The sequence below is a fragment of the Herbidospora yilanensis genome (assembly GCF_001570565.1).
Classification (GTDB): domain Bacteria; phylum Actinomycetota; class Actinomycetes; order Streptosporangiales; family Streptosporangiaceae; genus Herbidospora; species Herbidospora yilanensis.
This window is the reverse complement of sequence record NZ_BBXE01000022.1, coordinates 56,431-247,444: the sequence shown is the minus strand read 5'-3', so window position 1 is coordinate 247,444 and position 191,014 is coordinate 56,431. Positions and strand designations below refer to the sequence as shown.

The 191,014-nt window shown below is 70.4% G+C and carries 161 protein-coding genes and 2 pseudogenes (1 of these 163 cut by a window edge); 75 read left to right on the top strand and 88 right to left on the bottom strand.

What is annotated here, in order from left to right:
- Positions 1-1,702: 1,702 nt before the first annotated feature.
- The 8 genes from dnaK (at position 1,703) to AW273_RS17365 (ending at position 11,420) form a co-directional block, all read left to right on the top strand.
- Positions 1,703-3,583, top strand: coding sequence for a molecular chaperone DnaK (dnaK, locus tag AW273_RS17400; protein WP_062349381.1), 1,881 nt, complete (start codon positions 1,703-1,705; stop codon positions 3,581-3,583).
- A gap of 1 nt (position 3,584) precedes the next feature.
- Positions 3,585-4,127, top strand: a complete 543-nt coding sequence (locus AW273_RS17395) for a nucleotide exchange factor GrpE (protein ID WP_083949828.1) — start codon at positions 3,585-3,587, stop codon at positions 4,125-4,127.
- Positions 4,127-5,101 carry a DnaJ C-terminal domain-containing protein gene (locus AW273_RS17390; RefSeq protein ID WP_062349367.1) on the top strand — a complete coding sequence of 325 codons (975 nt, stop codon included), beginning with the start codon at positions 4,127-4,129 and terminating at the stop codon, positions 5,099-5,101. Before AW273_RS17395 ends, AW273_RS17390 begins: the two co-directional genes overlap by 1 nt.
- Positions 5,098-5,409, top strand: a complete 312-nt coding sequence (locus tag AW273_RS17385) for a chaperone modulator CbpM (RefSeq protein WP_062349366.1) — start codon at positions 5,098-5,100, stop codon at positions 5,407-5,409. Before AW273_RS17390 ends, AW273_RS17385 begins: the two co-directional genes overlap by 4 nt.
- Positions 5,400-8,018: an ATP-dependent chaperone ClpB gene (clpB, locus tag AW273_RS17380; RefSeq protein WP_062349365.1), complete on the top strand. Its 2,619-nt coding sequence runs from the start codon at positions 5,400-5,402 to the stop codon at positions 8,016-8,018. The genes AW273_RS17385 and clpB overlap by 10 nt, the downstream gene beginning before the upstream one ends.
- A 2-nt stretch (positions 8,019-8,020) precedes the next feature.
- On the top strand, positions 8,021-9,691 hold the full coding sequence (locus AW273_RS17375) for an FAD-dependent oxidoreductase (protein WP_062349364.1): 1,671 nt from the start codon (positions 8,021-8,023) through the stop codon (positions 9,689-9,691).
- Between the two features lie 27 nt (positions 9,692-9,718).
- Positions 9,719-10,168, top strand: coding sequence for a DUF1931 family protein (locus AW273_RS17370; RefSeq protein ID WP_062349363.1), 450 nt, complete (start codon positions 9,719-9,721; stop codon positions 10,166-10,168).
- Between the two features lie 100 nt (positions 10,169-10,268).
- Positions 10,269-11,420, top strand: a complete 1,152-nt coding sequence (locus AW273_RS17365; protein ID WP_062349362.1) for a glutathione-independent formaldehyde dehydrogenase — start codon at positions 10,269-10,271, stop codon at positions 11,418-11,420.
- 47 nt (positions 11,421-11,467) lie between these two features.
- On the opposite strand, the gene AW273_RS17360 is transcribed toward AW273_RS17365, so the two are convergent.
- Both AW273_RS17360 and AW273_RS17355 read right to left on the bottom strand, forming a co-directional pair.
- Complete coding sequence (locus AW273_RS17360) at positions 11,468-12,643, bottom strand: zinc-dependent alcohol dehydrogenase (RefSeq protein WP_062349361.1); 1,176 nt, start codon at positions 12,641-12,643, stop codon at positions 11,468-11,470.
- Entirely contained in the window at positions 12,640-13,182 is a 543-nt protein-coding gene (locus AW273_RS17355) for an SRPBCC family protein (RefSeq protein ID WP_062349360.1), read from the bottom strand. Before AW273_RS17355 ends, AW273_RS17360 begins: the two co-directional genes overlap by 4 nt.
- A gap of 887 nt (positions 13,183-14,069) precedes the next feature.
- Here AW273_RS17355 and AW273_RS17350 point away from each other — a divergent pair.
- Both AW273_RS17350 and AW273_RS17345 read left to right on the top strand, forming a co-directional pair.
- Positions 14,070-14,396: pseudogene (locus tag AW273_RS17350) on the top strand (SpoIIE family protein phosphatase); the annotation flags it as partial.
- Between the two features lie 201 nt (positions 14,397-14,597).
- Positions 14,598-15,101 carry a DUF421 domain-containing protein gene (locus AW273_RS17345; RefSeq protein WP_062349358.1) on the top strand — a complete coding sequence of 168 codons (504 nt, stop codon included), beginning with the start codon at positions 14,598-14,600 and terminating at the stop codon, positions 15,099-15,101.
- Here the strand turns inward: AW273_RS17345 and AW273_RS17340 are convergent.
- Entirely contained in the window at positions 15,098-15,394 is a 297-nt protein-coding gene (locus tag AW273_RS17340) for a hypothetical protein (RefSeq protein ID WP_062349357.1), read from the bottom strand. The genes AW273_RS17345 and AW273_RS17340 overlap by 4 nt on opposite strands.
- On the opposite strand from AW273_RS17340, the gene AW273_RS17335 reads away from it, so the two are divergent.
- The gene (locus tag AW273_RS17335; protein WP_157555873.1) at positions 15,387-16,037 is read left to right on the top strand and encodes a hypothetical protein; all 651 of its coding nucleotides are present in this window, start codon (positions 15,387-15,389) and stop codon (positions 16,035-16,037) included. The genes AW273_RS17340 and AW273_RS17335 overlap by 8 nt on opposite strands.
- Before the next feature lie 44 nt (positions 16,038-16,081).
- Here AW273_RS17335 and AW273_RS17330 read toward each other — a convergent pair whose 3' ends face one another.
- The 3 genes from AW273_RS17330 to AW273_RS17320 form a co-directional block, all read right to left on the bottom strand.
- A complete protein-coding gene (locus AW273_RS17330; protein WP_062349355.1) occupies positions 16,082-16,294 on the bottom strand; it encodes a hypothetical protein in 213 nt (70 codons plus the stop codon).
- A gap of 65 nt (positions 16,295-16,359) precedes the next feature.
- On the bottom strand, positions 16,360-17,703 hold the full coding sequence (locus AW273_RS17325) for a hypothetical protein (protein WP_062349354.1): 1,344 nt from the start codon (positions 17,701-17,703) through the stop codon (positions 16,360-16,362).
- A 115-nt stretch (positions 17,704-17,818) separates the two neighbouring features.
- Positions 17,819-18,841 carry a hypothetical protein gene (locus AW273_RS17320; RefSeq protein WP_062349353.1) on the bottom strand — a complete coding sequence of 341 codons (1,023 nt, stop codon included), beginning with the start codon at positions 18,839-18,841 and terminating at the stop codon, positions 17,819-17,821.
- A gap of 417 nt (positions 18,842-19,258) precedes the next feature.
- Between AW273_RS17320 and AW273_RS17315 the strand changes: the two genes are divergently transcribed.
- The gene (locus AW273_RS17315) at positions 19,259-19,573 is read left to right on the top strand and encodes a hypothetical protein (RefSeq protein ID WP_062349379.1); all 315 of its coding nucleotides are present in this window, start codon (positions 19,259-19,261) and stop codon (positions 19,571-19,573) included.
- Positions 19,574-19,577: 4 nt separating this feature from the next.
- Complete coding sequence (locus AW273_RS17310; RefSeq protein ID WP_062349352.1) at positions 19,578-20,753, top strand: hypothetical protein; 1,176 nt, start codon at positions 19,578-19,580, stop codon at positions 20,751-20,753.
- Positions 20,754-21,282: 529 nt separating this feature from the next.
- Here AW273_RS17310 and AW273_RS17305 read toward each other — a convergent pair.
- Both AW273_RS17305 and AW273_RS17300 read right to left on the bottom strand, forming a co-directional pair.
- Complete coding sequence (locus AW273_RS17305) at positions 21,283-25,095, bottom strand: S1 family peptidase (protein ID WP_062349351.1); 3,813 nt, start codon at positions 25,093-25,095, stop codon at positions 21,283-21,285.
- On the bottom strand, positions 25,085-25,384 hold the full coding sequence (locus tag AW273_RS17300) for a trypco2 family protein (protein WP_063909999.1): 300 nt from the start codon (positions 25,382-25,384) through the stop codon (positions 25,085-25,087). Before AW273_RS17300 ends, AW273_RS17305 begins: the two co-directional genes overlap by 11 nt.
- Before the next feature lie 572 nt (positions 25,385-25,956).
- Here AW273_RS17300 and AW273_RS37260 point away from each other — a divergent pair.
- The 5 genes and pseudogenes from AW273_RS37260 (at position 25,957) to AW273_RS17275 (ending at position 28,955) form a co-directional block, all read left to right on the top strand.
- Positions 25,957-26,211 carry a hypothetical protein gene (locus AW273_RS37260; RefSeq protein WP_062349350.1) on the top strand — a complete coding sequence of 85 codons (255 nt, stop codon included), beginning with the start codon at positions 25,957-25,959 and terminating at the stop codon, positions 26,209-26,211.
- Between the two features lie 62 nt (positions 26,212-26,273).
- A pseudogene (locus AW273_RS38670) lies at positions 26,274-26,938 on the top strand (transposase family protein); the annotation flags it as partial.
- Positions 26,939-27,232: 294 nt separating this feature from the next.
- Positions 27,233-27,955 (top strand): DUF8832 domain-containing protein, encoded by a 723-nt coding sequence (locus AW273_RS17285; protein WP_198168195.1) that lies wholly within the window; start codon positions 27,233-27,235, stop codon positions 27,953-27,955.
- Between the two features lie 89 nt (positions 27,956-28,044).
- Positions 28,045-28,290: an SHOCT domain-containing protein gene (locus AW273_RS17280; protein WP_062349378.1), complete on the top strand. Its 246-nt coding sequence runs from the start codon at positions 28,045-28,047 to the stop codon at positions 28,288-28,290.
- Complete coding sequence (locus AW273_RS17275; RefSeq protein ID WP_063909998.1) at positions 28,287-28,955, top strand: hypothetical protein; 669 nt, start codon at positions 28,287-28,289, stop codon at positions 28,953-28,955. Before AW273_RS17280 ends, AW273_RS17275 begins: the two co-directional genes overlap by 4 nt.
- Here the strand turns inward: AW273_RS17275 and AW273_RS17270 are convergent.
- Positions 28,907-29,485: a TetR/AcrR family transcriptional regulator gene (locus AW273_RS17270; RefSeq protein WP_062349347.1), complete on the bottom strand. Its 579-nt coding sequence runs from the start codon at positions 29,483-29,485 to the stop codon at positions 28,907-28,909. The two genes, AW273_RS17275 and AW273_RS17270, sit on opposite strands and share 49 nt — an antisense overlap.
- Positions 29,486-29,568: 83 nt before the next feature.
- Between AW273_RS17270 and AW273_RS17265 the strand changes: the two genes are divergently transcribed.
- On the top strand, positions 29,569-30,975 hold the full coding sequence (locus AW273_RS17265; RefSeq protein WP_062349346.1) for an MFS transporter: 1,407 nt from the start codon (positions 29,569-29,571) through the stop codon (positions 30,973-30,975).
- Here AW273_RS17265 and AW273_RS17260 read toward each other — a convergent pair.
- Complete coding sequence (locus tag AW273_RS17260; protein ID WP_062349345.1) at positions 30,951-31,319, bottom strand: BlaI/MecI/CopY family transcriptional regulator; 369 nt, start codon at positions 31,317-31,319, stop codon at positions 30,951-30,953. The genes AW273_RS17265 and AW273_RS17260 overlap by 25 nt on opposite strands.
- 182 nt (positions 31,320-31,501) lie before the next feature.
- On the opposite strand from AW273_RS17260, the gene AW273_RS17255 reads away from it, so the two are divergent.
- Positions 31,502-32,455 carry a C40 family peptidase gene (locus AW273_RS17255; RefSeq protein WP_062349344.1) on the top strand — a complete coding sequence of 318 codons (954 nt, stop codon included), beginning with the start codon at positions 31,502-31,504 and terminating at the stop codon, positions 32,453-32,455.
- A 14-nt stretch (positions 32,456-32,469) separates the two neighbouring features.
- On the opposite strand, the gene AW273_RS17250 is transcribed toward AW273_RS17255, so the two are convergent.
- A complete protein-coding gene (locus AW273_RS17250; protein WP_062349343.1) occupies positions 32,470-33,753 on the bottom strand; it encodes an aminotransferase class V-fold PLP-dependent enzyme in 1,284 nt (427 codons plus the stop codon).
- A gap of 184 nt (positions 33,754-33,937) precedes the next feature.
- On the opposite strand from AW273_RS17250, the gene AW273_RS17245 reads away from it, so the two are divergent.
- Genes AW273_RS17245 through AW273_RS17235 form a run of 3 tightly spaced genes read left to right on the top strand, consistent with a single transcriptional unit; the run spans position 33,938 to position 36,607 of the window.
- The gene (locus AW273_RS17245; protein WP_157555871.1) at positions 33,938-34,327 is read left to right on the top strand and encodes a hypothetical protein; all 390 of its coding nucleotides are present in this window, start codon (positions 33,938-33,940) and stop codon (positions 34,325-34,327) included.
- A 58-nt stretch (positions 34,328-34,385) separates the two neighbouring features.
- A complete protein-coding gene (locus AW273_RS17240) occupies positions 34,386-35,426 on the top strand; it encodes a PLP-dependent cysteine synthase family protein (protein ID WP_062349341.1) in 1,041 nt (346 codons plus the stop codon).
- Positions 35,426-36,607 (top strand): MDR family MFS transporter, encoded by a 1,182-nt coding sequence (locus AW273_RS17235; protein WP_062349340.1) that lies wholly within the window; start codon positions 35,426-35,428, stop codon positions 36,605-36,607. The genes AW273_RS17240 and AW273_RS17235 overlap by 1 nt, the downstream gene beginning before the upstream one ends.
- A gap of 43 nt (positions 36,608-36,650) precedes the next feature.
- On the opposite strand, the gene AW273_RS17230 is transcribed toward AW273_RS17235, so the two are convergent.
- From AW273_RS17230 to AW273_RS17220, 3 genes are all read right to left on the bottom strand, one after another.
- Positions 36,651-37,259 (bottom strand): vitamin K epoxide reductase family protein, encoded by a 609-nt coding sequence (locus AW273_RS17230; RefSeq protein ID WP_062349339.1) that lies wholly within the window; start codon positions 37,257-37,259, stop codon positions 36,651-36,653.
- Complete coding sequence (locus tag AW273_RS17225) at positions 37,240-37,971, bottom strand: DsbA family protein (protein WP_198168194.1); 732 nt, start codon at positions 37,969-37,971, stop codon at positions 37,240-37,242. The genes AW273_RS17230 and AW273_RS17225 overlap by 20 nt, the downstream gene beginning before the upstream one ends.
- A gap of 116 nt (positions 37,972-38,087) precedes the next feature.
- The gene (locus tag AW273_RS17220) at positions 38,088-39,350 is read right to left on the bottom strand and encodes a cation diffusion facilitator family transporter (RefSeq protein WP_063909997.1); all 1,263 of its coding nucleotides are present in this window, start codon (positions 39,348-39,350) and stop codon (positions 38,088-38,090) included.
- Between the two features lie 157 nt (positions 39,351-39,507).
- On the opposite strand from AW273_RS17220, the gene AW273_RS17215 reads away from it, so the two are divergent.
- Positions 39,508-39,876, top strand: a complete 369-nt coding sequence (locus tag AW273_RS17215) for an ArsR/SmtB family transcription factor (protein WP_232327466.1) — start codon at positions 39,508-39,510, stop codon at positions 39,874-39,876.
- On the opposite strand, the gene AW273_RS17210 is transcribed toward AW273_RS17215, so the two are convergent.
- The 5 genes from AW273_RS17210 to AW273_RS17195 all read right to left on the bottom strand — a co-directional run bounded on the left by AW273_RS17210 (position 39,863) and on the right by AW273_RS17195 (position 45,306).
- The gene (locus AW273_RS17210; protein WP_232327468.1) at positions 39,863-40,192 is read right to left on the bottom strand and encodes a DivIVA domain-containing protein; all 330 of its coding nucleotides are present in this window, start codon (positions 40,190-40,192) and stop codon (positions 39,863-39,865) included. The two genes, AW273_RS17215 and AW273_RS17210, sit on opposite strands and share 14 nt — an antisense overlap.
- Before the next feature lie 114 nt (positions 40,193-40,306).
- Positions 40,307-41,443 carry a ZIP family metal transporter gene (locus AW273_RS17205; protein WP_157555869.1) on the bottom strand — a complete coding sequence of 379 codons (1,137 nt, stop codon included), beginning with the start codon at positions 41,441-41,443 and terminating at the stop codon, positions 40,307-40,309.
- An 804-nt stretch (positions 41,444-42,247) separates the two neighbouring features.
- Entirely contained in the window at positions 42,248-42,400 is a 153-nt protein-coding gene (locus AW273_RS37255) for a hypothetical protein (RefSeq protein ID WP_157555868.1), read from the bottom strand.
- A 158-nt stretch (positions 42,401-42,558) separates the two neighbouring features.
- Positions 42,559-43,599, bottom strand: a complete 1,041-nt coding sequence (locus AW273_RS17200) for an acetamidase/formamidase family protein (RefSeq protein WP_062349335.1) — start codon at positions 43,597-43,599, stop codon at positions 42,559-42,561.
- A 384-nt stretch (positions 43,600-43,983) separates the two neighbouring features.
- The gene (locus AW273_RS17195) at positions 43,984-45,306 is read right to left on the bottom strand and encodes a glycosyltransferase 87 family protein (protein ID WP_083949825.1); all 1,323 of its coding nucleotides are present in this window, start codon (positions 45,304-45,306) and stop codon (positions 43,984-43,986) included.
- Between the two features lie 114 nt (positions 45,307-45,420).
- Between AW273_RS17195 and AW273_RS17190 the strand changes: the two genes are divergently transcribed.
- Both AW273_RS17190 and AW273_RS17185 read left to right on the top strand, forming a co-directional pair.
- The gene (locus tag AW273_RS17190; RefSeq protein WP_198168193.1) at positions 45,421-46,530 is read left to right on the top strand and encodes a molybdopterin-dependent oxidoreductase; all 1,110 of its coding nucleotides are present in this window, start codon (positions 45,421-45,423) and stop codon (positions 46,528-46,530) included.
- Positions 46,527-46,898, top strand: a complete 372-nt coding sequence (locus tag AW273_RS17185) for a hypothetical protein (protein WP_062349333.1) — start codon at positions 46,527-46,529, stop codon at positions 46,896-46,898. The genes AW273_RS17190 and AW273_RS17185 overlap by 4 nt, the downstream gene beginning before the upstream one ends.
- Here AW273_RS17185 and AW273_RS39110 read toward each other — a convergent pair.
- The 3 genes from AW273_RS39110 to AW273_RS17170 are packed head-to-tail and all read right to left on the bottom strand — an operon-like array spanning position 46,825 to position 48,784.
- On the bottom strand, positions 46,825-47,520 hold the full coding sequence (locus AW273_RS39110) for a class I SAM-dependent methyltransferase (RefSeq protein ID WP_062349332.1): 696 nt from the start codon (positions 47,518-47,520) through the stop codon (positions 46,825-46,827). The genes AW273_RS17185 and AW273_RS39110 overlap by 74 nt on opposite strands.
- The gene (locus tag AW273_RS17175) at positions 47,517-48,131 is read right to left on the bottom strand and encodes a TIGR04282 family arsenosugar biosynthesis glycosyltransferase (protein ID WP_062349331.1); all 615 of its coding nucleotides are present in this window, start codon (positions 48,129-48,131) and stop codon (positions 47,517-47,519) included. The genes AW273_RS39110 and AW273_RS17175 overlap by 4 nt, the downstream gene beginning before the upstream one ends.
- A complete protein-coding gene (locus tag AW273_RS17170; RefSeq protein WP_232327465.1) occupies positions 48,128-48,784 on the bottom strand; it encodes a glycosyltransferase family 2 protein in 657 nt (218 codons plus the stop codon). Before AW273_RS17170 ends, AW273_RS17175 begins: the two co-directional genes overlap by 4 nt.
- Positions 48,785-48,886: 102 nt before the next feature.
- On the opposite strand from AW273_RS17170, the gene AW273_RS17165 reads away from it, so the two are divergent.
- Entirely contained in the window at positions 48,887-49,621 is a 735-nt protein-coding gene (locus AW273_RS17165; protein ID WP_232327464.1) for a response regulator transcription factor, read from the top strand.
- On the top strand, positions 49,618-50,727 hold the full coding sequence (locus AW273_RS17160; protein ID WP_062349329.1) for a sensor histidine kinase: 1,110 nt from the start codon (positions 49,618-49,620) through the stop codon (positions 50,725-50,727). The genes AW273_RS17165 and AW273_RS17160 overlap by 4 nt, the downstream gene beginning before the upstream one ends.
- On the opposite strand, the gene AW273_RS17155 is transcribed toward AW273_RS17160, so the two are convergent.
- Entirely contained in the window at positions 50,705-51,754 is a 1,050-nt protein-coding gene (locus AW273_RS17155; protein ID WP_062349328.1) for an NAD-dependent epimerase/dehydratase family protein, read from the bottom strand. The two genes, AW273_RS17160 and AW273_RS17155, sit on opposite strands and share 23 nt — an antisense overlap.
- A gap of 327 nt (positions 51,755-52,081) precedes the next feature.
- Between AW273_RS17155 and AW273_RS17150 the strand changes: the two genes are divergently transcribed.
- Positions 52,082-52,528: a phospholipase gene (locus AW273_RS17150; protein WP_232327463.1), complete on the top strand. Its 447-nt coding sequence runs from the start codon at positions 52,082-52,084 to the stop codon at positions 52,526-52,528.
- A gap of 30 nt (positions 52,529-52,558) precedes the next feature.
- Here the strand turns inward: AW273_RS17150 and AW273_RS17145 are convergent, their stop codons facing one another.
- Positions 52,559-53,008 carry a DUF4383 domain-containing protein gene (locus tag AW273_RS17145; protein WP_062349326.1) on the bottom strand — a complete coding sequence of 150 codons (450 nt, stop codon included), beginning with the start codon at positions 53,006-53,008 and terminating at the stop codon, positions 52,559-52,561.
- Positions 53,009-53,222: 214 nt separating this feature from the next.
- Here AW273_RS17145 and AW273_RS17140 point away from each other — a divergent pair, with 214 nt between their 5' ends.
- From AW273_RS17140 to AW273_RS17120, 5 genes are all read left to right on the top strand, one after another.
- Positions 53,223-53,417 (top strand): DUF2795 domain-containing protein, encoded by a 195-nt coding sequence (locus AW273_RS17140; RefSeq protein ID WP_030455020.1) that lies wholly within the window; start codon positions 53,223-53,225, stop codon positions 53,415-53,417.
- A 2-nt stretch (positions 53,418-53,419) separates the two neighbouring features.
- On the top strand, positions 53,420-54,289 hold the full coding sequence (locus tag AW273_RS17135) for a glycosyltransferase family 2 protein (RefSeq protein ID WP_198168192.1): 870 nt from the start codon (positions 53,420-53,422) through the stop codon (positions 54,287-54,289).
- A gap of 130 nt (positions 54,290-54,419) precedes the next feature.
- Positions 54,420-56,738: a molybdopterin oxidoreductase family protein gene (locus AW273_RS17130; RefSeq protein ID WP_062349325.1), complete on the top strand. Its 2,319-nt coding sequence runs from the start codon at positions 54,420-54,422 to the stop codon at positions 56,736-56,738.
- Entirely contained in the window at positions 56,735-57,190 is a 456-nt protein-coding gene (locus AW273_RS17125) for a hypothetical protein (protein WP_062349324.1), read from the top strand. The genes AW273_RS17130 and AW273_RS17125 overlap by 4 nt, the downstream gene beginning before the upstream one ends.
- A 30-nt stretch (positions 57,191-57,220) precedes the next feature.
- A complete protein-coding gene (locus tag AW273_RS17120; protein ID WP_062349323.1) occupies positions 57,221-58,420 on the top strand; it encodes a zinc-dependent alcohol dehydrogenase in 1,200 nt (399 codons plus the stop codon).
- Here AW273_RS17120 and AW273_RS17115 read toward each other — a convergent pair.
- Genes AW273_RS17115 through AW273_RS17105 form a run of 3 tightly spaced genes read right to left on the bottom strand, consistent with a single transcriptional unit; the run spans position 58,380 to position 59,685 of the window.
- The gene (locus AW273_RS17115; RefSeq protein ID WP_062349322.1) at positions 58,380-58,706 is read right to left on the bottom strand and encodes a DUF3140 domain-containing protein; all 327 of its coding nucleotides are present in this window, start codon (positions 58,704-58,706) and stop codon (positions 58,380-58,382) included. The genes AW273_RS17120 and AW273_RS17115 overlap by 41 nt on opposite strands.
- Entirely contained in the window at positions 58,693-58,911 is a 219-nt protein-coding gene (locus AW273_RS17110) for a hypervirulence associated TUDOR domain-containing protein (RefSeq protein ID WP_030455011.1), read from the bottom strand. Before AW273_RS17110 ends, AW273_RS17115 begins: the two co-directional genes overlap by 14 nt.
- A 57-nt stretch (positions 58,912-58,968) precedes the next feature.
- Positions 58,969-59,685 (bottom strand): GbsR/MarR family transcriptional regulator, encoded by a 717-nt coding sequence (locus tag AW273_RS17105; RefSeq protein WP_062349321.1) that lies wholly within the window; start codon positions 59,683-59,685, stop codon positions 58,969-58,971.
- A 231-nt stretch (positions 59,686-59,916) separates the two neighbouring features.
- On the opposite strand from AW273_RS17105, the gene AW273_RS17100 reads away from it, so the two are divergent.
- Positions 59,917-60,528 carry a DUF4097 family beta strand repeat-containing protein gene (locus AW273_RS17100; protein WP_062349320.1) on the top strand — a complete coding sequence of 204 codons (612 nt, stop codon included), beginning with the start codon at positions 59,917-59,919 and terminating at the stop codon, positions 60,526-60,528.
- A gap of 113 nt (positions 60,529-60,641) precedes the next feature.
- Here the strand turns inward: AW273_RS17100 and AW273_RS17095 are convergent, their stop codons facing one another.
- Both AW273_RS17095 and AW273_RS17090 read right to left on the bottom strand, forming a co-directional pair.
- Positions 60,642-62,447 (bottom strand): protein kinase domain-containing protein, encoded by a 1,806-nt coding sequence (locus tag AW273_RS17095; RefSeq protein WP_062349319.1) that lies wholly within the window; start codon positions 62,445-62,447, stop codon positions 60,642-60,644.
- 7 nt (positions 62,448-62,454) lie between these two features.
- Complete coding sequence (locus AW273_RS17090; RefSeq protein ID WP_083949824.1) at positions 62,455-63,813, bottom strand: DUF4407 domain-containing protein; 1,359 nt, start codon at positions 63,811-63,813, stop codon at positions 62,455-62,457.
- A 195-nt stretch (positions 63,814-64,008) separates the two neighbouring features.
- On the opposite strand from AW273_RS17090, the gene AW273_RS17085 reads away from it, so the two are divergent.
- Genes AW273_RS17085 through AW273_RS17075 form a run of 3 tightly spaced genes read left to right on the top strand, consistent with a single transcriptional unit; the run spans position 64,009 to position 68,646 of the window.
- On the top strand, positions 64,009-65,430 hold the full coding sequence (locus AW273_RS17085; protein ID WP_157555867.1) for a hypothetical protein: 1,422 nt from the start codon (positions 64,009-64,011) through the stop codon (positions 65,428-65,430).
- A 4-nt stretch (positions 65,431-65,434) separates the two neighbouring features.
- Positions 65,435-66,397, top strand: a complete 963-nt coding sequence (locus tag AW273_RS17080; protein ID WP_062349316.1) for an ATP-binding protein — start codon at positions 65,435-65,437, stop codon at positions 66,395-66,397.
- Positions 66,394-68,646 (top strand): hypothetical protein, encoded by a 2,253-nt coding sequence (locus AW273_RS17075; RefSeq protein ID WP_062349315.1) that lies wholly within the window; start codon positions 66,394-66,396, stop codon positions 68,644-68,646. Before AW273_RS17080 ends, AW273_RS17075 begins: the two co-directional genes overlap by 4 nt.
- On the opposite strand, the gene AW273_RS17070 is transcribed toward AW273_RS17075, so the two are convergent.
- The 23 genes from AW273_RS17070 to AW273_RS36305 all read right to left on the bottom strand — a co-directional run bounded on the left by AW273_RS17070 (position 68,647) and on the right by AW273_RS36305 (position 92,898).
- Entirely contained in the window at positions 68,647-69,294 is a 648-nt protein-coding gene (locus AW273_RS17070; RefSeq protein WP_062349314.1) for a response regulator transcription factor, read from the bottom strand.
- Positions 69,272-70,420, bottom strand: coding sequence for a sensor histidine kinase (locus AW273_RS17065; protein ID WP_062349313.1), 1,149 nt, complete (start codon positions 70,418-70,420; stop codon positions 69,272-69,274). The genes AW273_RS17070 and AW273_RS17065 overlap by 23 nt, the downstream gene beginning before the upstream one ends.
- Positions 70,421-70,486: 66 nt before the next feature.
- Complete coding sequence (locus tag AW273_RS17060) at positions 70,487-71,125, bottom strand: response regulator transcription factor (RefSeq protein WP_062349312.1); 639 nt, start codon at positions 71,123-71,125, stop codon at positions 70,487-70,489.
- Complete coding sequence (locus AW273_RS17055; RefSeq protein ID WP_157555866.1) at positions 71,122-72,297, bottom strand: sensor histidine kinase; 1,176 nt, start codon at positions 72,295-72,297, stop codon at positions 71,122-71,124. Before AW273_RS17055 ends, AW273_RS17060 begins: the two co-directional genes overlap by 4 nt.
- Positions 72,276-73,079: an ABC transporter permease gene (locus AW273_RS17050; protein ID WP_062349310.1), complete on the bottom strand. Its 804-nt coding sequence runs from the start codon at positions 73,077-73,079 to the stop codon at positions 72,276-72,278. The genes AW273_RS17055 and AW273_RS17050 overlap by 22 nt, the downstream gene beginning before the upstream one ends.
- The gene (locus AW273_RS17045) at positions 73,076-73,972 is read right to left on the bottom strand and encodes an ABC transporter ATP-binding protein (RefSeq protein WP_062349309.1); all 897 of its coding nucleotides are present in this window, start codon (positions 73,970-73,972) and stop codon (positions 73,076-73,078) included. The genes AW273_RS17050 and AW273_RS17045 overlap by 4 nt, the downstream gene beginning before the upstream one ends.
- The gene (locus AW273_RS17040; RefSeq protein ID WP_062349308.1) at positions 73,969-74,253 is read right to left on the bottom strand and encodes a hypothetical protein; all 285 of its coding nucleotides are present in this window, start codon (positions 74,251-74,253) and stop codon (positions 73,969-73,971) included. Before AW273_RS17040 ends, AW273_RS17045 begins: the two co-directional genes overlap by 4 nt.
- A gap of 104 nt (positions 74,254-74,357) precedes the next feature.
- Positions 74,358-75,665 (bottom strand): SagB/ThcOx family dehydrogenase, encoded by a 1,308-nt coding sequence (locus tag AW273_RS17035; protein WP_062349307.1) that lies wholly within the window; start codon positions 75,663-75,665, stop codon positions 74,358-74,360.
- Positions 75,662-77,896 (bottom strand): TOMM precursor leader peptide-binding protein, encoded by a 2,235-nt coding sequence (locus tag AW273_RS17030; protein WP_062349306.1) that lies wholly within the window; start codon positions 77,894-77,896, stop codon positions 75,662-75,664. Before AW273_RS17030 ends, AW273_RS17035 begins: the two co-directional genes overlap by 4 nt.
- 10 nt (positions 77,897-77,906) lie before the next feature.
- Positions 77,907-81,068: a type 2 lanthipeptide synthetase LanM gene (lanM, locus tag AW273_RS17025; RefSeq protein WP_062349305.1), complete on the bottom strand. Its 3,162-nt coding sequence runs from the start codon at positions 81,066-81,068 to the stop codon at positions 77,907-77,909.
- 1 nt (position 81,069) lies between these two features.
- Positions 81,070-83,598, bottom strand: a complete 2,529-nt coding sequence (locus AW273_RS17020) for an ATP-binding cassette domain-containing protein (protein WP_062349304.1) — start codon at positions 83,596-83,598, stop codon at positions 81,070-81,072.
- Complete coding sequence (locus AW273_RS17015) at positions 83,595-85,760, bottom strand: cysteine peptidase family C39 domain-containing protein (RefSeq protein ID WP_157555865.1); 2,166 nt, start codon at positions 85,758-85,760, stop codon at positions 83,595-83,597. The genes AW273_RS17020 and AW273_RS17015 overlap by 4 nt, the downstream gene beginning before the upstream one ends.
- A complete protein-coding gene (locus AW273_RS17010) occupies positions 85,753-86,460 on the bottom strand; it encodes a hypothetical protein (protein ID WP_062349302.1) in 708 nt (235 codons plus the stop codon). Before AW273_RS17010 ends, AW273_RS17015 begins: the two co-directional genes overlap by 8 nt.
- Positions 86,457-86,738 (bottom strand): hypothetical protein, encoded by a 282-nt coding sequence (locus tag AW273_RS17005; RefSeq protein ID WP_062349301.1) that lies wholly within the window; start codon positions 86,736-86,738, stop codon positions 86,457-86,459. The genes AW273_RS17010 and AW273_RS17005 overlap by 4 nt, the downstream gene beginning before the upstream one ends.
- Positions 86,739-86,832: 94 nt before the next feature.
- The gene (locus AW273_RS17000) at positions 86,833-87,120 is read right to left on the bottom strand and encodes a hypothetical protein (RefSeq protein WP_062349300.1); all 288 of its coding nucleotides are present in this window, start codon (positions 87,118-87,120) and stop codon (positions 86,833-86,835) included.
- 106 nt (positions 87,121-87,226) lie between these two features.
- Entirely contained in the window at positions 87,227-87,973 is a 747-nt protein-coding gene (locus AW273_RS16995) for a sensor histidine kinase (protein ID WP_157555864.1), read from the bottom strand.
- A 107-nt stretch (positions 87,974-88,080) separates the two neighbouring features.
- The gene (locus AW273_RS16990; RefSeq protein WP_062349298.1) at positions 88,081-88,380 is read right to left on the bottom strand and encodes a hypothetical protein; all 300 of its coding nucleotides are present in this window, start codon (positions 88,378-88,380) and stop codon (positions 88,081-88,083) included.
- Positions 88,380-88,703 carry a thiocillin family RiPP gene (locus tag AW273_RS16985; RefSeq protein ID WP_030454983.1) on the bottom strand — a complete coding sequence of 108 codons (324 nt, stop codon included), beginning with the start codon at positions 88,701-88,703 and terminating at the stop codon, positions 88,380-88,382. The genes AW273_RS16990 and AW273_RS16985 overlap by 1 nt, the downstream gene beginning before the upstream one ends.
- A gap of 266 nt (positions 88,704-88,969) precedes the next feature.
- Positions 88,970-89,278: a hypothetical protein gene (locus AW273_RS16980; protein ID WP_062349297.1), complete on the bottom strand. Its 309-nt coding sequence runs from the start codon at positions 89,276-89,278 to the stop codon at positions 88,970-88,972.
- A 107-nt stretch (positions 89,279-89,385) separates the two neighbouring features.
- Positions 89,386-90,423, bottom strand: a complete 1,038-nt coding sequence (locus AW273_RS16975; RefSeq protein WP_062349296.1) for a hypothetical protein — start codon at positions 90,421-90,423, stop codon at positions 89,386-89,388.
- Positions 90,424-90,477: 54 nt separating this feature from the next.
- On the bottom strand, positions 90,478-91,323 hold the full coding sequence (locus AW273_RS16970; protein ID WP_062349295.1) for a geranyl diphosphate 2-C-methyltransferase: 846 nt from the start codon (positions 91,321-91,323) through the stop codon (positions 90,478-90,480).
- A gap of 9 nt (positions 91,324-91,332) precedes the next feature.
- Complete coding sequence (locus AW273_RS16965) at positions 91,333-92,496, bottom strand: family 2 encapsulin nanocompartment cargo protein terpene cyclase (protein ID WP_062349294.1); 1,164 nt, start codon at positions 92,494-92,496, stop codon at positions 91,333-91,335.
- 192 nt (positions 92,497-92,688) lie between these two features.
- Positions 92,689-92,898 (bottom strand): hypothetical protein, encoded by a 210-nt coding sequence (locus AW273_RS36305; RefSeq protein ID WP_083949823.1) that lies wholly within the window; start codon positions 92,896-92,898, stop codon positions 92,689-92,691.
- Here AW273_RS36305 and AW273_RS37250 point away from each other — a divergent pair.
- Both AW273_RS37250 and AW273_RS16955 read left to right on the top strand, forming a co-directional pair.
- Positions 92,884-93,159, top strand: coding sequence for a CATRA system-associated protein (locus AW273_RS37250; RefSeq protein ID WP_062349293.1), 276 nt, complete (start codon positions 92,884-92,886; stop codon positions 93,157-93,159). The two genes, AW273_RS36305 and AW273_RS37250, sit on opposite strands and share 15 nt — an antisense overlap.
- A 5-nt stretch (positions 93,160-93,164) precedes the next feature.
- Positions 93,165-94,532, top strand: a complete 1,368-nt coding sequence (locus tag AW273_RS16955; protein WP_157555863.1) for a CATRA conflict system CASPASE/TPR repeat-associated protein — start codon at positions 93,165-93,167, stop codon at positions 94,530-94,532.
- On the opposite strand, the gene AW273_RS16950 is transcribed toward AW273_RS16955, so the two are convergent.
- From AW273_RS16950 to AW273_RS16925, 6 genes are all read right to left on the bottom strand, one after another.
- Positions 94,520-97,555, bottom strand: a complete 3,036-nt coding sequence (locus AW273_RS16950) for a CHAT domain-containing protein (protein WP_157555862.1) — start codon at positions 97,553-97,555, stop codon at positions 94,520-94,522. The two genes, AW273_RS16955 and AW273_RS16950, sit on opposite strands and share 13 nt — an antisense overlap.
- A 110-nt stretch (positions 97,556-97,665) precedes the next feature.
- Complete coding sequence (locus tag AW273_RS16945; RefSeq protein WP_157555861.1) at positions 97,666-98,613, bottom strand: hypothetical protein; 948 nt, start codon at positions 98,611-98,613, stop codon at positions 97,666-97,668.
- Positions 98,614-98,676: 63 nt separating this feature from the next.
- A complete protein-coding gene (locus AW273_RS16940) occupies positions 98,677-99,234 on the bottom strand; it encodes an immunoglobulin domain-containing protein (protein ID WP_062349289.1) in 558 nt (185 codons plus the stop codon).
- 101 nt (positions 99,235-99,335) lie between these two features.
- Positions 99,336-104,999: a ThuA domain-containing protein gene (locus AW273_RS16935; RefSeq protein WP_198168191.1), complete on the bottom strand. Its 5,664-nt coding sequence runs from the start codon at positions 104,997-104,999 to the stop codon at positions 99,336-99,338.
- 247 nt (positions 105,000-105,246) lie between these two features.
- Positions 105,247-106,512: an ROK family transcriptional regulator gene (locus AW273_RS16930; protein ID WP_062349288.1), complete on the bottom strand. Its 1,266-nt coding sequence runs from the start codon at positions 106,510-106,512 to the stop codon at positions 105,247-105,249.
- Between the two features lie 197 nt (positions 106,513-106,709).
- A complete protein-coding gene (locus AW273_RS16925; protein WP_062349287.1) occupies positions 106,710-107,534 on the bottom strand; it encodes a helix-turn-helix transcriptional regulator in 825 nt (274 codons plus the stop codon).
- A gap of 96 nt (positions 107,535-107,630) precedes the next feature.
- Here AW273_RS16925 and AW273_RS16920 point away from each other — a divergent pair, with 96 nt between their 5' ends.
- Positions 107,631-108,986 carry an aldehyde dehydrogenase family protein gene (locus tag AW273_RS16920; RefSeq protein ID WP_232327462.1) on the top strand — a complete coding sequence of 452 codons (1,356 nt, stop codon included), beginning with the start codon at positions 107,631-107,633 and terminating at the stop codon, positions 108,984-108,986.
- A gap of 65 nt (positions 108,987-109,051) precedes the next feature.
- On the opposite strand, the gene AW273_RS39340 is transcribed toward AW273_RS16920, so the two are convergent.
- Complete coding sequence (locus AW273_RS39340) at positions 109,052-110,101, bottom strand: lytic polysaccharide monooxygenase auxiliary activity family 9 protein (protein ID WP_062349285.1); 1,050 nt, start codon at positions 110,099-110,101, stop codon at positions 109,052-109,054.
- A 168-nt stretch (positions 110,102-110,269) separates the two neighbouring features.
- Here AW273_RS39340 and AW273_RS16910 point away from each other — a divergent pair, with 168 nt between their 5' ends.
- The 4 genes from AW273_RS16910 (at position 110,270) to AW273_RS16900 (ending at position 114,678) form a co-directional block, all read left to right on the top strand.
- Positions 110,270-112,321 (top strand): spermine/spermidine synthase domain-containing protein, encoded by a 2,052-nt coding sequence (locus tag AW273_RS16910; protein WP_062349284.1) that lies wholly within the window; start codon positions 110,270-110,272, stop codon positions 112,319-112,321.
- A complete protein-coding gene (locus AW273_RS16905) occupies positions 112,318-113,031 on the top strand; it encodes a phytanoyl-CoA dioxygenase family protein (RefSeq protein ID WP_062349283.1) in 714 nt (237 codons plus the stop codon). Before AW273_RS16910 ends, AW273_RS16905 begins: the two co-directional genes overlap by 4 nt.
- A 291-nt stretch (positions 113,032-113,322) precedes the next feature.
- On the top strand, positions 113,323-113,487 hold the full coding sequence (locus AW273_RS37925) for a DUF5999 family protein (RefSeq protein ID WP_198168190.1): 165 nt from the start codon (positions 113,323-113,325) through the stop codon (positions 113,485-113,487).
- A 39-nt stretch (positions 113,488-113,526) separates the two neighbouring features.
- Positions 113,527-114,678, top strand: coding sequence for an acyl-CoA dehydrogenase family protein (locus tag AW273_RS16900; RefSeq protein ID WP_062349282.1), 1,152 nt, complete (start codon positions 113,527-113,529; stop codon positions 114,676-114,678).
- On the opposite strand, the gene AW273_RS16895 is transcribed toward AW273_RS16900, so the two are convergent.
- Positions 114,675-116,015, bottom strand: coding sequence for a cytochrome P450 (locus AW273_RS16895; RefSeq protein ID WP_062349281.1), 1,341 nt, complete (start codon positions 116,013-116,015; stop codon positions 114,675-114,677). The genes AW273_RS16900 and AW273_RS16895 overlap by 4 nt on opposite strands.
- Positions 116,016-116,138: 123 nt before the next feature.
- The gene (locus AW273_RS16890) at positions 116,139-117,908 is read right to left on the bottom strand and encodes an LVIVD repeat-containing protein (RefSeq protein ID WP_198168189.1); all 1,770 of its coding nucleotides are present in this window, start codon (positions 117,906-117,908) and stop codon (positions 116,139-116,141) included.
- A 167-nt stretch (positions 117,909-118,075) separates the two neighbouring features.
- Between AW273_RS16890 and AW273_RS16885 the strand changes: the two genes are divergently transcribed.
- On the top strand, positions 118,076-118,738 hold the full coding sequence (locus AW273_RS16885; protein WP_063909993.1) for a DUF305 domain-containing protein: 663 nt from the start codon (positions 118,076-118,078) through the stop codon (positions 118,736-118,738).
- A gap of 67 nt (positions 118,739-118,805) precedes the next feature.
- Here the strand turns inward: AW273_RS16885 and AW273_RS37920 are convergent, their stop codons facing one another.
- From AW273_RS37920 to AW273_RS16845, 8 genes are all read right to left on the bottom strand, one after another.
- Entirely contained in the window at positions 118,806-119,066 is a 261-nt protein-coding gene (locus tag AW273_RS37920) for a hypothetical protein (protein ID WP_062349279.1), read from the bottom strand.
- A 336-nt stretch (positions 119,067-119,402) separates the two neighbouring features.
- On the bottom strand, positions 119,403-119,654 hold the full coding sequence (locus AW273_RS37915; protein WP_198168188.1) for a hypothetical protein: 252 nt from the start codon (positions 119,652-119,654) through the stop codon (positions 119,403-119,405).
- A 236-nt stretch (positions 119,655-119,890) separates the two neighbouring features.
- Entirely contained in the window at positions 119,891-121,081 is a 1,191-nt protein-coding gene (locus tag AW273_RS16870; RefSeq protein ID WP_198168187.1) for an MFS transporter, read from the bottom strand.
- 61 nt (positions 121,082-121,142) lie between these two features.
- Complete coding sequence (locus AW273_RS16865; RefSeq protein ID WP_062349276.1) at positions 121,143-123,746, bottom strand: helix-turn-helix transcriptional regulator; 2,604 nt, start codon at positions 123,744-123,746, stop codon at positions 121,143-121,145.
- Positions 123,747-123,912: 166 nt separating this feature from the next.
- Entirely contained in the window at positions 123,913-124,512 is a 600-nt protein-coding gene (locus tag AW273_RS16860) for a GAF domain-containing protein (RefSeq protein WP_063909992.1), read from the bottom strand.
- Positions 124,502-125,392 (bottom strand): S8 family serine peptidase, encoded by an 891-nt coding sequence (locus tag AW273_RS16855; protein WP_198168186.1) that lies wholly within the window; start codon positions 125,390-125,392, stop codon positions 124,502-124,504. Before AW273_RS16855 ends, AW273_RS16860 begins: the two co-directional genes overlap by 11 nt.
- Positions 125,389-128,481 (bottom strand): AAA family ATPase, encoded by a 3,093-nt coding sequence (locus tag AW273_RS16850; RefSeq protein WP_198168185.1) that lies wholly within the window; start codon positions 128,479-128,481, stop codon positions 125,389-125,391. Before AW273_RS16850 ends, AW273_RS16855 begins: the two co-directional genes overlap by 4 nt.
- Before the next feature lie 35 nt (positions 128,482-128,516).
- Positions 128,517-128,717: an aroma-sacti cluster domain-containing protein gene (locus AW273_RS16845; RefSeq protein WP_034385328.1), complete on the bottom strand. Its 201-nt coding sequence runs from the start codon at positions 128,715-128,717 to the stop codon at positions 128,517-128,519.
- Positions 128,718-128,911: 194 nt separating this feature from the next.
- On the opposite strand from AW273_RS16845, the gene AW273_RS16840 reads away from it, so the two are divergent.
- From AW273_RS16840 to AW273_RS16825, 4 genes are all read left to right on the top strand, one after another.
- The gene (locus AW273_RS16840) at positions 128,912-129,202 is read left to right on the top strand and encodes a StsA-related sactipeptide RiPP (RefSeq protein WP_030454943.1); all 291 of its coding nucleotides are present in this window, start codon (positions 128,912-128,914) and stop codon (positions 129,200-129,202) included.
- Positions 129,203-129,282: 80 nt separating this feature from the next.
- A complete protein-coding gene (stsB, locus tag AW273_RS16835; RefSeq protein ID WP_062349274.1) occupies positions 129,283-130,725 on the top strand; it encodes a StsB family radical SAM/SPASM domain sactipeptide maturase in 1,443 nt (480 codons plus the stop codon).
- Positions 130,726-130,738: 13 nt separating this feature from the next.
- Positions 130,739-131,014: a PqqD family protein gene (locus AW273_RS16830; protein ID WP_062349273.1), complete on the top strand. Its 276-nt coding sequence runs from the start codon at positions 130,739-130,741 to the stop codon at positions 131,012-131,014.
- On the top strand, positions 131,014-132,387 hold the full coding sequence (locus tag AW273_RS16825; RefSeq protein WP_157555858.1) for an NAD(P)/FAD-dependent oxidoreductase: 1,374 nt from the start codon (positions 131,014-131,016) through the stop codon (positions 132,385-132,387). The genes AW273_RS16830 and AW273_RS16825 overlap by 1 nt, the downstream gene beginning before the upstream one ends.
- On the opposite strand, the gene AW273_RS16820 is transcribed toward AW273_RS16825, so the two are convergent.
- The 7 genes from AW273_RS16820 to AW273_RS16790 all read right to left on the bottom strand — a co-directional run bounded on the left by AW273_RS16820 (position 132,362) and on the right by AW273_RS16790 (position 139,391).
- The gene (locus AW273_RS16820; protein WP_157555857.1) at positions 132,362-133,057 is read right to left on the bottom strand and encodes a response regulator transcription factor; all 696 of its coding nucleotides are present in this window, start codon (positions 133,055-133,057) and stop codon (positions 132,362-132,364) included. The genes AW273_RS16825 and AW273_RS16820 overlap by 26 nt on opposite strands.
- 121 nt (positions 133,058-133,178) lie before the next feature.
- Entirely contained in the window at positions 133,179-134,168 is a 990-nt protein-coding gene (locus tag AW273_RS16815; RefSeq protein WP_063909991.1) for a methyltransferase, read from the bottom strand.
- The gene (locus AW273_RS16810) at positions 134,165-135,277 is read right to left on the bottom strand and encodes a cytochrome P450 (protein ID WP_062349269.1); all 1,113 of its coding nucleotides are present in this window, start codon (positions 135,275-135,277) and stop codon (positions 134,165-134,167) included. The genes AW273_RS16815 and AW273_RS16810 overlap by 4 nt, the downstream gene beginning before the upstream one ends.
- The gene (locus tag AW273_RS16805) at positions 135,277-136,488 is read right to left on the bottom strand and encodes a TfuA-like protein (RefSeq protein WP_062349268.1); all 1,212 of its coding nucleotides are present in this window, start codon (positions 136,486-136,488) and stop codon (positions 135,277-135,279) included. The genes AW273_RS16810 and AW273_RS16805 overlap by 1 nt, the downstream gene beginning before the upstream one ends.
- Positions 136,488-137,627, bottom strand: a complete 1,140-nt coding sequence (locus AW273_RS16800; protein WP_062349267.1) for a YcaO-like family protein — start codon at positions 137,625-137,627, stop codon at positions 136,488-136,490. The genes AW273_RS16805 and AW273_RS16800 overlap by 1 nt, the downstream gene beginning before the upstream one ends.
- Before the next feature lie 19 nt (positions 137,628-137,646).
- Positions 137,647-138,471, bottom strand: coding sequence for an ABC transporter permease (locus tag AW273_RS16795; protein ID WP_062349266.1), 825 nt, complete (start codon positions 138,469-138,471; stop codon positions 137,647-137,649).
- On the bottom strand, positions 138,468-139,391 hold the full coding sequence (locus AW273_RS16790; RefSeq protein ID WP_063909990.1) for an ABC transporter ATP-binding protein: 924 nt from the start codon (positions 139,389-139,391) through the stop codon (positions 138,468-138,470). The genes AW273_RS16795 and AW273_RS16790 overlap by 4 nt, the downstream gene beginning before the upstream one ends.
- A gap of 113 nt (positions 139,392-139,504) precedes the next feature.
- Between AW273_RS16790 and AW273_RS16785 the strand changes: the two genes are divergently transcribed.
- Positions 139,505-141,277 (top strand): BTAD domain-containing putative transcriptional regulator, encoded by a 1,773-nt coding sequence (locus AW273_RS16785; protein ID WP_062349264.1) that lies wholly within the window; start codon positions 139,505-139,507, stop codon positions 141,275-141,277.
- 50 nt (positions 141,278-141,327) lie between these two features.
- Positions 141,328-141,570, top strand: coding sequence for a LuxR C-terminal-related transcriptional regulator (locus AW273_RS16780; RefSeq protein ID WP_062349263.1), 243 nt, complete (start codon positions 141,328-141,330; stop codon positions 141,568-141,570).
- On the opposite strand, the gene AW273_RS16775 is transcribed toward AW273_RS16780, so the two are convergent.
- On the bottom strand, positions 141,533-142,099 hold the full coding sequence (locus AW273_RS16775) for a carboxymuconolactone decarboxylase family protein (protein WP_062349262.1): 567 nt from the start codon (positions 142,097-142,099) through the stop codon (positions 141,533-141,535). The genes AW273_RS16780 and AW273_RS16775 overlap by 38 nt on opposite strands.
- Before the next feature lie 17 nt (positions 142,100-142,116).
- Between AW273_RS16775 and AW273_RS16770 the strand changes: the two genes are divergently transcribed.
- Complete coding sequence (locus tag AW273_RS16770) at positions 142,117-142,392, top strand: ArsR/SmtB family transcription factor (RefSeq protein WP_062349261.1); 276 nt, start codon at positions 142,117-142,119, stop codon at positions 142,390-142,392.
- On the opposite strand, the gene AW273_RS16765 is transcribed toward AW273_RS16770, so the two are convergent.
- On the bottom strand, positions 142,380-143,228 hold the full coding sequence (locus AW273_RS16765) for a DUF1707 SHOCT-like domain-containing protein (RefSeq protein ID WP_198168184.1): 849 nt from the start codon (positions 143,226-143,228) through the stop codon (positions 142,380-142,382). The genes AW273_RS16770 and AW273_RS16765 overlap by 13 nt on opposite strands.
- A 139-nt stretch (positions 143,229-143,367) precedes the next feature.
- On the opposite strand from AW273_RS16765, the gene AW273_RS16760 reads away from it, so the two are divergent.
- The 4 genes from AW273_RS16760 (at position 143,368) to AW273_RS16745 (ending at position 147,639) form a co-directional block, all read left to right on the top strand.
- Entirely contained in the window at positions 143,368-144,630 is a 1,263-nt protein-coding gene (locus tag AW273_RS16760; protein ID WP_062349259.1) for a hypothetical protein, read from the top strand.
- Between the two features lie 142 nt (positions 144,631-144,772).
- Complete coding sequence (locus AW273_RS16755; RefSeq protein ID WP_062349258.1) at positions 144,773-145,090, top strand: hypothetical protein; 318 nt, start codon at positions 144,773-144,775, stop codon at positions 145,088-145,090.
- A 57-nt stretch (positions 145,091-145,147) separates the two neighbouring features.
- Positions 145,148-146,641 carry a hypothetical protein gene (locus AW273_RS16750; protein WP_062349257.1) on the top strand — a complete coding sequence of 498 codons (1,494 nt, stop codon included), beginning with the start codon at positions 145,148-145,150 and terminating at the stop codon, positions 146,639-146,641.
- Positions 146,638-147,639 (top strand): hypothetical protein, encoded by a 1,002-nt coding sequence (locus AW273_RS16745; protein WP_062349256.1) that lies wholly within the window; start codon positions 146,638-146,640, stop codon positions 147,637-147,639. The genes AW273_RS16750 and AW273_RS16745 overlap by 4 nt, the downstream gene beginning before the upstream one ends.
- On the opposite strand, the gene AW273_RS16740 is transcribed toward AW273_RS16745, so the two are convergent.
- Genes AW273_RS16740 through AW273_RS16715 form a run of 5 tightly spaced genes read right to left on the bottom strand, consistent with a single transcriptional unit; the run spans position 147,636 to position 165,589 of the window.
- A complete protein-coding gene (locus AW273_RS16740; protein WP_062349255.1) occupies positions 147,636-148,721 on the bottom strand; it encodes a T3SS effector HopA1 family protein in 1,086 nt (361 codons plus the stop codon). The two genes, AW273_RS16745 and AW273_RS16740, sit on opposite strands and share 4 nt — an antisense overlap.
- A 16-nt stretch (positions 148,722-148,737) precedes the next feature.
- Positions 148,738-149,835 carry a hypothetical protein gene (locus tag AW273_RS16735; protein ID WP_062349254.1) on the bottom strand — a complete coding sequence of 366 codons (1,098 nt, stop codon included), beginning with the start codon at positions 149,833-149,835 and terminating at the stop codon, positions 148,738-148,740.
- 11 nt (positions 149,836-149,846) lie between these two features.
- Entirely contained in the window at positions 149,847-150,998 is a 1,152-nt protein-coding gene (locus tag AW273_RS16730; protein WP_062349253.1) for a hypothetical protein, read from the bottom strand.
- A 9-nt stretch (positions 150,999-151,007) separates the two neighbouring features.
- Positions 151,008-152,822: a hypothetical protein gene (locus AW273_RS16725; protein WP_157555854.1), complete on the bottom strand. Its 1,815-nt coding sequence runs from the start codon at positions 152,820-152,822 to the stop codon at positions 151,008-151,010.
- The gene (locus AW273_RS16715) at positions 152,822-165,589 is read right to left on the bottom strand and encodes a hemopexin repeat-containing protein (protein ID WP_062349250.1); all 12,768 of its coding nucleotides are present in this window, start codon (positions 165,587-165,589) and stop codon (positions 152,822-152,824) included. The genes AW273_RS16725 and AW273_RS16715 overlap by 1 nt, the downstream gene beginning before the upstream one ends.
- A 153-nt stretch (positions 165,590-165,742) precedes the next feature.
- Here AW273_RS16715 and AW273_RS16710 point away from each other — a divergent pair, with 153 nt between their 5' ends.
- Complete coding sequence (locus AW273_RS16710) at positions 165,743-168,436, top strand: aminotransferase (protein WP_062349249.1); 2,694 nt, start codon at positions 165,743-165,745, stop codon at positions 168,434-168,436.
- Positions 168,437-168,464: 28 nt separating this feature from the next.
- Positions 168,465-169,856: an MFS transporter gene (locus AW273_RS16705; protein WP_062349248.1), complete on the top strand. Its 1,392-nt coding sequence runs from the start codon at positions 168,465-168,467 to the stop codon at positions 169,854-169,856.
- On the opposite strand, the gene AW273_RS16700 is transcribed toward AW273_RS16705, so the two are convergent.
- Together AW273_RS16700 and AW273_RS16695 are read right to left on the bottom strand one after the other, a co-directional pair.
- A complete protein-coding gene (locus AW273_RS16700) occupies positions 169,829-170,398 on the bottom strand; it encodes a dihydrofolate reductase family protein (protein ID WP_062349247.1) in 570 nt (189 codons plus the stop codon). The genes AW273_RS16705 and AW273_RS16700 overlap by 28 nt on opposite strands.
- A gap of 13 nt (positions 170,399-170,411) precedes the next feature.
- Positions 170,412-171,398, bottom strand: a complete 987-nt coding sequence (locus AW273_RS16695) for an aldo/keto reductase (protein ID WP_062349246.1) — start codon at positions 171,396-171,398, stop codon at positions 170,412-170,414.
- Positions 171,399-171,587: 189 nt separating this feature from the next.
- On the opposite strand from AW273_RS16695, the gene AW273_RS16690 reads away from it, so the two are divergent.
- From AW273_RS16690 to AW273_RS16625, 13 genes are all read left to right on the top strand, one after another.
- On the top strand, positions 171,588-171,956 hold the full coding sequence (locus AW273_RS16690; RefSeq protein ID WP_062349245.1) for a hypothetical protein: 369 nt from the start codon (positions 171,588-171,590) through the stop codon (positions 171,954-171,956).
- Between the two features lie 128 nt (positions 171,957-172,084).
- Positions 172,085-174,208, top strand: a complete 2,124-nt coding sequence (locus AW273_RS39100; RefSeq protein WP_269750246.1) for a collagen-like domain-containing protein — start codon at positions 172,085-172,087, stop codon at positions 174,206-174,208.
- Positions 174,209-174,348: 140 nt separating this feature from the next.
- A complete protein-coding gene (locus AW273_RS16675; protein ID WP_062349242.1) occupies positions 174,349-175,542 on the top strand; it encodes an MFS transporter in 1,194 nt (397 codons plus the stop codon).
- 134 nt (positions 175,543-175,676) lie between these two features.
- Positions 175,677-176,666 carry an ABC transporter substrate-binding protein gene (locus AW273_RS16670; protein ID WP_232327461.1) on the top strand — a complete coding sequence of 330 codons (990 nt, stop codon included), beginning with the start codon at positions 175,677-175,679 and terminating at the stop codon, positions 176,664-176,666.
- Between the two features lie 62 nt (positions 176,667-176,728).
- Complete coding sequence (locus AW273_RS16665; RefSeq protein ID WP_157555853.1) at positions 176,729-178,228, top strand: sugar ABC transporter ATP-binding protein; 1,500 nt, start codon at positions 176,729-176,731, stop codon at positions 178,226-178,228.
- Positions 178,225-179,256, top strand: a complete 1,032-nt coding sequence (locus AW273_RS16660) for an ABC transporter permease (RefSeq protein WP_062349240.1) — start codon at positions 178,225-178,227, stop codon at positions 179,254-179,256. Before AW273_RS16665 ends, AW273_RS16660 begins: the two co-directional genes overlap by 4 nt.
- Positions 179,253-180,248, top strand: a complete 996-nt coding sequence (gene yjfF / locus AW273_RS16655) for a galactofuranose ABC transporter, permease protein YjfF (RefSeq protein ID WP_062337078.1) — start codon at positions 179,253-179,255, stop codon at positions 180,246-180,248. The genes AW273_RS16660 and yjfF overlap by 4 nt, the downstream gene beginning before the upstream one ends.
- A 7-nt stretch (positions 180,249-180,255) precedes the next feature.
- On the top strand, positions 180,256-181,857 hold the full coding sequence (araB, locus tag AW273_RS16650) for a ribulokinase (protein WP_062349239.1): 1,602 nt from the start codon (positions 180,256-180,258) through the stop codon (positions 181,855-181,857).
- The gene (locus tag AW273_RS16645; protein WP_062349238.1) at positions 181,854-182,501 is read left to right on the top strand and encodes an L-ribulose-5-phosphate 4-epimerase; all 648 of its coding nucleotides are present in this window, start codon (positions 181,854-181,856) and stop codon (positions 182,499-182,501) included. The genes araB and AW273_RS16645 overlap by 4 nt, the downstream gene beginning before the upstream one ends.
- A complete protein-coding gene (gene araA / locus AW273_RS16640; RefSeq protein ID WP_062349237.1) occupies positions 182,498-183,973 on the top strand; it encodes an L-arabinose isomerase in 1,476 nt (491 codons plus the stop codon). The genes AW273_RS16645 and araA overlap by 4 nt, the downstream gene beginning before the upstream one ends.
- 67 nt (positions 183,974-184,040) lie before the next feature.
- Positions 184,041-184,970, top strand: a complete 930-nt coding sequence (locus tag AW273_RS16635) for a LysR family transcriptional regulator (protein ID WP_062349236.1) — start codon at positions 184,041-184,043, stop codon at positions 184,968-184,970.
- Between the two features lie 99 nt (positions 184,971-185,069).
- Positions 185,070-186,230, top strand: a complete 1,161-nt coding sequence (locus tag AW273_RS16630; RefSeq protein ID WP_062349235.1) for an NAD-dependent formate dehydrogenase — start codon at positions 185,070-185,072, stop codon at positions 186,228-186,230.
- Positions 186,231-186,244: 14 nt separating this feature from the next.
- Entirely contained in the window at positions 186,245-186,577 is a 333-nt protein-coding gene (locus tag AW273_RS16625; protein ID WP_062349234.1) for a YnfA family protein, read from the top strand.
- Here AW273_RS16625 and AW273_RS16620 read toward each other — a convergent pair.
- The gene (locus tag AW273_RS16620; RefSeq protein ID WP_232327460.1) at positions 186,555-187,046 is read right to left on the bottom strand and encodes a cadmium resistance transporter; all 492 of its coding nucleotides are present in this window, start codon (positions 187,044-187,046) and stop codon (positions 186,555-186,557) included. The two genes, AW273_RS16625 and AW273_RS16620, sit on opposite strands and share 23 nt — an antisense overlap.
- Positions 187,047-187,134: 88 nt before the next feature.
- Between AW273_RS16620 and AW273_RS16615 the strand changes: the two genes are divergently transcribed.
- Together AW273_RS16615 and AW273_RS16610 are read left to right on the top strand one after the other, a co-directional pair.
- Positions 187,135-187,623 carry an NUDIX domain-containing protein gene (locus tag AW273_RS16615; protein WP_198168183.1) on the top strand — a complete coding sequence of 163 codons (489 nt, stop codon included), beginning with the start codon at positions 187,135-187,137 and terminating at the stop codon, positions 187,621-187,623.
- 1 nt (position 187,624) lies between these two features.
- Positions 187,625-188,758 (top strand): hypothetical protein, encoded by a 1,134-nt coding sequence (locus AW273_RS16610; protein ID WP_062349232.1) that lies wholly within the window; start codon positions 187,625-187,627, stop codon positions 188,756-188,758.
- A 7-nt stretch (positions 188,759-188,765) separates the two neighbouring features.
- Here AW273_RS16610 and AW273_RS16605 read toward each other — a convergent pair whose 3' ends face one another.
- Complete coding sequence (locus tag AW273_RS16605) at positions 188,766-189,320, bottom strand: PadR family transcriptional regulator (RefSeq protein WP_062349231.1); 555 nt, start codon at positions 189,318-189,320, stop codon at positions 188,766-188,768.
- An 89-nt stretch (positions 189,321-189,409) separates the two neighbouring features.
- Between AW273_RS16605 and AW273_RS16600 the strand changes: the two genes are divergently transcribed.
- Positions 189,410-190,696: a carotenoid oxygenase family protein gene (locus AW273_RS16600; RefSeq protein ID WP_062349230.1), complete on the top strand. Its 1,287-nt coding sequence runs from the start codon at positions 189,410-189,412 to the stop codon at positions 190,694-190,696.
- Between the two features lie 91 nt (positions 190,697-190,787).
- On the opposite strand, the gene AW273_RS16595 is transcribed toward AW273_RS16600, so the two are convergent.
- A protein-coding gene (locus AW273_RS16595; protein ID WP_062349229.1) for a DNA polymerase domain-containing protein crosses the window boundary here: on the bottom strand, positions 190,788-191,014 show its 3' end. The gene runs 718 nt beyond the window's last position; the window shows 227 of its 945 coding nt (coding positions 719-945); its start codon lies off the right edge, out of view; the stop codon is at positions 190,788-190,790.

The following is a 191,014-nucleotide window of genomic DNA, read 5'->3' as shown; positions in this document are numbered from 1 at the left end:
CCCACGATGTGGCGCCTCGGCAAGCGTGTCGGGATCGTCAATTCAGAGTAAGGATGGGGTAAGGTCGCGTCCCTGCGGTTCGGTAAAGCCCGATCGGGTAGTTCACGGTTGCTCGGCGGTTGCTCATTGGCATGCGATATGACGCGGCACGGGCCACCACCGACCGGCACTAACTCAGGGATGAGAGCGGGCAAAACGGTAGGACTCGGCACGCCGCGATAGCTGACGGCACGGAACCCGCCAACTTTTAATCCGTAGGTTCAGGGTTCGAATCCCTGGCGCCCCACTCTTGTCCCGGTTTGACCGTTGACTTTGTCCCTGTTGGGGAATCTCGACGGCGAGGCGGGATCGACGTGTTTGCTCGCCGGTTGCTCATTGGTACCTCCCCGGAGTGGGAACATCGCTAAGGGCATTCACGTCAAGCCGAACGTAGATCACGTCCACAGAACACCCCGCGTAAGCGGGCCCGGCAGCATCCTTCCTCCCTAGACAGGTCAGCTGAGGGCCAAGCCCTGGTCTAAGCGCCAAGGTCCGGGGGGAACTTCGTGCAGGAGGGCAGCCGTTTCGGCGACCCTCCTGGAACGGATCGTTGTGCTTGTTCGCGCGTTCACCCTCTCTCCTGTCCTCACCGCGACAACCGCCGCGTCTGTTACGTCTGCCGTGTCTGTCGAACCCGGCCCGAGATGGGGTCATGCCACCTCCGCCGGGAGCGTCCGTGTGTCGTAGGACCGCTGGCACATCGTGGCCTGTGTCAACAGGCCGACAACCTGTACGTCGAGGCCGAAAGCGCGGCCCCGATCCTCGGCATCCACGCCGCTGCCGACGCCAACGGAGCCGAGTGTGGCTGTGGGGGGAACAGCACCATCTTTGGAATCAGGGGTGTCACGAGGCGCTGCGAACATCTGGTCTGGGCCACCAGCCACGTCAAGCAGTAGCCACTCACAGGTGCCGTCAACGGATGCCTCGGGACATCTGCGAAGACGTCTTCGGCATGTCTGGACGACCCAAACGCCAGAGGGCTGGGCCGTACGGCGTCAGCCCCCTGTGGTCTTCCACCAGGAACTCGACCAGCTCGTGCCGGGCATCGTCTATTTCGCCGAGTCATCCGCAGAGATGAAGAACGCTTGGCCAGGCTTCCGCGACTTTCACCCGCAACCTCAACACCTCGATTGCAGATCTTGCACCGGTGGCTGACAGCCGACGGCTCGCGGGCCGGGCCGCCGCCCCCACGCGGAGAAAGCCGAGCCTGCCCTCCCTGCTTGTTTGATCCAAAAATGGATATCTGGGGGTTTCAGGCAGCCACCCGGACCCATTGACTGGATCTATAGCGATTCAGACCGGGGGTTGATCTTAGGGCTATGGCTGACGGCGCGTGACCGAGGCTTCTCGGTGGCTCACCGACCGCTGATCAGCCTGTTGTTCGTCAGCCTTTGGTCGTGGTGGACGCTGGGCTCCGCGATCGTGATTTGGAGTGGCGATCGGCTACGGCGTTCAGCGCAGGGCGTTCGCATCGCCGCCCGCGATCGTCGCCGGCAGGCGAGTGCGAAATCCGCTTCACGACAAATTCAGATAGGCCGGTGCAGACGGTCGCGGAGTCGTGTTCGACCTTCTGGCTGGGAAGTCCGACGGCGCATTGCGGCCGAGATCAGCGAAACCCGGCAGGGATGGGCCAGACCACGCGGAACCGTGAGGGGACATGGCGATGGCGAAGGCAGTGGGCATCGATCTGGGCACGACGAACTCCGTGATCGCGACGACCGAGGACGGCCATCCAACGGTCATCCCGAACGCCGAGGGGTCGCGGACCACACCGTCGGTGGTTGGTTTCACCGACCAGGGTGAGGTCCTGGTCGGCCAGATGGCCCGCCGTCAGGCGATCCTGAATCCGAAGGGGACGATCTACTCGGCCAAGCGGTTCATGGGCCGGCGCTTCGAGGAGGTTCGCGACGAGACCAAGGCGGTCTCGTTCGACGTCGCGGCAGGTCCCGACGGGGCCGTGCGGTTCAAGGTCAAGGACAGGCAGTACGCGCCGGAGGAGATCTCGGCGTTCGTGCTGAGGAAGCTGGTGGCCGACGCGGCGAAGTTCCTGGGCGAGAAGGTCACCGAGGCCGTCATCACCGTGCCCGCCTACTTCAACGACGCCCAGCGGCAGGCCACAAAGGACGCCGGGAAGATCGCCGGCGTGGAGGTCCTGCGCATCATCAACGAGCCGACCGCGGCGGCTCTGGCCTACGGCCTGGACAAGAAGGGCAGCGAGACCGTCCTCGTCTTCGACTTGGGCGGCGGGACCTTCGACGTCAGCATTCTCGACATCGGCGATGGCGTGATCGAGGTCCGCGCCACGGCTGGGGACACCCATCTGGGCGGCGACGACTTCGACCGCCGGATCGTGGACCACCTGGCCGACGAGTTCCAGCGTCAGGACGGCATCGACCTGCGCGCCGACCCCCAGGCCCTGCAGCGGCTCTTCGAGGCGGCCGAGAAGGCCAAGGTTGAGCTGTCGGCCGTCAGCCAGACCCAGATCAGCCTCCCGTTCATCACGGCGGACGCGAACGGGCCCAAGCACCTGAACACCACGCTGATGCGGTCCACGTTCGAGCAGATCACCACCGACCTGATCGAGCGGGTCAAGGGCCCGGTCGAGCAGGCCATGGGCGACGCCAAGCTGACCTCGGCCGATCTCGACGAGGTGATCCTGGTCGGCGGATCCACCCGCATGCCCGCGGTGCAGCAGACGGTGCGCCGCATGACGGGCAAGGACCCCAACATGACGGTCAACCCCGACGAGGTCGTGGCGCTCGGTGCGGCGGTGCAGGCGGCCGTCATCAGGGGCGAGGTCAAGGACGTCGTGCTGCTCGACGTCACCCCGCTCTCGCTCGGAGTGGAGACGCTCGGCGGTCTCATGACGAAGGTCATCGAACGGAACACCACGATCCCGGCCCGCCGGACCGAGATCTTCAGTACCGCCGAGGACAACCAGTCGGCCGTCGACGTGGTCATCCTGCAGGGCGAGCGGGAACGCGCCGCCGACAACCGGGTGCTCGGCCGGTTCCGCCTGGAGAACATCCGGCCCGCGCCACGCGGGGTGCCGCAGGTCGAGGTCACCTTCGACATCGACGCGAACGGCATCCTCAACGTGACCGCCAAGGACAAGGACACCGGAGCCGAGCAGCGCATCACGATCAGCGAGAGCTCCAACCTGGACACCAGCGAGATCGACCGGATGATCGCCGACGCCGAGCGACACCGCGCCGACGACGTCGCTCTCCGCGAGGCGGTCGACGCCCGCAACGAGCTGGACTCGGTCGCCTACCAGGTGGAGCGGCGCCTGTCCGAGCTCGGGGACGCCGTCCCGGTGCACGAGAAGGCCCGCGCGGAACAGTTGATCGCCGACGCCCGCCAGGCCATCAAGGAGGAGGGGCCCGCCGATCGGCTGCGCGTCCTGGCCGGAGAGCTCCAGCAGGTCTTCCACGCACTGGGCGCCGGCGCTCAGCCGGGACAACCCGGGCAGCAGCCGGGGCAGCCCGGCGCGGGCGGGCCGGACGACGACGTGATCGACGCTGAGTTCACCAGGCCGGAGTGACATGACCGACAAGGACAGAGATCCACGTCAGGGTCAGGTTCCGACGGCCGAGGCCATGGAGGCCGAAACCGGCGCTCCCCGTGAGGACACCGAAACGGGGGCCGACACGGACGCCCGGCTGGAGGAGCTGCACGACCGGTGGCTACGCGCGACCGCGGAGCTCGACAACCTCCGTAAGCGGACGGCCCGGGACCTCGCCAGGCAGCGGCTCGACGAACGGGCCAGGGTCGCCGCGGAGTGGCTGCCGGTCGTCGACAACCTCGAACTGGCACTGCGGCACGCCGACGGCGACACCAGCGCGGTGATCGAGGGCGTCCGGGCCGTCCGCGACCAGGCGGTGGCCGTGCTCGCGCGGCTGGGCTTCCCGCGCGTCGAGGAGCTCGGGGCCCGGTTCGACCCCGCCAGGCACGAGGCCGTGAGCACGGTGGAGGACCCGGAGGCCGAGCCGGGCACGGTCGTCGCGGTCGTACGGCCCGGCTACGGCGAGGGCCCCGACCAGTTGCGCCCCGCGTCGGTCGTCGTGTCGACCAAGGCGGAGGACTGATGGCCGATCGCGACTTCTACGAGATCCTCGGGGTGCCGCGAACGGCCGGCCGCGAGGAGATCCAGCGGGCCTACCGCAAGCTCGCGCGCTCCTATCATCCCGACGTCAACAAGGACCCGAGCGCCGAGGACCGCTTCAAGGAGGTGTCGGAGGCCTACGAGGTGCTGTCCGATCCGGAGACCCGGCGGCGCTACGACGCGTTCGGCCGGGACTTCCGGCAGGTGCCCGAGGGAGTGGACCCGGCGGCGTACGCCCGGGCCCGAGCCGGGGCGGGCACGGGGGGCCGGGCCGGATGGGCACGCGGTCCGGCCGGGCAGGAGGTCCGGTTCGAGACCGGGGAGGGCGTCGACTTCGAGGACCTGTTCGGCGGCATGTTCGGAGGTCGCGCAGGACGCGCGGGCCGCGGCTGGGGGCCGATGCCCGGCGCCGACCAGGAGGCCGAGCTGCCGCTGACGGTCGAGGAGGCCTACCGCGGCGGCCGCCGCACGATCACCCTGCCCCGCGCCGGAGGTTCCCGGACGCTGGAGGTCACGATCCCCCGGGGCGTCCGGGACGGGCAACGGATCCGGCTCGCGGATCAGGGCGGCGAGAGCGCCGGCGGCGCGAAGAGGGGCGACCTCTATCTGATCGCGCGAATCACTGATCATCCCCGCTACCGCGTCGAGGGACGGGACATCCATGTCCAGCTTCCCCTCACCCCGTCGGAGGCCGCGCTGGGCGCGACCGTGGCGGTCGAGACCCCCGGTGGCGAGGCGAAGGTCAAGGTGCCGCCCGGTTCCTCCTCCGGACGCCGCCTGCGCCTGCGGGGGCAGGGCATGCCCCATCCCCGCGGCGCTCCCGGGGACCTGTTCGCCGAGGTCCGGGTCATGGTCCCCCGCACGCTGAGCGCCGAGGAGCGCCGCCTCTATGAGCGGCTGGCCGACGTCTCCGGCTTCGACCCGCGCGCCGAATCGGAAGGGAGGACCCGGCCATGAGCCATCCGCTTGTCCGGCTGCCACGCCTGGGCCTGGAATCCTTCGCGCGGGCGACCGGTCTGCATCCGGAGTTGGTGCGCCGCCTGGTCACGCTCGGCCTGATCGACGCCTTCCGCGACCCGGCGGGGGACCTGTGCTTCCCGCCCTCCCAGCTCGCCGCCGCCGGGCGCCTCCAGCGGCTGCACACGCAACTGGCTGTCAACTACGCCTCTCTGGGCCTGGTGGCGGACCTGCTCGATCGCATCGCGGAGCTCGAAGCGGCTCTGCGGACCCGCACGAGAACTCCGGGAGGCACGCCGTGGACGTGAACCGCCTTACTCAGAAGTCGCAGGAGGCCCTGCAGGGCGCCCAGACCAAGGCGACCCGCTTCGGCCACACCGAGGTCGACGGCGAGCATCTCCTGTCCGCGTTGCTGGACCAGCCACAGGGGCTGGCCCCCCGCCTGCTCTCGGCCGCCGGCGCCGACGCGGACAAGTTGGCGCTGGAGGTGGAGGCCGAGCTGGAACGTCGGCCCCGCGTGACCGGTCCCGGCGCCGCACCCGGCCAGGTGTACCTGACCCAGCGGCTGTCCCGCCTGCTGGAGGCGGCCGATCGGGAGGCCAGGAGGCTGAGGGACGAGTACGTCTCGGTCGAGCATCTGCTGCTGGCGCTGCTCGACGAAGGGCCGGACACCTCGGCCGGACGGCTGCTCAGAGCGCACGGGCTGAACCGCGAGCGTTTCCTGGAGGTCCTCACGCAGGTGCGCGGCAACCAGCGCGTGACCTCCGCCACCCCCGAGGTCGCCTACGAGGCCCTGGAGAAGTACGGTCGCGACCTGGTGGCCGCCGCCAGGGCGGACAAACTCGACCCGGTGATCGGCCGCGACGGCGAGATCCGCAGGGTCGTGCAGATCCTGTCGCGCAAGACCAAGAACAATCCCGTTCTCATCGGCGATCCGGGCGTCGGCAAGACCGCGATCGTCGAGGGCCTCGCCCAGCGCATCGCCCGGGGTGACGTCCCAGAGGGCCTGAAGGACAAGACGATCTTCAGTCTCGACGTGGGCGCCCTCGTCGCGGGGGCGAAATACCGCGGCGAGTTCGAGGAACGCCTCAAGGCCGTGCTGACCGAGGTCACCTCGGCGGAAGGCCGGATCCTGCTGTTCGTCGACGAGGTCCACAACGTCGTCGGCGCGGGCGCGGCCGAGGGCTCCATGGACGCGGGGAACATGCTGAAGCCGATGCTGGCCCGCGGGGAACTCCACATGATCGGCGCCACGACGGTCACCGAATACCGCAAGCACATCGAGAAGGACGCCGCGCTGGAGCGCCGCTTCCAGCCCGTCTTCGTGGACGAGCCGTCGGTGGAGGACTCCGTCTCCATCCTGCGCGGCCTGCGCGAGCGCCTTGAGGTCTTCCACGGCGTGAAGATCGCCGACAACGCCGTCGTCGCGTCGGTCGTGCTGAGCCATCGCTACATCAGCGACCGCTTCCTGCCCGACAAGGCGATCGACCTGGTCGACGAGGCGTGCGCGATGCTCCGTACGGAGATCGACTCCATGCCGGCCGAGCTGGACGAACTCACACGCCGGGTGATGCGCCTGGAGATCGAGGAGGCGGCCCTCGCCGACGAGGACGACCCGGCGAGCCGGACCCGCCTGGAGGCGCTGCGCGCCGAGCTCGCCGACGTGCGCGCCCAGGCCGACGCCATGCGCGCCCAGTGGGAGGCCGAGCGGCACGCCCTGCACAAGGTGCAGCAACTGCGCCAGGAGATCGAGATGGTCCGGCGTGAGGCCGAACAGGCCGAGCGCGTGTACGACCTGAACCGCGCCGCCGAGCTGATGCACGGCAGGCTCCCCGAGCTGGAACGCAAGCTGGAGGTCGCGGAGACGCAGCTGGAATCCAAGCAGGGTGCGGGACGGCTGCTCCGTGAGGTCGTGACGGAAGAGGAGATCGCCGGAATCGTGTCCCGCTGGACCGGCATCCCGGTCAGCAGGCTCCAGGAGGGCGAGCGGGGCAAACTGCTGCACCTCGACCAGATCCTGCACGAGCGCGTCATCGGTCAGGACGAGGCCGTGCAGGCGGTCGCCGACGCGATCATCCGGGCGCGTTCCGGGATCAAGGACCCGCGCCGGCCCATCGGCTCGTTCGTCTTCCTCGGCCCGACCGGCGTCGGGAAGACCGAACTGGCCAAGACCCTCGCCGAGGCGTTGTTCGACACCCAGGACAACATCGTCCGCGTCGACATGAGCGAGTACCAGGAGCGCCACACGGTCAGCCGGCTGGTCGGCGCCCCGCCCGGATACATCGGCTACGAGGAGGGCGGCCAGCTCACCGAGGCCGTCCGGCGCAAGCCGTACTCGGTCGTGCTGTTCGACGAGATCGAGAAGGCGCACACGGACGTCTTCAACACGCTGCTGCAGGTGCTCGACGACGGACGGCTCACCGACGCCCAGGGCCGTACGGTCGACTTCCGCAACACCGTGATCATCATGACGTCCAACATCGGCTCGCACTTCCTGAGCGAGAAGGCCGGCCCGGCGGGCGAGATCGACCCCGAGGTCCGCGAGATGGTGATGGCCGAACTGCGCGCACGGTTCCGGCCCGAGTTCCTCAACCGGATCGACGACATCGTGCTGTTCAAACCGCTCACCGAGCCGGAGATCGAGCAGATCGTGGCACTGATGTTCACCGAGATCAGGAGCCGGCTCACCGAACGCGGGATGACGCTGGAGGTCACACCCGATGCCGTGCGCTTCATCGCCGAGCAGGGCTTCGACCCCGTCTACGGCGCACGTCCGCTGCGCCGTTTCATCGCCCGCGAGGTCGAGACCCGCGTCGCCCGCGCCCTGGTCGCCGGCGACGTCCACGACGGCGCGGTCATCCGGGTCGGGATGACCGGCGGCACACTCTCGGTGGCGTATGAGAATCCGGAGGTCTGACCATGCGCCGGCCACCTGAACTCCGAGAGACGCCGGACCCGCAGGGGGCCTACCCGAGGCTGAGCGACGCGCAGCTCCAGGCGCTGGCCCCGCACGGTGAGCGGCGCCGGGTCCGCCAGAACGAGGTCCTGTACGCCGAAGGTCTTCCGTGCGCCGAATTCTTCGCCGTCCTGGCCGGCAAGGTCGCGACGGTCGAGGGATTCGGAGGAGACAACCGGGTGATCGGCGTCCACGGGGCAGGCCGGTTCCTGGGAGAGCTCAACGTCCTCACCGGCCAGGTGGGCTTCGTCACCGGCGTGGTGGCCGAGGACGGCGAGGTCCTCGCCGTGCCGGCGGACGCGCTCCGCCGCCTGGTCGCCGGGAATCCGGAACTCGGCGACCTGATCCTGCGGGCCTACCTCATCCGCCGCACGATGCTCATCGGACTGGGGGCCGGATTCCGCATCATCGGTTCCTGCTTCTCGGCCGACTCCCGACGGCTGCGCGAGTTCGCGGCGCGCAACCGGCTGCCGCACCGGTGGATCGACCTCGAGCAGGACCACGAGGCGGAGCGGTTCCTGCGGAGCATGGACGTCACCCCGGAGGAGACCCCGGTCGTGATCTTGCGCGGCGAGACGGTGCTCCGCAACCCCAGCACCACGGAGCTGGCCCGGGCGATCGGGCTCCCCGCGCCACGGGTGCGGCAGGCCCGATGCGACCTGCTCGTCGTCGGGGCCGGACCGGCGGGCCTGGCGGCGGCGGTCTACGGGGCGTCGGAGGGCCTCGCGACGCTGGCCCTGGAGAACGTCGCGACGGGCGGCCAGGCGGGCACCTCCTCCCGGATCGAGAACTACCTCGGCTTCCCGGCCGGGATATCCGGCGGCGAACTGGCGGAGCGGTCGGTGATCCAGGCCGACAAGTTCGGGGCGCGGCTCCTCGTCCCCGCACAGGCATGCGGACTGCACCTCGACGCGGATGATCACGTCGTCACCGTCCGGGACGGCGGCGCGATCCACGCGCGCACCCTGATCATCGCGACCGGCGTCCGCTATCGGCGGCTCGACGTCCCGAACCTGGAAAGGTTCGAGTCCACGAGCGTCTACTACGCGGCGACCATGTTCGAAGCCCAGATGTGCGAGCGGGACCCGATCGTCGTCGTGGGCGGAGGCAACTCGGCCGGTCAGGCCGCCCTGTTCCTGGCCCGGCACGCCGCCGGTGTCCGGCTGCTCGTGCGGGAGGACGCGCTGTCCAGGAGCATGTCCCGCTACCTGGCCGTCGAGATCGAACGGCACCCCCGGATCCAGATCATGCTGAACACCGAGGTCCGGGAGCTGATCGGCGAGGAGAAGCTCACCGCGGTCAGCGCCGAGAACAACCGCACCGGCGAGCGTTCCACGATCGAGGCCCGCGCGATGTTCATCTTCATCGGCGCGGAGCCGTACACCACCTGGCTGGCCGACGAGATCGCGCTCGACCCGAAGGGCTACATCCTGACGGGCGCGGACGCCACCCGGTCCGGCAGGCAGGACACGCCCGACTCCGCCGGTCGGCCGTTCCCGCTGGAGACGAGCAGGGCGGGCGTGTTCGCGGCCGGGGACGTGCGGAGCGGCTCGGTCAAGCGGGTGGCCGCGGCGGTCGGCGAAGGCGCCATGGCCGTACGGCTGATCCACGACTATCTCCAGGCCGGAGAGTGACTCCGGGCCGGAAGGAAGGAGACCTCCATGGTTCTCATGGCGGTGCCGAGATTCGAACGGTTCTTCCGCAGCGCCGCAGGTGTCGACGTCGACAAGAACGACCTCCGGCGCTACGGCGACTTCGTGAACGACAAGGTCCACGATCTCCTGGTGATGGGCCAGGCCCACGCCAAGGCGAACCGTCGCGACGTCATCGAACCCTCCGATCTACCCGTCACCAAGGGCCTCCAGGAGAGCATCCACCGGTTCCGGAGCCTCGACGAGGACATCGAGCTGAAACCCATCCTGGAGCAGCTCGCCAAACTGCCTCCGCTGGACCTGTCGATCGGCGAGGAGACCGTCGGCCGCCTGCCCGAGATCGTCGGCGGCCTGTCAGTGGCACTGGCTCAAACTCTCAAGATCGTGGATCCGGACGTGAAGAACCCCGCGACCGAGCAGTGGGAGCGCACGATGAGCGTCTTCGACCTGCTGCTCTGATGTCCCGCCGGCGAATGAGGAAGAAGGAATGAACCATTGACCTGCTGCACGGCGCATGGGCAAGGCGATCCTTCGCAAAACAACTGCATGCGAGGAAATCATGAAAGCAGTCGTATACAACGGACCTCGACAGGTCGACGTCGAGCAGGTCCCTGACGCCCGCATCGAGCAGCCCACCGACGTCCTGGTCCGCATCACCACGACCAACATCTGCGGGTCGGACCTGCACATGTACGAAGGCAGGACCGACTTCGAGACAGGCCGGATCCTCGGCCACGAGAACCTCGGCGAGGTGGTCGAGATCGGGTCGGCCGTCCACAACGTCCGCGTCGGCGACGTGGTCTGCATGCCGTTCAACGTCTCGTGCGGCTTCTGTGAGAACTGCGAGAAGGGCCTGACGGCCTACTGCCTCACCACCAATCCCGAGCCGGGCATGGCCGGAGCGGCCTACGGTTTCGCGGACATGGGGCCCTACAGCGGCGGCCAGGCCGAGCTGTTGCGGGTGCCGTTCGGCGACGTCAACTGCCTCGTCCTCCCGGAGGACGCACGGGAGAAGCAGAACGACTACGTGATGCTCGCCGACATCTGGCCGACCGGCTGGCACGCGACCCAACTCGCCCAGGTGGAGGCGGGCGACACAGTCGTGATCTACGGAGCCGGGCCCGTGGGGCTGATGGCGGCCTACTCCGCCACGCTCAAGAGCGCGAGCAAGGTCATGGTCGTCGACCGCCACCCCGACCGGCTCACCAAAGCCGAGGAGATCGGCGCGATCGCGATCGACGACTCCAAGGCGTCACCGGTCGACCAGGTCATGGAGCTCACCGACGGCCTGGGCGCCGACCGGGGTTGCGAGTGCGTGGGTTACCAGGCGCACGACCCGCAGGGGCACGAGCACCCCAACATGACGCTCAACAACCTCGTCAAATCGGTCAAGTTCACCGGGACCATCGGCGTCGTGGGCGTCTACATCCCGTCGGACCCCGGCAGCCCGGACGATCTCTTCAAGCAGGGCGAGGTCGCCTTCGACTACGGGATGTTCTGGTTCAAGGGCCAGATGATCGGCAACGGCCAGTGCAACGTGAAGAACTACAACCGGAAGCTCTCCAGGCTCATCCACGCGGGGAAGGCCCGGCCGTCCTGGGTCGTCTCACATGAACTGAACCTGGACGACGCACCGGGTGGCTACGAGCACTTCGACCGGCGGGATCCCGGCTGGACCAAGGTCGTCATCCACCCCGACCAGCTCAACTGAGCCACAGCGGCCGGCCCCCCGGATGGGGACCGGCCGCTCGGCCGCCGTCAGGGTTTGAGCACGACCTTCTCGCAGTGGTCCTGCTTGTTCTTGAAGAGCTCGAAGCCGCGCTCCGCGTCGTCGAGCGGCAGCCTGTGGGTGATGATCCGGGTCGGGTCGATCTCCCCGCGCTCGATGCGCCCCAGCAGCGGCTTCATGTAGCGCTGCACGTGGCACTGCCCGGTACGCAGGGTCAGCGCCCGGTTCATCCACGCGCCGGCCGGGAACTTGTCCACCAGACCTCCGTAGACGCCGATCACCGAGACCACGCCGCCGCTGCGGCACGACATGATCGCCTGGCGCAGCGCGTGCGGACGGTCGCTCTCCGCCCGTACGGCCTGCTTGACGCGGTCGTAGGTGGCGATGTGGGCGCTGCCGTGGGTGGCCTCCAGGCCGACGGCGTCGATGCACTTGTCCGGTCCCCGGCCTCCGGTCAGTTCGAGCAGCCGCGACCTCACGTCGACCTCGTCGAAGTTCACCGGCGTGTGGCCCGCCCGTTCGGCCATCTCCAGCCGGTAGGGCTCCTTGTCGATGGCGATGACCTTGGCGGCGCCGAGTACCCGGGCGCTGTCCATGGCGAACTGGCCGACCGGGCCGGCCCCCCACACGGCCACCACGTCGCTGGGCTGGATGTCGCACATCTCGGCGCCCATGTAGCCGGTGGGCAGGATGTCGGACAGGAACAGCACCTGCTCGTCGGCCACATCGGACTCGATCTTGAGCGGGCCGACGTCGGCGAACGGCACCCGCGCGTACTGCGCCTGACCGCCCGCGAAGCCGCCGGTCAGATGCGAATAGCCGAAGATCCCGGCGACCGGGTGACCGAACATCTTCTCCGCGATCCCGGCGTTGGGATTGGTGTTCTCGCAGCAGGAGTACAGCTCGGCGGCACAGGCGCCGCACGCGCCGCAGGCGATCGGGAACGGCACGACGACCCGGTCCCCGACGCGCAGCCGCTCCGGATCGACGCCAGGGCCGACCTCGACCACCTCGCCCATGAACTCGTGGCCCATGACGTCGCCGTCCTGCATCGTGGGCACGTACCCGTCGACCAGGTGCAGGTCCGAACCGCAGATCGCGGTGGAGGTGATCCGTACGATGGCGTCGCGCCTGTTCAGGATCCTCGGGTCCGGCACGTCACGGACCTCGACCTTGTTGCGGCCCGCCCAGGTGTTCGCCCTCATGCCTCCGCCCCCTTCGCGAACTCGGCGTCCGACAACGGCTGCGCCGGACGCTGCGGGAACTCCTCGCGGGCCCGCTTGCCCCACGGGGCGCCGTCCGACCGGACCACCTCACCGGTCTCCAGGACCTGCTTGAGCCGGCGCAGGTCGTCGTCGAGTTGCTGGTGCGGTTCCTCGCCGAAGTACTTGGCGACCGCCTTGCCGATCGTGCCGCCCGGAATGTCGTACACCAGGCTGATGTGCACCTCAGTGCTCACACCGTCCGGGGCCGGCACGAACCGGACCGTGCCGGCGTTCGGCACGTCGGCGTCGCCGATCGACCGCCACCCGATCTTCTCGCCGGGCGTCTCGTCGAGGATCTCCGCGTCCCACTGGACGTCCTTGCCGAACGGGGCGTTGGCGACCCAGTGGCTCGTACGGTCACCGGTGGTACGGACCTCCTCGAGATGCGCCATGAACGTCGGCAGGTTCTCCAGATCGCGCCAGAACGCGTAGACCTCCGATACGGGTTTGCGAATGGTCGTCGTGGCCGTCAGTTCCATGAGTTCTCCTCTGCGTGTGCCTCGCACCACCAGCAGAGAGCAGATCTCGGTCCACCACCGTGATCCCGGCGGCGACGCCGGTGACACCGACGGGCCGCCGCCGAATGCGCTCGCCCTCGTGGGCGCTGGCCGGCCGAGCGAGATCAGGTTGACCGCGTCACCCGTGATCCAGGCCGCGGCAGTTCAAGTTGGGCGTACCCCTTGAAATGCCACCAAACCCACCCATCGATCGCGGCAGAAATCGCTCACTTACCCAGGCCGCCGCGACCCCAGGGGCGGCTCCCGGCACACGCGCGTGCCCTTCGAGGTGCGCGCTTTGGGGACCCGTTCGAGTGCGGACTCCACCCACTTCCTCGAATGTCGCCAATTCGGCTGCCGGCGAGGTGAGCGACATCCCCAACGGCAATGGCAACACTTACAACAGTGGCAACGAGGCCGTCAGCCGCCCCCGGGTTGGATGCCCTCCCGGGCCAACCGTAGGTATCTGCGATGCACCGTCCAGACCGTAGAGATCGCGCCTTTAATCCGTAGGTTCAGGGTTCGAATCCTTGGCGCCCCACCCATGTGACCTGCGACTTTACCTGTTTCGGTAGTCGGCGGATCACGGCGCGAGTCACTGTGGGGCACATGTGAGTCACATCTGCGCCGGGTCCTTGGTGGTTCGGGCCGTTTTGCGGGCGGCGGACATCACCAGCTGGGCGGTCTTCCGGGCACTGTCGTGATAGAGCTGCGGCAGGACGCTCAACATCAGCCCCGACCGGCGGCTCCTGGAGTCAACCCATCAGCGCCTCCACCCAAGCCGGTGCGCTTCAGAGAGACCTTCGTAACCGCCGTCATCGTCGAGGCCCACGACGGCGAGATCTCCATCCTGAACTGCGGACACCCCCCCACCCCTGGTGATCCGCCAAGTCGGACGGTCCGTCCTGCTCGAACCCGAGGAGGACAGCCCTCCTCTCGGTCTGGCCGGGCTGGGACTCCCCGGGCCCAAGCCACTGCGGGTGCCCTTCACGCAGGGAGACCAGATGCTCCTCTACACCGACGGCGTGATCGAAGCCCGCGACGGAGGCGGGGCGTTCTACCTGTTGACCGACCGCCTCGCCCTTCTCGGCCAGGCCGATCCCCAAAAGGCAGTGGACGATCTCCGGGCTGACCTGGTGGACCACGTCGGCGGTCCGCTGCCCGACGATGCGGCGATGCTGCTGGTGCGACGATGAATCCCCAGCCCTCTTCGCCGACGAGGGCGACAGCACGCGTTTCTCCGCCCGGACGCGAGGGTAGATCAAGGCCGCGCTGAGATGCCGGACGGTGCCAGACTCACCAGATGGGCCAGCGATCCCCCGCGTTCTGCTGTTTCGGTGATGGCACGTGAGGTCGGGGGACGCAAACGTGGAATACGGCAGTACCTTCGGCGCAGCGTGAACGAGGTTATCGACGCTCTGGTCGGCGCTCCGGAGCGGGCGTTGCTGGCCGCAGTCAAGATCCTGGCGCTGTTCGTCACCGCCGTGGTGGCCTTCCGGCTCACCGGGCGGCGCGCGCTGACCGAGCTAGCGCCTTTCGACTTCGTCACCGCCGTGGCGGTTGGGGCGCTGATCGGGCGGACCGCCACAGCGACCGATGCTTCCTGGCTGGACGGAGCCGTCGCTCTGATCACCCTCCTGCTGGCCCATCTGGTGGTCGTCCACCTGCGGTTCATGCCTGGGGTCCGCCGCGTGGCCGACCCGTCACCGCACCTGCTCGTCCATGACGGGAAGGTGCTTCAGCATGCCCTGCGACGCTGCGGACTGACGCGGTCGGATCTGGACATCGTCCTGCGCCGGCATGGCGTCACCGAACTCGATGCCGTCCGCCTCGCGGTGTTCGAGCCGAACGGCGCGATCTCCCTCGTCACCCGTACAGAGGACGCGCGACCGTCGGCTTAGACGACCCGGCGTGACACGATGCCGGTGCCGACGTCGTGTCCGCGCCACAGGTCGAAGCGCTCGCCGGGGCGCAGGTATTCGGCGGCCTCGTCATCGGAGACGAGCATGGTCACGATGTGGAACGTGTCGCCCGGCGCCAACGGCTCCCAGTCGTCGGTGGAGATCGCCGCGGCGAAGGGGTGCCTGCCGGCCGTGCCCGCCTCCTGATCACGCGCGCATACCGTCAGCACCTGTGAACGGTGCGGCAGCGCGCGGTCGAGCCCGCCCTGCTCGGGCGGGAGAAGTGTGATCAACGCTCGTACTCTGGTCATCGGTTTCGACCTCCCAAGCTTCGCCCGGGCCTGCATGCCGCACGGGACCTGCTACGCCGACCGGCTCGGCGTTCTTCCAGTGACACCCGGACCTTCCGGGTGGATCACCGTGGAGCGTCAGACCGACCAGATCCGGCTCCACCTGCTGCGCCACCCGACCGACGCGCCGGTGTTCTGGCGAGAGGTCTACGTGCGCGACCACATCATGGAAGAGCGGTTCTTCACACTGGCCGAGCTTGCCTTTTCCCGGTTGTTGGTTGCCTCGTCGCTGAGTTTCCGGCGTTTCAGGGGGGCGTACGCCGAGGTGCTGCCCTGGCTGGTCCGGCTGCTGGGCGCGGTCAACGACCACTTCGCCCAGGAGCTCGCCCAGCGAGGCGGAGATCAGAACCAGGTCATGGCCCGCTTCTCCGTGCTCGGCCTGGACATCTCACCGGAGAGCCCTCAGACGAAGAAGAACGCCAAGGCCCGGGCTGAACGGCTTGTCCCGTACGAGGATGCGCAGTATCGATGCGAGTGGCACGGCAAACGGGTCTGGGACCGTGATCGGGTGCACTTCTCCCTGCCGATCGCCGAGCACGACGGGCGAATCCTCATCGGCGCGTTCGTAGGCCATCTGTCAACGTGAAAGCGCCCGCCCCCAAGCGGGAAACGGGCGCTGCTCAAAAGGTGTTACTCGACGTCCACGGCCGGGCCGCCCGGGCGGCAGCGCATGACCCGATCCCCCGACTGGAGATCGGGACGGTTCACCTGACGGCGCAATACGGCGATCTGATGGCGAAGCACCACGATCTCGGCCGCCTTGTCCCGGTCACCGCGACCCAGCAAAACCCAGGAACTGAAGACACGCCCGAGGATGAGGTAGAGGGAGGACCACAACACCATCAGCAGGATGCTCGAGACCTCCTCATGCTTGAGTCGCGAACTCCCAGGTACACCACAGGGTTTGCTCATTCGCCGCCGAGCAGCTCGGCAGCGCGCAGCGACGTCGTCAGCTGTTCCTCAACGAGATCTCCCGCTCGGGGCGCTTTGATGGTCCCGTCCGCGTGAGGGTGCAGGCCGAGCAGAGCCGCCTGAAGCGGGTCGGCCAGCTGGGGCAAGTCGTCAATGACGCCCCGCAGGTAGTCGGCTGCCATGGTGAGGATGGCTGTGCCCCACTCCTCGAGCGCGTGCTCGCTCAGGTCGACGGTCTCACTGCCGTGATCGTCGACGAGCACGCCGTCCTGGCCCAGGATGTCGAGCAGGCCCTCAAGCTGGGGCTTGCCGTCGGCCAGCCGAATCTGACGGGTGACCGGATCGTAGGCCGCGCTCAGGCAGTGTTCACCTCGGCGCACCAACAGCTCTTCGATGCCGTCTTCCCACGTCGATCGCTCCAGCTTGTTCCACCCGGCGCTGGACAGCACGACTTCCACACAGTCCATGACGGGTTCGGAGTAGTGATCGATGCCGTGGGTCCCGTACATCCGCTCGTGGATCTCTCCGGCCGGACCGCCGCCCTGGTCTGCGACGCTCGCCACCTCCCCGATGGTGACGATCGAGGCGAGGAGCGCGGCAGCCTCCGGGAACTGGGTGTCAGGGCAGCCATCACGGTGACACCAGCCTTCTCCCGGGCACGAAAGGATCACCCGCCGCACTGAGGCGACCGTGTCCGTTCCGTCGGCGACGCGGGTGACGCACAGGAGGTAGCTGTGCAGGGGGCTGGGGCTGTCCGTCAGCCCTTCGATACCGTTGAGGGCGCCGCCGTACACGTACACGATCAAGCCGCTCTGGCCCTGACCCGCCCAGCCGGCGACAGCTGCCCGGGCGGTGACCAGCACGGGCACATCGAAGCTCGGGTCCCAGGCATTCAAGCGCCAGCGAGGGCTGAACCGCCAGTCGCCTGACGACTCCAGAGCCAGGGCGAGCGTCTCATCGTGCTGGTGGATGTCGTCGGTGACCGTCAGGCCTCCGAGGGTCACCGAAGTGGCCAGAAGTTCGCTCGCCACTCCCGCGTCCTGGGCGGCGGACAGCGGCTTCGCCTGCTCGGGTAACCACCAGCCCATACCTTCGGGGATCAGTGCCTCGTTGGCCTGAGCGTCAATCAGAACGGTTCTCCCCGGGCCTTTGCCACCGGTGAGGCCCAGGAACGCGCACAAGGCCGCTTCCCATTCTCCGATCCCGCCGGGCGGCATGGCCAGCTCCGGCCGGTCCCAGTCCTCGGCGGGCAGGAGAACCTCTACGCCGCCGAGCTCGGCGAGAGCGCTGATCGTGAGCGGCCGTTCAGGCTGGATCTCTGTCGGATCGGGTCGCGGCACCGGGATCGGTTTTCCACTCTGGGCGCGCTCGACTCAGCCCACTTCCCGGGTTGTCCTCTCGTGTTCCAGCTCAAGTATTCGCAACCGTCTCACTGCCGGGGACAAGCATTACGTGTCATTCCAGCACGCGGATCCGCTCGGTCTCCCTACCGTCCCAGCGATTGCGCTTGGCCGCCGCACGAGATCGCCCGGCCAACTCGCCGCTGAGGCGGGACCGCTCGATGCACCATTCAACCCATGCAGGCAGGACGTCCAAGGCGGCTTCCGCGTACTTCGTCTCATAGCTGTCGGTGAGGAGGATCACCGCGTGCTTGATCCGGTGTGGTGAGCAGGCGTAGTAGCCCGGGGGCGGGGTCATCGCCCATTCGTAGGCCAAGGTGGAGGCGTCCTGCCGGTCGGGCACGAGACCACCCCTCTTCCCCAGCCAGGTCATGAAGTCCTCGACAAGAACCGGGACATCGGGCAGTGAGCGGTCCCCGACGGCTGGTGGGCGGGTGAGCAGGGCCAGTGCCCGCTGACGCAGCCGGAACTGCTCCGCGGTGAACTCGGGTGATTCGAACTCCAGCAGCATGGCGCCGAAGGGGCCCGACGGAACCGCGGAGGTGAGCAGGCGTTCCGCCGTGGCCAGGTCGCATGAGGTGGGTTCGGCGGACGCGGCGGCCACACCGACGGCGGCGCGCCATTCGGTGACGGCCGCTTCGAGCGAGTCGTGGACCCCGGCGGCGACGGCGTTGTCGGTGCCGCATTGGTCGATGTCCCAGGAGTACCAGTGCCGGTCCTCCGTGCCCCAGGCGAAGGGGGCGATCAGGGCGAACCTCGACCCGTATCCGTCGGTGAGCATGACCGGGTCGCCGGCCGGTTGCGCCGGACCGGTGTCGACCGGCCCGGGCGGGGCCAGGCCTGCTCCCGCGATCGCGTCATGGGCGGTGGCGCACGCCCGGCGCACCGCCGTGGGGAGATCTGGCACCCCGGATGAGGTGGAGATGCTCGGTGTCATGGCGGCCAGGCCGTGGAGGAAGTGCCACAGGCCCTGCCACTCGGCCCCGCTCGCGACCGCGGCCCGCAGGTCGTCGGCGGCCCTGCCCGCCAGCGCGGCGAGCCAGTCGTCGTGGAAGAACCCCATCTCTTCGGTCTGCATGCGAGCCCAATATTCGGCGCCCACGATTGTCGCGGCGGCGTTCTCCCGTTCCAGAGGCGAATCCGCAGCGAGGGTCACGGCCGACCCGATGATGGCATCGTGCGAGGCCGGCCACCACGGAGCCGATTGGCCCGGCACCATCCTGGACAGCAGGTGCTGTCCGGCGCCCTGGCGTCCAACCGCGAGCTGCGCCGCCCGGCGCGCGGGATTCCCACTCAGCCGGTGACCGCCCGGCTTCCCTTTTCTCTTCTTCGCCACACCGGAACTTTAGACGTCGCATCGTGAAGCGGGCCGGAACTCGAAGTGCTTGAGCCCGCACTTCAATGTCCCCGGCCAGATGTCGGGAACGATTCGGCGGCACTTTCGCATGGGACGAGTCGGCCGTTGCAGGCGATCTGCTGGCTATTGTGGTCGACCGTGGCTCCCGACATCCCTCGCGCCCGCTTGGACGAATTGATCGCTGAAGCGACCGTCGACGCCTACAGCGAGGAGGAGCAGCGGAGCGCATTCGCCGCAGTCCTCCACGAAGAGATCGAAACGCCGTTCCAGACGACCGTGCTGGGCGTCCCCGTCACCGTAACCGCGATCACCGATGCGCCCGGAACCGGCATCGCCGCCGTCTGCCGCAGCGGGAAACACCGGCAGCTGATCGGCATCCTGGACCTGCCGCTGCCCGATCCTCCCCCTGCGGGAGCCGAATGGATCGCCGCCTACCGGCGCTGGAACAGGTGAGCACATGAGCGAATACCAGTACTACGAGTTCCTTGCCCTGGACCAGCCGTTGACCGACCGGCAGCAGGCCGAATTGCGAGAACTGTCGACCAGAGCGGAGATCACGGCCACCAGCTTCACCAACGACTACCAGTGGGGCGATTTCAAAGGCGACCCGAACGTACTGATGGAGCGCTACTACGACGCCCATCTCCACTACGCCGACTGGGGCACCCGCCGCCTCATGCTCCGCCTCCCGGCCTCACTGCTCGATCTGGCCACCGCCGAGCGATACTTCGTGGACGAGCGGGTGCACGGGTGGACCTCCGACGATCACGTGATCATCGAAATGGTCAGTGAAGAGGAAGAGGAGAGCTGGGAACTCGACCTCGACCTCGAACACGTGTTGTCCTCCCTGGTCGGAATCCGCGCCGAACTGGCCGCGGGCGACCTGCGCCCGCTGTATCTGGCGTGGCTGTCGGCCTACGGCGCCTGGGAGCGCGACGAGGACGCCTTCGACTACGACGAGGAGGACGAGCCCGAGCCTCCCGTCCCAGCCGGCCTCGGCGCGCTGACCGCCGCCCAGCGCACGCTGGCCGAATTCCTGCGGCTGGACGACCTCCTGCTGATGGTGGCCTCGCAGGCCAGCCCGGAGGCGCCCGCCACCGTCGACAACGGCGACCGGGCCGCGCTGAGCGCATGGATAAAAGCACTGCCCGAGGCCCGCAAGGACTCCCTGCTGCTGCGCGTGGCCACCGGACAGGCGGCACGCGTGGAGTTGGAGTTACGGCGGGAGTTCGCCGGTCCCGCCGCCACCGCCGACGGGCCGCACCGCACGGTCGGGCAGCTACTGGACGCCGCCGACCGGATGCGACAGGACCGCGACCGCCAGGAGGCCGCTTTGCGGGAGGCCGAACGAGAGCGGCGGGAACAGCGGCGCGCACAAGCTCACGAACGCCGCCTCACCCAACTCGCCGAGGAAGGCGAGAAGGCCTGGACCCGAGTGGAGGCTTACATAGCCACCAAGAAGCCACGTGACTACGACCAAGCGGTCACCGTGCTCGACGACCTACGCGAACTGGCCTCCCGCGACAACCAGCCGGAAGAGTTCACCCTGCGGCTCACCCGCCTGCGGGAACGCCACCAGAAGAAACCCAGCCTGATCAAACGTCTCGACGACGCCGGATTGACGGGGAAATGATTCTGGCAGCCGGAGAAACGAGGGATCTACCTCCTCGACACCAACGTGGTAGCCGAGCTCACGACCAGGCCGAAACCCGACCCGAACGTCGTCGCCTGGTTCCGGGCGATCCCAACGCCGAACCTGAGATCGAAGCCGGCGTCACGGCCGTCAGCGATCCTGTGCGCAGAGCGCAATACGACCAGGCGCTGGCGCAGATCCGGATCGACTACCAGGGCCGGAACGCAGTGGACGGCGAACGGGAGCGGGGGCCTACCTCGCCATCCATAAGACCCTCAAGAGCGCCGGAACCCGCATCGACCCACCCGACGCGCTGATCAGCGCGACCGCGCTGGCCAACAACTGGACATTGGCCAGCCGTAACACCCGGCACCTGGCCCGAACCGGCGCCCATGTCGAGAATCCATGGGAGGAACGTTCCGCGTAGGAAATCCCAATAGCGGTTCGGTAAAGCCCGGCCGTATGGCCGATGGTTGCTCGGCGGCTGAGTTTCCGCACCCCACAGGGCACTGGCAGCGAAGGCTTCCTTTCAGTCGAGAATGAGCGCAAGCACGGCCTTGGCCGCCGCGGGCTCGACGACCGCCAACTCCGGCAGCACATCCGGCCAGCGGCCGTCCGCAAGGATCTTCACCATCAGGCCGCGGACGAAGGAGCGTACCTCGCGCCGTTCAGGGTCGGGTGGCGTTCCAAGCAGCGCGCGGATCAGATCGATGTCGGTCACCATGCCGCTCTTCTCTGCGAGGATGAATCGCGCCACCTCGACCGCTGTCTCCGGGGCAGCGGAAGCGAGCGCGAGGATCCACGCAAACATGTGGGGATTCGGAGACACGTAGGAGAAGGTTCCCCCCGGCGGATTCACGGCCTCCGGGTTGGCTGCGCCAATGGCCGCGAGCCGCCGGAGCGCTCGGTGCCAGGCCTCCTCACCAGGCGGGACATGCCGCTCATCCAGTAGGTGCGTAACATGTTCGGGGGCAAAGCGGAGCAGCGCGGCGGATCTGATCAGTCGCTCGCAGATCGGCTCGATCCGCCGGGGCGCGTAGATGCCGATGATCCCCTCGTCCGCCGCCGCGAGCAGGGCCAGAGCGCGATCTGCTTGCTCCGGTGGAAGTTCGGCCGTTACCTTCACAACGTCCGCGAACTGATCGAGGTTCATCGGGAGGCGCGACGGGCGGACCGCACTGACCGCCATCTCGGCCAGGGCATCCGCCTGCATGGGTTCGGTTCGGGCCAGGACGGCAGACATCCGGGCGGCGTCCCTCGCTGAGACGACCAGACCGTCCTGGGTCCGCAGGATCGTGTGCACCAGCCGCGTGGCTTCCTCGGGTTCAGTTGATGAACAGGCCGTGGCGAGATCGAGCAGCAGCCGTACATCGCCATCGGCCTCCCGCTCGGCCTCCTGTATCCAGCCCAGCCGGGCCAACGCGATGACGAGGGGAGCTCGCCGTCGCTCCCGGACGGATACTTGCTGGGCGGCGAGCTCGGCCCGTACGCCCAGCCGATCGGCTGATGACGAATGGAGACCGACGACGGTGAGGGCAAGCCGCGCCAGGACCCCTGCGTCGGACACGGTGTTCGGGGCTGCAGCGGCGAGGTCCACCAGTGCGTCGCGGTGCTCGGGAAGATTCGCTGGGTCGTTGGCGAAGATCGCGGCCAGCACGTCAGCCCGGGTGTTCGGGTCGAACGCGTCCGGCCGCAGGAGCCTACGTGCCTCGTACACTCCAACTTCCCGCGTCAGGACGGCGGCCAGCCGGGACCAGCTTCTGCGATCATGGAAGGCGGCCGAATCGTTAGGCAGGGCGGCGCGGCGCGCTGCCAGAGCAGCGGAACCCCGCGGCGGATCGTGCGCGGCGAGCAGCGCGAGCACTGTAAGATCCGCCTCTGCCGAGTCGGGGCGATCCGTCAGCCGGAACTCGAGGTCGTCAAGGAAGCGTCCCGCCTCGTCTTCGAGTGCGAGGATCGACCCCAGGAAGAGGTACTCCGCCGCCGAGGCGATCGTCTCCTGCGGCCAGACCCCCCAGGGCTCCTTGATCAACCGATGTGGTGGTGCACCGGTCGGATAGCCACGAAAGAAGTCGGTGTCGAGGACCGCTATTCTCAGCAATCCCCGGGTGTTGAGGGGCGGCAGCGTGTCGAAGAGCTCCCATGCCCGGTGAACCCGGCGCAGCCGTCCGGCGGCGGCAGCCCGATCATTCACCGCCGGCGGCTCGGTCCCCGGATCGCCCATCGCACAGCTCCGCAGCGCCTCGTCCAGGGTGCGTTCTGCGTCGCCTGAACCGAGTCGTACTTCGTAGAGCGCCGCCCACACGAAAACCAATTCCTCGGTGAAGCTGGACCGCGCAAGTTCCTCAGCTCCGTCGTACCGGCCCGCGGCGACGAGCGCCCGCCCGTATCGGGCCAGATCCCGTCCGCTGAGGTACTCGGCCATGCGGGCGGCCCTTGACAGCTCGCCGAGTCCCACCCAGACCGCCGACAACTCGCCGGGGACGCGCGCGCCGCGCTCGGTCAGACGGCTCCACTCGACAGATAGGACCGCGTGCGGGACCAGGCTCGACTCGTCGGAGAGGGCCTGCTTGGCGGCGGCCACCTCGGCGAGGGACTCGTGGTCGGTGCGGGTGAGGGCGAGCATGCGCTCGTGACGGGCGCGGTCGGTGGCCAAGCCGAGGAGGCGATCGCGATCGCCGGAGGCGGCAACCAAGCGGCCGTAGGGCGCGAAGAGGTACGCGGGTGTGTCGTCCGGCCAGCCCGCGTCGCGGTAGCGGTCGGCCCAGCGGTGGAGTCGGGCGCGGAAGGACGGCAGGTCGGCGGCGAGGGTCCGCTCGGCGACCCTGCGGAGGGTTTCGTGGGCGAACAGATAAACCTCGGCCTGTCCTCGGTGAGAGCGCGAGCCGAGGCTGCGGCCGAACGCGCTCTCGATGCGCCAGCCGATCTCGGACGGGCGGACACCAGTGAGCTCCGCCAGGTCGGTAGCGGTCAGGCCGCCGACGCTCGCTGTGATCAGACCGGCAATGTCATAGCCGGTGTCATCGCCCTGGAGCATGTCTTTGAGCTCCTCGCGGGCGGCCACTTCCAAATCTCGCGCGAAGGGTGAGGGGGCGAGGTGGTGAACCCGGCAGGAACGGAGCGGATGGTCGCTCGGGACATCGCCTGGAATTCCGGGATGCGGACGGCTCAGGACGAGCACGCGAAGATTGTCGGGCGGCCGGGGCGGCAGCAGCCGAGCGATGCTGGGCTTGGTACCACTGTCCTCGTCCAGCCCGTCGATGATCATGAGCAGGCGCTGGCCACGTTCGGCGCAACGGGCGGCGGCCTTCTCCGCCAGGAAGGGGAGCGGGTTGCCGACGGCGGGAACGGATCGTTCGGCGATTTCCGCGAGCTGCATGCTCATTGCGGCGGTGTAGGCGGCGGCGTCGGACTGCCCGGCCAGCCGCGCGGTCACAAAAAACGACGCGACCCGCAGACCACTCGGCTCCTGAAGCGCGAACGTCGAGGCCAAGGCCGTCTTTCCTGACCAGGGACCCGCCTGCCACCACTGGTAGGGCTCCCTGCCCGAGCAGAACTCGAGCAGCGCGGTCAGTTCTTCACTCCGTTCCAGCAGTTCCCGTGGCGCAATCGAACGGACCTCGGCCCAGTGCACCTCCATCGCGTCCGTGATCGGCGACGACGACAAAACGCTTGTCAGCGCGGTCCGAGAGCCGGGTAGGCCGAGGGCAGCCCTCAGGTCGTCGGAGTCCGTCCCGTAGAGGGAGTCGAGGCGGGTTGCCTCCAGGCGGCCAGGCCCCTCGGCCGGGTGGTGGTCGGTGATCACCGCGATGAGCCGACCCGCCGAGAAGACCGGAGCACCCGACATGCCCTCCCACGGGGAGCGCTCGGCGTCCGGCGGCGGGACGTCCACCCGGATCTCCAGGGTGCCCGAACGACGGTTGGACAGGATCGGGACCGAGCCCGTGAAGTGGGCGAGGTCGCGGTAGCTCGATGCTTCGTCCTCGCGCAGCTTGAACCGCGGGAAGCCGAGGCCCTCACAGGCGACTACGGCGGCAACATCGCCCCACGTGCCTCCAACGCTGCCGTAGGACACGCCGGGCACGGCATCGGAACGGTCGATGGCCAAGACAGCCAAATCCAACGGCTCGTGCACGGCCAGGACGGTGGCGCCGACCGTCCACTCCGCAGGGGTGTCGGCCTCGCAGCGGACCCTGATCGTCGCGGCTTCGCGCGTCACATGGGCGGCCGTCAGGATGGCGGTGGTGCCGATCCGGTAGCCCGACCCTCGGCGACCCGTACCGTCGGGGAGGGTGACGATGATCTCGGCGGCGCGGGAGGCCGTGAGACCCTCACCGCTCATTCGGTTCGGCGGCGCCAGAGATCTCAGGGCGGCGGCCGGTGGCGGTGAGCTTGGGGTCCAGGGTCAGCTTGATGCGCTGGGTGGTGACGTCGCCGAGCTTCCCAGTGCCATTGGCCTCGACGACCCAGATCTTCACCTTGCCGCCTGCCGAGACCTCGCGGGTGACGGCAACGGTTACCTCTAGTTCGATCGGGCCGACGCCGAAGCGGAGCTCCTCGTCCGCGCCGTCGGCAAGTGCCCGGTTGAGTTCCGCCCGGAGCCCCATGACCACCTGCGCTAGTTCGATCATCCACCGTCCCCTATTCACGAGTTGGTAAAACTGTAGCGGCAGAATGGGCGTTTTAGTGGTAAAAGCCACAGCGGCGAAGCTGCTATCACACAGTCTGAGAACACAAGATAGAGTCCTGCTCCGGTGTCACCGGCCCTGTGGGGCACAAAACCCGAATATAGCCTCTGACCTGCGGTTATGTCCGCTTCATATATGCGGCCCGCCGGTACTGAGTGGTCAGACTGTCGAGTGCCTGTCGACGCTGCAGGCGGACCTGATCGAGGTCGCTGGGTGTAGCAGGGACATCTGATGGTTGAGGCGGCCGACGGTCTCGTGAGCGACGGGGGACGGTGCAGGTTGTAATGGCGTTCGTATGCCTGCAGGACTCTGTGGAGATGGCCTTCACCGTAGATCAGCAGCCGATCGGTGTATTCCTGTCGAACGGTGCCGACCCAGCGCTCGGCTATCGCGTTGGCCTTGTGGGTGCGAAAACCCGGATTCAGGCTCGGGTCTGCGGTCATTCACTCCGTCTATGTGGCTCTGTGCCTGCCGAAAATTCCATCCAATGCAGTTCAAGCGACATGTGAGTACTCGTGGAGGATTCCGTCCAGCCGGTCTCGCCGCCGGATGGCCAAGCTCGCGATCCGTTCCTGATCGATGATCGGATCCGGGACGGGACGCAGCGGGGCCGCCTGAGCGAGGGCTTGATGGGCGCGGTGCCGGTTGTAGAACTCTTCGTACTCGCGCAGAGCAGGCAGCGGTCGAGTAGTTCGCGGCGGCAGGACTGCACCCACCGTTCCATGATCGCGTTCATCCTCGGCATCCGGATACCGGTGAGCACGGTCTGAATGTCGGCCTGAGCCAGGATTTCGTCCATGAGCGCGGGGAACTTGCCGTCCCGGCCGCGGCCGGCCGCCAAGCACTCCTGGTGCTGGTCCATCTCCGTAAGGGCGAGACGTTCGCCCAGATGGCAGCGGGCTTCGGTGTGTCGGCGGCGACCGCCTGGCGGTATGTGCGGGAGGTCGTGAACCTGCTGTCGGCCCGCTCCCCGAAACTGGCCGCCGCGCTGCGCAAGGCCGGCAAGGACGGGCTGCGGCACCTGATCCTGGACGGCACCCTGATCCGTACCGACCGCGTGCGGGCCGACCGGCCGTACTACTCGGCCAAACATCGCACGCACGGGATGAACATCCAGGGCATCGCCGGTCCCGGCGGTGAGCTGGTGTGGACGTCGGGCGCCTTACCGGGTAAGACCCACGACCTGACGGCCGCCCGGATCTGGGGCATCCCCCGCCACCTGCGCACGGCCGGGATCTCACCCTGGCCGACAAGGCCTACCAGGGCATCCACAAGGAAGCGGCGGTGGTGATCACGCCGGACCAGGGCAAGGACAAACCCGAACCGCAGAAGGCGGCCAACCGGTCGCACGCCCGGCTACGCGGACCAGGCGAACGCGCGAACGCCCAGCTCAAAAGCTGGCGCATCCTGCACCGGTTACGGTGCGGCCCGTCCAAAGCCGGTCACCTGGTCAAAGCCGTCGCCGTCCTTCAAAACCACCGAGTCGCCCGAGGATGAAAAAGGCTCAGTGCACTCCAGCGCGCTGCGAAGATCTTCCCGCCATTGGTGGGCGCTGCGATTCACCCGGAGAAATACTGCTGTGGGGGGTGGTAATGGATGTGGGCTTCCTCGCGTCCGGCGTGTAGACGCACCCACCTCACGGCCTGTCTCGTGGCAAGCCTGACGCTTGGGCTTTCTTCGTGCGGCCCCGCAGTCTCCACCTCTGCCCCGCTCGGCGTTTCCATGCCACTCGCCGTGTCGACGCCAACCGGACGGCCCCCTTCACCGACGCCTACCCCCGGCATGAAAGGCATGCCCGTCGGAAATGGCCTGACCGCCCAGCAGGGTGGCTACGCCCTCAAATCGGCTATCGCCACCCTCCCGGCCGGCAAGAGGGCTCTCTACCGGTTCGCCATCACCGGCCCCGGTGGCAGGCCGGTCACCCGCTTCGCCCTTACGCAGACCATGCGGCTGCACTTCTACACCATCCGCTCGGACCTGACCGGCTTCCAGCACCTGCACCCTGTCATGGCCCGCGACGGCACCTGGACCGCTGATCTGGCCGCTCTGCGGCCCGGTCACTGGCGGATGTACACCCAGTTCACCCCGGACACCGGACCGGGCAGAGGTCAGGATTTCGTTCTCAGCCGCCCGGTCACCGTCCCCGGCACCGCTTCCACCACCGCCCTGCCGGCGGCCTCGTCGTCCACCACGGTCGACGGCTACGTCCTCACTCTTCACGGCGACCTGAGGGCCGGCCTGGCGAGCCCGCTCACCGTGACGGTCCGCAGGAACGGTGAACCGGTCACCGACCTGCGGCCCTACCTGGACACCTACGCCCACCTGACCGCATTTCACCAAGGTGACCAGGCTTTCGCCCACTTCCATCCGCGGAACAAGGTCACGGGTGATCACGGCGGGCCCACGCTGGAATTCATGACCGACCTGCCCACGTCCGGCAACTGGCGGTTGTTCCTGCAGTTCCAGACCGCCGACGTCCTCCATACGGCCGCGGTCACCCTGTACGTCGGCTGAGCGGGACTCGAAATAGGCAGGTCCTGACCTAAGTCCCCGCCCGGCCGCTCCTTCCGCGACGAAGAGTGGTGCTATCGGAGGTGGTCACGATGATGTACGGATACGGCATCGGCATGGGGTGGATGATCATTTTCAGTCTCGTCTGGCTCGTGCTGCTCGGTGCGGTCGTCTGGGCGGCCATCCGGCTCGCGCAGGGCTGGGGAGGCAAGGAGCGCGCACAGGAGCCGGCGGATACGCCGGAGGAGATCCTTGCGCGCAGGTTCGCCCGTGGCGAGATCGACGAGCCGACCTATGACGCGGCTCGGGAACGGCTCTCGGTCCGGCGATCACGATGAGGGCGGCGACGCGCGACCGTTGGTTCCCGCTCACGGTCCTGGTGGTCGCGCTGAGCCTCCTGCTCGGCTCCATCGTGTGGGTGGCCAACGGCATCACCGCGGGTCCCGGATGGGGCGGCGCGGCGCCGGGGGCGGGGCCGATCCGCGATGCGGGCGGTGCCTGGCGGGCGGCCCAGCGGGTCGCGAACGGGTGGGGACTGCGGGTCCACGAGGTCATGCAGTTCACCAACGGCTACTACGCCCAGCTCGTCGACGGTTCGGGCAGGGGCGCCACGGAGGTGCTCATCAATCCTGATGATGGGACCGTCCAGGTGGAGTGGGGTCCCGCGATGATGTGGAACACCCGCTTCGGGATGCACCCCGCCCGGCAGCAGGTCGCCGTCATCGGATCGCAGGAGGCGCGCGGGATCGCCGACCGGTGGCTCAACGAGAACGAACCCGGGCTCCGGGCTGGAGAGGCCGAGGCGTTCCCCGGTTACTTCACCCTTCACACGATGCGGAAAGGCGAGATCGTCGGCATGTTGTCGGTGCAGGCGTCCAGTGGAGCGGTGTGGTATCACACCTGGCACGGCCGGTTCGTGCGCATGCTCGAAGAGGGTGCCTCCGATCCGCACGGTCATGATCCCGGCGGGCGGAACGCGGCGAGCACGGTGGCCGCGATGTAGCCTCCCGCCTCTTCCGGAGCCAGCCGGGCGGCGTTGATCTCGTCGGCGGCGTGGTGCATGACGCTGTGCATCACGCCGACCAGCCATTCGGTGGGGAGGTCGTCGCGGAAGACCCCCTCGGCACGGCCACGCTCGACGAGTTTCTGCACGCGTTCCGCCGGGCCCGCGTGCAGGGTGCGGATCCGATCGGGTGAGAGCACACTCTGCGCGGCCTGCAGCAACGACCGGGAGCGGTCGACCAGTTGCCAGCTTGAGTCGATCAGCCGGGTGAGCGCCTCGCCGGGGTCGCCCGCCAGATCCACTTCGTCGAGGGAGGAACGTCCCTGTTCGATGGCGTGGGCGAGGGCCGCGTCGACCAGGTCGGCGCGGTTGGGGAAGTGGCCGTACACGGTGACGCGGCCGACCCCCGCGGCCTTGGCGATCTCGCTCACGCTGGCGTCCGGGTCGCGGCTCAGCGCCTCCACCGCCGCTTGGAGGATCACCGCGATGCTGCGCTGGGCGTCCGCGCGCCGGCCCGCCGTCTCTGCCATCCGACCTCCTTGTCGAACACCACTGTACGAGTTAGCCTCTCGAATGAGATAACTCGTACATCGATGTTCGACTTAGGAGTGTCATGGGGACACCTGTCCACCCCGGCCGCTGGCGCATGCTGGCGCTGCTGGGCGTCGCCCAGTTCATGCTCATCCTGGACGTCACGGTGGTGGCCATCGCGCTGCCGCACATCGGGGACGACCTCGGTCTGGCTCGCGACAGCCTGACGTGGGTGGTGAGCGCGTACACCCTGATGTTCGGCGGATTCATGCTGCTCGGCGGCAGAGCCGCCGACCTCTTGGGCGCGCGGCGGGTGGTTCTCGCCGGCCTCTTACTGTTCACGGTCGCCTCGCTGGTCACCGGCCTGGCCCAGAACGCCCCGATGCTCATCGGCGGCCGGATCGCCCAGGGTCTCGGAGCGGCGATGCTCTCCCCTGCCGCGTTGTCGGTGGTGACCAGGACCTTCCAGGGCGAGGAGCTCAACAAGGCGCTGGGCGTCTGGTCGGCCCTCGGCGGGGGCGGCTCCGCGGTCGGCGTCCTGCTCGGCGGCGTGCTGACCGGAGGGCCCGGCTGGCAGTGGGTCTTCTACGTCAACGTGCCGATCGGCGTGGTCGTCTTCGCCGCCCTCAGCCGCACGTTGCCGGTCGAGTTGCCCGCCGGCCCCCGCGCGCGGCTGGATCTGCCGGGTGCGCTGCTGGTCACTCTCGGTACCGGTACGGTCATCTACGCGCTCATCGGGGCCGGGGACCGCGGCTGGGCATCACTCGTCACACTCGGGCTGCTGGCCGGGGCGTTCATCCTGTACGGGGTGTTCGTCGCGGTCCAGCGCGCCTCCCGCTCGCCGCTGATGGACCTGCGGATCCTCACCCGGCGTCCGGTGATCTCGGGTGTGTTCCTGATCCTCGTGGCCACCGCGCTGATGATCTCGGTGTTCTTCCTGGGCTCCTTCTACCTCCAGCACTACGAGGGCTTCGGAGCGCTGCGGACCGGCTTGATGTTCCTGCCGATCGCCGTCGCCACGATCGTCGGCGCCCAGGTCGCCGGGCGCCTCGTCGGTAGGGTCGGCGCGCGGGCGATCGCGGTCGTCAGCCTGCTGGTCGCGGCGGCCGGGATCGCGGTCCCGGCCTTCCTCCAGGGGCCGGCGCTGGTGGTCTTCGGCGTCAGCGTGGGCGCGGCGGGCATCGGCGCCGCCTTCGTCGCCTCCTCGACGACCGCCCTCTCACAGGTCGCCCATCACGAGGCGGGCCTGGCCTCCGGCCTGCTCAGCACGTTCCACGAGTTCGGCGCCTCCCTCGGCGTCGCCGTGGTGTCCAGCATCGCCGCCGCGAGCCTCGCCGGGAACACCGACGTCGGCTTCGCCCATGCCTTCACCTTCGCCGCCGTCACAGCCGCCGTGTCGGCCCTGCTCGCCCTGCTCGTCGTGCCGGGCAGGAGAGCGGCGGTCACCGCGCGGGGCGGCGACGGTCAGGAACTCCCCTTCGGCGGATAGACGCGGAGTGCCGCCTCCAGCGCCGCGGCCTCCTCAGGAGTGAGCCGCTCCAGGAAGTGGACCAGGGTCGCCGCCGTGTTGGCGCCCGACGCGAGAACCTCGCGCATCAACTGGGCGGTGTAGGCCTCCTTCGAGGCGACCGGCTCGTAGACATAGGCGCGGCCCACCGGCTCCCGGCGGAGCAGGCCCTTGGTGCGCAGGTTGTCCATCACCGTCATCACGGTGGTGTACGCGATCTCCCGGTCCTTTCGAAGATCCTCCAGGACGAACCGCACCGACGCCGGCCGACGGTAGGACCACAGCCGGTCCATGATCACGGCTTCCAGATCTCCCAGGCCCCGCATCGCCCGCATCGTCTCGGCCCCCTGATCCCGTGATGCCGACCGGGATCGTAGTCGGAGTCTCCATTGATACCTTCCGGCGCCAATCCGGCCGTACAGATCACGGATCTTCTGTACCATTTCGTGACCCCGAACTACGAGGAGACCTAGTAGTGCCCTTACGGACGCGAGCCAGACTCCTCCAGATGATCGCGGGTGGTCTCGCGCTCACCGTTCTGGCCAGCCCGAGCCAGGTCGCCGCCGAGCCGCGGCCCACCCTCGCGCAGGTCCGCGCCAAGCTCGTCAAGCTCAACGAACAGGCCGACGAGGTGGTCGAGCAGTACAACCAGGCGGAGGAGGCCGTCACCGCGGCCGACAAGAAGTACCGGTCGCTCAACGCGACCCTGAAGAAGAATTCCGCGCACCTCGACGGCCTCAAGCGGCAGCTCGTGTCCCTCGCGGTGGGCAGGTTCCAGACCGGCGGGTTCGCCGGCGCCCGGATGTTCGCCTCCCCCGGCGGCAGTGATCGGGCGATGGACCAGATGCTCCTGGTCGACCAGATCGCCCGCACCCAAAGCGAGGTGCTGCGGGCCTACGAGGCCACGTCGGCCGACCTTCGCGAGCGGCGTGACCAGGCCAAGGTCGTGCTGACCGAAACCGACGCCGCGCGGGACAAGCTCGGGCGGGAGAAGAAGAAGGTCGAAGGGCTCATCCGCGAACAGACCAAACTGCTCAGGCGGCTCAACACCTACCGGGTCGGCAACCCCAACGGCTCCGGGGTCAAGTACACGGGTTCGGCCTCGGGCGATGCCCGGACCGCGCTGCAGTTCGCCTTCGCCCAGATCGGCAAGCCCTATCAGTACGGCTCCGAGGGGCCGGGGTCGTGGGACTGTTCCAGTCTCACCCAGGCCGCGTGGGCCAGCGCGGGGGTCCAGCTTCCCCGCACGACGTACACGCAGTGGGCCTGGGGAGCGGGCCGCCGCGTCTCGCTCGACGCGCTCCAGCCCGGCGACCTGCTGTTCAGCAACGGGCTGGGACACATGGGGATGTACGCCGGCGACGGCAAGATGGTCCACGCCCCCCAAACGGGCGACGTGGTCAAGGTGGTCGACCTCGACGCCTACTGGCGCGGGCGCCTGCTGGGCGCGGTGCGCCCCTGATCGTCCGGCGGCCGTCAGCCGAGCGCGATCTCCCGCAGCGCCCGGGCGAACAGGTCGACGTCGTCGCGTGAGGTGAACAGCGCGGGCGTCACCCTGACGCAGTCCCCGCCGGACACCCCGCCACGCCGGACGGTGAAGATGCGGTGGCGCTCGAAGAGGCGGTCGACGATCGCCTGGTTGTCCGCCTCGGTGGTGCGGCCGGTGATCCGGAAGGCGGTGATCGCGCCGTACATCGACGGGTCCTCGGGGGTGAGGATCTCCACGTTCGGCAGGTCGCGGACCTGGTGCACCCAGCGGTCCCGCAGGTAGCGCAGCCGCGCCTCCTTCGCCGGGGCGCCGAGCGCGTTGTGGAAGTCCAGGGCCGTCCCCACGCTGAGGACGGGCGCGACGTCCATGGTCCCGGAGTGGACCCGGGAGCGGATGTCACTCGCCGGGTAGGTCTCGTCGGCGAAGACCGGATCGACGTCGGCCAGCCGGCTCTTCCTGATGTGGAGGAACCCGCTGCCCAGCGGCGCGCCGATCCACTTGTGCAGGGAGAACACCCCGAAGTCGGCGTCCAGGTCGGGGATGGTGAAGTCGAGGTGGCCCCACGAGTGGGCGGCGTCGACGATGACGTCCACGTTCCTCTCGCGGGCCATCGCGATGATCTCCCGAACCGGCAGGACCAATCCGGTCCGGTTGTTCATGTGGCTGACCAGCAGCAACCGGAGCCGCGGAGTGGACGACAGCGCCTTGGCGTACACGTCGAGCACGGCCCGCCGGGTCGCCGGTTCGGGGATGACCAGCCTTTCGACCCGCACGCCCCGCCGCCCGATCAGCCACTTCATCGCGTACTGGCCGCTGTGGTAGTCGAGGTCGGAGTACATGACCACATCACCGGGGGCCAGCCGCCGGTAGCCGGTGATCAGGTTCTGGAGCGCCTCGGTGCCACCGCGGGTGAGGGCGATCTCCTCGCCCGAGACGCCGAGCAGAGCGCCGACGCGGGCCGCGATCTCCTCGGCCTGTTTCTTGTACGAGGTCCGCAACAACCTGCTGTTCTGCTCGTTGAGCACATCGACATGCCGGTGATAGGCCAGCCTGACGGGCTCGGGCATGCTGCCGAAATAGCCGTTCTCCAGGTTGACGAAGTCGGGGCTGACCTTGAACTGGCGGGCCACGGCCCGCCAGAACTCCTCATCCCGGGCGACCTGCTCCGGCGTGCCGTCCGGACGCGGGACGACGCCGGCACCCGCCTTAGCGGGAGTGGTCAGGAACGACATCGACAGACCGGTGATCATCGCACGGCGCGACAGGGCCATCGCCTCTCCTCATGAACGTGAGGGGGGATCTGTCCTGTTCATCGAGTATGCGGGACCGACAGCGCCCACAGAGGCATCCCGCGCGATCGGCGTTGACCGCGCCCCTAAAAGAACGGAAAAGCCGACGGCGGGGCCGCCTGTCCAGCAGGTCCCCTCTGATCACTCTCTGTTACGTTGCGTGACGATGACGAGTGTCAGCCGTGACGTCCAGCCAGGTCCACGCGGGATCGCGTGGCTGGCGGTGCTGCTCGGCGCGCTGTTGCTGGCCCACGTGTGGGCCCACTCGATGACGCCCGTCTACGACGATGCGGGCCCCGCCCTCACCGGCACGTGTGTCGAGGACACCGGGCCCGACGACCACGAGCATCACCACGACGGGATGATCCACGGCGACGCTTTCGGATCGCCCGCCGACACCTGCTCGGCGGTCAGACCTCCCGCCGTCGTGCTGATCTTCGCCGCCGCCTCCTTCGCCCCGGCGATCCCGGTGTTGCGGCGAGCGCCGTGCCGGAGCCCGTGCGGCCATCGGGCCCGGGCCATCGACAACCACACGCTTGAGGTCTACCGGCCCTGAGCGGATCGCGAAATGCGATCCGTCCCAAGGTCAACGACATCGAATCGAGCGTTTCAGCATGTGCACTCAATCGATTCCGCCGCTCAACCTCGCCTGCCTCGTGGGCGGCACTCCGGTGTACCGGATCAGCGATCCGTTCGCTCCTCCGGGCCGAGGCTTCTGGGCCAAGCTGGAGGCGCTGAATCCCGGCGGGATCAAAGACCGGGCCGCACTCCACATCGTCGAACGCGCCAGGGCACGGGGTGACCTGGCCCCCGGCGCGATGATCGTGGAGTCCACCTCCGGCACGTTCGGGCTGGGCCTGGCCCTCGCCGGCATCGTGTACGGCCATCCCGTCACCGTGGTCGGCGATCCCGGCATGGAAGCCCTGATCCACCGCCTGCTCACCGCCTACGGCGTCCGCGTCGACACCGTGACGGAGCCACACCCCGTCGGCGGCTGGCAGCAGGCCCGCCTCGACCGGGTGGCCGCGCTGCTGGCGGAGCATCCGGGCGCGTACTGCCCGAACCAGTACGACAATCCCGACAACGTCGACGCCTACGCGCGCCTGGCCGACGAACTGATCGAGCAGCTCGGGCACGTCGACGTGCTCGTGTGCAGCGTGGGCACCGGCGGCCACTCCGCCGGAGTCACGAAGGCGCTGCGCCGTCACAATCCGCGGTTCAGCCTGGTCGGCGTGGACGCGATCGGCTCGACCATTTTCGGCCAGCCGTCGCGGCCCCGGCTGATGCGCGGGCTGGGCAGCAGCGTCCACCCGCGCAACGTCGCCCATGAGGAGTTCGACGAGATCCACTGGGTGGCCCCGCACGAGGCGGTCTGGGCCTGCCGCACCCTGGCGTCCACCCACTACGTGACCGGCGGCTGGAGCGTCGGCGCGGTGACGGTCGTCGCATCGTGGCTGGCCAGGACCATGCCGGCGGATACGCGCATCGCCGCGATCTTCCCCGACGGCCCGGCCCGCTACTACACGACCGTCTACGACGACACGTACTGCGCCGAACACGGCCTGATGGGCCGCCCGCCCGCCGACGAACCCGATGAGATCAAGACGCCGCAGGAGGCCGAGGTGTCGCGCTGGACCCGGATGGTGAAGCGCTGATGTGGCGCCGCTTCCGATCCTTCGACCGGCCCGTGCGGTTGCTCATGGTCAACCAGCTGACCATCAACGTCGCCTTCTACATGTTGATGCCCTACCTCGCCGGCCACCTGTCCGACGGGCTGGGCATGGCGGCGTGGACGGTCGGCCTGGTGCTCGGCGTCCGCAACCTCAGCCAGCAGGGCCTGTTCCTGCTCGGCGGCACCCTCGCCGACCGGCTGGGCTACCGCCCGGTCATCATCGCCGGATGCCTGCTGAGGACCCTCGGGTTCGGCCTGCTCGGGTTCGCTTCCTCGTTGCCGGTGCTGCTCACGGCCTCGGCCCTGACCGGCTTCGCGGGGGCGCTGTTCAATCCGGCCGTACGGGCGTACCTCGCCCACAACGCCGGAGAGCGCCGGTTGGAGGCGTTCTCGTTGTTCAACGTCTTCTACCAAGCCGGGATCCTGCTCGGGCCGCTGATCGGACTCGCCCTCATGGCAGCGGATTTCCGCCTGGTGTGCAGCGTGGCGGCCGGGCTGTTCGCCGCGCTCACCATCCTGCAACTGCTGGCCCTGCCGCCGTGCCCGGTCGCGGCGAAATCCGAGAAGGGCGTTCTGGACGACTGGCGAACCGTCCTGACGAACCGGCCGTTCGTGCTGTTCGCCGGTGCGATGACCGGTTCGTACGTGATGTCGTTCCAGGTCTACCTCGCCCTGCCGCTGGCCCTCGACGATCCGGGCCGCGTGACCATGTTGTTCGTGGTCTCGGGCGGCGTCGCGCTCCTCGGGCAACTTCGTATCACCGACTGGGCCCGGCGGCGATGGACTCCCGCGCAGGCCATGACGTGGGGACTGGCGCTCATGGGCGCGGCGTTCGTGCCGCCGGCTCTGACCGCCTCGGCGGATGCGGCGGTCCTGGTCTGCGCGGCCCTGCTCGGCGTCGGCACCGCGCTGGCGTACCCGTTCGAGATGGACACCGTGGTCGCCCTGGCCGGCGGCCGACTCGTGGCCACCCACTACGGGCTCTACAACTCGATCTCCGGCGTCGGCGTCACCGTGGGGAACCTGGTCGTGGGACTGCTGCTGGACACGTCCAGCCAGGTGATCACCTGGGTGGCCTTGACCGGCCTCGGAGCGGGCTGCGCCGTGAGCATCCGCCTTCTGGAACGGCTGGGTATGACCGCTCCGGCCACCACCCCGGCCTGAGGTGAGCTGGACAGGCCCGGACCATGGGCCTGTCCTTCCTCGGCTAGATCAAGGTGCTCCAGTACGGCCAGAACCGCACCCCGATCAGAGCGACGATCAGCAGGTACCAGCCCACCAGGACGGCCAGGTGGTAGCTCGACAACAGCCACGCCACCGGCCTGCGGCGCAGGTTGTGGAGGGTGACGTACAGGAAGAGGGGGATCGTGACCGCCCAGACCACCATGCAGTAGGGGCACAGCGCGCCGATGACGTACAGGCTCTGGTAGACGAGCCAGTGCACGAAGACCACACCGAACGTCACCCCGGCCTGCAGCCCCAGCCAGACCCAGCGGGGGAGCGCGGCACCGGCCAGCAGCACCACACCGATCGTCGTGACCACGGCGAACGACACGATGCCCAGCAGCGGGTTCGGGAAGCCGAACACCTCCGCCTGCGGCGTGACCATCACCGAACCGCACGACAGGACCGGGTTGAGGCTGCAACTCGGCACGTACGCGGGATCTTTGAGCAGCGCGATCTTCTCGACGGCGAGGACGAACGCGGCCACCAGGCCGAACAGGCCGCCGGCCGCCAGCAGGCGAGGCAGGAGCCGGGGGTAGGGCTCGTCGTCGCCTTCGCGCGACACGAGGGGTTCAGCCTGCGAGAGCTGCATCGATGGCCGCCTTGAACTCTTCCTCCGACTGCGGCTGGATCTTCTTCTCGTTCAGGAAGAACGTCGGGGTTCCGCCCACGCCCAGCGCCTCACCGTCGGCCACGTCCTTCTTGACCCGCGCCAGCGTCGCGGGGTCGTCGTAGGCCTTGTCCCAGGCCGCCATGTCGAGGCCCATCTCCTCGGCGAAGCCACGGAAGAGGGGGTCGGCGGGCACCTGCTTCTCGCCCCACTGCTTCTGCGTCTCGTACATCTTCTTGTACATGTCGTCGAACTTGCCCTGCCGCGCCGAGGCCTCGACCGCCCGCGCCGCGCGTTCGGCGTTGAAGTGGCTGGGGATCGGGAAGTAGCGGGCGACGAAGGTGACCTTGCCTTCGTACTGCTCGCGCAGGCTTTCGACCAGCGGGAAGTACGCCAGGCACGCCTCGCACTCGAAGTCGAGGAACTCGACCAGGGTCACCTTGCCGTCGGGAGCCGTCTGGAGCCGGTGGCTGTCGGCGCGGACGTACTGGGTCTCGCCGGCCGCCAGAGTGGCGTTCGGGTCGCGTGTCGCCCGGTCGACGAACACGAAGGCCACCGCGACGAGCACGAACGCCGCGACGACCGCGAGCGTGGCCTTGAGGTTGCGCCGGCGCGCGTCCTGCTTCCTGACGTCGGCCCGCATGGAGTCGATCTTCGCTCGCCGGGTCCTGGCCCGGTCTTCTGACGTCGTCACCACAGTCCTTCCGCTGTAATTTCTACTCAATGTAGAAGATAGCCGGAAGTTCTATGAACCGTAGAAGCAAGAGTGGCTCACACCCGGTGTGGACGCCATAAAGTTCGCCGCGCCGGTCACCTCACCGGTTCCAGGCACGCGGCCTCCCGTTTGACCACCAGGCCGAAACTCAGCAGGTCGGACAGGGCGTGGGCCAACCGGTCGTCGGTGAGCTCGTAGCCGTCCGGCCCGCCGCGCACCAGACCGCATCCTTCGAGGCAGGCCAGATGTACGGCCACCTCCGCCGGGGTGGCCGTCAGCCGTTCGGCCAGCTCGTCGACGCCGCGTGAGCCGGTGACCAGGGCGATGAGGATGCGCCGCCGTTCCGGGACGAGCAGGGCACGGCCCAGGCGGTCCATGCCGCCCTCGCGCGCGGCCGGGTAGCTGGGGCCGTGGGCGTCATCGCAGTGCCCGGAGTCGTCGGCCAGATTCATGTCGAGGGTGACGTGCTGGATCCCGAAACGCTCCCGGAGGAGCCGGCTCAGGCCGCCGCGGACGTCGCGCATGTTCACACCGGCCTCGATCAGGACGTGGGCGGACAGGGAGGGATAGCCGCTGGTCACCGTCCACACGTGGAGGTCGTGGACCTCCACGACGTGGTCCTGCGCGGCCAGGGCCGAGCCGATCGCGTCGGGGTTCAGGCCCTTCGGGGCGGCCTGGAGGAAGATGCGCCCCGACTCGCGCAGCAGACCGACGGCGGCCTTGGCCATGAGCAGGGCCACGACCAGGGCGGCCACCGCGTCGGCGCGTTGCCAGCCGGTCAGCCAGACGACCACCCCGGCCACCGCGGTGGCGATGAAGGCGAACATGTCGTTGAGGATGTGCTGGTAGGCGCCCTCGACGTTGAGGCTCTGACGGTTGGCCTTGGAGAGCAACCACGTACAGGCGGCGTTGACGGCGATGCCGGCCAGGGCGGTGTAGAGGACGAGCGGCCCTTCGACCGGCTGCGGGTCGATGAGGCGGCGCACGCCCTCGTACAGGAAATAGGCCACCAGGACGAGGAAGGTGGCCCCGTTGAGCTGGGCCGAGAGGATCTCGGCCCGCTTCCAGCCGAAGGTGTACGCGCCCTTGGCGGGCCGGGCGGCGAGGCGCATCGCGATCAGCGCCAGGACGATCGAGCTGGCGTCGGTCAGCATGTGCCCGGCGTCGGAGATCAGGGCCAAGGAGTTGGCCATGATCCCGATCACCACCTCGCCCGCCATGAAGACGACGAGCAGGAGCAGCGCCAGCGTCAGATAACGCCGATCGGCACCCGGGGCGACACCGTGTCCGTGGCCATGACCATGGCCGTGCCCGTGGCCGTGATCGTGTTCGTGCTCCTGGGAATTCCTCCGGGCCATGGCTCCTACCTCGACATCCTCAATATCTGCTCAACTGTTCATACGTTGATATCACTCGGCGAGGCAGGGTGTCCGGCCTTCACGACATAGGGTTGGGCGTATGCAAAGTTCTTCATCTGTGCAGCCGACGGATATCGACGGTTGCGCGACGAAGGTGGTGGATCCCGAACGGGTCGCCGCCGTCCAGTCGCGCATGCCGCCGGAGGCCGACCTGGTCGACACGGCCGACATCTTCGGCCTGCTGGCCGACCCCCGCCGCCTCAGCCTCCTGCTCGCCCTGCTGGAGGGCGAGATGTGCGTGTGCGACCTCGCCGTCGTCAGCGGGCTCAGCGAGTCGGCCACCTCACACGCCCTGCGCCTGCTGCGCGCCCACCGGGTCGTGTCGGTGCGCCGAACCGGTCGCATGGCCTACTACCGGCTCGACGACGCGCACGTGCGGATGCTGCTCGACCTGGCCGTCGCGCACACCGAGCACACCGACGCCATCCACCCCGAACGCGACGAGCCCCCTCTCACCGGGCGTTGAGGATCGCCTGCACGCGGTCGCGGTGCAGGTCGATCGCTCGCTGGAGATCCCGGTGAGCTTCACTCAGATCGGCGTCGGGCTCTTCCCCGGATCGGCCGGGCCCGGACAACCGGGCGCGCAGTTCCCCGTTCTCCCGCAGCAGCGCGCCGACCGCGGCTTCGGCCCTGGCCATGAAGTCGTCGACCTCACGCGGGTTGTAGCCGACCTTGAACCGGACCGTGGTGAAGATCGTGTGATGGATCTCCACCGGGGTGAGGACCTCGCGATCCCCGACGAACATGCCGGGATCGAGGTGTGGGATCGCCTCGTGGCCCATGGACGTCACCGCCTTCACCTGTATGGTTGAACAGATTTTCAGACCTTACTGAGGTCGCGATCGTCACAGCAGCCGGACATCGCAATGTGCCGGATCACACGGGATGTGACGGGTTCACGTCCCGCGCCCGATCGGGTCGAGCCGGGCGAGCAGGTAACGGCGTTGCGCGTCGTCGAGGTCTCCGATGTGCGTGCCCCCGCCGATGCGGCCACGCCGCAACATGGCCACGATCGCGTCGGGCTCGTAACCGGGCAGCGCCTGCAGGAGCCAGCCGATGTGGGTGCTGACCGTCACGACGTCGGTCCGGTCGAGGATCTGCCGGAACCCGATACGCCCCTCGGCGAAGGCGGCGCGCAGATCGCCGCGCGTGGCCGGCGCGAAGACCACGGGGGTCGGTTCGGGGGTCGGTGCGGGTTTCGCCGCCACCGGCGGTGCGGGTCGTTCCCCGGGCGCCATGAGATTCGGCACTCCGAAGACCAGGCCGACGGCCGCCGCGACGACGGCGCCGCCGCCCAGCCACTCCCCCGGGGTCAGCCTTCCGGCCCGGGTCGAGCGAGCGAGCTTCAGCCCGACGATCGCCGTCCTGAGCAGGATTCCCGCGATCAGTCCGAGCAGCAGCGGGATCGCCTGCTCGGGCAGGGCCACCACCTCGGCCGTGAGCACGCCGACCGCGGGACTGACGCAGGACAACGCCAGCCAGGGCGCCAGCGGCCGTGCCGCGACGTCGATCATCGCCGCCAGGGCCACCCCCTCGCTCGCGGAGTGCACCATCAGCGCGATCACGACGACGAGGGACGCGGCGAGGGCGAGAGTGGCCCCTTCGACCACCCGGTGCGCCGACAGGGCGACGGCGGTCCCGACCCCGCCGGCCAGCGCCGCACCCGCTCGGGGGCGGTGGAAGCCCGGCGCGTGCCGGAGCCCCACCTCGTGCCCGTGGCCGTGCCCGCACCCGTTCCGGGTGAAGTAGGCGATGACCAGGAAGCCGAAGAGCCCGGCTCCGGCCACCCACCAGAGGGGCACGCCCGATTCGACGGCCTCCTCATAGGCATCCGGCAGGAGGTCGGCCAGGGCGGTCATCAACATCAGCGCGGAGGCCACCCCGAGCACGACGCTGATCCGCCGGACGTTCCGGCGGGCCGCCCACGCCCCCGCCGTCGTGCTCAGCGCCACGAGCAGGACGGCCACCCATACCGTCCAGTCCTGAGGACCGTCGGCGGTGTGCGCCGCCAGCCCCGTTCCGAGAAAAACCATGTCGCGGCCCTTTCGCGAGTGCGGCGGGAAGGCGTGGCCGACCGGCCACCGGCCGGCCACGATCGATCAAGCCGAGCGCGGACTAGTGCTCGTGGGGGTGGTCGTGCTCGTGGCACTCGGTCTCGGCCGGGTGTTCCGACTCGACGCAGTCCTCGTCGTCGGCGTGCTGATGTGGCTCGATCATGGGCGTTCCCTTCTCTGATTATTACGGAGCGTCATGTCCATGTGACAGTCAGTCAAACATATGAGCAGGTGTTCAGGAGTTCAATCGGCCCTCTTGTACGGCCGCCACCCGAGTTCTGGAGAGATGCGCAGGGGACACGGACACGCCTCGGGCCGTCGTCGATGGCGTCTGGCGGTGTGGTTCGTGCTCGTCGGCGCGGTCTTCCCCGTGGAGCCCGTTACCGGCCGGCTCCCTGGCGTTGCCGGCATTCGCGCTCGTCGGCGCGGTCCTCATCGTGGAGCTTGGTCCTGGCGGTGCTGTCGGACGCGGGCCAGATGAACACCGGCGTCATCACCCTCGGCGCGGCACTGGTGGCCGCCGGCCTGGCTTCCCGCCCCGACCGCACGAGGCGTCGCGCCTAGGGTTCCCAGCGGGCCGAGGGGCTTCGTGGGCGCGTGCCCGGACCAGAATTCGGCGGCCGGAATGCCGGTGAGTCCACCCCGGTCCCGGCACGGATCACGCCCTCGCCCAGGCGGAGACGAGGGGCCGCCGTCGGGTGCCCCCCGGCAGCCCTGCCGCCGCCTGGACGGCGACGTCGGCGCTCAGGTCCTCGGCGCTCGGCGTAGGAGCGCGGGTGCTGCTCAGGTCAGGCCGTTGAACGCCTCGACCAGGGTCGGCAGGACGGCCGCCGCGAGTCCGCCCGCCACCAGGTTGAAGCGTGCGCCGACGTTGAGCGCGGCGAGGACGAACAGGACGAACGCGATCAGGTAGCAGATCAGCTCGAACACGGCCATGTCAGGCACCTCCGAATAGGGACGCGACCGCTTCCGGGTCGGCGAGAACTCCGGTGCTGCCCCCGTGTCGAGGAGTTGATCGTCTTACCGGCGATCAATTTCGGGCTGTGCGGATGGTGGCGGAGCGGAATCCGCTCCGCCACCCCGTCAGGGCCGGTTCAGCGCCGGTGGCCCTTGAAGACGCTCTTCGGGATGTAGCCGGTCACGACCTGGGTGCGGTCGACGACCTCGGCGTTGTGGTAGTTCACCGCGATCGAGGCGAACGAGTAGGCCTTGGGGACGGTCAGGCCCTGGGTCGTGACCAGGAAGTCGACGGTCTTCTCGACCGCGATCCGCATGGCGCGGTCGAGGTCCCAGTGGATGCCCATCATGATCCAGTGGTCGTCGGTCTCGGCCCACGGCAGTTCCGTCGTCGTGCCCTTGATCAGGGTGACGCGGAACGTGCCCGACAGCGAGTGTTCGACGGCGGTGCCGCTGACCTCGCCGTCGCCCTGGCAACTGTGCGGGTCGCCGATGAAGATCTGCGCGCCGGGCTGGAAGACCGGCAGGTAGAGCGTCGTGCCGACGTTGAGGTCGCGGACGTCCATGTTGCCGCCGAACTTGCCGGGAGGGGTCGAGTTCTGCACCCCGGTGGCCGGTGGGGGCTCGTTCTCGGTGTTGCCGATGAACTCGCCCGTGGGCGAGGCGACCGCGATGATTCCCATGAACTTGTGGGTCGGGATGATGATGTCGTCGGCGAAGAAGACGACCTCCTCGCCGCGGTGCATGCCGGTCCGGTAGAGGTGGGTGCGGACGTCGGGCCACACTCCGGCCGGGAGGCCGGGCGGGATGTCGGCGGGTATGTCGAGGCCCTGGTCGCCTTCGCGCCACCCGGGGTAGAACGTGGCCATGACGCCGCCGGTCGGAGCGGTGTTGTTGAAGCCGTAGGGCACCCGGGTGTCGACGCCGAGGATGTCGATCGCGATGGTGTCGCCCGGCTCCGCGCCTTCGACGTAGATGGGGCCGGTCAGGACGTGGCCGCCGTATCGTCGGCCGGTGGCCTCGCGGTCCCGGAGCGTCTGCCAGAAGGCGATGCCGTCGGGCAGGATCTCGTTCGGTTTGACCCCGAAGGCGCCGAAGTAGTCGTTCGGGTGGATGGCGGGGTTGGTGAAGCCCTGGTGGGAGAGGGTGTCGACGCGGACGGTCTGGCCTGACCTCATCGTGAGGCCGGGCGTCGAGCCGATCGGGTAGCCGCCCCAGTGGAGTTTGTCCGGGGTGGATTTGAGGTGGTGGTCCCACTTTTCGGGCTTGGGACGGCCGGGGCCTCCCTTGTCACCCGGCGAGGCCTTGGCGGGGGCGGGGACGGCGGCCGCGAAGGTCGCGGCCAGACCGGCGGCCAGCAGGCTTCGACGGCTTGCCGAGCTCCAGTGCTTGGTGGAAATGGTGGACTCCCATCCGTGACACGAGCTCCGCAGGCCCGACCGCAGCCGCTCCCGGGGGCTCGGATGGCCCTACGACGATCATCGGGGGTGGCTCCACAGTGACCGGCGGGTGTTTCGGCCGGTTAACGGTCATGCAAAATCCGGTCGGGTCAGAGCTGTTCCTCACGACCGGCTCCCTGCGGCGCGGCGTTGATCCATCCTGCGGGCGACCGCGCGGCACCAGGGCACCACGGCGACCAGCAGGGCCGCCGCGGCATATGCGGCCGTGCCCGTTTCGGTCACGTAGGCGACCGCCCCGGCCGCGGCGACACCCAGCCATTCCCACCGCCCGTCGAGCGCGACGAGGGCGACGACCAGCAGGGCGTACCAGGAGTAGCCGGGTGTGAGCAGCAGGAAGGCGGTGCCCGTGACGGTCAGTGCGCCGGTCCAGGGCCGTGCCGGGTCTCCTTTGATCATCGTGTACGCCGCCACGCAGACCATCGCCACCACCACGACCGGCGGCGCCCAGGCGTCGGGGAGCAACCAGCGGATCAGGGAGTATCGGCCGTCGGTGGCGTCCTGGTAGCCCTCTTCGGCCGTGTATCCCATGAGGTAGCCGAACACCGACGCCTTCGAGGCCAGCAGGTAGGGCAGGTAGGCGGCTGCCACCACCAGCCCGGCGGGGACGAGGACCGCCAGGGCGTCGCGTGGCCGGCGTACCCGGGAGAGGGCGCCGGGCAGCAGCAGGGCGGGGAGGAACTTCGCGGCGATGGCCGCGCCCAGCAGGGCTCCCCCGGCGACGCGCCGGCGGGCCACGACGACGATCCCGGCGACCGCGAGCAGGACGGCGAGCACGTCGGCGTGCGCGTTGTTGACCGCCTCGACCGGCACCGCCGGGCACCAGGCCCACAGGCCCGCCGCGCGGGCCCCGGCCGTGCGGACCAGCAGCAGCGTCGTCGCCATGGCCAGCAGCAGGCCGCCGACCTGGAGTGGCTTGGTGCGGGCGCCGGCGGGCGACAGCGTGTGGACGACCAGGAAGTAGGTCTCGGCCACCGGCGGATAGATCGTCGGCACCCCGGGACGGTTGATGCGGGTGCAGCCGCCCTCCGGCAACCAGGACAGGTAGGTCTGCGAGCAGGCGGCGCGTTCCGGGAACAACCATCGGTCGCGCAGGCCGGCGAGGGCGGGGTCGGCCGGGGGATGGTCGTACGGGGAGATCCCGGCGGCCTGGACACGGCCGTCCCAGGCGTAGCGGTAGGAGTCGGTGCTGGTCCGGGGGCCGTCCAGGAGGCCGGTCGCCCCCACGGCGAGGCCGCCCGCGATCACCAGCGCGGCGGCCCGGCGCGCGGGGACGCGCCGCAGCGACCACGCCGCCGCCGCGAACAGCGCCCAGCACACGGCGTACCAGGCGGTCAGGCCCGCCGGGTCGGCGAGTTGCCCGGCGCGGGTGACCGCGCAGGCCACGGCGGCGACCAGGGCGCAGAGCAGGACGACGGTGAGTCTCACCCGGCCACACTGGCGTGCGCACCGCCCGGAATGACCACCGCGCGATCGGACGTCCGGGTTTCGTAAGGTGTCCGTCCGGGCTGATCGGGGCCTCGGCGCGGTTGCATGGGAGCCATGAGATCCGCGCTTCCGCAGTTCAGGGGGCGGTTGCACGACCCCCGGACCGCCGTCGCGATCGGCCGCTGGCTCGGGGCGGCGATCGTCGTCTGCTTCCTGACCGGGCTGATCAGCCACGTGCTCCAGCACCCGCCCGGCTGGATGACCGGTCTGCTGCCGACCCGGCCCGTATGGGGCTACCGGCTGACGCAGGGGCTGCACGTCGCGTCGGGGCTGGCGGCGATCGTCCTGGTCATGGCGAAGTTGTGGACGGTCTACCCCCGGCTGTTCGCCTGGCCGCCGTTCCGGTCGTTCACCCATCTGGTCGAGCGGCTGACGATCGCCCTCCTCGTGGCGGCGACGGTGTTCGAGCTGTTCACCGGGCTGATCAACATCCTCCAGTGGTATCCGTGGCCGTTCTCGTTCACCCAGACCCACTACGCCGTCGCCTGGATCGTCGCCGGTTCGCTGCTGCTCCACCTGGCCCTGAAGGCGCCGCTGATCAGAGCCCACTGGAGGAGGAAGACCTCCGACGTGGACGCGGCCGACCGCCGGGCCCTGCTCGCCGGGGTCGGCGCGGCCGTGGGCGCGGTCACCCTCACCACCGCCGGGCAGGCGTTCGCCCCGTTGCGCGCCTTCGACCTGCTCGCGCCCCGCGACCCCGGGATCGCGACCCAGGGCGTTCCCGTCAACCGGACGGCCGCCGCCGCCCAGGTCACCTACGCCTCGGCTGCGGGCTGGGCGCTGGAGGTGGCCGGGCCGGCCCCGTACCGGATCACGCTTGCGGAGCTGAACGCGCTGGCTCAGCGGCGGGTGCGCCTGCCGATCGCCTGCGTCGAGGGGTGGAGTGCCGACGCCTGGTGGACCGGCGTGCCGATCCGCGACCTGCTGAGCCGGGCGGGCATACCGCCGGGCACGGCGCTGCGGGTGAGCTCGATGGAGGTGTGGGGCTACTACCGGACCACGGTGATGCCCGCCCCGTATGCCGACGACCCCCAGACCCTCCTCGCGCTGCGCCTCAACGACGAGGTCCTCTCCCTCGACCACGGCTACCCGGCCCGGATCATCGCCCCCAACCGGCCGGGTGTGCTCCAGACCAAGTGGGTGTCCCGGCTGGAGGCGCTGTGAGGATCACCTTGGGCGCGGCCGGGGTCGTGCTGATCGCGGCCGGGCTGTTCTTCCTGCTGCCGCTGCCGGGACTGTGGGGCGTCGTCGCCGGGTTCGCCGGCGCGATCGTGCTGCACGACGCGATCATCGGGCCGGTGGTCCTGCTGGCCGGGTTGCTGGTGGCGCGGCTGCCCGACCGGGTGGTGGTGCGCGGAGCGCTGATCACCATGGGCGCGCTCACCCTGATCACGGTGCCCGTGCTGCTGCGCCCCGGCCCTCGGCCGAATCCGACGGTGCTCGCGCAGCCCTACGGGCTCAACCTGCTGATCTGCCTGGTTGTAGTGGCCGTGGTCGCGGTCGTGCTGGTGCTGGTCCGGCGTCGGCGCTGACCAGTTCGACGAACCGCCGTCCGGCGACCGACCACTCGTCGGCGGGCGACCAGCCCGCCGTCGCGGCGTGTCTGGTGAGGGCCGCCGGGCCGACCCTGGCCCAGCGGAAGGGGGCACCGAGGCCGCCCCTGCCGTCGTCGAGGCGGACCTCGTGGTGTTCGTCCACCTCGACCGGGTCGGCCTCGGCGATCAGCCGGCCGTCGGGGGCGGTCAGTTCGGCCATGCGGCGCAGCAGGGCGACCGGGTCGCCGCCGATGCCGATGTTGCCGTCGACGAGCAGGGCCGTGGTCCAGCGGCCCGCGCCGGGGAGCGGGTCGAACACCGACCGGCACAGGGCCATGCCGCCCCGGCGGCGGGTTCCGGCGACGGCCGCCGGGCTGATGTCGACGCCGAGCGTGCGGTGGCCCTGTTCGGCGAGGGCGGCGACCAGGCGTCCGGGGCCGCAGCCGACGTCCAGGACGGTGCCCCGGCACCGGGCCAGCACCGATCGGTCGGCGGCGTCGGCGACCGAGCACCAGCGCTCGACGTCGAGCGGGAACCGCCGGCCGTCGGCGCGGCGCAGGAACAGCGGGCCGCGCCCGGCCCGCAGGGCGAGGGCGTAGGGGTCGTCGTGCCAGGTCACCGCAGGGCCGCCGAGAGCGACAGGTGCGTCTGGGCGAACCGGGTCCAGGGCGCCTGGGCGGCCACTTCCCGGGCGTCGGCGGCGGTGTCGACGTCGCGCAGGCCCGGGAGTTCCCCGACCCTCAGGTGCCGGAGCCGCGCGCGTTGCGCGGCTCCGGTCTCCGGCACCGACATCGGCACGCCGAGCAGCAGGGCCGGATCGGGCTTCCGGAGGCCGAGGGCCCAGAAGCCGCCGTCGGCCGCCGGGCCGAACCAGGCGTCGTACCGGCTGAAATCCAGGGCGGGTTCGAGCAGGCCGGGGGTGACCTGCGGGGTGTCCATGCCGATCAGCAGGGCCGGGCCGGCGCAGTCGGCGAACGCGGCGGCCAGGCGTTCGGCCAGGCCGCCGCCGCACTGCGGCCGGATCTCCACGCCCGGTGGTGTCCAGGGGCCGGGAGAGCCGTCGAGCACGAGCACGTGGTGGTCGGCCGGGGTGTGCACGACCGCGGAGAGGGTGTCGGCCAGAGACGCCTCGGCGAGCGCCGCCGCCTCCGACGGGGTGAACGGCGGGGTCAGCCGGGTCTTCACCCGTCCCGGCACGGGCTCCTTGGCGATCACGAGCAGGGTCGTCATCCGGCCAGCACCTTCCGCATGTCCATGACGGCCTGGAACGTTCCCCGCCACGTGCCGGTGACCTTGGACTTCCCGCTGCGGGGCAGGTAGGGCACGTCGACTTCGCGGATCCGCCAGCCCTCGTCGGCGGCGCGGACCACCATCTCCAGCGGGTAGCCGCTGCGCCGGTCGGTGAGGCCCAGTTTGAGCAGCGCCTCCCGCCGGGCCGCCCGCAACGGCCCGATGTCCCCGAGCCGCACACCGGTCCGGCGTCTGACCAGATGCGACAACGCCCGGTTCCCGGCCCGCGCGTGCGCGGGCCACACCCCGCGCGACTGCGGGCGGCGGCGTCCCAGCACCAGGTCGTCGCCTTCTTCGAGCTTCTGTACGAACCCCGTCAGCAGCCCCGGATCGAGCGAGGCGTCACAGTCGCAGAAACAGACGACCTCCGCTGTCGCCGCCACGAGCCCCGCGTGACACGCCGCCCCGAACCCGCGCCGGGCCTCGGGCACCACGGTCGCGTCCAGGGAGCGGGCGATCTCCGCCGATCCGTCGGTCGAGCCGTTGTCCACGACCAGGGCCCGCCAGCCGGGCGGGATGCGTTCGAGCACCCACGGCAGGGCCTCGGCCTCGTCCAGGCAGGGCAGCACGACGTCCACAGTTGGTTGGATCACACCCGCCACCGTAGGAAGAAGCGGGCCGGATTTCGGCGGTGGAGTCCTTACGAAACGCGGACGCCGTCCGTCATGCCCGCTCTCAGATGTCAGGCTGGGCTCATGAGGATCCTGGTCGTGGAGGACGACCCGACCGTCGCCGGTGTCGTCTCCGACTACCTGCTGCGCGCCGGCCACACCGTCGACCGGGCCGCCGACGGCCCCACGGGGCTCGACCGGGCCATCGGGGGCGGCCCCGACCTGGTGGTGCTCGACCTGATGTTGCCCGGCCTCGACGGGCTGGAGGTCTGCCGCCGCCTGCGCGCCGCGAGCCCGGTGCCGGTGATCATGCTGACCGCGCGGGGCGAGGAGGACGACCGCATCGCCGGGCTGGAGGTGGGGGCCGACGACTACGTCACCAAACCGTTCAGCCCCCGTGAGCTGGTGCTGCGTGTCGAGTCGGTGCTGCGGCGCAGCCGGGCGGCCGTCCCGGCCGTGCGCGAGCGGCTGGGCGCGGCCGGGCTCACGCTCGACCCGGAGACCCACCGCGCCGCCAAGGACGGTGTCGAGCTGGCGCTGACGTTGCGTGAGTTCGACCTGCTGGCCCACTTCCTGTCGCATCCCTATCGGGCGCACACCCGCGAGGAGCTGATGCGGGAGGTGTGGGGCTGGGACTTCGGCGACCTGTCGACGGTGACCGTCCACGTCAGACGGCTGCGCGCCAAGGTCGAGGACGATCCCGCCCAGCCCCGTCTGATCCACACGGTGTGGGGGGTCGGCTACCGCTTCGACCCCGGATTCGACCCCGGACTCGACCCCGGACTCGACCCCGGACTCGAACAGGGGCGGCCGGAATGAAGGACGTGCTGCTCATCGCGCTGTTCGCGCTCGGCGGGGCGGCGCTGGCCGGGCTGGCGGGGGCGGGCGTGCTGATGTTCCTGCGGCGGCGGTCGGTGGCGGTCTCGCTGATCGTGGTGGCGGTCGTCGCGGTCACCGCCATGCTCGCCGGGACGCTCTCCGTGGCGTGGGCGATGTTCCTGTCGCCGCACGACCTGTGGGTGGTGACGCTGGTGGTCGCGATGGCCGCCGTGGTGTCGCTGGTGACCGCGCTGGTGCTGGGCCGCTGGGTGGTCGCCCGCAGCCGCGACCTGGCCAGGGCCGCCCGCGACTTCGGCGACGGCGGCGACTTCGCCGCGCCGGCCGCCCCGGCCACCGCCGAACTGGCCGACCTCGCCCGGGAGCTGGCCGCCACCAGCGAGAAGCTGGCCGCCTCCCGGCAGCGCGAGAGGGCGCTGGAGGCCTCGCGGCGTGAGCTGGTCGCCTGGATCTCCCACGACCTGCGCACCCCCCTCACCGGTCTGCGCGCCATGGCCGAAGCCCTGGAGGACGGCGTCGCGGCCGATCCGGGCCGTTACCACCGGCAGATCCGGGCCGAGGTCGAGCGGCTGACCGCGATGGTCGGCGACCTGTTCGAGTTGTCGCGCCTCCACGCGGGGGCGTTCACCCCCGTACCGAGCCGGATGTCCCTGCGCGACCTGGCCGCCGACGCGCTGCTGGGCGCCGGGCCGCTGGCCGACGAGCGCGGGGTGCGGCTGGTGGGCGAGGAGATCGACCACGTGCCGGTCGAGGTCGACGGCAAGGAGATGACCCGCGTTCTGGCCAACCTGCTGGTCAACGCCATCAGGCACACCCCGGCCGACGGCACGGTCGCGGTGACCGCCACCCGCCGCGGCGACAGCGCGGTCCTGGCGGTCACCGACGCGTGCGGCGGCATCCCGGCCGACGACCTGCCCCGGGTCTTCGACACCGGCTGGCGCGGCACCGCCGCCCGCACCCCGCCCGCCGGGGCCGGGCTCGGGCTGGCGATCGTGCGCGGCATCGTCGAGGCCCACGCGGGACAGGCCGACGTGCGCAACGTGCCGGGCGGTTGCCGGTTCGAGGTCACCCTGCCGCTGGTGACCTGAGCGGCGCGCGGGCGAACTCCGCGACCCCGTCCGCGAACTCCACCTCGGGCTTCCAGCCCAGCGCCTCCCGCGCCCGGGAGGAGTCGGCGGTGATGTGCCGCACGTCGCCCAGCCGGTATTCACCCGTGACGACCGGCGCCGGCCCGCCGAACGCCCCGGCGAGGGCGGCGGCCATCTCGCCGACCGTGTGAGGCTCGCCGCTGCCCACGTTGTAGGCGGTGTGGCCCTCTCCCCCGGCGGCGGTCAGCGCCGCCGCGTTGGCCCGCGCGACATCCCCGACGTGCACGAAGTCACGGCGCTGCCCGCCGTCCTCGAAGACCGTGGGGGCCTGGCCGCGCTCAAGCGCCGACCGGAAGAACGAGGCGACCCCGGCATAGGGGGTGTCGCTCGGCATGCCCGGCCCGTAGACGTTGTGGTAGCGCAGCGACACCGCCCGGCCGCCGGTCGCCCGCGCCCACGACGCGGCCAGATGCTCCTGGGCGAGTTTGGTGGTGGCGTAGACGTTGCGGGGATCGGCCGGCGCGTCCTCGGAGACCAGACCGGAAACCAGCCCGGCGCCGCAACGCGGGCAGCACGGCTCGAACCGCCCCGCCGCCAGGTCGGCGACCGCCCGGGGACCGGGCCGCACCACGCCGTGGACCGCGCAGGTGTAGCGGCCCTCTCCGTACACGACCATGGAACCCGCCTGGACCAGCAGGGTCACCCCCGCGCGCGCCATCTCGGCCAGGAGCACGGCGGTGCCCAGGTCGTTGCAGGAGACGTAGCCGGGCACGTCGCCGAAATCCGCGCCGAGCCCGACCATGGCCGCCTGGTGACAGACCGCGCCCACCCCGCGCAGTGCGCCGGCCACCGCCGCCGCGTCCCGGACGTCCCCCTTGACGAACTCGGCGTCGGGGAGCACGGGTTCGCCGGGGTGGACGGCCGGGAGGAGGGCGTCGAACACCACCGGTTCATGGCCCGCGGCGGTCAGGGCGGTGACGACGTGGGAGCCGATGAACCCGGCTCCTCCGGTGACGAGTACACGCATGACGGCGACGCTACGGAACCGGACGAGCCGGGCGGGGTTCGCGGAGCCCGGCGTAAGACTTTCGTCATCGGTGCGGCAGTTCGTGACAACACGATCACGAATAGTACTGACAATGGAAGTTTCGGACTGTAAACAGCGATGTTCGGTAAATATTGCGGTCTCTCTTGATGCAGATCTGTTCCGGCGTCGGTGCCGATTTCACCTCATCGTGGGGAAGTGGCAGATCTCCTCACGAACAAAGGCAGTTGCTCCATGGTCAAGCGAGCCGTCGCAATCGTCGTCCCCTCCCTCGCCACATTAGTCGGATTAACATTTCCCGCACAGGCGGTGACGTCGCAGCAAAAGCTTTCCGCACTTTCCACCTTCAGCCAGCCGACCTCCGCGAGCGCCGGCAGTTGGCGGGCCGCCTGGCAGAACCAGGGCGCCTGGGCCGACTACGGGTTCGACTGGTCGACCGACCTGTGCTCCACCAGCCCCGACCAGCCGCTCGGCTTCGACTTCCGGATGCCGTGCCGCCGCCACGACTTCGGCTACCGCAACTACAAGGCCGTGGGCCAGTTCCCGGCGAACAAGTCGCGTGTCGACGACGCCTTCTACTTCGACATGAAGCAGGTCTGCGCGGGATATTCGACCGTGCCCCGGAACACCTGCAACGGCGTGGCCTGGACCTATTACCAGGCGGTCAAGCAGTTCGGCGCGCTCAACGTCACCGAAGCGCAGATCGAACGAGTCCGCCAGGCCGCCGAGCAGGCGGCACAGCCCGCCGACGGTTGACACTGACGTCGGGATTCGCCGTTCAGGGCCTCACGTCCGGTTGACGGCCGGCGACGACCGGGACAGGCCCAGCCCGAGGGCGATCATGACGACGCCCAGAACCAGGTGGAGCCAGTTGTCGGCCGTGTTGAGCGGGACGAAGTTGGCGCCGCTCGCGCGGTCGACCAGCAGTCCGTACACGAGCAGGATCAGATAGATCACCCCGCCTCCGACGAAGAAGGCGCGGGAGGCGTCCCAGGTCCGGGAGGCCGCCAGGCCCCATACGCCGAACAGCAGGTGGACGATGTTGTGCAGGACCGACACCTGGAAGACGCCCAGCAGCATCGCCTGGGAGTGGTGGCCTGCGAACCGCATCATGTCGTAGTTCGTGGTGACGCCCGGAATGAAGCCGAGGATCCCCACCACCAGGAACACCACGCCGAAGATCAACGCGGCCTGTCGGAGCGGGGACGTCGTACGGGACGGCGTTTGAGTCCTCATGAGCTCTCCTGTTGACAGACAGGCAGTGCTCGGCAGCGCGACTGTTGTGCTGACCACCCGCCATACCCCCTCGAACCCATCGCAAACGACGCGTTAGCCCCCCGGAGACCCCGGGTAGCTTCGCACCGGGCCGAACAACGCGCCCCTTCATCGACTGCCGAGAACGAGGCCCATCCGCATCCCCTGCGGTACGCAGAGGAGGAAGGGGAAGAAGATGGCAGCGAAACCGAATCCGATCCAGTTGCAGAAGGATCTGTCGGGTGTCGACTATCCCGCCCGGCGCGGCGACCTGGTCGACGCGGCCCGCTCCCATGGGGCCGACGACACCACCGTCAAGGCGCTTCAGTCGATTCCCGATCGCGAGTACGACGGGCCCAACGCGGTGAGCAAGGCCGTCAGCGAGGGCTGACCGTGGGTTCCGGGGGAGCGGCGACGACGACCGGTGACGCGCGGGTGACGACGGTCGTGGTCACCCGTGACCGTCGCGCGGAGCTGGAGCGCTCGCTCCCCCACCACGATTCGCCCGTCATCGTGGTCGACAACGGCTCGACCGACGGCAGCGCCGCCATGATCCGGGCCCGTTTCCCGCACCATCGGCTCGTCGAGGCGGGTGAGAACCTCGGCGCCGCCGCCCGCAACATCGGGGTGCGGCTCGCCACCACGCCCTACGTCGCCTTCGCCGACGACGACTCGTGGTGGGCGCCGGGCGCGCTGGCACGGGGCGCCGACCTCATGGACGCCTCTCCTCGGCTGGCCGTGCTCGCGGCCCGGGTGCTGGTCGGGGCCGGCGAGGTCGTCGACCCTGTCTGCGCGGAGATGGCCCGATCGCCGCTTCCGCGTGCGCCCGATCTCCCGGGGCCCAGTGTCCTGGGGTTTCTCGCGTGTGGCGCGGTGGTGCGGCGGAACGCGTTCCTGGCCGCCGGCGGCTTCGACGACGTGATCTTCTTCATGGGCGAGGAGGAGCGGCTCGCCCTGGACATCGCCGCAGGTGACTGGGGGTTGTCCTATGTCGAGGAGGTCGTCGCGCACCATCATCCCTGTCCCGCGCGCGATCCCCTCCGGCGGCAGGTCCTCCTCCGCCGCAACGCCCTGCTCACCGCCGTGCTGCGGCGGCCCTGGACGGTCGTCGCCCGTGCCGCCCTGACGATGACGCACACGGGCCCGGCCGGGTGGCGGGGCCTCGGCGAGGCCGTCACGCGGCTGCCCCGGGCGCTGGCCCGGCGGCGCGGCCTGCCCGCACAGGTGGAGACGGCCCGCCGATCGCTGGACGCCGTCCCATGAAGACTTGGCACCCCCTCGACCTTCAAGACGGACATAACGGGTAAGGCGGGGAAATGCGTATCGGAGCAGTGGATATCGGGTTGGACCTGGCCCACCGCACGACGAAGCCCGAGACCGCCGAGGCCAGGAAATGACGACCGGCCGGATCGCCGAACCGTGGGGGGCCCGCACCCCTTACGGTCCGGGCGAACCGTGGCCGGTCCGGGTCGACCACCACCTGGCCGAGGGGCTGGAACCCGGCGACGTCGACTTCTGGGTGCCGAGCGCCGCGATTCTGCACAGCAACGGCGACGGCCTGGAGATCGCGGTCAAGGACGGCCGCGTCGCCGGGGTCCGGGGCCGGGCCGACGACCGGGTCAACCACGGCCGGGTGGACCCGAAGGACCTGTTCGGCTGGCAGGCCAACAACTCCCCCGACCGCCTCACCAGGCCCCTGGTCAGGGAGAACGGCCGTCTGGTCGAGGCGAGCTGGGACACCGCGCTGGGCCGGGTGACCGGCCGGGTCAGGGAGTTGCTCGACGAGCAGGGGCCGAGCGCGGTCGCCTTCTACACGAGCGGCCAGCTCTTCCTTGAGGAGTACTACACCCTGGGCCTGATCGCCCACGGCGGCCTGGGCACCAACCATGTCGACGGCAACACCCGCCTGTGCACGGCGACCGCCGCGGCGGCCCTGAAGGAGTCGTTCGGCTGCGACGGTCAGCCGGGCAGTTATGCCGACATCGACCACGCCGACGTCATCTGCCTCTACGGCCACAACATGGCCGCGACCCAGACGGTCACCTGGAGCCGCATCCTCGACCGGCTGGCCGGCCCCCGCCCGCCCGCCCTGATCTGCGTCGACCCGCGCACGACACCCGTGGCCGAGGCCGCGACCGTCCACCTGGCCAACCGGCCGGGCACCAACGTGGCCCTGATGAACGGCCTCCTGCACGAGATCATCGAGAACGGGTGGATCGATCGGGCCTACGTCGACGCCCACACGGTCGGCTTCGACGAGCTCCGGCATATGGTCTCCGACTATCCGCTGGAGAAGGCCGCGCTGATCTGCGAGGTGCCCGAAGACGACCTGCGCCGGGCCGCGGTGCTCATGGGCACCGCCGAGCGGCTGCTGTCGACCGTGTTGCAGGGCTTCTACCAGGCCAACCAGGCCACCGCCGCGTCGGTGCAGGTCAACAACGTCCATCTGGTGCGCGGCATGCTCGGCCGCCCCGGCTGCGGCGTGCTCCAGATGAACGGCCAGCCGACCGCGCAGAACAACCGCGAGTGCGGCGCCGATGGCGACCTGCCCGGCTTCCGCAACTGGTCGAACCCCGCGCACGTCGCCGACCTGGCCCGGATCTGGAACATCGACCCGCTCGACATCCCGAGCTACTCGCCGCCGACCCACGCGATGCAGATCTTCCGCTACGTGGAAGAGGGCTCGATCAGGTTCCTGTACGTCATCGGCACCAACCCCGCCGTCTCCCTCCCGGAACTGCGCCGCATCCGGGAGATCCTCAACCGGGAGGACCTGTTCCTGGTCGTCCAGGACCTCTTCCCGACCGAGACCACCGAACTGGCCGACGTGGTGCTCCCGGCCGCCGCCTGGGGCGAGAAGACCGGCGCCTTCACCAACGCCGACCGGACCGTCCACCTGTCGGAGCAGGCCGTCGAGCCTCCCGGGGTCGCCCGGTCGGACCTGGACATCCTGATCGAGTTCGCCGCCCGGCTCGGCCTGACCGACCGCGACGGGGAGCCCCTGGTCAAGTGGCACGACCCCGAGAGCGCGTTCGAGGCCTGGAAGGAGTGCTCCCGCGGCCGCCCGTGTGACTACAGCGGGCTGACCTACGAGAAGCTCCGCGGGGGCGGCGTGCAGTGGCCCTGCACCGAGGAGCGACCCGACGGCACAGAGCGCCTCTACGTGGACGGCGCGTTCCTGGCCGCTCCCGACTACTGCGAGAGCTACGGCCGCGACCTGATCACCGGCGCCCCGTTCGAGGCCGCCGACTACCGCGCGCTGAACCCCGGCGGCAAGGCCGTCATCCGGACGGCCGAATACGTCGCCCCGCACGAGTCCCCCGGCGGCGACTTCCCGTTCTGGCTGACCACCGGCCGATCGCTCTACCAGTTCCACACCCGCACCAAGACCGGCCGGACACCCGAACTCCAGGCGGCCGCCCCGGAGGTCTGGGCGGAGTTGTCCGCTGACGACGCCGGGCGGCTCGGCCTGGCCGAAGGCGACCTCGTGCGGGTGACGACTCCGCGCGGCGCGGTCATCGCGCCCCTGCGCGTCACCGGGATCCGGCCGGGCGTGGTCTTCCTGCCCTTCCACTACGGCTACTGGGACCGCGCCGGAGACGGCCACGACCGGGCGGCCAACGAGCTGACACTCACCGACTGGGACCCGGTCTCCAAGCAGCCGATCTTCAAGACCGCCGCCGCCCGGGTCGAGAAGGGGGAACGGCCGTGAAGTTCCACCTGCTGCTCGACGAGCTGCACCGGTCGGAGGACGAGCTGACCCGGGCCCTGCTCACCATGGCCGACCACCACAGAGCCGACCACGAGACCTTCCACGTGGCCCGCGACCTGGCCGCCTGGTCGGCCGGGCACCTGCGGTTGCTCGCCCCGGCGGGCAAGGAGTTCGGGCTCGACCTGACGCCTTCGGAGGAGCCCGTGGCCCTGACGCGCGACTGGCTCGGCCACCGGGAGCCCTCCGTGTTGCTGCTGGCCGACTTCCGCCATCTCTACCGGCTGGCGGCCGGGGTGTCGGTCGACTGGGAACTGCTGGCCCAGGCCGCCCAGGGCGCGCGGCGGGCCGACCTGCTGTCGCTCGCCGAGCACTGCCACCCGCAGACGCTCCGCCAGCTCCGCTGGGCCAACGCCCGGCTGAAGGACTCGGCGACCCAGGCGCTCGTGAGCTGAGCGGTTGTTCACAAGTTGAGGGAGCACATCATGAAGGCAGTCACCTGGCACGGCAAGCGCGACGTCCGCGTCGACGAGGTCGCCGACCCGGCGATCAAGGAACCGAACGACGCGATCATCAAGGTCACCTCGACCGCGATCTGCGGCTCCGACCTGCACCTGTACGAACTGTTCGGCCCGTTCATCGAGGAGGGCGACATCCTCGGCCACGAGGCCATGGGCATCGTCGAAGAGGTCGGCCCGGAGGTCACCCACATCAAGCCCGGCGACCGGGTGGTGATCCCGTTCAACATCTCGTGCGGCCACTGCCACACCTGCGACCAGCGGCTCTACGCCCAGTGCGAGACCACCCAGGTCCGCGAGCAGGGCAAGGGCGCCGCCCTGTTCGGCTACACCAGGCTCTACGGCGAGGTCCCGGGCGGCCAGGCCGAGTACCTGCGTGTGCCGCAGGCCCAGTTCGGCCCGATCAAGGTGCCCGAGGGCCCGCCCGACGAACGCTTCCTGTTCCTGTCGGACGTGCTGCCCACGTCCTGGCAGGCGGTCGCCTTCGCCGACGTGCCCGAGGGCGGCTCGGTGGCGGTGCTCGGCCTCGGCCCGATCGGCCAGATGTCCGCCCGCATCGCCCGCCACCTCGGCCATCGCGTGATCGGCGTCGACGGGGTGCGGGAGCGGCTGGAGATGGCCCGCCGCCACGGCGTCGAGACCGTCGACGCCTCCGAGGTCGACGACGTCCAGGCACGCATCCTGGACATGACCGGCGGGCGCGGCGCCGACTCCGTGATCGACGCGGTCGGCATGGAGGCGCACGGGTCACCCGTGGCCAAGGCCGCCCAGACCATGACCACTCTCCTGCCCGACAAGCTCGCCGCCCCGATCATGTCGACGGCCGGCGTCGACCGCCTGAGCGCGCTCCACACCGCCTTCGACGCGGTCCGCCGCGGCGGCACCGTCTCGATCTCCGGCGTGTACGCCGGCATGAGCGACCCGATGCCGATGCTCAAGCTGTTCGACAAGGGCATCACGCTGCGCATGGGCCAGGCCCACGTCAAACGCTGGATCGACGACCTGATGCCCCTGGTCACCGACGACGCCGACCCGCTGGGCGTGATGGACCTGACCACCCACAGGCTCCCGCTGGAACAGGCGCCGGAGGCGTACAAGACGTTCCAGAAGAAGCGCGACGGGGCGATCAAGATCGTGCTTTCTCCGGGTCGTGGCCCCAGTTCATGAGCGAGTAGCGCCACGGCGTGCCGCTGACGTCGCCACTCGGGCGCTGGGCCAGGTGGCGGCGCACGTAGCCGGTCACCTTGCGCATGTGCGCCCGGTCGGCGTCGGTGAGCTCGCCCTTGCGTTTGCGCAGGATCTCGACGATCCTGCGCCCCGACTCGTGGCCGGTCGACTCGCCGCCGCCGGTCTTCTGGCCGACGCTCTTGGACTCGTCGGTGCCGAGCCACTTCTCCAGTTCGGCGGCCGTCATGTTGACCGCGCCGTCGAAACCCTCGTCACCCGTCGTCATCGAGGGCCTCCGGCTTGTGTACGGCGGTCCGCCCGCTCTTGTCGCTGCGCACGCGGTACTGCGGCTCGTCCGGCGAGGCGTCGACCGTGCGGCCCGATTCCTCGGTCCGCTTGGTGATCTTCTTCTCGACCTTGCCGTGGACGGTCTGACCGTGGCTCTTCCACGTGACTTCGTCACCTTTGGACGGTTCGTCCTTTTTGGTCATGTGGCCGCCTTACCCCGTCCCCCGCGATCAACGCGGATTCACGGGTACGGGCCGCGATCAGTCGACGCTGTCCGGGAAGAGGACGGGGCGCCACTGCAACGTCGAGCGGATCAGGTCGTTGGTCACGTGGTCCATGAAGCGGGCGACGGACTCGAGGCGCTGCCCCGCCGGGGTCTCCCGCCCCAGCACCTCGACACCCTGCCGGGCCGCCACGACGACACGGTCGTTCGCGCGGGCGCTGGCCAGCATCGACTGATACCAGAGGTCGAGGTCGACGACGTAGCGCTCGCGGCGGTCGTGCTGACGTTCCCGCCGGACGAGGGCCCGGCTTTCCAGGAAGGCGATGGATTTCGAGATGGACGCCGGGCTGACCTGAAGGCGCCGGACGAGCTCGGCGGCGGTCATCCCGCCGCTGTCGCTGACGTAGAGGCAGGTCAGGATCCGCGACATCATGCGCGGCAGCCCCGACTCGACGAACGAGGTCGTGAACGACTCCTCGAAGTCGCGCACGGCCTCGGGATCGCGGCCGTAGGCGTCGGGCTCCGCCGATGGAGTGCCGGCGGGTGACCGTTTGCGGCGGTGGGCACGGCGTTCGGTGGCCCGGTGGGCCATCTCGGCGCGGTAGGCGGCCGGCCCGCCGTTGCGCATGACCTCACGCGTGACGGTCGACGTGGGCCGGCCCAGCCCCCGGGCGATCTCCGCGTAGGCCAGCCCGTCGGCCAGCCCCGCGGCGATCTGCTGACGCTCCTGCTGACTGAGTCTTCCTCCCGGCATCGGGCCACGCCCCTTCCCTCGACTGCTCGACGTTGCCGATTATGGCGTTCACTTAAACTCATTGCAACACAGAGCGATCCTGCATTGCGTTCACGTGCACGACCATTGCAATGATTTCACCACTTTGAGCTGCTGTAATGCACTTCTAAAGCAACGAGCTAGTTGAAGGATTCGCGAACGCAACATAGCCTTTCCAATGTCAGAAACACAGCGGACACCACGGAGCACAACATGCAGAAGTTCGACACCCCCCAGGCCATCACCGCCAAGATCTCCGTCCCGATGGGGCTCGTCCGGATCGTCGCCGGCGACCGCGCGGACACCGTCGTCGACGTCCGGCCCGGCAACCCCGGCGGCGCGATCGACGTCAAGGCGGCCGAGCAGACCACCGTCGCCTTCGACGGCGGAATCCTGGAGGTCAGGGCTCCCGAAGGGCCCCGGTTCGGCAAGAGCGGCTCGGTGGAGGTGACCGTCGAGTTGCCGGCCGGATCGGCGATCGAGGGCAGCGGCATGGCCACCGACTTCCGGACCGAAGGCCGCTTCGGCGGCAACCGGGTCCAGACCGCCAGGGGCGACATCTCCCTCGGCATCGTCGACGGGCCCGTCATCGCCGACACCGCGCAGGGCGACATCCGCGTCGCCGAGGCCGTCAGCGGCCTGCTCGACCTGAAGACCAGCGCCGGCACGATCGAGGTCGGGGTCGCGGCGGGCGTCTCGGCGGGACTCCAGGCGACCACCGGTCACGGCACCCTGCGCGACCTCCGCCAGAAGTTCGACGGGAACCTCACCGTCGACATCCGCGCCGTCACCTCCTACGGCGACATCGTCGTCCGCGGCAACTGAACCGCTCAGGGTTCCGGGGTGCCCGGCAGGGTGAACACATGGAGGCCACGGGCGCCCCCCGGCGACCAGCATGCGCGACCAATGCCGCCACACCGCACCTCGGCGACGCAAGATCAGTAGGTGTCGGCGATCTGGGCTCTGGTGGCGGGGCTGAGGCCTTTGAGCAGACGGCCCGACCGGCCGTCGGACGACGCCTTGAGCAGCCCGGCGATCACCGCCGGCGGCACGTGCTCCAGCACCTCGCAGGCACGGGCCAGGGTCATCGCCTCAACGAGCCGCGTCGCCGCCACGGTGACACCGAGCACGCCGAGCAACGCCCCGGCCGTGCGCTCGCCGGTGTGCGAGAGCAGGCGCACACCCTGGTCGGGCGGCAGAACGCCCAGCACCGCCGCCGCCCCGTCCGGACGCATGAGCCCGAGGATGCGCCCGGCCCGCTCCAGGGGCAGGGCCCTCAGCGTCGCGGCCACCTCGTGGGGGCGAGTCGTCACCAGGTCGTCGAGTTCCTGGGCCGCTCCGCGCGGCTCCATCCGCCCGATGGATACGGCGGGCCGACCCGAACCGTCTGCGGCGTCGGCCCCGCGTGGGCCACCTCGCCGGGGATGGGCGGCCTCTCGGGGCGGGACCGGACCACGGCGCTGGGAGGGACCGATCTGGCTGGGCGCGGCCGGACCACCCTTTGCATGAGGATCCAACTGCCCAGAGTCAGCCAAGCCACCCTGCCCAAGGGGATCCAACTGCCTAGAGGCGGCCAGGCCACCCCCCGCATGAGGATCCGACTGCCCAGAGGCGGCCGACCCACCCTGCCCAAGGGGATCCGACTGGCTGGACGCGGCCGACCCACCCTGTGCACGAGGACCCGACTGCCCAGAGGCGGCCGACCCACCCTGCCCATGGGGATTCGACTGCACGGGCCTGCCCGAGCCGCCCCGCCCGTCAGGATCCGATCGCCCAGAGGCCTCCCGGCGCCGAGCCTGAAGGTCAGAAGGCGCGCCCGAGTCGCCCTGCGCACGAGGCCGCACCGGCCCGCCCCGCGCGCCGGGTTCCGATCGCCGGGGAGCCGCCCGGTCGCGCGGGTCCGGCCGCCCGGACGCGGTCGGGCCGCGCCGCGCGGGAGAACCCGGCTCCCGTGGGGCGATGATCCTGTCCAGGCGGGCGGCCAGCGTCTCGGCCGAAATGCGGCGGCCGGGATCCTTCGGCAGGACGGCCGTCAGGGCGTCGTACAGAGGACCGGGTCTGCGGGGTGGTGGCAGGGGGTCGTTCAGGATGGCCAGGAAGGTGGCGGGGAAGCTGCCGCGCCGGAACGGGGAGTGTCCCTCCAGGGCGTGGATGAAGGTCACACCGAAGGACCACAGGTCGGCCGCCGGGGACTGGGCGCGGTCGTTGACCCGTTCGGGGGCCATGTATTCGACCGTGCCGAGCAGCAGGCCGGTCGCGGTGACGCCGGTCTCGCCGACGATGCGGGCGATCCCGAAGTCGACCAGGCACACGTGCTCGTCCCGGGTGACCACGATGTTCGCGGGCTTGATGTCGCGGTGCAGCACGCCGACCCGGTGGACGGCCATCAGGCCGCCCAGCACCTGGCGGGCCAGGGTGGCCACCTCGCGCTCGGTGCGCGGGCCGCGCTCCATCCACTCTTCGAGCGTGGCGCCCTCGATGTAGGCCATCACGATCCACGGGGCGCCGTCGTCGTCGAGGAACCAGTCGTGGACGGGGACCACCGCCGGGTGGTGGACGGACGCGGCGGCCCGCGCCTCGCGCAGGGCGCGCTGGCGCTGTGTCTCGACGGCCTCCTTGTGGCCGGACAGGGTGATGCGTTTGAGCGCCACCTTCCGGCCGAGCATGGTGTCGCGGGCCACCCAGACGGTGCCCATGCCACCTGCGCCGAGCTGACGGATCAGCTCGTACCTGTCGTTGATCATCCTGCTGTCAGTGGTCGTCGTCGGGCAGCAGTTCCACGCCGCCGGGGCGGTCGATGCTCGACAGTCGCGCGGCCCTGGTGTCGTTCATCCGGCGCAGCGCGTCGTCGTCGCGCATGCCGCCCGCCGGGTCGGGGCGGTCTTCGACGCTGGTGCCGTTGGGGCCGCGCGGGCCCGGCGACTTCCAGTTGTCGCCCGTGTCGGACGGCCGGGACCAGACACCCCACACGTTCCACGACCCGCCGGGATCGGGTTCGCCGCCCTCACCATGAGGGCCGCCCTCGTTGAAGGCGCTGCGGGCCTTGCGGTATTCGTCCTTCTCCGCGAGGGCGAGCACCCGCTCGTAGTTGCCCGGCCGCATCATGAGCTTGATCGTCACCGGCAGGCACTCGATGAGCAGGAACAGCAGGAACAGCACGGTCCGGGCGGTGCTGAGCGTGGTGTCCTTGCCGGTGACCTCGTTGAGGGCCTGGAGCCGGATCAGCAGGCCGTTGGTGACGAGGTTCTCCTCGTCGAAGACGGCCTGCAGGTCGGACTGCCGCTGCACCGCCAGGTCGAGTTGCTCCTGCGCCTTCGGCAGCGCCTCGCGGGCGCTGGCCAGCCTGCTCTCCTTCGCGTCGGCGCCGGCGGCGGTGAGCTCCTGCTTGCGGCTCTCGATCTGCCGGTTCAGGTCGGCGATGCGGGCCTGGCTCCGGTCGTAGGCCTTCTTGCTGCTCTGGGCGAGGGGGCCGTCGCCCTTCTTGGTGCAGCCGTCGCCGCCGTAGAGCTGGCACTGCCATTCCTTGTAGTGCTTTTCGGACTGTTTCTCGGCGCTTGCCCGCTCGGCCTGCAGTGACTTGATCTTGGTGTCCTGCGAGGGGTCGACCGGAACGTCTCCGCCGGACGAAATGACCTGCTGCAGCCGGGTCACGTCGGCGCGGAGCTCGTCGACGCTCTTGCCCACCGTGCCCTGGGACTGCTCTCGGGCGAACTCTTCGGCACGCTGCTGCTTGATTTCTACGATTTGTGCATCGATTTCCGATTTGAAGATTTGCAGCACCAATGGCGTCGAGATGACGGCGCCGAGCAGGACGGCCATGAGAAGACGCGGCACCGCCAGCGCGAAACGGCGCGGGCTGTCGCTCCGCATCGTGGTGACCAGCCACCGGTCGAGGCTCAGGATCATCAGACCCCAGACCAGCGCGGTCGGCACGGCCAGCCAGATGCCGACGTCGAGGGCGCTCACCAGGGCGAAACACATCGAGATCACGGCGATCACCGCCGTGGTCAGCACCGCTCCGCCGACACCTTCGAATTTCGCGGTCTCGCCTTTACAACGTGCCAGGACATCAGGCCGCGCCCCGGATAACGCGATCAGAAAGCGCCTCATGTTTTCCCCACCCGTGAAGCTTCACGTTCTGTGCTGGGTCTAGATCCTCGCAGTCACGGCCAACCCCCGCTAGCCTATCTGCATTATCGCACTTCGCTTTAAACCGGGACGTTCGCGCAATGATCTGATAGTCGGTCATATCGTCGGGACACCTATTTACGGCACCACCCCGACCCTATTAATGACACTCCGCAATTGACGACACCCTCGGAGGCGCACCCGGTGCCCGACCCCGACAACGATCTCCTTCGCAAGGCGCTCGCCAAGGCCGTGGCGGGTCTCCCCGGAAGCGGCAGGCTGAGCGTGGTGGAGGTGGCCGCCGACGGGCTCACCTCGTTCAAGATCGTCCGCGACGACCACGGGGTCCCCCGAGGCCGCCGATGGCACTCGTCGTGGACCGAACTGGGCCAGGAGCGCGCGGCCCTGCTCCGGGCGGCCGACGTCGACCCCGGCGACGACGCGCTGCTCGTCTGCTCGTCCCCCGGCGGCGCCCCGGCCGACGAGGCGTTCGAGTGGCTCCGGGAGGCCCGTCCCGACGCGCCGACGCTGCGTGTCGACGCCTCCGTGGCCGCGGTGATCACCGAGGTGCTGCGCGACGATCCGCTGACCCGCTCCTACGATCTGGTCGTCTTACGCCCCCGCGCCGACGGGACCCTGGAACTCGCCACGGTGCCGCTGTTCCCCGTGCAGGCCCGGCCCGGCGCGACCATGACGATGACACTCCACTGCGAACAGGGCGGCCCGAACGGCACCGCCTTCGCGGTGGTCACCTGGCAGGGCCAGGAGCCCCTTCTGCTGTCGGTGGCCTCCGGGACGCTCCACCCGGGGTCCTACAACGTCACCGCCGAACTCCGGCGGCCCGGCCGGGTGCGGTTCAGCGGCCTGCCGCCGCTGGCCGACGACCACCGCGGCTGGGCGGAGCTGATCGCCGGCATCCCCGCCCGGCTGCCCGCGCGCCCTTCCGACGCCGGACACCTCATCTGCGCGATCGAGGTCTGCGGGGCCGAGCCGAAGGTGGCCGAACGGGTGGGCCGGGCCCGTCAGGTGGTCTCGACGTTGTCGGGCCGGCCCGGGTTGTCGGTCTCGGTGGTGGCGTACGGGGCGCACTCGTTCGACCGGGCGGTGAAGGACTCCCCCGTCGAGGTGCGGGCCTGGCGCGTCGACGTCGCCGCCGCCCAGGACGCCCTCGACGAGCTGGAGGAACGCGGCGCGATCACCCAGGGCTACCCCTACCACCCGCACGCCGCCCAGGTCGAGGACATGCTGGTCGCCGTCGAACGGCGGCTCTCCCGTGACCCGGCGTCGCCGGTCGCGCTGCTGACCATCGGCGACCGGCCTCCGCACCCGCCGAAGCTCGACACCTCCCGGGTGCTGCCCTGCCCCCACCGGCACGACTGGAGGGCCGCCGCCACCCGGCTGGAGCAGTCGCGGCAGGTCGTCTTCGGCGCGATCGTCGACTACCAGTCGGGAGACCGGCTGTCGCGGGTGTGGCGGCAGCTCGGATCGGCCGCGCTGGCGAACTTCGACGCGCTCGACATCCGAGGGCTCATCTCCGGTCTCGGGCTCGTCCCCGACGCCGTCCCTGTCCCGTTCCCCCTGATCGACGTGGAGTACTGAACACATGCAGCCCGAATCGCCCCGCCACCACATCGCCATGTGGGGCGCTCCCGGTAGTGGCAAGACGACGCTGCTGGCCGCGCTCTCCATCGCGCTGAACCGCCGCGAGGACGACTGGAAGATCATCGGGCAGAACCCGGAGTCCACCGCCTACCTGACCGAGATGACGAGCGCGCTGACCTCCGGGAAGGAGTTCCCCGAGGCCAGCACCGCCCTGGAGACCTTCCAGTGGGCGCTGATCGGCCCGGCGCGGCGGAGCCTGTTCCGGCGGCAGTCGAAGCACGCGTCCACCACGATCGGGCTGACCATGGTCGACGCGCCGGGCGGCCACTTCGCGCCCGGCAAACGGACCGGCCGGTCGGGCGGCGCCGAGGAACGGCAGGAGGAGCTGATGGCCAACCTCACCCAGAGCCGCGGCATCGTGTTCCTCTTCGACCCCATCCGGGAGTTCGAAGTCGGCGACGCCTACGACCACCTCCACGGCCCGTTGAACCGGCTGGCCGAGAAGATGCTGGAGAGCAACGAGTTCATCGGCGGCAAGCTGCCCCACCACATCGCGGTGTGCATCACCAAGTTCGACGACCCCCGGGTCCTCCAGACCGCGCAGAAACGCGGCCTCATCGAGCTGGACGACCGGCACCGGTTCCCCCGCGTCGGCAGCGACGAGGCCCGCGACCTGTTCGGCCAGCTCTCCCGGGTCTCGGCCACCGGAACCGCCGACATGGTGATCAACTCTCTCGACAAGTTCTTCCACGAGAGCCACATCAAGTTCTACGTGACCTCGTCGATCGGCTTCTACGTCAATCCGCAGACCGAGACGTTCGACTGGAACGACTACCTGAACCTGATCCCCGACGAGTCCGACCACGCGGCGCTGCGGATCAGGGGGCCCGTCTACCCGATCAACGTGGTGGAGCCGATGTTGTGGCTCGGTGAGCGCCTGGCCCGGCAGGGGCGGTCGCGATGACCGACAGCCCCGTGACCGTCCGCCACGTGACCGTCGACTACGAGTGGGCGCTGGAGGGCAAACCGCCGGGCAGCTACAACGACTACGAGGTGCTGAGCCACAGCGACGGGCTCAGCCTCGGCATCTTCGACGAGATCAGGAGCCGCTACGCCACCGGCGCGACCGGCGACCAGCCCCAGGTGACCATCGCCTTCGCGGGCACCCGGCAACCCGACGAGGGGATCTCCTACTACGTGGTGCTCGCCCTCCAGAACGAGTGGTCGGGCCACCGCGACGGCACCAACCGCAAGATCTACCGCACCCGCTGGTACTACATCCCCTACGACCAGCTCGCCGGCCATCGGGTGAGTTACGAGGCCCTGTACGACGCCTTCAAGGACCTCGCCGACACCCGGCCCCCCACCGTCGCGGTCCGGGCGCACGCCCGCCTTCCCGGCGACGACGAACTCTACGGCGACGCCACGAGCGCCGCCGCGCTCCTGATGACCGGCAGGCACGTGTGCGTGCTCGGCGCCGACGGCGTCTCGATGATCGAACGCCTGCGGTTCGTCGACGAGGTCGCGGCGCTGCTCCCCTACGGGATGCGCACCCGGCTGACCGCCGCCACCTGGGTCAGCGCGACCGCGGGCCACAAGATCAGGTTGTCGTTCGCGAAACACGCCGCCGAGGGCACCCACGTCGTCACCTGGAGACAGGGGGCGCCCATGCCCGCCGCCGAACCGCTGGCCAGGGAGTACGCCGCCCTGCTGAGCGGTCGCCGGGTGCCGTCCAGGGAGCTCGTGGAGCGGCTGGCGGAGAAGACCTCCCCCATCTCGTTCGACGAGACGGGTTGTCTCAAGGCGCGCATCCTGCTCGAAGAGTGCGCGCTGCCGGACGCCGAACGGGTATCGCGGGTCGTCCCCGAGGAACCCCGGGAACGCGACACCCTTCCGAAGCAGGCGCCGCCGCTCCCGCTCGAACGTGCGCCGATCACCAGGCTCGTCGGGTCACTCCGCATGGCGACGCAGAACTCGGAGGTGACCGACCGGCTCCGCGCCCTGCTCGATGCCATCGAGACCCGCGAGGACCGGCTGGTCCTCCAGTCGGCCCTCTACGAGCACCACTGCTTCGAATCCCCGGTCGGCAGGTTCGACGATCCGGAACCCCGCTACACGGAGATGGCGAAGGCGGCCTTCACCGCCGACACCTGCCGGACGGAGATCGCCGACGCCCTGCTGGACAGGTCGACCACCCCGAAGCAGGTCAAGAACGTCATCAGGTCGATGCGCGGCCAGCGGTCCTGGTGGCAGCGGGTGCTGCCCGGCAGGGCGGCGAAGTACGTCTTCAGCGTGGGCGCGCTCATGATCGGCCTGGTGCTCTTCTTCTTCGCGACGCTCGGCATCTTCTCCGGCCCGGACGAGAACGTCGCGGCGCCCGACGACACCACGACGGCCGTCGTCACGGAGTTCCGGCGGTTGATCACCGTCCACGCCGAACAGCGCGACCGCTATCTGGCCGACATCTACGCCCAGATGTTGCGCAACCAGGGCTACAGGTCCGAGGTGCGGGAGTTCCCCGATCTCGATCCCGCTCACCCGCACCTCGTGATCACCGCCGGCACGGCCGGCTACCCCGGTTACCACGCGCTGCTGAACCCGCCGCCGATCCAGAACGTTCTGATCTTCAATCCCGAGAGGATCGAGGCGGACCGGCTTCCTGAGGCGCTCGCCTCGGCGAAGACCGTCGTCGCGGTCCGCACCGACTTCCCCGACGCCGAGAAGTTCAAGTCGCGCTACCCCGCCCCCGAAGTGGTGCTCCTGCCGCAGGAGGACATCGTCGGGGCGGTCGAGCGGGGAGACGTCACCCTGGCGATCCTGCCGGCCGGCATGGCCGTCCCCTTCGAACGGTCCGCCCTGCTCGACGAGGTGCTGCCGGCCCGGACGGTCCACGTGCTGGGCCACGACCTCCCGGCCGGTGTCGAGGCGAGCCTCGAAGGCGTCTCCGACCGGCTGATCGAGGCGTGGCAGACCGGGCCGGGCCGGGGCGATCCGCAGGAGTCGGCGCGGGAGTCGGCGAACGTGCTCATGAAACCCGTGCTCTCGCCGGCGGTCACGAAGACCCCCCTCCTGCCGCCTCCCGGCGACGCGCACGGCGTCTCCGTCGACCTCGGCAGCGTCGGACTGCTGCTGGGCGCACTGCTGCTCATGATGGCCGGGATGGTCGCGCTGTTCCGCTCGTCGTCGTACGCCCCCGGCGGTCGTGAGCGCTGATCAGCGGCGGGCCGCCGGAGCCGCCGGGTTCGGACGTGGCCGTTCGATCCAGCCCGAGTCCACCGCGATCCGCACTGCGTCCGTCCGGTTCCTGGCCCCCGTCTTGGTGATGATGTTGGAGATGTAGTTCCGCACCGTCGCCGCCGACAGGTGCAGTTCCGCCGCGATCTCGCCCGTCGTCGCCCCCAGCCCGACCAGGTTGAGCACGTCGGACTCGCGGTCGGTCAGCAACGACGACGTCGCGGTCATCGCGGCCACCGCCAGAGAGGCGTCGATCACCCGTTCGCCGGCCGCGATGCGCCGGATGCTCTCGGCCAGGCGCTCGGTCGGGGCGTCTTTCAGCAGGAAGCCGCTCGCCCCGGCGTCCATCGCCTTCTTCAGCAGCGTCACCTGGGCCAGGGCGGTCAGGATCAGCACGCGGCACGCCGGGAGGGCGCGGCGCAGGCGGCTGGTGGCCTCGATGCCGTCGACGCCGGGCATCTCGATGTCCAGGACCGCGACATCCGGCAGGGCCGCCAGGGCCCTGGCCACGACCCGGTCGCCCCGGTCGGCCTCCGCGACCACCTCGATGTCGTCGGTCAGGTTCAGCAGCACGGTGAGCGCGCCTCGGACGACGCCGTGGTCTTCAGCCAGCAGGACACGAATCAATGCTGATCACTCTCTCCTGGTCGTGCACGGCGGGCAACCACACCCGCACCTCGAATCCGCCTTCTTCGGTCTCCCCCGCGGTCAGCTCCCCGCCGAGCCGGTCCACCCGTTGCCTGAGACCCGCCAATCCCGTTCCGCGCCCCGGACCTCCGCGCCGGGCGCCGTCGTTGCGTACCAGCAGCAGGATGCGGCCGTCGGCGCGGCCGAGTTCTATCAGGCAGGAACGGGCGTCGCTGTGGCGGACGATGTTCGTCGCGGTCTCCCGGACGATCCAGCCGAGTGTGTCACCCGTCTCCTCGTCTATCTCGCTGATGCCCAGCCGCAGGTCGCAGGTCGCGCCGGCCAGTTCCAGGAGCGCGACGGCCGAGGACAGTTCGGCGCCGACGCTCAGGGAGCGCCTGGCCGCGACCACGTCGCCGACCTCGGCCCGCGCCTCGCCCGCTATGGCGATCGTCGCCTTGATCTCCTCCACCGCCCGGCCTCTGTCCCGGTCGACCATCGCCAGGGCGATCTCGGTCTTGAGGCTGATCGAGGCCAGGGTCTGGCCCAGGAGGTCGTGCAGTTCCCCGGCCATGCGGATGCGATCCTGGTCGACGGCCATCTCGGCCAGTGTCGCCCGGATCTCCCGCAACTCCCGCACGAACCGCGCGTAGTGGACGATGCCCGCCGCCACGACGGCGGCGACCAGCACTCCGGCGCTGTTCTGCAACCCCTCCGTCGGCAGGCCGGTGCGCAGCGCCAGGGTGAGCGGGAACTCGGCCACGGCCACCACGACCAGGACGGCGACCGCCATGCGGAACGGAAGCAGGAGGAGCCCGGCGGTGCCCACGATCAGCGGTGTGTAGATCCAGACGCCGCCCAGGATCGGGAACGAGCCGTAGACGACCACGGCGAACAGGGCGAAGGTCCGCAGGCCGCGGGGACCCGGGCCGCTGCCCGCTATGTGGCCCGCCACGACGCGGGTGTAGACCGCCAGCAGGCCGGCCAGGAGCACACCGGACACTGCCGCCTGCTCGACGTGGCCGACGATCAGGAACGCGAGCGGGGTGAGTGCCCACAACGCGCCCGTCACCGCGACGACGCCCGTGGACAACCATCTGACCTGCGCTTCGGTTTCGTGAGCCACGAGGGTCTCCGCAAACGTCCCAGGCGTCAACTTTCGTACTGATCGTGACGCTTCCGGCGACCGCGATCAACCGTTGGCGTCGATCGAACTGTCCGTTAACCAGCCGTTGACGCGGGCGATACGCACCGCTTCCTCATCCGTACGGGCGCCCGTCTTCAGCCGGGCGGCGGCCAGGTAGTTGCGGATCGTGTGGGCCGACAGTCCGAGGCTGCCCCGCAGATCGTTGCCGCCCTGGCCGGCGGCCAGCGCCGACAGGACGCTGATCTCCCGTGCGGTCAGCGGGTTGGTGTTGGTTTCGGTCTCGCCGCCGTCGTCGGCGAGGTCCATGTCGATGTACCGTTCACCCCTCGCGACGGCGCGGATGGCGTCGGTGAGACGGTGGGCGGGGGCGTCCTTGACCAGGAAGCCCTTGACGCCGGCGGCCATCGCGCGGTCGAAGTTGCCCGGCGTGCCGACGCTGGTGAGGATCAGCACCGGCGGGGGCTGCTCCAGCTCCCTGATGAGGCCGGCCGCCTCCAGGCCGTCGATGCCGGGCAGGCCGATGTCGAGGAGGGCCACGTCGGGCCTGCTGCCGACGACGGCCGGGAGGATCTCGTCGCCCCGCGACACCTCCTCGATGACGCGGATGTCCCGCTCCTCCGACAGGAGGGCGATCAGGGCGCCTCTGATGAGGTCGTGGTCCTCAGCGATAAGAACTCTGATCATTTCCGGTCTCCTGTGGCAGAGGTGAGAGTGGCCGCCATCGGGCGGCCGGGAACGTCCAGAGAGAGGGTGAACCAGCCGTCTTCGATGTGGCGTCCGCAGCTTCCGCCGACCTGGGTGAGTCGTTCGTCGAGACCGGCCAGGCCGCTGCCGCCGACGTTGTCCCGTGACTTCACGGCGTCGTTCTCGCGTACGCCGTCGTTCGCGACGGTGACGAGGACGCGGTCGCCCTCGGTGTCGACGTGGAGCAGGCAGACGGTGGCGTCGCTGTGCCGCAGCAGGTTGGTGGCCGCTTCCCGGACCGCCCACGCCAGGGCCACCCGCACGTCCGGGGAGAGGGTGGCGGGCAGGTCGGCGAAGTCGCAGCGCACGCCCGCCGTCTCCAGGACCTTGCGCACGCCGCTCAGTTCCCGTTCCAGCGACATCTCGCGGTAGCCCTTGACCACTGCGCGCACGTCGTGGAGCGAGCGCCGGGCGATGTCGTGGATCTCGGCCAGTTCGCCGTGCAGCCGCTTGACCTGGCTCGCGGGGATCCGCATCGACAGTTCGGTGCGCATGGCGATGACCGACAGGTTGTGGCCGAGCACGTCGTGCAGTTCGCGGGCGAACCTGAGCCGCTCCTCGGTGATGGCGAGCCGGGCCAGTTCCTCCCGGGTGCGCTGGAGTTCGCCGAGCAGCGTCGCGAAGATCGTCAGGCCGGCCAGCGCGCCCGCCGTCAGGGTGTTCTGCAACGAGCTGAAGAGCACCCAGTTCACGTCGTGGCCGATCGAGAGGACCGCGTTCAGCACGTGGGCGGCGAAGAAGCCCGTCCAGGCCCGCCAGCCCCGCAGCGTGATCGCGTACGCGAACGGAAGCATGAACCCGATGCTCAGCCACGAGTAACCGGCCGCGAACGGCATTGCGACGGCCAGCACCGTCATCGTGGCCAGCACGAACAGATCCCGCCGGGCGCTGCGGTGGAGCACGGCCCGGACGCCGAGCCACAGATAGCAGCCGGTCAGCCCGGTGATCAGCAACACCGCGACGGCCCCCCGGGCGCCCGGGAACCGGCCGAGCGCCTCCAGCAGCGGCACGGCGGCGAAGGCCGCCATGCCGACGGAGAACACGGCCGCGCCGATGCGTGCGAGCCGGACGGTGGCCGGCCCCACGCCCGTCAGCCTCTCCGGGGCTCCCACTTGAACCACCTCTTCGCGACGAGCAGCGACAGGACGAGCCAGGCGGCGAGGACCAGCCAGGCCGGCCACATCACGGCGAATCCCTCCAGCACCCCGACCTCCGGCGGCACCGCGGAACCGGCGTGGCCGACGTGGTCGCGCCCCAGGTAGGCGGTGCTCACCCCCTCGGCGACCCGCGTGAACGGCAGGAAGGAGGAGGCGATCCGGAGCCAGTCGGGAAAGGCCGAGACGGGGTAGACGAACCCGGACAGGCCGATGGTGAGCATCAGGAACGGCAGGCTGACCACGATGGTGGAGCCCTGCGCCGGGATCCGGCCGCTCACCGCGATCGCCATGGCGGCGAACACCGCCAGCGCCAGCACCATCGTGACCGCGAGCAGGAGCGGGTTGGCCGGCAGCGCGATGCCGTGGACCGCGTTCGCCACCGCGACGATGGCCACGACCTGGAACAGCCCGATCGACACGATGGTCAGGATCTCGCCGCCGAAGATGGCCAGTTCGGGGAGCTCGGTGCCGCGCAGCCGCTTGAGGATCAGCGCCTGCCGCTTCAGGACGAACGACTCCACCAGCGTCATGAAGCCGAGGATCCCGGCCCCCATCACGATCAGGCCGACGATCACGGCGACGTGGACGGGCGTGCCGCCGCGCTCCCCGTCGGGGATGGTCGACGGGAGGAAGGCGGCGAACAGGATCGGGAAGCCCAGGGCGACGCCGACCGACACGGGGGTGCGCCAGAACAGCTTCAGCGTGAGCCGGAAGTGGGAGAGCGTGTGGGTGGTCATGCCTCGGCCACCTCCATGAAGATCTCCTCAAGGGTCGCCTGGCGGACGTCGAGGCCGCCGATCCGCACTCCGCCGGCGGCGGCCCAGCCGAGCACCGCGTGCGCGACCGCCTCGGGCTCGGCCGTGAGGATCACGCACCGGCCGCCCGTCACGGTGAGCACGTCGGCCGCACCCACCGGCAGGCCCTCGACGCTCGTGCCGGCGGGCACGTCGAAGGCGACCCGGCCGGAACCCCGGCCGAGCACCTCGGCCATCGTGCCGTGGACGACGATCCTGCCCTTGTCCATGATCGCCACCCGGGCGGCCAGATCCTGCGCCTCTTCGAGGTAGTGGGTGGTCAGCAGCACCGTCGTCCCCTGGTCGGCCAGGTCTTTGACCAGATCGCGGATGCGCCGGCGGGCCTCGGGGTCGAGGCCGGTCGTGGGTTCGTCCAGGAACAGGAGTTCGGGGTGGCCGAGCGTGGCCAGGGCGATGTCGAGTTTGCGCCGCTCGCCACCGGACATCTGCTTGACCCGGGTCCTGGCCTGGCCGGTGAGCCCGACCAGTTCCAGCGCCTCGGCCACCGAACGCGCGTCGGAGGTGAAGCGCCGCCAGGCCGTGACCGTCTCGGCGGCCGACAACTCGCCGATCAGGCCCGAGTCCTGCAGGACGAGACCGACTCGGGACCGCAGCGGGCCGCGGTCGGCGGGGTCGTGGCCGAACACCCGCGCGCTGCCGCCGGAGGGCCGCAGGTAACCCTCCAGGATCTCGATCGTGGTGGTCTTCCCGGCCCCGTTGGTGCCGAGCAGGGCGAACACCTCGCCCTTCTGTACGTCGAAGGAGATCCCGTCGACGGCGGTGTAGGCGCCGTAACGCTTGCGGAGATCCTCGACCTCGATCACGGTCTCGGTCATGTCTCACCCCCGGCGATGAAGGTGGAAAGGGTGACGGAACTGACCGTCGCGGCGCCCGAACCGGCCGTGTCGAGGTTGGCGATGTCGAACTCGCCCTCGGGCTTCTCGGGCAGCGGCGGGGTCGGCACGCCCTTGGGATAGACGATGCCGTACTGACTCAGCACGAGCCTGGGCTCGGTCTCATAGCGGTTGCGGAGCTCCCCGTCGTCCCACGCGGCCGCGATCAGGCGGGCGAACTTCCTGCGATCCTCGTCTCCGAGGATGTAGATGCTCTCGGCCAACGGAGCTCCTCTGTTCTTCGGTAGCCGGGTCGTCCACCTGCGACGATCCCAAACGCGGCCGGACACGGGCAGATACAGACGACACCGGTCACCCATGACGGACATCACACGGAGCCGATGATGAAGTCTCCGACCGACGACTCCTCGGCCCAGTCGAGCCCGAACGTGCGGGCCGCCAGGTCGGCGTCGCCGCTGCCCAGCCCGCAGGGGGCCAGGCCCATCGCGGTGGCCACGAGATAGAAGGTCTGGTAGAGCACGCCGACGGTCTTGAGCGTGGCGGCGTAGGCGAGCGCCGAGTATTTCCAGTTCATCCGGCGGAAGCGGGAGGTGATGGTGATGAGCACGTCGGGCCGGGCGATGCCGCCGGTCGCCATCGAGGCGATGGCCAGCATCGCCCGCGCGTCCCCGGGCCGGGCCGGCAACCGGATCAGGCGGTGGCCGAGCGGGTCGTAGTAGTAGACGCCGTTCTCCAGGCCCTCGCACCGGTCGACGGTGAGGTAGAGCTCCAGTTCGTAGACGGCGCCGCCGCCGGGATAGGGGCGGGTGCTCGATTCGTAGGGGGCGCCGGGCTGGGGCGGGACGACGCCCCGTACCCGCGCGGCGCGGTAGAGGAACTCGCCGAGCTGGCCGACGGTCAGCCCCGTGTCCCCGTACTGACGGATGGACCTGCGGCCTTCGAGCACGGCGGTGAAGGACGGCCCGTCGGCGTCGAGCGACGGCCGGACCAGCTCGATCGCCTCGCCCTCGGGCAGTTTCTTGAGCGCCGGTTCCGGTTCCTCCTGGAATCGGTACGTCGCGCCGAAAGGCTCGTCGTGCCGGCCCACCCGGGTCCGGCTGTGGAAGAGCAGGTCGTGGAAGTCCCACCCGCGCAACGCCGGGTCGTCGGGTTCGCCCGGGTCGCAGAAGCCGGTGGCGAGCAGCAGCCGCAGCGCCTCGGGCGCCTCCGCCAGGGGAACTCCGCGGCTCAGGGCCGCGAGCAGCGGCATGGCCTCGCCGGTCAGCTCGATCCGGTGCCTGGCCAGCGGCGACTCCAGAACCAGCCCGTCGCCGGCGCGGCGGACCAGCGCGAACCGCGACAACCGCACGATCGTCTCGGCGGCGGGGTCGGGCAGGGTGAAGCCCGCGTCGCGGGCGATCGGGACGGCCCGCAGCAGCGGGTCGACCCCGTGCACCAGCACCGGGCGCAACCGGTCGAGGACCAGGTAGAGCAGCGCGACCTCTTCGGCGGCGCCGCCTTCCGCCAGCAGTTTCCCGGCCAGGTCGTCGTCGGAGACCACGACGCCCGGCAGCTCGCCGAGCAGCGCCGCGATGCCGGGCGTCAGGCCGCGGGCCGAGACCGAACCGAACGGGTTGGCGACGGTCAGGACGCCGTCCTGCCAGGTGACGGCGGCGTCCGCGCGCAGGCCGATCACAGGAACATCGTGATGGGGTTCATCTGCTCCTCCGGGGTGGGCTCGGCGAGCCAGCCGAGCCGGACGGGCACGTCGTAGAGGCGGCCGGCCCCCATGCGACGCCAGAAGTGCCGCAGTCCGGGCACCACGACCTTGACCACGGGCAGCCCGATGTCCGGCCGGGTCTGGTCGAGCACGAGCATCTCCATGCCGCGCTCCTCCACCACCCTGCGGGCCTCGGCGACGTCGTCGAGCAGGTCTCCGGTGTCGCGGGGGGCGTACGCCGAGGCGGCGACGGTTCCCTCGGGGGTCAGATAGGGGTGGTCCTCTATGCGGGCCTCCCGCCACCACCTGGTCTGGTCGCCCTCGTGGAAGCGGTAGCGGGTGCGGCCGTCGGGGGCGACGTCGATGACGGCGGGGATGAACTGGTTCATCTCGGCCAGCGCCCGCTGGACGGCGATACGCGGGTCGAAGTGGGCGCCGAAGGCCATGAGAACGTCCTCGGTCGGCGCGTCGGGCCGCCAGCTCACCGCGGCGGCGACCGGGATGCCGAGGTCGTTGGTCACGTCGAGGACGTGCATGCGGCGGCCGAGGCCGGCGTACACCTCCTGGTAGGCGGTCATCCACGGGTCGCGGAAGCTGTCGAGGTCGAAGGCGGGACGCCGCACGCGGTTGTACCACCAGATGCCGACGGCGTCGCGTTCGACGAGCTCCATGAAGCCCTGGAGCACCGCGTCCTCCAGTGAGGAGCCGGCGGCGTTGCCGTTGGAGTCGGCCCACGCGTAGACCGGGCCGGTGTGATGCCGGTCGTGGTGGTAGTAGTACAGGTAGCTGGTCGGCAGGTACCGGTGCCGCCGCTCGGTCAGCGACCAGAGCGGCGACCACTCCATGACGGCGTCCTCGTCGAGGGGGTCGTTGACGAAGTCGTAGTTGGAGACCCTGCCGAGCTCGTGACGGTCGGCGTATTGCGCGGGGCTGTAGAGCGCGGCCGCGTTCGGGTGGATGGCCGCCTCGCCCAGTTCGCGGTAGGTCGCGTCGCGGCGCGGCTCGTCGCCCTGGAAGATGCCCGAATAGCGTTCCATCGCCTCGCACATGGCGCTGACCCTGGCCTGGAGGTCGGTGGTGCCCTTGCCGGCGCTCTGGCTGCGCAGGCCGGCCCGCAGCCCGTCGAGGTTGTGGATCTGCCGGGAGAAGTTGTGGCCGGCGACGTAGGTCTTCACGAACGGGACGTCGGTCTCGACCCGGGTCAGCTCCTTGACCACGCCGCTGATGGGGCTGATCAGGTGCTCGTACTTCTCCAGGGTCTCTTCGGGGTGGTGGGAGCGGTGTCCGCCGTCGGCGGTGAAGCCCTTGGGGCGGGAGGCCAGTTCGATCGGGCGCGACTGCGACATGATCGCGGGGTCGCCGCACTCAGGACACTGCGGGCGGCGGGTCAGCCGGTGCCGGACGGTGCCGAGCCGCTGGGTGTCGAAGGTGATCACGTCGTGCTGCTGCTCGCTGCGCGCGCCCGCCAGCCACTTGAGCACCTCGGCGGTGACCAGGCGCAGGCCCGTGTCGCGGGTCAGCGGCAGGTCGGCGACCGGCAGGGCCAGCGGCCGGGCGCTGCGCAACCGGTTCTCCAGGTACGACATCGTCTGCCGGTGCCCCTCCATCCGCTGCGTCAGGCACCGCCAGCAGCCGGTCTCCCCCGGCTGGAAGACGGGCCCGAGCCACAGGAAGGGGCCGACGGGCCGGGCCAGCAGCCACGGCTCGCCGGCGGCGAGGTGCTCCCTGTTGATCTCGGCCAGTTCCGGGCGCAGGTAGTCGTCGGTGAGCACGACGGTCAGCCCGCCCTCGTCCACCACGCCGACGCCCTCGCCCGCGAGCAGCCGCTTCAGCTCCTCGCCCGGCACGTCGCCCACGGTCACCACCCGGGCGGCGCCCGTCCGGACGCCCTCGGCCGCCGCGTCACCCTCCAGACCGGCCATCTCCCAGTAGGCGGCCGTGCCCCGGTCGAGCTCGTCGGCCACGTCGACCAGCAGGTTCCGCGACCTGAGCTGGTGCAGCACGTAGAAGACGTGCTCCGGCGGCAGGTCGGCCTCGACGGCGGTCAGGATGTCGTCGATGTCGTGCTTGCCGTCGAGCAGGCCCGCGACCACCTCTATCGAGCGGCCGGTGAGCAGGTGCAGGTCGCGCTCGGAGATCAGGAAGACCCCTTCTCCGTCGACGACCTCCACGCGGAAGTGGCGGCGGAATCCCGGTCTGGCGTCCATGGCGTTCCCTTCAGTGCACGAGACGGAGCGAGGCGACCTGGTCGTCGGCCAGCCGCAACAGGGTGAGCCCGGCGGCGGCCAGCCCGTCGACCGCCGAGAGGGCCATGCGGTCGGCCCGCCGCCGGTCGGCGAACCAGCGGCCGGTGTGGTCGCGGCGGCGCAGCAGTTCCTCGGCCAGCCCGCCGGCCGAGCGGGTCAGCGTGTCGTCGCCGGTCAGGCGGGCGGTGTGGATGGCGACCTCGGCGTCCACCACGAGCGCGGCGCAGGAGCGGCCGGCGATGGGGGCGCAGTGCCGGGCGACGCGTTCGCGCAGATCGTCGGGCACCTCACCGGTGAGGGTGTGGGCGGTGGCGACGGCCGCCAGCAGCGAACCGGGGGTGTCGAGTGAGAAGGGGTGGGCCAGCAGCGGCCCGGCCGCCGTCCCGGTCTCGCCCAGCGCCGCCGCGCTGGAGGCCAGCGCCCACACCAGCCCGTCGACGCCGGCGGGCAGCCCGCCCAGGATGGGCACGTCCACGGGGTAGGGCAGCTTGGGGCGTCCGTTCGAGGTGAACTCGGCCAGCAGCTCCTCGTGCAGCCGGGCGGCCAGCGCGTCGGCGGCCGGGACCCCCGCCGGCGCGGCCTCGCGCAGTTTGTGCAGGGCCAGCAGCAACCCCGCGCGGCCCAGCACCGGCTCGGCCGACGTGACGCCCTTGAGCTCGGTCTCGGCCAGCGGCAGCAGGTCGGCCGCCCGCTCGACCAGCCGGGCGTCGCCCAGGGCGTCGCCGCATCGGCTCAGCGCGTAGATCGCGGAGCCGACGCCGACGAACGCGCCGACGGCGGCGATGCCGCCGTTCATCCTGCGGTAGAAGGCCGACTGGGGGGCCAGCGTGACGAACTCGACCGTGGCGTCCAGCGCTTCCTGGGCGGCGGTCCAGTGGGCGGGGGCGCCGGTGTTGGCGTACAGCTCGGAGAGGAAGACGGCCAGGCCGGCGGTGCCGGTGAGCAGGTCGCCGTGGAGGGGTTCGACCTGGTCGAGACCGTGGGCCGGGTAGTTGACCACGCCCAGCCACGCCGAGCGGTCGGCGCCCAGCGACACGGCGGCGTCGAGCACCTCGCCCGCCACCTCGGCGGCGCGGGCCAGCAAGGTCTCGGACGGAGGGCCGTCCGGCCGGCCGGAGAGCTCGAAGGCGTGGAAGCCGATCTCGCGGATCGACCTCGGGCGGCGTCCCGGGCCGGGGAAGGAGGTGGGCAGGTCGCCCGCGCCGGTGATGTCGAGACAGGTCTCCAGCACGGCGACGTGCTCGTCGAGGGGGAACCCGGCCAGGTCGGCGACCCGGTCCTGGAGACGCCGCCAGGCCGTGCCGGCGAAGTGGCCGGGGATCTCGGCGCCGTCGGGGGTGAAGACCGAGTCGGAGGATGGTCTCGACATGAAGAGCGGGACGTCCATGCGGCGGAACGCGTCGATCTCCTGCTCGATGATCTCCAGGATGTCGGTGCGGTCGGGGTCGACCCGGAGGGTGCCCATGGCGCTGCGGAAGAGGTGGGCCAGGATGACCTCGCGGGCCACGCCGTCGACCAGGGCGGCCGGGCTGACGCTCATGCGCAGCATGTCGACGCAGTCGAAGGTGCTGCGCCAGATGTAGCGCACCGGCGCGTCCTCCAGCAGCGCCAGCGGGCCGCGCGCGTCGGCGAGCAGTTCCCGGTTGCGGGCCAGGCACTCCTGCATCTGGCGGTAGCCCTCGGCGACCTCGTCGGCGTAGTCGCGCGGGTCGGCCAGCTCGCCCGCGCCCCAGGTCGGGCGGTAGGGCGGGGCCTCCCAGCCGTACGGGAACCCGGCCGAGTTCTTGGCGACCTGCTCCTGGAGGGCGGCCAGGCAGCCGATGTCCTGGGCCTGCACGCCGCCCGCGATCACGCGGGGGAACGTGACGACGGCCGTCTTCACGACCGTGTCCTCGACCCGGCCCCACATCGACGTGATGCGGTCGCCGATGAGGGCCGGCTTGCTGATCCGGGCCTGCAGGACGTTCTCCAGATCGATGAACGCCGGCGTCTCGCCGATCGCCACCAGGTTGTCGGCCCACAGGTCGCGGCATTCGAGGAACTGCGCCAGCCGGGCGAACATGCCCAGGCGGGTGTAGTAGCGGCGGACGCTGGCCTCGTCGGTGCCGGGCTCGGCGGCGACGTACTCCTCCCACCCGTAGCCGTCGCGCAGGAAGACCTTGCGGGTGTGCAACGCGAGTGGCAGTCCGTGGTTGTTCAGCAGCGTGCACACGTCCATCAGCCCGGCCACCGAGCGCAGGTCCTTGGGCTTGTAGACGACACGCTCGCCCGAGGCGAAGGTGAGCAGCGTGACCACGCGGCCGTGGTTGTGCAGGTCGCCCGAGTCGCCCGAGTAGCCCGTCACCGGACCGGGCGCGGCCCAGCCCCACAACTCGCGGCGCAGCTCCGGCAGGTCGGCGCGGAGCCGGTCGAACATCTCGTGGACCACCCGCCGCCACTGCAGGCACGTCATGCCCATCACGTACGCCAGGCCCGGCAGGGTCTCCAGCCGGTCGAGCCAGCCGGCCTGGCTGACGTCGAGGCCGGGGCTCTGGAGCCAGGCCGACACGTCGTTGCGGGTCCCGGCGAGCTGCGCCTCGAAGGCGAATCCGGCGAAGCACACCTGCGTCAGGCGCTCGATGAGCTGTCCCGCGATGTCCTCTCGCGCCTCCGGCGTCACCGGGACGCCGCGCACCGTGCCGTCCTTGATGTCGACGAGCCGGTTCACCGCGCGCCGGAACGCCACGAACGGCGCCCCGGGGCGGCCGGTGGCCGGGTCGGAGGCCGCGGTGGGCGGCTGCGCCAGCAGGAAGTCGACCAGCGCGTATCCCCAGTCGGGCAGCCGGCGCGGGTCGGCGAGCTGAACGTCGACCAGTCCGGCGCCGAGGTCGCGGCCGGAGCGCCTGCGGTGGTGCAGCAGCGCCCGCTTGGCGACGTCGTCGTCGCCGACGGCCGCCTTGAGCCAGCGTTGGGTGCGCTCGGACGTCTGGCGCCGCCCCCGTCCCGCGACGGGGACGAAGTGGTCGCCCGACACCCGCTCGTGGAAGGGCGCGGCGGCGGCCAGCACCGCCATCAGCCGTTCGTCGCCGCCGGGGACGGCGAGGAGCCCGTCGCTCTGCGCCTCGGCGTCGTGCTGGTGAACTGTTACCGGCATCTCAGACCTCCTGTCGGCGGACCATGCGGGCGAAGAGCTCGTTGGCGTCCATGAGCCCGTCGAAGGAGCCGTTGGCGACGACCCTGCCCTGGTCGAGTACGTAGATCCGATCCGCCGACCTGATGGTGCTCAGCCGGTGCGCGATCACGATCCTGGTGATGTCAAGCTCGGCGATCCTCCGGCTGACCAGCGCCTGGGTGACGTTGTCGAGGGCGCTGGTGGCCTCGTCGAGGATGAGGATGCGAGGGCGTTTCACCAGCGCCCTGGCGATGAGCAGGCGCTGGAGCTGGCCGCCGGAGAAGGTGGCGTTGTCCTCGCTGACGACGGTGTGCATGCCCATCGGCAACACGGCGATGTCGCCGTCGAGGTCGGCCAGGCGGGCGGCCCGCCAGGCGTCCTCCTCCTTGGCCCCCGGCACGTCGCCGATGATGTTCTCCAGGATCGAGCCCCGGAGCACGCGGGCCTGCTGCATCACCACGCCCACCTGGGCACGGACCCGGCGCAGGTCGAGGTCGCGCAGGTCGCCGCCGTCGTAGAGCACCTGGCCCGTGCGCGGCGGCTCGAAGCCGAGGAGCAGCCGTACGATCGTCGACTTGCCCGCGCCGGAGGGACCGGTGACCGCGACGAACTCGCCGGGACGGAACACCATGGAGACGTCCTCGACGATCCGCTGGGCGGTGCCGGGGTAGGCGAAGGAGACGCCGCTGAGCCGCACCAGGCCGGTCAGCTCGCCCGGGTCCTTCGCGCCAGGAGGCGTCTCGGGGGCCCGCTCCAGCAGCGGCTTCAGCCGGGCGAACCTCGGCAGCAGCGCGAAGGCCGCCTCGACCGCGCGGTTCACCTGCCCGAGCGCGAGCACGAACTGGCCCAGCGCCACGGCGGCGATCACGAAGGAGGCGGCGGGCACGCCGAACGAGAGCCCGGTGACGGCCAGCACGAGCAGCAGCGTCGGCTGGGCCGCCGCGCCCACGGCGGCCGACAGGGCGGCCTGGCGGCGCGACGCGGCGGCGGCCTTCTGCTGGGTGGCGAACAGCCGCGACCACAGTCCGAAGACCTGCGACTCCCGGCCCGCCACATGGATCTTGTCGATCGCGCTGAGGCAGGAGTACAGAAGCGAGTAGACCTTGCCGTACTGCTCGTGCATGACCAGTTCGTGCCGCTGCTGGCGGACGGCGAGCGCGGCCAGCAGGGCGAGCAGGACCAGCACCCCGCCGAGCGCGGCCAGCGCCAGCCGCCAGTCGACGGTCACCAGGATCAGCAGGCCGAGCAGCGAGAAGACGCCGCCGAGCAGCGAGTTGACGGCCGCCTCGCCGAGCGACTTGCGCATGTCGGCCACGGCGTTGGCGCGCTGCACCAGGTCGCCCGAGCTGTATTGGGCGTAGAACGGCAGGTCGAGCGAGATGAGATGGCTCCAGACCGCCGGTTCGAGCCGTTCCTGGAGGCGGCCCTGCACTCGCACGAGCACCGCGTTGCGCACGGCGAGGAGCATGGCGGAGGCGATGACCGCGCCCGCGATGAGGAGCGCGGTCCAGATCATCGCGGGCCGGTCGGCGGGGTTCTGCGCCGTCCGCAGCAGCACGAAGGTGAGCATCGGCACGCCGAGCGCGAGCACGGCCGCGCCGCCCCCGGCGGCCAGCAGCCAGGCGAGTTCCCGGCCCGCGCCGCGCAGCCCGAATCTGAGCAGGCCGAGCGGTGAGCCGATGCCCTCGTCGAGCGGCGGGTAGAGCTGCCAGGCGCCGGGGGCGAGCGCGGCGGCGACCTCGGCGTCCACCCGGCGCACGCCCTTCGACGGGTCGGCGAGCCGGTAGCCGCCGCCGCGCGGCAGCAGCGCCACCGGCCGGTCCCCGTCGCGGGTGAAGGCGATCATCGGGACGGTGGCGTCGCGCCACCAGCGGCCTTCCAGGGTGACCCGGCGGTGCCGGACGCGGGACGCGTCGAGCGCGGCGGTGAGCGGGTCGCCGGCGCCGGGGCCGAAGTCGCGCGCGGTGAACCCGCAGTGCGCGGCCAGCGCCTTCACCACCTCGGTGGCGTGGCCGGCCTCGGTGCGCGGGTTGTCGGAGGGAGGCCTGGCCCCGGCCGCGACCGCGATGTCGGCGAAGGAACGCGCCAGGGTGTCGCCGGTGTCCCGCACCCGGGCGGCTCGCCAGTTGTCGCGGTCGGCGTCCTCGGCCTCGGCCAGCAGGAGCACCTGCGTCAGCGCGCCCCGGTGGAGTTCGCGCAGCTCCCGGTCGCTGGGCCGTCCTTCGGCGCCGGGGACGTTGAGGCGGCGGACCCAGGAGGAGACCACGTCGGGGTCGCGGCGCACGCGGCGGACCGATGTGCCCTCCGCGGGCGCCGCCAGGACGGTGTAGCCGCCGGGCATGTCGGTGGCCGCGAAACCGTGCATGAGCTGGCCGCTCTCCACCCTCATGACCCGGTGGCGGGGACCCTGGCCGTCGACGGGCGACAACAGGACGTCCACGGAGCCGCTGACCACACGCCAGACGGCGTAGGGGTCGATCAGCTCGATCTCGCTGACGGGGTATCCGTTCATGACGCTTCCTCGACGAGCGCGCGGTAGTGGCCGGGGACGGCGATGAGCTCCGGGTGGGTGCCGCGCTGCACGACCCTCCCCCGGTCGAGCACGAGGATCAGGTCGCTGTCGCGCACGGTGCTGAGGCGGTGCGCGATGACGACGCTGGTACACCCCCTGGCCTTCACGTTCGCGTCGACCAGCGCCTCGGTCTCGGCGTCGAGCGCGCTGGTGGCCTCGTCGAGCACCAGCACCGACGGCGACAACGCGAGCGCGCGGGCGATCTCCAGCCGCTGCCGCTCGCCGCCGGACAGGTTCCGGCCGCGCTCCTGGATCCAGCCGCCGTCCAGACCGCCCCTGCGGTGCACGACTCCGGCCAGGTCGGCGTCGGCCAGCGCCCGGTTCAGCCGGTACGCGGGCACGGTCGGATCCCAGAGCGTCAGATTGTCGGCCACGGTGCCCTCGAACACCTGGAGGTTCTGCTCGACGTACCCGATGGAGGTGGAGAGTGCCTCCCGGGGCCAGCCCTCCCTTGGCACGCCGTCGAGGAGGATCTCCCCCGACCACGGCCGGACGGCCCCGGTGAGCAGGCGGGCGACGGTGGATTTGCCGCTGCCGGTGCGGCCCACGATCGCGACCCGGCGGCCGGGCTCGATCCGGAACGACAGGCCCTGGATGACCGGCCCGTGCTGGTGGTCGTAGCCGAAGGTGACCTCGTCGAACTCGACCGCGCCGCGCAGCCCGCCGGGTCTGCCGGGGGCCTGCGGGAGGGCGGCGTACTGCGGGTCGGGCGGCACGCTGAGGGCGTCGTCGAGCATGCTCGTCTGGGCGACCGCGATCTGCGCCTCGGCCCCCAGCCCGACCAGCGCGGTCACCGGCACGAGGAATGCGCCGACGAGGAGCTGGGCGGCGATCACGGTCTCCATCGTGACCTCGCCGCCGGCCATCAGCACCGCGCCGGTGATCACCATCGCCGCCCCGGCGAGCGAGCCGAGCGCGGCCGGCACCACCAGGAGCGCCTGCGTGACCCGCATCAGGTCCTGGGTGGCCGACAGGGCCTTGGCCGACAGGCCGGCCCATTTGGCGAAGAACCAGCCCTCGGCGCCGTCGGCCTTGAGCGACTCGGCCATCGAGACGCCGTTGAACGCCATCGCGTCGCGGCGGTGCTCGTCGAAGATGAGCCGCTGCTGGTGCGGCGCGGCCCGGCTGGAGACCAGCCGCATCGCGATCACGTTGACCGCCGCCAACACCCCGGCGACCAGCGCGAACGCCGGGTGGAAGGCGAACAGGACGGAGATGTGCAGCACCATCGTCAGCACGGCCGCGACCGCCGTGGCGGCCCGGTCGGACAGCAGCAGGGCGAGCCCCGCGCCGAAGGAGGTCTTGGTGACGATGCCGCCGGTCATCCGCCGGTGGAAGAATTCGCCGGGCAGCCGCAGCAGCCGCCACATGTGCCGGCCCGACAGGTCGGCCGCCATCGCGGTCTGCACCGCGCCGAGCATGCGCTGCTGGGTCCACACGCCGACCAGGGTGAACGCGGCGCCGGCCAGCAGCCCGAGCAGCACCGGCGCCGACCACGCCGTGTTGCCGGCGATCAGCACCTCACCGAGCAGCAACCGGGTGAGCAGCGACGTCGCCACCGCGGGCAGCGCCAGCACGACCGCCATGACGGCCACCGCGACCAGCGTCGAGAGGTAGGGGCGGACCTTCGCCAGCAACGACCGGGCCAGCGGATACCGCTTCCCGCCGGGGGTGAAGCCCTCGCCCGGCCTGGGCACCAGCACGACCCCGCTGAACCGCTTCCTGAAGTCGTCCCTGGTCAGCCGGATCCGGCCGACGGCCGGGTCGTTGACGTACGCCCACCGCTTGCGCAGACCTTCGAGCACCACGTAGTGCCGGTGGTCCACGAAGATCATCGCGGGCACCTTGAAGGTCTCCAGCTCGTCGGCGTCCACCCGCCAGGCCCCGATGTCGAAGCCGTACTTCTCGGCCGCCTTCTTGATCCCCGCGCCCGACAGGCCGTCGCGGCCGACGCCGCAGCTCTCCCTGATCTCGTGCACCGGGACCCGCAGGCCGTGGAAGGCGAAGATCATGCTCAGGCAGGCCGGGCCGCAGTCCGCGTCCTCCATCTGGGGACGCCGCTCGGTGCGTACGGGCTTGTGCCTGGTCGCCGTCTCAGCCACGGCTCCCCCCGCCGAACAGGGCGTCGACGGGACGGACGACGTCGACGGTGATCTCCCCGGCCACGGGGGTGAGGGTCGCGCCGGGCCAGGCCGGGCGGTCGAGGTCGACGGTCACCAGGTAGCCGGGTTGGAGGGCGTCGCCGTACAGGGGGCGGAGCTGCTCACCGGAGACGGGATAGACGTCGACGGCGCTGACCCGGCCCGGACCGGCGCCGGGCACGGTGACGGCCTGGCCGCCGGCCAGCGAGCCGACACGTTCGGGGCCGACGACGAGCAGGGCCCGAAGCGACCCGGCGGCCGGGTCGACGACCGCGACGGTCGCACCGGCTCCCACGGTGGTGCCCGGCGCGACGGTGCGCAGCACCCGCCCGCTCGCCGTGCCGGTGACGACGCGGCGGGCGCCGTCGCCGCCGTGGATGACCGCCAGCGGCGTCGCCGGGGTCACCTCCTGACCCGCGCGGACGAGCACCTCGGCCAGGCTGCCCGGCACGGGCGCGGCGACCGGGACGGGCCCGTCCCCCGCCACCAGCACGCCCCGGGCCACGACCACGTCGCGGACCTGGCCCCACCAGACCCAGCCGGCCCCGCACCCCGCCACCAGGACCAGCGCGGCGGCGGCGAGCCAGGCCTTGGTCCGGACGGTGGAGACGAGCTGGTCGATCCGCTCGCCCCCCGACGTCTCGACCGCGGTCGTGGTCATCGCTCGACGTCCGGCTGCAGGCAGAAGCAGATGCTGAGCATGCAGGGCGGAGGCACGGACTCGGGGCTGCCGAACGTCTCGACGACGAGTTCGCCGGGGCTCGGGGGCAGGGCCGGGGCGCTGGTGCCGGCGGCGAGGTGGATGTCGTATTCGGCGAGGACCTCCGCGGGCTCGCGTTCGTAGCGCAGCCGCAGGCCGGCGTCGGACCACGAGCGCGCGATGAGTTCGCCGAATCCTCTGCGCTGAGCGGTGTTCCAGCCGATCGTCTCTACAGTCATCACAGGCCTCCCGCGACGGGGTATGAGATGCTTCGACGGCGGGGTGGTGAGCATCTGGACTGCCCACCACCTCGCCCGTTTGGTGCTCAGAGGCTCAGGTGGTCTGCCCGGAGAAACATCCGGTGGGGCAGCTCACGGTGCCGATCGTGCCGAGGGCGCCGCCGGCCGACGACTCCAGGCTTTCGAGGTCGATGCTCTGGTCAGGACGGTCGGGCAGTTCGGGGGTGGGCAGTTCTCCGGGCCAGTCGACACCCGCTCCGGCGAGGGTGGCGCGTGGGTCGCGTGCGTAGTCGGTTCTGATCGATTCGTCCGACCAGGCGCGGGCGAAGAACCGGGCGAGCTGGGTGCGCAGCTCGTGGGGCAGCGTGGGGTCATCCGGCATGATCTGTGTCCTCAGGTCGGGGAAGTGGACCGCCTGTGACACTCAGTTTTTGCGATCAGTGGTGGGTCGGCCAGAACCAACTAACACGGGCGAAAAGTGATATTCATCATGTGGCGTGACGGGTGAGCCGCTGCTCCCTGTGGGCGAACTCGCGCATCTCGCGCTGGGCTTCGCGGGCCACGGCGAGCATGCCGCGCAGCTCCTTCTTGAGGGTCTCGGCGTCGCCGTCGGCGCCGGTGAGGATCTCGCGCCCGAGTACCGCGATCGTGTCGAGCCTGCTGCCGAGGATGCCCTCCAGTTCCCGCATCGCCCGCGCCCGCTGCGCCGCCACCTCGACGGCGACCAGCTCGGCCCTGGTCTCGTAGAGCACCCGCGCCATCTCGGCGAACCGCGTCAGAGCCACCAGCGGGATGGACGAGATCACCACGGTCATGATCCACGTCACCGCCGAGGGAAGGTCGTCGCCGAGGGCCAGCGACTTGCCCCCCTCCACGACGACCACCAGCGCGAACGAGGGCAACGCCCAGGGCCGGGGCAGGAACACGAGCGTCATCGCCGCGAGGAAGACCCCGGCGGCGGCCCACCACTCGCCCAGGATCGGCAGCGGCAGATAGGCCAGGAGCACCATCGCGCCCAGGATCCATCTGCGCCGGCGTCCGGGCCGGAAGCTCGCGGTGGCGTAGAGGCCGATGACCGCCGTCGCCAGGACCACGGCCAGTGCCGCGCGGACGGGGGGGTCCTGCAGGTAGTGGGCGTACGTGCGGGACATCAAGAAGATCGAGAACGCCACAACGGCGGCGCGTCCGATCCGCACCTCCAGGGGTGCGCGAGCGGCCGTCCGCTGTTGGGTCACCAACGGATCATGACAATCCGGGTCGAAGAAGGCAACGGGTGTTCCGCTGGACGTCTTGGGGGCGCGCAGGCGGGCCCGCGCCCCCAAGACAGGTCAAGCGGCGACGGTCACGAGTTGGTGGTGTAGAGCGTGGCGACGGTGCCGACACACTGGATGCAGGACACGCAGCTCGGCTCCTGCGCGCCGGCCGCGACCTCCAGCTCCTCCAGCTCGAATTCGCCTTCGGGACGGACGGGCAGCGGCGGCGTGGGCACACCCGCGGGGTAGCCGATGCCGTATTCGGCGAGCATCACGCGGGGCTCGTGCCCGTAGCGGGTCTTGACCGCGTCGTCGGACCACGCGGCCGCGACCAGCCGGGAGAACCTCTTACGATCCTCGTCGCCGAGGACGTAGACGCTCTCGGCCACTACGACACCGAGCCGCAGCCGTAGGTCGAAGCGGTGCCGAGGCAGCCGCCGATGGTGCTGATCGAGCTGGCGGAGCCCAGGCAGCCCTCGGCCTCGGCGCCGGCCGCGACCTCGAGCTCCTCGACCGAGAACTCGCCCTCGGGGCGGGCGGGCAGCGGCGGCGTGGCGACGCCCTCGGGGTAGCTGATGCCGTACTCGGCCAGCATCACGCGGGGCTCGTGGCCGTAGCGGGTCTTGACGCCGCCGTCCGACCACGCGGCGGCGACCAGACGGGCGAACTTCTTACGGTCTTCGTCACCGAGAATGTAGATGCTTTCGGCCATGGGGCACGCTCCTTCTGCATCGGCTCGTCACCGAGATCCGGCGGAGTGGCAGCGGGCCTCTGGACTGACCGCTACCGCTTGTCACATGTCCTAGATTCGTCATGTTCGCGCCTGGCAACCAGAAACAACTAACACCAGCCCTGGGTGATAACTGTCATGCGAAAACAGTGACACTCCCCCGAGCAGGGCTTCCGCGTGGGCCCGGACCGGCCGCCGGCATCCCGGCGGGGACGCTCTCGGTCCGGAGCGTCACTCACACGCGGGGGTTACGGCGTGGTGGGAATGGCGCGGGGCGGGCAGTACGACGGGTTGGGCGAGCCCCACCACGGGTCGCCGTTGTAGGCGTTCCAGCGGCAGCTGATGGTCGCGGTGGCGTTGTAGTGGCAGATGATCTGGCCGTAGCCCTGGACCCACGAGTGGATCCAGCGGGCGGTGCCGGTGTCGTCGACGATCGACCACGGACACATGTAGGGGGTGGTCGGGTTCGCCTGGGCGGGCCCGGCGAACAGGATGAGCGGGACGGCGGCGGCCGCCGCGACCGCTCCCATCGCGGCGGCGATGCGCTTACGGATCAACGTTGTTCCCTTCTTGGCGTGATGTCGAAAACTGTCGACGCGATGAACGTAACAGTGTGACGAGATCACGCAAAGACTGGATGTCGAAGGGAATGCTTGCTAATCTCCTACGCTGCCTCGGAGATGCCGCGGAGGTGCCTCCAGGCGAGTTCGAGCACGGCCGCGCCGGCCGCCTGCATGGGCTCGCGGGTGACGTACCGGGCGACCGACTCCTCGTCGAACGGGACCCCCTTCGTCGCCTGCCCCTCGTCGTTCGCGCCGGTCATCCCGCCGAAGACGGCGTCGAAGACGCGCGCCTCGACGACGGTGACGGCCAGGATGTCGGTGGCGAAGGTCAGCGGGTCGACGCCGACGCCCAGAACCAGCGACCGCAGGTCGCCGTTCTCGCGGGCGTCGGTCAGCCGCCGGTAGAGCGGCCAGGTCTCGTAGTCGAAGGCGGGGCCGTAGTGCTCCGGCCGCCCGAGGAACTCCTCGGCGTATTCGCGGACCACACACTTCCACAGGTCGAAGTCGGCCCTCTCGGCCTGCGGGCCCTCCTCTGACGGCTGGAACACCCCGACCGGCATGACCTGGAACAACCCTCCGCCGTGCGCGACCAGTGCGGGGTCACGCCAGTGCAGCACGAAGGTGATCTCACCGGTCTCGCGGTCGTGCCGCAGGGTCAGCATCGAGATCGCGGGATGCGCGGGCCGGGCCCGCAGCTCGGTCGGATCGGGAACCAGCCGCCGCAACGGCAGCCCGCCCGCCGAACCCGCCAGGGACGCGGCGGCGAACTCGTGGGCGACGGCCTCGCCCACGTTGACGGCGTCGAAGTACATCCCCCGGGTGAAGGTCAGCTCCGGCCAGGTCACGTCGAGGAGCCGGTAGCAGGTGCGGTTCTCGAAGAGTCTCGGCCGGTCGAAGGCGGCCATCGCCTCGGCGTAGGTCGGGTCGCCGGGCATCCGCGGGCCGGCCGGCACCGGTTCGTCGGTCCAGCGCAGCACGACCTCGCGCAGGTCGAGGGGTTGCGGCAGGGACCACGCAGGGCGGGTCAGCAGGCGGGTGGAGCCCACTCGGGGCAGGTCGGGGTAGAGCGGGTCGGCCAGCCGGGCCAGGTCGTGGCGGTTCGTGTTGAGGTGACGGCGGACCTCGCGCCAGGAGTTCATTCGGGCAACACTAAGGGCTCCGGCAGGGGGATCCGGAGCCCTCGGTCCGTCAGGTCAGACGCGGTCGGCGGCGATCAGCAGGTATTGGAAGCTGCCGTTCTTGTAGGCGTTCAGGAACGCCTCCTCGATCCCCGTCACCAGGTGGGACTTGGCCCGCAGTTCCCAGTAGGGGATGGTGGCCGCCGTCAGGTCGACGACGCTGACGGGGACCAGCCGGTTGTTGGCCATCTCCTTGAAGTATTGGCTGCGGGGATGGATGTCGCAGATGTAGTGGGCGTTGATCTGGCTGATCGCCTTCGACGGCAGGCCGTAGGCGTCGTTGTAGCAGCCGGTGATGGTCACGTAGCGCCCGCCGCGCGCCAGCAGGCGCGAGTGCTCCCTGAACAGGAGGGCGAGCTCGACGTACATGGTGCTCTCGTTGTTCCAGATCGCCTGGTATGAGCCCGTCTCGAAGCCGGTGTCGAGCATGTTGCGCAGGTGGAAACGCACCCGGTCGTCGACGCCGCGCAGTTTCGCCTGCTCGTTGGCGAAGTCGACCTGCGATTCGGAGATGGAGATGCCGTCGACGTGGCAGCCGTACCGCAGATTGGCGACCAGCGACGAGCCGCCGCGGCCCGAGCCGGCGTCGAGGAGGCGGTGGTGCGGTTTGATGTCGCCCAGGTGGCTCAGCAGGAAGTCGGACTGGGCCGACTCCAGGCGGTGGAGCTCCCTGGTCATGCGCTCTTCGCGGGTCTCCCCCGGCCCCTCCAAGACCGACCAGTCGACGTCGCCGATGCCGTAGTGATGGTGGTAGATGCCGTCGACCTCGCCCAGGCGGAGATTCACTGGGTTTTTCTCGGTGTTCCAATAATCAGCCACGGAGCGCTGGTAATCGCTTTGGGTGATGGTCACCGAACGAATTTCCTTTCGCTATCTGTACCTGTCGCTGGATCCGTGCCATTCGAGACAGCCGGCCATCCACGCCTGGGCGCCGCGCAGGAAACGCTGGAGTTCCGTGGAGGGAACGGCGGCCAGTGATTTCTGGCTGGCTTCGAAGCCCCGGACGAAGTCGTTGTGGAGGGCAACGGCTCGTTCGGTCGCCTCGCGGACAGAACATTTCTCCTCTGCGGCGATGAGCAGCACCACATTGGAGTCGGGCAGTTCGTCGGCGGCCTCCTTCTCCGCCGAATAGAGGTCGTTGACGATGACGCTGGCGGTCCCGGCCTGCATGAGCGCCGTGTGGAACCGCCGGTCGGCGAAGAGGTCTGCGGGGAGGGCGTATTCGCCCACCACGTCGATGAGCACCATCGACGTGTAGAAGCTGTCGTGTTGCCGGGCGGCCAGGTAACGCCACACCGGCGGCGGCGCCTCGAAGTAACGCCAGGCGGCGTAGGCGGTCCAGCTCACGAACATCTGCGAGGTGATGTTGCAGGTCCGCATCACCTGCGACGGGGTGGCGTGGCGGCTCAGGTGGGCGGTGGCCGACCGGAGCGCGCGCAGCACCGGGTCGGCGGCGATCGCCTCTTCGAGTTGCGCGGTGTAGGCGCCGGCCGGTGGCGGCGGGTCCATCGCCGAGGTGACCAGGGCCAGCCTGGGCGGCAGCTCGGTCGGGGTGGCGCCCAGGTCGGTCTCGTCGGCGTAGTAGTCGTCGGCGGCCCACCAGGCGGCGTTCATCTGGGCGGCGATCAGGATCTGGTCGGGTTCGTCGGTGTCGGCGTGGGCGAGGGTGGCCAGGCGGCCGAAGCCGGCGTCGCGGAAGGTGTCGATGCGGCCCTCGTGGAGGCCGACGCTCTCGGCCCACACGACCAGGCGGCGGTTGACCTCTTCGCCGAGGGCGTCGTTCACCCGCACCGTGTCGGGGACGTAGAGCGGCGGGTGACTGCCGTCGCCCCACTCCCTCTCCCGGTAGGGCAGCGGGGTGAGGCCGTAGCGGCGGACGACCAGCGTCGGATCGAGTGAGGGCGAGGGCGGCTGGTGCCCGTCGACGATCGCCGGGATCTCAGGCGGATCGGCGGCGGGGACCCGGAGTGCGGAGGTGCCCAGGCCGGTCGGGCCCGGCAACCGTCCCGATGGAGTTTCGCTCGACTCGGGCATCAAGCCCCCTCCTGGAATTCACCGAATTCACGAGCAGTCTTTTTCGGCGCGTCTTCCATAGGCAATAGAATGCACAATGAGGCCCCCGAAAAGAAAAGCGATCCCCCGTCTCGCCGCCAATACTAAAGGCCACCCCACGGTCACGCAATGGTCATCCATTGTGTCCGCCTTATACCGAAATATGCGGCTAATTCACAGCCGGACGACGATTCCCGTCAAACCGTTCAGCACCGCCGCCACGCCCAACCCGCCGGCGGCGCTGATCGCGGTCGTGGCGGGCTGGTTCGTCGTGACGCGCGGCGTGAGGAGCGCGAGGACGCCCGGGTGCGGGAGGCGGTCGAGGCGGCCCTGCGAAACGCCGGGTGGCCCCGCGCCGATCGAAAGACTGTGACCGACGCACACGACGACTTACTCGACCTCGTCACCGACATCGCCCAATGGCGGGTGCCCCCCGGGCACTGGGAGACGATCGGCGGCCTGCTCGACCTGGCCGCCGCGTCGCTGGACGAGCCCGCGGCCCTGCGGCTCGTGCTGGAGGAGCTGGAGAACGCGGGGCAGGGCCGGATCACCAAGATCGGCTCGCCGCCGATCGTGCCGCCGCCCCCGCCCGTGCGGGAACGGTTGAATCAGTTGGTCCACGAGCTCTCCGGCCCGAAGAAGTGAGCACCGTGGAGCAGCAGTTCGTGGTCCACCTGTACGCCACCCTCGAATCGGCCCCCGCGTTCCGCCAGCTCTGGGCGGCGTGCCGGAAGGCGTTCGGGCTGACCGAGAAGATCCTCGATCTCCCCCTCGAAGTGCCCGTGTCGAGCGGCTACCCGGCCGGGGCCGAGGCGGCGCTGGCCGCCGCGGGGCGGGGCGACTCCCAGGCGATCGTGCGCGTCCACCACGACGTGTTCGTCCTGTCGGTGGGGCTGACCGGAGGCGACTGGCAGACCTGGGACGCCGACTGGTCGGAGGTGGTCGGCCACCGTGACTTCCTCGGCGAGGCCCGGCTCTTCCTCGCCCACGGCGGCGGCGTCCGGTCGGAGCCCCACTGGCTGGGGCCGGTGACGACGTCCGACGGTCTGGCCGTCTGGGAGCGCGGCGGAGACGTCGACTACCGCCGGACCCGCCGCTTCCTGATCGCCTTCGAGGACGACCCGGTCGCCAGCGCCTTCGTCTGGAGCCGGGGCACCCCGGAGATCCCGCCGCTGGCCCGCTATCTCCTGCACGCCGCCAAGATGCGCTACGAGCTGGGCGTCTGGCTCCGCGACGGCGGCGGGCGGCCGGTCCCCGGCACCTTCGACGTCGGGCGGCGGGTGGGCGACATCCGCCGGATGCGGCGATCCGTCGACATCGCCGCCGACAACATGCTCCGGTCGTTCGACGTGACCCCGCTGCTGCTCCAGGGCGGCCCGTTCGCCGACGACGCCGACCTGGCGAGGTCGTTGATCGAACGGCTCGACGACGACGCGCGGTACCTGCACGACTCGATCGACCCGGCCGTCGTCGTGCCCGAGGTGGGGGGCCGGGACGTGTTCATCGTGCACGGGCGCGACCTCCAGGCCCGCGACGCCGTCTTCACGCTGCTCCGGGCGCTCGACCTGCGCCCGCTGGAGTGGGAGACGCTGGTCGCGCGGACGGGCGGGCAGCCGTGGCCGTACATCGGCGACGTGCTGCTCCAGACGATGCCCCACGTCCAGGCGATCGTGGTGCTGATGACGCCGGACGACCTCGTCCACCTGCATCCCGACTTCGGGCCGGAACGGCCGGTCTCCCAGGCGCGCCCGAACGTGCTCATCGAGCTCGGCATGGCGTACGCGCTGCGGCCGAAGAACCTGGTCGTGCTGACGTTCGGGGCGATGCGGCCGATCAGCGACATCGACGGGCGCAACTTCGTGACCGTCTCCGACGACGTGCTGTTCCGGACAAGGCTGGCCCACCGCCTCAAGCTGGCGGGTTGTCCCGTCGACCTGTCGGGCGGCGACTGGCTGACGGCCGGCGACTTCGGCGACCAGGAGTCCTACGAGCGGGGAGTGGGCCATCACCTGCCGTGATGCGTGAACGCCGCCCAGAGCGCCGGGGACGCCGGGTAACGCTCGCGCATCCGCTCGACGGCGGCGTGCAGGGCGTACGGGATCCGGTCGAGGCCGGGCAGGGCCGCGCCGTAGACCTGGTCGGCGACCTTGGCGGCGATCCGGTCCTTCACCTGCCACAGACTGCCGACGACCTGGGCATATCCGGCGACCTGGAACGCCCCGGCCAGGTGGACGGCCTCGTCGGCCAGGCCCAGTCGGGTGGCGCCGGTCTCGCAGGCCGACAGGTAGGCGAGCCCGGCGCCCGACAGGTCGAGCCGGGCGATCTCGCCGACGGTCAGCCGCTCCCCGGCCAGTTCGATGCCGCCGTTCCACGGCTCCGCGTCAGTGGCCGCGTGGGCGGCGACGTGCACGACCGAGCTGGCGGGCATCGCCGTGAGGATGGCGGCGGCCCGGGAGGGCGTGCCGACCGCGATCCCGGCCCTCTCCAGATGGCCGGCGACCTTCTCCAGTTCCCGCACGGTGCCGGGCAGCGGCGGCAGCCCGTCGGCCTCGGGCACGGAGACGATGAGCGCGCCGCCCCCGCCGGGACGCCGGGTGCGCGAGTGGCCGAGCGCCTGAACGGTCGCCGTGTACGACGACACCACCCGGTCGGCGACGCACGGGCCGCCGTCGAGGTGCCGGCCGGCGGCGTGCAGCGGCAGTGACGCCAGGGTGCCGACCGGGCACCACCACAAGCGCGATCCGGGGGCCGGGTCGAGCGCGGCCAGCACGGGCCCGGCCACCACGTCCCACAACCACGCCAGCAGGGCGAGCAGGAACGGGTTCCCGGGCGCGGAGTCGGCGTCGAGCCCCCGCGCCCAGGCGAGGGCCCGGTCATGGGCGAGGTCGGGCAGCGGGACGTGCCGCACCCCTCCGGGGGTCACGATCAGCGCGTCGCCCCGCCAGACCGAGGCGCTGACCAGCACGATCGGCCCTTCGGCGGCCTGCGCCAGCAGCCGGTCGACACTCGGCGGGGCGAGGAAGCCGGGGTGGTCGCGCCGGATCCGGGCGACGTGGTCGTCGAACGCCCGCGAAAGCCGGAGCCGCTCCCCCGACGAGTCGAGCAGCGGCAGGTGTCCCGGTCTCTCCTCGGTCTCGGCGGTCAGCAGGTCGCGGAGCCGCAGGAACTCCGCCGCGTCCGCCGGGTCGAGGTCACGCAGGTCCGACCGCATCAGCAGGGCCTCGCCGAGCAGCAGCACCCGCGACTGTTCGAGGTAGGTCAGCGCGCGGCCCGGATCACCGGCGTCGAGCGCCGCCGCCGCGGCCTCGGAGGCCAGCCCGTCGTGCCGGCCGAGCGCCCGGGTGCGGCCCGCCTGCGCCAGCCGCCACGACGCGACGGCGGGGAACAGCGCGACCGCCCGGTCCATCGCGCCGAGGGCGGCGGCGTGGTCGCCCAGTCCGGCGTGGGCGTAGGCCAGCGCCCGGCAGGCCTCGATCCGGTGTTGCGGAGCCGACCCCTCGTCCCGGGCTCCCCGGTCGAGGATGTCCACGGCCTCCCGGGCGTCGGCCTCGGTCTCCCGGCCGAGCAGCGCGCACCCGGCGCGGAACGCGATCTCGGCGTCGGTCGAGAGCGCGGCGGCCCGCCGCCCGGTCTCCACCGCCTCGTCGAGGTCGCCCACCTGCAGAAGCGCCCACGAGAGCGAGGAGAGCCGCCGCGCGTGCCCCGGCGAGAGCCGCACCGTCCGCCGCGCGACCTCGACGATCTCCCGGCGCACCTCCGCGTCGCCGCCGAGCGCGTCGTCGTACCGGGACAGGCAGTGCCGCAGCGAGTCGAGGCGGACGACCAGGCCCGGCTCGTCCCCCGGCTGCGCCACCGCCCGCCGGGCCAGCTCGACGGCCTCGGCGAACTCGTGTTTCGCCCGCAACACGACGCTGAGCGTGTTGAGCACCGCGCCGAGCACGGGACTGCCCTCGGGCAGCAGGGCCACCGCCTCGCGTCCCGTCGCGGCGGCCTCGTCGAGCAGGCGGGCCTCGCCGGTCTGGTCGTACAGGGCGAACAGGCACTCGGTCATCCGGGCCAGGCAACCGGCCCGCGCCGGATGCCCGCCGGGCAGCAGCCCCGACGCCTCCTGAAGGGTGACCACCGCCTCCCTGAGCAGCTCGGGGTCGGCGAGGGCGCCGAGGTGCGCGGCGAGATTGCTCAGATGGGCGGCCCGCTCGGGCGCGCCGTGCGGGGTCACGGCGACACAGGCCCGGCCGTATTCCAGCGCCCGATGCAGTTTCGGTACGTCGGAAGCCGCCTTCCCCAGCTCGAACAGCGCCGCCCCCGCGACGTTCAGATAGGCGGCCAGCCGGGGATCGGCCGGATCGGCGCCGGCCACCGCCTTCTCCGCCGCCCGCGCCGCCGCTTCGAGATCGGCGAGCCCACCCCGGTCCATGAGCGCGGTGGCCCAGCTCATCAGATAGAGGGGCTCGTCCGGTACGTCCGCCACCACGCCCTCCAGCAACGCGCGGCTCTCCTCAAGGGTCTCGACCGCGCCGTCACGGAGATGGGCGCTACGCAACATGACGGCGTAGTCGTGGCGTAACCGGGCGCTCCCGGGCATGGCGTCGAGCGCCCGGCGGGCCGCGTCGAGCGCCTCGGCGAGGGAGCCGGGGTCACCCGTCAGCTCGTGGCGGCGGTGCGCCATCCGCGAGAGGTTCGCCAGACAGTGGACCCGGAACTCGGTGCCCTCCCCGGCGACGTCCACGGCGACCCGGGCCCGCACGATGGCCTGGTCGAGCAGCAAGGGATCGAGCGTGGCCTCGTGGAGCATCGCGAACACGACGCTCAGGGCCCCCGGATCCCCCGCCTCCGGCCCGCCCTCGCCTGTGAGCAGCCGCTTCTGGCAGAGGGCCTCGGCGTACACCTCCGCCAGCGGCCCCCGCCAGGGCGCGTCGGGATGACTGGCGGCGTAGGCGTCCAGGAACGCTCCAAGCGCGTCGTCGAAGCGGGACTCGTCACCCGCCGCCGCGCCCGCCGTGACCAGGCGGACGATCTCGTTCAACCGATCTGCCGACATCGTTCGATTCTCGCGAGTACCCACATTTCGGCGCCTGTCATCCGAGTAACGGACAGCCGGCGGACCCGGAAGTTCAGGGTCCCGGTGAAGGTGATCGACGCGAAGACCCGCTACCGCCGGGGTGGGCGGCCCGCGAAACCGCCCGACCAGGCCCAGAGGTGCGCGCCGAGGCCGGCGCCGGCGGCGAGGCCTATGGGGAGTGCCGCCGTGCCGAGGGCACCCTTGAGGAGGAAGGCCAGCGCGGCGCCGGAGCCCAGGCTCACCACGGCGAGCAGCAGCGACGGCCACGTGGACTCGGGCGGCGCCGACGAGACGCGCGGCCCGTCGTGCACGACCCGGGCGCGGCCCGCCGGCCACAACCGGCCGCCGTCGGGGAGGTCGATGACGGCCCGGCGCAGCGGTCCCCGGCCGAGGCGGATGTCCACGACGGCGCCGTCGGCCAGTCGTTCCAGGGCGGGGCTCCACAACACGGGCTGGAGCAGCGTTCGGGGGAGGTCGGAATCCCACGGGTCGAGTTCGATCAGGTGCCGGGAGAGCACCCTGTTCTCGTGCCCGGCGTCCTCGTCGCCGATCGGGGTCCGGTGCCGGGCCCGTGCGCGGGTCACCGGGGCGTCGGCGGCCGAGGCGGTGAAGTAGGCGCGGACCGCCCAGCAGGCCAGCAGGAGGATCCCGAGCGGGAGCAGGACGTGCCGGACCTCACTCGGCGTGGTGTCGATCGCCGGAGGGGGCGGTTGGTCCCTGACGTGCTGGCCGTACACCTCGTCCGGATGGATCGTGCCGGCCGGTGTGAGGAGGAGCAGCCCGAAGCGGTCGCCGGGTGCGAACAGCGCCGGGTCGTGGACGACGAAGCGGACGGACTTCTCCGCGCCCCCGCCGTCTCGATAGGCCACGTCGATCTGGCCGGTGTCCTGGCTGGAGCGGAGGACCGTCCCGGCGAGCCCGAAGTAACGGGGCTGCCGGTCGATCAGGTGGTCGAGCGCGAGGATCGCGCCGCCGAGGCAGAGCGTCATGACGGTCACGCCGATCGCCACGACGTGCCCTCCGGAGTAACGCCTCATACCTGGAGGACGAAGCGTTACATTCCGGAGGTTCCGTCAACGGTTGCCGATTTGCGCCCGCTTCTAACGCACCGGTGCGCGCCGGCCTCGGACCAGCACGAAGAACACCACGACCGCGGCCGCGACCGCGCCGCCGATGATGCCGATCTGGAGCAGCGGGAGTTCCGAAGCGCTCTCCTCGGCCGCCATCGCGCGCTCGGCCATCTTGGCCGTCGTCACCGGTTCGGTCGTGGGCACGTTGGGGACCTCGCCCGAGGTCACCTTGATGGAGGCCTGGGCCTTGCTCGGCTTCGTGGCCTTCACGGTGACCTTCCACTCGCCGTCCGGCAGAAGCTCGGCCGGGTTGTAGAGGTTCTGGCCCTCGGGGGCCGACATCAGCGGCACGGGGCCGAAGGTGCGGCTGCCGTCGGAGCTCTCCGCGAACAGGGTCGCGGCGACCACTTCGGTGACGGGCGTGCCGTCCTTCTTCCAGGTCACCAGGACGTTCACGTTACGGCCGCCGTCGCCGGCCACCTCCAGCTTGATCGGGCCGTCCGCTGCGGCCATGGCCTGCTGCGCGCCGAGCAGCAGGCCGAGACCGGCCAGCACGACGGCCAGGGCGTACCTCAGTGCCTTGTTCATTCGTGGGGGTCCCTTCATCTGACTGGGAAAACACGGGTGCCCCGCGCGCACTACGGCGCGCGGGGCACCCCACTATCAAAGGTTGTACTGCGAACTTCCGGTTAGACCGGGTTGCCGCCGTTCTCAACGATCAGCGCGTTGGCGTCACGGATGAGCGTGTCCTTCACGACGACGTTGGTCACGTTCTTCGGGTCGTTGACCGCCTCGATGAAGCGAGTGAGCTTCTTGACGATCTTCTTCTGGTCCCGCTCGCGGCCCTTGTCCTCCGACACCATGACCTTGTTGATGTCGTCCTGAAGCTTCGCCGCGGCCTTGGCCGACAGGGTGCCGGCGGCCTGGAAGCGAGCGATCAGGGCGGAGATCTCCTCGGTCGAGGTGACCGTCTTGAACTTGACGGACTGCGAGTAGACGCCACCGGCGTTGGTCTCGACGGTCACGGTGAGCGTGTGCTCGCCGAGAGCCAGGCGGTAGAGCTCGACGACCGCACCGGACGTCAACGGCTGGCCGTCGAGCGTGCCGGTGACCGTCTTGATGCCGGAGCCGGCGATCTCCCAGGCGATGGTGACGTCCTGGCTGTCGCCGTACTCGGCACCCTCGGCCACACCGGAGATGAGGATGGTGGGCTCGTTCTCCTCGATCTTGATGGTGGCGGCCTTGGTCTCCTCGACGTTGCCGGCCTTGTCGGTGGCGCGGTACTGGAGCTGGTGATCGCCGACGCCGCTGACGTTGACCGCAGCGGTGTAGGCGGTCCAGGCGCCGCCGTCGAGGGCGTACTCGATCTTCTCGACACCCGAGGTGGCGTCGGTCGCCGCGAGGGTCACCGGGACCGTGTCCTGGCTCACCGGGAGGAAGTCCGCGGTGGTGACAGGGGCGGTCACGTCGACCTTGAGCGCGAGCGACTTGGTCGCCTCGGTGTTGCCGGCCTTGTCCACCGAACGGTAGTTCACGGTGTGGTTGCCGTCACCGGCGACCGCGAACGAGTCCGCGTAGGTGGTCCAGGCGCCGCCGTCGACCTGGTACTCGGTCTTGGCGATACCGCTGCCGCCGGCGTTGTCCGTGCCCGCGAGCGTGACGAGGACGGCGCTGGTGAACCAGCCGGAGGCCGCCGGAGCAGCCGGGTTGGTCGTGGCGGTGGTGGTGGGAGCGGTCGTGTCGGCCGCACTGGCCTTGGTCAGCGTGAAGTAGTCGAACTTGACCGTCTTCGCAGCCTGCTGGTTGGTGCCGATGGTGTAGACACCGATCTTCGGAGTGCCGACCGCGGTGTTGCTGACGGTCGCCGACATGTCGGTCCAGGTGGTGCCGTTGGTCGAGTACGAACCCTGGAAGACCGTGCCGGTCTTCTTCAGGCGCAGCCAGACCACACCGGTGCCCGGGTTGGCGTTGGGCTGCGGGTTCTGGACGGTGCCGGCGACCTCGCTACGCAGCTCGACGCCACGCACCACGGTCGCACCGGCGGCGTTGGTGGTGAGCAGGTCGAACTTCACGTAGTTGTCGTCGTCGGTGTACACCATCAGGCCGCCCTGCTGGTACTGCTCGCTCAGCGCCGAAGCGTCGACCTTCGTCTCCAGGGTCCAGTCACCCGAGGGCGCGGTCTGGAGGATGAAGTTCTTCGGACCGGAGTTGCCGGTGCCGTAGATGTCGCCGGTGGTGGTGGTGAGCTCCAGGTTGCCGCCGGTGACCTTGGCGGTGGTGGAGTCCGGACGGACGATGGCGTTCCAGCGGCACGGGTCGATCGTGGTGCCGTTGAAGTCGTCGTTCGGGTCGGTGTTACCGGCGGTGTCGTCCGGCGTGATGCTGAACCAGTCGAACTTGGCGTCCACGACCGCGCGCTGACCGGTGTTCGCGAAGGACACGAGGCCGATGCGCGGGTTGGTGATGCCGGCCAGCTGCTTGGTCTCCGACATCGCCGTGAAGGTGGTGCCGTCGGCCGAGTAGGAGGCGTTCAGGTTGCTGCCGTTGCTGGAGAACCGGACGTAGAACGTGTCCGGGAAGGCGTCTCCGAGGTTGGCGGTGTTGCTCGCCGTGACCTCGTTGGGAACGCCCGCCTCTTCGCGGATGAACTGGAAGATACGCTGCGCGTGGTCAGGCGTGGCGTTCGCGGCGCGACCCTGGATGACCATCTTGGCGTAGTTGTCGTCGTCGCCGTACACGACCAGACCGGCCTGCTGGTACTGCTGGTCGGCGCGCATGGTGACCTTGGCGGTCGCGGTCCAGGCACCCGAGGGGAGGGGCTGGAGCACGACGTTGCTCACCGGCGTGGAGTTGTTGGTGCCGTAGATGTCGGTCAGCGAGGTCGGGATGACCAGCGAGCCGTCCACGACCTTGAGGTCCTGGTTCTCACGGAGAACCGACCAGCGGGTGCGGTTGAGGTCGCTGCCCAGGAAGTCGTCCGAACGGCCCGAGAAGCAGGTGACGTTCGGAGCTTCGACCTTGACGTTGACCGAGGCGGTGTTCGACGAGCCCTTGGCGTCGGTCACCGTGACGGTGGCGACGTAGGTGCCGGGCGCGTTGTAGGTGTAGCTCGCGTTCGCCGTGGTGGGCTGCGGGGCGCCGGTGACGCCGAAGTTCCACTTGTACGTGAGCGGGGTGTCGCCGTCGGGGTCGGACGCGGTGGAGGTGAAGTCCACCTTCAGCGGCGCGGTGCCCGTCAGCGGGGTGCCGGTCGCGGTGATCGTCGGGCGCTGGTTGTCGGTGACGCCCTTGCCGACGAAGTCGACCCAGTTGAAGTTGAGCAGGTAGTCGCCGTTACCGGCGGAAGCCGGCTTGCGGACGATGAAGTACAGCGGCCCGGAGGTCGCCGGGACGTTGGTCAGCGGGACCGAGACGTCCTTGAAGGTCTGCCAGCCACCCGAGGGGGTGATGTCGACCGAGCCGACCAGCGTGCCCGTGTTGGGGTTGCCGGCCTTGATCTGCACCGTGCCGCCGGGACCGGCGGACGAGACGCGGAGGGTCACCGAGTCGATGCCCGACAGGTTCACCGGGTTGTAGGCCCAGAAGTCACCGTCGTTGGTGAAACCGATGTTCAGGTTTCCGCCCAGCGGGTCGGTGGTCGTCTCGGTCGCGACACCGGGGGTGTCGGTACCGGTGCCGCCCTGGACCCGGCCGGTCTCGGTGAAGTGCTCGGCCTGCTTGCGCTTCGGCTGGAGGATGACCTCCGAACGGCCGGTCAGCGAACCGGCGCCACCCGCGCCACCCTTGTCGGCGTAGGTCGCCTCAAGAATGTAGTAGAGGTTGTCGTTGATGCCGTGGCCGCTGTCCGACAGCGTCTGGATGGTGCCCGAGCAACCGGTCTTCTGGTCGAGCGGGTGACCGTGGCTGTCGTGGCCCAGGTAGGCCTGCAGCTGCACCTTGGTGCAGTCGATCGTGCCGTCCTCGGCGTCGGTGGCGGTGATGGTGTACTTCACCTGGTCACCGAACTCGAAGAACCCACCTGCCGGGGGCAGGGTGATGTTCACGACCGGGCGGGTGTTGCCGGCCACGATCGGGACGTTGGCGTGCGCCACCGCGCCCAGGCTGTTCTTCACGGTGAGGACCGCGCTGTAGTTGCCCGGCTGGGTGTAGGTGTACGACGGGTTGGCGGCCGTCGAGTCGACGGTGCCGTTGTTGTCGAAGTCCCACTCCAGGGTGATCGGCTGGCCGTCGGGGTCGCGCGAGCCCTCGCTGGAGAAGTTGACGGTCAGCGGAGCCGGGCCGTCGGTCTTGTCAGCGGTGATCTTCGCGATCGGCGGGCGGCTGCCCTTGACGTACTCGATGCGGTAGATGCCCGAGTCGGCGTTGTCGCCGCCGAAGCCCGAACCCCACTCGATCAGGTAGAGCGCACCGTCAGGACCGAACTTGAGGTCCATCGGACGCTTGAAGCTCATCGAGCTCAGGATCTGGTTGATCTTGAGCTGCTGGGTGCCGGCCTCGTTGAGCTGGAACGAGAACATCTTGTTCGTGTTCCACTCGCCGAAGATGGCCTTGCCGTCCCAGTAGGCCGGCCACTTGACGGGCGAGTTCAGCGCCTCGTCGAAGCGGTAGACCGGGCCGGCCATCGGGGCGCCGCCGTTCAGCTCCGGGAAGTTGTTGGCGTCGGCGCTGCTGACGTACCAGATGCTCGCGGCCTTGGCGGCGGGCAGGTTGGTCAGACCGGTGTTGTTCGGCGACTCGTTGACCGGCGCGGCGCAGTTGAACGCCGAGCCCGAGGCCTTGGTCTGGAAGTTGTAGTCGATGTACGGCGTGTTGTTGCCCACGCAGTACGGCCAGCCGTAGTTGCCGGCGGCGCTGAGGAGGTTCCACTCGACCGTGCCGCGGGGACCGCGGGTGGCACTCGCGGAGCCGGCGTCAGGTCCGTAGTCGGCCACCATGACGTGACCGGTCTTCGGGTCCAGACCCATGCGGAACGGGTTACGGAAGCCCATGCCGTAGATCTCGGGCCTGGTCTTCTCGGTGCCCGGCGGGAAGAGGTTGCCGGCCGGGATGGTGTACGTGCCGTCGGGCTGCGGCGTGATGCGCAGGACCTTGCCGCTCAGATCGTTGGTGTTGCCCGAGGTGCGCTGGGCGTCCCAGGAGGAACGGCCGGACTGCTCGTCGATCGGGGTGTAGCCGTCCGACGCGAACGGGTTGGTGTTGTCACCGGTGGCCAGCCACAGGTCACCCGTCTTGTGGTCCATCAGCATGCCGCCGCCGTGGTGGCAGCACTCGGCCCGCTGGACCGGCACGTTCAGGACGACCTTCTCACTCGCGAAGTCGATCGTGTCGCCGACGACCGTGAACCGGCTCAGCCGGTCGACGTTCCCACCGGTGGCGGGCGAGTAGAAGAGGTACACCCACTTGGTGGTGTCGAAGTCCTTGTCCAGGGCGAGGCCCAGGAGACCCGACTCGTTGGCGGTGAAGACGTTCAGCTTGCCGGCGGTGACCGTGGAGCCGTTCGGCTTGATGATCTTGATGTCGCCGAGGCGGTCGATGTAGAAGACCCGCCCGTCCTTGGCGATGTCGGTCATCATCGGGTTCGCCGTGTTGTCGTCGAGGGTGACCTTCTCGTAGCTGCCGCTGAGACCAGCGGAGCAGTCGGCCTTCTCGACGCCGGCGGCGGTCCGGATACCACCGAGGAGCATCTTCGTGAAGTTGGCCTCCACGTAGCTGTCCTTGGTGTGACCGAGGCCGGTGTACCAGGAACGGCCGCCGTCGAAGTCCTGACACCAGGAGATCGGGTGGTCGTTGCCCTGGGTGGAGCCGGTGTACGACTTCTGGTTCATCGACTGCAGGACGTGCACGCTGCTACGCGGGTTCGCCTGGAAGTCGTACCACTCGTCGGTCCGGGTCCACGAGATCGGCAGGTGCGAGGTCGACGGGTGGGCCTTGTCCTCGGTGACGACCGTCGCCTGCTGGATGGCGGGGTGCGACTTGAAGTACGCGCCCACCAGCCGCCGGAACCAGTCCCAGCTGTAACCGCCGTCGGAGGCCGCGTGGATGCCCACGAAGCCGCCGCCCGCCTTGATGTAGCGCTCGAAGGCGGCCTTCTGGTCCGCCGTGCTCACCGGGTCGCCGGTGGTCGAGTTGAAGATGACGGCCTTGTACTGCGCCAGGTTGGCGTCAGTGAACTGGGCGCTGTCCTCGGTCACGTCGACCGCGAAGTTGTTCTCGGTGCCGAGCTTCTGGATGGCCGCGTTGCCGTCCGGGATCGCGTCGTGCCGGAAACCCGTCGTCTTCGAGAAGACGAGGACCTTGAAGTCGGGTTCAGCGGCTGCGCTGGCCGGAGCAGCGGAGAAGGCCAGGACGGGCATGGGCAGCATGAGAGCTGCCGATGCGACCGCCACGGTCCGGCGCAGGGAGATTTTTCTCTTAAAAGGCAGGATCTCGGAGAGCCTGGCCCACGTTCGAGAACGTGGTGACATGGGGAATCCCTTTCCTGACTGGGGATGTCAGGCAAGCGAGCGCCGCCTCGCTGGTGCCACTTGTGTTACATGGGGGGTGTTGCGGTATTGCAAGGGCTGGAGGGTGCCACCTCCAGGCTTGTGGGGGCCGGCGCCGTCAGTGAGGCGCCAGCCGGGGAATCGGATCAGGGATCATGGTCGGATGGTCCATGAGCCGGTTGACGACCACGCTCGCGGCGCCGCGAGCGGCGGCGCCGAAGCCGAGGTCGGAGGCCACGAACCGGCACTGGCTGGCTGATCGCGCCACGACCAGCCGTTCCAGTTCGGCCTGTGCGGGGGGGAGCAGCCATTCGGCGAGCGTGGCGAAGTAACCGCCGACGACGATGACACGCGGGTTGAACAGGTTGGCGAGGATCGAGCCGCCGAGCCCGAGCCACTTGCCCACCTGGGCGACCGCCTCAGCCATCCGGCTGTCACCCGCGGTCAGTCCTCTGGCGATCTCGATCGCCCGCTCCTCCGGGTCGGAGGCCGGGAGCGAGGTCTCCGGGTGTGCTGCCTTCATGAGCGCGGCGAGCCCCACCTTGGTCTCCAGGCAGCCGTGCCTCCCGCAACCACAGCGGGAACCGCCCGGATCGACCGGCAGGTGGCCGATCTCGCCGGAGAAGCCGTCCGCACCGCGGAGCAGCTTCCCGTCGAGCACGATGCCGCCGCCCACGCCGACCTCGCCCGTCAGGTAAACGAGGTGGGACGTGCCCGCGGCGACGCCGGAGGTGTGTTCGGCCAGTGCCGCGAGATTCGCGTCGTTGTCGACCGTGACGGGGACCCGCCACGGTCCGAGGGCCGCGGAGAGCCGCGCGGCCAGGGGTAGATCGTGCCAGCCCAGGTTCGGGGCGAGGGTGACGACACCGTTCGCCACGTCGACCAGACCGGGGACCGCCACGCTCAGCCCGGCGGGCGTGGCCCCGGCCGCCTTCATCGCCTCGACGGCCTCCAGAGCCACCCGGCCGAGCTGGCGCAGGGAGAGATCGGGACCGCCGGCCATGGCGTCGAAGGCGATCCGCCGTTCGACGAGCACCTGGCCGCTGAGGTCGGACCCGTGTGCGGAGATGTAGTCGACATTGATCTCCAAACCCAGCGCGCCGACGTGGGCGCCGTGCAGTGTGACGGGCCGCCGGGGGCGGCCGATCGCCCCGGCGTGCTCGGTGCCGGTCTCCCGGACGAGTCGCCGGTCGAGGAGTTCGGCCACCAGGTTGGAGACCGTGGCCCGGTGCAGGCCGGTGGCCTCCGCGATGTCGGCCCGGGATTGCGCCGGGTGATCACGCAGGTGGCGTAACACGAGGGAAAGGTTGGTCTGCCGGAGCATCGGTGCGCTGCTCGGCAGGGCGGTGCCGGCCGCGCGGGCGCTGCGATGTGGATGCGTCACGCGGTCACCCGCCTTTCATTTGTCTCGGCAATCAATTAATGAGGTTTGTAACACGCACGTGTCTGGAGCGCACCGTGTGAACGGATAACGAGTTGACATCGACGAATAACCGCAGGTCGCAGGCTTGTGCGGCGCGTAACTGGACCGTTACAAAGCGAGGCGTCCGAGTTCGATGGGAGCGCAACCCTTTAGTTTGGCTACCCGTTCAAACCAATCCGCCTGAGCTTCTGGGCGGCCACTGAGCCCGCTGGGGCGGTGTAGACGAGCAGCGCCTGGCTCTGGTCGGGATCCATGAGCGTCTGGCAGTCGAGGTCGAGCAGGCCCAGCTCAGGATGGGTGAACCGCTTCCTGGCGCACGCCGGACCGGGCACCGGATGCTCACGCCAGAGTGCGGCGAACTCGGGGCTGCGGGCCAGCAGCGTCCGCACGATATCGCCCGCGCGGGAGTTCTCGCCGTCCCGCGTGTGGATCCGGAGGAGGTCGGCGGCCAGTTCCCGGCCCACCGTGGCGTGATCGTCGACCGGATGAATCTTTCGTACGGCCGGATCGTCGAACCACCGGTAGTGGAGGCTGGCCGACAGGCCTTCGTGGGCGAGGCCGTCGCCGAGGAGCTCGCGGGCCAGCGGGGTCTGGCGGAGGGTCTCGCCCAGGTCGGTGACCACGAGCGCGGCGGCGTCGGCGGGAAGGTTCTCGAAGATCCGCTCCATGCCGGGGTTGACGCCCCTCGTGGCCTTCATGCGGGGCCGGACGGCGTAGCCGCCGAGGCGGAGCAGGTGGTCGCGCTCCTGGTCGGTGAGCCGCAGGGCGCGGGCGATGGCGGCGAGCATCTGCTCCGACGGCTGCGGGCCGCGCTGCTGCTCGATCCGGCTGTAGTAGTCGGTCGACATGGCCGACAGGGCGGCGACCTCCTCGCGGCGCAGCCCGCCCGTCCGGCGGCGTGAGCCGCGCGGCAGGCCCACGTCCTCGGGCTGGAGCGCCTCGCGCCGGGTGCGCAGGAAGTCGGCGAGTCGGGCCCGTTGCATGTTCCGGTCAACAACCTCCGGACCTGGGCTGATTCCGCTGAGGCACGGACACTTCGTCCCTGGATGCGGGTTCCGGCACCCGGCAGGTTCGACGGTATGACAACAATCCCCGTGTACAACCCCGCCACCGGCGACGTGGTCGCCGAGGTGCCCGCGGGCACCGCCGCCGACGTCGACCGGGCGGTGGCCGCCGCCCGTGCCGCACTCCCCTCCTGGGCCGCGACCGACCCCCTCGACCGGGCGGCGGTCGTGGGCCGCATCGGGGCGGGCATCGCCGCCCGTACCGACGAACTCGCCGCCCTCATCACCGCCGAGATGGGCGCTCCGGTCAGCCTGGCCCGCACGGCGCAGATCCAGTTCCCGGTGGCCGTCGCCCAGTCGTTCGCCACCCTGGCGGAGAGCTTCGCCTGGACCGAGGAGATCGGCGCCTCGCTGGTCGTCCGGGAGCCGATCGGCGTCGTCGGCGCGATCACGCCGTGGAACTTCCCGCTCCAGCAGATCGTCTCGAAGCTCGCCCCCGCGCTGGTCGCGGGCGACACGGTCGTCTGGAAGCCGTCGGAGATCGCGCCGCTCACGGCTCGTGTGCTGGCCGAGATCGCCGCCGAGGCCGGCCTGCCGGCCGGCGTCTTCAACGTCGTGTACGGCACCGGCGACGTCGTCGGCGAGGCGATCTCCGCCCACCCCGGCATCGACATGATCTCCTTCACCGGCTCGACCAGGGCCGGCCGCCGGATCGGCTCGGTGGCCGCCGAGACGGTCAAGCGGGTCGCCCTGGAACTGGGCGGCAAGGGCGCCAACGTGATCCTCGACGGCGCCGACCTCGACGTGGCCGTTCCCCAGAGCGTGGCCAGGGCCTTCGCCAACGGCGGCCAGGTCTGCGGCTCGTGGCCCCGGCTGCTGGTGCCCGCCGGCCTCCAGGAGGAGGTCGTGGCCCGTGCGGTGGCGGTCGCCGAGACCTACACCGTCGGGGATCCCCTCCTGGAGACCACGATGATCGGCCCGATGGCGTCGGAGGCGCACCGGGACAAGGTGCACGGCTACATCGAGCGCGGCGTCGCCGACGGCGCCCGCCTGGTCTTCGGCGGCCCCGGACGGCCCTTCGACAAGGGCGCCTACGTCCGGCCCACGATCTTCGCCGACGTCGACCCCGCGTCGGTCATCGCCCAGGAGGAGATCTTCGGGCCGGTGCTGACGGTCATCCCCTACCGGGACACCGAGGAGGCCGTGGCCATCGCCAACGGCACCAGCTACGGCCTGACCGGCGGCGTCTTCGGCCCCGACGAGGAGGCCCGCGCGGTCGCGCGGCGGATCCGGGCCGGCCAGGTCGACGTCAACGGCGGCCACTGGAACGCGCTCGCCCCCTTCGGCGGCTACCGCCAGTCGGGCAACGGCCGCGAGTTCGGCCGCCTCGGGCTGGAGGAGTTCCTGGAGGTCAAGTCGATCCAGCTTTGAGGGGCGGCCGACCACGCCGCCGGCACCCATGTGCGCATGGAGGCCGGCGGCGGGCGGGCCCAGGATCAGACGGTTCGGCAGGTCACCGTGGGCGCGGTGCCCGCGTTGCCCGAGGCGAGGAAGCCGAACGTCGCCGACGCGCCCGCGCCCAGCGCGCCGTTGTACGACACGTTCCGCGCCGTCACGTTCGAGCCGCTGCTCGTCACCGTGGCGTTCCACGACTGGCTGATCGACTGGCCGCTCGGCCACGTCCAGGTCGCCTGCCAGCCGGAGATGGGCGCCGAACCCGCCGTCACCGTCACGTCGGCCTGGAAGCCGCCGCCCCACGTCGAGGTCACCCGGTACGTCGCCGAGCAGCCCTGGCCCGGGTTCGGGGTGGGCGTGGGCGTGGGGGTCGGGGTGGGGGTCGGCGTGGGCGTGGGGGTGGGCGTCGGGGTCGGCGTGGGGGTCGGGCTCGGGGTGGAGTTGCCGCCGACGAAGTTCACGTCGCTGCAGAAGTAGTACGACTGGTCCATGTGGCTGGCCTGCCAGACCGTGAACACGATGTGGCGGCCCGAGCGGCCGGGCGCGTTGACCTCGACGGGGGTGGTCGCGCCGGTCGGCACGCGGCCCACCTGGCCGACCAGTTCCAGGTCGCTCCACTTCAGTGGCGTCGTCAGCGCGTTGAAGCCCTGCTTGGTGGCGTACACGCGGATGTAGTCGGCGCCGTGGATGGCCTGGTCGGTCATGTTCAGGGTGAAACGGGTGGGCTTGTCGACGGTCTTCCACGCGCCGAGGGTGTCCATCGCGTTGTAGCGGCCGTTGAAGGTCCGGCCGCCGCTGCAGAGCTGGCCGTCGGGGACGGCGGCCTGGTGGTTGCCGGCCACCTGCTCGCGGTAGAGGCCGTTCCAGTTCCACATGGCCTGGACGTCGTACTGCCAGGCCTGATAGCACATCGGGTCCTGCTGGGCCATCGCCGGGTTCTGGTGGTCAGTGCCCCAGCGCTGCCAGCAGCCGTAGTTGCGGCTCGGCGGGTCGGTGACGGAGCCGTGGGCGTTCGCGGTCGCGACGAGTGCTGTGGCGAAGAGTGCCAGGGCGCCCAGGGCCGCGAGCAGGGTCCGGGAGAGCGTGTGCACGTGCTCCTCCTAGGAGAGGTGTGGGGGAGCGCCCAACGTCTCCTAACTCGTTGTCAGGGACAACAGTGATGCTTCAGCCCTACCGCCCGAACTGGGAAATCTTCAGAAAGCAACTGAACGATTCAGAGACACTAGTCACACTTTGACCGGTTCGCTAACGTGCCCCAAGTGACAGTCCAGCAGGAAGCCCCCGCCCGTCAGGACGACAACGAACCCCGCCACTGGCTCGCGGTGCGACCGCGCCTCGTCGTGGCGAGTGGGTTGATGCTCTTCCTGGAGTTGTCGCTGATCCGGTGGACCGGGTCCAACGTCGTCCATCTGAGTTATTTCACCAACTTCGTCCTGCTGGGGTCGTTCCTCGGCATCGGGCTCGGGTTCCTGCGGGTGGGGCGCACGAAACGGCAGCCCTACTACTCGCCGGTCCTGCTGGCCGTGCTGGTGCTGGTCATCAGCTTCTTCCCGGTGCACGTCAACCGGGAGGCGCAGGGCATCCTCTACTTCACCAGCCTGGAGACGAGCGGGCCGCCGGCCTGGCTGATCCTGCCGGTCATCTTCGTGGTGGTCGCGCTGGTGCTGATGGGGCCGGCCGAGCTGGTCGCCCAGTGTTTCCCGAAGCTCGACCGGCTTGAGGCGTACCGGTGGGACCTCGTCGGGTCGCTCTGCGGCATCGGGTTGTTCACGCTGCTGTCGTTCCTGAGCGCGCCGCCGCTGGCGTGGGGGCTCGTGGTCGCGATCGGCTACTTCGTGGTGATGCGGCCCCAGCGCATCCTCACCGGGGTCGCGCTGGCCGTGCCGTCGCTGCTGGTCATCGCGGCGCTGGCCATCGAGACGTTCTCCGCCGGGGCCCTCTGGTCGCCCTACTACAAGGTCACCACCGAAGCGTTCCAGAACCAGGGCGTCGACGTCCTGGACATCCAGGTCAACGGCATCCCCCATCAGCAGGCGATCCCGGCGGCCAAGCGGCTGGAGTGGGAGCAGCAGTACGGCATGCCCTACCAGCGCTCCGTCGCCGCAGGCGAGCAGCGGCTCGACGACGTGCTGATCGTCGGCGCGGGCAGCGGCACCGACGTCGCGATCTCGCTGCTGAAGGGCGCCAAGCACGTCGACGCGGTCGAGATCGACCCGAAGCTGCGGCAACTCGGCGGGGAGTTCCACCCCGACAAGCCCTACTCCGACCCGCGCGTGACCACCCACATCAACGACGGCCGGGCGTTCCTGGAGCGCACCGACAAGAAGTACGACCTGATCCTCTTCGCCCTGCCCGACTCGCTGACCCTGGTGTCGGGCGCGAGTTCGCTGCGGCTGGAGAGCTACCTGTTCACCGAGCAGGCGATGGAGGCGGCGAAGGCCCACCTGAAGCCGGGTGGCGCGTTCTCGATGTACAACTACTACCGCGAGACCTGGCTGATCGACCGGCTCGCGTCGACCGCGCAGGCGGCGTTCGGGCACAAGCCGTGCGTCGACTTCACCGGCTGGGGCGGCCAGGCCGTCATCACCGCCGGGCTCACCCCCGCCGACCAGGCCTGTGCCGGCGAATGGGGCGGCGCCGCCGCGGGCACGCCCGCGCCGACCAGCGACGACCGGCCGTTCCTCTACCTGAGCACCGGCTCGATCCCGTCGCTCTACATCATCGCGCTGGGCCTGATCCTGCTGGTCAGCCTCTTCGCGGTGCGCGCCGTGGCGGGGCCGTTCGGGCAGATGCGGCCCTACGCCGACCTGTTCCTGCTCGGCGTCGGGTTCATGTTGCTGGAGACCAAGAGCATCACCGGCTTCGCGCTGCTGTTCGGCACGACCTGGGTGGTGAACGCCATCGTCTTCGCGGGCGTCCTGGTCGCGGTGCTCGCCGCGGTCGAGGTGACGCGCCGCTTCCGCACCCCGTCCCTTCCGGTCATGTACGGCGTGATCGCGGTCGGCCTGGTCATCGGGTGGCTCGTGCCGAACTCGTGGTTGTTGTCGTTGCCGCTGGCGCTGCGCATCCCGGTGGCGGTGGCCATCGCGTTCCTGCCGATCTTCGCGGCCAACGTGGTGTTCGCCAAGCGGTTCACCGACACCGACGACTCGACCACCGCCTTCGGCGCCAACCTGCTCGGCGCGATGGTCGGCGGCTGCCTCGAATACGCCGCCCTGGTGCTCGGCTACAACTCGCTGCTGATCGTGGCGGGCCTGCTCTACCTGGGGGCGTTCGTGCTGCTGCCGCGCACCGCACGGGCGCTGACGTGATCGACTTCTACCGCGAGAACGGATACGCGCTGGTCAAAGGGCTTCTCACCCGAGAGGAGGCGGCGGCCTACCGCCGGGAGACGCACGAGCTGATCTCCCGGCTGCGGGCGGCCGACCCCACGTGGGCGGTGGCCAGGAAGCTGACCGAGCGGCACACCGAGCTGCGGCACTGCCACGACGCGCAGTTCCACGCCGCCGCGTTCTCGCGGCTCATCGTCGACCCCCGGTTCACCGGCGTGGCCGCCGAGGTCGTGGGCTCGCCGAACGTCCAGCTCCACCACACGAAGATCTTCGTCAAGCCGGCCGGGCGCGGCTCGCCGTTCCCGATGCACCAGGACGCCGCGCACTTCCCGCACACCCGCCACACGATGGCCGCCGCCATCTTCCACTTCGACGACGCCCCCGAGGAGAAGGGTTGTGTACGGGTGGTGCCCGGCAGCCACCACGCCGGCCCGCTCCCCCACGTCGAGGAGGGCGGCTGGCACCTGCCGCTCGACGAGTGGCCGTTGTCGTCGGCGGTCCCCGTCGAGGCCGAGGCCGGTGACGTGTTGTTCCTCAGCTACCTGCTGGTGCACGGGTCGGGGGTGAACACCTCCGGCGAAGACCGCACCACCTTCCTGGTGCAGTTCCGCGACCCGGAGGACGAACCGGCCGACGACGTGCACCAGTCACGGGGTCAGGGCATGATGCTGCGCGGGTTCGCACGATGACGGCGTACCGCACACGCCACCGCGGCGCACACCAGAGCGGGTGAGCGGCCTTCCCGGGCGTGCCGGGCCGCGCCCATCTGCTCGCGACCACGTGCCCCATGGCGAACACCGCGACGTGTGTCAGATGCGCGCAACCGCCCCGGGCGGGGCTTGCAATCCGCGTACAGCGGACGGAAAGCGGAGTGATAGTGGCTTGGGTCACTCTTCAGATGTCCAAAGTAGGAAGTGCGGGCGCAAATCCGCGGATTCGTTCGTTTGATGATCCAGGAGCTCACCTGAGAGGTCGCGATGATGTGTCAGCATCAGCCCCGATGTCCGTCCCCCGACGCCTCCGACCGCGTTTCCGCCCACGTCGTGGCGGCCCACCCGGAACAGGGCTGGAGCCTGCTGTGCAACGGCGTCGTGCTGTTCGAGGACCTCGGCCTGCTGCTCCCCGACGGCAGCGCCGCGCGCTGACCCTCGTTACGCCCCATGCCTCCCGGGCAAGGGTGAGGCATGACGAACGGGGATCTCTACGCGTACGCCGACCTGCTCGACGGGGATGAGAAGCACGTCATCGAGCGGGTACGCGAGTTCATGACCGATCGGGTCGCGCCGATCGCCGACGACCAGTGGACCAGGGCCGAGTTCCCACACCAGCTCGTGCCCGAGTTCGGCAAACTCGACGTCGCGGGCCTCGCCTTCCAGGGCGCGCGCAGCCTGCTGACCGGTTTCGTCGTCTTGGAGATGAACCGGGTCGACCCCTCGTGGGGCACCTTCTTCGGGGTGCACGCGGGCCTGGCCATGGGCAGCGTCGCCCGGCTGGGCTCCGATGAGCAGCGGGAGCGCTGGCTCCCTCGGATGGCCGCGATGAACAAGATCGGCGCCTTCGCGCTGACCGAGCCGACCGGCGGATCGGACGTCGCCGCCGGACTCCGCACCACCGCCCGTCGTGAGGGCGACACATGGGTGCTCAACGGGGCCAAACGCTGGATCGGCAACGCGACGTTCGCCGACCACGTCATCCTGTGGGCCAAGGACGAGGGCGACGGGCAGGTCAAGGGGTTCGTGGTCGACCGCGGTTCCCCGGGGTTCACCGCCACGAAGATCGAGAACAAGATCGCTCTGCGGACCGTCCAGAACGCCGACATCACGCTGGAGAACGTGCTCGTGCCGGAGGAGAACCGGCTGGCCGGGGCCTCCTCGTTCAAGGACACCGCGGCGATCCTGCGGCAGACGCGGGGCGGCGTCGCCTGGCAGGCCGTCGGGTGCATGATCGGCGCTTATGAGCGGGCGCTGGCGTACTCGAAGGAGCGCGAGCAGTTCGGGCGGCCCATCGCGTCGTTCCAGCTCGTGCAGGATCTGCTGGTGCGCATGCTCGGCAACGTGACCTCCTCTCTCGGCATGGTGGTACGCCTGGCGCAACTCCAGGACGACGGCGTCTACCGCGACGAGCACTCGGCGCTGGCCAAGGCGTTCTGCACGGCCCGGATGCGCGAGGCCGTCGGGTGGGGGCGGGAGATCATGGCCGGGAACGGGATCGTGCTCGACTACGGCATGGGCCGGTTCGTCGCCGACTCCGAGGCCATCTACAGCTACGAGGGCACCCGGGAGATCAACACCCTGATCGTCGGCCGGGCCGTCACGGGCGAGAGCGCGTTCGTCTAGGCCGCCCAGAGACGTCGCACGCTCCCGGTCACCGGGCCGGGAGCGGGGGCGGGCGGGCCGGTCCGTACGAACACGGGTCTTCCGGGGAACGCCGTCGCGCCCGACCTGATGACGTAGTCGACCTCGGTGGTGAGCAGCGACGGCCGGCGCATCAGGCCCAGGGTGGTGCGGATCTGGAGGTCGGCGAACGACGCGCCCAGGCAGCGGCGCTGGCCGACGCCGTAGGGCAGGAACGCGTAGGGGGAGACCTTCGCGCCGGTCCAGCGGGACGGGCGGTAGACCCCCGGGTCGGGGAAGGACGCCGGGTCGTGGTGTTCGAGCAGCGGCGCGGCGAACGCGAGCGCGCCCTTCGGGATCACGGTGGGCCCGACTTCGATGTCGCGGGCCACCCGGCGCGGCAGGCTGAACGGGACGGTCGGGATCAGCCGCTGCGACTCGCGGACGGCCGCGTCGAGGTCGTGCTCGGTGCCGGGGAACGGGCCGGGGGTGCCGAGGATCGTCAGCAGCGCCCACGTCATCGACATGGCGGTGGTCTCGAAACCGGCCGCGAACAGGCCGTGCAGCTCACCGGCGATCTCCGGGGTGCTGAGCCGGTCGCCGTTCTCGTCGACGGTGTGGCAGAGGATCGACAGGGCGTCGCGTCGCGGTTCGTCGGCGCGTTTGCGCTCGATGAGCAGCTCCAGCCGGTCGTAGACCGAGGCCAGGTGGCGCAACCAGCGGCCGTGCGGGGTCCAGGCGGCCTCGCTCCGGAACAGCAGCACCAGCGGGTTCTGGAAGGCCCGGAGCAACCGCGCGACGTCGTTCGCCAGCCGGACGTTGGCCTCGTCGACGTCGATGCCGAGCAGGCAGACCAGCATGTTCGCGCGGGTGACGTCGAGGAACTCGGCCGCCATGTCGAACGGCTCGCCGTCGCCCCGCGCGAAGCGGGACCGTTTGAACGTCTCGGCGAAGACCGTTCCGTAGTGGTCCATCGCGCTCTTGTGCGTGATCGGCATCAGCAGGCGGCGCGAGCGGCGGTGCCGGTCGCCGTTGAAGGTGATGACCGCGTCGAACATCTTCGACCAGGGGCGGCCCTTCGGGAGGGCGAAGATGCCGTCGCTGAGCCGCTCGAACACGTCGTTCTCGGTGAAGTAACCGCGTGCGCCCTCCTCGCCGCGGAGCAACACGACCGACCCATTTCCGCCGGTCAGCGGGATGACGGGGCCCGGGAACCGGGAGGCGACGCGGTCGAGGGCGTACCAGGCGTTGTGCCGGAGGAATCGGAGGTTGTTGACGATCGGGATGCCACGTGGCCCGGCCGCGTCGATCCGCAGCGAGGTGTCGAACGTCTTCGCCATGCCCACACTTTCCGTCCGCTGATACGGAGCGTATGCGCGGTCCAGGGCCCGATCAAGAAAACTTCATGTGAACGGGCGGGCCCCCAGGGGAGGACCCGCCCGCGTCGATCACTTACTCAGGGACTACCGGCCGCCCTTGAGGACGGTCTTCGACAGGTCGATCAGGGCCGACTGGAGGCGGGCCTGAGCGGGGTCGGACTTCTTCAGCAGGGCGGCGGCGGTCTTCAGGGCCACCGAAGCCAGCAGCTTCTTGTGACGGTCCTTCAGACGCTGGGCCTCGTCGATCAGGGCGTCGACGGCCTTGGCCTGGAGCTTGTCCAGACCGGCGCGCTCGGCCTGCACCTGGTAGGCGCGGACGAGCTCGAAGCTCGACTCCCACGACAGACGCGGCTGGCCCTGCGCGTTGAACAGGTTCAGCGTGACGGTCTTCGCGGCGTCGATCTCCTCCTGGGCCACGGCGGTGGTCGGGACCAGCTTGAAGGCGTCGAAACCACGCGCGATCTCGGTGCCGTAGATCTGGCCGTTGTACCAGTACGCCGACCAGAAGCCACCGAGGACGAGCGCGGCGGCGTTCACCGGGCCGCGGTCGAAGTAGCCGAGCTCCTTCGGGTTGGCCGAGTCGGTGAAGTCCCAGAGCGAGATGCCGCCCTGGTACCACGCCTGGACCATGATGTCGCGACCGGGGATCGGGACCAGCGAGCCGTTGTGGGCCACGCAGTTCTCGGCCGTCGTCTGGGGCGCCGGGAGCTTGTAGTAGCTCTGGAACACCAGCTTGCCGTCCACGATGTTGTAGATGGAGTTGGCACCCCACGACGGCAGGTCAGTGGTACGGCAGCGAGCGCCGGAGCCCCCGCCCCACTCGTCGGTGAAGACGACCTTGGTGCCGTCGTTGTTGAAGGTCGCCGAGTGCCAGTAGGCGTAGTTCGGGTCGGCGACCGCGTCCAGGCGCTTGGGGTTCTCCGGGTCCTTGATGTCGAGCAGGATGCCGTTGCCCGCGCAGGCTCCGGCGGCCAGCCCGATCTCCGGGTACGCGGTGATGTCGTGGCACTGGTTGGTCACGGGGCGGGGCGACCAGTTCGTGCCCGACGGGTGCTGCGCCGTCGGCGGGGTGTTCTGCAGGCCGTCGATCGCGCCGGTCTCCGGGTTGGCGAACAGGCGCGGCTGGGCCACGACCGCGGCGGTCTCCGGGTTCTTCAGCGGGACCTTGATGACCTCGATCCGCCACAGGGAGGTGTTCGGGTCGGTCGCCGCGGTGTTGGCGCAACCGGCGAGCTCGTCACCGGACCGGACACTGGAGGTGCCCTGAACGTAGACGTAGACGTTCTTCTTGTCCTTGGGGCTGGTCACGACCGTGTGGGTGTGCGAACCACGGCAGGTCTGCACGGCCGCCACCTGCGTGGGGGCGTTGATGTCGCTGATGTCGAAGACGCGGACACCGCGGAACCGCTCGGGGTTCACGGTGCCGGGAGCACCCTGCGTGCCGCAGTCGATGCGGCCGCGGGTCTCCTCGACCGACATGAACAGCAGGTTCCCGTAGACGGACAGGTCACCCTGACCACCCGGGCACACCACCGACGTCTTCAGCACCGGATCGGCGCCGGTGCTGATGTCGTAGATGTTGAACCCGTTGTAGTTGCCCGCGAAGGCGTAGTTCCCGCTGAACGCCAGGTCGGAGTTGGCGAACGAGGAGCTGCCCGGGCTGTCGGGGTTGACGAACCCGGCGGGCTTGTCGTTGTGCTTGGTCAGTTCGAGGCCGCTGGCGGCGGACTGTGCGTCCAGCCAGCCGGCTCCGAGGCCGACACGCGGATCATCGGCGGCCTGCGCGGCGGTGGGCAGGAAGCCCGCCACTAACGCTCCGGCAGCGGCGATGACCCCGAGAGTGCGTAGTCGCAAGGGGCCGTCCCTTCAAGTTGGAAACCGGCCGCCCTGGATTTCAGGGCAGCGGTCCTATGTGGTATTTCACCGCGTACCGTAAACCGAAAGGGTCTTGATGTTCTATACGTAGACATATCTACTTTTCCGGACAGATGCCGACGGTACAGCGGAAGCAGCCCCACACCATGAGCCAATTGCGTCACCTGAGCGCGTTACTGCTGGTCTCCGGCCTGGTCCTCGCCGGTTGCAGCGAGGACGCCCCGCCTCCGGCCCCGAACGCGCCGGTGGTCGTCCAGCCCGGCGCTCCCGGGCAGGCCGGCAGGACGCTCCCGGGCACCGCCGTGCCCTCCGTCAGCGAGGCCCCGTTCACCGCCGCCGACGTGATCTTCTTCCAGGGGATGATCCCCCACCACGGACAGGCGCTCCGGATGACCTCGCTCGTGCCCTCGCGCACCAAGAACCGCGACGTGACCCTGATCGCCAAGCGCATCTCGGCCACGCAGGAGGACGAGATGACGCAGATGCGGAAGTGGCTGACGTCCCGAGGGCAGGACGTGCCGTCGACGGACCACGGCCACGGGGCCGGCGAACTGATGCCCGGGATGCTCACCGAAGACCAGTTCGACCGGCTGGAGAAGGCGAAGGACGGCGAGTTCGACCGTCTCTTCACCCAGTTCATGATCGGCCACCACATGGGCGCCCTGGAGATGGTGGAGAAGTTGTTCGCCGCCGACGGCGGCCAGGAGACCGAAACCTACGTCTTCGCCACCCACATCGACTCTGACCAGCGCATCGAGATCGACCGGATGCAGCAGTTGCTGGCCACGATGGGCGGCCCGATCGAATGAGGCGCCCCGGAGAGACCTGCACCGCCCGGGTGATGACCCGGGCGGTGGAGGCGGGAGCCGCTAGGGGCTAGTCCCAGTAGTAGTACTCCTCGACGACGTAGTCGTCGTCCCAGCCGTCCCAGTCGTCGTAGTAGTAGTCGTCGTAGTAGTAGTCGTCGTCCCAGTCCCAGTCGTCGTAGGTCGTGGACGCGGGCTGGGTGACCGTGCTCACCGCGGTAGTGGTCGCGGTGGTGGCCGTCTCGGCATCCGCCGCTGAGATGGGCCCCAGGACCAGGGCCGCCGCACCGAGGACTCCCGCCCCCACCGTCGCGACTCGCTTACCGTACATGGCTTCTCCTCCTAGGATTCGCCTGGCTTGCCCCTCCAGGCTTCCCGACGACCGGCAAGCGGCGCGAGAGGGCGTGGCCTTCATTTGACGGGAGGCGGGCGAGGTTCTGGGGGCGGGTTGAGGGGGTGCTTTTATGTACGGCTTATTGGGCTACGTCCAAGTGCGGCGCACATGGGGGTCGATTGGGGCCGAATGGGGAGAATGTTCGGGAAGCCCTTGGGCGGCGACGGTCCGGCCCACCACGTGTCGGTAAAGCACTTACGCGGCCCTTATGCCACCGGCCTTCCCCGAACATGATCCACCGCCCGGGCGATCACCCGGGCGGTGGAGACCGCCTCAGTACCACCAGCCGTGGTTGTGGTTGTGGTGGTGATTGTGGTGGTTGTGATGGTTGTGGTGGTTGTGGTGGTGCCCGTAGTCGTCCCAGTGATGGTAGGTCGGGAACACGATCGCCGACGTGCTCGCCGCCGTCGTGGTCGCCGGGGTCGCGGCCTCGGCGGCCGACGCCGCCGACACCGGGGCCAGGACCAGGGCCGCCGCGCCGAGGAACCCGGCCCCCGCCATCGCGACTCGCCGCTTTCCGTCCATGGGCTTCTCCTCTGGATCGTCCCGACGTTGGTTTACACTTCTACTTTTTTCTTGTCGGGGCGGAATCGCGAGCGATATGCGCCGATTTGAAGGTGGTTTGCGGAGGTTGTGTGCGATGTTGGGTTTGATTTCCCTGGGGACGTCACGCGAGGCCGTTCATTGACCTTCAGGAAAGAGGCGTGAGAGGGACACAGATCAAAATGGCGACTTTCGCCGTGGTGCGGGGAGTTCGCCCTTCACACGGAGGTAACGACGAGCGCGCTCCGCCTGCCGACGGCCCAGATCGCCAGGGCGACGACCGACGCGACCATCCCGGCCAGGCAGATCGCCCGCCACTGCCCCACCGACCACAACACCGAGGCCGCCGCCGATCCGATCGCGCCGCCCACGAAGTTGCCCGTCACGAACGCCGTGTTCAGCCGGCTGCGGGCCTCGTGGGACACCGCGAAGATGCGCGTCTGGTTCAGGATGTTGAGGCCCTGCATCCCCGCGTCGATCAGCACGACGACCACGACCACGAGCGCCGCCGACCGGCCGGCGAACCAGGCCAGGCCGAACGACACCAGGACCACCACCCAGCCGAGCCCGGTCGCGGGCAACGACCAGCCCCGGTCGTGCAGGCGGCCCGCCCGCTGGGCGGCCAGAGCGCCGGTCAGGCCCGCCAGGCCGAACAGGCCGATCACGGAGACCGGGTAGTCGAAGGGCGGCGAGCTCAGCAGGAAGGTCAGCGACGTCCAGAACATGGTGAAGATCGCGAAGCCCGTGCAGGAGAGGGCGAGGGTCCACCGGACCACCCGCTCGCGACGGACCGACGAGAACACCGACGCGATCAACCGGTGGTAGGGCAGCCGGGTCTTGGGCTCCATCTCGGGGACCGCCCGGTAGAGCAGCAGCGCCAGGATCAGGGCCAGGACCGACGCCGCGAGGAAGATGGTGCGCCAACCGGCGAACTCGGCGACCAGGCCGCTGATCGTCCGGCTGAGCAGGATGCCCGTCAGGATGCCCGCCGTCACGGCGCCGACCACGTGGCCGCGCCGCTCCGGATCGGCCAGGTCGCCCGCCAGCGGGGTGAGCAGTTGCCCGGCCACGGTCGTGATCCCCATGAGCGTGATCGCGCCCAGCAGCAGGCCGAACGTGGGGGCCAGCGCGCACAGCACCAGCATCACCGCGGACACCACCAGCATCAGCGGAATCAGCTTCCGCCGGTTGAGCACGTCGCCCAGCGGGACGAAGAGCAGGATGCCCACCGCGTAACCGACCTGGGTGGCCGTCACCAGCAGGCCCGCACCGGCCGTGGAGGAGCCCAGGTCGGCGGCGATGAAGTCGAGGAGGGGCTGGGCCCAGTAGAGGTTGCCGACCGCCGCGCCTCCGGCGACGGCGAAGAGAAAGGTCAGGCCCGGGGTCATGACCTGCGGTCGCGCTTTCACCCGCGACATGCTCGCACGCGCCCGGCCACCGCCCCGAGCGGGGGTCACAGGTGGGCCGGACTCACGCCTCGGTCGAGCCGAGCACCTGGGCCAGCGCCCGTCGCCCCGACACCCCGAGCTTCGTGTAGACCCGGCCCAGGTGGTTGTTGACCGTCCGCAACGACAGGTCGAGCCGGTCGGCGACCGCCCGGCCCGACAGGCCCGACGCCACCAGCTTGGCGATCTGGAGCTCCCGCGGTGTCAGCGTGGAATCGCCTGACAGGTCCGACTGCGGCGTCCTCGCCCCGCCGCAGTCGGTCAGCAGTTCCCTGGCCAGCGTCTGCGCGCTGGTGGCGGCCGTCCGTCGTCCGGCCGCCACGAGTAACCGATAGGAGGTCGCGGCGCATTCGGCCCCGGCCAGCGTGTGTCCGAGGCGGGCCAGCGTTCCGGCCGACTCCAGCAGCAGATCAGGGTCCTCTTCCGCGTGGGCGGCGGCCATGGCGGCGAACGCCCTGGTCACCGAGGTCGGGGTGGTGACGGAGAGTTCGGCCAGGCGGTCGCGGGCCGCGCCGGCGGCGCCCATCCGGCAGGCGTCGGCCAGGGCGTGCGCCTCCAGCAGGGGCGCGCCGGCCCGGCGGGCCTCCTTCGCGGCGGTGAGCGCGCGGTCGGCGGCGAGCGGCAGGTCGGAGGCGGCGACGGCGGCCCAGGCGCGGTTGCGGTTGATCCACGGGTCGACCAGGGCGCCGGGCGGGGCCGGGGTCTCCTCCATCCGGGCCAGCCACTGGTCGACCCCGGCGGTGTCGCCCGCCATGGCGTGGGCGCCGACGAGTTCCGACAGGTAGAGACGCTGGAGGCGGAGCGGGTCGTGGCCTTCGAGCAGCACGATCGACTCGCGGAGCGCCTGCTGGGCCAGGGTCGTCCGGCCCTGGGCCTTGGCGACGATGCCGCGCAGGCCCGTCCAGATGCCGACCGTCTGCGGGAGCTGGGTCCGGACCGCCTCCTGGTAGCCCGCCTCGACGGCGGCGGCGGCGTCGACGAGCGCGCCCGACAACACCAGGGCCACGCACCGCACGCTGCGCACCTGCGCCTGGGCCCGCGGCAGGGTGTTGCGGTGCTCGACGGCGATGTGCAGCCCGGTCGCGGCGGCCTGGTCGACGAGCCGCCGGTCGCCCGTGAGGCCCGCGGCCACCATGACCGCCGTCGCGGCCCAGGTGACGGCGCGGGGCGGGAGCTGCGGGTCGGGCAGGGCCAGCAGTGCGCTCCCGACCGCGATCGACCGGGCGACGTCGCCCTCCAGCAGGACGATCCACGTCGACACCGCCTCGGCGGCGCGTTCGCCGGGCGGGTGGCCGCCGGCCGGGGCGGCCTCGCGGTGCCAGTAGTCGATGCGTTCCTGCAACATCGCGCGGCGGTCGGAGCTCTCCTCGTCGACGCACTCCTCCGGCTCGGGCAGCATCCCGGCCGCCGCCTCGTAGCGGCCCTGCCAGGCCAGCACCTCGGCCAGCGTCAGGTCGGCGTCGACGCCTCCCCCGGCCTCGCGGGTGGCCATGGCGAGCCGCTCGGCCATGTCGAACTCCAGGTGCTCGGCCGCCTGGCGGGCCCCCGCGAGCAGTTCCCCCACCGAGGAGCCGAGCCCGGCCCGCTGCCGCGAGACGGCCAGTTCGAGCGCGTCGTCGGCGCGGCGGCGCGGGGTCTTGGCGAGCGACTCGGCCAGGCTCTCCCAGATCGCCCGGTGCCGCGCCCGGGGCATCCGGGCCCTGATCACTCCGGCGTAGGCCGGGATGGTGAGCCGGGTCTGGATACGCTGGCCGGAGCGTTCGAGCAGAACGAGCCCCCGGCGTTCGGCCTCGACGACCGCCGCGTGGCCCGTGATCGACTCCACCACTGACTGGCCGAGCGGCTCCTTGCAGGCCAGCACCTCCAGAACGCTCAGCACGGCCGCGTCGTCGACGTCCATCTGGGCCTCGATGAGGTCGCCCAGCCGGCCGGTGACCCGCAGGTGCCCCTCCAGGTGCCACAGGCCGTCGACGGTACGGAGGGACCCTCCCTCCAGGGCCGACTGCACCAGTTCGTACAACACCAGGGGGTTGCCCGCCGACAGGCGGCGCAGGCTGCGCCGGGTGACCGCGTCGAGGGGGCCGCCGAGGCCGCGTTCGAGCACGGTGTCGATCTCGTCGTCGCCGAGGGGCCCGAGTTCCACCCGGCGGGCGACCCGTTCCTTCCAGAGCGCGGTGACCACGTCGGGCGCGGCCTGGCCCTGCCGGACGGTCAGCACCACGAACGTGCGGGTGTGCACGGCGAGCTGGAAGACCAGCGCGGCCGAGGCCGGGTCGAGCAGGTGGGCGTCGTCGACCACCAGCACCGGCCGCCGTCCGCCGGGGGCGCCGAACCGTGCCACGATCCGGGCGAAGGTGCCGGCCGCGTCGCCCGGCGGGGCCAGGTGGAGCAGGGCGCCGAGCGAGATCGTGCCGGCCGCCCGGGTGCCGGTCGCCGAGGAGACGGGGTGACCCGCGGCCGTCAGCCGGGTCGCCGCCTCCTTGACCAGTCGGGTGCGGCCCACCCCCGGCGGGCCGACGACCACGACGCCTTCGACGTCCGGCTGCGCCGCCGATTCGGTGATGACACGCAGGGCGGCGGCGCGTCCGACGAGCGGCCATGAACTTCTGGGGCGCGCGTCAGGTCCCATTTCGTCCCTTCGAATGCCGCGGTGACGATTCGAGTAGACGAGAGCTTGACTGACTGGCGCCATGTCAAGAAATGTCAGAAATCTGGCGCAATTCGGTCATTGCCGGGAGCCAGGGGCGAGGGTATTTACGCGCGACGCGGCCGTGGTTCCAGTGGTGGACCCGCCCTCAGGAAAGGGTCAGCAGTTCGTCGGCCAGTGCCAGCAGCTTCAGCGCCGCGACGTCGCGGGGGCCGTCGCCGCTGGGCGGGCGGTCGCTCAGCCGCCGCAGCACGACCTGCGGGTCGATCTGCGCGCGCGGTTCGCTGTGCCTGACCCGGAGCAGGAACTCCAGGCCACAGGCGGCCTGGGTGGCGAACATGCCCAGCAACTCGATGTCGTCGAGGTCGCTGCGCGACTCGGCCCGGTCGAGCACCTCCAGCACGCCCACGCACTCCTCGAACCTGATCAGCGGCGCGGCCATGATCGTGGCGGGCACGTAGCCGGTCGACTCGGCGGCGTCCTGGTCGAACGTGGTCGTCTTGAGGTCGTCGGCGACCATCGGCTGGCCGCTGGTGGCGACCCAGCCCGCGATGCCCGTCCCGGCCGGGAACCGGCTGCCCACCAGCTCCTTCTCCCCCTCGCCGGAGACGGCCTCGAAGACCAGCTCGCCGGTTTCCGGGTCGACCAGGAAGATCGACGCGGCGGCCGCGCCGAACATGTGGCGGGCCACCTCCACGATCGACTGCAGCAACTTGCGTTCGGTGCTGTCGAAGTCCTCAGAGGACATCAGGCTCTCCGTTCTGCGTGGTGTTGTCCGCGGCGAGATAGAGCACGGTCTTGAGCTGGAACGGCGTCAGCCAGGGGTGCTTGCTCAGGATGAGCGCGCAGATCCCGGCGATGTGGGGGGCGGCGAAACTGTTGCCGGTGCTGCGCACCACCTTGCCGCCCGCCCACGCCACCGGGACCCTGACGCCGCGGGCGTGGAACTCGGCGGGTGGCGACGGGTTGTAGAAGTAGGTCATCGGGTCGGCCTGGTCGTGGCTGGCCACGCTGACCACCGAGGAGAACGTCCACGGGAAGCTGAGCACCGGCATGTTGTGCGCGGCGGCCACCAGCAGGCAGCGCCGGAAGTAGGCCCGGTCGGCGAGCTCCTGGAGGGTGTGCCGGAAGTCCGACTTCGTGGTCGACAGGCTCATGTTGATCACGTCGAAGCCGGCCTCGATCGCCCACCGCAGGCCCGTCAGCAACGCGTCGCCGCTGCCGTTCTTGCCGTCGGTGAGCACCCGCAGCGAGCTGATCGAGGCGCCCGGCGCGACCTGGCGGATCACCGACGCGCAGGCGGTGCCGTGCCCGGCCGGGTCGTGCGGTTCACACTCGACGACCGACGACCTCCCGGCGTCGTCGGCGACCACCTGGTAGGACGCCTCCAGCCCGCCGACGTGCGGATGGTCGGCCTGGACGCCGGTGTCCAGCACGCAGACGCGCACGCCCGTGCCGTCGGCGCCACCGTAGGCCCACTCCTTGTCGACCGACTCCAGGCGGCTGATCTCGAACGGTTCCGGCGCGGCCCGGCGGGTCGCCAGCCCCCAGGCCGGCACTCCGGGGAAGTGGTCGCGCTGGGCCCGCCGCCAGGGCGGCAGCGGCGGGTTGGTCGGCGTCAGGGTCACAGGTCCCCCAGCAGGTCGCGGGTCCGGTGGGCGAGCAGACTCGCCCCTTTGTCGTCGTATGCGCCGAGCGCGTCGCGGAGCGCCCCGGACGGGTCGCCCCCGGCCGCCCGCCGGACCTGGGCGACCTCGACGAGGATGTCCCCGCGCAGACAGGGATCGTCGGTCGTCTCCACGAGCTCGGCGGCCCGATCGGCGAGGCGCAGGGCTTCCGCCAGAACCGCACCCCGGTCGGCCGTAGGGTCCACATTCCACGCGGCGCTCCGGTCGGCGCCTGGTTCGACGCTTCTGGCGGTGCTCATGTCGGCAGTGGGGTCGGCGCTTCCCCCGGTGCTCATGTCGGCGATCGGGCCGGGGTCGTGGGTGGCCGACTGGGCGGTGATGGCGGCGCGCAGGGCGAGCGCGGTGACCTCGCCTCTGAGCTGGCGCGGACCCTCGCGGCGGGCGAGTTCGCGGGCGGCCGATCGGGGGTCGCCCATTCTCAGGGTCTCGCGGGCGGCGTAGATCTCCAGCGTGGTGGCCGCGCCGCCGTGTCCGGCGTCGTGGAGGGCGGCGGCGGCGTCGCGGAACAGCGCGCGGGCCTGCTCGTGGTCGCCGGCCAGGGACTCGACCAGGCCGCGGACCTGGGTGACCGCGATGGCGGGCAGGCCCAGGTCGAGCTCGTCGACGTAGCGGGCCGCCGTGTCGAGGGTCTCCCGGGCGGCCGCCGAATCGCCGGAGAGCCCGAGCAGCCGGGCCTTCGTGAGCAGGACCGGGACCAGCAGCGCTCGGTCGCCGACGAACCGTTCCAGCAGGTCGGCGCAGAGGGCGAGGCCTTCGCCGACCGGCGTCGGCGACCACTGGACCAGCTCGCACAACCCGCCGAGCAGGCGGTCCTCCTCGTAGCGGTCGCCCATCGCGCGGGCGCGGGCGAGGCCGTCGCGCAGCGCCCGGTCGGCGGCGCCGAACCGGCCCGCGTCGATGTGCGTCCAGGCTTCGAGCTGGTGGAAGCGGCACCAGCCGAAGTCGTCGGCCGGTTCCAGCCGGTCTCTCAGCGCTTCCGGGTCGGTGCCGCGGCCGGTGCGCACGCCCAGCATCTCGCGCTGGATCGTGCAGGTCAGCGCGGTGCGCGCGTCGCCGGGGAGCATCTCTTCGGCGACGTCGAGCGCGGCGGCGGCGTTGAACGCCTCTCCCCGCGCGAGCTCCGCGTCGCTGATCAGGATCGCCAGCCGGCGGTGCTCCTCGCGGCCCTTGGGCAGGATCTCCCGGCCGCGTTCGAGCAGGGCGATGGCGGCCGGGAGGTCCCTGCGGTGCAGGGCCTCGCCGCCGTCGCGGATCAGCGCGGTCGCGGCGCGGTCGGTGAGCTCGTCGAGCAGCGGGTCGAAGGGGCGGACCTCACGGGTGAAGCGGCAGGCGGCGAGCAGGTGGCGGCTGATGTCGCCGGACGTCCAGCTCCGGAACGGGGTGTCGTCGGCGGCCTCCTGCTCGCCGAGCCAGTCGGCGAGGCGGCGGTGCCAGTCGGCGCGCAGTTCCTTGCTGGTCAGCGAGTAGACGGTCTCGCGGGTGAGGGTCTGGGTGAACTCGTAGGCGCCGGGCTGGCCGCCGCGCCTGATCAGGCGGTCGCGCTGGAGGCTGCGGGCCGGTCCGCCGGAGGTCCCGGACGACATGCCCGCGCCGAGCATCTCGACCTGGCCGAGGGTGAACTTCTGCCCGATGGTGGCGGCCCGCTCCAGCACGTCGCGTTCGTCGCCACCGAGCCGGTCGAGCCGGGCGCCCAGCAGCGCGGTGATCGTGGGCGGCAACGAGCCGTCGCCCTCGGTCAGCGTCTCCAGCATCAGCTCGGCGAACAGCGGGTTGCCGTCGCTGCTGACGGCCACCCGCCGGTGCAGCGTGTCGTCGGCGTGCGCCAGCACCTCGGCGCGCTCGTTCACGAGTTCCCGTACGAGCCGCGCGATCTCGTCACCGCCCAACGGCCCCAGCTCCAGCGACATCCCGCAGGTGATGCCGCCGCCCCAGCCCGGCCGCAGCTCATAGATCTCCGGCCGGGCCACGCAGACGAACAGCACCGGCACGTCGGTCAACCACGCCACGCAGTCGTCGACCAGTTCGAGCAGGGTCGGCTCGGCCCACTGGAGGTTGTCGAGCACCACCACGAGCGGGCGGCTGTCGGCCATCACCTCCAGGAAGCTGCGGACCGCGCGGGCGATCTCGGCGACGCCCGGGGTCTGGCCGTTGCCCGCCAGGGCTCTCAGGGTGCGCTCACCGTCGGGGCCGACGGCCGCCGCGACCGCGGGCCAGTCGCCGTTGACGTCTTCGAGCATCTCGGCGATCGGGCGGTAGGTCGCGCCGATGCCGTACGACGGGCAGCGCCCCGTCAGCACCCGCACGCCCGGCGGGAGCCGGTGCAGGAACTCGCGCACCAGCCGCGACTTCCCGATGCCCGGCACGCCCAGGAGGGTCGCCATCCCGCACGACCGTTCCCTGATCACGCGTTCGTGCAGGCGGGTGAGCTGGGCGAGCTCCTCGTCGCGGCCGATCAGCGGGACGGTGTCGGCGCCCGCCTCACCGGCGCGGTCGGGTTCGACGTCGACCAGGCGCCAGGCGCGGACGGGGTCCTTCTTGCCCTTCAGCGTGAGCGGCGGGACCTCCTCCATGACCGCGTGCTGGCGGACCAGCCGGGCGACGTCGTCGCCGAGGAGGATCTCGCCCTCCTTCGCGGCCGACTGGATGCGGGCGGCGGTGTTGACCGTGTCGCCGATGACGCGGACGTCGGTGCCGGTGTTGCCGACCACCATGACCTCGCCGAACGCCACCCCGACGTGCGCCCCGATGCGGACGCCGACGGTCCGCTCCAGTTGGTCGGCCAGCTCGTACACCGATTTCATCGCGCCGTGGGCGGCGAGCACCGCGCGCAGCGCGTCGTCCTCGCGGCTGAGCGGGATGCCGAAGACGGCCATGACGGCGTCGCCGATGTACTTCTCGATCACGCCGCCGTTGGCGAAGATCGCCTCCCGGCATCCGGCGTAGTAGCGCTCCAGGATCTGCATGAGCAACTCGGGGTCGAGACGCTCCGCGAGTTCGGTCGACCCGGACAGGTCGATGAACAGGACCACGATGTGACGACGCGCCGGCCTCGACCCCTGCATGCTCAGACCAGCTTCAATTCCTGGCCCTCAACTTCGGGCGCGACGTCGTCGAGACGCCTCTTGATCGAGTTGAGCAGGGTGACCTCGGTCTGGTTGAGCGAGGCGAACACGTCGCGCTGCCGCTCGTCGAGCAGGTCGATGGGGTGCCCTGCGGCACGTAGGTCGGCCAGTGCGTCGTACGCCCCCGAACCGGTTCTGTTCATCACTCGTCCTCACCGCGTCACGTCTGAAAAGTCCGCTTTTGCGTAAGTCTGGAAGCGAACCAGGCGATCGGCCAACCCCACATTCGTGGGGTCTTCGCAGCAGGTCAGCCCACATTCGTGGGGTTGTCCGGCCCGCGCGTCACCGGCACATACTCGACTCGCAACGCAAGCCCAATCGCTAGAGAGGTGAAGGCATGTCCTTCGATCCCACTGAGGAACTGCGTCAGGCCGGCATTCTCAACTCCCAGCTCGCCGCCGAGGTCGAGGAGGCGTTCGCCACCCTGACCCGTGAAGAGGTCGACCTGCTCATCTCCCTCAAGGACAAGCTGCCGAACGCCCTCCCGGGCGTGCTGGCCGGTGTCTCGGCCGGCGCGAGCGCCGACGGCGAGTGGTCCGAGCCCGAGGTCGTCGCCCACACGATGGCCGCTGCGGCCGACTGCCTCTGCGGTGCCTGGTCGGGCTCCGGCTCCGGTGCGGCCAACTAGGTAAACGCCTGTTCGCGGACGCGGCCCCGGACGCCGAAAGCGGGGCCGCGTCCACGCGGTGACGAGGGAGGGAGAGCGACATGCCGGGGAAGCTGGTCAAGAACCGCGCCCTGTTCGAGGTCCCCGAGGGCCTCACTTATTTCGTACACGACGACAGACGTCTCGTGGTCAACCCGCACTCGGGCGGCCGGGTGGTGCTGACGTCGCGGGAGTTCGGCGTGCTGACCGCCCTCGCCCGCGCGCTCCCCCTCGACGAGACGCTGGAGAACGAGAAGGCCCTGGCCAAGCTGATCCTGAACTACGTCGTCTACTACGACGGCCACCGCCCGAACGTGGCCTTCCAGGAGCCGAAGCTCAAGCAGGCCTACTACGCGATCACCGACGGCTGCAACCTGCGCTGCCCCTACTGCTACGCCTCGTCGGAGAAGTGCCTCCCGAACGAGCTGAAGACCGCCGAGTCGCTGCGCCTGATCGAGGAGATCGCCGAGTTCGGCGCCGAGTACGTCATCTTCACCGGCGGCGAGCCGATGCTCCGCAAGGACCTGTTCCAGATCGTCGAGCACGCCAGGTCACTGGGCCTGAAGTGCAACATCGTCACCAACGCGACGATGATCAGGAAGCTGGAGACGGCGCAGCGGTTCGCCGACCTGTTCAACTCGGTCACCGTGAGCGTCGACGGCGGCACCGCCGAGACGCACGACCGCACCCGCGGCGCGGGCTCGTTCGCCAAGACCCACAAGGCGCTCCGGTTGCTGAACCAGGTGGGCGTCGTCCCGAAGATCAACCACATCGTGACGTCGGAGAACATCGACGAGCTTGAGGACTTCGCCCAGTTCGTCGAGGGGCTGGAGGTCCACAGCATCCGGCTGATGTACCACAACAAGCTCGGCCGGGGCGTGACCGACAAGGCCGACTTCGGGTGGCAGGACCACATGCGGATCCAGGAGATCGCGTGGACCTCCCCGGCGGCCGGCAAGCTCAGCCCCGACGGCCCGAGGCCGCTCGGCCCGTGTGCCGTGAAGGCCAACTGCGGCATGGGCGGCAACGAGATCTACATCAACTCGCTCGGCGACGTCTACCCGTGCAAGCTGGTCACCGGCCACGAGCACTACGCGGGCAACGTGCGCGAGCAGTCGCTGGCCGAGATCTTCGGCGCGCCGGTGCTGAAGGAGATGCGCACCAGCTCGGTGCTGGGCGGCGAATACCACGCCGACTGCGCCCGCTGCTACATCAAGGCGTCGTGCGGCGGCGGCTGCCGGGCCTCCCACATGGCCGAGTCGCTCGACATCAAGCGCAACAGCCGCCACCAGTGCCGGATCCTGCGCCACGGCATCGCCACCCAGCTCTGGCTGGAGTCGGGCGCGACCGGCGCGGACCTGGCCGCGGGCAACGACGTCATGACCACCCCGCGCCTGGTGGCCGACGACACGATCCACCCGGTCTTCGATGACTGGACCCGCTATGTCCCGCCGATGCGCGAGCCGATCAAGGTCGGCAAGCTGCTCCCCATCACCCCGGTCTGAGCAAGGAGTGACGATGGCACTGACGATCAGCGACGCCGTGATCTGGCAGGAGACCGCCGACGGCGTGTCGCTCTACCACACCGAGACCGGCGCGTTCTCGACCCTGAACGAGACCGGCTCCAAGATCTGGATGATGGTCGAGCAGACCGGCGAGCGCGAGCCGATCGCGTTGTCGATGTCCCGCGCCTACGCGCGCGGGAACGACGCCGTGAGCCGCCGCATCGTGACCGAGGTCAACCAGTTCATCGGCTCGATGGTCGAGAACGGCATGCTCCTCGAAGAGGCGTGATGACCCGTGTTGTGGTCCTGGGCGGCGGACTGGCCGGGGTGCTGGCCGCCGTCGCGCTGACCCGGCACGCGGACCAGGTCGTGGTCCTCGAAAGCGACCACTACCCGGCCGGCCCCCGCCCGAGGCGGGGGCTGCCGCAGTCCCACCACAACCACGTGCTGGTGACCGGCGGCATCCGGGCCCTGGACGAACTCCTGCCCGGGGTCGTGGACGACCTCCTGAACGCCGGCGCCCACCGCCGCAACATGCCCGGCGACTGCCTGATCTTCTCCGGCGAGGGCTGGTTCCACCGTGTCCGCACCGAGGCCGACCTGATCGCCTGCAGCCGGCCGCTCCTGGACGAGGTGGTCAGAAGGCACGCCGGCATAGAGGTCGTCCAGGGGGTGCGGGCGGCCGGCCTGACCGGCGACGCGGGGAAGGTCACCGGCGTCCGCGTCGCCACCACACCCGGCGGAACCCTCGCGGGCCGGCCGAGCGAGGTCGCGGGGCTCCGCGCCACGACCGGCGCGAGCGGTTCCCAGACGACAGGCCGGCCGAGCGAGGTCACGGGACTCCGCACCACGACCGGCGCGACGCTCGCCGACCTGCCGGACATCGCCCGAACGGGACTGATCCGCGCCGATCTTGTGGTCGACGCCACCGGCCGGCGTTCCCAGGCCCCCGGCTGGCTGGCCGCACTCGGCGTCCCGGCGATCGAAGAGGTCAGGGTCCCGTCCGGGGTCTCCTACGCCACCCGCCTCTACGAGGGCCCAGGCGACATCCCCGCCGTGATGGTCCACCCCAAATACGCCCCCGCCAGGGGCGGCACGTTGTTCCCCATCGAGGGCGGCCGGTGGATCGTCACGATGACCGGCGACCCCCCACTCGACGAGGCGGGCTTCCTCGCGTACGCGCGAGAGCTCAGGGACCCCGTGATCGCCGACCTGATCGCGAAGGCGAAACCCGCCGGGCCGATCCGCCCCTGTCACGACACCGCCAACCGGCGCCGCTATTTCGAGAACGCCGAACTCCCGGAGGGTTTCCTGGCCGTCGGGGACAGCGTCGTCACGGTCAACCCGGTCTACTCGCACGGCATGTCGGTGGCCGCCATGACCGCGTCGCGGATCGCGAAGGAGGGGCCCGGTCAGCGGGCCGTCGCCGAGGTGGCCGACCGGTCGTGGCGGATGGCCGTGGCGGAGCCGCGCAAGGGCGGCAACGCCAAGGTGGGCCGGGCGGTGCTGAGCAGCCCGGGGCTGGCCGCCGAGTTGTTCCACGGCCAGGCGCTCATCCCGGCCGTCCGCGACCACCATGCCGTCTTCCGGGCCATGGTCGACGACCTGGCCGAGCCGCTGACCGCCGAGCAGGCGATCAGCCAGTTCGCCTGGGCGCGATGAAGCCGAGCTCGTAGGCGATGCCGACCGCGTGGGCGCGGTTGGCCGCCTGGAGCTTGTCGAGGATCCTGGCCAGGTGTGACCGCACGGTCCCGGCCCCGATGCCCAGCCGGTCGGCGATCTGGGCGTTCGACAGGCCGGTGGCGACCAGGGCGAGCACCTCGGCCTCCCGGCGGGTGAGCGCGGCCAGGTGGTGGTCGACCCCGGTCATCGCGCCCGCGATGCGGTCTCTGAGCCGGGTGATCATCGCCGTGGAGATGAACGTGTGCCCGGCCGCGACGAGCCGGATCGCCGGCACGATCTCGGCGAAGAGCGAGCGGCGGTGGACGAACCCGCCGACCCCCTCCCGCAGCGCCCGCCCGAGCAACTCCTCGTCGAGCTCGTCGGCGACCAGCACGACGTGGGTGCGGCAGCGTGTCAGCGCCTCGACCGCGAGGGCGAAGTCGACCCCCGAGTCGAGCAGCGCGGCGCTGACCACGACCACCCGTGGCCGTTGCCGGGCGACCAGGTCGCTCAGCCGGGTCCCGGCGCCGGCCTCGCCGACGACGTGGACGCCGTTGCCCATGTGCAGCGATCCTCTGAGCCTGGCCCGAACCCCCCGGTCCGGATCGCCGACGACCACCCTGACGGGCATCGCCTCGACCGAGAGGGCCAATTCGGCCTGATGTGTCACCTGACCACCTGAATTGCCCGTTTCTGCAACACAGGCACAGGATGCGCGCATATGAAAATGCTCACCAGAGCAGTGAACTTACTCATGAGAGCCGCCCGCAGGCCCGGCATACTCATGCGGCTCAGTCTCCCGCGGCCTCCACGACCCTGATCGACGACCCGCCCAGACGCTCGCCGACCTGCGTCAACGTGAAGCCGGCGGCGGCCAGGAGGGCGGCGAACTCCGCCCGGGTGCGTTCGCGGCCCCCGGTGTAGACGAGCATCGCGACGTCGCTCATCACCACACCCGGCGCCTCCTCCGCGGTGAGCCGCTCGGGCATGACCGGCTCGACGACCAGCAACCGCCCGCCCGGCCGCAGCGCCTTGCGGCACCCCCGCAGCAGCCGGACGCAGGTGTCGTCGTCCCAGTCGTGCAGGATGCCCTTGAGGACGATGACGTCGCCGTCGGGCACGGCGTCGAAGAAGTCGCCGTGCTCGACCCGGCACCGGTCGGCGACCTCCGCCAGCACGTGCGCGGCGTCGGCCGCGCCTTCGGCCGAGTCGAAGAGCACACCCCGCGCGTCGGGGGTCCGCGCCAGGATCGACGCCAGGAGGGTGCCGTTGCCGCCGCCGACGTCCACGACGGTCCGGCCCGAGAAGTCGAACGCGATGAGGTCGGCGACCTGGCCGGTGCCCTCGCGCATCGCGGTGTTGAAGACGGTGGAGAGTTCCGGCGCGCCGGCGAGGTGCTCGAAGAGCGGCTTCCCGTGCACGTGGTCCCAGGCCGTCTCGCCGGTCCGCACCGACTCGGTCAGCGCGCCCCACGCCCGCCACGTGGCCGGGTCGCCCAGCAGCAGCACGCTCGACCTGATCGACCGGGGGTGGCCCGTGCGCAGCGGCTGGCCGAAGGCCGACAGGGCGTAGCGGTCCGGCGGGATCTCGACGGCCACGTCGAGCACGACCAGCGCGCGCAGCAGACGGCGCAGCGCTTCGGGATCGGCCCCCACCCGACCGGCCAGGGCCCCGGCGTCGATCGGGCCTCTGGCCAGCACGTCGGGCAGGCCGAGCTTCGTGGCGGCGTACAGGATCTGGGAACCGGCGAAGCCGAAGGCCATGGCCGAGAGATTCTTCATGGGCCCACTCGCAGGGGAAGGCGGCGCACGCCGTGGATGAACAGGTCGGGGGTCCACTCCAGGCCGTCGGGATCGGCGGCGAGCTCCAGCGGGCGGCGCACCAGCGCGCCGATCGCGGCCCGCGCCTGGAGCCGGGCCAGCGCCGCGCCCAGGCAGAAGTGGATGCCGTGGCCGAGGCCGAGATGCCGGTTGGGGGTGCGGGCGACGTCGAACACGTCGGGGTCGGGGAAGACCGCCGGGTCGCGGTTGGCGGCCAGCAGCACCGGGACGATCAGGTCGCCCTTGGGGACGACCACGTCGCCGAAGGTCACGTCGGTGAGCGCGTAGAGCGGCCGGGAATGCCCGACCGGCCCGTTGAACCGCATGATCTCCTCGACCGCCGAGTCGATCAGCTCGGGGTTCGCGCGCAGCCTGCGCAGTTCCCCGGGATGCCGCAGCAGTTCCAGCACCCCGTTGCCGATCAGGTTGACCGTCGTCTCGTCCCCCGCCATGACCAGTTGGAACACGCTCGACACGAGCTCCTCGTGGTCGAGCTCGGGGCTCAGCGCGAGGCGGGTGAGCAGGTCGCCGCGCGGCTGCTCGCGCCGCTCCGCCACGCGCTTCTCGATGTAGCGGACGAAGGCCAGCCCGGCCACCCTGATCCTCGGCGCGTGGTAGCTGCGCAACATCGCGTCGCTCCAGACCCGCAGCCGGGCCGCGTCCGCCGCGGGGAAGCCGATGAGATCGGCCATCACCAGGATCGGCAGCGGCAGCGCGAGCTGCTCGATCACGTCGACCTCGCCGTCGAGGCCGGCGACCAGCTCGGCGGTGATCTCACCGATACGCCGGTCGAGCCGCGCGACCGTGCGCGGCCCGAACGCGGGCGCCATCAGCCGCCGCAACCGGGTGTGGTCGGGCGGGTCGAGGTTGAACATGTTCCGGCGCACCATCGCGAGCGGGTCGTCCACGCCCTCGTGCACCACGACCTGCCGCCCGATGTCCGGGTCGAGCAGGGCCCGCTGCACGTCGGCGTACCGGGTGAGATACCAGGCGCCGCCGATCCTGACGACCGGCGTCTCCTCGCGCATCCGGTGGAGGACCGGATGGGGATCCGCACGCGGGATCCGCATCAGCGTCCCCGCTGGGCGTCCAGGGGGAAGAACGGCGTGACGGTGCGGCCGAGGTCGTCCATGCCGTAGAAGCCGCGCCGGGCCATCTCGACGTGCGGCGGCGCGGTCTTCCAGTGCCGCAGGAACAACCGGGCGCAGAACTCCGGCGGCGGCGTGGCCGCCCTGGCCGTGGCCCGCGCCGTCTCGGCGGCGTCGACGAGGTCGCTCCACTCGGGCCACTTCGGGTGCCGGCGCAGCCGGTCGAGCACCGCCCGCCGCCAGTCCTCCGACTGCCAGACCGGCCAGACCCGCGTCATGACGAGGCGGAGCCGCTCGGCCATGCCGAGCACGTTCTCGTGAGGGGTCAGCCATTTCGCCAGCTCGGGGGGCAGTTCGTCGCCGTACACGCCGAGCTTCTCCCGGGCATGGGTCTCGCCGCCGAAGCCGGCGAGCAGTTCCGCCAGGACGGAGGTGTGCACCTCGGGATACTCCGGCGCGAACAGCCGGGCGGCGTTCATGACGTCGAGGTCGCGGGCCGACCGCCACTTCAGCGCCTCGTAGTGGGTGATCCCGGTCAGCGCGATGTCGGCCGACCAGGCCCCGGCGACGTCGGTTCCCGGACCGGCCACCGCCTCCAGGGCCGCCAGCGCGTCGAGCCGTTTGACGTCCCACTTCTCTTCTCTCAGTACGGCCAGCGCCGCCCGGTCGGCCGGATCGACCGCCTCTTCGAGCTCCTCCCACGACCGGTGCGTGAACGGCCGCGCCTTGGCGGCGGCGACGATCCGTTCGCCCGTCCCGGCGTCGACCGTGCCCTGGGCCACCCCGTGACGGAGGTTGACCAGGGCGACCGTGGCGACCGGGTAGCCGCGCTCGGCCGGGCCGTGCAGCACGGCGACCTCGTCGTCGCCGTCGACCGCGCCGGAGGAGAACATCTCGTAGACCTCGCCCACCCCGGTCATCCCGAACGGGGCGAGCTCGGCCGCCCGGAGCGCCCCCATCGAGGCCGCGCCGATGACGTGCACACCCTCGTTGAGCAGCCAGAGGATCTCCTTGTGCCCGACGGACAGCCGCTCGCGGTAGTAGCCGTCGATGATGATGGCGGTGTCGTCGGGGCTCCACTCCTCCTTGAGCAGGTCGCCCCGCGCGGCGGGCGGCACGACGCGGGCGCCGGGCAGGACGGCGTGCACGTCGTCGGCCGACAGGGTCGGTCCCGTGTAGACGACCACCTTCATCAGAACACCTCCGGGATGACGCGGCTGCCGGGGGCCAGCACGCGGGCCACCGGCACGCCGATGTCCGCGCGGGTCAGGTCGGCCACCATGGGCGCGTGCCCGAAGGCGACGGCGGCGCGTTTCACGACGTCGTCCAGGTCGTCGACGAGGCTTCCGCGCGCGGGCGCCTCCTGGATCCCGGCCCCGCCCTCGACGAGCGCCGGATATTCGCCGGCCAGTTGGCTCTGCGCGCCCGCCTTGAGGTCGTCGCGGGCGCCCGAGATGTAGGCCAGCCGCGACTGCGCCGCCTCCGTGACGGCCCGGGACAGGGCGATCTCGGCGCTGAGATGGCACCCGTAGCCCATGAAGGGCGGCGGATAGTCGTCGCAGGTGATCCTGACGACGAAGACGGAGAGCCCGGTGGGCGAGGGCACCGACCGGCACTCCATCGTGACGCGGGCGCGGGCCATCAGCTCGCAGAGCACGTCGATCACCGGTGCGCCCATCGACCGGGCGTCGACGATCTCGCCCTTGTCGCGGCCGGTCAGCCATCCGGTGACGGCGTCGCGTTCGACCACCTCGTAGAGCGCGTGAAGTGTGGCCTCGACGAGCGTGTTCCCGCTGGCCAGGCCGTTGGTCGACTCGAAGAACACCGGCGCGTTCCAGCCCGTCCTGCGGGTCAGCCGGAACACGACCGTGTCACGGGGAACCAGGGTCTCACTTCCGTCGACGAGCGACCGGCCGGGCACCCAGGCGATGGGCAGCCCCTCGTGCAGGACGGTCGGGGACGACAGCGGCAGCGCCGCCACGTCGTAGCCGAGGTCGAGTTCCCTCGGCGGCGAGACGGTGTGGGCGTGCATCGGCTGCTCGGCGTGCCAGAGCTCGATCGACTCCATCATCGCCGACAGTCTCGCCAGGTCGGGGGTGACCCCCTTGCCCTGGGAGACCGCCAGCGTGCGGGACGCCGGCCGGATCGCCTGGAAGGTCGGGATGCCGATGTGGTCGAGCCGGGTGATGTCGGCCACCCGGGTGATCCCGACCAACGGGGCGGCCCGCCCGGCCATCTCCAGCGTCCGGGCCGGTCCGACCGCCCGGTCGGTGCCGGGTAACAGCACCTTCGAGGCGTCGGCCTCCGAGCGCAGCCAGGTCGTGTCGGACATCGTCTCGCCCCCTCGGAAATCAGATGTTGCGGGCCCGGTTCAGCAGCGCCCGGCCGCCGATCGAGTAGCCGACGATCGCCATCACGGCCAGGATCGCCATGTCGCGCCCGGCCTCCGCGAAGCCGAACAGGCTGGCGTCGCGCATGCCGTTGATGGCGTAGGTGAGCGGGTTGACGTGGGAGAACCACTGCAGGACCGTCGGCATGCTGTCGTAGGTGTACATCGACGGCGCGCTGAACACGAGGACCGGCAGCGACAGGTTCGAGCCGACCATGAAGGCCTGGTAGTCGGTGACCGTGATGGCCGCCGCCAGATAGAGCCCGTTGATGGCCAGCGACGCCAGCGCCAGGGTCACCAGCAGGGCCAGCCAGCCCTCCAGGTCGAACGGGAACTCGAAGATCAGCACGGCCGCGATGAGACCGAGCAGGCTCTGCCCGAGCACCAGCGACACACCGGCGATCATCTTGCCCATCAGGAACCGCGACCTTCTCAGCGGGTACGACCAGAGCTGCGTCGCCACCCCGCTCATCTCCTCCTGGAAGATCGCCATGGCGGAGGTGCCGGCCGCGCTGACCACCGACATGCCCAGCGTCATCGGCAGCAGGAACACCGCGAACCCGACGGCCAGGCCCTTGTACTCCACGGTCTGCACCAGGTTGCTCAGCGAGGTGTTGACCAGCAGCAAGTAGATGAGCATCGGGGCCAGGCCTAGGATCAGGTAGACCCGGTTGCGGGCCAGCAGCGCCCACTCGCGGTAGACCACGGCCCCAAGATCGGCCTGACGGGCGGTGCCGGGCGGCGGCGGCTTGTGGTCGAAGGCCAGCAGGTCGGTCGGGGTGCTCACGCGGTCACCTTCTCCGTCATCCGCAGGAACGCCTCTTCGAGGGAGTCGGAGACGGTCGACACGCCGGTGACCGCGAGACCGGCCAGCGCGGGCAGCACCTCCCGGGCCTTGGCCCCGTGGATGCGCACCTCGTTCTCGCCCGTCGAGATCTCGTGACCGGCGCCCCGCGCCCAGTCCTCGACCGCCTGCCGGGCCGACTCGTCCTCCACGCTGACCTGGACGTGGGTGCTGCCGAACTCCTCGACGATCTCGCGGGGCTTGGCGAACCTGACCACCTGGCCCTTGTTGATGACCAGGACCCGCTGGCAGTTGCGCTCCAGTTCCTCGATGTGGTGGGTCGTCCACAGGATGGTGACGCCGTGCTCCTCACGCAGCCAGGTGACGAACTTCTCGACCTGGCGGCGTCCGGCGACGTCGAGACCGGCCGACGGCTCGTCGAGGATCAGCAGCCGGGGGATGCTGAGCAGCGCCCTGACCAACTGGAGGCGCTGGCGCTGACCACCCGAGAGCTGGAAGCACATCCGGTCGAGGGCCTCGGTCAGGCCCAGGAACTCGGCCACCTCCATCGCCCACGGTTCGACCGCGCGCCACTTCAGGCCGCGGAACCTGGCCGCGATGTGCAGGTTGTCGAGCGCGGGCAACATCATGTCGAACGGCGCGGTCTGGTGCATCGCACCGATGCCGCTCTTGGCCTCGACCGGCTGGCGGACCGGGTCGACGCCGAACACGCGGATGTCCCCGGAGGTAGGTGCGGTGACACCGCAGATCAATTTGATGAGACTCGTCTTACCGGCGCCGTTGGGGCCGAGCAGTCCGCAGGTCTCACCTGGCGCGATGTCGAACGACACGTCGTCGACCGCGGGCCGGCTCATTCCCTTGTACTGCTTGGTAAGCCCCGTGGCCGTCACCACGTCACTCATGGCTTGAGTATGGGCTGGTGATCAGTGGGCCGGACAACCCCACGAAAGTGGGCTTATGCCGAACGGCAGAGGCCTGATTGTGTCTCCCGGCCGCGTGCGAACACCATCGGCCCATGGACACGGGCTCGTACACCCTGCGGATGCCGGCGGCGGCGCGCGGCGTGAGCTGGCTGCTGCCCGACGAAAGCGATCCCCGGACCGTGTTGCCGTGCGTGGTGCTCGCCGACCGCGCCGGCATGGGCGAGTTCGCCGGGCTGCAACGCGGGCTGCGCGCGCTGGGCGTGCCGAGTGTGCGCATCGACGCCGGTTCGGTCGCCGCGCTGACCCGCCACGAAGACGGCTCCCTCACCATCGACGGCCGCCGCATCCTGCCGACGGTGACCTGGGTGCGGCACTTCGCGGCGTTCGCCGGCGGCGACGCCCGTTCCCTGTTCCGCGCCGAGTCATGGGTCGCCCTGGTCGACCAGGTGACGGCCCTCTCGTCGGTACGCGTCCCCGACGGCCTCGACCCCGGCAGGCTGGCCCAGCTCGACGGCGCGGCCAAGGCCGGCATCCGGGTGCCGCGCACGATCGTCACCACCGACCCGGGCAGCGCCGCGTTCCCCTGCCGGAAGATCGTCGTCAAGGCGCTGAGCAGGCACTTCGTGGAGGCCGAGCCGAACCTGCTCGAAGGCGTCTTCCCGGAGATCGCCGACCGGACCGCCTTCCACGCGCGGGACGTGCCGATGATCGTCCAGGAGTACATCGAGCACACCGCCGAGCTGCGGGTCTACCACGTGGACGGCGAGATCAGGGCCTTCCGGGTCGAGAAGCCGTCACCCGCGGCGATCTGGCGCGACGAGGGCTCGGTGAGCGTCGCGCCCGTCACCGCGCCCGCGGAGGTGGCCGAGGCCGTGCACCGCCTGGCCGAGGTGTGGGGGCTGCGCTACGGCGCCTTCGACTTCCTGCTGACCGGCGACGGCCCGGTGTTCCTGGAGGTCAACCCCGACGGCGACTGGCGCTGGTTCGAGTCGAAGGCGGGCGTCGACGACGTCTCGATGGCCACGCTGGCGATGGTCCGCCGGCTGCACCGCGAGAACACCCGCGTCGACCTGTCGGGCTTCCTCCTGCTGGGCGGCCGGGCCACGGCGCTGGACGGCCGCGTGCTCGGGCCGCTCGACATCCGCGTCGGCGGCGTGCCCGTCCACATCAGCGCCAGGAAGTCGCGCCTGCTGGCCGCGATCCTGTTGTCGAACCCGAACGAGGTGATCCCGACCGACCACCTCATCGACTCCCTCTGGGAGGGCCGCCCCCCGGCGACGGCCCGCAAGAACCTCCAGGTGTACGTCTCGGAGCTGCGCAAACGCCTCGGCGACCGCATCGCCTTCGAGGGCTGGGGCTACCGCCTGGACGCCCGCCGCGACGAACTCGACCTCCTCCGCTTCCGCGACCTGGCGGCGGCCGGGCGCGAGATGCGCCGCCGGGGCGCGGGCGACGCGGCCCTGCACCTGCTCGACCGGGCCCTCGACCTGTGGCGGGGACGGCCGCTGGCCGAGTTCGCCGGCATCCCCCTGGTCGACGAGACGGTGGCCCGCTGCACCGACCTCCATCTGGCGGTGAACGAGGACTGGGCCGAGCTCCAGATCGAACGCGGCGCCTTCGTCGAGGTGCTGACCAGGCTCGACGACCTGGCCGCCTTCTTCCCCGCCCGCGAACGCCTGATCGCCGCCCGGATGACCGCCCTGGCGGGCTGCGGCCGGGCCCCCGAGGCGCTCGCCCAGTTCGAGGCGGTCCGCCGCCGGCTGGCCGGAGAACTGGGCATCGATCCCAGCCCCGTGCTCAAGCGGCTCTACACGTCGATCCTGACGGGCAAACCGGCCGCAAGGCCTCGCAATACCGGCGGTTAAGCGCGCGAACCTACGCTCGAAACGAAAGCGATCACGCGAGGAGTTCATTCATGGATCTTGCGTACGACGACCTGATAAATGATCGCGACCGATGGCTGATCGTCATGCTGGCCCGGGGTTACACGACCACCCGGATCGCCCGCGAGATGCACCTCAGCCGGCACACCGTGGCCGAACGCATCAGCAAACTCCTCGACCAGTTCGCCTGCTCCAACCGAAGTCAGCTCGTGGCCTATTCGTACGCCCACCGGTTCCTCAACGTGGGGGTGTGGCCCCCGGGAGTGCGGCGCTGAGCCCTTCGGGCGGCGGCGTGCGCGCGGTGTTCATCACCATGGCCAGCGTCGTGTAGTAGCCGGCCGTGGCGACCGCCGCGACCACCCGCTCCTCGCCGAAGACCGCCACCGCTTCGGCGTAGACGGCGTCGGAGACGTCCTTCGTGCGCTGCAACTCGTCGACCAGATCCCACAACACGGCCAGGCGACCGTCCCGCGGGCGCTCGGCTCTGCCGATGGCCTCCACGTCGGCGGGCGGCACACCCTTGGCCAGGGCGATCGGATGGTGGAAGGCCCACTCGTAGGGCTGGTCCCAGTGCCTGGCCACGGTGAGGACGACCACCTCGACGAGGTCCTCGTCGAGCACGCCGCCGAACCGGATCGCCTCCCCGACGAGCTGCAGCCGCGTCATCAGCTCAGGGCTGCGCAACAACGGCACGAACGGGCCGGAGATCTCGCCGCGCGGGCCCGCCGCGATCCGATCGATCGCGGCCCGCTGGGCCGGGGTCGGGTCGGCGGGGAAGGGCAGACGGTTCGTATCAGTGGTCACTTATATAAAGTAGTCGGATGCACGCCTTCGACGTCCTGGGAGACCCCGTCAGGCGGCGGATCCTCGAACTGCTCGCCGACGGGGAACGGCCCGCCGGGGAGGTGGGCGCGGTCGTCCAGGCGGAGTTCGGCATCACCCAGCCGGCCGTCTCGCAGCACCTCCGGGTGCTGCGCGAGAACGGGTTCGCCACCGTGCGGGTCGACGGGGCGCGGCGGCTCTACGCGGTCGACCCCGCGCCGCTGGCCGAGATCGACCGCTGGCTGACCCGGTACCGGAAGGGTCAGCCGCTGTAGGCGGCGGTGCAGCCGCCGTCGCCGGAATCGGGCTTGCCCTCTGCCACGACCACGCCGTCGACGGTGATCTGACAGGTCAGCTTCACGCCGTCGACCGCCTCGGCCGCCACGTTCAGGTCGTCGAGGCCGGCGAGGTCGAGCTCCTTCTCGAAGGGCAACACCAAGCCCTTGCCGGAGGCGACCTCGCTGCCTTCGGCGTTCATCAGTAAGTCGGCGGCGGTCGCGTCGGGCCGGTCGGCGACCACCTTCATCACCACCTCGTGGATGTCGGACTCGTCGTCGAGCCCCGCCGGCGGCGGCACCCAGGCCGACTCCGGCGACGGGTCGTCCCCGTCGTCGTCGTCGAACGCGGCGGGCAACGCCACCAGGGTGAACAGCAACGCGGCGCCGGTCACGACGGTGATGATCGTGCCGGTGTTGCGGTCTTCGCGGCCCTGTTCCCTGGCCCGTCTGCCGAGCACGGCGAAGGCCAGCGCCGGGATCCACATGAGCCCGAAACTCGCGAACCCGAGAGCGAAGCTGACCCAGGCGGCGGTCCGGTAGGCCTTGCCCACGTCGCGGTCGCGCTGCGGCGGGTGGTAGACGGGAGGCGCGTAGGCGACCGGAGGAGGAGGTGGCGGCGGCGTGTAGAAGTGGGCCGAGGGCATCAGGGGCATGCCCGGGATCGGCGGCAGGTCGTGCATCAGCTCGTTGAGATCGCCCCAGGTCACAGCGGTCTGCGCGGCCGCCAGCCGGGTCGAGAGTTCCTGGTCGTCGAGCCGCCCGACGGCGTAGTGCTCACGCAGAACGGCGCAGGCGCGGTCGCGCTCCACGTCGGATACACGCATGTGCTGCATTTCCGACCTCCCCTGTGTGCCATCCAAACTAGCCAACCGCCATGGCGGGATTCGGGGGATTTTCCGAGAGAATCGGCTCCGGTGAATCGGCCTTGGGGTTCTCCGAGTTTGTCGGTCGGTGTGCCTAAGGTCCGGGGGCATGATCTCACCGACGCGGGCGTTCGGCCACGCCGCGCCTTCGACCCCCAAGTTCTTCAGCGGTCCCGCCGTGCGGCGGATCCTCGACCTGATCCGGCGCAACCAGGTCCACGAGCTCGGCAGCCGCCTGCTCACCCTGACCGAGGCCGAACGCGGCGAGATCGGCCGCGAACTACCCGGCCTGGTGAAAGACCTGCGCGCCGAGAAGACGGCCGAGCTCGCGCGGCGCGACTACGACGCCGACTGGGAGCGCGCCTGGGACGAAGGCTTCGAGATCGACGAGATGCTCGACGAACTGGCCTCCGCCCTGCTGCTGGCCGGCATCGGCACCATCACCGGCCCGGCCGCCGCCGTCTCGTTCATCACCGGCCGCGACGTCAACCGCCGCTGGGCCGTCGGCGTCAACGTCGCCGACGCCGTCAGGGTCGCCGCGTCCCGCCCAGTCGAGTGGCAACGCGACGTCGCCGTACGGCTCGCGCGCCGCATCCGCCGTCCGAACGACCGCGTCGCGCCCCTGGCGGTGGCTCTGCTGCGCGCCTCGGGCGCCGAACCGCCCGACCACGACCCGCTGGTGGCCGCGTGGTTGCGGATGATGACCCACCCCGACGACCCTCTGACGTCGTGCCTCCTGCCGCGGATCTTCGACGCCGAGGGCGCGGGCCGCGAACTGCGCGACGAACGCCTGACCCCCGCGCCCACCCGATGGCTGGCCCGGGTCCGCGGAGACGTGCCCCGCGACCGGGCGATCGACGGCTGCGTGAGCCGCTTCCTGCGCGGCGGCGAGGCGCAGGACCTCCGCTTCTTCGTCCGCCTCCACGACCTGCTCGCCCCGACCCCCGAGGAGACGGGTGCACGCCTGCGCGACTATCTGCGGCTGCTGCCCTCCTCGCCCGGCCCGGTGGCCGAACTCGCCGCGAAGCAGATCAAGGCGGTGTTCCCGATCGAGCGTGCCGACCTGGTCGAAGCGGTCGAGTCGCTGACGTTCCGGGCCGAGGCGAAACTGGCCACGATCGGCCTGCGCTGGCTCGACGCCGAGCTCAGGCGCACCCCGTCGGCGGTGGCCGAGTTCGGGCCGGCGCTGGTGACGGCGTACGGCCACACGTCGTTCAACGTCCAGTCGCGGGCGGTCGACCTGACTCTCAAACACGTGACCGACGGCTCGCTCGTCGCCGACGGGATCGCGACCCTGCCCGCCGACCTGGCCGCCCGCCTGTCGGCCCGCTTCTCCGCCGGGCCCCAGGCCGAGCAGCCCACGGAGGTGTGACGCCTCTGCTATCGACACCGACTGGACCCCGGCCCGGCCAGGGTCCCGCCGGTCCCATGGTCCCGGCCGGGCCGCAGGGAGAGCCGGGTCCCCGCGAGAAGCAGGGGCTCATCGGCGCGCAGGGTGTCCAGGGGTCCCGGGTGTGAAGGGCGACCGGGGTCCCCGGGGTGAGCGCGGAGCCGCGGGGGCCGACGGCATCGCCGGGTTGCAGAAGGTCGTCGCGGCCACCAGATATCCGGCCAACACGGCCGGCACGACCATCGCCAAGCGCCCGGCCGGCAAGGTGCTGCTCGACCCGCTGCTCTACTCGCAGACGGGTGGGCCGCTCGACGACGCCTTGAGCGTCCTGTTCCCGGTCAACAACACCAACGGCTACGTCACGGCGCTCTGCGGCAGCCGTAAGAGACGGACTTATCGCCTATGGGTTAGTTTGACGGCCATGATCAGTGGTGGAGCATGAAGCCGTGCCCCAACCAAGATCACAGTCGTCCGGCCCGTCCGTTGGAACGGTCCTGACATGAGAAAGTCGCGCAGCTCCTCACCGGTACGCAAGAGCAAACGGGAGCCGATCCTCGTCGAGGCGCCGGCCGAGACGATCGAGATCCACGAGATCGACCGGCCGCCGGTGCTGGAGCAGGTGGTGCGCGACTACGCCTATCCGAACACCTCGATCGTCGTCCGGCTCGACTACCGCGCCACCTCGGCCCTGCTCGACCAGGTCGGGATGGCGGGGTCTCTGCAGCACCTCTGCGCGGCGCTCGGGCAGGCCAACCCCGAGCTGGGCCGGCAACTGGTGGAGCGGTTCACCCCGGTCCAGCTCGCCTGGTTGTTGCGGGCGTTGACGATCTACGACCAGAACGCCGGGAAGCTGACCGAGCTGGGCGTCGACCTCTCCACGGTCGTGCGGCGGCTGCTCAGGATGGTCCGGCGCAATGTGCTCACGCAGCCGGGCACGGCCGGGAACGGGTTCGAGAACGAGGTCGTCCTGTGCGGCGGCTGGATGCAGGCCTCGTTGTGCGCGACGCCGCTGAAGGCGGAGCCGGAGGTCCTCAGGACGCTCAACACGCTCTACTTCCCCGGCGGGCTGCCGGGCAGGCGGCAGGTCATCGGGGCGCTGCACCCCGAACTGCTGCGCACGGGGCTGGAGAAGGCCTTGACCACGGTGCTCGACCAGCAGCTCAGTCCCTGGGACCCGCCACCCGGCGAACGGCTCGAACGGGTCGACTTCACCGAGATGGCGAAGATCGCCGACTTCCTGCAGGAGTTCATCTGCACGGTCCTCGCCCCCTTCCCGCTGTCCTACGCCGACGGCCCCCTCTACGGCGCCCCTTACTCGGGCTGCCTGGCCAGTTCGGAGGAGGTGCCCGTCGACAACGACCGGCTGCTCGGCTGGATGTGGAACCGGGGCACCCGCGTCGGACGCGACCCCGCCTACGAGGCGCCCATGACGGCGGCCAACTACCATCCGGGCCGGCCGGCCGACCAGGAGGCGCTGGGGCGGATCTACGCCGAACTGCTGAGCGACGCCGAGTTCGCCCGGAAGGTGACCAAGCTGATCAACCACACGCCGCAGCACGCGGCCGCCGACGGCATGACCTATCTGCTGCCCTGCTATCCGAACCCGGCCGTGCAGTCGCGGGTGAACTGCCGGTGGCGGATGACCCGCACCATGATCCACGAGTTCATGCACCGCATCACCCACCCCGACGTGGTCGCCGCCGCGGAGCACGTCCACCAGCCGCAGATCCTCAAGGAGGGTTTCGTCGAGGTCTTCACGGCGCTCGTGCTGCGGCGGTTGTCCGAACGCGCCGCGAACGACCCGGAGACGCGGAACCTGATCCTCGGCCCCGGCACGCCGTGGGCGCCCGCCCCCGACGCCTACCTCAAGGTCGGCTACGGCCAGGACGGCCTCGACGCGCAGCAGATCGCCGACGCGCTCGGCCGGGGCAACGTGGCGATCGGCTACTTCCTCGGCGACCTGAAACGCCTGGCGATCATGGAGCCGCAGTGATCACCCCGACCGACGCTCTCCAAGGACGGCAGATGACGCTGACCAAGACCAAGCGCGGCGCCGACACCCCGGGGCTGGCCGAGCGGCTGCGCCACGGCGCCGAGGCGGCGTTCCGGTCGCTGGAGGCCGAACTGCTGGGCGACGGCCCGTTCGGCTCCCACTGGAGCAACGTCGCCGCCATGTCCCTGCCGCAGCAGGCCTGGCTGATCCACGCCCTCCACCTGCTGACCCGCAACCCGGCCGACTACCAGCGGTCGCCCGCCGTGGCCCGGCTGGTCGGCCACGCCCGCCGGTACACCGCCGAACCGGGCGGCGACGCCTTCGAGCACGAGGTGCTGGCCGTGAGCGGCTGGACCGAGGCGGTCCTGCCCGCCAGGCTCACCCTGCCGGAGCCCGCCGGGCTGTCCGTCGTACCGGCCGACCGCGAATGGATCTCCGAGGAGGTCGGCCGCCGCCTCGCCGCCGCACCCGAAGGCTTCCTCGACCCGCTCGCCGCCGCCGACCTGGGCGCCGCCGTGCAGGCCGCGCTCCGCGCCGAGTTCCCCGGCAACCGCTACGACGGCCCGCTCTACGACGGTTACGACCTGGGCTCCCGCGTCCGCGACTCCGTCGAGTCGCCCGACGGCGCGGCGGCGCGGGCGGCCTATGTGGCGATGCTCGGCGGCGACCCGGCCGTGCTCGGTTCCGACACCGGATTGGCCGGCCGGGTCGGGCGGCTGATCACCCGGGACGCATCCCACGGGCCGGGGCGGGAGGTGTTCGTCCCGGTGGCGGACAAGGCGCTGCTGACCCACGCCTTTCTCCATGTGCTGGCCCATCCGGGGTTCCGCGAGCGGGCCGGGTGGCTGGAGGAGGACCTGGTCACCCTGTTCACCGCCGAATACGGCGACGGCACGCCACCAACCGAGGGCCCGGCGGTGACGCTGCTGGAGGAACTCGGGTCCGACCGGCTGAAAGTGGCGTTCTTCTTCGGCCGGACCGAGTACCTCGGCATCTAGATCTTGTCGGGGATCAGGTGCCGGTGCCTGGCCGAGGCGTGCACGCCCTCCTCCGACAACGCCGCCGTGATCAGATCGCTCAGTTTCTGCCGGCTCGCCACCACCGGGTTGTCGGCCAGCACCTTCGCGACGGTGGCGGCGCGGGTCTCGGTGAAGCTGAGGCCCTCGGAGTCGGGCAGGTAGTCCTCGGCCTCCTCCGCCCACGAGACGGCCTGGGTGATCGTGGAGTAGAACGGGCTGACGGTCAGCCCCGCCTCCCCCTGCGGGACGGCCCCGGAGATCGCCCGCACGAGGGCGTCGCCGACGACGTCGGATTCGTCCCTGGAGGTGGGGTCGATGGCGTAGTAGACGACCATCTTGTCGTGCTTGACGTTCCGCTGGGGGTCGGCCCAGTTGGACAGGAACATCTTGAACTGGTGGAACCGGCGGCCGATCACGGGGTGGTCGAACAACGCGCCCAGGGCGTAACCGATCTCCAGCGCGGTCTGCTGGCTCTGCACGTTCACCACCAGCCGCCGGGAGCGGTAACGCAGATCCTGCGGCTGGGGGTAGCGGCGGTTGAGCACCCGGAAGTAGTCGCCGGCGGCGAGGGCGGCGGAGAACTGCCCCCCGGAGGCGGCCGACTGGTTCTCCACCTCCCACCGGCCCGCGCCCGCCACGATGAAATCCTCGACCTGACGCCGGGTGACCGGCTCGGTGAGATATCCGGGACCGCCGACCCCCATCAGGCGGTAGACCTCCGACCGCACGTCCTCCCCGTCGACGTCGATCCGGGCGCCCCCGTTCTCCGGGTCGTAGTAACGCTTGTAGAGGTCGCTGATGAACAGTCCGTCCCGTGCGCCGTTCCGCCGGTAACGGGCGCCCCGCGCGGGAACGTTTTCCCGGACGCCCGTCGGCGACGCCACCACGTCGGACACGACCGGACGGCGGTAGGGCACCGTGATGGAAGCCGGTCGCGACTTCGCGGTGGAGCCAGACGAACTGGACGAACTGGACGAACTGGAGGAGCTCGACGAACCGTCGGCGGTGATGACGCCGTCGTCCTTCTTCTTCTTGCGGCCCTTCTTCTTCTTGAACGTCATGGTCTGCTCCGCTCGGTCAGCTGTGCCGGTGGCGCTGGTTCCACGGGATGCCCGCGACGTCGAAGGCGTCGAACACCGCCTCGGCCAGGGCCGCGGCGTTCGGCATCGCCTCGTCGGTGTCGAGGATCTCCCTGATGAGAGAGGCGCGGGTGTCGGTGAAGCTCATCCCCTCGGCCCCCGGCATGAAGTGCTGGGCGTCCTCGGCCCAGGTGACCGCTTCGGCCACCCGGGAGTAGAACGGGCTGGTCAGCATGACGGCCTGGTCGGGCGGCAACATCGAGTTGATCGCGGCGAGCAACCGGTCGCCGACGACGTCGGGGCCGCCGTCCTGGGCGTCGTCTGCGGTCAGGTAGTAGAGCACCAGCTTGTCGGTCTTGACCGGGCTCTCCGCGGGAGCCTCGGAGAGGAAGACCTTGACCTTCTCGAAGTAGGGGCCCACCTCTTCGTCGGCGAACAGCGTGGTCAGCCCGGCGGTCAGCGACAGAGCCGCCTCCTGGGTCCGCACGTTGACCGCCAGCCGGCGCATCCGCCGGGCGTTCCGGCCGGGGTCGAACGTGTGCTGGAGGTTGGCGACGTGGAAGTAGTCTCCCGCCGCGGCGGCCTGCTGGAGGTCGGGGTTGTCCTGCGGGAAGGTGACGAAGCTCTTGTTCCGCAGGCCGAGGGAGGCGAGGGCGGCGATCGAGCCCTCTTCGAGCGGGACGCGCAGGTAGTCGGCCTCCTGGAGAGGGTCGTCGGTGCTCATCAGGCCGTAGAGCATGCTCTCGCTCATCGAGCGGTCGCGGGCGCCGCTCGCGTCGTAGTAGACCTCCCACAGGGCTTGGAAGAACTCCATGTCGCGCTGGTAGTTCACCGATCGCCGGTCGGCGTCGGTCAGCGTCTCGCCCTGCCGGCGGGGGGACGCCGGGCCGGGCAGCGGGGCTGGTTCTGGCACGTCCCACAGGCGCAGCGGCGGAACGTCGCCGACCTCCTCCTGCGGTTGGACCAGATCGTCCACCAGGTCGTCCACCGGATCGGGCTCCGGCGTGCGAGCCTCGGGCGCGCTGCCGGAACGGGGCCGGGGCCCGGCCTGCGGCCGGACCGGGGCCGACTTGCCGCGTTTCTTCTTGAACGCCATGGGGCTCCTCGTCAGGACAGGCCGATGAATTCGGTACGGCCCAGGAAGTAGGCGGCCTTCAGCCGGTCGGGCCCGACCGTCTCGTAGAGCTCGACGGCGGCGGCGCCGGAGGAGCCGTAGCCGATGTCGGCGACCTCGGGCAGCAGGTCGGCGGTGAGCACGTCGGCGACGCCCTCGACCAGGATCTGCGGGTCGGCCGTCTCGGCGGCCCGCGCCAGGTAGTGGGGGTGCGCGAGGCGGTGCAGGAACTCGTGCGCCAGCGTCCGCCGCAGGTCCGGTGCTCGGGCGATCGTCGCCGGCACGTACACCGGGCTCCGCAGCCCGCTCTGGTGGGACGGGCTGACCTCGATCAGCTCGGCGACCAGGTCGTCGAGCTCCGGCGACCCGGCCAGCCAGCCCTTGAGCAGCGTGTCGAGTTCCTCGCGGTGGACGGCGTCGTCATAGCCGTCGAGCATGCCCCCGGCGGCCGGGTCACGGCCGAGCAGGTGGACCTGCCGCCGCAGGTGGTCGAGCCGGTCGAAGTCGCCGGTCGGCCGCAGGGCCGACGGGAGCACGTTGTCGGCGAACACCCAGCCCTCGTGCAGCGGCCCGTCGGCCCGCGCCATCGCCCACATGGACGGGTCGGCGCGGACGAGTGCCTCGATCTCCCCGGCGGCCTGCCCGATCAGGTCGAGGTCGTCGAACCCGTCCGGCTCAGCCGCCGCGTCTCGCACCTCGATGAGCCGTCGGGCCAGCAGCGGGAGCAACTCCCTGGTGAGCCGGTCGGGGTCGAACCGGCCGACGGCGGGGAAGAAGGGGCCCGGCCGGGGCCTGGCCAGCGACGCCGGGAGGGCGGCCTCCAGCCAGCCGGAGACGGTGAGGATCTCGTACTCGAAGCCGGTGTCGCCGGGTTCGTGGCGGCGTCTGACCGCCTGGTCGACCAGGAGCGAGCAGGCGCGGGCGCCGTCGAAGCCGGGACCGGCCCCGTCGATGTTCTCCAGCAGCAGGTCGAGGCCACGCAGGATCCACTGCTGGGCGGCGGCGTCCAGCCCGGCCACGTCGATCCACCGGGACGCGAAGTCGTCGTCGGACCGGCCGCGCAGCCGGGATTCGCGGGTGCGGAAGCCGTTCTCCACGTCGGGCGGGGCGGCGGGCAGGTCGCGTTTGGTCTTGACTAGGGACATGTGGGTCACCTACAGGCCGATGAATTTGACGGCGCCCAGGAAGTAGGCGGCCATCAGGTTGTCCATGCCCACCAGGGCCTTGATGATCTTCGCCTTCTCGCCGGCGGTGCCGTAGCCGACCTCCAGGTGTTTGGCGGCGGGTTCCTCGAAGGGTTCGCCGCCGAGGATCAGTTGCCGGATCTCTCCGTTGCTCCGCACCTCGTTGACGAGCTCGGCGAAGAAGTGGGCGGTGAGCAGGTCGGTCAGCCCCTCGGTCAGCACCTGGCCCTCGCCGATGACCCGGGAGGCCTCCGTCAGGTTCTGGTGGGTGAGGGCGTGCATGAACTCGTGGATCAGCGTGCGGGACTGCCGCCAGCGGAACTGGACCCGGCTGACCACCTTCGTGCTGGGGAAGAGGGGCTGCACCATGATCTTGCCCTGCCCCTTGGCACAGCAGGCGGTCAGCTTGCTGACGGCCGTGAGCGCCTTCTTGAAATCCGAGTCGCCCAGCAGGTCGGTGTAGATCTTCTGCAGCGCCTCCCGGTCCTGCGGGCGTGCCGGGTCGAAGTGCGCCGTCACGAAGGGGGCGCCGTAGCTCTTGCCCCAGCCGACGAGCTGGCCCCGGTTCATGAGCCAGCCGAGCAGTTCGGGCTCGTCTCCCGGCTTGCTCAGCGTGCTGACGATCTGTTTCTCGTAGGTCCAGCCGTTGTGGTAGAGGCTGTCGACGGCCGCCAGCGGGAAGGTGCCGAAGCGGTCCTTCAGCCACTTCTGCAGGAAGCCGGCCACCTTGGCGATGTCGTCGATGGAGTTGAACGCCAGCGGCTTGCCCGTTTCCCGCCAGGCCTTGTACTCGCTCTTCACGACCTGCCGCAGCAGGTACTTGAGCTGGGTGTCCAGCCCCCGGGCATCGAGCGGCGGGAGGATCCGGATCTCCCCGCGTTCCGTCCTGTCCGGGTGGTAGAGCGACAGCAGTTTGAGGACGGTGCCGCTGGAGGGCGGCAGGAGGCCCGCCAGCAGCTTGCCCTCGACGAACCCGCCGACCTGGAGGATCTGCATCTCGAACCCGTGGGAGGGGGCCGAGATCGACATCCGGCTCTGCTTCTTGGCCATCGCGATGAGCCGCTCGACCGCCTTCTTCGGGTCGACCCCCATGGCCGACAACGCCTCGGCGTTGTCGGAGAGCAGGCACAACGCCCGCATCACCCAGACGGTCATGCGCGGGTCGGACGCGCCGTACAACTGCATGAACTTGACGCCCATCGGCAGGGGGCGACCCATGATCTGTTCCATCCGGGCGTCGATGAAGGCGGCCTCCTCGCCCTCCTTCATCCGCCGGAGCGGGCCATAGTCGATCTTCAGGGTGATGCCGAGCTGGTTCACCGGCAGGTAGACCGCGTCGTCGGCCCCCGGGAGCTGGAGGACCTCCTCCATCTCCCTGATCATCTGGAGCACGTCGGGTGAGATGCCCTGCTCGGCGTCCGACTCCCCCGACTCGCTCGACTCCTGCGGGTCGTCGGGGATCACCACCACCTTCTCCGGCTCCGACGAGGACGACGAGCTCCCCTCGCCGGGCCGCCGGATGTGGATCGTGACGTCGCCGCGGGCCGGGCGCTGAGTGGGGGTGGACCGCAACCACGGTGTCCGGGTCGAGCTGATGGTCGTGGTCGTGTTCGAGGAGTTCGACGAGGAGTTGGACGTCGGCTGCTGCCGCCTCGCCGGGGTGCGCACCAGCCCGAAGATCCCGGCCAGGCTGAAGCCGGGCGACGGCACCCGGTTCCCGGTCTGGGAAGCGGGCGTCGTCGTGGTGGTGGTGTTCTGCGGCTTCTTCTTTTTCTTCTTCAGCATCACAACGCCCTGTAGGTGAGGATCAGCCCGGCGTTGAGCAGCGCCTCGCGGTCGCCGTCGCCGGTGAACGTCAGCTCCTCGGCCCGCAGGCCCGGCACCCGGAGCATGGTCCCGTCGTTGACGGCCTGGCCGTTCAGCAGCAACCGGGCCGAACCCCAGTCGGCCAGGTCGTAGCGGGCGTACAGGCCGGTGAGCTGGACGCCGACGATGTCGGGGAACAGGTCGGGCGACAGCGGCAGCACCAGGTCTCCGCCGTCGGCGAAGGCCTGCCACTCGGCCGGGAACTCCCCGGCGACGTCGATGTAGCGGGCGGCGGCATACGGCTTGCGCATGCCCCTGACCGCGTTGGCGAAGACGTCGCCGCCCTGCTCGGCGGTGTACTTGACCAGCAGCGTCACGTCGAACAGGTCCCACGGACGGCGGCCGGTGACCTCCATCTTCCACGTCGAGACCGCGCCGGTGCCCTCGAAGGGGAGATAACGCTCGTCGTCGAAGCGGAGCTCGAACAGGCCGTTGTTGTCGCGGTGCTCCTCGGTGTCCGACAGGGCGATCTGCTGGGTCGGCCGCCAGTCGGACCTGATCGACGCCGGCATGTCGCCCTTGGCGTCGAGCAGGTAGCGCACCGCCTTCGGGTCGGGGGTGAGGATCGTCTTGTGCCCGGTCTGGGTGAGCACGGCGTTGACCTCCAGCGGGCCGTCGGGGCCGTCGAAGACCACCGAGACGGTCTTGATGCGGCGTGCGTAGTGGCCGGGGAAGTCGCGGTCGAACAGCGCCTCGGTGAGCGCGAACTCGCAGCGGCCGTCGTTCTTCAGGTTCAGCACGGCCAGCGGGTCGAGCTGGAGCAGCGAGATCCGCTTGGTGATCTCGAAGCCCCGGCCGTCGGCCGAGACGTAGGCGTTGCCCAGGCGTTCGAGGTCGACGCCGAGGGCCTCGCCCGCGAGCAGGCCGGAGCGGCGGCTCTCCCAGTAGACCGGCTGGATGTAGGAGTCGCTCATGCCCTGTTCGTACTGGTAGGCGCGTTCGGCCGCCTTGGCGGTCTCGTGGGCGAGGCCGTAGCTGGCGAAGTACATCTGGGCCAGGCGGCCGGCCTGCCACTGGTAGAGCTCGGCGTTGGTGAACTTGCCGGTGAGGAAGGTGGCGACCGCCTCCAGGTCGGCGATCTCCTGGTCGATGATCTCCAGGTCGCGCTGGGCCTGGGCGAGCTGGGCCCGCGCCGAGGCGACCTGGTGACCCAGTTCGCGGTAGTCGGCCTTGGCCAGCATGACCTGGTAGGCCCACTCGTCTTCCTGGCGTTCCTGTTCGACGCGCACCCCGTAGAGCTCGCCCAGGACGCTGAGGCCTTCGCCGAGCGCCTCGGCGATCTCGGCTCCGGTCTCCATGACCTTGCCGACCTGCTCGCCGCCGATCATCGTGCCGAGGATGAACGGACCGGCCAGCACCTGCGGCGCGGCGAACGCGATGGCCGCGCCGACCTTCAGGCCCGCGCCCGTCAGGTGGGCGGCGGCGGCGGCCGTCATGATGTCGAGCTGCGACCGCTGGAGCGAGGTCAGCCCGTCGGCGATCTGCTTCTCGTAGTACTTCTGCCGCGCCTCGGCCGCCTCGCGGGAGGCCTCCATCTGGGCGAGGAACTCGGTGGCCACCTCGACCTGGGCCTCGCGGACGGCCCGGGTCATCTGCCGGATGTTGGCCTCCTGCCGGTTCTGCAGGACCGAGAGCTCCTCGGCGTCGCGGCGTTCGAGCACGCTGAGCAGTTCGCCGCCGAAGGCGCGCAGCCGGTCGACGAGGTCCTGCGCCTTGCGGTGCAGGAAGCCGAACCGGTAGTGCGGCACCGGCCCCGCCAGACCGGCGCTGACCTGGTCGGGGGTGAGCCCGGCGGCGGCCCCTCTGACCAGCGCCATCACGTCGGCGGGCGGCTCGAACAGCGGCAGCGGACGGCTGACGCCGAGGATGTCGAGCGAGGCCCTGATCTTGCGCAGCCGATCTTCGACCCGGTCCCAGTATTCGCCGAGCACGGCGTTGCCCGGGATGAAGAAGTAGCCGTCGGCCACGCCCCGGTGGATGGCCCCCATGCCGTCGAGCAGGCTGCCGCCCGCCGTGACGCGCTCGGCGTAGGGGTCGCCCTCTTCGGCCGGGTCGAGCTCCGCGTAGGCCCGCACGGTCGGCAGACGCCGCCGCCCGACGCCCTGCGGCCGGTCGCCGAGCAGGTCGTAGGCGAGGATGTAGAGCATCCGCGCCTCGTCGACCGACTCCATCGTGTACTGCCGGAACAACAGGTCGCCCCAGTCGAGCAGGTTGTCGACGTAGGCCATCACGACCGCCCGCCGGTAGGCGGTGGGCCGCAGCGCGGCGATGGCGTGCGGGTCGAACGGGTCGTCGAGGTAGGCCTTCAGCAGCGCGCCCCGGTCGCCCATGAGGTCGTACTGGCGGCGCAGGCGGGCGATCATGCCGACCTTCTCGCGCAGCCGGTCGTGCGTCGCGAACGGCTGCGCCCGGTCGGCCAGGCCGTCGAGGAGGGCCAGATCATCGGGGGTGCAGGCGCGGGCGTGGTCGAACAGCGGGGCCAGCGTCTCCAGGTCGGCCAGCAGCGGCGCCATGTCGACGCCGACCTGGGCGGGCAGGTTGCGCAGGTCGATCCGGCAGCCCTCGACGAGCGCCCGCAGGTCGATCGCGAGGAACGGCAGGAACCGCCAGTAGCGCTCCGGCTCGGTGGGGTCGAAGACGAACTCGTACCAGCGTTTGGCGTCCTCGAAGCGCTGGGCCGCGTTGAGCGCCTGGGCGATGAGCATCGGCGCGTGGAAGAAGATCTCCCAGTAGTAGCGGCCGTTGGCGCTCTGGAAGTCGATGTGGCTGCTCGCCGGCACGCCCGCCAGGTCGTCGAGCACCCGGATGACGGTGGTGCCGGAGCCCGACGTGCTGAAGGAGGGCAGTTCGTCGATCTCCTGGGTCTCCGGCGCGAGCAGCGCCGGGACCCCGCCGACCAGCAGGCGGCGGTTCAGTTCGAACGCGGTGCTGGAGGTGAGCCGGACGATCTCGTGCGGCACCGACGCCCACTCGTAGGGCCGCTCCAGCACGCCGCCCTTCGGGTTGACCGCGAAGTTGACGCCGAGGAACAGGATGAGCTCGGCGTCGGTGTCCATGGCGCCGTTGTAGGTGCCGACGAAGTCGGGCGGCAGGGAGCGCCAGTTGCCCTCGATCGGGACGAAGTCCTTGATCGCGGTGAGCTCCCTGTCGGCCGGGATCACCGTGTAGGCGTCTCCGGCGAAGACGTAGCGCTGGTCGCCGCGTTTGAAGGTGGCGTCGATCTCCCGCGGCAGGGTCTTCGGGTAGCCCGCGTCGGCGACGGCCGGGATGTCGTTGCCGGTCATCGTGTAGCGGAACAGGTCGAGGCCGCTGACCAGGTAGAGGTGGTCGCCGTCGACGTAGGCGGCGTCGACCGACCCGCCGAGGTTGAGCCCGGTCGAGACACGCCCGAGGGGCCGCGTCGGCCGGGGGGTGGTGTCGGTGCCGGCGGTGTAGGTGTCGTCGCCGAAGTAGTAGGGCGTGCCGGACATGTCGATCGCCGACCTGATCTTGCGGTCGCCGGGGAGCTCGTCGGGGTTGCCCTTGAGGTCGCGCGGATAGTCCTTGTCGGGGCTGTGCTGACCGACGTCGGAGTACTTCGAGTAGGTGGAGTCGAAGATCAGGAAGAGCGTCGTGCCCCGCGTGAGGGTGGCCTGCACCCGCGACTTGTTGCCCCAGCGGCTCGCCACCTTGGTGGTGGCCGAGAACGCGCCCGATCCGACGTCGCGGGTGATCAGGTCGGAGCCGTTGATGAAGTACTCGGTGCCGCCCATCGTGAACGCGGCGTTGATCGAGTTCCACTTGGGCAGGTCGTCGGGGTTGTCCCTGATGAGCTTCGGATATCCGAGGTCCATCCGGTTCAGGCCGGTGAAGCGGTAGTACTCCGCGCCCGTGAATATGAAGTAGTGGCCGTCGCGCACCAGGACCGCGTCGACCCGGCCGGTCCGGGCCAGTTCCGACTCGCCGACGTCGCCCCACCGGTCGGCGATCTTCTCCGTGGTGGTGCGGATCCCGCCGGTGGCCTTGATGACGACGAAGTCGGGGCCGTTGAAGTAGTAGCGGGAGTCGCCGCGCTGGAAACCCGCGTCGATCTTGGTCCACTGGGCCGCGCCGGTCCGGTTGCCGCCCTGGCCGGGCAGCCGGTGGTTGTTCTCCTTCAGCGGCAGGACCTGCGCGTCCTCGCCGGGGTCGGCGGTGATCGGGCGGACCAGGAAGCTGCCGCCCTTGTGGTCGACGCTGAACCACGGCCCGTCGGTCGACTCGGCCGGCATGTTGAACCGGATCAGGCCGCCGACCGCCTCGGCGAACACCTTGCCCAGGCCGATCGGGCGAGGCTGGGCGGCCGGGGCCTCGATCGGGAGGGCGTACAACTCGGGAGTGAGCGCGTGTGACGTGGTGAAAGCATCGCCCGCGGCCCGGTAGGCGGCGGAGACCACGATCGAGTCGTGGGTGCCCTTGCCCGGCACGGTCGACGACGCCCGCACGGTCAGCTCGTCGACGACGATCACGCCGTCGTGCAGCGCGCCCGCCGGGAGGGTCTGCGGGGCGACCCACTCGCGGTTGAGGTTCTGGAAGGAGTAGCAGACCCTCACCCGCTTCTTGGGCGGCGGGGCCGAGACGCTCTGCTCGTCACCCTTGGTCGTGGCGGTGATGACGGTCTTGCCGGTGTCCTCGGGGGCGACCGACTCGACGATCGTCCAGAAGACGAAGACCCGGCCGAAGGCGTGCACGGGGTGCACCTGCTCGGCCTCGATCTGCACGTCGACGCGCGACCACGGCTCCCAGCTCGCCGACAGGCGCTCGCCGTCGCGGAACTCGGCCTCGCGGAAGTACCACCGGCGCGGTTCGGTGCGGGTGCGGCCGAACAACACGAGCTGGCGGGTGCCCTCGGGGTCGTCGTCGGCCCTGTAGACGTAGGCGCCGGCGATGGCCAGGCGGCTGACCTCGGTGTACTCGTCGAGGTAACGCTTGTAGGCGCGCTGCACCGACTCGGCGGTGATCTCGCCCTGGAGGAGGTCGTCCTCCAGTTCCTTGAACGCCGGGGTCTTGGTGTCGCGCAGCTCGGGGCGGATGTAGTTCTCCGGGTAGAGGAAGACCTTACGGTTGGCCTCCCAGATCCGGTAGTTCTTCAGCCACGTCCACCAGGTGCGCAGCCTCGGCTTGACGTCCTCTTCCGCGGTGAGTTCTTCCAGGTCGAGCAGGTAGCGGTGCAGGTAGAGCTGGGTGGCGGCGATGGCCTCACGGATGCGGGAGGTGACGCCCTCCTTGCCCATCTGGACGTCGATGAGGGCGTGCTCGTAGATCTCGGCGGCGGTGGCCAGTTCGGGGTGCAGGTGCAGCACGGCCGGGACCAGCGCGTCGCGTTTGAGCACGTTGAGGTCGTTGTGCGCCAGCGGCACGGCGGCCTCGGGCAGCAGCGCCTCCAGGGTGTCGGCGGTCGCGCCGTGGAGCTTCGACGGCCCCGCGCCGGTCTTGGCGGCGACCGCGAACAGGCGGACCAGCTTGAGCAGGAACTCGATCTCGAAGCGTTCGTCCTCCACCGGGAACTCGGTGATCAGGCCCGCGTTGCGCTTGGCCCAGCGGAGTTCCTCGACGTCCCAGGGGAAGATCTCGGCCAGCTTCTCGTACGGCTCCGCCGCGCCCTTGGCCAGCAGTTCCGCGAGCCCGCTGTGGCGGCGGGTCAGGTCGGCGAACTCGGTGATCGTGTAGACGTCGGACAGGCGGTAGTCGGCGGCGTCCGACCAGCGGTGCCGGAACAGTTGCGGGAAGGTGCGGTCGACCACGTCGAGGCGGCCGGAGTAGCGCACGTACCGGTCGTCCTTGACGAGATAGGTGGCCTCGCCCAGCGTGAACGCGCCGGTGACGCCCTCTTCGAACGTGCGGGGCAGGTCGCCGAAGTCGTCGCGGATCGTCCGGGGGAAACCCTCGTCGGCGTGCTTCAGGTCGGCCGAGGAGTAGCGGACGTACTGGCCGCCCCGGAACACGTAGAGCTCGCCCCGCGCCGAGACGAACGCCGCGTCGACGACCGAGCCGTCGGCGAAGTCGTTGCGGATCTTCCCGAACGTCGTGGCGACGTCGCCCAGCGTGTCGCCCGCGATGAACCTGGCGCCCTTGAAGAAGTGGGCGACGCCCTCCCGCAGGAAGGCGGCGTCGACCCCGTCCTGGAACTCGGGCGGCAGGTCCCAGTCGCTCGCGATCGTGCGCGGGAAGCCCTCGTCGACGTAGAGGTAGTCGGCGCCGGTGTAGCGGACGTACTGGTCGCCGGAGAACAGATAGGTGTGCTGCCCCCGGACCAGCGCGGCGTCCACCTTCCGCCGGTCGACGACGGTGTTGCGGACCCGGCCGAGCAGCCCGAGCGGGTAGGTCGCGGTCAGCGCCGTCGACACGGCGAACACGGTGTCGCCGACGACGAGATGGGCGGTGCGGCCGTTGGCCACCGCCGCCGTCACGGGGCCGTCCAGCACGGCGTCCTCGAACGCCTCCGGCAGCCCGGCGAAGGCGGCCTCCCGGCGCAGCTCGACCGAGATCGGCTTCGGGTAGCCCGGGTCGGTGTAGCGGTATTCGGCGCCGGTGTAGCGGACGTACTGCGACCCCCCGAACACATAGGTGTGCCCGCCGAAGACCACGGCCGAGTCGACGCGGGAGCCGAACGGGTTGACCGACCGGCCCCACCGCGACCGGATCTCCTCCGGCGCGGAGAAGGCGCGGTCGGCGTAGCGGGTGTAGGTCTCGGTGAAGAAGAAGTACGTCGCACCGTCGGCCCCGGTGAACGCCGACCTCAGCCGGTCGCCGGTCGCGACGGAGAAGCCGCGCCACACGCGCTCGATCGGCCGGGGGTAGGACCAGAGGCCGGTCGCCTCGCTGAACTGCACGCAGCGTTCCCCGGCGAGCAGCACCATCGTGTCGCCCTCGAAGATCACCGCGTCGGGCATCGGGAACCCGTCGGGCGCCTTCCAGAACGTCTCGTCGGTCAGCGTCGGGTAACCCGGGTCGGGGGTGGTGTACGCCCCCTCGTCGCCGGTGTAGACGAGGTGCCGCATCATGCCGGACGCGTCCGGCCGCTCGAACACGTAGGTCTTGCCGTCGCGGTAGTAGGCCAGCGCCACGCCGGTCAGCCCGCCCCAGTGGTCGGCGATGAGCCTCGGCTCGCCGTCGATCACGTCGGGCGAGTCCGCGTAGACGACGAACTGGTCGCCGGAGAAGAGATAGGTGCGCCCGTCGCGGCCGACGAACGCGGCGTCGACCGAGTTGTCCTGGTAGATCGTGTTGCGCGGGCGGCCCCACTCTTCGTCGAGCGGGTAGTCCTTGCCGACGGCCGTGTTGAAGCACATCGGGCCCTTGAACAGGTAGACGTTGCCGTCGGCCCCGGTCAGCACGGCGTCGAGGCCGGTCTGGTAGCCGGCCGGGACGGTCCGCAGCGCCGGCGGGCGGATCTCCTCGCTGAAGACGGGCCCTTCGAGCGCGTGCTGCCGCCGCCACCCGGCCGAGGTCTGCACCATGACCGAGCCGTTGTCGACGTAGGCCGCCGTGATGCCCGGGATCGAGTAGGAGCGGGTGAGGGAGTCGGACACCGCGTGCCACCGGTCGCCCCGGAACAGGTAGACGGTCCGCCCGTCGGCGAACGCCGCGTCGATCCCGTCGAGGTCGACGGTCAGCGCCTTCAGCCTCGGCTCCGACTTCAGCGACGACAACGCCTTCGGGTAGCCGAACTCGACGCGGTCGTAGTCGTGGTCGCGGTAGCGGACGTACTGCCCGCCGGAGAAGAGATAGGTGTAGGTGTGCGTCGACTCGATCCCGTCGGCCTTCTCGGTCACGTCGACGACGAGCGTCGCGTCGACCCGGCCGGTGCGCTGGATCGTGTTGACGACGTTGCCCCAGAAGTTCGCCGTCGTCGCCGGATAGCGGTCGTCGATCTCGCTGTAGTCGGCGGTGGAGTAACGCACGTACTCGGAGCCCGAGAAGACGTACGTCTTGCCGTCCTTGCCGACGAAGGCGGCGTCGACCTCCTCGAACGGGATGCTGTCCCACCGGTCGCTCAGCGGCATCGGCTCCGACCACCAGCGGTGGCGGTTGTCGAAGACGGCGAAGTGGCCGCCGCTGAACAGGCAGGTCTCGTTGTCGCGGCCGGTGAAGACGGCGTCGATCGAGCCGAACGAGTCGGGCAGGTTCAGCCAGTTCTCCGCCAGCGGCTTCGGATAGCCCTCGTCGGGCCGGGTGTAGTCGCGGGTGGAGTAGCGGACGTAGAAGGGGGTGTCGTCGCCGTACACCTTGATCCGGTCGCCGACGCGGCGGATGATCAGCCCGATGTTCCCCTCGGCGACCACCTGCCACTGCGGGGCCGCCCCGGTCACGGGCGTGGTGGCGCCGACGGTGACGCCGTGGGCCTGGAGGCGGCGGCGCAGGGCGGGCGAGCAGGTGCCGTCGGCGAGCTCGGCCTCGTAGTCGGCGGGCAGGTCGAGGATCAGGCCGACCGGGCCGAACAGGTGGGCGGAGCCGTCCATGACGAACGCGGCGTCGACCCGGTCGAGACCGCCCCAGTCGCCCTCGATCGCCCGCGGGTAGCCGGGGTCGACGACCGAGTAGTCGGCGGAGGAGTAGCGGATGTACCGGTCGCCGCTGAACAGGTAGGTCTTGCCGTCGAGGCCGACGAACGCGGCGTCGACCCGGCCGCCGGGCAGCGCCTCGTTCGGCACGCCCCAGACGTCGGCGGTCGACCCGATCTGGCCGCCGGGCAGCGAGACGGTCTTGCCGTCTTTGAACAGGTGGACGGTGTCGCCGACCGCGAACGCCGCCTCGACGGCGCTCTCGAACTTGACCGGCAGGCCCGGCCGCCAGGTCTCGATCCGTTGCGGGTAGCCGTCGGCGACCCGGACCTCGTCGTTCTCGGGGTCGTCGGTGTAGCGGATCACCTGGTTCCCGGCGAACAGCAGGTAGCCCTCGGCGTCGGCGTAGGCCGCGTCGACACGGGCCGCGCCGTCGAAGGCGTTGCGGATCCGGCCCCAGCGGTCGGTGATCGGCTGCTCCTGCAGCCCGTCGAAGGTCCGGTCGCCGGAGAAGACGTGGGTGCGGCCGTCGTGGCCGTGGAAGACGGCGTCGACGGCGTCGCGGAAGCGTTCGGGGAGCGGGCCGTCGCCCTGCCACCACTCGGCGATCGACCTCGGGAAGCCCTCGTCGGCCACGGTGAACGGGCCGTCGGCGGAGTAGCGCAGGTACTGGTCGCCGGTGAACAGGTGGGTGCGGCCCTCGGCGTCGACGTAGGCGCCGTCGATCTTCTTGGGGGCGGTGAAGCCGTTGCGCACCGCGCCCCAGGTCTGCGCCTTCGGCGCCCAGCGGGTCTCGCCCCTCGCGCGGGTGAAGGCGTGCGACTTCCCGTCGTCGCCCCGGCCGATCAGCCAGTCGGCGCCGTCGCGGGTGAACGCGGCGTCGATCGCGGTCAGCCGGGAGAAGCGGGGCGACAACTCGGTGAGCGCCTTCGGCCGCTGGTCGACGAGCTGGTGACCGGCGGAGTAGGTCCAGTAGGAGCCGCCCCTGAACAGGTGGATCAGGCCGTCGTGGCCGGTCAGCAGGGCGTCGAAACGGTCGACGCCGCGTGGCAGCGCGAGCGGCTCGGGGAACTTGCCGGCCAGGTCCTGGTCGCGGAAGGCGACGGCGACCTCGTCGACGTCGAGGCCGAGCTTGGCCGCCAGCCGGGCGAACCGGCGCAACCGCCGGTAGACCCGCCGGAAGTCGGGGCCGGCCGGCCCCTTGACCGCGGGGGCGACCAGCACGTCGAGGGCCCCGGGCGCGACCGCCGCGCCAATGGCCTCGACGACCTGCGAAGACACCCCGAATACGTCCTGGAGCACGTTGAGCAGCGTGCGGTGCTGGCGGCTCGCGAGGTCGCCGAGGGTGGCGGCGATCTCAGTGATCGCGGCCAGTTGCTCCTTGGCGGCGGCGTGCAGCACGAAGAAGACGTCTTTGGCGTAGTCGTCGACGCCCGGCAGGCTGAAGTCGAGCGCGCTGGTGACCTGCCGGAAGTAGCCGAGCCGCGCCTGGGGGACGGCCAGTGCGGGCGTCAGGTGCCCGGCCTCGACCAGCATCTCGACCAGCCGGGGCCGCTCGTCGTCGTCGAAGCCCAGCTCGCTCAGGGCGTCCAGGTCGATCCGGTAGGGCGCCTGGGCGCGGGTCAGCGCCGCGATCCGCTCGAAGACGAGCTCCCCGTCCCCGTCGGTGAAGCCCTCGCCCAGGTCGATGGTGCCCTCGGCGTCGTCGAGCTCCGCGCGCAGCTCCTCGTGGATCCGCCCGTCGCGGGTGATCGGCCCTTCGAGCCGCCGCACGACCCGGGCCGCCATGGCCTCGTCGGCCGCGCCGGCGAAGTCGTCGGGGGTGACCAGGTGCATCTCGGCCTTGACCGCGGCCAGTTGCGCCTTGATCGCGTCGAGGACGACCCGGCGGAGCGGATAGAACTCCAGCGCGATCCCGAAGTCGGCGACGTCGAGCACGGCGAGCGCCGCCTTGTCGGTGAAGCACAGGTCGGCGTCGACGAAGCCGTTGAAGCGCAGGCTCCGGGCGAGCGAGTCGAACTGCTCGGCGGTGAGCTTCAACTCGGCGAACGCGGCGGGGTCGAGCTCGATCCTGGCCGTCCGGTAGGCCGACACCCGGTCTCGCAGCAGCGCGAGCACGGCGGGGGCCACGTCGTCGAGCGGCGCGTTCACCCGGAACTCGGTCACGTTGGCCGGCTCGGCGAAGAAGTCGGGGTCGGTGACGTCGCCCTCGTCGCCGAGGTGGCCGTTGTGGACCAGGTTGTCGTAGAGCTCGGCGCGCTCGGCCTCGGTCAGCTCGGGCAACACGCCCGCCAGGTCGGAGGGGTAGAAGGCGTTCTGGAGCCCGGCGATCACGGTGAACAACTCGTCGCGGTGGGCGGCGAAGTCGCCGGCGAGGGTGAGCCGGTCGGGCAGGTCTTCGGTGGCGAGCAGCCCGTCGGGCCGCAGCACCCCCCGGATCACCAGATTGGAGAAGATCTTGGACGTCAGCCGGTCGGCCAGCCCGAGCCCCTCGAAGTCGCCCTTGGCCAGCACGCCGAGGGCGTCGACCGCGTCGTGGGCGGCGGTGGCGACGGTCGCCGGGTCGAGCCGCAGCAGGCGCGGGTCGTGCGGGGAGACCACGCCGTCGCGGTGGGCCGCCAGGACGTCGTGGACCACCCGGGCGGCCCGTTCGTCGAACCGGTCGGAGACGAACACCCCGGGGGTCAGCGCCACGGCGGCGAACTGGTCGGCGATCGAGGCGATGACCTCGGCCTGCTCGGCCTCCGACTCGGGTGTGGCCGGTTCGCCGAGGATGCCCGTGAGGTCGTCGCCGGCGAACCCCCACACCCGCATCCAGGCCACCACCTCGACGAGGGTCTGGGCCAGCCAGAGCGAGGAGACCGGGTCGTCGTCGCGTTCGAGCATCCGGTGGACGTCGGCCGACGAGGGCGCGAGCACCGGCAGCACCGGGAAGGTCGAGTGGCGCTCGATGGCGGGGTCGTTCTCCAGCGCGGTCAGCACCGCGAACAACTCGGCCACCGACAATCCGAGGTGCCCGGTGATCCGGGCGACCCGGTGGAGGACGACGATCGAGGCGCGGCTGATCTCCCGGTCGAACGGGCTCTCCTCCAGCGGCCCGGCGTAGAGGTCGCGGAACCGGCGTACGGTCTCGACCAGCTCTGACTCGGCCAAATCGATGGAACGTGCCAATTCGCGGCGGAACGTCCGGTTCTGCGGGGCGAGGATGTCGCCGGCCGGCCGCGGCAGGTCGCCGACCTCGGCCGGGAGGGTGCGTGTGGTCAGCGACTCGACCAAGTCGAACGGAACGTCGTGGGTGCGGTGCAGGTGGGCCGCGGCGGCCACCGCGCGTAAGGTCCCGGCGTCGAGGACCGAGGTGAAGGCGCCGACGACCCGGTCGAGGTCGGTGAACGACAGGCCGGTCTTCTTCGCCAGCCGGATGAACCGGTGGGCCCGGTCGAGCCAGACGTCGGGCACGGCGCCGCCGTCGCGGAGCACCAGCGTCCGGCCGTCTTCGCCGACCTCGACCACCGCGCCCTGATGGACGAAAGTACCCGAAAGGGAACGTTCCACCTCGGGATCGCCGTAGAGGAGCTCGGTCAGCTCCGCGCCGGTGAGGGAGGTCGCCTCCAGGAAACGCTCGACGTCGTGCAGCACCGAGATCGGCTCGTCGTGGAGCCCGTAGGCCTCGGACAACCCGGCCGCGTCGGTGCGCGGGGTGGTGATGACGGCGACGTCGTGTTCGGTCAGGCCCAGGTAGTCGCGGGTGACCCGGTCGCGGTCGACCTTGGCGGCGAACAGCCGGTAGAACTCGACCGGGTCGACGCCCAGGTAGCGCAGGTAGGTGGTGAACCGGGCCGCGTCGAGCGAGAACGGCAGCGCGAGCGGGTGCTTGAGGCCGGGCAGCCGCCCGTAGGGGTCGTCGCCGACCAGCGCCTCCAGCACCTCGTTGACGATGTCGAGGTAGGGCACCGTCGTGGAGGTGTTCTCCTCGTCGAGCGGGATCTTCCCGATGCCGGGGCGGCGGCGCAGCAGCGCGACGTCGTGGAAGGTCTCCTGCAGGAAGGTGAGCAGATCGGTCAGATAGGCCGCTGGGGAGTAGACCGAGCGCGCCTCATCTCCCGTCCGCAGATCGAGTTCTCCGAAGAGTCGTTCATAGCTCGGGATCGAAGCATCGCTACGCACGCGGAAGTCCCCTCCATCGACGGCCCCCGAATCGGCCGCCCCATGCTCGCCGATCCGGCAAAGAAGAGCTATCTACCGAAACGGTGACAACTTCGATCACTTGGGTTTGTCCGGCGATGCGAGACTGGGCGCCATGACCGGAAATCTCGGCACATGAACGTCGTCCGTCCTGATGTCACCCTCGACCAGGCCCGAGAGATCGCGCACACCCGCTTCGGCGTCCGAGGCGAGGTCAGGGAGGTCGGCAGCAACCAGGACCGCAACTACGTCGTCGACGGCCGGTTCCTGCTGAAGGTCGCCAACGCGGGCTACACCGACGCCGAACTCGACGCCCAGGACGCCGCCCTGCTGCACCTCGCCGGCCGGATGACGGTCCCCGAACCCCGGCCCGCGACCGGCGGCGGATACGTCGCCCGGTTCGGCGACGGGCTGCGGGCGCGGCTGCTGACGTTCGTGCCGGGCACGCCCCTGATCGAGCACGCCTATCTCGCGCCCGTGGTCGTCGGACGGCTCGGCGACCTGGCCGGGCGGCTCGTGGCCAACCTCGCCGACCTCGACCACCCCGGGCTCGACCGTGTCTCCCAATGGGATCTGCGCCGGGCCCGGACCGAGATCGACCAGATGATCGGCTCGTTGTCGACCGGCCGCGACCTGGTGCGCCGGGCCGCCGACCTGGCCTGCGACCGGCTGGAGGCGCTGGCCGGGAACCTGCGGACGCAGGCCGTCCACGGCGACCTCACCGACGACAACGTGGTCTGCTCGATCGGCCCCGACGGGCGTCCGGTCCCCGAGGGCGTGATCGACTTCGGCGACCTCGGGCACGGCTGGATCGTCGGCGAACTCGCGGTGACCTGCGCGTCGCTGCTGCACCACGCGCCGGAACGGCCGCTGGCCATCCTCCCGGCGGTGCGCGCCTTCCAGCGGGTCGTGCCGCTGACCGGCGACGAACTGGCCGCGCTCTGGCCGGCGATCGTGGCGCGCACGGCGGTGCTGGTGGTCAGCGGGGTCCACCAGGCGCTGCTGGAGCCCGACAACGACTACGCGACCGAGCGGCAGGACGCCGAGTTCCGCGCCTTCGAGACCGCGTCGAGCCTGCCGTTCGAGGTGGCCGAGGCGGCGTTCCGGGAGACTCCCCCGGCCCGGTTCACCGGGGCGCCGATCGTGCCGGTGCTGCCGGTGCTGCCGGTGCGGGACCTGTCGGTGACGAGCGATCTGCCGGGCGGGGTGCTGGAGTCGTACACGCCGGAAGAGGGCGTCGCCCATCGGGCCGGCGAACCGAGGCTGACCGAGACCCGGATCCACTCCTTCGACGCGCCCGCGACGGTGCCGCTCGGCGTCGAGTCGCGCCTCCCGGCGGGCACCGCCGTGCACGCGCCCTTCGACGGCGAGGTGTATCTGGGGGTGCTGCGCGGCGCCACCCTCGACCTGCGGCTGAGCGGGGTCGAGACATGGGAGGGGCCGGTCCGCGCGGGCGACCAGTTCGGGTTCGTCTCCGGTCCGGTCTACGCGACCCTCTGCTCGGTGCGGGACCTCGAACCCCCCGCCTTCGTCACCCCCGAGGAGTCGGCCGCCTGGCAGGCGATCTGCCCCGACCCGGGCCCCCTCTTCGGCATCCGCCCGGCCCCCGAACCGGCCCGCTTCTCCCGCGACGCCCTCGCCGACGTCCAGGAGCACTATTACGCCGACCCGCCCCGGATCGAGCGCGGCTGGCGGCAGCACCTCACCGACACGAACGGCCGCACCTACCTCGACATGGTGAACAACGTCGCCGCCATCGGCCACGCCCACCCGCGCCTCACCGAGGCGGTGTCGAGGCAGCTCGCCCTGCTGAACACCAACTCGCGGTTCAACTACCGCGCCATCGCCGAGTTCTCCCGCCGGCTGGCCGACCTGGCCCCCGATCCGCTCGACACGGTGTTCCTGGTCAACAGCGGGTCGGAGGCGGTGGACCTGGCGCTGCGGCTGGTCCAGGTCGCCACCGGCCGCGAGGAGATGCTCTGCGTCGCCGAGGCCTACCACGGCTGGACGATGGCCTCCGACGCCGTCAGCACGTCCACGGCCGACAACCCCGCCGCCATGGCCACCCGCCCGGCCTGGGTCCGCCCGGTCCCGGCCCCGCACCGCGACCCCGACGCGCTCGCCAAGGCCCTCGCCATGGTCGGCGAACCGGCGGGCTTCATCGCCGAGGCCTTCTACGGCAACGCGGGCGGGATCCCGCTCCCCGACGGCTACCTCGCCGCCGTCTACGCCGAGGTGCGCGCGAAGGGCGGTCTGTGCGTCGCGGACGAGGTCCAGGTCGGCTACGGCCGCCTGGGCCGCCACTTCTGGGGCTTCGAGCAGCAGGGCGTCGTCCCCGACGTGATCACGATCGCCAAGGCCATGGGCAACGGCCACCCGCTGGGCGCGGTCATCACCACCCGGGAGATCGCCGAGACCTACCGCAGGGTCGGCTACTTCTTCTCCAGCGCCGGCGGCAGCCCCGTGAGCTGCGTCACCGGCATGACCGTGCTCGACGTCATCGAGCAGGAGGGCCTCCAGGCCAACGCAGCCCGAGTCGGCGACCACCTGCGCGACCTGATGGAGACGCTGGCCGCCGAGCACCCGATCATCGGCGCGGTGCACGGCCTCGGCCTCTACATGGGGGTCGAGCTGAACCGGCCCGACGGCTCCCCGGCCACCGAGGAGACCTCGGCGATCTGCGACCGGATGCTGGAGCTCGGCGTGGTCGTCCAGCCGACCGGCGACCACCTGAACATCCTGAAGATCAAACCGCCGATGGTGCTGACGGAGGACAGCGCCGCCTTCTTCGCCGCCGCCCTGGCCCGCGCTCTGTCGGAGGGTTGGTGAATCCCCTGGCCGGGGCACTGGACGGGGTATGAATCCCCGTCGCTGGCGCGCTCTGGCCGTCTGCCTCGTCCCGGCGTTCATGACGCTGCTGGACGTCTCGATCGTCAACGTCGCGCTCCCCGACATCCAGGCGGGGATCGGCGCCAGCGACAGCGGCCTCCAGTGGGTGGTCTCCGGATACGCCCTCACCTTCGGCCTCGCCCTCATCCCCGGCGGGCGGCTGGGCGACGCGCGCAGCCGCCGGGCGGTGTTCATGTGGGGCATCGTGTTGTTCACCGCCGCGAGCGCGGCCTGCGGCGCGGCCCAGAACGAGTGGTGGCTGATCATCGCCCGACTGATCCAGGGGGCCGCGGGAGCCCTGATGATGCCGCAGGTCAGCGGCTACATCCAGGAGATGTTCCAGGGGGCGGAACGCGGCCGGGCCTTCGGCTATCTGGGCGCGGTGATCGGCCTGTCCACCGCCGTGGGCCCGCTGCTGGGCGGCGTGCTGATCCAGATCTTCGGCGAGGAGAACGGCTGGCGCTGGGTCTTCTACGTCAACCTGCCGATCGGCCTGCTGTCGCTGCCCTTCGCGCTGCGCATGCTGCCCGCCGTCAACCTGCGCCGCACGCTCAAGCCCGGGTTCGACCCGGTCGGCGTGCTGCTGCTGGCCGTCGGGCTGCTGCTGGTCCTGCTGCCGTTCCTGCAGAACCAGCAGTGGCCGGGCGCGGCGAAGTGGCTGCTCGTGCCGGCCGGGGTGGCCGTGCTGGCCGGGTTCGTGGGGTGGGAACTGCGGGCGGCCCGGCGGATCGAGCCGCTGGTGCACATGGACCTGTTCCTGTCGCGGGCGTTCACACTCGGCGGGCTGATCGGCGTGCTCTACTTCGCCGGGTTCACCGCGATCTTCTTCGTGTTCACGCTGTTCCTGCAGAAGGGCCTGGGCTATTCGGCGCTGATGGCCGGGGTCGCCTCGGTCCCGTTCGCGATCGGCTCGGGCATCGCCGCCGGGCTCAGCGGACGGCTGGTGCACCGCTACGGGCGGGCGCTGGTCGCCTGGGGGCTGTTCATCGTGGCCGTCGGGTTCGTGGCCACGATGCTGGCCGTGCACGAGGTGCCCGGGCGACACGCGGGGTGGGCGGCGGCCGGGCCGCTGCTGCTGTCGGGCATCGGCAGCGGGCTCGTCATCTCGCCCAACCAGACCCTCACGCTCAGCCACGTGCCGGTCAGGCGGGCGGGCAGCGCGGGGGGCGTGTTGCAGACCTGGCAGCGGATCGGGTCGGCGGCCGGGATCGCGGCCGTCGGCGCGGTCTATTTCGCCCACCTTGCGACCTCGCGCGGCGACTGGGCCGAGAGCTTCCAGGTCGCCATGCTCACCTCGGCCGCCTTCGTGGTGGCCGCGCTGCTCGTCGCCCTCTACGACCTGTTCGGGCCCGGCCGGTAGGTCAGCTCGACCACCCCCTGACCGAACGGCCGGGTCTCGATGAGCCGCAGGTCCATCGTGAGATCGGGCGGGAACAGCGGGGTGCCGCCCCCGACGACGACCGGGTTCAGGTAGAGCCGGTATTCGTCGATCAGGTCGTGCCGCATGAACTGCGCCATCAGGTTCGCGCCGCCGAGCGCCATGCCGGCCCCGGACGTCGCCTTCAGCTCCCTGACCCACTCAGGGTCGAACTCGCGCACCACCTCGGTGTTCCAGCGGTCCTCCTCCAGGGTGCGGGAGAAGACGTACTTCTTCTTGGAGCGCCAGATCTCGGCGAAGTCGGCGATCTCCCGGGTGGCCGCCGGGTCGTCGTCGGCGGTCGGCCAGTAGTCGGCCATCAACTGGTGGGTGACCCGCCCGTCGATGAAGGCGCTCAGCGGAGCGAGCAGTTCGTTGAGGTGGCGGTGCAGCTCGGCGTCGACACGGTGCCAGGAGATGTCCCGGCCGGGCCCCTCCATGTAGCCGTCGAGCGACACCGCCGAAGTGATCATGATCTTCCGCATGCCACCAGGCTAGCTAGTGGGTCGCGTCCAGCGCCGCCCTCTGTTCGGTCGTCAGCTCCAGGTCGACGGCCGCCAGGTTCTCCTCAAGCTGGGCCAGGGACGAGGCGCCCGCCAGCGGGATGATCGGCACCTCGTGCCCCATCTGCCAGGCGAGCACGACCTGGTTCGCGGTCGCCCCGGTCTCGGCGGCGATCTCGCGGACCTTCGCGAGCCGGGCCTCCGTGCCGGGGTGCCGGTAATCGGGCGGGAACTCCTTGTCGGTCCGCGTGTAGCGGCCCGACATCAGCGGCGAGTAGGCCACCAGCACGAGCTCCCGCTCTTCCTTCAGGTACGTCACCAGGTCGGGCCCCGCCGACCCGAGGTTGCCGTCGCGGAACAGCGCGTCGGGTATGTCCACCCGGGGGCGCACGTAGCTGTGGGCGTACTGGAGGATCTCGTAGCCGGGCAGCCCCCGCTGCCTGGCCACGGCGCGGGCCCGCTCGACCCGCCAGGCGGCGTGGTTGCTGACCCCGAGCATGCCGACCAGCCCCTCGGCGACCAAAGCGGCGAAGCCCTCGACCGTCTCCTCGACCGGGGTGCGGTGGTCCTCGATGTGCGAGTAGAGGACGTCGATCCGGTCGAGGCCCATGCGCTCCATGCTGCGCTCGGCCGACTCCCGGATGACCTTCGCCGACAGCCCCTCGGCGTTGTCGGTGTAGCTCGTGCCGGGCGCCAGCGGCCGGGCCCCGACCTTGGTGGCGATCACGATCTCGTCGCCCACCCCCCGCGACCTCCGCCAGCGGCCGAGCAGTTCCTCGCTGTGGCCGCCCTGGCTCCCGTCGGTCCAGAAGGCGTAGTTGCCCGAGGTGTCGATGAAGGTGCCGCCCGCCTCCACGAACCGGTCGAGGATGGCGAAGCTGGTCGCCTCGTCGGTCACCGAGCCGAACAACATCGCCCCCAGCGACAGCACGCTCACCTCGCGCCGCGTCGCGGGCGTGGCGCCGATCGTGCGGTATCTCATGTGTTCCTCCCGTCGTCGCGACCGAGTCTGCGTGCTGGACCGCGCTCCAGGTCAAGCCGGTACGTCACGACAAATACCGAAATGTCAGGGCGGGTGATTCCGGGAACTCCAACGTATTCGTCATGGGAAGACAACCTTTCCCCTATTCACGGCATCCTGTGGCGTGTTCCCTCGTCATTCGGAGTGCTCATGCCCCGCGTCGCCGTCGCAATTTCCGTCATATTAGTTATGTCGGGCCTGGGGTTATACGTCCTGTTTTGGACAGATAGCCGGACACCGTGCGAAGCCGCCGTCGAAATCGTCGCCCAGATTCAGGAGATTGATCCGAAAAGTCCGAATCTCGCCGCCACACTCACCGCGATCGACGGCCTGGTGGGAGGCCGCCTCGACGACGTCTCCGATCGCGCGAACCCCGTGCTCACCGCAGATCTGACGCGTCTGCGCTCCGCTCTGCGGGGGTTGACGGCCGAGGATTTGAGCGATCCGGCCAGCGAGGTCCGCGGGACGATGACGAACGTCCTCTCATGTCAGAACGTCGGCGCTTTTCCTGCGCAATAGAAACTCGTTTACGTTCGTTAGCTATGTCCAGCTTTTCGCTTTTTGGTACGCCGGGCACCCTACTCAGCATTACGGAATCAATTCAGATCCCGTAATTCGGATGCACGTACAAAAGAGCATGGACTGACATGACTTTTCAGGATAAAGGGCGCGAGCTCGGTCGCCGCGCCGTACGCGGCGCCAAGGCGCTCGCCGTCGCCGTGGCGGCGAGCGGCCTGGTTCTCACCGGGGCCACCGGCGTCAGCGCCACCAGCTCCGTCGGCACCGGCGCGAGCGTGCTCAGCGACAACATCGGCTGGGTCGACTGGAAGTACAAGGAGAAGCGGCCGCTGAAGCGCGTCAAGATCAAGGTGATCAAGCGCTTCCGCCACCACCACCACAGGCACCACCGCTTCTTCCACCGTCACCACCGCCAGCACTTCGTCCACCGCTCGCACCACCACTGTGACCACGGCCACCACGGCCACCACGGCTGGGACGGCGACGGCGGCGGCTGGAGCGACGACGAGGGCGGCTGGGGCGCGACCGGCGGCTGGGGCGGCGACGGCGACTGGGGCCACGGCTACGGCGACCGCTGCAACCACCACCACCACGTGCACGAGCGGCACCACCACCGCCGCGACCACCACCGCTTCGAAGAGCACCACAAGCACCACAAGAAGAAGCACCGTCACCACCACGAAGAGGAAGAGCACCACGGTCACCACGGCCACCACGGCCACCACGACCGCGGCTGGGACGACAACAACGACCGCGGCTGGGACAACAACGACCAGGGCGGCTGGGACAACAACGAGCAGAACGGCTGGGACGACAACCAGCAGCAGGGCGGCTGGGAGGACAACCAGCAGCAGCAGCCGCAGCCGCAGCCGCAGGTCGCGCCGCAGGCTCAGCAGGGCGTTCAGGTCCCCGGCGCTCAGCAGGGGGCCCAAAACCCTAACGTGCCCGCCAACTCCACGGCCCCGATGCGGGCACAGAGTGTGGCGGGGTGGCACGACGACCCGCGTTGGAAGAAGCCCATCGTCATCCGCGGCCCGCGTGGCCCGATGGGGCCGGTGGGTCCGCGTGGCCCGGTTGGCCCCAGCGGCCCGATGGGACCGCGTGGTCCGTTCGGGCCTTCGGGACAGGTCGGTCCCCAGGGCCCGGCTGGACCGGCGGGTGGCCCCGCTGGTCCGCAGGGTCCGCAGGGCCCCGCGGGCCCGGCTGGACCTCAGGGTCCCGCGGGTACGAACGGCACTCAGGGCCCGGCGGGCCCCGAGGGCCCGGCTGGACCGCAGGGTCCGGTCGGTCCCCAGGGTCCGATCGGTGAGACGGGTCTGATCGGCCCGGCCGGCCCGGTCGGCCCGGCGGGTGCGCCCGGCACGCCCGGTGCGCAGGGCCCGGCGGGCCCGGTGGGCCCGGCAGGTCCCGTGGGCGGTCTCGGCCCGGTGGGCCCGGCTGGCCCCGTGGGCCCGGCCGGTCCGGAAGGCGCCGCCGGTCCGGTGGGCCCCGTTGGACCCGTGGGTCCGGTGGGTGCTCCCGGCACGCCCGGCACGCCCGGCGCGACCGGTCCGGCGGGCCCCCAGGGTCCGGTCGGACCCGCGGGCCCGGGTGGCCCGGCGGGTGCGCCCGGCACTCCTGGTGCGACCGGCCCGGCCGGTCCGGCAGGCGCCCAGGGCCCGGCAGGGCCCGTGGGCCCGGCCGGCCCGGAGGGTCCGATCGGTGCGACCGGCGCGGCCGGTCCGGCGGGCACTCAGGGCCCGGCCGGCCCGGTTGGTCCGGCAGGTCCTGTCGGTCCGGCGGGTGCGCCCGGCCTGACCGGTGCGACCGGTGCGACCGGTGCGACCGGCCCCGCCGGTCCGCAGGGTCCGGCCGGTCCGCAGGGTCCGGCCGGACCCGGGTCGGGGACGTCGGTGTCGCTGTCGCCCCTGCTCCTCGACACCCTCCAGGTGTCGGTCCGGCCGAACGGCGACACGTGGATCCGCGACCCGCGGACCACGCCGATGTGGCACAACCTCTCCACGCTGGCCAACTACCCGAACAACGTGCACTCGGTATCGACAGAGGTCATCGTCGACGCTCTGATCCCGTACCTGCACGTCTCGGTTCAGACCACCTCCGGTGGCATCCACCGGACGGTCTGCACCGTGGGTCTGCCCGTCCCGGTCGTCGGGGGCTTCTTCGCTCCCGGTGACCCGCTGGGCCCGCCGGCTTACCCGGCGAACTGCACCGCGTGGGTCGACCAGACGCCTCCGCTTCGCATGGCCACCTGAGTCTCCGACTCGGGTTCCATGAGAACTGACGGCTGAAAGGTCAGGGGGCCGCGTATCCCTTCGGGGGTGCGCGGCCCTTCTGCGTACCCGGAACCTTCCACTAACATCGGGTGATTTCTGTCGCCTTCGGGGGGTTTCGGGTGTCCTATACGGCTACGCGCTGGGCCTGCTACACCGGCTACGTCACCCAAGCCATCGTGAACAACCTCGCCCCTCTGCTGTTCATCGTGTTCCAGACCGCCTACGGGCTGCCGCTGGAAATGCTCGGACGTCTGGTGCTGCTGAACTTCGGCGCCCAGCTCCTGACCGACATCATCGCGGTGCGCTACGTCGACCGGCTCGGCTACCGGGGGCCGCTCGTGCTGGCCCACGTGATGTCGGCGGCCGGGCTGGTGCTGCTCGCGGTGGCGCCGTTCGTCGCGCCGACGCCCTACATCGGGTTGTGCGTCGCGGTGGTCGTCTACGCCATCGGCGGCGGGCTGCTGGAGGTGCTGGTCAGCCCGGTCGTCGACGCGCTGCCCGCGCCGCAGGAGGGCAAGGCGGCGGCGATGAGCCTGCTGCACTCGTTCTACTGCTGGGGGCAGGTCGCGGTGGTCGCCGGGTCGACGCTGCTGCTGGCCGGGATCGGCCGCGAGGCCTGGTACGTGCTGCCGCTGATCTGGGCGCTGGTGCCGCTGGCGAACCTGGTGGCGTTCCTGCGGGTGCCGATGCCCGAGACCGTGCCCGACGCGCACCGGACGTCATTGGCGTCGCTGTTCCGGACGCCCGCGTTCGTCGCCGCGATGGTGCTGATGCTGGCGGCGGGCGCGTCGGAGCTGACGATGTCGCAGTGGTCGTCGTTGTTCGCCGAGGAAGGGCTCGGGGCCTCGAAGGTCTGGGGCGACCTGGCCGGGCCGTGCCTCTTCGCGGTGCTGATGGGCATCGGGCGCATCGTCTACGGGCTGTTCGGGGAGAAGATCCCCCTGGTGCCGGCGATGGTCTTCTCGGGCGCGCTGGCGACGCTCTGCTACCTGCTCGCGAGCCTGTCGGCCAACCCCGTGCTGGCCTTCGTGGGCTGCGCGTTGTGCGGGTTCGCGGTGAGTCTCCTCTGGCCGGGCACGTTCAGTCTCGCGTCGGCGCGGTTCCCGCTCGGCGGCGCGGCGATGTTCGGCGTGCTGGCCGTCTTCGGCGACCTCGGCGCGGCGGTCGGCCCGTGGACCACGGGCGCCGTGGCGGACGCGACCGGCGGCGGGCTGAGCACCGGGCTCCTGGCCGGGATCGCCTTTCCCGTGCTGGTCGTCGTGGTCTCTCTCGCGTACGGCGCCATGACTCACAAGTCGGTTGGGCGCATGTGACCGTACCGTGACGAGGCGGACTCTTGACGCTCGTCTATGTTAACGCTCACAGTCGACACGGCAGACCAAGCTTCACTCTGATTCCCGGCCGGGCAAATTGTGTGAGCGCTAACAAATACGGAAGGGACTTGGCCTTGTTCAAGAAGATCATGGCTCTGATGGCGGTCGGCGTGCTCGCGACCGCGTGTGGCGGCGGCAGTGAGACGACGGCCGAGGGCGGCGCCCCCGCCAGCGGTGGCGGCGACTCGACGATCACCATGGGCTTCGCCCAGGTGGGCGCCGAGAGTGGCTGGCGTACCGCCAACACCAAGTCGGTGCAGGAGTCGGCCAAGGCGGCCGGGATCGACCTCAAGTTCTCCGACGCGCAGCAGAAGCAGGAGAACCAGATCAAGGCGATCCGGTCGTACATCCAGCAGAAGGTCGACGTCATCGCCTTCTCGCCGGTGGTCGAGTCGGGCTGGGACACGGTGCTCCAGGAGGCCAAGGCCGCGAACATCCCGGTCATCCTGACCGACCGCGCGGTCGACTCGGCCGACAAGACGCTGTACAAGACCTTCCTCGGGTCCGACTTCGTCGAAGAGGGCAAGAAGGCCGGCCAGTGGCTGGTCGAGCAGTACGCCTCCGAGACCGGCGACGTGAACATCGTCGAGCTCCAGGGCACCACCGGCTCGGCCCCCGCCAACGACCGCAAGGCGGGCTTCGCCGAGGTCATCGGCGCCGACCCCAAGTTCAAGGTGATCGCCTCCCAGAGCGGCGACTTCACCCGCGCCAAGGGCAAGGAGGTCATGGACGCCTTCCTGAAGGCCAACCCGGACATCGACGTGCTCTACGCGCACAACGACGACATGGGCCTGGGCGCCATCGAGGCGATCGAGGGCGCGGGCAAGGTGCCCGGCAAGGACATCAAGATCATCACGGTCGACGCCGTCAAGGACGGCATGCAGGCGCTCGCCGACGGAAAGATCAACTACATCGTCGAGTGCTCCCCGCTGCTCGGCCCGCAGCTGATGGACCTGGCCAAGAAGGTCCTCGCCGGTGAGACGGTGCCCGAGCGGGTCGTCACCGAGGAGACCACCTTCACCCAGGAGCAGGCCAAGCAGGCCCTGCCGACCCGCCAGTACTAGGAGCCGGGGGCCGTCCCGCCCTGAGATCGGGGCGGCCCCTTTTCCAATCGAAGGAAATGCGCATGGCTGAAGCGATCCTGCGGATGACCGGGATCGGCAAGGAGTTCCCGGGCGTCCGGGCCCTGGACGGCGTGGACTTCCGGCTGCTGCCCGGCGAGGTGCACGCCCTCATGGGCGAGAACGGGGCCGGGAAGTCGACCCTGATCAAGGTGCTGACCGGGGTCTACTCGATCGACAGCGGAGAGATCGAGCTGGCCGGCGAGCGAGTGGCCTTCACCGGCCCGCTGGAGGCCCAGAAGGCCGGCATCAGCACGGTCTACCAGGAGGTCAACCTCTGCCCGAACCTGTCGGTCGCCGAGAACGTCTTCATCGGGCGCGAACCCCGCCGGTTCGGCCGGATCCGCTGGCGCGAGATGCGCCGCCGGGCCGCGGACCTGCTCACCCGGCTCGACCTGGCGATCGACGTCGCCAAGCCGCTGAGCCACTACTCGCTGGCGATCCAGCAGATGGTCGCCATCGCGCGGGCCATCGACGTGGACGCCCGGGTGCTGATCCTCGACGAGCCGACGTCCTCCCTCGACGCCGGCGAGGTCGCGCAGCTCTTCCGGGTGATGCGCCGCCTGAAGGAGCAGGGCATCGCGATCCTGTTCGTGTCGCACTTCCTCGACCAGATCTACGAGATCGCCGACCGCATGACGATCCTGCGCAACGGCCGCCTCGTCGGCGAGTACGTCACCGCCGAACTCCCCCAGGTCGAACTGGTCGGCAAGATGATCGGCCGCGAGCTGGCCGAGCTGGAGCGCCTCGACGACCGGCCGCCGGCCCGCACCTCCGACACGCTCGTGGAGGCCGCCGAACTCGGCGGCAGGGTGGCCCCCTTCTCGCTGACCATCCGCGAGGGCGAGGTCGTGGGCCTCGCCGGGCTGCTCGGCTCGGGCCGCACCGAGATCGCCCGGCTGCTGTTCGGCGCCGACCACGCCGCGACCGGCACCCTGCGCATCGGCGGCGACCAGGTCACCCTGCGCACCCCGCGCGCCGCGATGGCCCGGGGCGTGGCGTTCTGCTCGGAGAACCGGCGCGAAGAGGGCCTGATCCCGGAGCTGACCGTACGGGAGAACCTCATCCTGGCCCTGCAGGCCCGCCGCGGCTGGAGCCGCCCGGTGCCGCGCAAGAAGCAGGACGAACTGGTCGCCAAGTACATCAAGGCGCTGAACATCCGCCCGGACAACCCGGAGATGCTCATCAGGAACCTGTCCGGCGGCAACCAGCAGAAGGTGCTGCTGGCCCGCTGGCTCATCCTCGAACCGCGCCTGCTCATCCTCGACGAACCCACCCGGGGCATCGACGTCGGCGCCAAGGCCGAGATCCAGAAGCTGGTCGTCGAGCTCTCCGACGGCGGCATGGCGGTCCTATTCATCTCCGCCGAACTCGACGAGGTGCTCCGGCTCAGCCACAAGGTCGCCGTGCTCCGGGACCGGCGGCTGGTCGCCGAGTTGCCCAACGACGACACCCTGACGACGGACGTGCTCATGGAGACGATCGCGAGCGGGGGAGCCAAATGAAGCGCCTCGCCTGGCCGGCGGGCATCCTGGCCGCCCTCCTCCTGGTCAACCTGATCTTCACCGACCACTTCTTCCAGATCGAGATCAAGGACGGCCACCTCTACGGCAGCCTGATCGACATCTTCCGGTTCGGCGCCCCGCTCATCCTGGTCGCCCTGGGCATGACGCTGGTCATCGCGACCAAGGGCATCGACCTGTCGGTGGGCTCGGTGGTGGCCATCGCCGGCGCGATGGCGTGCCTGCAGATCAGCACCCTCCCGTCGCAGGACTCGATCGGCGGCGTGCTCGGCGCGATCGGCATCGCCCTCGGCCTGGCCGTGGCGCTGGGCATCGGCAACGGCTTCCTGGTCGCGATCGTCGGCATCCAGCCGATCATCGCGACGCTGATCCTGATGGTCGCCGGGCGCGGACTGGCCCAGCTCATCACCGACGGCCAGATCATCACGATCAACAGCGCCCCCTACAAGCTCGTCGGCGGCGGCTACTGGCTGACCCTGCCGTTCGGCATCATCATCGTGGCCGTCGTGCTGGCGCTGATCGCGTTCGTCACCCGCCGGCTGGCCCTCGGCCTGCTGATCGAGTCGGTCGGCGGCAACGCCGAGGCGAGCCGCCTGTCCGGCATCCGGGCCCGCGGCCTGCTGATCGTCGTGTACGCCTTCTGCGCCCTCTGCGCCGGCATCGCCGGCCTGATGATCAGCTCCAACGTGTCCAGCGCCGACGGCAACAACGCCGGCCTGTGGATCGAGCTCGACGCCATCCTCGCCGTCGTCATCGGCGGCACCTCGCTGGCCGGCGGCCGGTTCTCCCTCGGCGGCACGGTGCTGGGCGCCCTCATCATCCAGACCCTGACCACGACGATCTACTCCATCGGCGTGCCGCCGGAGACGACGCTGCTGTTCAAGGCGCTCGTCGTGACGATCGTCTGCCTGCTCCAGTCGCCGGCGTTCCGGGCCAAGGTCTTCCGATCCCGTAGAAAACCGGCCCCGCCGACGGTGCCCGCCGGGGAGAAAGTGACGGTCCGCACGTGAAAACCCTGGCACTCCCCCGCCAGTTGCCCGGCCGGCTGCCGCGCAACTACCTGCCCGTCCTGGTCACCGGGGCGCTGTTCATCGCGATGTTCACCGCCGGCGGGATCCGCTATGAGGGCTTCGCGACCGGCCAGATCATCCTGAACGTCTTCATCGACAACGCGTTCCTGCTGGTCGTGGCCGTGGGCATGACCTTCGTCATCCTCACCGGGGGCATCGACCTGTCGGTCGGCTCGGTGGTGGCGCTGACCACGATGATCGCGGCCTCCCTGCTGCCGTCGACACCGTCCTTCCTGGTGATCCTGCTGGTCCTGGCGATCGGCGGGGTGCTGGGCGCGGCGATGGGCGCGATCATCCACTACTTCGAGATCCAGCCGTTCATCGTGACCCTCGCCGGGATGTTCCTGGCCCGGGGCCTGTGCTACACGATCGGCACCGACTCGATCCCCATCACCGACCCGACCTTCACGGCCATCGCGCAGACGCGCATCGACCTCGCCCCCGAGCTCTGGATCTCCCCCACGGTGCTGATCGCGCTGGCGGTGGTGCTCGTGGCGACGTACACGCTGCACTACACGCGGCTGGGGAGGAACGTCTACGCGGTCGGCGGCAACGAGCAGTCGGCGCTGCTCATGGGTCTTCCGGTGGCCCGGACCAAGATCGCCGTCTACACCGTCAGCGGCCTGTGCTCCGCGCTCGGCGGCCTGCTGCTCTCGTTCTACATGCTCTCGGGCTACGGCCTGCACGCCGTCGGCATGGAGCTCGACGCCATCGCGGCGGTCGTCATCGGCGGCACGCTGCTGACCGGCGGCTCGGGCTACCTGCTCGGAACGGTTCTCGGTGTGCTCGTGCTGGGCCTGATCCAGACGGTCATCAGCTTCGAGGGCACCCTCAGCTCGTGGTGGACCAAGATCGTTATCGGTCTCCTGCTCCTGGTCTTCATCCTTCTCCAGCGCCTCATTGTGACGACAGGAGTCTCGCGTGAACGATGACAGTTATGTGGTGGGAGTCGACTACGGCACCCTTTCCGGCCGGGCCGTCGTGGTCCGGGTCCGGGACGGGGCCGAACTCGGCTCCGCCGTCCATGAATACGCCCAGGGGGTGATCTCCGGCCCCACCCCCGACTGGGCGCTCCAGTCGCCCGACGACTGGCGCGACGTGCTGCGCATCGCCGTGCCCAAGGCGGTCGAGTCGGCCGGGGTGGCGCCGTCGGAGGTGATCGGCATCGCCACCGACTTCACCGCCTGCACGATCCTGCCCGCCCTGGCCGACGGGACCCCGCTCAGCGACCGGTTCCCGGACCGGCCGCACGCGTGGCCCAAGTTGTGGAAGCACCACGCGGCGCAGTCCCACGCCGACCGGATCAACGAGCTGGCCGCCGAACGCGGCGAGCCGTGGTTGCCCCGGTACGGCGGGAAGATCTCCTCGGAGTGGGCGTTCGCCAAGGGCCTCCAGCTCCTCGAAGAGGACCCGGAGCTCTACGCGCTGGCCGACCGCTGGATCGAGGCGGCCGACTGGATCATCTGGGAGCTCAGCGGCGTCGAGACCCGCAACGTCTGCACCGCCGGATACAAGGCCATCCACCAGGACGGCGCCTACCCCTCCGAGGAGTTCCTGGCCGCGCTGAACCCCGGGTTCGCCGGCTTCACCGCCAAGCTCGGCTCCGAACTGGCGCCGCTGGGTGGTCGGGCGGGGTCGTTGTCGGCCAAGGGCGCCGAGTGGACCGGGCTGCCCGAGGGCATCGCGGTCGCGGTCGGCAACGTCGACGCCCACGTGACGGCCGCCGCGGCCGACGCGGTGCGGCCCGGCCAGATGGTCGCGATCATGGGCACCTCGACGTGCCTGGTCATGAACGGGGAGAACCTGGCCGAGGTCCCCGGCATGTGCGGCGTGGTGCGCGACGGGATCGTTCCAGGCCTGTGGGGCTACGAGGCCGGGCAGTCGGCCGTCGGCGACATCTTCGCCTGGTTCGTCGACAACAACGTGCCGGCCTCCTACGCGGCCGACGCCGCCGCGGCGGGCGTCTCGGTCCACGAGCATCTGACGTCGCTGGCGGCCGGGCAGGCCGTCGGCGCCCACGGACTGGTCGCGCTCGACTGGTTCGGCGGCAACCGGTCGGTCCTCGTCGACCACGATCTTTCGGGAGTGGTCGTGGGTCAGACGTTGTCCACCAAGCCGGAAGACGTCTACCGGGCGCTGCTGGAGTCGACCGCGTTCGGCTGCCGCGTCATCGTGGAGACCTTCGAGGCGTCCGGCGTGCCGGTCGACGAACTCGTGGTCGCCGGCGGCCTGCTGAAGAACACCTTCCTCATGCAGACCTACGCCGACGTGCTGCGCAAGCCGCTGTCGGTGATCGACTCCGACCAGGGACCGGCGCTGGGCTCGGCCATCCACGCCGCGGTGGCGGCCGGGGCCTACCCCGACATCCCCTCCGCGGCGGCGGCGATGGGCAAGCGGATCGCGGACGCGTACACCCCCGATCCCGAGCGGGCCGCGGCCTACGACCGGCTCTACGCCGAATACCGCGCCCTGCACGACCACTTCGCCGACGGGGCCGTGCTCCACCGGCTGCGCGCGATCCGGAACGAGGCGTCCAAGTGAAGAAGACCGTCTGCGCCCTGCATTCGGAACTGGTCAGGTATGGCCTGGTGGCCTGGACGGCGGGCAACGTCTCCGGCCGGATCCCGGGCGAGGACCTGTTCGTCATCAAGCCCAGCGGCGTCTCCTACGACGACCTGACCCCCGACTCGATGGTCGTCTGCGACCTCGACGGCAACCTGGTCGAGGGCGACTACGCGCCCTCCAGCGACACCGCCGCGCACGCCTACATCTACCGGCACATGCCCGAGGTCGGCGGCGTCGTCCACACCCACTCGACCTACGCCTCCGCCTGGGCCGCGCGCGGCGAGGCGATCCCGTGTGTGCTGACGGCGATGGCCGACGAGTTCGGCGGCGAGATCCCCATCGGCCCGTTCGCGCTGATCGGCGGCGACGACATCGGCCGCGGCCTCGTCGACACCCTGAAGGGCCACCGCTCCCCGGCGGTCCTGATGCAGAACCACGGGGTCTTCACCATCGGCGCCACCCCCAAGGCCGCCGTCAAGGCGGCCGTGATGTGCGAGGACGTCGCCCGGACCGTGCACGTCGCCCGCCAGCTCGGCTCCGTCATCCCCATCGAGCCGAAACACATCGACGCTCTGTACGACCGCTACCAGAACGTCTACGGACAGAGGAGTTCCAAGTGAAACTGTGGTTCCTGACCGGCAGCCAGTCCCTCTACGGAGACGAGACGCTTGCCCAGGTCGCCGACCAGTCGCGGGCGATCGCGACCGAGTTGGGCCACGCCCTGCCGTTCGATCTGGAGTGGAAGCCGGTCCTCCTCGACGCGACGTCCATCCGCAACGTGATGCTCGCCGCCAACGCCGACGACGAGTGCGGCGGCGTCATCGCGTGGATGCACACCTTCTCCCCCGCGAAGATGTGGATCGCCGGCCTGGACGCCCTGCGCAAGCCGCTGCTGCACCTGCACACGCAGGCCAACCGCGAGCTGCCGTGGGCGACCATCGACATGGACTTCATGAACCTGAACCAGGCCGCCCACGGCGACCGCGAGTTCGGCTACGTGCAGTCGCGCCTGGGGGTGGCCCGCAAGACCGTGACCGGTCACGTCTCCGACCCGGCGGTGGCCGAGCGGATCTCGGCGTGGGCACGCGCGGCGGCCGGCCGGGCCGAGGTCGGCTCGCTGAAGCTCGCCCGCTTCGGCGACAACATGCGCGACGTGGCGGTGACCGAGGGCGACAAGGTCGAGGGCCAGCCCCGCTTCCGCGTCTCGGTCAACACCTACGGCGTGAACGACCTGGTCGCGGTGGTCGACGCCCAGGCCGACGCCGACGTGACCGCCCTGGTGAAGGAGTACGAGGAGCTCTACGACGTCGCCGCCGAACTGCGCAGCGAGGGCGCCCGGCACGAGTCGCTGCGCTACGCGGCCCGCATCGAGCTCGGCCTGCGCACCTTTCTGACCGAGGGCGGCTTCAAGGCGTTCACCACCAACTTCGAGGACCTCGGCGGCCTGCGCCAGCTCCCCGGCCTGGCGGTGCAGCGCCTGATGGCCGACGGCTACGGCTTCGGCGGCGAGGGCGACTGGAAGACCTCGGTGTTGCTCAGGACGCTGAAGGCGATGGTGCCCGGGGGCGGTACCTCGTTCATGGAGGACTACACCTACCACCTGACGCCGAACGAGGAGCTCATCCTCGGCGCCCACATGCTGGAGGTCTGCCCGAGCATCGCCGCCGGGAAGCCGTCGTGCGAGATCCACCCGCTCGGCATCGGCGGCAGGGAGGACCCGGTCCGCCTGGTCTTCGACGCGGCCCCCGGCCCGGCGGTCGTCATCGGCCTGGCCGACATGGGCGAGCGCTTCCGCCTGATCGCCAACGAGATCGACGTGGTCGAGCCGCTGGAGGCGCTGCCCAACCTCCCGGTCGCCCGCGCCGTCTGGAAGCCCCGCCCCGACCTGCGCACCTCCTCGGAGTCGTGGCTGACCGCCGGGGCGCCGCACCACACGGTGTTGTCGGCTGCGGTCGGCGCGGAGGAACTGCACGACTTCGCCGACATGCTCGGCGTGGAGCTCCTCCTGATCGACGCGGACACCACCACCCGCCAGTTCGCCAAGGAACTGCGCTGGAACCAGGCCTACTACCGCCTGTCGCAGGGATTCTGACAACGACTCCCGCACGGCGGCCCGCCAGGTCGACGATCGTGTCGGCCTGGCGGCTTAGGTTGGGGGCATGCTGCTCCGCGAGCTGGAATATCTCGTCGCGCTGGCCCGCGAGCGCCACTTCGCCCGCGCCGCCGAGGCGTGCCACGTCTCCCAGCCCTCGTTGTCGGCGGGCATCCGCCGCCTGGAGACCGACCTCGACGTCACCCTGGTCAGAAGGGGCCGCCGGTTCACCAGCCTGACCGAAGAGGGCGAGCGGGTGCTCCTGTGGGCCCACCGCATCCTCGCCGACCTCGACGGGCTGCGCGACGACCTCGACCAGATGCGGGCCGGCGTCTCTGGCACGCTCCGGCTCGGCGCCATCCCCACCGCGCTCGCGACCGCGTCCCTGCTCACCACCCCTTTCTGCGCACGCCACCCGCGCGCCCGCATCTCCCTGAGCAGCCTGTCGTCGCGGGAGATCCACCGGCGGCTGACCGACTTCGAGATCGACGCCGCGCTCACCTACCTCGACGGCGAGGACGGCGAGGACGGCGAGCGGGCCATCCCGCTCTACGAGGAGCGCTACCTGCTGCTCACCCCCGACGACGGCGAACTGGCCGACCGCCCGAGGGTCCGCTGGACCGAGGTGGCGGCGCTGCCGCTCTGCCTGCTCGGCCAGGAGATGCGCAACCGCCGCATCCTCGACGGCCTGTTCCACGACGCGGGGGCGGCGGTGGTCCCGGCGATCGAGACCGACAGCGTGTCGGCGCTGTTCGCGCACGTCGCCACCCACCGCTGGTCGAGCGTGATCGCCCACGCGTGGCTGCACATGATCGGCGTGCCCGACGGCATGCGGATCATCCCGATGGAGACTCCGCCGCGTTCACCCCGGATCGGCCTGGTCACCGCCGAGCGGTCGCCGGAGCCGGTGGTGGTCCGGGCGCTGCTCGACGTCGCCCGAGGTCTCGATCTCCGCGCGGCCCTCGACACCACCCTGCGGGGTCACCTGGGCCGATAGGCGACGCCTATCGGCGATAGCGACATACGCTTTGACCTGCTACGGGGCCTCTTGAAGGCTGGCCTTAGACACCATCGTGGCGGACGAGAGGCGATACCCATGGCCAAGGTCCTGTGTGTGCTCTACGACGACCCGACCGACGGCTATCCGAAGGAGTACGCGCGCGACGCGTTGCCGCAGTTGACCCACTATCCGGACGGGCAGACCCTGCCGACCCCGTCGGGCATCGACTTCCCCCCGGGCGTGCTGCTCGGCAGCGTGTCGGGGGAGCTGGGGCTGCGCAACTTCCTGGAGGACAACGGCCACACGCTGGTCATCACCTCCGACAAGGACGGCGTCGACTCGGTGTTCGACCGCGAGCTGCCGGACGCCGACATCGTGATCTCGCAGCCGTTCTGGCCGGCGTACATGACGCCGGAGCGGTTCGAGAAGGCCCGGAACCTCAAACTGATCATCACCGCCGGCATCGGCTCCGACCACATCGACCTCGACGCGGCGGCGGAGAAGGGCGTCACGGTCGCCGAGATCACCTACTCCAACAGCATCAGCGTCTCCGAACACGTCGTGATGATGATCCTGTCGCTGGTCCGCGACTACCTGCCCGCGTGGGAGGTCGTCAAGGAGGGCGGCTGGAACATCGCCGACGTCGTCAAGCGGTCGTACGACCTCGAAGGCATGCACGTCGGGACCGTCGCGGCGGGCCGCATCGGGCTGGCCGTGCTGAAGCGGCTGGCGCCGTTCGACGTCCACCTCCACTACACCGACCGTCACCGGCTGCCGCGCGAGGTCGAGGAGAGCCTGAACCTGACCTGGCACGAGAGCGCCGCCGACATGGTCCCGGTGTGCGACGTCGTCACGATCAACGCGCCGCTCCACCCGGAGACCGAGGGCCTGTTCGGCGAGGAGCTGCTGTCCACCATGAAGCGGGGGGCCTACCTGATCAACACCGCCCGGGGCCAGATCGCCGACCGTGACGCGATCGTGCGGGCCCTCCAGAGCGGCCGGCTCGCCGGTTACGCGGGCGACGTGTGGTACCCGCAACCGGCCCCGCCCGACCACCCGTGGCGCACCATGCCCCACCACGGGATGACGCCGCACATGTCGGGCTCCTCCCTGACGGCCCAGACCCGCTACGCGGCGGGCACCCGGGAGATCCTGGAGTGCTTCTTCGAGGGCCGCCCGATCCGCGAGGAGTACCTGATCATGGCGGGCGGGCATCTCGCGGGGGTGGGCGCCCACTCGTACTCGACCAAGAAGTAGCTACAGTCACCGGGGTGACGATCGTTCGTTCCCTGGTGCTGTTCGCCCTCGCCGCCGTGGCCGAGATCGGCGGCGCGTGGCTGGTCTGGCAGGGCGTGCGGGAAGACCGCGGGCTCGTCTGGGCCGGGGCCGGAGTGATCGCGCTGGGGGTCTACGGGTTCGTCGCGACGCTCCAGCCCTCGGCCGAGTTCGGCCGGATCCTGGCCGCCTACGGCGGGGTGTTCGTGGCCGGGTCGCTGGTGTGGGGCATCGTCTTCGACGGCTTCCGGCCCGACCGGTGGGACCTGATCGGGGCCGGGATCTGCCTGCTCGGGGTGCTGGTCATCATGTATGCGCCACGAGGATGAGGATCCCGATCCCGATGAGCACGATCGGGAAGAGCACGTGCCCCCACCGGGCCAGCGCCTTCGCGACGACGGGCCGGGTGGCCAGGAACCGGCCGGCCAGGCAGAGCACGCCCACCATGACCAGGAAGACGACCACGTAGACGACGACACCCTGGGTGGCGAAGACAGGGACGTACACGCCGATGTTGTCGCCGCCGTTGGCGAAGGTGATGCCGGCGATGGCGAGGATGCCGGTAGGGGCCTTTTCTGGGGAGTCGTCGTTGTTCCTGAGCTCCCACAGGGCCTTGAGACCCAGCGCGAGCGGGATCAACCCGAGCCATCTGATCATCCCGTCGGGCAGCGCCGCCGCGCCGAGGGAGACCACGACGGAGACCGCGAGGATCGCGGCGAATCCGAGGTATTGCCCCAGAACGATGCGCAGTGCCGTGGTCTGGGTAAAGAAGAGGGCGATCAGTACGAGATCATCCACATTCGTAATGGCGAAAAGGCCGATGGCCTGGCCGACGGTGCCCGCGTTCACCCGGCTATCCTGCACCTTTTCCGGATACGCTCAGCACGTGGCGATCCGGAACTCACACTGCACCTTCTGCGGCGCCTCCTACGCGCTCGACCAGCCCTGGCCCCGCCTCTGCGCCGCCTGCGGCAACACCTCCTACCAGAACCCGCTGCCGGTGGCCGTCATGGTGCTGCCGGTCGACGAGGGCCTGCTCGTCGTCCGGCGGGCGATCGAACCCCGGCTCGGGCGGCTCGCCCTCCCGGGCGGCTTCGTCGACATCGGCGAGTCGTGGCAGCAGGCCGCCGCGCGTGAGCTCTTCGAGGAGACCGGCATCGAGGTCTCCGCCGCCGACGTGACGCTGTTCGACGTGCTCAGCGCCCCCGACGGCACGGTTCTCGTCTTCGGCCGGGGCCCCGCCCTGTCGAGCACGGACCTCCCGGTGTTCACTCCCACTCCGGAGACCTCCGAGTGGCTGGTCGTGAAGGAGCCACAAGAGCTGGCGTTCCCCCTGCACTCGCAGGTCATGGCCGCCTACTTCGCCGCGACGTAGCGTGTTCTCCGCCGACGACGTCGTCCGTGACTTCGGCACCTCGGGCGACGAACCTGGCACCGCGAGCGCGGCCGGCCTGCGCTGGCTCGCCGACGAGGTCGACGCCTCCCCCTCCGGGGCCTGGTCGGCGCGGCTGGCCGCCGTGACGTGCGACGTGCCCCGGCTGGTCGACCTGCTCGACCACCCGTCGCCCGGCCTGCGGCGGGTGGTGGCCTTCGTGCTCTCGTACGCCCCCGACCCCGCCCTCGGCCCGTTGTTGCGCGGCCACATGGAGGTCGAGCCCGACATGGCCGCCGGCATGGCGACCCTGGTCGCGTTGTCGCGGCACCCCGCCCAGGTCCCCTTCGTACGGGGATATCTGCGCTCCGAGCAGCCGGAACTGCGCTTCGGCGCGGCGTTCGGGCTGCTGATCCGGGCCGGCGAGACCGACGGCGAGTCGGTCACCCAGCTCGCCCTGTGCGCCGACGACGGCGTGGCGAACTGCGCCGAGCGGCTGCCCTGGATGGACCCCGAATGGGACACGGTGACCGGCGTGGTGTGCGAGCGGCTGCGCTGCCGCCCCGACGCGCTGGGCCGCCTGCTGACCATCCTGCTCAGCCGCAAGCGCCCGCCGGCGGCCTGCTGCTGGGAGGCGGCCGGCCTGGCCGCGCAGAGCGACCACGGCCGCTCGCTGGGGCCGCTGGTTCTCGCGCTGACCGACCACCCCGACTTCAGCGTGCGGCAGGCGGCGCTGCGGAACATCGTGGCCTGGATCGACGAACCGGGCTACCTCGACCGGGTGGCCGAACTCGCCGACGACCCCGACCTGGGCGAGATCGCGATGTGCGTGCTGGTGAAGCAGGGCGACCCGCGTTGTGTCCCGGCGCTGCGGCGGATGATCGCCGGCCCGCTGGGCGGTTTCGTGAACGCCCCGCCCGACTGGGTCGAGCAGAACGTCAGCCGCGACCTGGTGCTCCGCACGGCGGCCCCGTTCGCCGACGACCTGCTCCCGGCGGTGGCGGAACGCCTGGAGGGCGATCTGACCCCCCATGAGGAGAAGGTGCTGGTCCAGGGCTTCGGCGAGACGGTGCTCACCCGCTGGTTGTCGCGGCTGCGCGGCCCGGCCAGAGACCGTCTGCGCAGGATCCTGGGCTGAGGCCCGGTCAGCTCGGGTCGCAGGGCTCGGTGTTCGCCGCGGGGTCGTGGGCCCTGACCTCGCCGATGGCCCACTCGGCCCATTCCTGGTGGAGGCGGTTGGAGCGCAGGCCCCATTCGAGGGCCAGCCGCCCGTAGACCGTGAAGTTGTCCTGGTGTGGCTCGATCATCTTGCCGACCTCGGCCAGGCGCTCGGCCTCGGCCTCGGCCGCCTGTTGCTGTTCGCGCAGGTAGGCGATGGCGTCGTCGGCGGAGATCTGGCCGAAGAAGAAGACCCGCAGCAGCATGTCGTAGCGCCGGATCGGCGTGGGCTTCACGTTGAGCAGCCAGTGGCGCAGCTCTTCGCGCCCGGCGTCGGTGACGGCGTATTCCTTGCGCCCCCGGGCGCCCTCCGACTGAACCGTGATCAGTCCGGCGTCGGCGAGGCGGCCGAGTTCCCCATAGAGCTGGCTCTGCGTGGCGGGCCACACGTTGGCCAATGACTTCTCGAAGAGTTTCAGCAGGTCATAACCGCTGGCGGGACCTTCGGACAGCAGCCCGAGCAGGGCATGGCGCAGGCTCATGTCCGGCACTCTACCTGTATGCGTTGACATGTCATGAATGGAAGGTCTACCTTCGACATGTCACTACTGGAACGTCAGAGGAGCGCGACATGGCGAAGAGCTACCTGGAAGGGCACCTCGCACCGGTGCCCGACGAGATCGAGGCGTTCGACCTTCCCGTCACCGGGACGCTGCCGCCCGAGCTGACCGGCCGCTACTTCCGCAACGGCCCCAACCCGCTGCCCGGCCAGGACCCCGGCCACTGGTTCGCCGGCGACGGCATGATCCACGGCGTCCGGCTCAGGAACGGCAGGGCCGAGTGGTATCGCAACCGCTGGGTCAAGACCACCCGCCTCACCGAGGGCGCCCGGCTCGTCGGCGACGAGGGCGCGCTCGACCTGGCCGCCGTCCCGGCGAACACCAACGTCATCCGGCACGCCGACCGGATCTTCGCGCTGGTGGAGGCCGGGCTTCCCTACGAGATGAGCCCCGAACTCGACACCCTGGGCCCGGTCGACTTCGGCGGCCGGCTGACCACGGCGATGACGGCCCACCCGAAGGAAGACCCGATCACCGGCGACCTGTTCTCCTTCGGCTACGGCTTCTCCGCGCCCTACCTGACCTACCACCGCCTGTCGAAGGAGGGCGTCCTGGTCGAAAGCCGGGAGATCCCCGTCCCCGGGCCGACCATGATGCACGACTTCGCGATCACCGAGAATCACGTCGTCTGGCTCGACCTGCCGGTCGTGTTCGACCTCGACCTGGCGTTCAAGGGCCAGGGCCTGCCCTACCGCTGGGACGACCACTACGGCGCCCGCATCGGCTACATGCGCAAGTCGGGCGGCCCGGTGACCTGGGTCGACGTCGACCCCTGCTACGTCTTCCACGTCGGCAACGCCCGCGAGGACGCCGCCGGGAACATCGTGGTCGACGCGGTCCGCTACTCACCGGGGACCTTCACCGGCATGTGGGGCCACATCAGCGGGACCGCCAACCCCGCCTACGAGACGGTCGGCTCACGACTGCACCGCTGGACGATCTCCGGCGCCACCGCGAAGGAGGAGGAACTCGACGACCGGCGCGTCGAGTTCCCGACCATCAACGACGCCCGCACGGGCCTCGACGGCCGCTACGTCTACGCGGTGACCGGCGGCGAGATCGTCAAGTACGACCTGACCTCCGGCGCCGTGCGCGTCCACGAGGCCGACGGTCCGGGCGAGGCGGTCTTCGTGCCCCGGGGCGAGGCGGAGGACGACGGCTGGCTCGTCTCCATCGTCAACACCGAGGGCGGTTCCGACCTGCTCGTCCTCGACGCCCACGACCTCGGCCACGTCGCCTCGGTCCACCTGCCGCGCCGGGTGCCGCGCGGCTTCCACGGCCACTGGCTGGCCGACTAGACCTCTTGTGGACGGCCGAGGGATCTGGCGGGAGCCGTAAAGAAAAAGGCCGGAAGCCGCGGATCTCCGCGGCGAGAAGCGACGCGGGCGGCTACCCCTCCCGGCGGGCCTTGGCCCGGCGTTTGCCCTCGTGCATGGCCTGCACCCGGGCCACCGGGATCGTGTGGCCGTGCTCGATGAGGTCGGCGGGCAGGGTCTGCGGCTCTGGCATCAGGGCCGCCCACAGGTCCTCGTCCGGAAGAGGGGTCTTGATGGTGAAATCGAGGGGGGTGACCGATGCCAGATCGTCCCAGGCCACCGGGTGGGAGACCGGCACCT

Excerpts from the sequence above, each read along its gene's own strand:
- AW273_RS16790 (WP_063909990.1), bottom strand. The coding sequence starts at position 139,391 with ATGAGTGACGTGGTGACGGCCACGGGGCTTACCAAGCAGTACAAGGGA.
- AW273_RS17145 (WP_062349326.1), bottom strand. The coding sequence starts at position 53,008 with ATGAGGACTCAAACGCCGTCCCGTACGACGTCCCCGCTCCGACAGGCC.
- AW273_RS16845 (WP_034385328.1), bottom strand. The coding sequence starts at position 128,717 with ATGAACAGAACCGGTTCGGGGGCGTACGACGCACTGGCCGACCTACGT.
- AW273_RS17375 (WP_062349364.1), top strand. The coding sequence starts at position 8,021 with ATGCGCCGGCCACCTGAACTCCGAGAGACGCCGGACCCGCAGGGGGCC.
- AW273_RS16815 (WP_063909991.1), bottom strand. The coding sequence starts at position 134,168 with ATGAAGAATCTCTCGGCCATGGCCTTCGGCTTCGCCGGTTCCCAGATC.
- AW273_RS16895 (WP_062349281.1), bottom strand. The coding sequence starts at position 116,015 with ATGGCGAAGACGTTCGACACCTCGCTGCGGATCGACGCGGCCGGGCCA.
- AW273_RS16600 (WP_062349230.1), top strand. The coding sequence starts at position 189,410 with ATGGCGAAGAGCTACCTGGAAGGGCACCTCGCACCGGTGCCCGACGAG.
- AW273_RS16805 (WP_062349268.1), bottom strand. The coding sequence starts at position 136,488 with ATGAAGGTGGTCGTCTACACGGGACCGACCCTGTCGGCCGACGACGTG.
- AW273_RS16935 (WP_198168191.1), bottom strand. The coding sequence starts at position 104,999 with ATGCCCGTCCTGGCCTTCTCCGCTGCTCCGGCCAGCGCAGCCGCTGAA.
- AW273_RS16920 (WP_232327462.1), top strand. The coding sequence starts at position 107,631 with ATGACAACAATCCCCGTGTACAACCCCGCCACCGGCGACGTGGTCGCC.
- AW273_RS17115 (WP_062349322.1), bottom strand. The coding sequence starts at position 58,706 with ATGACGACGGGTGACGAGGGTTTCGACGGCGCGGTCAACATGACGGCC.
- AW273_RS17260 (WP_062349345.1), bottom strand. The coding sequence starts at position 31,319 with ATGCGGGGCCTGGGAGATCTGGAAGCCGTGATCATGGACCGGCTGTGG.
- AW273_RS16705 (WP_062349248.1), top strand. The coding sequence starts at position 168,465 with ATGAATCCCCGTCGCTGGCGCGCTCTGGCCGTCTGCCTCGTCCCGGCG.
- AW273_RS16810 (WP_062349269.1), bottom strand. The coding sequence starts at position 135,277 with ATGCGGATCCCGCGTGCGGATCCCCATCCGGTCCTCCACCGGATGCGC.
- AW273_RS17200 (WP_062349335.1), bottom strand. The coding sequence starts at position 43,599 with ATGAGGTCAGGCCAGACCGTCCGCGTCGACACCCTCTCCCACCAGGGC.
- AW273_RS17010 (WP_062349302.1), bottom strand. The coding sequence starts at position 86,460 with ATGACCACGACCGCGGTCGAGACGTCGGGGGGCGAGCGGATCGACCAG.
- AW273_RS17275 (WP_063909998.1), top strand. The coding sequence starts at position 28,287 with ATGAGGGCGGCGACGCGCGACCGTTGGTTCCCGCTCACGGTCCTGGTG.
- AW273_RS16605 (WP_062349231.1), bottom strand. The coding sequence starts at position 189,320 with ATGAGCCTGCGCCATGCCCTGCTCGGGCTGCTGTCCGAAGGTCCCGCC.
- AW273_RS17265 (WP_062349346.1), top strand. The coding sequence starts at position 29,569 with ATGGGGACACCTGTCCACCCCGGCCGCTGGCGCATGCTGGCGCTGCTG.
- AW273_RS16700 (WP_062349247.1), bottom strand. The coding sequence starts at position 170,398 with ATGCGGAAGATCATGATCACTTCGGCGGTGTCGCTCGACGGCTACATG.
- AW273_RS17285 (WP_198168195.1), top strand. The coding sequence starts at position 27,233 with ATGCCCGTCGGAAATGGCCTGACCGCCCAGCAGGGTGGCTACGCCCTC.
- AW273_RS17320 (WP_062349353.1), bottom strand. The coding sequence starts at position 18,841 with ATGCAGACCGAAGAGATGGGGTTCTTCCACGACGACTGGCTCGCCGCG.
- AW273_RS17370 (WP_062349363.1), top strand. The coding sequence starts at position 9,719 with ATGGTTCTCATGGCGGTGCCGAGATTCGAACGGTTCTTCCGCAGCGCC.
- AW273_RS17060 (WP_062349312.1), bottom strand. The coding sequence starts at position 71,125 with ATGATCAGAGTTCTTATCGCTGAGGACCACGACCTCATCAGAGGCGCC.
- lanM (WP_062349305.1), bottom strand. The coding sequence starts at position 81,068 with ATGCCGGTAACAGTTCACCAGCACGACGCCGAGGCGCAGAGCGACGGG.
- AW273_RS37915 (WP_198168188.1), bottom strand. The coding sequence starts at position 119,654 with ATGGACGGAAAGCGGCGAGTCGCGATGGCGGGGGCCGGGTTCCTCGGC.
- AW273_RS17365 (WP_062349362.1), top strand. The coding sequence starts at position 10,269 with ATGAAAGCAGTCGTATACAACGGACCTCGACAGGTCGACGTCGAGCAG.
- AW273_RS16975 (WP_062349296.1), bottom strand. The coding sequence starts at position 90,423 with ATGAACTCCTGGCGCGAGGTCCGCCGTCACCTCAACACGAACCGCCAC.
- AW273_RS16750 (WP_062349257.1), top strand. The coding sequence starts at position 145,148 with ATGAGAAAGTCGCGCAGCTCCTCACCGGTACGCAAGAGCAAACGGGAG.
- AW273_RS17240 (WP_062349341.1), top strand. The coding sequence starts at position 34,386 with ATGTGCACTCAATCGATTCCGCCGCTCAACCTCGCCTGCCTCGTGGGC.
- AW273_RS17075 (WP_062349315.1), top strand. The coding sequence starts at position 66,394 with ATGACCGACAGCCCCGTGACCGTCCGCCACGTGACCGTCGACTACGAG.
- AW273_RS17300 (WP_063909999.1), bottom strand. The coding sequence starts at position 25,384 with ATGATCGAACTAGCGCAGGTGGTCATGGGGCTCCGGGCGGAACTCAAC.
- AW273_RS17005 (WP_062349301.1), bottom strand. The coding sequence starts at position 86,738 with ATGACTGTAGAGACGATCGGCTGGAACACCGCTCAGCGCAGAGGATTC.
- AW273_RS17095 (WP_062349319.1), bottom strand. The coding sequence starts at position 62,447 with ATGATCAACGACAGGTACGAGCTGATCCGTCAGCTCGGCGCAGGTGGC.
- AW273_RS17270 (WP_062349347.1), bottom strand. The coding sequence starts at position 29,485 with ATGGCAGAGACGGCGGGCCGGCGCGCGGACGCCCAGCGCAGCATCGCG.
- AW273_RS17210 (WP_232327468.1), bottom strand. The coding sequence starts at position 40,192 with ATGGGCCACGAGGCGATCCCACACCTCGATCCCGGCATGTTCGTCGGG.
- AW273_RS17175 (WP_062349331.1), bottom strand. The coding sequence starts at position 48,131 with ATGACGACCCTGCTCGTGATCGCCAAGGAGCCCGTGCCGGGACGGGTG.
- AW273_RS17120 (WP_062349323.1), top strand. The coding sequence starts at position 57,221 with ATGAAGGCAGTCACCTGGCACGGCAAGCGCGACGTCCGCGTCGACGAG.
- AW273_RS16760 (WP_062349259.1), top strand. The coding sequence starts at position 143,368 with ATGATCTCACCGACGCGGGCGTTCGGCCACGCCGCGCCTTCGACCCCC.
- AW273_RS17050 (WP_062349310.1), bottom strand. The coding sequence starts at position 73,079 with ATGACCACCCACACGCTCTCCCACTTCCGGCTCACGCTGAAGCTGTTC.
- AW273_RS37255 (WP_157555868.1), bottom strand. The coding sequence starts at position 42,400 with ATGGCCGTGTTCGAGCTGATCTGCTACCTGATCGCGTTCGTCCTGTTC.
- AW273_RS16660 (WP_062349240.1), top strand. The coding sequence starts at position 178,225 with ATGAAGCGCCTCGCCTGGCCGGCGGGCATCCTGGCCGCCCTCCTCCTG.
- dnaK (WP_062349381.1), top strand. The coding sequence starts at position 1,703 with ATGGCGAAGGCAGTGGGCATCGATCTGGGCACGACGAACTCCGTGATC.
- stsB (WP_062349274.1), top strand. The coding sequence starts at position 129,283 with ATGCCGGGGAAGCTGGTCAAGAACCGCGCCCTGTTCGAGGTCCCCGAG.
- AW273_RS16665 (WP_157555853.1), top strand. The coding sequence starts at position 176,729 with ATGGCTGAAGCGATCCTGCGGATGACCGGGATCGGCAAGGAGTTCCCG.
- AW273_RS16965 (WP_062349294.1), bottom strand. The coding sequence starts at position 92,496 with ATGCCCGAGTCGAGCGAAACTCCATCGGGACGGTTGCCGGGCCCGACC.
- AW273_RS17020 (WP_062349304.1), bottom strand. The coding sequence starts at position 83,598 with ATGAACGGATACCCCGTCAGCGAGATCGAGCTGATCGACCCCTACGCC.
- AW273_RS16735 (WP_062349254.1), bottom strand. The coding sequence starts at position 149,835 with ATGGCGTTCAAGAAGAAACGCGGCAAGTCGGCCCCGGTCCGGCCGCAG.
- AW273_RS17160 (WP_062349329.1), top strand. The coding sequence starts at position 49,618 with ATGAAGGACGTGCTGCTCATCGCGCTGTTCGCGCTCGGCGGGGCGGCG.
- AW273_RS17330 (WP_062349355.1), bottom strand. The coding sequence starts at position 16,294 with ATGGTGTTGTGGTCCTCCCTCTACCTCATCCTCGGGCGTGTCTTCAGT.
- AW273_RS16635 (WP_062349236.1), top strand. The coding sequence starts at position 184,041 with ATGCTGCTCCGCGAGCTGGAATATCTCGTCGCGCTGGCCCGCGAGCGC.
- AW273_RS17355 (WP_062349360.1), bottom strand. The coding sequence starts at position 13,182 with ATGGAACTGACGGCCACGACGACCATTCGCAAACCCGTATCGGAGGTC.
- AW273_RS17130 (WP_062349325.1), top strand. The coding sequence starts at position 54,420 with ATGACGACCGGCCGGATCGCCGAACCGTGGGGGGCCCGCACCCCTTAC.
- AW273_RS17230 (WP_062349339.1), bottom strand. The coding sequence starts at position 37,259 with ATGCAGCTCTCGCAGGCTGAACCCCTCGTGTCGCGCGAAGGCGACGAC.
- AW273_RS17045 (WP_062349309.1), bottom strand. The coding sequence starts at position 73,972 with ATGACCGAGACCGTGATCGAGGTCGAGGATCTCCGCAAGCGTTACGGC.
- AW273_RS17245 (WP_157555871.1), top strand. The coding sequence starts at position 33,938 with ATGACGAGTGTCAGCCGTGACGTCCAGCCAGGTCCACGCGGGATCGCG.
- AW273_RS16825 (WP_157555858.1), top strand. The coding sequence starts at position 131,014 with ATGACCCGTGTTGTGGTCCTGGGCGGCGGACTGGCCGGGGTGCTGGCC.
- AW273_RS16940 (WP_062349289.1), bottom strand. The coding sequence starts at position 99,234 with ATGAACAAGGCACTGAGGTACGCCCTGGCCGTCGTGCTGGCCGGTCTC.
- AW273_RS16985 (WP_030454983.1), bottom strand. The coding sequence starts at position 88,703 with ATGGCCGAAAGCATCTACATTCTCGGTGACGAAGACCGTAAGAAGTTC.
- AW273_RS17140 (WP_030455020.1), top strand. The coding sequence starts at position 53,223 with ATGGCAGCGAAACCGAATCCGATCCAGTTGCAGAAGGATCTGTCGGGT.
- AW273_RS17220 (WP_063909997.1), bottom strand. The coding sequence starts at position 39,350 with ATGGCCCGGAGGAATTCCCAGGAGCACGAACACGATCACGGCCACGGG.
- AW273_RS16945 (WP_157555861.1), bottom strand. The coding sequence starts at position 98,613 with ATGAGGCGTTACTCCGGAGGGCACGTCGTGGCGATCGGCGTGACCGTC.
- AW273_RS16900 (WP_062349282.1), top strand. The coding sequence starts at position 113,527 with ATGACGAACGGGGATCTCTACGCGTACGCCGACCTGCTCGACGGGGAT.
- AW273_RS17235 (WP_062349340.1), top strand. The coding sequence starts at position 35,426 with ATGTGGCGCCGCTTCCGATCCTTCGACCGGCCCGTGCGGTTGCTCATG.
- AW273_RS16830 (WP_062349273.1), top strand. The coding sequence starts at position 130,739 with ATGGCACTGACGATCAGCGACGCCGTGATCTGGCAGGAGACCGCCGAC.
- AW273_RS17030 (WP_062349306.1), bottom strand. The coding sequence starts at position 77,896 with ATGGACGCCAGACCGGGATTCCGCCGCCACTTCCGCGTGGAGGTCGTC.
- AW273_RS16730 (WP_062349253.1), bottom strand. The coding sequence starts at position 150,998 with ATGTCCCTAGTCAAGACCAAACGCGACCTGCCCGCCGCCCCGCCCGAC.
- AW273_RS16800 (WP_062349267.1), bottom strand. The coding sequence starts at position 137,627 with ATGTCCGACACGACCTGGCTGCGCTCGGAGGCCGACGCCTCGAAGGTG.
- AW273_RS17110 (WP_030455011.1), bottom strand. The coding sequence starts at position 58,911 with ATGACCAAAAAGGACGAACCGTCCAAAGGTGACGAAGTCACGTGGAAG.
- AW273_RS17395 (WP_083949828.1), top strand. The coding sequence starts at position 3,585 with ATGACCGACAAGGACAGAGATCCACGTCAGGGTCAGGTTCCGACGGCC.
- AW273_RS39100 (WP_269750246.1), top strand. The coding sequence starts at position 172,085 with ATGACTTTTCAGGATAAAGGGCGCGAGCTCGGTCGCCGCGCCGTACGC.
- AW273_RS16710 (WP_062349249.1), top strand. The coding sequence starts at position 165,743 with ATGAACGTCGTCCGTCCTGATGTCACCCTCGACCAGGCCCGAGAGATC.
- AW273_RS17190 (WP_198168193.1), top strand. The coding sequence starts at position 45,421 with ATGAGATCCGCGCTTCCGCAGTTCAGGGGGCGGTTGCACGACCCCCGG.
- AW273_RS16725 (WP_157555854.1), bottom strand. The coding sequence starts at position 152,822 with ATGCTGAAGAAGAAAAAGAAGAAGCCGCAGAACACCACCACCACGACG.
- AW273_RS17100 (WP_062349320.1), top strand. The coding sequence starts at position 59,917 with ATGCAGAAGTTCGACACCCCCCAGGCCATCACCGCCAAGATCTCCGTC.
- AW273_RS17305 (WP_062349351.1), bottom strand. The coding sequence starts at position 25,095 with ATGAGCGGTGAGGGTCTCACGGCCTCCCGCGCCGCCGAGATCATCGTC.
- AW273_RS37920 (WP_062349279.1), bottom strand. The coding sequence starts at position 119,066 with ATGTACGGTAAGCGAGTCGCGACGGTGGGGGCGGGAGTCCTCGGTGCG.
- AW273_RS16780 (WP_062349263.1), top strand. The coding sequence starts at position 141,328 with ATGGATCTTGCGTACGACGACCTGATAAATGATCGCGACCGATGGCTG.
- AW273_RS17360 (WP_062349361.1), bottom strand. The coding sequence starts at position 12,643 with ATGAGGGCGAACACCTGGGCGGGCCGCAACAAGGTCGAGGTCCGTGAC.
- AW273_RS16885 (WP_063909993.1), top strand. The coding sequence starts at position 118,076 with ATGAGCCAATTGCGTCACCTGAGCGCGTTACTGCTGGTCTCCGGCCTG.
- AW273_RS17105 (WP_062349321.1), bottom strand. The coding sequence starts at position 59,685 with ATGCCGGGAGGAAGACTCAGTCAGCAGGAGCGTCAGCAGATCGCCGCG.
- AW273_RS16860 (WP_063909992.1), bottom strand. The coding sequence starts at position 124,512 with ATGTCCTCTGAGGACTTCGACAGCACCGAACGCAAGTTGCTGCAGTCG.
- AW273_RS17385 (WP_062349366.1), top strand. The coding sequence starts at position 5,098 with ATGAGCCATCCGCTTGTCCGGCTGCCACGCCTGGGCCTGGAATCCTTC.
- AW273_RS17280 (WP_062349378.1), top strand. The coding sequence starts at position 28,045 with ATGATGTACGGATACGGCATCGGCATGGGGTGGATGATCATTTTCAGT.
- AW273_RS16840 (WP_030454943.1), top strand. The coding sequence starts at position 128,912 with ATGTCCTTCGATCCCACTGAGGAACTGCGTCAGGCCGGCATTCTCAAC.
- AW273_RS17165 (WP_232327464.1), top strand. The coding sequence starts at position 48,887 with ATGAGGATCCTGGTCGTGGAGGACGACCCGACCGTCGCCGGTGTCGTC.
- AW273_RS17090 (WP_083949824.1), bottom strand. The coding sequence starts at position 63,813 with ATGAGGCGCTTTCTGATCGCGTTATCCGGGGCGCGGCCTGATGTCCTG.
- AW273_RS17255 (WP_062349344.1), top strand. The coding sequence starts at position 31,502 with ATGATCGCGGGTGGTCTCGCGCTCACCGTTCTGGCCAGCCCGAGCCAG.
- AW273_RS17250 (WP_062349343.1), bottom strand. The coding sequence starts at position 33,753 with ATGGCCCTGTCGCGCCGTGCGATGATCACCGGTCTGTCGATGTCGTTC.
- AW273_RS16770 (WP_062349261.1), top strand. The coding sequence starts at position 142,117 with ATGCACGCCTTCGACGTCCTGGGAGACCCCGTCAGGCGGCGGATCCTC.
- AW273_RS16695 (WP_062349246.1), bottom strand. The coding sequence starts at position 171,398 with ATGAGATACCGCACGATCGGCGCCACGCCCGCGACGCGGCGCGAGGTG.
- AW273_RS17155 (WP_062349328.1), bottom strand. The coding sequence starts at position 51,754 with ATGCGTGTACTCGTCACCGGAGGAGCCGGGTTCATCGGCTCCCACGTC.
- AW273_RS17080 (WP_062349316.1), top strand. The coding sequence starts at position 65,435 with ATGCAGCCCGAATCGCCCCGCCACCACATCGCCATGTGGGGCGCTCCC.
- AW273_RS16740 (WP_062349255.1), bottom strand. The coding sequence starts at position 148,721 with ATGACGTTCAAGAAGAAGAAGGGCCGCAAGAAGAAGAAGGACGACGGC.
- AW273_RS16765 (WP_198168184.1), bottom strand. The coding sequence starts at position 143,228 with ATGCAGCACATGCGTGTATCCGACGTGGAGCGCGACCGCGCCTGCGCC.
- AW273_RS17390 (WP_062349367.1), top strand. The coding sequence starts at position 4,127 with ATGGCCGATCGCGACTTCTACGAGATCCTCGGGGTGCCGCGAACGGCC.
- AW273_RS16950 (WP_157555862.1), bottom strand. The coding sequence starts at position 97,555 with ATGTCGGCAGATCGGTTGAACGAGATCGTCCGCCTGGTCACGGCGGGC.
- AW273_RS16925 (WP_062349287.1), bottom strand. The coding sequence starts at position 107,534 with ATGCAACGGGCCCGACTCGCCGACTTCCTGCGCACCCGGCGCGAGGCG.
- AW273_RS16785 (WP_062349264.1), top strand. The coding sequence starts at position 139,505 with ATGGACACGGGCTCGTACACCCTGCGGATGCCGGCGGCGGCGCGCGGC.
- AW273_RS16865 (WP_062349276.1), bottom strand. The coding sequence starts at position 123,746 with ATGGGACCTGACGCGCGCCCCAGAAGTTCATGGCCGCTCGTCGGACGC.
- AW273_RS17000 (WP_062349300.1), bottom strand. The coding sequence starts at position 87,120 with ATGCCGGATGACCCCACGCTGCCCCACGAGCTGCGCACCCAGCTCGCC.
- AW273_RS16630 (WP_062349235.1), top strand. The coding sequence starts at position 185,070 with ATGGCCAAGGTCCTGTGTGTGCTCTACGACGACCCGACCGACGGCTAT.
- AW273_RS37925 (WP_198168190.1), top strand. The coding sequence starts at position 113,323 with ATGTGTCAGCATCAGCCCCGATGTCCGTCCCCCGACGCCTCCGACCGC.
- AW273_RS17310 (WP_062349352.1), top strand. The coding sequence starts at position 19,578 with ATGAGCGAATACCAGTACTACGAGTTCCTTGCCCTGGACCAGCCGTTG.
- AW273_RS16690 (WP_062349245.1), top strand. The coding sequence starts at position 171,588 with ATGCCCCGCGTCGCCGTCGCAATTTCCGTCATATTAGTTATGTCGGGC.
- AW273_RS17205 (WP_157555869.1), bottom strand. The coding sequence starts at position 41,443 with ATGGTTTTTCTCGGAACGGGGCTGGCGGCGCACACCGCCGACGGTCCT.